229 protein-coding genes, 4 tRNA genes and 1 riboswitch (2 of these 234 cut by a window edge) are annotated in these 227585 nt (G+C 58.0%); of the genes, 123 read left to right on the top strand and 110 right to left on the bottom strand.

The window, feature by feature from the left end; genetic code table 11:
• The 41 genes from ACB033_RS05460 to ACB033_RS05260 all read left to right on the top strand — a co-directional run.
• Positions 1-103, top strand: the final stretch of a protein-coding gene (locus tag ACB033_RS05460; RefSeq protein ID WP_139725895.1) for an efflux RND transporter permease subunit. The gene continues 3047 nt to the left of window position 1, outside the view; 103 of the gene's 3150 nt are visible here — the last part of the coding sequence; its start codon lies beyond the left edge, outside the window; the stop codon is at positions 101-103.
• Positions 96-1505 (top strand): efflux transporter outer membrane subunit, encoded by a 1410-nt coding sequence (locus ACB033_RS05455; RefSeq protein WP_139725894.1) that lies wholly within the window; start codon positions 96-98, stop codon positions 1503-1505. Before ACB033_RS05460 ends, ACB033_RS05455 begins: the two co-directional genes overlap by 8 nt.
• 781 nt (positions 1506-2286) lie before the next feature.
• Positions 2287-3372 (top strand): dTDP-glucose 4,6-dehydratase, encoded by a 1086-nt coding sequence (gene rfbB, locus ACB033_RS05450; RefSeq protein WP_139725893.1) that lies wholly within the window; start codon positions 2287-2289, stop codon positions 3370-3372.
• Entirely contained in the window at positions 3372-4259 is an 888-nt protein-coding gene (gene rfbD, locus ACB033_RS05445; protein WP_139725892.1) for a dTDP-4-dehydrorhamnose reductase, read from the top strand. The genes rfbB and rfbD overlap by 1 nt, the downstream gene beginning before the upstream one ends.
• Positions 4260-4370: 111 nt before the next feature.
• Positions 4371-5249, top strand: coding sequence for a glucose-1-phosphate thymidylyltransferase RfbA (gene rfbA, locus ACB033_RS05440; protein WP_005302867.1), 879 nt, complete (start codon positions 4371-4373; stop codon positions 5247-5249).
• A 59-nt stretch (positions 5250-5308) separates the two neighbouring features.
• A complete protein-coding gene (rfbC, locus tag ACB033_RS05435; RefSeq protein WP_139432874.1) occupies positions 5309-5857 on the top strand; it encodes a dTDP-4-dehydrorhamnose 3,5-epimerase in 549 nt (182 codons plus the stop codon).
• Positions 5858-5862: 5 nt separating this feature from the next.
• A complete protein-coding gene (locus ACB033_RS05430) occupies positions 5863-6642 on the top strand; it encodes an ABC transporter permease (RefSeq protein WP_240041783.1) in 780 nt (259 codons plus the stop codon).
• Positions 6643-6671: 29 nt separating this feature from the next.
• Entirely contained in the window at positions 6672-8327 is a 1656-nt protein-coding gene (locus tag ACB033_RS05425) for a GspE/PulE family protein (RefSeq protein ID WP_139432878.1), read from the top strand.
• A complete protein-coding gene (locus ACB033_RS05420; RefSeq protein WP_139432880.1) occupies positions 8324-9511 on the top strand; it encodes a type II secretion system F family protein in 1188 nt (395 codons plus the stop codon). The genes ACB033_RS05425 and ACB033_RS05420 overlap by 4 nt, the downstream gene beginning before the upstream one ends.
• Position 9512: 1 nt before the next feature.
• Positions 9513-9923: a type II secretion system major pseudopilin GspG gene (gene gspG, locus ACB033_RS05415; RefSeq protein ID WP_139432882.1), complete on the top strand. Its 411-nt coding sequence runs from the start codon at positions 9513-9515 to the stop codon at positions 9921-9923.
• A complete protein-coding gene (locus ACB033_RS05410; RefSeq protein ID WP_139725891.1) occupies positions 9923-10318 on the top strand; it encodes a Tfp pilus assembly protein FimT/FimU in 396 nt (131 codons plus the stop codon). The genes gspG and ACB033_RS05410 overlap by 1 nt, the downstream gene beginning before the upstream one ends.
• Positions 10302-10700 carry a type II secretion system protein J gene (locus ACB033_RS05405; protein WP_139432886.1) on the top strand — a complete coding sequence of 133 codons (399 nt, stop codon included), beginning with the start codon at positions 10302-10304 and terminating at the stop codon, positions 10698-10700. Before ACB033_RS05410 ends, ACB033_RS05405 begins: the two co-directional genes overlap by 17 nt.
• The gene (locus ACB033_RS05400; RefSeq protein ID WP_139432888.1) at positions 10690-11394 is read left to right on the top strand and encodes a type II secretion system protein J; all 705 of its coding nucleotides are present in this window, start codon (positions 10690-10692) and stop codon (positions 11392-11394) included. Before ACB033_RS05405 ends, ACB033_RS05400 begins: the two co-directional genes overlap by 11 nt.
• An 8-nt stretch (positions 11395-11402) precedes the next feature.
• Positions 11403-12251 carry a hypothetical protein gene (locus ACB033_RS05395; protein ID WP_139725890.1) on the top strand — a complete coding sequence of 283 codons (849 nt, stop codon included), beginning with the start codon at positions 11403-11405 and terminating at the stop codon, positions 12249-12251.
• Entirely contained in the window at positions 12244-13380 is a 1137-nt protein-coding gene (locus tag ACB033_RS05390; protein WP_240041782.1) for a PilN domain-containing protein, read from the top strand. The genes ACB033_RS05395 and ACB033_RS05390 overlap by 8 nt, the downstream gene beginning before the upstream one ends.
• Positions 13381-13531: 151 nt before the next feature.
• Positions 13532-13996: a hypothetical protein gene (locus ACB033_RS05385; protein WP_240041781.1), complete on the top strand. Its 465-nt coding sequence runs from the start codon at positions 13532-13534 to the stop codon at positions 13994-13996.
• A complete protein-coding gene (locus tag ACB033_RS05380) occupies positions 13993-14448 on the top strand; it encodes a hypothetical protein (RefSeq protein ID WP_139432894.1) in 456 nt (151 codons plus the stop codon). The genes ACB033_RS05385 and ACB033_RS05380 overlap by 4 nt, the downstream gene beginning before the upstream one ends.
• A 33-nt stretch (positions 14449-14481) precedes the next feature.
• Positions 14482-16638 (top strand): secretin N-terminal domain-containing protein, encoded by a 2157-nt coding sequence (locus tag ACB033_RS05375; RefSeq protein WP_162519923.1) that lies wholly within the window; start codon positions 14482-14484, stop codon positions 16636-16638.
• A gap of 336 nt (positions 16639-16974) precedes the next feature.
• On the top strand, positions 16975-18474 hold the full coding sequence (locus ACB033_RS05370) for an S-layer protein (protein ID WP_139725889.1): 1500 nt from the start codon (positions 16975-16977) through the stop codon (positions 18472-18474).
• Positions 18475-18629: 155 nt separating this feature from the next.
• Positions 18630-19958, top strand: a complete 1329-nt coding sequence (locus ACB033_RS05365; protein WP_139725888.1) for an ABC transporter ATP-binding protein — start codon at positions 18630-18632, stop codon at positions 19956-19958.
• A complete protein-coding gene (locus ACB033_RS05360; RefSeq protein WP_139432900.1) occupies positions 19955-20698 on the top strand; it encodes a sulfotransferase in 744 nt (247 codons plus the stop codon). Before ACB033_RS05365 ends, ACB033_RS05360 begins: the two co-directional genes overlap by 4 nt.
• Positions 20699-20861: 163 nt before the next feature.
• Positions 20862-22106, top strand: coding sequence for a sulfotransferase family protein (locus ACB033_RS05355; RefSeq protein WP_139432902.1), 1245 nt, complete (start codon positions 20862-20864; stop codon positions 22104-22106).
• 8 nt (positions 22107-22114) lie between these two features.
• Positions 22115-24319 (top strand): glycosyltransferase, encoded by a 2205-nt coding sequence (locus ACB033_RS05350; RefSeq protein WP_139725887.1) that lies wholly within the window; start codon positions 22115-22117, stop codon positions 24317-24319.
• Positions 24319-25359, top strand: a complete 1041-nt coding sequence (locus ACB033_RS05345) for an acyltransferase (RefSeq protein WP_139432906.1) — start codon at positions 24319-24321, stop codon at positions 25357-25359. The genes ACB033_RS05350 and ACB033_RS05345 overlap by 1 nt, the downstream gene beginning before the upstream one ends.
• A 171-nt stretch (positions 25360-25530) precedes the next feature.
• A complete protein-coding gene (locus ACB033_RS05340; protein ID WP_162519922.1) occupies positions 25531-26958 on the top strand; it encodes a glycosyltransferase family 39 protein in 1428 nt (475 codons plus the stop codon).
• Between the two features lie 15 nt (positions 26959-26973).
• Positions 26974-27867, top strand: coding sequence for a sulfate adenylyltransferase subunit CysD (gene cysD / locus ACB033_RS05335; protein ID WP_139432910.1), 894 nt, complete (start codon positions 26974-26976; stop codon positions 27865-27867).
• Position 27868: 1 nt separating this feature from the next.
• Positions 27869-29275 (top strand): sulfate adenylyltransferase subunit CysN, encoded by a 1407-nt coding sequence (cysN, locus tag ACB033_RS05330; RefSeq protein ID WP_139432912.1) that lies wholly within the window; start codon positions 27869-27871, stop codon positions 29273-29275.
• On the top strand, positions 29272-30999 hold the full coding sequence (locus ACB033_RS05325) for an SLC13 family permease (RefSeq protein ID WP_139432914.1): 1728 nt from the start codon (positions 29272-29274) through the stop codon (positions 30997-30999). Before cysN ends, ACB033_RS05325 begins: the two co-directional genes overlap by 4 nt.
• Before the next feature lie 12 nt (positions 31000-31011).
• Positions 31012-31623: an adenylyl-sulfate kinase gene (gene cysC / locus ACB033_RS05320; RefSeq protein ID WP_139432916.1), complete on the top strand. Its 612-nt coding sequence runs from the start codon at positions 31012-31014 to the stop codon at positions 31621-31623.
• A 5-nt stretch (positions 31624-31628) separates the two neighbouring features.
• Positions 31629-32423: a glycosyltransferase family 2 protein gene (locus ACB033_RS05315; RefSeq protein WP_139432918.1), complete on the top strand. Its 795-nt coding sequence runs from the start codon at positions 31629-31631 to the stop codon at positions 32421-32423.
• Positions 32423-33379, top strand: a complete 957-nt coding sequence (locus ACB033_RS05310) for an NAD-dependent epimerase/dehydratase family protein (RefSeq protein ID WP_139432920.1) — start codon at positions 32423-32425, stop codon at positions 33377-33379. Before ACB033_RS05315 ends, ACB033_RS05310 begins: the two co-directional genes overlap by 1 nt.
• A gap of 146 nt (positions 33380-33525) precedes the next feature.
• Positions 33526-34404, top strand: a complete 879-nt coding sequence (locus ACB033_RS05305; RefSeq protein ID WP_240041780.1) for a glycosyltransferase family 4 protein — start codon at positions 33526-33528, stop codon at positions 34402-34404.
• Complete coding sequence (locus ACB033_RS05300; protein ID WP_139432924.1) at positions 34401-36383, top strand: nucleoside-diphosphate sugar epimerase/dehydratase; 1983 nt, start codon at positions 34401-34403, stop codon at positions 36381-36383. Before ACB033_RS05305 ends, ACB033_RS05300 begins: the two co-directional genes overlap by 4 nt.
• Before the next feature lie 30 nt (positions 36384-36413).
• The gene (locus ACB033_RS05295) at positions 36414-37670 is read left to right on the top strand and encodes an oligosaccharide flippase family protein (RefSeq protein WP_139432926.1); all 1257 of its coding nucleotides are present in this window, start codon (positions 36414-36416) and stop codon (positions 37668-37670) included.
• A gap of 8 nt (positions 37671-37678) precedes the next feature.
• Complete coding sequence (locus ACB033_RS05290; protein ID WP_236660480.1) at positions 37679-38446, top strand: glycosyltransferase family A protein; 768 nt, start codon at positions 37679-37681, stop codon at positions 38444-38446.
• A gap of 1 nt (position 38447) precedes the next feature.
• Positions 38448-39542 (top strand): glycosyltransferase, encoded by a 1095-nt coding sequence (locus ACB033_RS05285; RefSeq protein ID WP_162852111.1) that lies wholly within the window; start codon positions 38448-38450, stop codon positions 39540-39542.
• Positions 39539-40678 carry a glycosyltransferase family 4 protein gene (locus ACB033_RS05280; RefSeq protein ID WP_139432928.1) on the top strand — a complete coding sequence of 380 codons (1140 nt, stop codon included), beginning with the start codon at positions 39539-39541 and terminating at the stop codon, positions 40676-40678. Before ACB033_RS05285 ends, ACB033_RS05280 begins: the two co-directional genes overlap by 4 nt.
• 12 nt (positions 40679-40690) lie before the next feature.
• Positions 40691-41971, top strand: a complete 1281-nt coding sequence (locus tag ACB033_RS05275) for a sugar transferase (RefSeq protein WP_162852110.1) — start codon at positions 40691-40693, stop codon at positions 41969-41971.
• Between the two features lie 17 nt (positions 41972-41988).
• Entirely contained in the window at positions 41989-43698 is a 1710-nt protein-coding gene (locus ACB033_RS05270; RefSeq protein ID WP_139725884.1) for a PglL family O-oligosaccharyltransferase, read from the top strand.
• A gap of 132 nt (positions 43699-43830) precedes the next feature.
• The gene (locus ACB033_RS05265; RefSeq protein ID WP_139725883.1) at positions 43831-44484 is read left to right on the top strand and encodes a YceH family protein; all 654 of its coding nucleotides are present in this window, start codon (positions 43831-43833) and stop codon (positions 44482-44484) included.
• A 223-nt stretch (positions 44485-44707) separates the two neighbouring features.
• Positions 44708-48547 carry a DEAD/DEAH box helicase gene (locus ACB033_RS05260; protein WP_139725882.1) on the top strand — a complete coding sequence of 1280 codons (3840 nt, stop codon included), beginning with the start codon at positions 44708-44710 and terminating at the stop codon, positions 48545-48547.
• A 113-nt stretch (positions 48548-48660) separates the two neighbouring features.
• Here the strand turns inward: ACB033_RS05260 and ACB033_RS05255 are convergent, their stop codons facing one another.
• Positions 48661-49554, bottom strand: a complete 894-nt coding sequence (locus tag ACB033_RS05255) for a DNA replication terminus site-binding protein (RefSeq protein ID WP_017765641.1) — start codon at positions 49552-49554, stop codon at positions 48661-48663.
• A gap of 504 nt (positions 49555-50058) precedes the next feature.
• Here ACB033_RS05255 and ACB033_RS05250 point away from each other — a divergent pair.
• From ACB033_RS05250 to ACB033_RS05220, 7 genes are all read left to right on the top strand, one after another.
• Positions 50059-50268 carry a DUF1127 domain-containing protein gene (locus ACB033_RS05250; RefSeq protein WP_005302810.1) on the top strand — a complete coding sequence of 70 codons (210 nt, stop codon included), beginning with the start codon at positions 50059-50061 and terminating at the stop codon, positions 50266-50268.
• A gap of 283 nt (positions 50269-50551) precedes the next feature.
• Entirely contained in the window at positions 50552-51577 is a 1026-nt protein-coding gene (gene astE, locus ACB033_RS05245; RefSeq protein ID WP_139432935.1) for a succinylglutamate desuccinylase, read from the top strand.
• Between the two features lie 280 nt (positions 51578-51857).
• Positions 51858-52949: a pyruvate dehydrogenase (acetyl-transferring) E1 component subunit alpha gene (pdhA, locus tag ACB033_RS05240; RefSeq protein ID WP_017782312.1), complete on the top strand. Its 1092-nt coding sequence runs from the start codon at positions 51858-51860 to the stop codon at positions 52947-52949.
• On the top strand, positions 52946-53932 hold the full coding sequence (locus ACB033_RS05235) for an alpha-ketoacid dehydrogenase subunit beta (protein WP_005302805.1): 987 nt from the start codon (positions 52946-52948) through the stop codon (positions 53930-53932). Before pdhA ends, ACB033_RS05235 begins: the two co-directional genes overlap by 4 nt.
• Positions 53929-55029 carry a dihydrolipoamide acetyltransferase family protein gene (locus tag ACB033_RS05230; protein ID WP_017778578.1) on the top strand — a complete coding sequence of 367 codons (1101 nt, stop codon included), beginning with the start codon at positions 53929-53931 and terminating at the stop codon, positions 55027-55029. Before ACB033_RS05235 ends, ACB033_RS05230 begins: the two co-directional genes overlap by 4 nt.
• A gap of 204 nt (positions 55030-55233) precedes the next feature.
• Positions 55234-55443 (top strand): cold-shock protein, encoded by a 210-nt coding sequence (locus ACB033_RS05225; protein ID WP_005302803.1) that lies wholly within the window; start codon positions 55234-55236, stop codon positions 55441-55443.
• A 120-nt stretch (positions 55444-55563) separates the two neighbouring features.
• Positions 55564-55869 (top strand): hypothetical protein, encoded by a 306-nt coding sequence (locus ACB033_RS05220; RefSeq protein WP_139725881.1) that lies wholly within the window; start codon positions 55564-55566, stop codon positions 55867-55869.
• Here the strand turns inward: ACB033_RS05220 and ACB033_RS05215 are convergent.
• A complete protein-coding gene (locus ACB033_RS05215; protein ID WP_005302794.1) occupies positions 55856-56104 on the bottom strand; it encodes a TIGR02647 family protein in 249 nt (82 codons plus the stop codon). The genes ACB033_RS05220 and ACB033_RS05215 overlap by 14 nt on opposite strands.
• Positions 56105-56352: 248 nt before the next feature.
• On the opposite strand from ACB033_RS05215, the gene ACB033_RS05210 reads away from it, so the two are divergent.
• Both ACB033_RS05210 and ACB033_RS05205 read left to right on the top strand, forming a co-directional pair.
• Complete coding sequence (locus ACB033_RS05210; protein ID WP_017783948.1) at positions 56353-56910, top strand: hypothetical protein; 558 nt, start codon at positions 56353-56355, stop codon at positions 56908-56910.
• Positions 56911-57003: 93 nt separating this feature from the next.
• Positions 57004-57396 (top strand): DUF2750 domain-containing protein, encoded by a 393-nt coding sequence (locus tag ACB033_RS05205; protein WP_005302792.1) that lies wholly within the window; start codon positions 57004-57006, stop codon positions 57394-57396.
• A gap of 108 nt (positions 57397-57504) precedes the next feature.
• Here the strand turns inward: ACB033_RS05205 and ACB033_RS05200 are convergent, their stop codons facing one another.
• The 5 genes from ACB033_RS05200 to ACB033_RS05180 all read right to left on the bottom strand — a co-directional run bounded on the left by ACB033_RS05200 (position 57505) and on the right by ACB033_RS05180 (position 64719).
• Complete coding sequence (locus ACB033_RS05200; protein WP_139725880.1) at positions 57505-59355, bottom strand: extracellular solute-binding protein; 1851 nt, start codon at positions 59353-59355, stop codon at positions 57505-57507.
• A 121-nt stretch (positions 59356-59476) separates the two neighbouring features.
• Positions 59477-60370, bottom strand: a complete 894-nt coding sequence (locus ACB033_RS05195) for an EamA family transporter (protein ID WP_005302790.1) — start codon at positions 60368-60370, stop codon at positions 59477-59479.
• A 128-nt stretch (positions 60371-60498) separates the two neighbouring features.
• Complete coding sequence (locus ACB033_RS05190) at positions 60499-61245, bottom strand: DNA-binding transcriptional regulator YciT (RefSeq protein ID WP_139725879.1); 747 nt, start codon at positions 61243-61245, stop codon at positions 60499-60501.
• 92 nt (positions 61246-61337) lie between these two features.
• Positions 61338-63770: a formate C-acetyltransferase/glycerol dehydratase family glycyl radical enzyme gene (locus tag ACB033_RS05185; RefSeq protein WP_139725878.1), complete on the bottom strand. Its 2433-nt coding sequence runs from the start codon at positions 63768-63770 to the stop codon at positions 61338-61340.
• A 52-nt stretch (positions 63771-63822) separates the two neighbouring features.
• Positions 63823-64719 (bottom strand): glycyl-radical enzyme activating protein, encoded by an 897-nt coding sequence (locus ACB033_RS05180; RefSeq protein WP_139725877.1) that lies wholly within the window; start codon positions 64717-64719, stop codon positions 63823-63825.
• A gap of 128 nt (positions 64720-64847) precedes the next feature.
• Here ACB033_RS05180 and fsa point away from each other — a divergent pair, with 128 nt between their 5' ends.
• Entirely contained in the window at positions 64848-65498 is a 651-nt protein-coding gene (fsa, locus tag ACB033_RS05175) for a fructose-6-phosphate aldolase (RefSeq protein ID WP_005302782.1), read from the top strand.
• Positions 65499-65600: 102 nt separating this feature from the next.
• Positions 65601-65789 carry a hypothetical protein gene (locus ACB033_RS05170; protein WP_010633458.1) on the top strand — a complete coding sequence of 63 codons (189 nt, stop codon included), beginning with the start codon at positions 65601-65603 and terminating at the stop codon, positions 65787-65789.
• Here ACB033_RS05170 and ACB033_RS05165 read toward each other — a convergent pair.
• The gene (locus ACB033_RS05165; protein WP_017765631.1) at positions 65786-66982 is read right to left on the bottom strand and encodes an HD-GYP domain-containing protein; all 1197 of its coding nucleotides are present in this window, start codon (positions 66980-66982) and stop codon (positions 65786-65788) included. The genes ACB033_RS05170 and ACB033_RS05165 overlap by 4 nt on opposite strands.
• 173 nt (positions 66983-67155) lie before the next feature.
• On the opposite strand from ACB033_RS05165, the gene rsuA reads away from it, so the two are divergent.
• Positions 67156-67848: a 16S rRNA pseudouridine(516) synthase RsuA gene (rsuA, locus tag ACB033_RS05160; protein ID WP_010633459.1), complete on the top strand. Its 693-nt coding sequence runs from the start codon at positions 67156-67158 to the stop codon at positions 67846-67848.
• Positions 67849-67858: 10 nt separating this feature from the next.
• Here rsuA and ACB033_RS05155 read toward each other — a convergent pair whose 3' ends face one another.
• Positions 67859-68758: a DMT family transporter gene (locus ACB033_RS05155; protein ID WP_010633460.1), complete on the bottom strand. Its 900-nt coding sequence runs from the start codon at positions 68756-68758 to the stop codon at positions 67859-67861.
• A 166-nt stretch (positions 68759-68924) separates the two neighbouring features.
• Here ACB033_RS05155 and ACB033_RS05150 point away from each other — a divergent pair, with 166 nt between their 5' ends.
• Together ACB033_RS05150 and yfcE are read left to right on the top strand one after the other, a co-directional pair.
• Positions 68925-70562, top strand: a complete 1638-nt coding sequence (locus ACB033_RS05150) for a peptide ABC transporter substrate-binding protein (RefSeq protein WP_124250084.1) — start codon at positions 68925-68927, stop codon at positions 70560-70562.
• A gap of 10 nt (positions 70563-70572) precedes the next feature.
• Complete coding sequence (gene yfcE, locus ACB033_RS05145; RefSeq protein ID WP_139725875.1) at positions 70573-71115, top strand: phosphodiesterase; 543 nt, start codon at positions 70573-70575, stop codon at positions 71113-71115.
• A gap of 56 nt (positions 71116-71171) precedes the next feature.
• On the opposite strand, the gene ACB033_RS05140 is transcribed toward yfcE, so the two are convergent.
• From ACB033_RS05140 to flgA, 3 genes are all read right to left on the bottom strand, one after another.
• The gene (locus tag ACB033_RS05140; protein WP_162519921.1) at positions 71172-71588 is read right to left on the bottom strand and encodes a flagella synthesis protein FlgN; all 417 of its coding nucleotides are present in this window, start codon (positions 71586-71588) and stop codon (positions 71172-71174) included.
• Complete coding sequence (gene flgM / locus ACB033_RS05135; protein ID WP_005302771.1) at positions 71585-71905, bottom strand: flagellar biosynthesis anti-sigma factor FlgM; 321 nt, start codon at positions 71903-71905, stop codon at positions 71585-71587. Before flgM ends, ACB033_RS05140 begins: the two co-directional genes overlap by 4 nt.
• A gap of 89 nt (positions 71906-71994) precedes the next feature.
• The gene (gene flgA, locus ACB033_RS05130; protein WP_010633464.1) at positions 71995-72600 is read right to left on the bottom strand and encodes a flagellar basal body P-ring formation chaperone FlgA; all 606 of its coding nucleotides are present in this window, start codon (positions 72598-72600) and stop codon (positions 71995-71997) included.
• Positions 72601-72822: 222 nt separating this feature from the next.
• Here flgA and ACB033_RS05125 point away from each other — a divergent pair, with 222 nt between their 5' ends.
• From ACB033_RS05125 to mgtE, 14 genes are all read left to right on the top strand, one after another.
• Positions 72823-73734 (top strand): chemotaxis protein CheV, encoded by a 912-nt coding sequence (locus ACB033_RS05125; protein WP_005302769.1) that lies wholly within the window; start codon positions 72823-72825, stop codon positions 73732-73734.
• A gap of 18 nt (positions 73735-73752) precedes the next feature.
• Entirely contained in the window at positions 73753-74577 is an 825-nt protein-coding gene (locus ACB033_RS05120; protein ID WP_095592404.1) for a protein-glutamate O-methyltransferase CheR, read from the top strand.
• 63 nt (positions 74578-74640) lie between these two features.
• Positions 74641-75039: a flagellar basal body rod protein FlgB gene (gene flgB / locus ACB033_RS05115; protein ID WP_005302767.1), complete on the top strand. Its 399-nt coding sequence runs from the start codon at positions 74641-74643 to the stop codon at positions 75037-75039.
• Positions 75039-75458, top strand: a complete 420-nt coding sequence (gene flgC, locus ACB033_RS05110) for a flagellar basal body rod protein FlgC (protein ID WP_005302766.1) — start codon at positions 75039-75041, stop codon at positions 75456-75458. The genes flgB and flgC overlap by 1 nt, the downstream gene beginning before the upstream one ends.
• 15 nt (positions 75459-75473) lie before the next feature.
• Positions 75474-76202 carry a flagellar hook assembly protein FlgD gene (locus tag ACB033_RS05105; protein WP_005302765.1) on the top strand — a complete coding sequence of 243 codons (729 nt, stop codon included), beginning with the start codon at positions 75474-75476 and terminating at the stop codon, positions 76200-76202.
• A gap of 10 nt (positions 76203-76212) precedes the next feature.
• The gene (gene flgE, locus ACB033_RS05100; RefSeq protein ID WP_017778565.1) at positions 76213-77547 is read left to right on the top strand and encodes a flagellar hook protein FlgE; all 1335 of its coding nucleotides are present in this window, start codon (positions 76213-76215) and stop codon (positions 77545-77547) included.
• Positions 77548-77698: 151 nt separating this feature from the next.
• The gene (gene flgF / locus ACB033_RS05095; protein WP_005302763.1) at positions 77699-78445 is read left to right on the top strand and encodes a flagellar basal-body rod protein FlgF; all 747 of its coding nucleotides are present in this window, start codon (positions 77699-77701) and stop codon (positions 78443-78445) included.
• A gap of 14 nt (positions 78446-78459) precedes the next feature.
• Positions 78460-79248, top strand: coding sequence for a flagellar basal-body rod protein FlgG (gene flgG, locus ACB033_RS05090; protein ID WP_005302762.1), 789 nt, complete (start codon positions 78460-78462; stop codon positions 79246-79248).
• A gap of 14 nt (positions 79249-79262) precedes the next feature.
• Complete coding sequence (gene flgH, locus ACB033_RS05085; RefSeq protein ID WP_005302761.1) at positions 79263-79934, top strand: flagellar basal body L-ring protein FlgH; 672 nt, start codon at positions 79263-79265, stop codon at positions 79932-79934.
• Between the two features lie 8 nt (positions 79935-79942).
• Positions 79943-81040, top strand: coding sequence for a flagellar basal body P-ring protein FlgI (locus tag ACB033_RS05080; protein WP_010633466.1), 1098 nt, complete (start codon positions 79943-79945; stop codon positions 81038-81040).
• Positions 81041-81087: 47 nt separating this feature from the next.
• Positions 81088-82179 carry a flagellar assembly peptidoglycan hydrolase FlgJ gene (flgJ, locus tag ACB033_RS05075; protein ID WP_017778564.1) on the top strand — a complete coding sequence of 364 codons (1092 nt, stop codon included), beginning with the start codon at positions 81088-81090 and terminating at the stop codon, positions 82177-82179.
• 3 nt (positions 82180-82182) lie between these two features.
• Positions 82183-84186, top strand: coding sequence for a flagellar basal body rod C-terminal domain-containing protein (locus tag ACB033_RS05070; protein ID WP_371140393.1), 2004 nt, complete (start codon positions 82183-82185; stop codon positions 84184-84186).
• Between the two features lie 4 nt (positions 84187-84190).
• The gene (gene flgL / locus ACB033_RS05065; protein ID WP_024942445.1) at positions 84191-85399 is read left to right on the top strand and encodes a flagellar hook-associated protein FlgL; all 1209 of its coding nucleotides are present in this window, start codon (positions 84191-84193) and stop codon (positions 85397-85399) included.
• A gap of 212 nt (positions 85400-85611) precedes the next feature.
• Positions 85612-85781: riboswitch (M-box (ykoK) riboswitch) on the top strand.
• 120 nt (positions 85782-85901) lie between these two features.
• Entirely contained in the window at positions 85902-87245 is a 1344-nt protein-coding gene (mgtE, locus tag ACB033_RS05060) for a magnesium transporter (protein ID WP_005302756.1), read from the top strand.
• A gap of 65 nt (positions 87246-87310) precedes the next feature.
• Here mgtE and ppx read toward each other — a convergent pair whose 3' ends face one another.
• From ppx to ACB033_RS05045, 3 genes are all read right to left on the bottom strand, one after another.
• Positions 87311-88801: an exopolyphosphatase gene (ppx, locus tag ACB033_RS05055; RefSeq protein ID WP_139397919.1), complete on the bottom strand. Its 1491-nt coding sequence runs from the start codon at positions 88799-88801 to the stop codon at positions 87311-87313.
• A complete protein-coding gene (gene ppk1 / locus ACB033_RS05050) occupies positions 88791-90860 on the bottom strand; it encodes a polyphosphate kinase 1 (protein WP_005302754.1) in 2070 nt (689 codons plus the stop codon). The genes ppx and ppk1 overlap by 11 nt, the downstream gene beginning before the upstream one ends.
• A gap of 75 nt (positions 90861-90935) precedes the next feature.
• Positions 90936-91448, bottom strand: coding sequence for a glycine cleavage system protein R (locus tag ACB033_RS05045; RefSeq protein ID WP_005302753.1), 513 nt, complete (start codon positions 91446-91448; stop codon positions 90936-90938).
• 210 nt (positions 91449-91658) lie between these two features.
• On the opposite strand from ACB033_RS05045, the gene ACB033_RS05040 reads away from it, so the two are divergent.
• The 5 genes from ACB033_RS05040 to ACB033_RS05020 all read left to right on the top strand — a co-directional run bounded on the left by ACB033_RS05040 (position 91659) and on the right by ACB033_RS05020 (position 97699).
• A complete protein-coding gene (locus ACB033_RS05040) occupies positions 91659-92528 on the top strand; it encodes a DUF2726 domain-containing protein (protein ID WP_162519920.1) in 870 nt (289 codons plus the stop codon).
• A gap of 279 nt (positions 92529-92807) precedes the next feature.
• Positions 92808-94229, top strand: coding sequence for a sigma-54 dependent transcriptional regulator (locus ACB033_RS05035; protein ID WP_005302751.1), 1422 nt, complete (start codon positions 92808-92810; stop codon positions 94227-94229).
• Between the two features lie 106 nt (positions 94230-94335).
• Positions 94336-95370 carry a sensor histidine kinase gene (locus tag ACB033_RS05030; RefSeq protein ID WP_005302750.1) on the top strand — a complete coding sequence of 345 codons (1035 nt, stop codon included), beginning with the start codon at positions 94336-94338 and terminating at the stop codon, positions 95368-95370.
• Positions 95371-95446: 76 nt separating this feature from the next.
• The gene (locus ACB033_RS05025) at positions 95447-96790 is read left to right on the top strand and encodes a sigma-54 dependent transcriptional regulator (RefSeq protein ID WP_139725872.1); all 1344 of its coding nucleotides are present in this window, start codon (positions 95447-95449) and stop codon (positions 96788-96790) included.
• A gap of 147 nt (positions 96791-96937) precedes the next feature.
• Positions 96938-97699: a Nif3-like dinuclear metal center hexameric protein gene (locus ACB033_RS05020; protein ID WP_139725871.1), complete on the top strand. Its 762-nt coding sequence runs from the start codon at positions 96938-96940 to the stop codon at positions 97697-97699.
• A gap of 118 nt (positions 97700-97817) precedes the next feature.
• Here ACB033_RS05020 and purN read toward each other — a convergent pair whose 3' ends face one another.
• Positions 97818-98456 carry a phosphoribosylglycinamide formyltransferase gene (gene purN, locus ACB033_RS05015; protein ID WP_094696670.1) on the bottom strand — a complete coding sequence of 213 codons (639 nt, stop codon included), beginning with the start codon at positions 98454-98456 and terminating at the stop codon, positions 97818-97820.
• The gene (gene purM / locus ACB033_RS05010; protein ID WP_139725870.1) at positions 98453-99490 is read right to left on the bottom strand and encodes a phosphoribosylformylglycinamidine cyclo-ligase; all 1038 of its coding nucleotides are present in this window, start codon (positions 99488-99490) and stop codon (positions 98453-98455) included. The genes purN and purM overlap by 4 nt, the downstream gene beginning before the upstream one ends.
• 175 nt (positions 99491-99665) lie before the next feature.
• On the opposite strand from purM, the gene upp reads away from it, so the two are divergent.
• The 3 genes from upp (at position 99666) to hda (ending at position 102372) form a co-directional block, all read left to right on the top strand.
• The gene (gene upp, locus ACB033_RS05005) at positions 99666-100292 is read left to right on the top strand and encodes a uracil phosphoribosyltransferase (RefSeq protein ID WP_005302745.1); all 627 of its coding nucleotides are present in this window, start codon (positions 99666-99668) and stop codon (positions 100290-100292) included.
• Positions 100293-100435: 143 nt separating this feature from the next.
• The gene (locus ACB033_RS05000) at positions 100436-101455 is read left to right on the top strand and encodes a DUF2066 domain-containing protein (protein ID WP_139725869.1); all 1020 of its coding nucleotides are present in this window, start codon (positions 100436-100438) and stop codon (positions 101453-101455) included.
• 215 nt (positions 101456-101670) lie between these two features.
• Positions 101671-102372 (top strand): DnaA inactivator Hda, encoded by a 702-nt coding sequence (hda, locus tag ACB033_RS04995; protein ID WP_010633474.1) that lies wholly within the window; start codon positions 101671-101673, stop codon positions 102370-102372.
• A 112-nt stretch (positions 102373-102484) separates the two neighbouring features.
• Here the strand turns inward: hda and aceA are convergent, their stop codons facing one another.
• From aceA to ACB033_RS04975, 4 genes are all read right to left on the bottom strand, one after another.
• Positions 102485-103798 carry an isocitrate lyase gene (aceA, locus tag ACB033_RS04990; RefSeq protein ID WP_005302742.1) on the bottom strand — a complete coding sequence of 438 codons (1314 nt, stop codon included), beginning with the start codon at positions 103796-103798 and terminating at the stop codon, positions 102485-102487.
• A gap of 73 nt (positions 103799-103871) precedes the next feature.
• Positions 103872-105479, bottom strand: coding sequence for a malate synthase A (gene aceB / locus ACB033_RS04985; RefSeq protein WP_139725868.1), 1608 nt, complete (start codon positions 105477-105479; stop codon positions 103872-103874).
• Positions 105480-106195: 716 nt separating this feature from the next.
• Positions 106196-106342: a hypothetical protein gene (locus tag ACB033_RS04980; protein ID WP_017778551.1), complete on the bottom strand. Its 147-nt coding sequence runs from the start codon at positions 106340-106342 to the stop codon at positions 106196-106198.
• Between the two features lie 274 nt (positions 106343-106616).
• Positions 106617-106693, bottom strand: a tRNA-Pro gene (locus ACB033_RS04975).
• 269 nt (positions 106694-106962) lie between these two features.
• On the opposite strand from ACB033_RS04975, the gene tadA reads away from it, so the two are divergent.
• From tadA to ACB033_RS04930, 9 genes are all read left to right on the top strand, one after another.
• Positions 106963-107502, top strand: coding sequence for a tRNA adenosine(34) deaminase TadA (tadA, locus tag ACB033_RS04970; RefSeq protein WP_017783968.1), 540 nt, complete (start codon positions 106963-106965; stop codon positions 107500-107502).
• Between the two features lie 206 nt (positions 107503-107708).
• The gene (locus ACB033_RS04965; protein ID WP_123246944.1) at positions 107709-109946 is read left to right on the top strand and encodes an ABC transporter permease subunit; all 2238 of its coding nucleotides are present in this window, start codon (positions 107709-107711) and stop codon (positions 109944-109946) included.
• 32 nt (positions 109947-109978) lie between these two features.
• Positions 109979-111628 (top strand): phosphate ABC transporter permease PstA, encoded by a 1650-nt coding sequence (pstA, locus tag ACB033_RS04960; protein WP_005302737.1) that lies wholly within the window; start codon positions 109979-109981, stop codon positions 111626-111628.
• A 109-nt stretch (positions 111629-111737) separates the two neighbouring features.
• A complete protein-coding gene (pstB, locus tag ACB033_RS04955) occupies positions 111738-112556 on the top strand; it encodes a phosphate ABC transporter ATP-binding protein PstB (protein ID WP_005302736.1) in 819 nt (272 codons plus the stop codon).
• 179 nt (positions 112557-112735) lie between these two features.
• On the top strand, positions 112736-113446 hold the full coding sequence (phoU, locus tag ACB033_RS04950) for a phosphate signaling complex protein PhoU (protein ID WP_005302735.1): 711 nt from the start codon (positions 112736-112738) through the stop codon (positions 113444-113446).
• A 192-nt stretch (positions 113447-113638) separates the two neighbouring features.
• On the top strand, positions 113639-114958 hold the full coding sequence (locus ACB033_RS04945; RefSeq protein ID WP_010633484.1) for a hemolysin family protein: 1320 nt from the start codon (positions 113639-113641) through the stop codon (positions 114956-114958).
• Positions 114959-114977: 19 nt separating this feature from the next.
• Complete coding sequence (locus ACB033_RS04940) at positions 114978-115520, top strand: hypothetical protein (protein ID WP_162519947.1); 543 nt, start codon at positions 114978-114980, stop codon at positions 115518-115520.
• 270 nt (positions 115521-115790) lie between these two features.
• The gene (locus ACB033_RS04935) at positions 115791-116693 is read left to right on the top strand and encodes a homocysteine S-methyltransferase family protein (protein ID WP_139726102.1); all 903 of its coding nucleotides are present in this window, start codon (positions 115791-115793) and stop codon (positions 116691-116693) included.
• A gap of 9 nt (positions 116694-116702) precedes the next feature.
• Positions 116703-118103 (top strand): basic amino acid/polyamine antiporter, encoded by a 1401-nt coding sequence (locus tag ACB033_RS04930; protein ID WP_139726101.1) that lies wholly within the window; start codon positions 116703-116705, stop codon positions 118101-118103.
• Positions 118104-118169: 66 nt separating this feature from the next.
• On the opposite strand, the gene ACB033_RS04925 is transcribed toward ACB033_RS04930, so the two are convergent.
• Positions 118170-119009, bottom strand: coding sequence for a sterol desaturase family protein (locus ACB033_RS04925; RefSeq protein ID WP_162519946.1), 840 nt, complete (start codon positions 119007-119009; stop codon positions 118170-118172).
• Positions 119010-119238: 229 nt separating this feature from the next.
• Between ACB033_RS04925 and ACB033_RS04920 the strand changes: the two genes are divergently transcribed.
• Both ACB033_RS04920 and ACB033_RS04915 read left to right on the top strand, forming a co-directional pair.
• The gene (locus tag ACB033_RS04920; RefSeq protein ID WP_017765601.1) at positions 119239-120006 is read left to right on the top strand and encodes an ABC transporter substrate-binding protein; all 768 of its coding nucleotides are present in this window, start codon (positions 119239-119241) and stop codon (positions 120004-120006) included.
• Positions 120007-120211: 205 nt separating this feature from the next.
• Complete coding sequence (locus ACB033_RS04915; RefSeq protein ID WP_139726099.1) at positions 120212-120673, top strand: DUF2059 domain-containing protein; 462 nt, start codon at positions 120212-120214, stop codon at positions 120671-120673.
• A gap of 69 nt (positions 120674-120742) precedes the next feature.
• Here ACB033_RS04915 and ACB033_RS04910 read toward each other — a convergent pair whose 3' ends face one another.
• The 11 genes from ACB033_RS04910 to ACB033_RS04860 form a co-directional block, all read right to left on the bottom strand.
• Positions 120743-121486 (bottom strand): amino acid ABC transporter ATP-binding protein, encoded by a 744-nt coding sequence (locus ACB033_RS04910; protein ID WP_025201436.1) that lies wholly within the window; start codon positions 121484-121486, stop codon positions 120743-120745.
• Positions 121470-122429: an amino acid ABC transporter permease gene (locus tag ACB033_RS04905; RefSeq protein ID WP_029305783.1), complete on the bottom strand. Its 960-nt coding sequence runs from the start codon at positions 122427-122429 to the stop codon at positions 121470-121472. The genes ACB033_RS04910 and ACB033_RS04905 overlap by 17 nt, the downstream gene beginning before the upstream one ends.
• Positions 122430-122519: 90 nt before the next feature.
• Complete coding sequence (locus ACB033_RS04900; RefSeq protein WP_019838861.1) at positions 122520-123308, bottom strand: transporter substrate-binding domain-containing protein; 789 nt, start codon at positions 123306-123308, stop codon at positions 122520-122522.
• Positions 123309-123785: 477 nt separating this feature from the next.
• Complete coding sequence (locus tag ACB033_RS04895; protein ID WP_201891970.1) at positions 123786-125114, bottom strand: MFS transporter; 1329 nt, start codon at positions 125112-125114, stop codon at positions 123786-123788.
• Positions 125115-125141: 27 nt separating this feature from the next.
• The gene (uhpB, locus tag ACB033_RS04890) at positions 125142-126662 is read right to left on the bottom strand and encodes a signal transduction histidine-protein kinase/phosphatase UhpB (RefSeq protein ID WP_371140392.1); all 1521 of its coding nucleotides are present in this window, start codon (positions 126660-126662) and stop codon (positions 125142-125144) included.
• The gene (gene uhpA / locus ACB033_RS04885; RefSeq protein WP_005302722.1) at positions 126659-127249 is read right to left on the bottom strand and encodes a transcriptional regulator UhpA; all 591 of its coding nucleotides are present in this window, start codon (positions 127247-127249) and stop codon (positions 126659-126661) included. The genes uhpB and uhpA overlap by 4 nt, the downstream gene beginning before the upstream one ends.
• Before the next feature lie 188 nt (positions 127250-127437).
• On the bottom strand, positions 127438-127833 hold the full coding sequence (gene rnk, locus ACB033_RS04880; RefSeq protein ID WP_005302721.1) for a nucleoside diphosphate kinase regulator: 396 nt from the start codon (positions 127831-127833) through the stop codon (positions 127438-127440).
• A gap of 231 nt (positions 127834-128064) precedes the next feature.
• Positions 128065-128799, bottom strand: coding sequence for an ABC transporter substrate-binding protein (locus ACB033_RS04875; RefSeq protein ID WP_139726097.1), 735 nt, complete (start codon positions 128797-128799; stop codon positions 128065-128067).
• An 80-nt stretch (positions 128800-128879) separates the two neighbouring features.
• Positions 128880-129563, bottom strand: coding sequence for a hypothetical protein (locus tag ACB033_RS04870; protein ID WP_139726096.1), 684 nt, complete (start codon positions 129561-129563; stop codon positions 128880-128882).
• Between the two features lie 50 nt (positions 129564-129613).
• Entirely contained in the window at positions 129614-131008 is a 1395-nt protein-coding gene (locus ACB033_RS04865; protein ID WP_065017019.1) for an alkaline phosphatase, read from the bottom strand.
• Between the two features lie 11 nt (positions 131009-131019).
• The gene (locus tag ACB033_RS04860) at positions 131020-132411 is read right to left on the bottom strand and encodes an alkaline phosphatase (protein WP_139726095.1); all 1392 of its coding nucleotides are present in this window, start codon (positions 132409-132411) and stop codon (positions 131020-131022) included.
• Positions 132412-132743: 332 nt separating this feature from the next.
• Between ACB033_RS04860 and ylqF the strand changes: the two genes are divergently transcribed.
• Positions 132744-133694: a ribosome biogenesis GTPase YlqF gene (gene ylqF, locus ACB033_RS04855; protein ID WP_139726112.1), complete on the top strand. Its 951-nt coding sequence runs from the start codon at positions 132744-132746 to the stop codon at positions 133692-133694.
• 291 nt (positions 133695-133985) lie between these two features.
• A complete protein-coding gene (locus ACB033_RS04850; RefSeq protein WP_017778538.1) occupies positions 133986-135134 on the top strand; it encodes an MFS transporter in 1149 nt (382 codons plus the stop codon).
• A 123-nt stretch (positions 135135-135257) separates the two neighbouring features.
• Here ACB033_RS04850 and ACB033_RS04845 read toward each other — a convergent pair whose 3' ends face one another.
• The 3 genes from ACB033_RS04845 to dinG all read right to left on the bottom strand — a co-directional run bounded on the left by ACB033_RS04845 (position 135258) and on the right by dinG (position 139151).
• Positions 135258-136154 (bottom strand): histone deacetylase, encoded by an 897-nt coding sequence (locus tag ACB033_RS04845; protein WP_162519945.1) that lies wholly within the window; start codon positions 136152-136154, stop codon positions 135258-135260.
• A 90-nt stretch (positions 136155-136244) separates the two neighbouring features.
• Positions 136245-136904: a DUF2057 domain-containing protein gene (locus ACB033_RS04840; RefSeq protein WP_017786232.1), complete on the bottom strand. Its 660-nt coding sequence runs from the start codon at positions 136902-136904 to the stop codon at positions 136245-136247.
• A 174-nt stretch (positions 136905-137078) separates the two neighbouring features.
• On the bottom strand, positions 137079-139151 hold the full coding sequence (gene dinG, locus ACB033_RS04835) for an ATP-dependent DNA helicase DinG (RefSeq protein ID WP_162519944.1): 2073 nt from the start codon (positions 139149-139151) through the stop codon (positions 137079-137081).
• 381 nt (positions 139152-139532) lie between these two features.
• Here dinG and ACB033_RS04830 point away from each other — a divergent pair, with 381 nt between their 5' ends.
• The 3 genes from ACB033_RS04830 (at position 139533) to ACB033_RS04820 (ending at position 143121) form a co-directional block, all read left to right on the top strand.
• Positions 139533-140585 (top strand): porin, encoded by a 1053-nt coding sequence (locus tag ACB033_RS04830; RefSeq protein WP_065017024.1) that lies wholly within the window; start codon positions 139533-139535, stop codon positions 140583-140585.
• Positions 140586-140814: 229 nt separating this feature from the next.
• Positions 140815-141756 carry a hypothetical protein gene (locus tag ACB033_RS04825; protein WP_024942421.1) on the top strand — a complete coding sequence of 314 codons (942 nt, stop codon included), beginning with the start codon at positions 140815-140817 and terminating at the stop codon, positions 141754-141756.
• 174 nt (positions 141757-141930) lie between these two features.
• A complete protein-coding gene (locus ACB033_RS04820; protein WP_017765585.1) occupies positions 141931-143121 on the top strand; it encodes an amino acid aminotransferase in 1191 nt (396 codons plus the stop codon).
• A gap of 76 nt (positions 143122-143197) precedes the next feature.
• Here ACB033_RS04820 and ACB033_RS04815 read toward each other — a convergent pair whose 3' ends face one another.
• The 3 genes from ACB033_RS04815 to ACB033_RS04805 all read right to left on the bottom strand — a co-directional run bounded on the left by ACB033_RS04815 (position 143198) and on the right by ACB033_RS04805 (position 145836).
• Positions 143198-144706 carry a helicase HerA-like domain-containing protein gene (locus ACB033_RS04815; protein ID WP_371140391.1) on the bottom strand — a complete coding sequence of 503 codons (1509 nt, stop codon included), beginning with the start codon at positions 144704-144706 and terminating at the stop codon, positions 143198-143200.
• 123 nt (positions 144707-144829) lie between these two features.
• Positions 144830-145324 carry a DUF2062 domain-containing protein gene (locus ACB033_RS04810; protein WP_005302707.1) on the bottom strand — a complete coding sequence of 165 codons (495 nt, stop codon included), beginning with the start codon at positions 145322-145324 and terminating at the stop codon, positions 144830-144832.
• Entirely contained in the window at positions 145318-145836 is a 519-nt protein-coding gene (locus ACB033_RS04805) for a DUF2062 domain-containing protein (RefSeq protein WP_011706585.1), read from the bottom strand. Before ACB033_RS04805 ends, ACB033_RS04810 begins: the two co-directional genes overlap by 7 nt.
• Here ACB033_RS04805 and ACB033_RS04800 point away from each other — a divergent pair.
• The 11 genes from ACB033_RS04800 to ACB033_RS04750 all read left to right on the top strand — a co-directional run bounded on the left by ACB033_RS04800 (position 145774) and on the right by ACB033_RS04750 (position 156273).
• Positions 145774-148065 carry a DNA internalization-related competence protein ComEC/Rec2 gene (locus ACB033_RS04800; RefSeq protein ID WP_371140390.1) on the top strand — a complete coding sequence of 764 codons (2292 nt, stop codon included), beginning with the start codon at positions 145774-145776 and terminating at the stop codon, positions 148063-148065. The two genes, ACB033_RS04805 and ACB033_RS04800, sit on opposite strands and share 63 nt — an antisense overlap.
• A 132-nt stretch (positions 148066-148197) precedes the next feature.
• The gene (gene msbA, locus ACB033_RS04795) at positions 148198-149967 is read left to right on the top strand and encodes a lipid A ABC transporter ATP-binding protein/permease MsbA (RefSeq protein WP_005302704.1); all 1770 of its coding nucleotides are present in this window, start codon (positions 148198-148200) and stop codon (positions 149965-149967) included.
• Positions 149967-150968, top strand: coding sequence for a tetraacyldisaccharide 4'-kinase (lpxK, locus tag ACB033_RS04790; protein ID WP_274181318.1), 1002 nt, complete (start codon positions 149967-149969; stop codon positions 150966-150968). Before msbA ends, lpxK begins: the two co-directional genes overlap by 1 nt.
• Positions 150969-151090: 122 nt before the next feature.
• Positions 151091-151279, top strand: coding sequence for a Trm112 family protein (locus tag ACB033_RS04785; RefSeq protein WP_005302702.1), 189 nt, complete (start codon positions 151091-151093; stop codon positions 151277-151279).
• Positions 151276-152028, top strand: coding sequence for a 3-deoxy-manno-octulosonate cytidylyltransferase (kdsB, locus tag ACB033_RS04780; protein ID WP_010633514.1), 753 nt, complete (start codon positions 151276-151278; stop codon positions 152026-152028). Before ACB033_RS04785 ends, kdsB begins: the two co-directional genes overlap by 4 nt.
• A gap of 212 nt (positions 152029-152240) precedes the next feature.
• Positions 152241-152885: a UvrY/SirA/GacA family response regulator transcription factor gene (gene uvrY, locus ACB033_RS04775; RefSeq protein ID WP_005302696.1), complete on the top strand. Its 645-nt coding sequence runs from the start codon at positions 152241-152243 to the stop codon at positions 152883-152885.
• A gap of 188 nt (positions 152886-153073) precedes the next feature.
• The gene (gene uvrC, locus ACB033_RS04770; RefSeq protein ID WP_139726088.1) at positions 153074-154924 is read left to right on the top strand and encodes an excinuclease ABC subunit UvrC; all 1851 of its coding nucleotides are present in this window, start codon (positions 153074-153076) and stop codon (positions 154922-154924) included.
• Between the two features lie 303 nt (positions 154925-155227).
• On the top strand, positions 155228-155782 hold the full coding sequence (gene pgsA / locus ACB033_RS04765) for a CDP-diacylglycerol--glycerol-3-phosphate 3-phosphatidyltransferase (RefSeq protein WP_011706577.1): 555 nt from the start codon (positions 155228-155230) through the stop codon (positions 155780-155782).
• Between the two features lie 179 nt (positions 155783-155961).
• Positions 155962-156037: transfer RNA gene (locus ACB033_RS04760), tRNA-Gly, on the top strand.
• A 34-nt stretch (positions 156038-156071) separates the two neighbouring features.
• A tRNA-Cys gene (locus ACB033_RS04755) sits at positions 156072-156145 on the top strand.
• 41 nt (positions 156146-156186) lie between these two features.
• Positions 156187-156273: transfer RNA gene (locus ACB033_RS04750), tRNA-Leu, on the top strand.
• Between the two features lie 82 nt (positions 156274-156355).
• On the opposite strand, the gene ACB033_RS04745 is transcribed toward ACB033_RS04750, so the two are convergent.
• From ACB033_RS04745 to ACB033_RS04610, 28 genes are all read right to left on the bottom strand, one after another.
• Entirely contained in the window at positions 156356-157516 is a 1161-nt protein-coding gene (locus tag ACB033_RS04745; protein ID WP_371140389.1) for a phage late control D family protein, read from the bottom strand.
• Complete coding sequence (locus tag ACB033_RS04740) at positions 157516-158007, bottom strand: phage tail protein (RefSeq protein WP_017411157.1); 492 nt, start codon at positions 158005-158007, stop codon at positions 157516-157518. The genes ACB033_RS04745 and ACB033_RS04740 overlap by 1 nt, the downstream gene beginning before the upstream one ends.
• Positions 158008-158019: 12 nt before the next feature.
• The gene (locus tag ACB033_RS04735; protein ID WP_371140388.1) at positions 158020-160455 is read right to left on the bottom strand and encodes a phage tail tape measure protein; all 2436 of its coding nucleotides are present in this window, start codon (positions 160453-160455) and stop codon (positions 158020-158022) included.
• Positions 160452-160583 carry a GpE family phage tail protein gene (locus tag ACB033_RS04730; RefSeq protein WP_029306174.1) on the bottom strand — a complete coding sequence of 44 codons (132 nt, stop codon included), beginning with the start codon at positions 160581-160583 and terminating at the stop codon, positions 160452-160454. Before ACB033_RS04730 ends, ACB033_RS04735 begins: the two co-directional genes overlap by 4 nt.
• A gap of 8 nt (positions 160584-160591) precedes the next feature.
• Positions 160592-160876 (bottom strand): phage tail assembly protein, encoded by a 285-nt coding sequence (locus ACB033_RS04725; RefSeq protein WP_123246928.1) that lies wholly within the window; start codon positions 160874-160876, stop codon positions 160592-160594.
• Positions 160877-160939: 63 nt separating this feature from the next.
• Positions 160940-161455 (bottom strand): phage major tail tube protein, encoded by a 516-nt coding sequence (locus tag ACB033_RS04720; RefSeq protein ID WP_371140387.1) that lies wholly within the window; start codon positions 161453-161455, stop codon positions 160940-160942.
• Between the two features lie 9 nt (positions 161456-161464).
• Positions 161465-162637, bottom strand: a complete 1173-nt coding sequence (locus tag ACB033_RS04715) for a phage tail sheath protein (RefSeq protein WP_371140424.1) — start codon at positions 162635-162637, stop codon at positions 161465-161467.
• Between the two features lie 214 nt (positions 162638-162851).
• The gene (locus ACB033_RS04710) at positions 162852-163070 is read right to left on the bottom strand and encodes a hypothetical protein (RefSeq protein WP_371140386.1); all 219 of its coding nucleotides are present in this window, start codon (positions 163068-163070) and stop codon (positions 162852-162854) included.
• Positions 163070-163813: a glycine-rich domain-containing protein gene (locus ACB033_RS04705; protein WP_139726081.1), complete on the bottom strand. Its 744-nt coding sequence runs from the start codon at positions 163811-163813 to the stop codon at positions 163070-163072. Before ACB033_RS04705 ends, ACB033_RS04710 begins: the two co-directional genes overlap by 1 nt.
• Positions 163810-164565: a phage tail protein gene (locus ACB033_RS04700; RefSeq protein WP_371140385.1), complete on the bottom strand. Its 756-nt coding sequence runs from the start codon at positions 164563-164565 to the stop codon at positions 163810-163812. Before ACB033_RS04700 ends, ACB033_RS04705 begins: the two co-directional genes overlap by 4 nt.
• Positions 164562-165164, bottom strand: coding sequence for a phage tail protein I (locus ACB033_RS04695; protein WP_371140384.1), 603 nt, complete (start codon positions 165162-165164; stop codon positions 164562-164564). The genes ACB033_RS04700 and ACB033_RS04695 overlap by 4 nt, the downstream gene beginning before the upstream one ends.
• Positions 165161-166063: a baseplate J/gp47 family protein gene (locus ACB033_RS04690; RefSeq protein ID WP_139726078.1), complete on the bottom strand. Its 903-nt coding sequence runs from the start codon at positions 166061-166063 to the stop codon at positions 165161-165163. Before ACB033_RS04690 ends, ACB033_RS04695 begins: the two co-directional genes overlap by 4 nt.
• A complete protein-coding gene (locus ACB033_RS04685) occupies positions 166060-166431 on the bottom strand; it encodes a GPW/gp25 family protein (protein ID WP_371140383.1) in 372 nt (123 codons plus the stop codon). Before ACB033_RS04685 ends, ACB033_RS04690 begins: the two co-directional genes overlap by 4 nt.
• A complete protein-coding gene (locus ACB033_RS04680) occupies positions 166428-167000 on the bottom strand; it encodes a phage baseplate assembly protein V (protein ID WP_371140382.1) in 573 nt (190 codons plus the stop codon). The genes ACB033_RS04685 and ACB033_RS04680 overlap by 4 nt, the downstream gene beginning before the upstream one ends.
• 138 nt (positions 167001-167138) lie before the next feature.
• Complete coding sequence (locus tag ACB033_RS04675; protein ID WP_371140381.1) at positions 167139-167780, bottom strand: phage virion morphogenesis protein; 642 nt, start codon at positions 167778-167780, stop codon at positions 167139-167141.
• Positions 167762-168232: a phage tail protein gene (locus tag ACB033_RS04670; RefSeq protein WP_371140380.1), complete on the bottom strand. Its 471-nt coding sequence runs from the start codon at positions 168230-168232 to the stop codon at positions 167762-167764. Before ACB033_RS04670 ends, ACB033_RS04675 begins: the two co-directional genes overlap by 19 nt.
• On the bottom strand, positions 168207-168449 hold the full coding sequence (gene lysC / locus ACB033_RS04665; RefSeq protein ID WP_371140379.1) for an Rz1-like lysis system protein LysC: 243 nt from the start codon (positions 168447-168449) through the stop codon (positions 168207-168209). Before lysC ends, ACB033_RS04670 begins: the two co-directional genes overlap by 26 nt.
• Positions 168343-168816, bottom strand: coding sequence for an Rz-like lysis system protein LysB (lysB, locus tag ACB033_RS04660; RefSeq protein ID WP_371140378.1), 474 nt, complete (start codon positions 168814-168816; stop codon positions 168343-168345). Before lysB ends, lysC begins: the two co-directional genes overlap by 107 nt.
• Entirely contained in the window at positions 168806-169315 is a 510-nt protein-coding gene (locus ACB033_RS04655; protein ID WP_371140377.1) for a hypothetical protein, read from the bottom strand. Before ACB033_RS04655 ends, lysB begins: the two co-directional genes overlap by 11 nt.
• On the bottom strand, positions 169305-170126 hold the full coding sequence (locus tag ACB033_RS04650; RefSeq protein WP_371140376.1) for an N-acetylmuramidase domain-containing protein: 822 nt from the start codon (positions 170124-170126) through the stop codon (positions 169305-169307). The genes ACB033_RS04655 and ACB033_RS04650 overlap by 11 nt, the downstream gene beginning before the upstream one ends.
• Positions 170123-170431: a phage holin family protein gene (locus ACB033_RS04645; RefSeq protein WP_017765312.1), complete on the bottom strand. Its 309-nt coding sequence runs from the start codon at positions 170429-170431 to the stop codon at positions 170123-170125. Before ACB033_RS04645 ends, ACB033_RS04650 begins: the two co-directional genes overlap by 4 nt.
• A 1-nt stretch (position 170432) precedes the next feature.
• Positions 170433-170795, bottom strand: coding sequence for a putative holin (locus ACB033_RS04640; protein WP_371140375.1), 363 nt, complete (start codon positions 170793-170795; stop codon positions 170433-170435).
• 15 nt (positions 170796-170810) lie between these two features.
• Positions 170811-171041 (bottom strand): TraR/DksA C4-type zinc finger protein, encoded by a 231-nt coding sequence (locus ACB033_RS04635; RefSeq protein WP_371140423.1) that lies wholly within the window; start codon positions 171039-171041, stop codon positions 170811-170813.
• 2 nt (positions 171042-171043) lie between these two features.
• Positions 171044-171247, bottom strand: a complete 204-nt coding sequence (locus ACB033_RS04630; protein ID WP_017765313.1) for a tail protein X — start codon at positions 171245-171247, stop codon at positions 171044-171046.
• Positions 171247-171717 carry a head completion/stabilization protein gene (locus ACB033_RS04625; RefSeq protein WP_371140374.1) on the bottom strand — a complete coding sequence of 157 codons (471 nt, stop codon included), beginning with the start codon at positions 171715-171717 and terminating at the stop codon, positions 171247-171249. The genes ACB033_RS04630 and ACB033_RS04625 overlap by 1 nt, the downstream gene beginning before the upstream one ends.
• A 109-nt stretch (positions 171718-171826) precedes the next feature.
• The gene (gene gpM, locus ACB033_RS04620) at positions 171827-172510 is read right to left on the bottom strand and encodes a phage terminase small subunit (RefSeq protein ID WP_371140373.1); all 684 of its coding nucleotides are present in this window, start codon (positions 172508-172510) and stop codon (positions 171827-171829) included.
• Between the two features lie 9 nt (positions 172511-172519).
• On the bottom strand, positions 172520-173572 hold the full coding sequence (locus ACB033_RS04615) for a phage major capsid protein, P2 family (RefSeq protein ID WP_139752933.1): 1053 nt from the start codon (positions 173570-173572) through the stop codon (positions 172520-172522).
• A gap of 12 nt (positions 173573-173584) precedes the next feature.
• Positions 173585-174406: a GPO family capsid scaffolding protein gene (locus ACB033_RS04610; protein WP_371140372.1), complete on the bottom strand. Its 822-nt coding sequence runs from the start codon at positions 174404-174406 to the stop codon at positions 173585-173587.
• A 149-nt stretch (positions 174407-174555) separates the two neighbouring features.
• Here ACB033_RS04610 and ACB033_RS04605 point away from each other — a divergent pair, with 149 nt between their 5' ends.
• The gene (locus ACB033_RS04605; RefSeq protein ID WP_371140371.1) at positions 174556-176325 is read left to right on the top strand and encodes a terminase ATPase subunit family protein; all 1770 of its coding nucleotides are present in this window, start codon (positions 174556-174558) and stop codon (positions 176323-176325) included.
• Positions 176322-177365, top strand: coding sequence for a phage portal protein (locus ACB033_RS04600; RefSeq protein WP_371140370.1), 1044 nt, complete (start codon positions 176322-176324; stop codon positions 177363-177365). Before ACB033_RS04605 ends, ACB033_RS04600 begins: the two co-directional genes overlap by 4 nt.
• Before the next feature lie 384 nt (positions 177366-177749).
• Here the strand turns inward: ACB033_RS04600 and ACB033_RS04595 are convergent, their stop codons facing one another.
• The 3 genes from ACB033_RS04595 to ACB033_RS04585 all read right to left on the bottom strand — a co-directional run bounded on the left by ACB033_RS04595 (position 177750) and on the right by ACB033_RS04585 (position 180337).
• Positions 177750-178928: a hypothetical protein gene (locus ACB033_RS04595; protein ID WP_371140369.1), complete on the bottom strand. Its 1179-nt coding sequence runs from the start codon at positions 178926-178928 to the stop codon at positions 177750-177752.
• Positions 178929-178977: 49 nt separating this feature from the next.
• Positions 178978-179607, bottom strand: coding sequence for a P22AR C-terminal domain-containing protein (locus tag ACB033_RS04590; RefSeq protein ID WP_371140368.1), 630 nt, complete (start codon positions 179605-179607; stop codon positions 178978-178980).
• Positions 179608-180097: 490 nt separating this feature from the next.
• A complete protein-coding gene (locus tag ACB033_RS04585; RefSeq protein ID WP_152985352.1) occupies positions 180098-180337 on the bottom strand; it encodes a hypothetical protein in 240 nt (79 codons plus the stop codon).
• Positions 180338-180523: 186 nt separating this feature from the next.
• Between ACB033_RS04585 and umuD the strand changes: the two genes are divergently transcribed.
• Together umuD and umuC are read left to right on the top strand one after the other, a co-directional pair.
• Complete coding sequence (gene umuD, locus ACB033_RS04580) at positions 180524-180946, top strand: translesion error-prone DNA polymerase V autoproteolytic subunit (protein ID WP_371140367.1); 423 nt, start codon at positions 180524-180526, stop codon at positions 180944-180946.
• Positions 180943-182223, top strand: coding sequence for a translesion error-prone DNA polymerase V subunit UmuC (gene umuC / locus ACB033_RS04575; RefSeq protein WP_371140366.1), 1281 nt, complete (start codon positions 180943-180945; stop codon positions 182221-182223). The genes umuD and umuC overlap by 4 nt, the downstream gene beginning before the upstream one ends.
• 10 nt (positions 182224-182233) lie before the next feature.
• Here umuC and ACB033_RS04570 read toward each other — a convergent pair whose 3' ends face one another.
• The 18 genes from ACB033_RS04570 to ACB033_RS04485 all read right to left on the bottom strand — a co-directional run bounded on the left by ACB033_RS04570 (position 182234) and on the right by ACB033_RS04485 (position 191297).
• On the bottom strand, positions 182234-182407 hold the full coding sequence (locus ACB033_RS04570) for a hypothetical protein (protein ID WP_371140365.1): 174 nt from the start codon (positions 182405-182407) through the stop codon (positions 182234-182236).
• 584 nt (positions 182408-182991) lie between these two features.
• Positions 182992-183183 (bottom strand): DUF3283 family protein, encoded by a 192-nt coding sequence (locus tag ACB033_RS04565; protein ID WP_371140364.1) that lies wholly within the window; start codon positions 183181-183183, stop codon positions 182992-182994.
• Positions 183184-183650: 467 nt separating this feature from the next.
• Positions 183651-184001, bottom strand: a complete 351-nt coding sequence (locus ACB033_RS04560; protein ID WP_371140363.1) for a hypothetical protein — start codon at positions 183999-184001, stop codon at positions 183651-183653.
• Between the two features lie 10 nt (positions 184002-184011).
• A complete protein-coding gene (locus tag ACB033_RS04555) occupies positions 184012-186399 on the bottom strand; it encodes a replication endonuclease (protein ID WP_371140362.1) in 2388 nt (795 codons plus the stop codon).
• The gene (locus tag ACB033_RS04550) at positions 186396-186728 is read right to left on the bottom strand and encodes a hypothetical protein (protein ID WP_240035975.1); all 333 of its coding nucleotides are present in this window, start codon (positions 186726-186728) and stop codon (positions 186396-186398) included. The genes ACB033_RS04555 and ACB033_RS04550 overlap by 4 nt, the downstream gene beginning before the upstream one ends.
• Before the next feature lie 113 nt (positions 186729-186841).
• Positions 186842-187117, bottom strand: a complete 276-nt coding sequence (locus ACB033_RS04545; protein ID WP_005308775.1) for a hypothetical protein — start codon at positions 187115-187117, stop codon at positions 186842-186844.
• Positions 187114-187335 carry a hypothetical protein gene (locus ACB033_RS04540; protein ID WP_043161929.1) on the bottom strand — a complete coding sequence of 74 codons (222 nt, stop codon included), beginning with the start codon at positions 187333-187335 and terminating at the stop codon, positions 187114-187116. Before ACB033_RS04540 ends, ACB033_RS04545 begins: the two co-directional genes overlap by 4 nt.
• Positions 187332-187868, bottom strand: coding sequence for a DNA methyltransferase (locus tag ACB033_RS04535; protein WP_371140361.1), 537 nt, complete (start codon positions 187866-187868; stop codon positions 187332-187334). Before ACB033_RS04535 ends, ACB033_RS04540 begins: the two co-directional genes overlap by 4 nt.
• Positions 187865-188155, bottom strand: coding sequence for a hypothetical protein (locus ACB033_RS04530; protein ID WP_017763984.1), 291 nt, complete (start codon positions 188153-188155; stop codon positions 187865-187867). The genes ACB033_RS04535 and ACB033_RS04530 overlap by 4 nt, the downstream gene beginning before the upstream one ends.
• Entirely contained in the window at positions 188152-188328 is a 177-nt protein-coding gene (locus ACB033_RS04525) for a hypothetical protein (protein WP_017763985.1), read from the bottom strand. Before ACB033_RS04525 ends, ACB033_RS04530 begins: the two co-directional genes overlap by 4 nt.
• The gene (locus ACB033_RS04520; protein WP_139726061.1) at positions 188325-188624 is read right to left on the bottom strand and encodes a hypothetical protein; all 300 of its coding nucleotides are present in this window, start codon (positions 188622-188624) and stop codon (positions 188325-188327) included. The genes ACB033_RS04525 and ACB033_RS04520 overlap by 4 nt, the downstream gene beginning before the upstream one ends.
• 141 nt (positions 188625-188765) lie before the next feature.
• Positions 188766-188927, bottom strand: coding sequence for a DUF3927 family protein (locus tag ACB033_RS04515; RefSeq protein WP_139726060.1), 162 nt, complete (start codon positions 188925-188927; stop codon positions 188766-188768).
• On the bottom strand, positions 188920-189354 hold the full coding sequence (locus tag ACB033_RS04510; RefSeq protein WP_139726059.1) for a tellurite resistance TerB family protein: 435 nt from the start codon (positions 189352-189354) through the stop codon (positions 188920-188922). The genes ACB033_RS04515 and ACB033_RS04510 overlap by 8 nt, the downstream gene beginning before the upstream one ends.
• A 36-nt stretch (positions 189355-189390) precedes the next feature.
• The gene (locus ACB033_RS04505; RefSeq protein WP_017763987.1) at positions 189391-189834 is read right to left on the bottom strand and encodes a hypothetical protein; all 444 of its coding nucleotides are present in this window, start codon (positions 189832-189834) and stop codon (positions 189391-189393) included.
• Positions 189835-189849: 15 nt separating this feature from the next.
• Entirely contained in the window at positions 189850-190068 is a 219-nt protein-coding gene (locus ACB033_RS04500) for a hypothetical protein (RefSeq protein ID WP_005308789.1), read from the bottom strand.
• Entirely contained in the window at positions 190065-190322 is a 258-nt protein-coding gene (locus ACB033_RS04495; RefSeq protein ID WP_005308791.1) for an ogr/Delta-like zinc finger family protein, read from the bottom strand. Before ACB033_RS04495 ends, ACB033_RS04500 begins: the two co-directional genes overlap by 4 nt.
• A gap of 12 nt (positions 190323-190334) precedes the next feature.
• On the bottom strand, positions 190335-190850 hold the full coding sequence (locus tag ACB033_RS04490; protein WP_139726058.1) for a phage regulatory CII family protein: 516 nt from the start codon (positions 190848-190850) through the stop codon (positions 190335-190337).
• Positions 190851-190883: 33 nt separating this feature from the next.
• A complete protein-coding gene (locus ACB033_RS04485) occupies positions 190884-191297 on the bottom strand; it encodes a hypothetical protein (protein ID WP_139726057.1) in 414 nt (137 codons plus the stop codon).
• Positions 191298-191450: 153 nt separating this feature from the next.
• On the opposite strand from ACB033_RS04485, the gene ACB033_RS04480 reads away from it, so the two are divergent.
• Genes ACB033_RS04480 through ACB033_RS04465 form a run of 4 tightly spaced genes read left to right on the top strand, consistent with a single transcriptional unit; the run spans position 191451 to position 195202 of the window.
• On the top strand, positions 191451-192194 hold the full coding sequence (locus ACB033_RS04480) for a helix-turn-helix transcriptional regulator (protein WP_371140360.1): 744 nt from the start codon (positions 191451-191453) through the stop codon (positions 192192-192194).
• Positions 192195-192209: 15 nt separating this feature from the next.
• Positions 192210-192671, top strand: coding sequence for a hypothetical protein (locus tag ACB033_RS04475; protein ID WP_139726056.1), 462 nt, complete (start codon positions 192210-192212; stop codon positions 192669-192671).
• A gap of 24 nt (positions 192672-192695) precedes the next feature.
• Positions 192696-194135: a PH domain-containing protein gene (locus ACB033_RS04470; protein ID WP_139726055.1), complete on the top strand. Its 1440-nt coding sequence runs from the start codon at positions 192696-192698 to the stop codon at positions 194133-194135.
• An 8-nt stretch (positions 194136-194143) separates the two neighbouring features.
• The gene (locus ACB033_RS04465) at positions 194144-195202 is read left to right on the top strand and encodes a tyrosine-type recombinase/integrase (protein WP_139726054.1); all 1059 of its coding nucleotides are present in this window, start codon (positions 194144-194146) and stop codon (positions 195200-195202) included.
• Between the two features lie 369 nt (positions 195203-195571).
• Here ACB033_RS04465 and ACB033_RS04460 read toward each other — a convergent pair whose 3' ends face one another.
• A complete protein-coding gene (locus ACB033_RS04460) occupies positions 195572-196372 on the bottom strand; it encodes a hypothetical protein (protein WP_139726053.1) in 801 nt (266 codons plus the stop codon).
• Positions 196373-196712: 340 nt separating this feature from the next.
• On the opposite strand from ACB033_RS04460, the gene ACB033_RS04455 reads away from it, so the two are divergent.
• On the top strand, positions 196713-197246 hold the full coding sequence (locus ACB033_RS04455; RefSeq protein WP_139726052.1) for a hypothetical protein: 534 nt from the start codon (positions 196713-196715) through the stop codon (positions 197244-197246).
• A 79-nt stretch (positions 197247-197325) separates the two neighbouring features.
• Positions 197326-197685 (top strand): hypothetical protein, encoded by a 360-nt coding sequence (locus tag ACB033_RS04450; protein ID WP_139726051.1) that lies wholly within the window; start codon positions 197326-197328, stop codon positions 197683-197685.
• Positions 197686-197860: 175 nt separating this feature from the next.
• On the opposite strand, the gene ACB033_RS04445 is transcribed toward ACB033_RS04450, so the two are convergent.
• From ACB033_RS04445 to ACB033_RS04435, 3 genes are read right to left on the bottom strand one after another with little or no spacing between them, the layout of a single operon-like run.
• Positions 197861-199852 (bottom strand): MtrB/PioB family decaheme-associated outer membrane protein, encoded by a 1992-nt coding sequence (locus ACB033_RS04445; RefSeq protein WP_371140359.1) that lies wholly within the window; start codon positions 199850-199852, stop codon positions 197861-197863.
• Between the two features lie 11 nt (positions 199853-199863).
• Complete coding sequence (locus tag ACB033_RS04440; protein WP_139726049.1) at positions 199864-200835, bottom strand: DmsE family decaheme c-type cytochrome; 972 nt, start codon at positions 200833-200835, stop codon at positions 199864-199866.
• A 56-nt stretch (positions 200836-200891) separates the two neighbouring features.
• Positions 200892-203006: an OmcA/MtrC family decaheme c-type cytochrome gene (locus ACB033_RS04435; protein WP_139726048.1), complete on the bottom strand. Its 2115-nt coding sequence runs from the start codon at positions 203004-203006 to the stop codon at positions 200892-200894.
• Positions 203007-203253: 247 nt separating this feature from the next.
• On the opposite strand from ACB033_RS04435, the gene ACB033_RS04430 reads away from it, so the two are divergent.
• From ACB033_RS04430 to nrfD, 4 genes are all read left to right on the top strand, one after another.
• Positions 203254-203865, top strand: coding sequence for a c-type cytochrome (locus ACB033_RS04430; RefSeq protein WP_065017034.1), 612 nt, complete (start codon positions 203254-203256; stop codon positions 203863-203865).
• Between the two features lie 147 nt (positions 203866-204012).
• Entirely contained in the window at positions 204013-204642 is a 630-nt protein-coding gene (nrfB, locus tag ACB033_RS04425) for a cytochrome c nitrite reductase pentaheme subunit (RefSeq protein ID WP_139726047.1), read from the top strand.
• Positions 204639-205307, top strand: a complete 669-nt coding sequence (locus ACB033_RS04420; protein WP_139726046.1) for a 4Fe-4S dicluster domain-containing protein — start codon at positions 204639-204641, stop codon at positions 205305-205307. The genes nrfB and ACB033_RS04420 overlap by 4 nt, the downstream gene beginning before the upstream one ends.
• A 48-nt stretch (positions 205308-205355) precedes the next feature.
• Positions 205356-206309: a cytochrome c nitrite reductase subunit NrfD gene (gene nrfD, locus ACB033_RS04415; protein ID WP_024942405.1), complete on the top strand. Its 954-nt coding sequence runs from the start codon at positions 205356-205358 to the stop codon at positions 206307-206309.
• Positions 206310-206399: 90 nt separating this feature from the next.
• Here the strand turns inward: nrfD and lpxH are convergent, their stop codons facing one another.
• From lpxH to ACB033_RS04400, 3 genes are read right to left on the bottom strand one after another with little or no spacing between them, the layout of a single operon-like run.
• Entirely contained in the window at positions 206400-207125 is a 726-nt protein-coding gene (gene lpxH / locus ACB033_RS04410; protein WP_139726045.1) for a UDP-2,3-diacylglucosamine diphosphatase, read from the bottom strand.
• Complete coding sequence (locus ACB033_RS04405) at positions 207122-207817, bottom strand: DUF4269 domain-containing protein (protein WP_139726044.1); 696 nt, start codon at positions 207815-207817, stop codon at positions 207122-207124. The genes lpxH and ACB033_RS04405 overlap by 4 nt, the downstream gene beginning before the upstream one ends.
• A complete protein-coding gene (locus ACB033_RS04400) occupies positions 207807-208304 on the bottom strand; it encodes a peptidylprolyl isomerase (protein ID WP_005302674.1) in 498 nt (165 codons plus the stop codon). Before ACB033_RS04400 ends, ACB033_RS04405 begins: the two co-directional genes overlap by 11 nt.
• A gap of 190 nt (positions 208305-208494) precedes the next feature.
• Here ACB033_RS04400 and cysS point away from each other — a divergent pair, with 190 nt between their 5' ends.
• Positions 208495-209871, top strand: a complete 1377-nt coding sequence (cysS, locus tag ACB033_RS04395; RefSeq protein ID WP_010633527.1) for a cysteine--tRNA ligase — start codon at positions 208495-208497, stop codon at positions 209869-209871.
• Between the two features lie 1032 nt (positions 209872-210903).
• On the opposite strand, the gene ACB033_RS04390 is transcribed toward cysS, so the two are convergent.
• Genes ACB033_RS04390 through ACB033_RS04365 form a run of 6 tightly spaced genes read right to left on the bottom strand, consistent with a single transcriptional unit; the run spans position 210904 to position 215454 of the window.
• Positions 210904-211596, bottom strand: a complete 693-nt coding sequence (locus ACB033_RS04390; RefSeq protein WP_164091188.1) for a hypothetical protein — start codon at positions 211594-211596, stop codon at positions 210904-210906.
• Between the two features lie 44 nt (positions 211597-211640).
• Positions 211641-212306: a hypothetical protein gene (locus ACB033_RS04385; RefSeq protein ID WP_324039576.1), complete on the bottom strand. Its 666-nt coding sequence runs from the start codon at positions 212304-212306 to the stop codon at positions 211641-211643.
• Entirely contained in the window at positions 212300-212791 is a 492-nt protein-coding gene (locus tag ACB033_RS04380; protein WP_362848966.1) for a TIR domain-containing protein, read from the bottom strand. The genes ACB033_RS04385 and ACB033_RS04380 overlap by 7 nt, the downstream gene beginning before the upstream one ends.
• Positions 212792-212811: 20 nt before the next feature.
• Positions 212812-213840 (bottom strand): nucleotide kinase domain-containing protein, encoded by a 1029-nt coding sequence (locus ACB033_RS04375; RefSeq protein WP_050559006.1) that lies wholly within the window; start codon positions 213838-213840, stop codon positions 212812-212814.
• The gene (locus tag ACB033_RS04370) at positions 213824-214375 is read right to left on the bottom strand and encodes an adenylate kinase (protein WP_050559005.1); all 552 of its coding nucleotides are present in this window, start codon (positions 214373-214375) and stop codon (positions 213824-213826) included. Before ACB033_RS04370 ends, ACB033_RS04375 begins: the two co-directional genes overlap by 17 nt.
• Complete coding sequence (locus ACB033_RS04365) at positions 214372-215454, bottom strand: thymidylate synthase (protein ID WP_371140358.1); 1083 nt, start codon at positions 215452-215454, stop codon at positions 214372-214374. Before ACB033_RS04365 ends, ACB033_RS04370 begins: the two co-directional genes overlap by 4 nt.
• Positions 215455-217089: 1635 nt before the next feature.
• On the opposite strand from ACB033_RS04365, the gene ACB033_RS04360 reads away from it, so the two are divergent.
• Positions 217090-218103, top strand: a complete 1014-nt coding sequence (locus ACB033_RS04360) for a diguanylate cyclase (RefSeq protein ID WP_371140357.1) — start codon at positions 217090-217092, stop codon at positions 218101-218103.
• Positions 218104-218163: 60 nt separating this feature from the next.
• Here the strand turns inward: ACB033_RS04360 and ACB033_RS04355 are convergent, their stop codons facing one another.
• The 7 genes from ACB033_RS04355 to ACB033_RS04325 form a co-directional block, all read right to left on the bottom strand.
• Entirely contained in the window at positions 218164-218910 is a 747-nt protein-coding gene (locus ACB033_RS04355) for an ABC transporter substrate-binding protein (RefSeq protein ID WP_017780740.1), read from the bottom strand.
• A 76-nt stretch (positions 218911-218986) separates the two neighbouring features.
• Entirely contained in the window at positions 218987-219727 is a 741-nt protein-coding gene (locus ACB033_RS04350; RefSeq protein ID WP_010633530.1) for an ABC transporter substrate-binding protein, read from the bottom strand.
• 72 nt (positions 219728-219799) lie between these two features.
• Positions 219800-220297 (bottom strand): GDYXXLXY domain-containing protein, encoded by a 498-nt coding sequence (locus ACB033_RS04345; protein ID WP_139726041.1) that lies wholly within the window; start codon positions 220295-220297, stop codon positions 219800-219802.
• Positions 220294-221301: a DUF4401 domain-containing protein gene (locus ACB033_RS04340; protein ID WP_139726040.1), complete on the bottom strand. Its 1008-nt coding sequence runs from the start codon at positions 221299-221301 to the stop codon at positions 220294-220296. The genes ACB033_RS04345 and ACB033_RS04340 overlap by 4 nt, the downstream gene beginning before the upstream one ends.
• Entirely contained in the window at positions 221294-222232 is a 939-nt protein-coding gene (locus ACB033_RS04335) for a DUF2157 domain-containing protein (RefSeq protein ID WP_139726039.1), read from the bottom strand. The genes ACB033_RS04340 and ACB033_RS04335 overlap by 8 nt, the downstream gene beginning before the upstream one ends.
• 203 nt (positions 222233-222435) lie before the next feature.
• Complete coding sequence (locus ACB033_RS04330; RefSeq protein ID WP_010633534.1) at positions 222436-222993, bottom strand: TMEM165/GDT1 family protein; 558 nt, start codon at positions 222991-222993, stop codon at positions 222436-222438.
• Between the two features lie 256 nt (positions 222994-223249).
• Positions 223250-223579: a translation initiation factor gene (locus ACB033_RS04325; protein ID WP_019840264.1), complete on the bottom strand. Its 330-nt coding sequence runs from the start codon at positions 223577-223579 to the stop codon at positions 223250-223252.
• Positions 223580-223699: 120 nt separating this feature from the next.
• Between ACB033_RS04325 and ACB033_RS04320 the strand changes: the two genes are divergently transcribed.
• Genes ACB033_RS04320 through ACB033_RS04310 form a run of 3 tightly spaced genes read left to right on the top strand, consistent with a single transcriptional unit; the run spans position 223700 to position 226436 of the window.
• Positions 223700-223927 carry a FeoA family protein gene (locus ACB033_RS04320; RefSeq protein WP_005302641.1) on the top strand — a complete coding sequence of 76 codons (228 nt, stop codon included), beginning with the start codon at positions 223700-223702 and terminating at the stop codon, positions 223925-223927.
• The gene (feoB, locus tag ACB033_RS04315) at positions 223924-226197 is read left to right on the top strand and encodes a Fe(2+) transporter permease subunit FeoB (protein WP_139726038.1); all 2274 of its coding nucleotides are present in this window, start codon (positions 223924-223926) and stop codon (positions 226195-226197) included. Before ACB033_RS04320 ends, feoB begins: the two co-directional genes overlap by 4 nt.
• Entirely contained in the window at positions 226194-226436 is a 243-nt protein-coding gene (locus tag ACB033_RS04310) for a FeoC-like transcriptional regulator (protein WP_005302637.1), read from the top strand. Before feoB ends, ACB033_RS04310 begins: the two co-directional genes overlap by 4 nt.
• A gap of 111 nt (positions 226437-226547) precedes the next feature.
• On the opposite strand, the gene ACB033_RS04305 is transcribed toward ACB033_RS04310, so the two are convergent.
• Together ACB033_RS04305 and glgC are read right to left on the bottom strand one after the other, a co-directional pair.
• Complete coding sequence (locus tag ACB033_RS04305; protein ID WP_162519940.1) at positions 226548-227027, bottom strand: WbuC family cupin fold metalloprotein; 480 nt, start codon at positions 227025-227027, stop codon at positions 226548-226550.
• 135 nt (positions 227028-227162) lie between these two features.
• Positions 227163-227585, bottom strand: the 3' end of a protein-coding gene (gene glgC, locus ACB033_RS04300; protein WP_139726036.1) for a glucose-1-phosphate adenylyltransferase. 849 nt of this gene lie beyond the right edge of the window; only the last 423 of its 1272 coding nucleotides appear in the window; the start codon falls outside the window, past its right edge — the gene reads right to left on this strand; the stop codon is at positions 227163-227165.

The following is a 227585-nucleotide window of genomic DNA, read 5'->3' as shown; positions in this document are numbered from 1 at the left end:
CTTCTTTGTGCCGCTGTTCTTCGTGCTGGTGATGCGCTATTTCACCAAGCACAGCACCAAGCAAGCGCGTCTGGCCCATGCCGAGGAGATCAAACATGACTAAGACCCTGATCGCCTTGAGCGTTACTCTTCTGTTGGGGGGCTGTTCCATGGCCCCCGATTACCAGCGCCCCGAGCTGCCACAAGGCGCCACCTGGCAGAGCAACCCGGCAGGGGAGGCGGCCGTCTCCTCCTGGCGCCAGCAGTTCCTCGATCCCGCCCTGCAGCAGTTGATCGCCACGGCTCTCGAGAACAACCGGGATCTGCGCATCGCGGCCCTCAACGTGGAGGCCTACGAGGCCAGATACCGGATCCAGCGGGCGGCACAGCTGCCGACCCTGGCTGCCAATGGCTCGGGTACCCGCCAGCAGGGATCGGACGATCTCAGCAGCACGGGGCAGGGCACCATCAGCAGCCAGTACGGCGCCAACATCGGCATCACCGCCTACGAGCTGGACCTGTTCGGCCGGATCCAGAGTCTGAAAGATCAGGCGCTGGAGACCTATCTGGCGCAAATCGAGACCCAGCGCAGCACCCAGATCGCGCTGGTGGCCTCGGTGGCCAACGCCTATCTCACCCTGCTGGCGGATCAGGAACTGCTGGCGCTGAGCGAGGCGACCCTGGCCACCGAGCAGGAGAGCTATGGTCTGACCGAGCACAAGTACCGGCTGGGGGCCGCCTCCGAGATGGAGCTGGCTCAGGGCCGTACCGCGCTGGAGAACGCCAAGGTGAGCCTGGCCCAGTATCAACGGCAGGTGAAACAGGACAGAAATGGCCTGGCGCTGCTGCTCGGGACTGGTGTCCCCGCGCTGATGACCGAGCCGGCGACCCTGGCCGAGGTGCAGCTGGCGGCCATCCCGGTGGGTGCCCCTTCCAGCCTGCTGCAACAGCGCCCGGACATCCTGGCGGCCGAGCACAGCCTGAAGGCGGCCAATGCCAATATCGGCGCCGCCCGTGCGGCCTTCTTCCCGACCATCTCGCTGACCGCGACGGCGGGCACCGCCAGCAATCAGTTGAGCGGGTTGTTTGACGGTGGCACCGGTACCTGGACCTTCATGCCGCAGATCAATCTGCCGATCTTTGACGGCGGCAAGCGCATCGCGGATCTGGATGTGGCCGAGGTGAGCACCAAACAGGCGGTGGCGAGCTACGAGAAGAGCATCCAGACCGCCTTCAAGGAAGTGGCAGATACACTCGGCGCCCAGGCTGACTATCAGCAGCAACTGCAGGCCCAGCAGGAGTTGGTGAAGGCGAGTCAGACCTACTTCAAGCTGGCGGAGGTACGCTACGAGAAGGGGGTGGACAGTTATCTCACCCGGCTCGATGCCCAACGCTCGCTGTTCAGCGCCAAACAAGGGCTGATCACTACCCGTCTGGCGCAGCTCAGCAACCAGGTCGCGCTCTACAAGGCCGTCGGCGGTGGCTGGCAAGCTGCCGATGGCGAGGGTGGCAAAGGAAAAAGCTGACAGTAGCCACACTTTCCTCCTTGCGTTATCTTACCGTCACAGGGCGAACCATCAGGTTCGCCCTGTTTGTTTGCTGCAAAAACATATACATATGAAGCTCAAGTGACATAATACGTCGTGCAGACAGAGTTGTGATCGGTATCAGACTCTGGTGGAAGAGCTGAATTTTTACGTGTGCGGCGGGGGGCAATTGTAAGAAAGTGTTACGTGTCTCCATCCGGATTGGCAAAAAGTGGCGGTCTTGTGAGCGCGCTCCGTACTAATGCGTCGCTTGTCACTATTTTTACTTTTGAATCCGGCTGGTAACGACCTTTTTGGCCTCAAAGGAGGCTTTGTTGGTGGTTGGCAGATCATCTCCTTCTGCTGGAAGAGCAGAGAACCGCTACGGGAGAGGGCGTAAATCGCTTACTTCAGGAAGGGTTGTTATGGCTGTTCAAGCGGCCAGGAAAGGCGCTAAAATCCGGACTTTGCCCTTGGGGCATGGCAACGATTGACGGCGGTTTTTTTGTAAACTGGCATGTTCAATGTGCAAGAGAAATCGCACTTTTGTCATCAGGGAGCGGTGACAGAATTTTCCCAAGCTGGAGGGCGCTATGGCCAACAGCACACACAATCCGGTCAAAAGCAGCAATCTGGGGGCTGTAACCCAGGGGCGGTAGCTATTGTCTTTTTCGTGGTTGGTGTCAGAAATCCGCCATTTGAGCGAGCATTTTCACCACTATGAACAATGGTAACTGGTTCAAAAAGAACCGAATTTCTATTACTTTTCAAGAGCATAACTATGAAGATTCTTGTCACTGGTGGCGCAGGCTTTATCGGCTCGGCGGTTGTTCGTCATATCATTCGGGATACCAACGATTCAGTTATCAACCTCGATAAACTCACCTATGCGGGCAACCTGGAATCCTTGGCCAGTGTCGCAAACAGTGAACGTTATGCCTTTGAGCAGGTGGATATCTGCAACCGCGCCGAACTGGATCGGGTGTTTGCCCAGCATCAACCGGACGCCGTGATGCACCTGGCGGCCGAGAGCCACGTCGATCGCTCCATCACAGGCCCTGCCGACTTCATCGAGACCAATATTGTCGGCACCTACATGCTGCTGGAGGCGGCTCGCGCCTACTGGAACGGTCTGGACGAGGTACGCAAGGCGGCCTTCCGCTTCCACCACATCTCCACCGACGAGGTATATGGCGACCTGCCCCATCCGGATGAAGTCGCCCCCGGTGTGGTACTGCCGCTCTTTACCGAAATCACCCCCTATGCCCCCAGCAGCCCCTATTCTGCCTCCAAGGCCTCCAGTGACCATCTGGTGCGCGCCTGGCGCCGTACTTACGGCCTACCGACCATCGTCACCAACTGTTCCAACAACTACGGCCCGTTCCACTTCCCCGAGAAGCTGATCCCGCTGGTCATCCTCAATGCGCTGGATGGCAAGCCGCTGCCTGTCTATGGCAAGGGCGACCAGATCCGTGACTGGCTCTATGTGGAAGATCATGCCCGCGCGCTCTACAAGGTGGTGACCACGGGCTTGATCGGGGAGACCTACAACATTGGCGGTCATAACGAGAAACAGAATCTGGAGGTGGTGCATACAGTGTGTGATCTGCTTGACGAGATGGTGCCCAAGGCTGGCTCTTATCGCGATCAGATCACCTACGTCGCCGACCGCCCCGGTCACGACCGCCGCTATGCCATTGATGCCAGCAAGATGAGCACCGAGCTCGCCTGGCAACCGCAAGAGACCTTTGAATCAGGTATCCGCAAGACAGTGCAGTGGTATCTGGATAACCAGCAGTGGGTCAACAACGTCAAGAGCGGGTCCTATCAATCCTGGATCGAGCAAAACTACGGGGAGCGTGCCTGATGCATATTCTGCTGTTTGGCAAGAATGGTCAGGTTGGCTGGGAACTGCAACGCTCGCTCGCCCCATTGGGCCGGGTCACTGCCGTCGATTTTGACTCGACCGACTATTGTGGCGACTTCAGCAATCCGGCCGGTGTGGCTGAAACGGTGCGCTTGGTCAAACCCGATGTCGTTGTGAACGCGGCTGCCCACACGGCAGTCGACAAGGCGGAGAGCGAGCGGGAGTTTGCCGAGCTGCTCAACGCCACCAGCGTGGCCGCTATCGCCAAAGAAGCGGAGGCATTGGGGGCCTGGTTGGTACACTACTCCACGGACTATGTGTTCGATGGCACTGGTGAGCGCCCCTGGCTGGAAACCGATGCGACCGCACCGCTCAACGTCTACGGCGAGACCAAGCTGGCGGGTGAGCAGGCTGCGGCCCTGTGCTCGCGCCACCTGATCTTCCGTACCAGCTGGGTCTACGCTGCCCGCGGCGCCAATTTTGCCAAGACCATGTTGCGTTTTGGCAAGGAGCGCAGCGAAATGTCGGTCATCAATGACCAGTTTGGCGCCCCGACCGGTGCCGAGTTGCTGGCCGATTGCACCGCCCATGCACTCCGCGTGGCGCAGCGCAAACCCGAGGTCGCCGGGCTGTATCATCTGATTGCCTCCGGCACCACCACCTGGTTTGACTACGCCCAGCTGGTGTTTGCCAACGCCAGAGAGGCCGGTGTTGAACTGGCGGTCACGCAACTCAATGCCGTGCCGACCAGCGTCTTCCCGACCCCGGCCAAACGCCCTCATAACTCCCGCCTGGATACCAGCAAATTCCAGCGCACCTTCGATCTGGTGCTGCCGGACTGGACCGTCGGCGTGGAGCGGATGTTGACCGAGATCCTGGGCAAATAAATCACTGGCCAGGGATGTGTTGAACGCGTCCATGGCTGGTAGGGATAAAACAGAAAGGAGTGGTGTCAAGCCACCCTCTCTTTTGAAATTTAAAAATAAGAACCAAGCATTATGACCAAACGTAAAGGCATTATTCTGGCCGGTGGCTCCGGCACCCGTCTCTATCCAGTCACCATGGCAGTGAGCAAGCAACTACTGCCCATTTATGACAAACCGATGATCTACTATCCGTTAAGCACCCTGATGCTGGCCGGTATTCGCGATATTTTGATCATCAGCACGCCGCAAGACACCCCCCGTTTCGAACAATTGCTGGGTGATGGCAGCCAGTGGGGCCTGAACCTGCAATACAAGGTACAGCCGAGCCCGGACGGTTTGGCACAAGCCTTTATTCTGGGGGAAGAGTTTATCGGTTCAGACCCCTGTGCGCTGGTGCTGGGGGACAACATCTTCTACGGCCACGACCTGCAGAAACAGTTGGAGGCGGCAGCGGCCAAAGAGAGCGGTGCGACCGTCTTTGCCTACCATGTGCACGACCCGGAGCGTTATGGGGTGGTGGAATTTGATAAGCAAGGTACCGCTATTTCACTGGAAGAGAAGCCGTTGGAGCCCAAGAGCAACTATGCAGTGACCGGCCTCTATTTTTACGACAACAGCGTGGTGGAAATCGCCAAGAGCCTGAAGCCGTCGCCGCGTGGTGAGCTGGAAATTACCGATGTGAACCGTATCTACCTGGAACAAGGTAATCTGTCGGTGGCCATGATGGGCCGTGGTTATGCCTGGCTGGATACCGGCACCCATGAAAGTCTGATTGAAGCGAGTAACTTTATTCAGACCATCGAGACCCGTCAGGGGCTGAAAGTGGCCTGCCCGGAAGAGATTGCCTATCGAAAGAAGTTCATTGACGTAGAACAAGTGAAAAGTCTGGCGGCGCCACTTGCGAAGAATGCCTATGGCCAGTATCTGCTGAAGCTCATCGCCAGAGCTTAATGTATTCATAAGTAGGCTCAGTTTTTTCCTCTCTAGCATCACAAGGTGTGGGTAATCCAATGAATGTAATTAAAACCTCTATTCCTGACGTGCTCATCTTTGAGCCACGCGTGTTTGGTGATGACAGAGGTTTCTTCTTCGAAAGTTTTAATCAAAGAATCTTTGAAGAAGCGGTGGGGCGAGCGATTGAGTTTGTCCAGGATAACCATTCACGCTCGAGTCAGGGTGTACTACGTGGGCTCCATTATCAGCTGGCTCCGCATGCACAAGGGAAATTGGTGCGTTGTGTCGTTGGTGAAGTGTTTGATGTCGCGGTGGATATCCGAAAAGGCTCGCCGACCTTTGGGCAATGGGTAGGCGTCAACCTCAGTGCACAAAACAAACGACAGTTGTGGATCCCGGAAGGGTTTGCACATGGTTTTTATACTCTAACAGAAAACGCAGAGTTCTTATACAAGACAACTGAGTACTATTTTCCAGAGAATGAAAGGTCATTAATGTGGAATGATTCAGACATTGAAATAGTATGGCCTATAGAAGGTAAACCATTACTGTCAAAGAAAGATCTTTCAGCACAATGTCTGAAAGATATAATTAGGGCATGGTAAATATTGTGAATAAACAAAGTATATATATTACATGGTCTTTAGTTAAAAGAGATATAAGTGCTAAGTATAGAGGAACTATATTTGGTGCAGTTTGGAATGTAATTAATCCATTGTTTATGCTGTTGGTATATTCGACTGTTTTCTTACATGTGTTTAAAGCCAGATGGGCGGTTGGTGATAGTGAATATGCAGACTACGCGTTAATGCTCTTCATTGGTATTGTTACGCATGTTTATATATCTGAAGTGATGGCTAATGCTGCTACGATAATAAGAAGCAATGCCCAGATTGTTAAGAAAGTCGTTTTCCCCATAGAAGTGTTACCTCTGTCAGTAGTGCTCTCTTCAACGGTCAATTTTGTCATTGGTATTCTATTGTCAATAGTTTACTCTTTATATATGGGATACATATCATCATTTTCTAGTTTCATATATATACCATTAATTATAATGGTATATATGACAACACTTCTAGCAATTTCATATGTTGTTTCATCTGTCTCTGTCTTTGTAAGGGACATACAACAGATAATTCCGGCTGCAAGTTTAGTATTGCTTTTTACTAGTACTGTATTCTTCTCAATTAAAACTGCCCCAGCATCACTTGCCAAATTCCTATATTTGAACCCGATTAGTATTATAGCTGATGCATTGAGAGAGATAATATATGGTGGGGAGTTGTCACTTAAACGGGTATTTTACCTTTTTATCGTGTCACTAATTGGATTGTTTATCTCATCAAAGATCTTTAGTAAATTAAAACTAAGTTTTAGTGATGCTCTATAATCATATATAGTATTTATCAGGTGGTAAAAATGAAAATTGGAGAGCTCCTAGTATCTAAAGGATATATAACAAGTGATAATGTTGATGAAATTCTAAAAATACAGTTAGAGCACTCATCTGAAAACGTAAGGTTTGGTGAGATATGCATATCTCATGGATTTTGCTCGGAAGCAGAGGTGATCAGTGCGCTTGCTGAGCAACTTGGCCTATATACACTGGATGTTTTTATTGATGAAACTATTGGCCAGATAGATAATATACAAACAGAGTTAGTTGATTCATTTTTTCACTCAGAATGGTGGCGACAGCGCCAAGCGTATCCATTGTTGGTTGACAATGCAGTTCTTTACGTTGCATTACTTGATGTATGGGATTCTTTTGTAGCTTCTTCTCTGAAGAAAATATATGGAGTTCAGGTCGTTCCTGTTCTTGTCTCTAACTACGAATTACGTAAGCTACATTCTGGGATACAAGAAAGTACCTCGACTAATTTAAAAGGTGAACAGGAGCGGCATGATATATCTTCTGCGCCTGTCGTTAGATTCGTTAATGAATGTATTCAAAGTGCGATTAAAAATAAAGCATCAGATATACACTTTGAAATTAACAAAGATACTTTTATTGTTCGTTTTAGGATAGATGGCGTTTTAAAAACAACTGACAAACCTGGTATATCTCAGCATGCCGCGATCATATCAAGAATTAAACTAATGTCTGGTTTGGATATATCTGAGCGTAGGCTTCCGCAAGATGGACGAATGCGAGTTAGGCTATCAGGAGTTTACATAGATATCCGGGTGGCCACCACGCCAACTGTGCATGGTGAGAATGCGGTACTACGCTTATTAAGTGGGAGTAAGTCCTCTGAGAAACGTGAACTTAACATGTTTCCAGATCAACTTTCTATAATCAGTGAAATAATAAATCAAAGAAACGGTATTTTCTTGATCACCGGCCCAACAGGAAGTGGTAAAACAACCTCGTTGTATACCTTGTTGGAGCAAATCAATGATGATGATAAGAAAATAATCACTGTTGAAGATCCTGTTGAATATCAAATGTCTGGGCTGACACAGATTCAAGTGAATAGTGAAATAGGACTAGATTTCGCGACTGTGCTTAGGTCTGCTTTAAGGCAAGATCCCGATGTTATGCTCATTGGTGAAATGCGCGATAAAGAAACAGCACAAATAGCAATACAGTCTGCCCTGACAGGACATTTTGTTTATTCAACATTGCACACAAATGATGCCCCTAGCAGTTTTATTCGTCTCAAAGATATTGGCATTCCTGATTATCTAATTAAATCAACCATTGTGGGGGTTATGGCTCAGCGATTACTTCGTAAGCTATGTCCTGAATGCTCGGTTCCATACCCATTACCTGCAGAAAAGGTAGGGGTTGATTGGAGTGCATTTTCGGATAAATGGGCACATTTGTTGCCTAAACACGTAGAATTTAAGTCTCCTTTCGGTTGTGAAAAATGCAACTATACAGGTTATAAAGGGCGTATAGCAATTTTTGAGCTAATGCGGTGGAATAATAGCTATGACTGTGACATTAATTCATCATCATTAAATATGGTTGCTAATGACCAAGGAATGAGAACACTGAAAGAAGACGCCATTTTACGTGCTGCCTATGGTGAAACATCTCTTGAAGAAGTTATGAGAGTAGTGGGATGAACTACTTTAAATATATAGTAAGAACCTCTAATGGTCAGCTATTAAATGGATGGATTCAAGCTGAAAATGAAGAAAATGCTAACAAGATACTGACGTTACGTGGATATAGTGTTATTTTACTCGAGAAATATCGGGGAGTTGTTAAGGCAAAGATATCACGAGAAACTCTAATGACGACCCTTCGGGAGCTGGCTACTCTCAGGCAGAGCGGTATGCAACTGGATGAATGTCTTACGTCATTAATAGAAACCACGTCAGATAGCCATCTTACAGCAGCTCTGAAAAGAATGAAGTCGGATATATCATCTGGTTCATCTCTGTCTGACTCTGTCGCGAGCTTGCCCGATATTTTTCCTTACTATGTGTCGCCCATGCTGAGGTTGGGTGAGGAAAATGGCAGTATCCATGAGTCCCTCATTAGCATTGCTGAACGAGTCGAGCGAGAAGAAAAAATAGTTTCTGAGGTGAAAACAGCCTTAACATATCCAGTATTTTTGTTGGTAGTATGCTTTTCTGTTGTATTTTTCCTATTTTTGTATGTTATTCCAAATTTCAAGTCCATGGTTACAGATGAAGCGGCTGCTGCAGGTAGTAGCTTAGTGCAGCTAATCTCGGTATCAGACTTCATTAACAATAATATAATTTTGATATTTTTGTCAATTGGCTTGGTGATATCCGCTCTTATATATGGAGTTAAATATGGGACATTGTACGAAAAGCTGCTTTCATTACTGTTAAAATTACCTTTTTTCTCTACCCTTTTCAGGGCTTGGGTTATAGTGCAATTCAGTGGTAGCATGCAGAAACTGTTAGAGTCAGGCGTTGAGCTGGTTGATGCGGTTGAATTATCTGCAAATGCAATGTCCGGAGAAAAGGGGCGGAGAGATATCCAAAGAGTTATCCAGAGAGTTAAAGAAGGTGAGCGATTAGCTGATGCATTAGCAACTTATAATGTTTTCCCGCTCGTTGTCATTCGACTGATTAAAACTGGTGAAATTGGTGCTTCATTGCCAATCTGCTTTAAAGAAATTAATGCTTTATATGAGAGACGACTTTCGAAAGGGATAAGGCAAATACTCTCAATTCTGGAACCATTGGTAATAGTAATTATGGGTACAATCGTTGGTTCAATTATGGTCATACTTATTTCTGGTATTATCTCTGTGAATGATATAGGGTGGTAAAATGAAGTTGAATAAGATGCGTGGTTTTACTCTCATTGAGTTATTAGTTGTATTGGTTTTAATTTCACTATTGGCTGGTTTGGTGGGACCAAGATTATTCCAAAAAGTTGGTTCATCAAAAACCAAAGTTGCTGAAGCTCAGATCGAACTGCTTGTGTCTGCACTGAACACTTATAGACTAGACAACGGTGACTATCCAACGACAGAGCAAGGTCTAGGTGCGTTGTTCCGGGCTCCGGAAGGTAGCGTTAGCTGGGATGGTCCTTACTTGGCAAAAGAACTTCCGAATGATCCGTGGGGTCGTCCATATCATTATGAGTTAAAAAACACTGGTGAATATGCACTATATACTCTTGGTAAGGATAACCGTAAAGGTGGTGAGGGTGAAGATAAAGACATAGGCAGATTCTAATGTACGTAAAAGGATTTACCATGATTGAGTTGTTAATCGTGGTCTCACTCTCTGCACTATTAACTGCTGTTGTGGCCCCAAATCTATGGGGCCAATTTATCAGATACACTGAAAGAAATCACATTGAAAGATATTTGGCTGATATAAAAAAAAACATGTTGGAAAATAGGAAGGATGGACGTTACTTTATCTTTTCTCCCGAGCAGAAAGAGACGAAGGAAATATCAGGAAAGCATAAGATAGAAATCGTTAGTGGTACTCCTGTGATCTTTCGACCTGACAGAGTTTGTTCAGGGGGGGAGGTTCTTGTAAAAACTGAGTCAAATAATATTTGGCGATTATCGTTTACCAATCTGGACTGTCAATTAACTTTGTCTTATGAGAAAAGAAAATAATGGTTTTACTTTGATTGAAGTGCTGATCGCATTAACTATTATGGCGACAGTAAGTGCTTTAGTCTTTCGATTTGTGGGTGAAAGCTCTTTCAGAATATCGCGAGTCGACAAAGTCCAAGAAAGAATATCTTTTGAAGAAAATGTATTTAATTCATTGCAAGATATAAATCCGCTAAAAGTGCAATCAGGTGTGGGAGAGATTGGTGATCATCATTATGAGTGGAATGCTGAACCAATAAGTGGTGTTTTTCCGATTCGTTCAGAAGACGTAGCCCAACCTGGCTATGATTTACAGATGTATAAGATAACGGTTAACTACAGTCTATATAAAGATAGTCATCGCGCATTTTCATTTGAATTAATTGGTTGGCATGAAAAATAAAAAAATAAATGGTTTCACGTTGGTTGAGTTGCTTGTGACCATAGTGATTTTTTCCTTCTCAATATCTATCGTTCTATCCGGCCTTGATCAAGGGCGTCTTGCTTGGTCTCGTTTAGAAAAAAAAGTTGAAATGAGTGGCATGTTGCAGTCTAGATTTAACTGGCTATCAATGATGTTTAATGATAGCAACGCAACACTGTTTCCACTTAGTTATGGTGAAGCAAGTCCTTTCTTTAGAGGTAATGATCAAAGTCTTTATTTATTAACAGGCTCTCCGATCCTATCGGGTCCTGGTAATTATGCAACCGTCACTCTTTGGTTCTCCAGTTATAGAAATGGCTTTACTCTCAACTATGCAGAAAAAAAAAATGCGGATCCATTTTATGGAAATCAATATTTTGATAGGGATAAGGAAACAATAGCATTATTAAGTAATATTAAAACCTATTATATCAGATATCTTGCTCCCATCCGCGAACCTAGCGAGGGAGAGTCAATACCTATGAGTGAAGAAAAGTATTATAGAAGTGAGCCGGTATGGCTCGATTTCTTTGATAGTAATAAAGAGATGGCCATGCCACTACTTGTCAATATTAGTATGGTCTTAGCGAATGAAAAGAGGATTGATTGGTTTTTTCCGGTTACCCGATACACATCAAGCAGTCATATTGATGATGAGATTTTCAAAAAATGAAGCGTAGCATGGGCATGGTGCTGCCAATGACGCTGATTGTAATGACAATATTAATCAGTATTAGTCTGATGATTGTCATCCGCACCGATACGTTGTTAACAGAGCAGGCATATGAAAAAAGCCGTTGGGCTGCACGATTGAAAATTAATGATGCAGAACACAGATTATTTTTATCTATGCTTGTCGGAGAGCAAGAACCCGGAGGTTTCTCACTAGGCAATGTATATATTCCTGTCGATGGTGAGCCTCTTAAGCTAAGTAATGACGTCACCGTCAGAGTACAAGATCAGGCTGGTGTTCTAAGTCTGCGTTTTTATGATCATGACAAGATGAGTAAGCTGTTGAGTAGCTATCAAGTTAGCGATCCTCGAGCTGTCTCAGAACTCATATTCAAATGGCAAGATCGTCACAGTAACTATGGAAGAGGCGCATTATTTCGTTCACTTGATGAACTAATGCTGATCGAGGGGATCTCGCCTACAGTATACAATGGTGAGTATAGTGATGGCTTGAGAGACTATACTGCCCTCCTAGGGTCATCATGGGTTAATTATGCATCTATTCCTGATGGTCTTTTATCTCGTGATATATTTGGTTTTAGTCCTGCTCAAATAGATAAAGTTAAGTATTATAAGCGTAAGCGGCAATGGCGGTTATTGTCCGAGATTATATCTAAAAATGGTTTAAGTAATGAAGGTCTTGAGTTAACACAAAGTTCAAGATATTATATATATTTTGAGTATAATGGATATCGGTCTCGTGGAGAATATCAAATTAGAACCACTAGTAGGTTCCCACCCAGGCGTAGTCTCTGGCTCTTCCCTGATAATGAGCGATTTGTCATAAAAAATGATTAATTACTTTAAAAATAAGCTGTCGTCGTTTTTCTCCGTAACTGTTGTTGACGCTGTGGCTACTAACAGTTCTGATATTTTATTGAGTTCTACCTATATCCAAAGTAGGCAGTTTCACAAGGTGGTTGGTCTTATACCACAAAGTCATTGTCTATTTAAATATTTGGAATATGAAGTAAGTCTAGTCAGTCGCTCAGCACTTGAACAATGTATTCAGAATGAGCTGGCTTCATTAGTAGAATGGACGCATAGTGGTCACTATTACTTAGTTTATCATCGCAATGATAAATGGCGAATTGCGCTATGGTTTTGGAATAAAGAAGAGGTTCACTTTCCTTGTCCTGTGACTCATGTTATACCCTCCCTTGCATATCATTGTGGTATTTTTTCTATAAGAAAAAAGCAAGGCCTTCTCTGCTATCAAGAAAATAATAATCTTTTCGGTTGTTTGGTTTCTCGCCATGGGGAAATTCAAGAGTTTTATCCGCTTGACAACCCGCTCTATGAGCGCTGGTTTCATTCTCTATCAACGCAAGATATAGATATCTTTGCCACGCATGATTATATAGAGTTTTCGGGTAAATTACTGGATAGATATAAAATAAAAGCTCCAGCCCCTGGCGTGTTATCAGCAGGAAAATGCGCTGGTTATTTTGATGTTGGTGCCCCCTGGGATTATAAAAAACAGTTTGCAGTTTTTTTTTGTGCCAGCCTGATTTTTATGGCATCTGATCTTGCTGTTCTGCATATGAAGTCTAATATGCTTGAAAATGAGTTAGTTAATCTAAACAGCTCAACTAATGACCTAGTAAAAGTCAGAGCTGATATCGTTTATAAAAGCAGTATTCTTCGCCATCTCGCTGAAACAAAGAGGATGCAGCAAACTGTAGTACAGCTTTTAGAAATGTTAATAAAAAAGTTACCCAGTGATGTACTCTTAACGGACTTTAGCTATGAGGGGGGGCGAGCGATCATTCAGGGTAGTGTTAAGGATAGTGTCCAATTACTCGATGTTTTGGGCGCACAGCCGATGGTCTCTCAAGTCCGGTTGCTCGGTGATGTTACTGTTCGGAGAGATGGGGCTCAGGTTTTCAAAGCTGAAATTATTTTGGTAAAAATGAATGAACTTTAAATTTTATTTTAGAGAAGTGAACAGAGAGTCATTCCTAAATGATTTTAATAGCCCATTAGTGCAGTGGGTGTCTCTAATTATTGTTAGTATAATCTTATTCTCATTATTCTATGAGCCATATTTAGACTATCGTGCTCGGATAAGAGAAAACATGTTTGCTGATATGAAGAAAATTGAGCGTCTTGAGCGAATAAAAAACAGTCGAGATACTTTAGAGTACCAAAATAAAGCTATCAATGAGCAGTATAATCAACTTCTCGGTGGTCTCCTTGATAGTAAAAACTACAACCGTGGTGTTGCGGAGCAAGTTGGCCTTATTGAAATTGCATATAAAGAGAATTCACTTGTATTTGGCAGTCGCCGTTTTCAAGAGCCAACAGTACGTCCATGGGTGGGTGAAAAAATTAGTAGTCAGTGGTCGTTCAGTGGTGGCTCACAGAACGTTGTTGATTTTATATATAATTTGTCTTCATTAAATAAAATAATTCTCCCTGAGAAAATAACAATTACTATAAAAAATGATCAGAAAGCCGAGATGACAACATCACTGGTCTCATATCGGCAGCTTCCTCCTAATGAACTTCGCTTTCAGAGTCGTGAAGGAAATCGATCGTGACATCATGGATAAGTGTAAAGTCTATAATTATTTTATCAATATTGACTATTGTTAATGGGGGCTACAACTGGATAGTATTCACTCCATCTGATACTGATAGTTCCATGCAGGACAAAGCAATAGAAAACGTTGTGCCTATAGCTGCACCAGTGAAGTATATCGGCAATCCTTTTACTGTAACTCGTGAAAGAGTAGAGGCTCCTGTATCAGATGATACTGGACCTGATGATAGTAAGAATCAAGCGCTTGAACTACGGCTAGTTGCGATTAGTATGCGCGGTCAAGAACGTGTGGCAGTCTTTCAGGGAAAGACGCTGATAGCGGTGAAAACTGGGGAGCAGTTAGCCGGTGTAGGTAAAGTCATTAATATATTTAAGCGACAGGTTGAAATAGAGAAAGATAGCAAGATTAAAGTATTTGAGATTTTCCCCATTCCTGTACAGCCTCAATAAGGCTAACAATATTTTCAAAGAGGTCATATTATAATGAGCACAATTGCTCGTCGTTTTTCTCTTACGCTGGTCTGTAGTGCAGTGTTAGCTGGCTGCGCAGCTACTCCGACAGTAGGAGTACAACCTGTTATTGAAAGTCAAAACGGTAGTGTGGTGCCAACCACTATTTTGGCAGAGAAAAAAATCAACAAACAATTGAGTCCGGCACAGAATATCACGCAGAGTGTCCGCTCTGCTCCTCTGCTTCGCTCACAAGATCGTGATTCGGTCGGTGCGGCCAAGTTGGTTTTGCCAACAGAGCTCTTAAGCTTAAGTGCGGATAAAATGCCAATTAATAATTTTATTAATTTGGCTCTTGGTGAAGTGCTAGAGTTAAACTATATTGTCGACCAATCATTGCAAAGTAAAACTGAGCCAGTGACTCTGAGGGTTGCCAAGCCTGTTGATGCGCGTCGTCTGTTAGGTTTAGTTGAAGAAGTATTGCAAGTTAATGGCGTAGCATTAGCGCTGGAAGATGGTGTGGTGAAAGTGATTCCAGCTGAAAAAACAGCTAACGCTATTCCGACCATTGTGTCCGGCACTGTTCAGCCAGCATTGCGTTATGGTAAAGTGGTGGAAATTATACCTATCTTCTATCTTCCATTAGGGCAGGCAACCACCTTGGCCGAACGAATGGTGAAAGAGAGCAGTGGAACCGTATTAATGCAGAACAATCTTAATGCATTAATGGTCATTGCCAAACGAGATGAAATAAATCAACTGCATAAGATCCTTACTGAAGTAGATATTCCTAACCGTGTCGCATCACATTTGTCTGTAGTGCAACCTTCATTTCTCACACTGGAGGAACTTACAACAGATCTAGTTAAAGCACTCGATGCGGCGAGTGTTCCTGTCAGCTTAAATAAGGGCGTTAATGGTGTAGTCTTGGTGCCAATGTCTAATAACACTTTATTAGTTACGGCAAGCACACAAGCATGGCTAGATTATACGCGTGACTGGGTGCGGAGACTTGATAAGCCACGTCCAACCGGTGGCAGTGATGGGGTTTACGCTTACTTTTTAAAAAATACGAAGGTTGCTGATACCTGGGCCGTTGTATCATCTATTTTTGGCAACGGCGATGCCTCTGTTTCACAGAAGCAACAGGGTGAAGATCTACTGGCTGCTGCAGAGCAAGTCCGTGAGCGGCAGAATGATACGGGTACAGCAAGAGCTTCTGATCGTAGCTTGAATAGTGAGCCGGGAAACCGTGGTTCGCTTGCCCCGAAAAAGACGAATTCGCAGACGATGAGTGTGATGACTGATCAGTATCGGGTTGTTGTGGATGCGAAGCGTAACGCTCTTATCTTTAGCGGTCGTTATAGTGATTACCAGAGATTGGTCGAGTTGTTACAGTTTGTGGATCAGCGCCCTCGTCAAGTCTTGCTCCAGGCGGTGATTGCCGAGGTGAAAGTCACTAACGATAGCTCTCTCGGTTTTGAGTGGAATATTACTAAAGGTGATATTACCGGTGGCACTACAGGGCTGATTGGTAAGACGGGAAATCTTAATCTCAACGGTGTATTTGGTGATGTCACGGCCAAATTTTCGGCGGCATTGAGCGAAGGGAATGCAAAAGTTCTTTCTAGCCCGCGTCTTGTTGTTCTTGATCAGGAAACTGCAAGCATCAAGATTGGTGATCAAATTGTCGTAAAAACTGGCGAGATTTCAAACGGCAGTGGAGGCAGTGGTGATCCGCAGGTGACGACTAGCTACAAGTATATAGATACTGGCTTGTCACTTGAGATCACGCCCTCGATCAACGACGACGGCCTGATCGAGATGACAATTGCACAAGAGATCAGTTCTGTATCGGCTGGTGGAGGGGATACGCCACCGATCAACCGTCGAGCAGTACAGAGCAAGTTGTTAGCTGATAGTGGTAAGACCGTCTACCTAGGTGGCTTGCTTAGTCAGAATAAAACCGACAATGAGGAGAAGGTTCCCTTGCTAGGCGACATACCTGTTCTGGGCAACTTGTTTAAATATCAGACAAAGAAGCATGAAAAAACGGAACTGGTGCTTCTTATTACGCCATTTGTTATTACCTCCAAGGAAGAGGCTGATTTTTATACAGATCAATTCCGTACACTCAGCGGGTGGGATCCTATGCCCAAACGGTACCGATCAGCTGACGGGCAAGATTAATAAATATGTCAAATATAGCTATTTGATATTGAGGTGTGATTGTTTTTTGTTCGGTTCTGGTGCCTTTTTGTACATGAGTGTCATGCAAGCTACAAAAGGCGATCTTTGTCACAGATTAGTAATTGACACACATGAGCCTATGGCTAAGAATATGCAGGCGCACTTCGGAGCGCAGTGAAACTGTTGTATCTCACAGGACACGGACTGCAACAGTTAACTTTGTTTTGCGGGAAACTGTCGGTCTGTGCTCGGTGCTCACAGTGCATCGAAGGTTGATCAACGGATAGGCTCAGCCCTATTGAATAAATATCCAATAAGGATCCTTAAGGAAAACTTATGTTTAAGAAGACTCTGATTGCAGCGGCCATTATGGTTGGCGTTACCGCTCCGGCGTTCGCTGATGTCGTAATCACCCCGAACGACAACACTTTCGTCACCACTTCTCTGGCTTCTGTTACCAAGCAGCCGGTTCTGGATTTCTCTACAGCCCAGCAAAACCTGACTCTGAACTTCAGTGAGCTCGGTGATCTGAAAAACAATGGCTTCATTGTTATGGAAATCCAAGGTGACGGTCAGTTCAACGATGCTGAAATCCGTCAGTGGCTGTCCAATGGCGCCTTGGCCGCTCCGTTCCCTGGCTTGGAAGTAAGCCCGGATGGCATTGCTGCCAACAGCAGCGCCGTTGCCGATATTCAGAAATTCTTTAAGACCACTTCTGATGGCACCCAGCTGACTGTTGATCACACCATCGACAACAACGGCAAGCGTCTGCGTCTGGCTCTGGCCCCTGACGTTGAAGCTACTGCCGTTGCGGGTGCCGAAGTCCTGATGAAGCTGAGCCTGGCTAACCAAGCGTTCAAGCTGGTGTCTGGCTCACAAGGTACCGTAGCTCTGACTGCCGGTGCTCTGCTGAACGCTTCCTACACCGCTGATCCGGTAGCAACCAAGCCGTTGTTCAAACTGGGTAAGCTGTTCGAGCTGTCTCTGACTGATGCTGGTAAGGCCACTGCTCTGGTTTCTGAGGGCTTCCTGAAGCTGAACATCGGTGATGCCGATATTACTGCTACCGACTTCGCTCTGACCAACGTCACCACTAACCAAACCATTCAGCGTGATAAGGTTAACCTGACCCTCACCGGTGATGTAACCGCATTCAAGAAAGATGCAAACGGTAACATGCTGACCAAGGCTGGCGTCAACACTGGTTGGAAGGCTGCTGCTGATGGCCAGTCTGCTACTGCAGTTCTGGGTGCTGGTAACCTTGCTGGTGGTGTAGCTGATGCCCTGAATGCTCTGGGTACCCTCTACGTTGCCGCAGACAACACTGTTCCGGTTCCGGCTGTTAACTTCAGTGTTAAGGCTGAAATCCAGGGTGATAGCCAAGCTACTTATAACTACTTCAAGGATGAGCTGGCTGACCTGTTCATCATTACCCGTGACGGCATGAAGTTCGACACCATCACCACTGGTACCACTTCTTCCAACACCATTCACATCCGTGATGTATCCAAGATCCTGCCGGCTGAAGGCGGTAAGATCTTCGTAACTATCACTGAATATGCAGCTCACGATGCCAACGGCCGCGGTGAGGGTACTGTACTGGTTACTCGCAAGCCGCTATCTGTAACTCTGCCGAGCGGCGGTGCTGTTACTCTGAAGCCTGCTGATGTCGCTGCTGATGTCGGCGCTGCTATCACTGCAGGCCGTCAGGCTCGCTTCCTGTTCGAAGTTGAGACCAACCAAGGTGAAGTTGCAGTGAAGAAATCCAACGCAGAAGGCGTGGATATCCAGAACGGCACCCGTGGTACTGGTACTCTGGTCGATTTCACTCTGTAATCGATGCCATGGTATTAAGGGCGCTTCGGCGCCCTTTTTTATATACGATAATTCGTTCACTGACATACTCTGCCGTTAGTGATATGGCTAAGTCTTAAATCTAGAGCCATTTACTGGTATCATTAGCCATCTTGTTCTCTACCTTTTGACAATCCATGTCTAAGCCCGTTCTTGCCGTTACAGGTGTTAATAAGTCTTTTCCTATCTATCAAAGTCCATGGCAGGCCCTTTGGCATGCACTCAATCCTAAAGCTAATGTTAGGCTCTTTCATGCCTTACGTGATATCAGTCTAACCGTGTACCCTGGTGAAACATTGGGGATTGTCGGCCACAATGGCGCAGGCAAGTCGACTTTGTTGCAACTCATCACCGGGGTGATGCAGCCAGATAGTGGCCAAATTAGTTGTAAGGGACGCGTAGCTGGTTTGCTTGAGCTAGGTTCTGGTTTTAATCCCGAGTTTACTGGGCGTGAAAACGTGTTCTTTAATGGCGCGATCCTTGGGCTGTCGCGTCAGGAGATGAATGAGCGTTTGTCGCAGATTTTAGCGTTTGCGGCCATCGGTGATTTTATTGATCAGCCAGTAAAAACCTATTCTTCAGGTATGATGGTTCGTTTGGCTTTCTCGGTTATTATCAATACCGATCCTGATGTTCTGATCATCGATGAGGCCTTGGCGGTGGGAGATGATGCATTTCAACGCAAGTGTTATGCTCGTTTGAAGCAGCTCCAGGCTCAGGGGGTAACCATCTTATTGGTATCTCATTCGGCAGGGAGTGTCATTGAGCTATGCGATCGTGCACTGCTACTCGATCGAGGGGAAGTGCTATTGGAAGGTGAGCCAAAAAATGTCATTCATAATTATCACAAGCTATTGCATATGGAAGGGGATGAGCGAGATCGTTTTCGTGATCACTTATGCCAGACCGGGTTTGGTAATGGCTATGTGAGTGCATCGGTAGATATAGAAGCACCAAGCGTCACTACTTCTGGCGGCTTTTTGGCAGATATGACCCCACAATCGACGGTATGGTACGAATCTAACGGAGCACTGATTACTCAAGTTAGACTCGAGAATGCTGTGGGTGAAATAGTTAATGTCCTTGAGTCTGGACTGCGTTACCGATACTGCTTCAATGTCAATTTTGATCAAGAAGCATTTGAGGTTGGTTTCGGCATGCTAATAAAAACTCTCTCAGGCGTTGAGCTGGGGGGGGGGACTTCCACGCGTAATCATGAGCATCGAATTGCATATGTGGCTGCAGGAACTAAACTCGCGGTTGAATTTGATTTTGAGTGCGCTTTACGAAATGGTACTTATTTCTTGAACTGTGGATGCTCTGCCTTAATTCAAGGAGAGAGGACTTTTCTACATCGTGGGGTTGATGTCGCTATGTTCCAAGTCATTTGTGAGAGTGCTGATTCAACAGGGATGGTTGATTTTTCTCCTCTCATAAAATTAGACAACATGGTTCATGAAAAATGAAAAAAATAAATCTTTTTATCGTTGGTACGCAAAAAGGTGGAACAACAGCACTAGCTGATTTTCTCGCCAAGCATCCGAATGTCTATGTCGTTGATGGAAAAGAAGCTCATGTGTTTGACAACCCTGAATTGCAAAACACATCATTTGAATGCATAGATATGGCGTATCAGCAGCTATTAAGCCAATATAATGGGGAGGAGATTTGTTGTGATGCAACACCTATTTATATGTATTTTAAAGAAATTCCAACTAGGCTCTTCAATTATAACCCTAATGCCAGGATTATAATTATTCTTAGAGAGCCTGCTGAACGTGCTTTTTCTCATTATCAAATGGAGAAGAGACGTGGTGATGAAGAGCTTGGTTATTATTCCGCTCTTCTTTCAGAAAAAAAGCGACTTGCAGCAGATGCTGATCCTTACCAACTTGGCTCTGCTCATAGAGTATTTTCATATCGCAGCCGTGGGCATTACTTTTCACAGCTTGTAAACATATATTCATCTTTCCCGAAGGAAAATGTACTGATACTAACAAATGATCAGCTCCGTCTTCATCATCAAAGAACACTTGAAAAAGTAACTCATTTTTTAAATATTCCTAATGTGGAAATCCCTTCAGCGAAAATATTTAGTGGGGACTACCAAATTAAATTTAAAGAGCGTGTTGTCACTGGAATTTTAAAATTTTATTTTCTCTTTGAGAGAATAAAATTGAGAATTTATTACGGGGTTTCAATGTAGAGGTTTGTAACTGCGGAAGGATAAATATATATTGTATTTAATGTAAAATATTTAAAGTGGGATGTAATCGCTCACGTCTTATGTGCGAGATTCTATTATTTAGACTAATGCCTGTCTGTTTTATGAGCTTGCTCATTATATTTTTTACTAACTGGCGGTTATGATGAAAAATAAAGTTAGACGTTGGGTTGTTATTCTTGGTATGCACCGAAGCGGAACAAGTGCGATTGCCGGAGCGCTAGCCCACAGTGGAATTTCCTTTGGTGATTCATTTATTGAATTACAAGGAGATGTAAATGAAAAAGGGTTCTGGGAGCATGCTGAATTAGTAGCTATCAACGAGGCTATACTAAAAGAACTTAATGCAGCATGGTTTGACCCTTTCTCATTGTCAACTCAATTTGAGCAAGGGTGGCGTCCTAGTCCGTCCTTATTTAAGAGGATGTGTGGTTTCTTACGTCATGTGGAGTTCGCCGATGCAACATTGTGTGGATTGAAAGATCCTAGGTTGTCAGTCTTATTGCCTTGCTGGCGGTTGGCGATTAATGAAATGGGTGATGATGCATGTTATTTGCTAATGAACCGCGACATAGATCAAGTCGCCCGGTCGTTGCAAAAACGAGATCAGATGAGCCTTTTACTTGCTGGACTTCTTTGGGGGGAATATACTTTCTCCGCTGAATTCTATACTCAAGGTGAGTTACGCTTCTGGGTTGATTATGAGGCCATGCTTGCTGACCCTGTTAGTGTGATAGGCCAACTTCAACAGCAATTGTGTTTGCCAAGAACTGGCATTTCAGAATTTATTGATCCAACTATGCAGAGGCAGCAGCGACGTGGTGTTAATGAGCCTCGATTACCTAGCCTAGATGCTTTAGTTAATAAAATCGCATCCAGTGGTACTAATATTCTGCAGCATGATTGGTCCAATTTACGTTCCAATTATCGTGTGGAGCTTGCTACTGCGGATTTTTGGCTGAAAGCACTTGTTACAGATTTTCGCACAATTAATGCTGTTGTTGTTGCTTCTATCGACTTGGGAGATAGTCACTCTCAGGCATTGGTTACAATTGAGCGGCGCGATGAACAGCTTAGACAGGTTCATCAGCACTTACACGCCCTGGGGTCAGAGCACTCTGATGCACTTGATACATTAAAAAAACGTGACATTGAGCTTAAAAAGCTCAATGCATTACTCAAAGCTGAAGGCGAATCACATGGATATGCGATTAAAGTCGTGGAGCAGAGAGACCAGCAATTGAAAACGATGAAACTTCATATGGATGAACTTCAGCTACATATAGAAAATCTTCAGTTGCACAGAGGAAAGCTTCAGGCAAGTCTTGATGCTATTGCTACGCGACCGGTGCTACGCTGGTTTATTAATCGATTTGTTACTGAGTTGTGAGTATATACATGTCTGAAATAAAACCCCTCGATATTATTATTCCTGTTTATCGAGGTCTTGATGAGACCAAAGAGTGCATACTGTCGTTGTTACAGGAAATGCCTAATTGGGCCAAGCTGATTGTAGTCAATGATTGTTCCCCCGAGCCGGCGTTGACCCAGTGGTTGCGCGAGAATGCCAACCCCTTGGGATTTGAGCTTTATGAGAATGAGCAAAACAAAGGATTTGTTGGAACGGTAAATTTTGGGATGGCGCTCCATCTTGACCGTGATGTACTGCTTCTTAACAGCGACGTCGAGGTCGCCGATTCCAACTGGCTTGAACGGATGCGTTGCGCAGCCTACCGTCACGAGCGTGTCGCTAGCCTCACCCCATTTTCCAATAATGCCACTATCTGCAGCTTTCCTCATTTTTGTCAGGATAATGAGCTATTTGCAGGGCTTGACGTCAACGCCTTGGATCGCCTGTTCGCCACCTTGCCGCTCGAAGACGAGCTTGTCGAAGTACCGACGGGAGTAGGCTTTTGCATGTATATCCGTCGCGATTGTCTCAATGCGGTCGGGTATTTCGATGAGCAGACCTTTGGCAAGGGCTATGGTGAGGAAAATGACTGGTGCCAGCGTGCCCATAAACTCGGGTGGAAAAACTATCACCAGCTCAATGTCTTTGCATACCATAAAGGGGGCGTAAGCTTCCAAGAAGAAGGTGACCCTCGCAAGGCACGGGCACTGGAGCTGCTTAATGCCCTGCATCCTAACTATACCCGCGATGTGATGGCCTTTATTGGGCAAGATCCCGCCAAACGGACGCGGATGATGGCTAAAATTAAATTTATTGCGCAATGTGGCCTTCCCGTTGTGCTCTCGGTTGCCCATCACCTTGGGGGGGGGGTAGCCCAACATGTTGCCGAGTTGGCCACTCATCATCTGGGGAAGGCCTACTTCCTTCGTTTGACCCCAGGTCTCCATGAAGGGCACGTCAATCTCTACCTTAGTGCCTTCGAAGACGATAGGAGTGATGCCTTTGTCTTCAACATTCACACCGAATATGAACTACTTGTAACCTTCTTGCGTGAGCTTGGGGTAGGGCGCGTGCATTTTCATCATGTTATGGGGCTATCGCCGCGATCCTGGTTACTACCCAGCTCGCTCGGTGTGCCATATGATGTGACGATTCATGATTATTACATGCTCAATGGCAATCCCACCCTGACCGACAGCTATGGACAGTTTGTCAGTGATGAACACAATGAGTGGGATGAAATATGCCGCCAAGCGGCGCAGATTCCTGTCTCCGGCGAGGAGTGGCGAAACGGCGTGCTGCCTTTGCTCTCGAGGGCTGAGCGGATCATCTATCCCTGCCGTGACCTCTATCAGCGCTTTAGCCGACTCTATGGCAATGAGAGTGAGTTCTCTGGCAAAGCAGTTGTGGCATATCACCCAGACGCTCAAGATTACACTGAGCCCCAGCAAACACATGTAGCGGGTGAACCCTTACGGGTGCTGATCCTGGGAGCCCTGAGTCGTGAGAAAGGAGCGGACTTGCTCGAGCAGGTTGCCTTGTTGTGTGACCCGGCCAAGGTGGAATTCCATTTGCTGGGTTACGGTTACCGTCCCCTGCGCGGTATCGTGAACCATGGTGCCTATAGCTTGTCTCAACTCGATGAGAAGTTGGATGACATCAAACCGCACGTGGTCTGGTTCCCTGCGCTTTGGCCTGAGACCTACAGCTATACGCTCTCCATCGCTCTCGAGCGTTGCTACCCTGTTGTTTGTCCGGATCTTGGCGCCTTTATCGAACGCACACAGGGGCGAGCTCACTCTTCGCTATTGCCCTGGGATATTAAACCCCTCGATTGTGCTGCCTTCTGGCGAGCGTATGCTCAAGGCGCGGATCTGACCTCATTTGTCGCGACCGTTCAGGATGATGACTGCATCGAACTGCGTGAGCATTTCTATGCCGGTGAATATTTGCGTGTTACTCAGGTTGCGCAGTCAACCGATGCTGAAACGTTGGCAAAGATATGGTGTGAAAAGTTGTCATTTGCACCCACAGTCGTGCTGTTGTCGCGTAAAGAGCGCCTTTTACAGCTTCTGTGGAAGATAAGGAATCAACCTTTAATCGGTCGATTATCACGACTGATCCCGTTCAGAGTTCAGCGGGCGATTAAGCGATTGTTAAGTCGTCGGCCAATACATGAGATTATTAAGTAATGATTAATCGCCTCGAGTCAATGGATGTATTAAGGGGATGTGCTGCAATATTCGTACTTCTCTATCATATGGAAGAGCTTGGTGTGGCCAGTTGGCCACACTTCTTTCATTGGGGATGGATTGGTGTTGACCTGTTCTTTGTGCTAAGTGGTTTTTTTATCACTATTTGCGTACTAAAGCCGAAAGAGTGGAAACCATTTGATTTTATAAAGAGAAGGTTCATACGAATAGCCCCCCCGTATTACATATCCATGGTTTTTGTTGTTGCTATGTCTGGGTTTTATTTTGCCAGCACAGGTAATGGGCTTCTTCATGTTTTAGTTCACTTGCTTTTCTTACATACGTATATAGATGGGGCTCACGGCTCTATTAATGGAGTTTACTGGTCTCTTGGTGTTGAGTTTTCATTTTATATTTTTATGTTGTTGACGGCAAAGTGTATTCGTCGTGGTGTTAGTTCACACGTATTGATTTCTTCAATGATTGTGATATCTTGGGTTTGGCGAGCCGGGTGTTATTATTTTCTTCCCGAAGATGCCATGCAAAAATTTATATGGTCTACTCAACTCTTCGGTATGCTTGATGAGTTCGCAATTGGTTCGACCGTTGCGATAATATATTACAGGTATATTGTGAATGGCTATGTGGTGCGATGGCCTGTTGTTTATTTGAGCCTGATTATTGGCATTGGTCTTGTTGCATTGTTTGTAAACAACATTGGTGCGGATTATTGGTCAAATATAGATACTATGGTTTTTTCGAGAACTTATCTGTCTATAGGCTTTTCACTTGTAATTTTTTCATTTATTTTTCTAGAGAATAAGATCTGGTTTAGAGCATTATGTCGCTATTCTGGGCTTTCATTTTTAGGTGCCATAAGCTATAGCATTTACTTGTTCCATCTTCCTATAATAAATGCAGGGTTAAGTTCAGGAGTGAGTCGCAATCACACATTCACATTTTCAATTTTGTTTTGTGTCTTGTTAGTAAGTGTTATCTCATATCGTTTCTTCGAAAAGCCATTTATGAGGAGCAGGTAATGAGCCGAATCTTTGACTCAAATTTATATTTTTGGGCAGATGAGTAGATTAGTGTTTTGCTTTCCTCAGTATGTTGAAGACCGGTGGTAATGTTCCGTTTTGAGTTGCCGGTTAGACACCAGCATGCAGAACGGACCATAAAATAAGAGTATTCGTTGAATGACAATAATAATGCGGCGTCTTTGGGATGATAACAGCACTAGCCTGGTCATATTTTATGTACTGGTCATGATGTGCGCCATATGGAAAATGATACCAACTCTCAACGAGCGAGGTTTTTGGTCCGACGAGTTATTCACCGCTTCCGTAATTCGTTACCATCCTGTTTTTGATACTCAATATGAGCGAAAGACAGTGGTTCAGATTGAGATGGATGACAGCTTTCTGACCGTGAAGGCCGGTGAGCAACATCCGCCCATGTATGATCTTTCCCTCAAAGCGTGGGCGTCGCTCTTCGGTGATTCTGAATATTCATTACGCGGTTTTAATGTTGCTATTATTATGTTAGCGCTTTTATTTATTTTGACCGCATGTAGATCGAAGGTAAGAAACAAAGCAGAACTGTCTATTCTCGCTACCGCGCTGCTTTTGTTATGGCTGCCCGTGACTCAAAGCTATGTGACGCAAGCCAGAAGCTATATGTTTTTCATGATGCTTTCCACTCTCTGTCTCTTGGCATTTATCAAAGTGAAAACTGCGCATGGCAACGAGCGTGTTTGGCGGTATACATTTTATGCTTTAGCGACAGTATCATTTTTAACCCATTATTATATGGCGGTGTTTGTTGGTATTATTTACCTCTCCATTGCATGGGATGATATAAAAAGAAGGCGTTATTGGCTTCCGGCAATTCCAGTGCCTTTTGTTGTGCTCTGGATATATCTTTCATATCACAGTCTTCTTTTCACCGCGAATGGTGGCGTTGCGTGGTCTCAACTATCATACACTCAATCCCTGAGCTCAATGTTGACTATAGTTTATGGTTATTTTGGCTGGGGGGTTGTTGCTATTTTACTATCTACCGCCTATGTTTTTCTTAAGAAAAATCACACCGAGCAATACATTGTCATTGCTATCTTACTGTCAATCGGTGTGTTGGCTTTTGTCTGTAAAAAATCAGGGATTCTCCACCCCCGTCACTTTATCTTCATCATTCCCTGGTGCATCTATCTTTTGTTTCATGCACTGTCTAACCTGACAGAAAGAAAGACAGCTCTCATACTTGTGGCTATTCTTATCTCCTGGCTTTCACCCCCTGCAGACAGTCAGGCTAATGTATATGAGACAGATGAGTACAAAGAAGCTGCGAAGTATATATCAGATGGTCATGGTGTTTCAAAATATAAGTTGTTTGCGTCTTGGTCACCCAATGAGGCCTATTACAAATATTATCTTGATAACTACATGCATAAGAATGTTGATATTAACATGCTTTCTGTTCGTGGAGATGTAGAGAATGCTTGCCGAGAGATTCGTGATGGCCATGCGGTATTATATGCTCACGGCGCTCATCGTGAAGTTATTAATGAATTCAAAGCATGCGCCTTGAAATACCAGGAAGTGAAGTTCAATGGTATCATGGTCATCGTTAAGTCTTGATGTGGAGCTTCTGTAATGGAAAATAGTCTTGATCTGTTGGAGAACGAAGCAATCTCCATCTTCCGTGAGGTCGTTGCTTTGTTCGAGCATCCAGTGATGCTCTACTCTATTGGCAAAGATTCTTCCGTGTTACTTCATCTGGCACGTAAAGCCTTCTATCCAGGAAAAATTCCTTTCCCATTGTTACATGTGGACACCGGATGGAAATTTCGCGAGATGATTGAGTTTCGTGACCGGATGGCAGCCCAGTATGGATTCACCTTATTGGTTCACTCCAACAAGGAGGCAAAGGACAATGGAATTAATCCATTTGACCATGGCTCTTCTTACACTGACATAATGAAAACTGAAGCACTCAAGCAGGCACTTAATAAATACAAGTTCGATGCTGCATTTGGTGGTGCTCGTCGTGACGAGGAAAAAAGTCGCGCTAAAGAGCGAGTATTCTCATTTCGTGATGATCAGCATCGTTGGGATCCAAAGAATCAACGCCCGGAACTTTGGGATATCTATAATACACGTGTTCATCCGGGTGAAAGCATCCGCGTCTTTCCCTTATCGAACTGGACAGAGCAAGATATTTGGCAGTATATCTATCGCGAGAAGATTGAGATAGTTCCCCTCTATTTTGCGGCTCCCCGCCCGGTTGTGGAGCGAGGAGGAACCCTTATCATGGTGGATGACGACAGAATGCGCTTTCTTCCTGGGGAAGTGTCGCAGATAAAAACAGTGCGTTTTCGCACTCTGGGTTGCTACCCACTGACAGGTGCATTTGAGTCAAATGCAGACACGTTACCCGCTATCATTACTGAGATGCTTCAGGCGAGAACATCGGAGCGGCAAGGGCGACTCATCGATTCTGATCAGTCTGCCTCGATGGAAAAGAAGAAGATGGAGGGGTATTTCTAGAATGGCTAAAGAACTCATGATCAGTGACTTTGATGTGTATTTGGCAGCGAATGAGCAGAAATCGCAGTTACGCTTTCTGACCTGCGGTAGCGTAGACGATGGTAAAAGCAGTCTAATTGGCCGATTGTTGCACGACTCAAAGTTGATCTACGATGATCAGCTTGCGGCCCTACAACGAGATTCTCGTAAGTTCAATACCACAGATCAAGAAGTGGATCTGGCTCTGTTAGTCGATGGGCTTCAGGCCGAACGCGAGCAGGGAATTACGATTGATGTGGCCTATCGCTATTTTTCTACCGACAAGCGAAAATTTATCATCGCCGACACTCCGGGCCATGAACAATATACACGGAATATGGCTACTGGCGCCTCGCACTGTGACTTGGCCATCATACTCATTGATGCCAGGTCAGGTGTAAAGCCCCAGACACGACGTCATAGCTTTATTTGTTCGCTGCTTGGCATAAAGCATATCGTTGTTGCTATTAATAAAATGGATTTGGTGAACTATGAGCAACAATGCTTTGATAAAATTTGTCATGACTTTATGGCCTTCACCAAAGATCTCCACTTTGTCGAGCCCCAGTTTATCCCTCTCTCTGCATTACGTGGTGACAATGTGGTAGAAAGAAGCGTGGTTATGCCCTGGTATCAGGATGAAACCTTGCTGACTTTTTTGGAGAGCGTTGAGGTTAATCCGCCAGTTAATGGCGCCTTACGTTTCCCGGTGCAATATGTGAATCGCCCTGATGGAGAATTCAGAGGTTATTGTGGCACCGTCGCTCGTGGCGTTGTTCGAGTAGGGGATTTGGTGCGCGTTTGGCCATCAGGAAAAGAAAGCAAGGTCGAACGTATTGTGACTTTTGATGGAGACCTTCCTTCTGCTGAAACGGGGCAGGCCATTACCTTGACACTCAATGACGACATAGATATCAGTCGTGGTGATGTCATCGTGTCCAATGATGAAAAATGGGAGAATGTGTCTCATGTGAGTGGCATGCTCGTATGGTTACATGAGCAGCCATTACAACCCCATCAACAGTATGAGATTAGAATCGGGACTCGGGTTTTAACAGGTTCCGTGGAGTCAATTGACTACCGCGTTGATGTTAATGACTTTTCACATCATGCAGCGGCTCACCTTCGGCTTAATGAAATTGCGCACTGTAAGATAAAATTTACTCAATCTATACCTGTCGATCTTTACCAGGAGAGCCATAAAACGGGTTCATTTATCATCGTCGACAGGATATCGAACGCCACATTAGGCGCAGGTATGATCAGTGAAATCCCGTCTGCGGAATTTTGGCAAGACTCTAAATTCAGCGAGTTTGAGTTGGAGTTAAATGCGCTGATCAGGAAACACTTCCCACACTGGGATGCGAAAAATATCCGTGAGCTACTATGACATCTGAAGCATTATGGGTTTTGCTTATCTTCATCATCACCCTAGTGGCATTGGCTTATTGGCACCATAGAGCGGAAAAGATATTTGGCTGTACTTTACTCGTGCTTTATATTTCCGGTGCGATTAGTAGTGATGACTTGATCGCCAGTGCAGCAAATCAAGGTCTTGTGACGCTGGTGTTATTGCTTTGTACCGCATTCGTACTTGAGCGGACTTTTTGGCTACAGCGTATCACTAGCTGGATGTTGGCCAGAGGTTTTACCGGAAGTTGGTGGCGCGTTATGCTATCTGCTCTGATGAGTTCTGCCTTTCTTAATAATACGGCAATAGTGTCTATTTTGTTGGGACCCTTGCGAGCGTCCCAACAGCACTCGGGTCGTCGTCTTATCTTACCGATGACTTACGCGGTTTCAATGGGAGGCATGCTGACATTAGTTGGTACTTCAACCAACTTAATTGTTAATACTATGATGCTGGATGCTGGGTTAGAGGGGTTACATCTGCTGGATTTTTTCCCGGTTGGAGTGATCGCCGCTGCGTTAGGCCTGGCCTGGCTATGGATTGCACGTAATCTATTGCCGAATGATAAACTCGATAATGATGCCTTAATGCCCTATCTGTTAGAGGCAAGAGTTTCGGATAACTCCTCAATGATAGGCAAAACTGTGGAACAAGCGGGGTTACGGCATCTTCAACGGCTGTTTCTCGTTGAGATTATCAGAAGGGGCAGTTCTTTGTGCCCCGTTGCTCCTGGAGATAGATTAGAGGCCGGTGATACCTTGTTATTTTCAGGTGATCCAACAGCCGTTGGCCTTCTCTCACGTTTTTCGGGGCTTGATAACTACGCTGAGCGTCACGGTATACAGGGTGATGAGTTAACAGAAGTCCTTGTCTTACCTGACTCACAGCTATCTGGGTGTAAGCTTAAAGACACTGAATTTAGGGCGAAATTTGATGCCGCCGTTGTTGCTATGCGACGCAATGGAGAAACCCTGTCTGGCTCATTGGGTGAAAAGACGCTACAAGGTGGTGATTTTCTTGTATTAGCGACGGGTCTTGACTTCTCCAATCGGAATAATTTGGCCAAAAACTTTCTCATTATTCGTGGCGCTAAACCAACCATCGCATTCAAGCCATTAACTGAATGGCTAATGATAGGTGGTTTTGTATTGGCTATCACACTCTCTGCGTTAGGTTGGGTGTCTCTTCTCAAGGCGATGATCTGTTATTTTGGATTATTGTTATCGACGGGAGTATTAACACTTAATGAGCTGCGCCGGCGATTCCCATTTGGCCTCTGGCTGATCGTTATGGCGGCATTAGCTCTGGCGAAGGCAATGGAGGGAAGTGGTTTGATGGGCTACGTATCGAGTCATGTTAAGGTTGCACTGCAAGATGTGTCACCCTATGTTGCCCTTATAGGAGTATTGCTTGTTACTTGGTGCGTAACCGAGTTGGTCACCAACAACGCCACAGCCGCAATGATGACACCGGTTGCCCTCGCTGTTGCACAAGGGCTGGATGTTTCTCCATTGCCTTTTGTAATGGTGGTCGCTTATGCATCCAGCTGTAGTTTTATTAATCCATATGCATACCAGACAAATCTGATGGCATTTCGCGCCGGTGAATACCGACTAGGTGATTATATTAGAGTGGGTTTGCCGCTATCGATATTGTATTTGGTCGCGATAGTATGTCTTATTCCTCCCATCTTCCCATTTTAGGCAGGGTTTTCTATGAGCAATGATCTTACATGGCATCATCATAAGATAACGGCAGCTCAGCGTGCGGCACAAAAGCATCAGCGGCCTGCCGTACTGTGGTACACAGGGTTGAGCGGTTCAGGAAAATCGACGATCGCCAACTTGGTAGATGAAAAGTTGTATAAGATGGGATGTCACAGTTTTTTACTTGATGGTGATAATGTTCGCCATGGTCTCAATGGAGATCTTGGTTTCAGTGATTCTGACCGTGTAGAAAATATTCGGCGTGTTATTGAGGTTGCATTGTTGATGTCGGATGCAGGTTTACTTGTGCAAACCGCGTTTATATCTCCTTTCTCAGAGGATCGTACTTTAGCAAAAGCCCGCTTGGGCGAGCGAATGATCGAGATTTACGTCGATGCATCGCTGTCAACGTGTGAGGCTCGTGATCCAAAGGGGTTATATCGTAAGGCAAGGGATGGGGCTATTAAAAGTTTCACTGGTATAGATTCCAACTATGATATTCCTAATAACCCCGACATCATTGTCAATACTGTCAATCTGAGAGCAGATGCCTGTGCTCAAGAGATCGTCACGTTTCTGGTGAACAAGGGATGGATCGGAACAGGTCCTGCTGGTGCATAAGTAAAATGTTGACAATTTCTTTAGTTACTTATCATCCAGACTTGGAGCTGTTATCCCGAACGCTTGTCTCTTTACATAAGGCAGTCGAATGGGCCGGGATTAGCGCGAGTCTGAAACTGATAGACAATACGCAGCGGGTATCTGAGCAATTTAGCCAAGCCTGGGTCAATCAATTTTGGCATGGCTCATTCGAGTTGGTAAGGTCTGGGCATAATGCTGGCTTTGGCGCTGCCCATAATCTTTCGTTAGGTCACGATGATGACTATCATCTGATTTTGAATCCGGATATAGAACTTGCCGAGGATGCGCTGGAAAATGCTATCGTCTTCATGGAAAAACACCCTAAGTGTGGCTTGCTTACCCCCTATGCAACATGGGATGGGGGCGTTGTCCAGCGCCTGTGCAAGCGTTATCCGACTGTGTTGGATCTTATTCTGCGTGGTTTTGCACCTCGACGGATAAAAAGAATATTCCATGGTCGGTTATCCAGGTATGAAATGTCCGAACAGCTCAATGGCCAAGATGTACTGTGGGACCCTTTTATTGTCAGTGGCTGCTTTATGCTGTTTCGTTCGGATGTCTTGCATAAATTAAAGGGCTTTGACTCCCGGTTTTTTCTCTATTTTGAAGATTTTGATATCAGTCTTCGGGCAGGGAAATTAAGTAAAATTGCATATGTTCCACAGGTCAAGGTAGTGCACCATGGTGGTCATGCATCACGCAAAGGTTGGCGCCATATCTGGATGTTCGGGCGCTCCATGGTGACATTCTTCAGAATCCATGGTTGGTGTTGGTGGTAATGGCAGATATCAAAAGTACTGTCTTGGTTACAGGCGCCAACGGATTTGTTGGCAAGGCAGTCTGCGAGCACTTGCTTGGTTTGGGGGCGAAAGTGAAAGGTGCGGTGCGAAGTCGCCCGCTAGCTTCGTACCAAGTTCAGGCCCCTTCTTTGACTGCCGATGCCAGCTGGACTGCCCTATTGCAACAGGTTAATGTGGTTGTTCACTGTGCGGCAAGGGTACATGTGATGTCGGATACCGCGACAGATCCCCTAGCGGCTTTTCGAGCGGTGAATACCGAGGGTACGCTCGCTCTTGCCCAGCAAGCGGCTGGTGCAGGGGTAAAACGCTTCATCTTTATCAGCTCGATCAAAGTGAATGGTGAGCATACCGAGCCAGGCAAGCCATTTGATGAGCATGTGCAGAGTCCGCCAGAAGATCCCTATGGACGCTCGAAGTATGAGGCGGAACAGGGGCTGATGGTGCTCGCGAAAGAGTGTGATATGGCTGTTACCATTATTCGTCCTCCTCTTATTTATGGAGAAGGAGTGAAGGCTAACTTTGCCAGCATGATGACATGGGTGCGCAAAGGGCTCCCGCTCCCTTTTGCCCGTTTGAACAATGCACGCAGTTTGTTGGCGTTGCCTAATCTGTGTGACTTCATTGCCCATGCGATGGCGCATCCTGCCGCAGTAAACCAGGTCTTTCTGGTTGCTGATCCGGTTGCGGTGTCGACGTCCCAGTTGTTGGCGGCGATCGCTGCTGCTGAAGGGGTTTCATGTCGGTTGTTTTATCTCCCTCCTGGAGTGATAAGAGGGCTGGGCTGCTGTTTGGGGATTGATGCCAAGCTACAACGGATTTATGGCTCTCTGGAAATGGATACCGGTAAGGCGCAGAGCCGATTACAATGGTCGGCACCCTATTCGCTCTCTCAGACCCTATCTCTGATGGTATCTTCCCATAGTGAGTCGTCTTGATGCTGGCATTTGTTTTGTTGTTGATGTTTTGTCTTTTCCTTTCAATCACCATGACTGGGCTGCTCAGGCGCTACGCCCAGACCCGCTTGCTTGACCAACCCAATCATCGAAGTTCGCATCAAAAGCCTACCCCGAGAGGGGGAGGGATGGCTATCGTCATTACCTTCCTGTTTGGGGCTCCCCTTTTGATTGCAATCTTCCCTGATGCACTGAATTTATCTAGGTTACATTTTGTCGTGCTCTGGTTGGTGGTGCTGATGATTGCATTGGTAGGGTTTATCGATGATCACATTTCACTAAAAGCGTCCACACGTTTGTTGGTACAGTCGCTGGCAGCGGTCGGGGTTGTCTGGGCTGTAGGTGGTTTACCGGTGCTGAGCATATTTGGGATATCCGTAGAGCTTGCTTGGTTTGGCTTTCTGCTGGCTTGGGTTGGAGTGATCTGGGTTATCAACCTCTACAACTTTATGGATGGCATCGACGGCTTGGCGGCAGGTGAAGCTGTGTCTGTCTGCTTGGTGATGGCATTAATCCATTATTTTGATGGTGGTCAATGGAGTAAGACTGAGTTGATCTTGTTGCTGGGGACCGCTGCTGCCGGTTTTCTTTGCTGGAATTTCCCGCCGGCCCGGATCTTCATGGGAGATGGAGGAAGTGGCTTTCTGGGTGTGATGCTGGCCAGCTTGATGTTGCTTGATGCCCACCTCAACCAAGCTTATCTCTGGGCATGGTTGGTTATGCTGGGTGTGTTTGTCGTTGATGCAACCTGGACACTGTTCAATCGCTATAGACTCCGATGTCGATTGAGTTATGCGCACCGTACCCATGGGTATCAATATGCTACGCGGTGTTACGGTAGTCATAAAACGGTAACACTAACTGTTATTCTTATAAATTGTCTTTGGCTTGCTCCGATCTCGATCATGATTGTAGGCGGTTATGTTGATGGACTGTTTGGCTTGTGTATTGCTTACCTGCCTTTGGCTTTTCTCGCATATTACTTCAATGCAGGGGTGCCCGAATGAAGAATGGTCTCTTTCCTGGAAGTAACTGGTTGCTGACATGTCTAGGCTCTCTGTCCCGCGCTAGTAAACGAACTGTCTCCGTGATCGTTGATGTGTTGCTCATATCTGTGGCTTTCTGGGGGGCTTACTGGATTCGTCTTGAGCGAGACTTGCCAATTGATAGTGCAAAACACTGGGGGTTACTTGCCGCATTAATGCTGGTAAGCATAGCTATGTTTATCCGGCTGGGCCTGTACCGTGCAGTGCTTCGTTATGTCAGTTTCCGGGTATTATGGACAATTTTGCTGGGAGCATTCCTTTCGACCTGCTTCTTCGTTATTTCTGCGTTTTACTTCGATGTCTTCCTGCCGAGAACGGTCTCGGTTATATATCTCTCCTTTCTGGTGCTCTTGGTCGGTGGTGTACGGCTGTTTTTCCGGGCGCTGCTTAATACCACCCGTTTGGCACGTACTCAGGTGTTGATCTACGGTGCGGGCTCCTCGGGTCGACAGCTGCAGATGGCCTTGTTGCAAGGTAATGAGTTTTATCCCGTTGCCTTTGTCGATGATAATCCCGCCAAACATGGGTGCGTGATCCAGGGCTGTACAGTTTACAACAGTGCCCAATTACCAACCTTGATTGACCACCATGGTGTACAGAAGATCTTGCTGGCCATGCCGAGCAGCACCAGGGCTCGTCGTCAGGAAGTGATCAATGCACTTGAGCCCCTCTCTTGCGAAGTGCTTTCTATCCCGGGAATGGCCGATCTGGTCAATGGGTCTGCCCGCATTGATCAGCTCAATGAGGTCTCCATCGACGATCTGTTGGGAAGAGATCCGGTTGCGCCGGTGACCACATTGATGGAAGCCAATATCACAGGCAAAGCGGTTATGGTGACCGGTGCCGGTGGCTCCATTGGTTCTGAGCTCTGCCGCCAGATCTTGCGGTGCCAGCCATCCACTCTGGTACTGTTCGAACTATCTGAATACGCCCTCTATATCTTGCACAAGAATCTGAGGGAACAGTGTCAGCGTGAAGGAATCGAAACAGATCTGGTGCCGTTACTGGGGTCAGTGCAGCGCCAGCATCGTCTCAAGACGGTGATGCAGAGCTTCAAGATCCAGACTGTTTACCATACCGCGGCTTATAAACATGTTCCGCTGGTTGAATTCAACATCATTGAAGGGGTGCGCAACAACGTATTCGGCACGCTTTATGCTGCCCAAGCTGCCATTGAGGCAGGGGTGGAAACATTCGTGCTCATCTCCACCGACAAGGCGGTGCGGCCAACCAACACCATGGGGGCCAGCAAGCGCATGGCCGAGTTGATCTTGCAAGCCTTGACCCGTGAAAAGCATCAAACTCGTTTTTGTATGGTGCGTTTTGGCAATGTACTCGGCTCTTCCGGTTCAGTAGTGCCGTTATTCAGACAACAGATAGATAAAGGGGGGCCTATCACCCTGACTCACCCCGATATCATTCGTTACTTCATGACGATCCCAGAAGCTGCCCAGTTGGTGATCCAGGCGGGCGCAATGGGGGAGGGGGGTGACGTCTTTGTGCTCGATATGGGGCAACCGGTACGGATCATGGAGCTAGCCAAGCGCATGATACGCCTGAGTGGTCTAACACTGCGGGATGAACAGCTGCCCGATGGTGATATTGCCATTGAGGTGACGGGTTTGCGGCCGGGTGAAAAGCTCTACGAAGAATTACTGATTGGTGATGATGCCAGAGGAACCGAACATCCTAGGATCATGGTGGCACAAGAGAGCTGGCTGCCTTGGTCTCGATTGCGCCCTTTGTTGGCCTCGCTGGATGATGCCTGTCACCGTTTTGATCAACAGCAAGTTCGCGAGATCCTGATGCATGCTCCTGCTGCATTCGAACCGACGGATGGTATTTGTGATCTGGTGTGGCTAGCGAAGCAGCATACAATAGCGGAGAACATCGTGAAGCTACCAGTACACAATGTTCATTTTTTACTGGCGAGAAATTGAGTCACCTGTTTCTATAATGAGGCAACTTGGATGCAATTAGGCCAGGTTATGGCATTCTATCGAGAATATGCCGCAATTATTACTAATGTTACTATTCTGTTATTTGAAAAAACGGTGACCATTGGGCTGGTTTTTTTTTGCGAGGGGATAATTAGTCATTTACTCGGTGTTTCATTATATGGAAAATGGTTATATTCGCTCAATACCATCATTTTATTTTCATCAGTTACATTGATTGCTGGCTCGGAAGTTGTTGTTCCGGCATTGGTTCGGCATCCTCATTTGCGTTGGAAGATATTATCTTCAGTATTTATTTTTCGTCTACTTTTCGCTTTGGTTGCTTTGCTTGTCACATTAGTTTACGCAAATTTTATTGTCGTAGATCAAGATGTAAGATTAATGCTGATGCTATTGGCACTGGTGCTCATTTTTAATGAACCATTTTCAGTAATCGCCAACTACTATCAAGCCACCACAAATATAGGCATTGTTGTTGCGATTCGTCTTGCAATTTTATTATTAAGGGTGGTTTTGGTAAGCCTCGCTTTTTTATTTTCATCTTTTTTCATTATCTATTCAAGCAGGGCAATAGAAGCACTGTTTTTAGCTATTTCTCTGAGTTGCGTCATTTATTTTAGCGGTGGCATCTGGGACTGGAATAAAAAAGTGGCAGTAGTAATGCTAAGTCGAGGTGGGGCGCTCTGGGTACCATTAATGCTGATGCTGATTTATATGAGGATTGATCGTTTCTTCATCGAGCATTACTTAGGGTATGAACAACTAGCCATGTATGGTGTAGCTAGTCAAATGCTCGAGCAGGGCGTACTTGTACTTGGTATAGTTGTGCAGTCGATAGCGCCAATGATGTTATATGGGCGCAGAGTAAAAAAAATACATACGGTTTGTTTAGGGTTGTTACTAGTTGCATGTGCCTTGCAATTAATGGGTTGGTTATGGCTACATGAAATTGTCAATTTTATATTTGGCAAACATTATGAACCAGCTGCAGAATTAGCCATTATGATGTTACCTGCGCTTTATTTTTTCGCTGTGGATAGCGTTTTAATGCAACGCTTATACCGTGACAAAAAATATTTTTTGATAATGTGCAAGTGGTTATTTCTATTAATTATAAGCATATTCAACTATTGGCTATTACTAAAAGTATTTCGTTCCGGTGACATATACATCGTTTATATAGTTAATGCTTTTCTGATGATGGCAGCGACGATGTTTATATACTTCACTAATCAATATAAAGGTTACGTGTGTAAGGTCGTGCAATGATAACAATAATGACGCCAACTTATAACAGAGCATATGTTTTACCAAGGTTATATGACAGTTTGTGTCAGCAAACAAGGCGGGACTTTGAATGGCTCGTAATCGATGACGGTAGCACTGATGGTACCGCCAAGCTTATTTTTGATTATAGAGTTAAATCTGACTTTTCAATCAATTATTTTTATAAAGAAAATGGAGGGAAACATCGCGCTATAAATGAAGGTGTGGTTCATGCGACCGGTGATTGGATTATTATTGTAGATAGTGATGACTTATTAACTGGTGATGCTGTTGCCAAGCTATATGATGTTATGAATCATATTGGCTCGGAATTTGTTGGGATGTGTTTTAGAAGAGCAACATTATCTGGCAACATAATTGGTATCTCCGGCACAGCATGGAGCAAGTCAATGGTAATGCAGCCCATCATGGCAGGGCATATATTAAAAGGTGACTTAGCTTATGTTTTTCGCACTAATGTTATGCGTGAATGTCCTTTTCCAGAGTTCCCAAACGAAAAATTTGTGCCAGAGTTATATATATGGAATAGAATTTCAGATATAGGTAAAATAGTTTTTTATGTAGACCAAATAATATACTTGTGTGAATATCTTCCTGATGGCTACACCTCAAATTTTAAAAAAAATCTAAGAAGTAATCCATGTGGTTTTGGTTTGTTTTATCGAGACCAAGTGATCCGAGATACTCGATTGTTCGGCAAGGTCAAAGCATGTATCAGAAGTCTCCAGTGTATTCTTTACTGTTGGTTGAAGAAATAGCATGAAAATTGCGATGATAATCACAGGTCTTGGTATGGGGGGCGCTGAACGACAAGTGTGCGATTTGGCAGATCAATTTATTAGGTTGGGCCACCATATATTAATTATCTCAATGACTGGTGAAATTAGAAATCGCCCACATTCGACTGCAGCAGACATTGTTTCACTACAGATGAGGAAAACTCCATTTAGTGTTTTCAAAGCATACTGGCAGGCGATCAGGTTCCTTAATCAATATAAACCGGATGTGGTGCACAGTCATATGGTGCATGCAAATATTTTTGCTCGATTATTACGATTATTTGTGTCATTTCCGAAACTTATCTGCTCAGCGCATAGTGTTAATGAGGGGAGAGGGTGGCGGATATTGGCATACCGGCTTACCGAAATGTTGTGTGATCTTAGCACAAATGTAAGCCAAGAGGCAGTTGAGGCTTTTATTAAACAAGGTGCGGTATCTGCTGGGCGAATGAAGGTCATGTATAACGGTATTAACACGGAGCGTTTTTATTTTAACGCTATAGTCAGAAATAAATTACGCTCTCAGCTTGGGATTGATGACAATAACATATTGTTAATTTCGGTAGGCAGACTGACCGCTGCCAAGGACTATAAAAATTTGCTTGTTGCATTTGCGATGTTATCTTCGAGATTCAATAATATTAAGTTGGTCATTATAGGTGAGGGTGAGGAAAAAGAATACTTAACCACAATTGCTAGCGCACAAGGGATTGGCGAGCGAGTTCATTTCTTGGGGCTGCGCTATGATGTTGAAGATTGGATGAGTGCAGCAGATATATTTGTGTTGTCATCAGCTTGGGAGGGGTTTGGTTTAGTTGTGGCTGAGGCTATGGCTACTGAGCGGGTAGTGGTTGCCACCGATTGTGGTGGAGTGAGGGAAGTGGTTGGCTCTGCTGGATTTCTTGTCCCCTCTAAAAATAGTCAGCAGCTATTTACCGCGATTGAGCAGGCTATGACGCTCTCACCGCTTGAGAGAGAGGTGATGACCAAAGAGGCTCGGACTCGGGTTATTAACCATTATTCAATCGAGACTATCTGTCAGCGTTGGTTAAATTTGTACCAGGACTACACATGAGCAAACATCTTTGTATGGTGAGTAATACAGCGTGGTCAATGTGGAATTTTCGCCGCGGGTTATTATCTGCACTTATACAACATGGATATCGAATAACGATTGTTGCTCCACCTGATAATACAGTTTTTTCGCTCTGTGATTTGGGGTGTTCATTTATTCCATTGGCACTATCTCCTAAAGGAGTTAACCCAATTACTGAGCTAAAATTAATATTTGATTTCGTGAGGATATATAGGAGAGTTAATGCGGATTTAATTATCCATTATACGGTAAAACCAAATGTATATGGTTCTTTTGCAGCACGTCTTTGTCGCACACCTACCTTGGCTATAACCACTGGGTTAGGATATGCCTTTATGAATGATGGTTGGGTGCCTAAAGTAGTAAGGTTGCTTTATAAATTCGCGTTTAAATATCCTAAGCTAGTCATTTTCTTAAATGAAGATGATCGTCTTGAATTTGTATCAAGACAGTTGGTAGATGAAAAAAAGACTCTATTGTTGCCTAGCGAGGGCGTTGATTTGAGTTTTTTTCATCCTTCAAAAAAACTTGCTGAAGATGACTCGGTTAGTTTTTTGCTCATTGCGCGGTTGTTATGGGATAAGGGGGTTGGAGAATATGTAGCAGCCGCAAAGCAGATTCACATTAGTTATCCAAACATAAAGTTTAAATTGTTAGGCGATGTTCTGGCTGATAATCCACGAGCTATTGGATATGCACAGTTGCATGAATGGATCAATGAAGGTGTGCTGGAATATCTCGGTACTACACATGATGTTAGGCCTATAATAATGGAAAGTGATTGTATTGTGTTACCTTCTTATCGCGAAGGACTGCCAAGAACTATGATCGAAGCTGCTGCAATGGCAAAGCCTATTATTGTTACCGATGTTCCTGGATGTAGAGATGTACTGCTACATGAGAAAACCGGGTTACTCTGTCAAGTTAGAAATGTTTCATCATTGACTGATGCAATGATGACATTCATACGGATGACTAAAGCTCAAAGAACCTTGATGGGTAATGCTGGGAGGCAATTAGTCAGTGCCAGATTCGATGAAAAAAAAATTATTGGCATATATTTTGATATATTGGCTCAGCATATCGATGGTGCTCCCCCTGTGGTTGAGAACTAAAATGAGTTTTTCATGATGAATAATAGCTATTATCCATATGGTGGTCGTTGGTATGACCTTGTACGGTTTAATTATACAATAATGTTCTTTTTTACATCCTTGGTATCAACATTACTACCTGCATTTTTGTTTTGGGGAGGGGGCTTTTGGGGTTTCCTTGATGATGTAAAAATAAACTCACTTTTAGGCATCTTTATAACATGCATTACTGCTGGTTTTTGCCTGAGTCGAGTGCTTTGCTATCCTGGAGTTAATGCCTTATCTTATATGATTCCAACAGTAACCGCAGTGTATGGGATATTATTTGGTGTGTTGCTGCTGTTCCGTCTTGAGTATAGTAGGCCAGTAATTATAACCTCGTATATATTGGCTCTAGTATTTTGCGGGCTTATTTATTACTTAGGGGCACGATCTGGTAAGGTTAAGTATTCGATCATCCCTGTTGGCAACTATCAGAAACTGTGTGCCTTGACTGCTGTTGAATGGAATATTCTTCACAAGCCTAATTTTTCTCTGTTTTGTGGTAATGCAGTAGTTGCTGACTTTCACTCATCTGACTTGACGAGTGAATGGCAAAAGTTATTAACAGATTTCGTTTTGTTAGGAATACCAATCTATCATAGCAAAACTATATATACATCATTAACAGGCCGAGTGAGCGTTGAACAATTATATGAAAATGACTTGGGTTCCGCTATCCCATCGTTGTTTTATTTCTTTCTAAAAAGACTTGCTGATCTTTTGATTGTTATAATTTCACTCCCCTTTTTAATGCCGGTGCTACTTATAGTAGCAATATTAATAAAGTTGGAAAGTCCTGGCCCTGTTTTCTTTAAGCAAAAGAGAGTTGGGCTTGGTAATAAAGATTTTGTAATGTATAAATTTCGTAGTATGCATGACAGTTCATTATTAGATAATGCGTGTTTTGCTCAGGAGGTTGACAAGCGGATTACTCGTTTCGGCCATGTCATTCGTAAATATAGAATTGATGAGCTCCCGCAATTTTTTAATGTTCTTAAAGGAGATATGAGCTTGATTGGTCCACGACCTGAACAGCGTTTTTTTGTGGAGAGGTTTGAGTCTGAATTACCATTCTATATGTATCGTCATATGGTCCGTCCTGGTATAAGTGGATGGGCTCAGGTGATGCATGGCTACTCAGCTGATACAGATAGTACTCGTATAAAATTAGAATATGATTTTTATTATATTAGGAATTTTTCTCTTTGGCTTGATCTATTAATTTTAATTAAAACTATTAAAACAATGTTGTCAGGGTTCGGGGCTCGTTGAGTATATGGACATAACATATGGGTAGTTTATATTGGATTTTATTTTCATCGTACTGGTTGCTGGGCATGCATTTTTTCATGCACAACCCCGGTGGGGCCGGGCTCTATCTGCCGTTCAATGCCTGGGGCTGGATCTTCGCCAGCCTGGTCATCGGGTTGGGGCTGTGGCGGGTAACGCTGCAGCAGCGGCTGGTGTTCTCCTCTTTGCAAGGCTGGCTCTGGCTCGGGGGATTGTTGCTGCTGCTGCCCATGGCCTATCCCGGCTTTGAACTGAAAGACTATGCCATTCCCCGTTTGCTGGGGCTGTTCGCCGGTCTGCTGTTTCTGTTTTGTCTCTATCAGTGGCAACTGGCGCGGGTATCCCGTGACCGGTTGCTCTATTTGTTGCTGGGGGCGGTGGCCATCGAGGCGCTGCTGGGCCTGGTGCAGTACTACCTGCTGGTACCGGGCAACTGGATCGGCTATGACACCCACGTCAATCGCCCCTACGGTATCTTTCAACAACCCAATGTGATGGCCAGTTTCATGGCGACCGGGCTTGCGCTGGCCAGCTGGCTGGAGCTGCGCGGCAATCCTCATGTCTGGTTGCGTGGGTTGCGCTACGGGGTGATCCTGGCGACCAGCCTGTTGTTGGTGGTGCTGCAATCCCGGGTGGGGCAGTTGGGTGGCTTGCTGGCGCTGCTCCTGCTGGTGACCGAGCTGCGTCGGCATCGTCTGCTGGCCAGGGTGCTGGTGCTGGTCGCGCTCGGCATCTTGCTGGGGGTTGCCTCCCAATACTGGATTGACGGCCTCAGGCGTGGGTTGGAGGCCTATCAATCCGGCGGCATGCGATCCATCTACTGGCCCTATGCCGCCAAGCTGATTGCCCAGTCTCCCTGGGTGGGCTGGGGCTATGGCAGCTTTGAAACCACCTTCCTCCATCACTACATGGCCGACAAGGCGTTGAACCCGGCCATGGTGCAGATCGAATACAACCTCGATCACCCCCACAACGAGTTCCTTTACTGGGCGGTAGAGGGGGGGATAGCCCCCATGCTGAGCATGGTGTTGATGGGCGTTGTCCTGCTGTGGCGGGCGAGCCGGGCCGGCTGGCGCAAGGGCACAGCCCTGCTTGCGCTGGTGACTCCGATCCTGCTGCATACCCAGACCGAATACCCGCTTTACCACGCCATCGCGCTCTGGTGGGTCTTGCTGATGCTGGTGTATGTGCTGGACGCGGAAGTGGAGGAGGGGCTACTGGAGGCGGGGCACGCCAGCTGGCGCGAGCATGTCTACCGCCCCTGGCTGTTGTTGCGTTTCGCGGCCATCGCCATCCCCCTGTTGGTGGTGCCCTTCATGTTGACGGCGCTGCACACCGCCTGGGTGGTGACCAAGTACGAGCGCGGCGGCTACAAGGAGCCGACCCTGCTGCTCGATGTCATCAATCCCATGGCCTGGTTGACCCGGGTGGAGTTTGACGTCAACTCGGTGCGGCTGACGGTAGGCCTGCAGAGCAACAACAAGGCGGAGCTGGAGGCCTATCTCGACTGGGGGCAAGCCTTCGTGCTGCATACGCCGAGGGCCAATATCTACGCCAACATGGTGATCGCGCTGGATGCGCTGGGACGCAAAGAGGAGGCGCGGGCCCTGCGCAGCGAAGCGCTGGCACTCTATCCGGCAGATCCCTTGCTGATTGGCACGGCCGCCAAATCCGTGGCCACGGCGCTGGAGCGAAAGCCCTCCTCCTGACGATGGTGGGGCGGTTGTGCGATGTTTCATCAACAGCCCCATCGCCTCGCAAAAATGGCGGCCACTGCTGGACGGCAGAGGCGCCATGGCTAAGATAGTGGCCTCAACGTCTTGTTTAGTAGGGAGTATGAAATGGAGTTAGTGCTTGGCCCGTTGGAGGCCCGCGTGATCGGCTGTCTGATCGAAAAAGAGATCTGCACCCCGGATCAATACCCCCTCTCTCTCAATGCGCTGGTCAACGCCTGCAACCAGAAGAGCAACCGCGAGCCGGTGCTGGAGCTGTCAGAGCTCGACATCCGGGCCGTGGTGGATGAGCTGATCCGCAAGCGGCTGGTGGTCAATACCGCCGATTTCAACGCCCGGGTGCCTCGTTATCAACATCGCTTCTGCAACACCGAATTTGGCGAGCTGAAGTTCACCGCCCAGGAGCTCGGCATTATCTGCGAGCTGCTGCTGCGCGGCCCGCAGACACCGGGTGAACTGCGCTCACGCACCAACCGGCTGTGCAGCTTCGATGACGTGACCGAGGTGGATGCGGTGCTGGCGACCCTCATCGAGCGTGGCCCCTATGTGGTCAAGCTGCCGCGCGAGCCGGGCAAGCGGGAATCCCGCTATGCACACCTGTTCAGCGGCGAGGTGGATCTGCAGGCGCTGGCCGAGGCGGCCCCCGTCGGCAACTATGCATCGCCGGCGGCGGACAGGCTGAGTGCGCTGGAAGAGGAGGTCGAGAGCCTCAAGGCGCAGCTGCAGGCGCTGGCCGAGCGTCTGGCCCGGCTGGAAGGCTGACGCCAGAACAGGATCTTTTCCAAGAGGCGCTACGGCGCCTTTTTTTATGGCCGCGTATCCCCGTCAGGGCTGCGGGGGCGGCAATGACGGGTTGTCTGCGTCCCGTCGTCATGGTCGGCCCGACCAGCAGGCGCCAGCTTTTTTGCGTTATTTCGCGCTTAAGGGTCGAGCCGCAGTCGCTTTCCCGTTAAAATTCCGCTTTTGCACCGGCCCGTGAGTCTCGATGTCTGCGTCCACTCTCTCTTCAGATTGTTATGCCCTGCTTGGCGAGCTGCAGTTGCAGCGCACCGCCAGTACCCGCTATTTGCAAGAACAACTGCCATCTGGACAGGCCCTGCCGGATCGGCTCGGTCAGCTGCAGCAGCAGGGGCTGGTTCGCCAGCGCGGGGAGCAGCAGTGGAGCCTGACGGCGGAGGGGACGCTGGCACTCATCCTGGCGGTGCGCCGCGGCGACTGCCCCATGCCGAACTGGGCACGGGTGCCGTCGGTCACCGGTCAGGAGATGGCCCAGGCGCTGGTGCGCGAGCTCTGTCTTGGGGAGGCCGGGCAAGTACCCGCTTACTATCTGGCGGCCGACCTGCTGAGTCTGCTCGACCTGCCCGACGCCCAGCTGCTGCTGGCAGGCTCGAGCCCGCAGTGGCAGCGGTTGCTGATGCAGCACTTTGCCCTGCAGACCCTGCTCGATGCCGAGCCCCATCCGCAGTGGCCGCTCACCCCGCTTGCCCAGCACTGTGCGCCCGAGCTGTCCGGTCTGACCGAGGGCTTTGCCGCCGAGTGGCAATGGCTCTGCGGCGAGCCGAGCGGGGAAGCGGCCACTCACTGGCCCGCCCTGCAGCAACTGGCGGAGCAGGAAGACGAGCAGCCGCTGGCCGAGCGCTTGCTGGCTGCGCTGGGTGCCTGGCAGGCGTCAGCGGGCGCGACGGGCGCGGGCCAGTGGCCTGCCACCTTCAGTGCCCTGCTCTGGCTGGGCTGGTTGCAGCAGGCGGATCCCGTGCTGGCCAGCGAGCAGCGCAAGAAGTGGCTGCGCACTTTGGCCAATCAGTTCCCCCTGCTGGCCGATCTGCTGGGACAGTGGGCAGGGGAGCGCCACGGCCAGGCCGTCGGGCTGTTCGACACCCTGCAATTGCCGCTGGAGGAGCTCCATTGGGGTTACCTCTGGCTCGATCTTTGTGCGCTGGCCCGGCACGGCGAGCAGAGTCCCCAGGTGGCCATCCTGCACAAGTGGGATCTCTCCCACATGCTGGAGGCCGCGCCCCGTCACCGCTTGATGGCCTTCTGCCAGGATCTGCTGCGCCTGCTGCTGGGGCAGGGGGCAGAGCGCGCCCCGCTGCAGCAGTTGCGGGCCGCCGGGCCGGATGAGCAGGGGAGTGCGTCTGAGGATGAGGAGAAGGCTCCCGCCTCGGCCAGCTGGCTCAACTGGCTGCAGGGACTGGGCCGCTCCAGCGGCGTGCGCAAACCGCAGGAGCGGCTGGTCTGGCTGCTTCACGCCGAAGGGCCCGAGCTCGAGTGCAAGATCCAGAAACAGAGCACCAAGGGGGAGTGGACTGCCGGTCGCCGGGTCGATCCCGCCCTGCTCTCTACCCAGTACGCCGCCCTGCTCGACGAAGAGGACTGGGCGCTGGTGCGTACCCTGCCGCGCAACATGGGGCGGCTGCCGCGCGAGGTGTGGGCGCCGCTGGCCAACCACTCCCGTTTGTTCAATGCCAGAGGGCAGAAGCTGCAGCTCGCCATCACGGCGCCACTGCTGCAGATCGTGGCCACCGAGCAGGGCATGGGGGCCGTGTTGAGCCCGGCTGCAGCCGCACGAGGGGCGCATATACTGCCGCTGGCGCAGGATCTGTGGCAGCTCATCCTCACCCCCCAGGCCCTGCAGGATCGCCTGCCGGCGCTGGAGGCCATTCCCGACCTGCCGGCCGAGGGGCTGGCTGAGTTGCAACGCACCCTGGATGCCATCCCGGATCTGCCCTGGCACAGCCAGGTGGCGGGGCTGCACGGCAATGCCGAGCTGACGCCCTGGCCCGGGGTGGCCTCGGTGCAGCTCGACTGGCAGGATGGTCAGCTGGCAGTCAGGCTGGTAACCCGCTTCGAGGAGCTGTCGCCGCAGCCCCTTGGCAAGGGGGAGGCCATCGTGCGCCAGGGGATCAAGGATTATCACTACTGGCAGCGGGATCTGGCGGCCGAGCGGGGCGAGGCCCAGCTGCTGCGCAACCAGCTGCCCATCGAGCTGCCGGGCAGCGAATGGCGGCTCGAAGGGGAGCAGGCACTGGCGCTGGTCAACGCCTTGCCGGAGCTGGTGGATGCCGGCGTGGTCATTCACTGGCATCAGGACAGCGCACGTTTGAAGAGCCTCGATGAGGCGGCGCTGAGCCTGCGCATCGAGCGGCGTCAGGACTGGTTCCAGGTGGAGGGGGCCCTCTCCCTCGATGAGCACCAGATCCTCGATTTGCGCCTGATCCTGCGCCAGCTGACGCCGGGCCAGCGCACCGTCCAGCTCGACGAGAAGACCAGCCTGATGCTGAGCGACAAGCTGGTGGAGCGGCTCACCATGCTGGGGGCCATGCTGGATGACGAGCAGCGCATCAACAACAAGCTGGCCTATCCGCTCACCCGGCTGCTCTCCGTCATCACCACCGAGGGGGATGCCGCCTGGCAGAACCTTCAGCAGGAGTGGCAACAGGAGGTGGCGTGCCCGGACGAGTTGATGGGGCCGCTGCGGGACTATCAGAAGGAGGGGGTGCGCTGGCTGGCGACCCTGGCCCATCACGGTTTCGGTGCCTGTCTGGCCGATGACATGGGGCTGGGCAAGACATTGCAGGCCCTCATTGTGCTGCGGATGCGCCAGCATCTGGGGCCGGCCCTGGTGGTGGTACCCAAGTCAGTGGTCACCAACTGGCAGGAGGAGGTGGCCCGCTTCGCCCCCGAGCTGGAGGTGGTGGTGTTCGACAACCCCGCCGAGCGGGAGGGGATGGTGCGCGAGGCGAGGGCGGGGCAGATTATCCTGCTCAACTACGGCATGCTCGGCAGCCTTGCTGAGGCGCTCAAGTCGCGCCGCTGGTCCAGCATGGTGCTGGATGAGGCGCAGCAGATCAAAAACGCCGGTACCCAGCGGGCCAAGCTGCTGTTCCAGCTCGACGGTGATTTTCGGCTCGCCCTCTCCGGCACCCCCATCGAGAACCATCTGGGGGAGCTGTGGAGCCTGTTCACCTTCACCAACCCGGGGCTGCTGGGTAGCCTCGGCGAGTTCAAGCGCCGCTTTGGCAAAGCGGTCAAGGATCCTCAGCACATGGCGCTGCTGCGGGCGGTGATCAGCCCCTTCATCCTGCGCCGGCTCAAGCACCAGGTGCTGACCGAGCTGCCGGACAAGACCGAGATCATCCACCACATCAGCCTCTCCCCGGCGGAGCGCCAGCTCTACGAGGCGACCCGGCGTGAAGTGGTGCAGCAGGTGCAAAGTGCCGATGGCCGCGCTCTGATGCACGTGCTGAGCGGCCTGACCCGGCTGCGCCGGCTCTGCTGCTCGCCCCAGCTGGTGATGCCGGAGTGGGCCGAGGCCAGCAGCAAGCTGGACGAGGCGATGGCGCTGCTGGATGAGGCCATCGACGGCGGTCATCGGGTGCTGGTGTTCAGCCAGTTCGTCGATCTGCTGAGCCTGCTGCGCACCCGCATCGAGCAGCGGCAGTGGGATTATTGCTATCTGGATGGTGGCTGCTCGGCCAAGGCGCGGCAGGATTCCATCCTGCGCTTTCGCCACGAAGCGGTGCCGCTGTTTCTCATCAGCCTCAAGGCGGGGGGCACAGGGCTCAACCTGACCCAGGCCGATACCGTGCTGCACCTCGACCCCTGGTGGAACCCGGCGGTGGAGGATCAGGCGAGCGACCGGGCCCACCGCATGGGGCAGACCCAGCCGGTGACCGTCTATCGCCTGGTGTGCGAGCAGACGGTGGAGGAGAAGATTGTCGCCCTGCACGACGAGAAGCGGGCGCTGGCCGATGGCCTGCTGAGCGGCCAGTCGGAAGTGCGCGGGCTGGATGTGGAGAGCCTGCGGGCCCTGCTGATGAGCTGACGAGGGGCTGACTCGTGCAAGAAACAAGGGGGAGCATCTGGTGATGCTCCCCCTTGTTGTTGGGTGATACGGGCGGTGAGCTGAGTGGGTTGTGCCTGGTGGGCAAGGGCCCCTTACCCCTGATAGAGGTAGAGGTGGAGCCGCTCTATGACGGGTTCGCCGCCAATCTTGCGATCCCGCCTGGCCTGGCGCAGCTTGGGCGGGTAGTGGCCAAGATGGGTGACGGCCGGCTGGCTGTCCGCGCAGAGCAGCAGAGGCAGGCTTGCCTTGATCTGCTGCTTGCGGGGCTCCCGATCCAGCCAGAGCAGGTTGATCATGGGGTGGGTCTTGACCGGGCGGCGGATCCGAAGCTCTGCATCCGCCGGCAGGCGGCGGATATCGTAAACTTCCTGATCCACCATCTTGCTCCACTCCTCGTTGTCCGACAGCGCCGGGACATAGCGGCGGCTGCGCTCCAGCATCTCCAGCACCTGCTCGCGGCTGAGGCGGTTGATGCTCTGCTTGTCGGCCCAGGTAAAGCCCAGCGAATGCAGGTCACCCTCCAGCAGGGTCAGTTTGCGATAGACCTGCAGGGTGATGACCCCGGGCAGCGCCCTGTGCACCAGTTCAAACTTCTCGTCCCGGCTGCCCGCCTGCTGTACCAGGGCCTTGAAGGTGAGCTTGCACTCATTGATCTCGTCGATCAGCGGTCGCAGCAGCGGGGCGCTGGCGGCGGGCAGGCGCAGCCAGCCCGGCAGGCGATGGGTGGCCTTGGTGGAGCAGCCGGCGCGGGCACTGTGATCCCGATAGGCGGCCAGGGTGGCGGCCAGCGCCTCTTCACCATCGAGGTAGCCCACCGTGATGGTGTCGATGGGCTCGTGCTCCTCTCCCTGCGCGACGGCGGGCAGGGGATAGACGTGGGCTTCCAGCAGCTCCAGCTGCGTCAATTGATCCGCCAGCCTGGCCAGCGCCTCTTCGAGCCGCTCCATCTGTTGGCGCAAGGCGGCGGTGGGGGTGAATGTCTCCATCGGCATATCCTGTGTCGCCCTTGCCGGCCCATGGGGCGGGAAACGGCAAGGCGGTAAAGGTACTGTATAAATAACCATATCAGCCCTGTGTATGCGTGCCAAGTGGGAGCGAGAGGCGGGCAAGGCGATGGGTCACTGGAAGGTAACTGTGGTGTATCAACGTGTTAATTGAAGATCAATGAAAGATCTCTTCATTAACAATTGAATGTAAACAGCCGGTTGACCCTGCTTTTTGCCAAGGACGGGAGTGCATAGCCAGCAGAGGAAACTGCATAGTTAGAAGGGAGCCATGCAGGAGAATATGCTGCAACCTTTCATCAGGCCCAGAAAAGGTTTGTTAGTCTTTTATAATCAGTATCTTATGATTATCTCACCACGGACATCAACCATTAGTTTTACTAATGTCTGCTATCAAAATTCGTCAATTGAGTCGGCCATACCCCCTGACTAAGCTTTGCGCAACAAATTTGCACCCGCGCAGACACCCTACAGAGGAGCCATATCATGGCCAACATGACTTATACCGCCGCCGGTTACCAGCATTCCAGCCAACTGAATCTGGTTGCTCGCGTCAAAATGACCGTACTGACCTGGCTGGAACGCAGCCGCAGCCGTCGCCAGCTCTCCGAGCTGCCCGAATACCTGCTCAAGGACATCGGTCTGAACGAAGCCGATCGTTATCAAGAGACCACCAAGCCGTTCTGGCGTGGTTGATCTGCCGGGCAAGGATGCCTCGTTTTTTTGCTGATCCACGGCCGCAGACCGCCGCCGTCACGGGTTGATGGATTGCCCTGTTCATCAGCTGCTTCATGCTGATCGCCTTACCCCATTTCTTCCCTCACGGCTCTGTGCCAATTTCTCTCTGTTCCCCACGCCCCGATCCTGCTCCCGCTCAAACTTGTAACATTACTGTTTGAATTTGTTTAAAAATTGATTTTAAGCCGAAGCGCCTTGCGTATAATCCGCCCATAGCGTTCCTGACAAAAGGGTGAGATGGATGATTCCCCAGCATGACTTTTTGGCCCTGACCCGCCGCCACGAGTGGCAGCTTGAGCCCTTTTCCTATGCGTTGGCCAATGGCGACAGGGTGAGTGTCTGGGATACCGGCGTGCTCTGCCTCGAGCCAGCCTCCGGGGCCGGTGATCAACCGGGTGGGCGCAAGGATATCGTGCTCTCCTGCGGCGTCCACGGCAACGAAACCGCGCCCATCGAGATCTGCAACCAGCTGCTGACCCGCCTGCTCTGCGGTGAGCTCAAGGCCCGCCATCGGGTACTGTTCCTGTTCGGCAACCCGGCAGCCATGAACCTGGGTGTGCGGGAAGTGGAGGAGAACATGAACCGGCTCTTCTCCGGCGCCCACAGCAAGGGGGAGGGGCTGTGCAATCAGGAACGGATCCGCGCCATGCGCCTCGAGCAGTATGTGAGCCGCTTCTTTGCCGACGCGGCCAGGCCTCGCTACCACTACGATCTGCACACCGCCATTCGCGGCTCGCGCCACGAGAAGTTTGCCGTCTACCCCTTCCCCCACGAGCGGCCTCACTGCAAGGAGCAGGTACAGTTTCTCGGTGCCTGCGGCGTGCGCACCATTCTGCTCTCCAGCGGCCCCACCACCACCTTCAGCTATTACAGCTCCCATTGCCATGGCGCTCACGCCTTCACGGTGGAGCTGGGCAAGGTGCGTCCGTTTGGCGAGAATGACATGACCCGTTTCATCGAAACCCGGCAGGCGCTGCAGGATCTGGTGACCCGGGATGAGGTGGAGCTGGAGCCCTGGCGAGCGGATGACTTCACCATCTTTGCCATCGATCGGGTGATCAACAAACGCTCGGAGCAGTTTCGTTTCCTGTTTGCCAGCGATGTGGACAATTTCACCGAATTTCCCCAGGGTTTCGTGCTGGCCGAGGATGGCGAACTGCGCTACATGGTAGAGAAACCGCGGGAGGCGGTGGTGTTCCCCAACGCCAACGTGGCCATCGGCCAGCGCACCGTGTTGCTGGTGGTGCCGACCCGGCTGTGGGAGTAACCCGGCGCGACCCCTGATGACAATCTCAGGCTGCCGCCGGCCTTGCCGGCCGTGCAGCTCGGAGCGGGAGCCCCTGATGCTCCCGTCCCGCCCTGACAGGGAGCCCGATGCGGCTCCCTGTTTCGTTTTCTTTCAGCCGAAAAATCCAGCTTCTTTCTGAAATTAAAGAAGTTTCTACTGGTCTTACCTGGCTAAATCTCATTGCCCTTTGGTTAACAATCTATTTACATTCAAAGAGTCACCTCATGGTGGTGACGTTGACAACGGCAAGGAGCCAGTTATGACCCATGTCGACATCCCTTTCCTTCGTTACCTCGATGAGGAAGGGCGCCCGGTCGCCACACTACCGACCTGGCTGGACAAGGCGATGCTGCACACCTTCTACCGAAACATGGTGATGGTGCGCAGTTATGACAAGAAAGCGATCGCGCTGCAGCGAACCGGCAAACTCGGCACGTTTCCCTCCCATCTGGGGGCCGAAGCGGTCGGGATAGGCGTCGGGCTCGCCATGCAGCCACAGGATGTCTACGTGCCCTACTACCGGGACATGCCCACCCTCTATGTGCGGGGCGTGCCCATGGAGAAAAACCTGCAGTACTGGGGCGGGGACGAGCGCGGCAGCGTCTTTTACAAGGCCGACGGCGAACTCTCCGAGGACCTGCCCATCTGCGTGCCCATCGCCACCCAGATCACCCATGCCGCCGGCATCGCCGCGGCCTTCAAACTGCGCAATCAACCCAGGGTCGCGGTGGTGACCATCGGTGATGGTGGCACCTCCAAGGGTGACTTCCTGGAGGGGCTCAACTGTGCCGGCGTCTGGCACCTGCCCATGGTGATGATCATCAACAACAACCAGTGGGCCATCTCGGTGCCGCGCAAGCTGCAGTCGAGCGCCCCCACCCTGGCCCAGAAGGGGATAGGGGCCGGTGTGCGCAGCATCCAGGTGGATGGCAACGACGTGGTCGCCGTCTATGAGGCCACCCGCAGCGCCGTCGAACGCGCCCGCAGCGGCAAGGGACCGACCCTGATCGAAGCGGTGAGCTATCGGCTGGGGGATCACACCACGGCCGACGATGCGACCCGCTATCGGGAAGCGGCCGAGGTGGAAGCCGCCTGGGCCAAGGAGCCGGTCAAACGGCTGCGTCAGTTCATGTTTGAACAAGGCTGGTGGGACGAGCAGCAGGAGCAGGCACTGCTGGCCGAGGCGGCCCGCGAGGTCGAGCGCGCCGTGGCCGTTTATGAAGGAACGGCGGCGCAGGCCCCGGAAACCCTGCTCGACTATCAGTTTGCCGAGTTGCCGAAGGATTACCGCACGCAGCGCCAGCGCATCATCGCCAAAGGCATGCAGCAGCACAGCGGGGAGGAAGCATGAGTGATATGACGTTGCTCGAGGCCGTCAATCTGGCGTTGCATCACGAGATGGAACGGGACCCGGATGTGGTGGTGCTCGGCGAGGATGTGGGGGTCAACGGCGGGGTGTTTCGCGCCACCGTGGGCCTGCGCGACAAGTTCGGCTTCAAGCGGGTGATCGACACGCCGCTGGCCGAGGGGCTGATCGCCGGGGTGGCGGTCGGCATGGCCACTCAGGGGCTCAAACCCGTGGCCGAATTCCAGTTTCAGGGGTTCATCTTCCCGGGCATGGAGCAGATCATCTGCCAGGCGGCGCGGATGCGCAATCGCACCCGGGGCCGCATCACCTGCCCCATCGTCTACCGCTCCCCCTACGGCGCCGGCATTCACTCCCCCGAGCACCACAGCGAGAGCGTGGAAGCCCTGTTTGCCCACATTCCCGGGCTGCGGGTGGTGATCCCCTCCAGCCCGAAGCGAGCCTATGGCCTGCTGTTGTCGGCCATTCGCGACCCGGATCCCGTGATGTTCTTCGAGCCCGATCGCATCTATCGCTCCATGAAGTCCGACGTTGTGGATGACGGCATCGGCCTGCCGCTGGATGTCTGCTTCACCCTGCGTCCCGGTCGCGACCTCACGGTCGTCGCATGGGGGGCCTGCATCCAGGAGGTGATGCGGGCAGCGAACCTGCTGGCGGAGCAGGATATCCAGTGCGAGGTGCTGGATCTCGCCACCATCAAGCCGCTGGACATGGAGAGCATACTGGCATCGGTGCGCAAGACCGGCCGCCTCTTGGTGGTGCACGAGGCGTGCGGCAGCTTCGGAGTCGGCGCCGAAATCGTGGCACGGGTCACCGAGGAGGCGCTCACCTCCCTCAAGGCACCGCCCAGACGGCTTACCGGGGTGGACGCCGCCGTCCCCTACTACCGCAACGAAGAGTATTACCTCATCACCGAGCAGGACATTGCCGATGCGGCTCATCAGCTGATGGAGAACCAGTGGCTATGAAATTTTTCAAATTACCGGATCTGGGTGAAGGCTTGGCCGAAGCCGAGATCGTCGAATGGAAGGTCAGCGCCGGCGATACAGTGAGTGTCGACCAGGTGTTGTTGTCAGTAGAGACGGCCAAGGCGCTGGTGGATGTTCCTTCGCCGGTAGCGGGGGTCATTGCCAGGCTGTGTGGTGCCGAGGGGGACATTCTGCACATAGGTGCACCGCTGGTGGAGTTCGAAGGCGGCGAGGATGACGGCACCGTGGTCGGCAAGGTCAACGCCCATCAGCAGCATATCGAGGATCACTTCGTGGTGGGCGCCATCGCCCCCGGCGGCGCCCTGGTGCAGGCCATGCCGGCGGTGCGCCTGCTGGCCCAGAAACTGGGGCTCGACATCGAGCGGATCAAGGGCAGCGGCAGTGCCGGCATGGTCACCGAGCAGGACGTGCAGCAGGCGTTCGAGGCACAGCAGAGCAGCGGCAACGAGTTCCTCAAGGGCTCGCGCCGGGCCATGGCCAAGGCGATGGAGCTCTCGCACCAGACGGTGGTGCCGGTCAGCATCACCGACGAGGTGGACTTGCGTCACTGGCGCCCCGATGAAGACGTTACTGTAAGGCTCATCAAGGCTATCGGTGTGGCTTGTCGGGCAGAGCCCTCCATGAATGCCTGGTTCGACGGCGACACCCTGTCAAGACGGCTGTTCAGGGAGGTCAACGTGGCCATTGCGGTGGATTCCAAACATGGGCTCTACGTGCCGGTAATGGAGAACGTGGCCGAGCGGGAAGGGGCCGATCTGCGCCAGGGGCTGGATCGCATGATCGCCGACGTGAAGGCGCGCGCTGTACCGCGCGAGATGCTGCAGGGGGCGACCATCACCCTCACCAACTTCGGTGCCATCGCGGGCCGCTATGCCAGCCCGATCGTGACGCCGCCCCAGGTGGCCATCATTGGCGCTGGCAAATTGTTTGAGAAGGTGGTGTTCATCCATGGGGAGGCGCGCCCGGTCAGAGCACTGCCACTGTCGATGACATTCGACCACAGAGCCTGTACCGGCGGCGAGGCGGCACGCTTCCTCAAAGCCCTGGTTCAGGCGCTGGAAGCACCTACGCTGTAACGTTTGTGCCCTGCCGTGGCAGGGCACAAATTGTTTGCGTAATCCCCAAAGCCACGTATAATCTCAACCAGCTTGAAAGGGCGATAGTTATGTCAATGAATATGATGTTTTACATCTTTTCCTGTTGTTCATAAGTTAATCCCGTTTTTTGAGCTTTATCCGCTGAAAAGCATAAGTAATTATTTTGAATACAGGTTTAAAGATATGTCTAACATGATCACCGGTACCGTTAAGTTTTTCAACGAAACCAAAGGTTTTGGCTTCATCCAGCAAGAAAACGGCCCGGACGTTTTCGTTCACTTCAGCGCCATCCAAGGTAACGGCTTCCGTACCCTGGCTGAAGGTCAGCGCGTACAGTTCTCCGTGACCCAAGGTCAAAAAGGCCCGCAGGCTGAGAACGTAACTGCTCTGTAATTCTTACAGAATTTAAGAAAGCCGTGGTGCCTTTGGGTTCCACGGCTTTTTGTTTATGGGCGTTTCTCACCGTCCGTCGGTGGGAGGCGTGACCTTCTACTTCTGCATGTTGTGCCGACTATGCTGCCATCCCTTCTGCTCGCTACCACTCTGATAGCTTCCACCGATAAACAGGGGCCTGACTTCGTTGAGAAAGAGGCCATGGTCGTGTGCCAGCAGTTTGTGCAGGTGCGGGTGGGCGCTGGCAGGCTCCCGGACGAGATCAGGGCGCAGCCGTTGCCGCAACGGGCGGGGGAGTGGATGGTCGATGGCAAGATAAAAGGACCCGAAGGTCCTTTGCTGTTTGCCTGTCTGTTGCGTCAAGGGAAACGCTGGGAGCTGCTCAACTTTTCGCTGTGGGCTCCCAAGGCGGTCAAAGCGGTTTGAGTGCCACCAGCAGGTGCTGCAGGTGTTCCACCATGGTCATGCCAAAGGGCGTCAGATAGCCGCCATCTTCCGCGCTGATGAGTCCTTGCTGGTGCAGGCGAACTGCGGCCTGGCAGAGTTCGTCGGACATGTCGCTGCGCAACTTGATCCCCAGGCTCATGTTGGCCGGATCAAAGCATGCCAGTATTTTCAAATCGTTTACAAACTCGCTGGAAACCTGGTCGATCCCGATCATGAATGCACTCCTTACGCTAAAGATGTATGCAAACTAGCACTCCCGGATCCACTTTAGTGGGCGCTGGCTCAAACTATTGGGCTTTATCTCTCCCAGGCGTGCTCGAACGCTGCTTTTTTGGCCGTCATCTGGTGAATCAACTGAGAATTGTTTGAGTCCGGCTTTGCGGCGCCAAACATGATAGGATAGGGCTTCCTTTGTCTATCTGGCCGATATTGTCTGTCGGCCCCCGGTTCAAGGCGCATTCCATGGTCAAAATCACACTGGTATCCCTGCTGCACACCCTGGGTTCCCGTTTTCCCGTCTACCCGACCTCTCTGTTGCTGCCGCTGCTCGAGCAACATCAGGGGGATCTCTGGCTACCCGCCTGCAAGGGGGCTGATGTCGCCGCCCTGCGCCAGCATGGCAAGGGCGCAACCGCGCAGAGCCTGGCGCCGCTGACGGCAGCCTGGTGCGACTTCGCGACCGGTGAAGAGGGGGCAACGCCTGAGCTGGACGCGCTAGCCAACTACGACAGCGAGATGATGGACAACCTGCAGATGTACTGGCACAGCCCGGCCAAGATCAACAGCCCGATCACCGACAACCTGTTCGAGCTGCGCCGCGAGGTGGTGGAAGAGGCTCATGGCGGAAAGCTGGCCGATGCCTGGGACAGCGCGCAGCAGGCTCGTCTTGCACAGATCTTGGCGGGGGCGAAGGCCGGTCGGGATCAGCTCTGCTTCGTCGAAGTGGAGGCGGCCTACTGGCTGCGCCAGCGCCTTGGCGAGATGGCGGAGATCGACCTGGTGACTCCTGAGCTCGGGTGAACCGTTCAAAAATCGGTGACCGATCTCTCATACTGGACAAGGCGCCGGCAAGATGTGAACATGGCGCCCTTTATTGCACAAGAGACTTGACCGATGAGCTATGAACTGAGCGACACCGAGCGCAATGCAGCGCTGCAACTGAACGCGGACTACCGCTTTGATCACTTCATCAGCAAGCTGGTCGAGCACGAAGAGCTGTTCGTTCTGACCGACGAGCACGGCGTCATGATGCTGACCACCGACGATGAAGACTGCATCCCGGTATGGCCGCACCCGGAGTACGCCAAGGCGTGGGCCGAAGGGGAGTGGGCCGACTGCAAGCCGCAGTCCATCACCCTCAAGGTGTGGCTGGAGCGCTGGATTGACGGCATGGAGCAGGATGAGCTGTGCGTGGCCGTCTTCCCGACGCCGGATCAGGAAGGTATCGTGCTGGAGCCGGCCGACGTGGCCGACGCCATCGCCCAGAAGCAGGCCAAGCGCGGCTAAGTGCCTCCTGCCTCAGCGAGCAACTCAGGTTGCAAAGAAAGACCCCGCCACTGTGCGGGGTCTTTTTGTTGATGGCCTTGGCACACCCTGGCAGAGAAGCGGGTTGCCCTATTTTTGCTGATAGGTGGTGTCAACCAGGGTGACGGGCGGGAAGGGCTGGCCTGCCTTGATGGCGGCCCGGGTCTGCGCCTTGGTCTCTTCATCAATCCAGAACAAACCGCCGTAACTGTAGCCACTGTTGCTGCCGTCCAGCGGCCAGTAGAGCAGTTCGCTCTTGGGCGTCGCCGGCAACTTGGGCAGTTTTATCCAGCGCCAGGCCCCTTCCCGGGTGTAGGGCACCTGATAGGCGGGCACGAAGCTGGCCAGTTCATAGAGTCGCTGCTGGATCTGGCGCGACAGCGCCGCCTTTTTGGCGAAGTCGAACTCCTTGTCGTACTGCTCCACCAGGGCTGTGATGGCGTCGTCATTTATGTTCATGATGTTGTTGGTCTGCGGCTTGTTGGCGTTGACCTTGTGGAAATATTCCCAGTAGGCGGGATAGCGGCTGGTGCTCCAGCCCATCCAGGCGCTCTGGTGTTTCTTCTCCAGCATCGACTTGAAGCCGGCCGAGGCATCCATCAGGTTGAGCTCGAGGTTGAGCCCCGCCTTCTTGGCCTCTTCGCGCAGCAGGGTGAGGCGCTGGGCGTGCTCCGCCGTGGTGTAGGTGATGCTCAGGGTCAGCGGCTGGCCCTTGTCGTTTTGCAGGGTACCGTCGGGGCCGGGCTTGGTGAAACCGGCCTTGGCGAAGTACTGGCGCGCCAGCTCGGGGTCAAACGGGCGGGCCTTGAGCTCCGCGTTGGTGAACTCCCCCTGGCCTGAGCCGTAGCTGTTGAGGCGTTGATAGTCCCCCCGCAGCAGGGTGGTGAGCATCTTGTCGAGGTTGAGGGCATGCTGGATGCCGAGCCGCACATTGAGGTCGCGCAGCAGCGGATCGGCGGTGTTGAGATAGAGCCCCATGGGGGACTGGGGGGTCTGGTTGTAGAACCAGAGTCGCTCGATATAGCCCTGCTCGAACTCAGGCGTCCTGGTCTTGTCGTGCCACCAGTTGGGCATGACCAGCGGGAAGGTATCCAGCTCGCCGCGCAGGAAGTGCTGCCAGGCGATGTTCTGATCCCTGAGCACCTTGAGCTCGATCCGGTCCGGGTTGAAACGGTGCTGGAAGTAGCGCTCGTCATTGCCCCACCAATCCTTGACCCGCTCGAAGGTGACCGACTTGCCCTTCTTCACCTCGCCAAGCTGGTAGGGGCCGGTCACCGGCAGCACCTTCCAGTTGTACTCCTTAACCCAGTCGGTGGTGATCTTGATGGCGTGGCTGGGGGCCGGGGTGAAGGGGAGGGATTCCAGCAGATCCTGGCGACTCTTGGCACTGCCGCTGGAGATGGCCAGGGTGTGGTCGTCAAACTTGGTGACGTCGCTTATCTGGGTGCTGTAGTAGTTGTTGTACCAGGGGTCGTTGATCTCCTTGCTGCGCAGCAGCTTGAGGGTGAACAGCCAGTCATCGACGGTGACCGGTTGGCCATCCGACCAGCGCGCCTTGGGGTTGATGCGCAGATAGAGGGTCTTGTGGTCGGCTCCGAAGGCCCATTCGTTGGCCAGCATAGGCATGGGATTGCCGGTGACGGGGTGGGTGCTCAAGAGCGGCAGGTTGGTCTCCCGCACATAGCCGGCGAAGCCGCCGTTGGAGTCCGGACCGTACACCCGCAGGGTCAGCGGAAAACTGGTCATGAAGCCGCGAAAGGTGCCGCCCCGCTTGGCGGCCGGATCCGCGAACACCGGATCCGTGTTGTTGCTCTCCCACTTGAGGTCAGCCGGCAGGGTGGCGCTCCAGCCGTAGTGGCTCAGGCAGAGGGTCAGGGTGATGGCACTGGTGCGCAGAAGGCGCGGGATGATCCGGGGGCCGGCGGTGACTGTCGATGGCATGTCCTTGCTCTCCTGATGGCTGCGTCCTGCAGGCCATGTGTTGATGACGCGAGCCCCGTTGGGGGCTGGCTCATCATGAAAAGTTTCTCCGCCCCGGTCAATGGCGACGGATAAATAAGCGTCAGGCGGCTGTCTGCGATTTGAACCAGCGCAGCCGCCCGCCCAGCAGATGCACCACGAACCCCAGCAGCACCAGGGCCGAGCCCAGCCACTGCAAGGGAGTGGGGTGCTCGTCCAGCAACAGGGCCGCCGCCACCATGCCGACGCAGGGCACCAGCAGGGAGAGGGGGGCCACCTGCGCCACCGGGTAGCGCATCAGCAGCCGCCCCCACAGGCCGTAACCGAGCCAGGTGGCGACAAAGGAGAGATAGAGCACGCACAGGATCCCCTGCCAGCTGATGTTGAGCAGGCTGCTGGCCATCAGCTCGGGTCCCTCGAACAGCCAGGAGAGGGCGAAGAAGGGGAGGATGGGCACCAGCCCGCCCCAGGCGACCAGGCTTGGCAGAGAGGTCTTGTAACGCAGGCCGATCTGGCGATTGATGACATTGCCAAGGCCCCAGCAGGCGGCGGCGCAGAGGGTTAGCACGAAGCCGAGCAGGGTGAGATTGCCCTCGCCATGGGTGGCGATGAGGTAGAGGCCGGCCCCCGCCAGCGGCAGGGCCACCCAGTGGTGGGGCTGCCAGCGTTCACCCAGCCAGATCATGGCGAACAGCAGGGTGAACACCACCTGGGATTGCAGCACCAGCGAGGCCATGCCCGCCGGCATGCCGAACTTCATGGCGCAGAACAGAAAGGAGAACTGCCCCAGGCTGATGGCACCGCCGTAGGCCAGCAGCCAGCGCCAGGGCATGGCGGGTCTGGGGACTAGCAGGATGGCGGGAAAGACCACCCCGACGAAGCGCAGTGCCCCCAGCAGCAGCGGCGGGATCCCCTCCAGCCCCCACTTGATGGCGACGAAGTTGAGCCCCCAGCAGAGGATGACCAGAGCGGCCAGAAACTTGTCCTTGGTGTGCATGTGACGTCCTTGAAAGAGTGGCCCTTGCCAGGTGGTGGCCAAAAGAGGACGAGCATACCCTCGTCTGGGTGGGCGCCGTCAAGCAGCCAGGCGGGGGAGCTGCCCGGCAACGGGGAGCAAGGTGCGATTCAGGCGGCGACGCAGTGCACTGTGATGCCGCGTGCAGTCAGGGTGGATCGCATGGGGGCGGGCAGGGCGTCATCGGTGACCAGCACGCCGATCTGGCCCGGCGTGCCGAGCAGGCTTGGGTGGATAGCGCCGAACTTGCTGCTGTCGGTGATGACCACATTGGTCACCCCCTTGGCCAGTACGCTGTTGACCACGTCCGCCCGCATCATGTCGCGGCCGGTGAAGCCCACCTCGGGATGAAAGCCGTCCACCCCGATGAAGGCCTTGGAGAAGTGCACCTGCTCGATGCACAGCCGGGTCAGCGCCCCCACCACGCTCTCGCTCTGATGCTGGAACAGGCCGCCGAGCAGCACCACCTGGGCCTGGGTGTCGCGCAGCAGGTGGGCGATGTAGCTGCTGATGGTGATGATGGTGACCCGTTTGTGCAGGGCCAGATGACGGGCCAGCAGGGCGTTGGCGCTGCCCCCCTCGATAAAGACCGTCTCGCCATCCTCCACCAGCTGGGCGGCCCGCTCGGCGAGGCGCTCTTTGAGCAGGTAGTTGATGTTCATCCGGGCGTCGGGGTCGTCGCTCTCCAGCGCCATGGCCGAGCCGTGCACCCGTTTGAGCAGCCCCTGTTTTTCGAGGGAAGTCAGGTCGTTGCGCACCGTCACCTCCGAGACCCCGGTACGTTGGGAGAGCTCGCTCACGCTCATCTTGCGGGCCTGATGGACCAGGGTGAGGATCAGTTGGTGGCGTGGGTTCATGGGACCTCGCTGGCTGGCAGTGGATAGCGGCAAGCCACCGCGCGGGTGGCTTGCCGGTCATAATGGGGCACAGCTGCCCCTGGTGGGGCCCGTCAGAGACTGTGCTCGGTGCGGGCGATGATATCATCTTGCGCATCGGGGGATAAGGCGGTGAAGAAGGCCGAATAGCCCGCCACCCGCACCACCAGATCCCGATACTGGTCGGGATGGGCCTTGGCCGCCAGCAGCGTCTCGCGCGAGACGATGTTGTACTGCACGTGCCACCCCTTGTGCACCTCGAAGAAGGTGCGCAGCAGGCTCATCAGCTTGGCCTTGTCCCGCTCGCTCTCGAGGCTGGCCGGGCTCAGCTTCTGGTTGAGCAGCACGCCGCCGAGGATGGCCGCTGTGGGCAGCTTGCTAAGCGAGTTGAACACCGCCGTGGGGCCGAGGCGATCCGAGCCCGACGCTGGGCTGGCCCCTTCCGCCAGCGGGGTGCGGGCGTGGCGACCATCCGGGGTAGCCATGGTGGCCGCACCGAACGGCACGTTGGCCGAGATGGAGGAGGTGCCCGCATAGTAGGTGCCGCCGATGGGGCCGCGGCCGAAGCGGGTGTTGTGCAGCCCCTTGAGCTCGTCGATGTAGCTCTGGTAGGCCTGTACCAGCAGCAGGTCGACCTCGTCCAGATCGTTGCCATATTTGGGGGCGGCATTGGTGAGGCGCTGGCGCAGCTGTTCGCCCTGCAATCCGGCAAAATCCTGATCTAACGCCTCGGCTAGCTCGCGCTGATCCACCACCCCCTGCTCGAACACCAGTTTCTTCAGCGCTGCCAGGCTGTTGCCCAGGTTGGCGATCCCCACCTGCAGGCCGGAGACCCAGTCATAGACGGCCCCCCCCTCCTTGATGGTCTTGCCGCGTTCGATACAGTCATCCACCAGGGCGCTGCAGAGGATGTCGTGGGCCTGGGCCTCCAGCACGCTGTCGACCACGCAATCGATCTCGATGGACTTGCGGGTGAAGTAGCGCACCTGCTCGTCCCAGCGGGCCATCACCTCGTCGAAATGGCCGAAGGTGCCGTCCTGCAGCGACTGGGGCTGGGGCAGGAAGACCTTGCCGGTGGTGGCATCGCGGCCGCCATCGAGCGCCGCCAGTAGGATGCGGGCGAAGTTGATAAAGCTCATGCCGGTGCAGCGATAGCCCCACTTGCCGGGCACCGCGGTCTCGATGCAGCCGATGGCGGCGTAGTGGTGGGCATCCTCCTCGCTCACCCCGAGCTTGATGAACTCGGGGATCACTACCTCGTCGTTGTTGAAGGCGGGCATGCCGAAGCCGCAGCGGATCACCTGGATGCAGGCGTCGAGGAAATCCTCGCTCATGCCGGCGTGGTAGCGCACCGAGAGGTTGGGTTGGGTGGAGCGCAGCTGGCCGCAGGACTCCAGAATCGCGTAGGAGAGGCCGTTGACTGCGTCGTGGGCCTTGCCATTGCGCCAATTTTGGCCGCCGATGGTGACGTTCTGGTAGAGCGGGCTGCCGGCGGAGGCTTTGGAGTGGGTGCCGGAGCGGATCTTGTTCACCTCCAGCAGCTTGAGCCAGCACCCTTGCAGCAGCTCGATGGCGCGCGTGCGCGGTAGGAGTTCCGACAGCTCAACCTCGCGGCGATACCAGGGGTAGAGGTACTGGTCCATCCGGCCAAACGACACCGAGTGGCCGTTGGACTCGATCTGCAGGATGAGCTGGATGAAGTAGCACAGCTGCAGCGCCTGCCAGAAGGTCTCGGGGGGCCGGTGGGCGATGTGGGCGCAGTTGAGGGCGATGGTCTCTAGCTCGCAGCGGCGCTCGGGACGCGGCTCCTGCTGCGCCAGTTCGCGGGCCAGCGCGGCGTAACGCTCGATGTGCTGGCTGACGGCATCGAAGGTGATGGTGACGGCCTGCAGGAACTGCTCGCGCTGCAGATCGGCCCAGTCCGCCAGATCGAGCCGGCCGCGCCGCTCGGCCACCCTGGTCTTGAGGCCGTCGAGACCGAGGGCAAGCAGCTGCTCGTAGTTGACCGCGAGGTGGGCATCCCCCGAGGTCATGTTGCCCTCGGCCTTGATGATGCCGCTCTCCAGCAGCCCCTTCTGCTCGTCGGTAAAGAGGCCGTAGCAGCGATCCTGCACCGTCTGGCCGCGCCAGAAGGGGGTGAGGGCGTGGATGGCCAGCTTGTCCGCCTCGCTCACCGCAAAGCCGGCGCCGGGGCGGTCGGCCAGCTCGTCTATCTCCTTCTCGATCCAGCCCACCGTGTATTCGGGAAAGAGCGGCGCCGCCCGCACCTGGCTCGCCTGGTTGCCGACGATGAGCTCGTCGTGCTTGATCCAGATGGTGCGCTCCTTGAGGTGATGGGCCAGCGCCAGGGCACGGCGCACCGGCAGCGGTCTTGCCAGGTGGGCCTGATAGGCCTCTGTATAGTGGCGGGCCCGCTCGGTGCAGACCGGTGGCTGGACGATGTGGATCAGGCTCTCCTTGTGGGCACGGATCCGCGGGGGCAGGGTGGTGAGGTCGAGCTGGGTCATGGTCTTATCCTCTGGTCATAGGGCAGTGAGTGGCTGATGCCATGGGGTGTTGCTAGCCCCGGGTGAGCGGGGTCAGCCCCTGCGCACGGGCACACTCATGGGCAAAGGCGAGCAGTGCCGGGTCATCGAGTGGCTGGAGGGGGGCCTGATAGGGTTGGTCGAGCAGGGCGTACTTGCCCACGCCCAGGGTGTGGTAGGGGAGAAAGTGGATCTCCTGCACCGTACCGAGGCTGGCGGCGGCCCGGGTGATGGCCTCGATGGAGGCGTGGTCGGCATTGAAGCCGGGGATGAGCGGCACCCGGATCTGCATGGCCACGCCGCGCTCGGCCAGCCGCTTGAGATTGGCCAGCGGCAGGGCGACCTTGCCGCGGGTCCAGTCGAAGAAGCGCTCCTCATCCACATGTTTGAGATCCGCCAGCAGCAGGTCGAGGTAGGGGAGGCTGGGTTCAATCTGGTGCCAGGGCACGTGCAGGCAACTTTCCACCGCGGTATGCAGCCCCTCGGCCTGGCAGCGGGCCAGCAGGTTGGCGGCAAATGCGGGCTGCATGAAGGGCTCGCCGCCGGAGAGGGTGACCCCGCCGCCACTGCGCTCGAAGAAGGGGCGATCCCGCAAGATGGTGGCCATCAGGCTGTCCAGGCTCTCCTCCCGGCCGCACACCTGCAGCGCTTCGCAGGGGCAGAGGCCGCGCAGCCGTTCCACATCCTGATTGCCGAGGGATGTGCGGGTGAGCTGGACACCCTGGCTGTCACGCAAGATTGCCGGGCAGGCGTCGCTGCAGAGCCGGCATCCCTCGATGCATTGGCGCCGGTCGAGTAGTATGTCCGGCTTGGGAGAGCGGCTTTCCGGGTTTTGACACCAGCGACAGGCCAGCGAGCACCCCTTGAGAAACACCAGGGTGCGAATGCCGGGGCCATCGTGAGTTGAATAGCGTTGCAGGTCGAAAATCATACCGCCTCCTTTTGTTTTTGCATTCTATTTTCTTTCGTTCGAAAGTTGATTTGATTTTGATCAACTAAATTGCGGATGTTATGTCGCTAGAATGGCGACAGATTGCACATCCCATTAAGGAGTCAGAGATGGAGCTTTATCTCGATACTGCCGATGTGGCTGCGGTGCGCCGCTGGTCACGGATCCTGCCGCTGGCCGGCGTCACCACCAACCCGTCCATTACCGCTGCCGGTGGCATGCCGCTGGCCGAGCTGTTGCCTGCCCTGCGGGAGGCGCTGGGCCCCAAGGCGCGGCTGTTTGCCCAGGTGATGGCCAAAACCGAGACCGAGATGGTGCGCGAGGCATTTGCCCTGCGTGAGCTGGACCGGGACCTGGTGATCAAGATCCCGGTATGTGAAGAGGGGCTGGCGGCCATCAAGACCCTGACGGCCAACGGGGTGCCGACCCTGGGCACGGCGGTCTATACCCCGCTGCAGGGCTGGCTGGCGGCGGTGGCGGGGGCCGAATACGTAGCGCCCTACGTCAACCGGCTGGATGCCCAGGGGGGCGATGGCATCGCCACCGTGCAGGAGCTGCAACAGCTGCTGGCGCTGCACGCGCCGCACAGCAAGGTGCTGGCAGCCTCCTTCCGCACCCCGCGCCAGGCCCTCGACTGCCTGCTGGCGGGTTGCCAGTCCATCACATTGCCGCTCGACGTGGCCGAACAGCTGCTGCGGGTGCCGGCGGTGGACGCGGCGCTGGCGAAGTTTGATCAGGATTGGCAGCGGGCGTTTGCCTGAGCCTGTTTGAAGGCCGGATGATGAAGGGGCGGCAGGCGGGCTAAGCTAGAAGAGAGGGCCCGCTGTGACGGGCCAGTATCGATGGCTGATCGGAGGTGCCCCATGAGCGACCATACCCTGCTGCCCCACGGTGAAGATCTGCGCCGCGCCGTGCGCTGGCTCAGCGAGCACCATCAACACGACATCCGTGCCATCGAAGAGGCCTGCATCCGCTTCGATCTGTCGCCGCTGGATGAGGAGTTCCTCATCCAGCACTGCGTCGAGCGGTCGCGGGAAGGGGGCGCCAACTAGACGAAGTTGGCGAGGTTGATGCCGAACTCCTTGGGATCGACCGTACTCTCGATGGTCTCCTGCACCCCGTTCTTGGCAAGATCCAGCCACTGCACCTCGAGGTAGTGGCGCTGGGTTCCGTGATAGATCACCTTCACCACCGGTTTGAGCGGTTCATGAGGATTGCGCTGCATGACGATGGCCAGCCGCTGGTTGGAGAGCTGGACCAGGGTACCTACCGGATAGACCCCCATGCACTTGATGAACTTGGTGACTAGTTCGGCATCGAAGTGGTGGTTGATCCCCTTGAGCAGAATGCGAAAGGCCTGGGTCGGCTGCATCCCCTGCTTGTAAACCCGATCCGCAGTGACCGCGTCATAGACATCGACGATGCCGCTCATGCGGGTATAGAGCGAGAGCTGCTCGCCCTTGAGCCGCTGCGGGTAACCGGTGCCGTCGAGCCGTTCGTGATGGTTGGCGGCCACCTCCAGCATGGTGGCGGTGATGCCGGGGGTGTTGCTCAGGATCTCGTAGCTGTGCACCACGTGCTGGCGCATGACAGCGAACTCCTCGTCGGTGAGCTTGCCCGGTTTGTTCAGCACCTCATCCGGGGTCATGATCTTGCCCACGTCGTGCAGCAGGCCGCCCAGGGTCAGCTCCTTGAGCACGCTGCGATCCAGGTCCAGATAACGGCCGAAGTTCGCCAGCAGGATGGCGACGTTCATGGAGTGCTCCATCAGGTAGGCATCCTTGGCGCGAATGCGGGCCAGACAGAGCATGGCGTCGCCGTGGGTGAACATGGTGTCCACCATCTCCTCGGCCACTGCCGCCAGCGGCGTGATGTCGATGGGCTCCCCCGCCTTGAGGTGGCGGATGAACTTGCCCTGCAACTCGCGAGCCTCCTGATAAAGCCGGCGGATCTTGAGCTCGCGCCCCTCGCCGTTGCCACTGCCGGAGGGACGTTGTGAGCTGGTCGCAGAGACGGCGGGTTGGGGGGAGATGACTTGTTCGATGCCGGGCAGCTTGCTGCGGGCGAGATCGACCCGCACCGTGAGTACGCCGCGCCTGACCAGATCGTTGATCTGCTGACGGGTGGTCACCAGCCCCATCTGGGCAATCTCCATGCCGCCGGTCTGGCTGGTAATGGCGATCACGTACATGCCGGGTTGCAGCTGGTTGACGGGGATAACGGGATGAGGAGTGTGCGACTTCATACGGCTTCCTGACATTATTATTATGCGTGACGTTAGGCCCTCTGTTGGCAGTCTAACACCGGCGCCCGGGTTCGTCATGGCGACATGCTGGCCGGCCTTGGCGCTTAGTGCTGGAGTTGTCGGCCCCGGCCGATATAATGACGCCCCTTTCTTGATGGACTCTGAGGTTGTGCATGCGGCTCGATAAATTTCTTTGCGATTGTTCCGACTTGACCCGCTCGCTGGCGGGCAAACTGATCCGGCAGGGAGAGGTGATGGTGGACGGCATCGTGGTCAAGCAGCCCGCCTTCCACATCAACGAGCAGAGCCAGATTGAATTCGACGGCGTCACCCTGACCCTGGATCAGCGCAACCGCTACTTCATGCTGCACAAGCCGGAAGGGTATGTCTGTTCCAACGAGGATCCGGATCACCCCACCGTCTTCTTCCTGATGGACGAGCCGGCCATGGGCAAGCTGCACGTGGTGGGGCGGCTCGATCTCGACACCACAGGTCTGGTACTGGTGACCGATGACGGCCAGTGGTCCCATCGCATCACCTCTCCCCGTCACGAGTGCGCCAAGACCTACCACGTCTGGTTGGCCGATCCGGTGAGCCCGGATGCCATTGCGCTGTTTGCCGAAGGGGTGCTGCTGCGCAGCGAGACCGAGAAGACCCGGCCGGCCCAGCTGGAGATCCTGGGGGAGTGCGAGGCGCGCCTCACCATCCACGAGGGCAAGTACCATCAGGTGAAGCGGATGTTTGCCGCCATCGGCAACAAGGTGGTGGGGCTGCACCGGGAGCGGGTGGGCGATCTGGTGCTGGACGATGATCTGGCGCCGGGCGAATATCGCGAGCTGACCGTCGACGAAATCGCCCGCTTCTGATCGCCAGGAGTCAGTGGCCGCTGGCGCCCAGCACCAGCACTGTCCCCAGGGTGGCCAGCAGGGTGCCGGCCCAGGCGGCGGCGGACGGCCGCTCGCCCGAGTGCCACCACAGCAGTGGCAGCAAGATGACGGGGGTGGTGGAGGAGAGAATGGCCACCATGCCCACATCCCCCTGTTTCAGGGCCACCAGGATCAGCGTCATGCCGAGCGCCATGGCGAGGAATCCGTTGAGGGCTATCATGCCGAAGATGCGACGGTTGATGGGATGCAGCGGCTTGCTCAGTGGCAGCCCGGTCATGCGCAGGGCGCAGTGAGCCAGCAGGGCGCTGCCCATCCTGACGCCGGAGGCGCTCACCGCATCGACGTTGCCGCCCATCATAACCGGTTTGGCGATGATGGCCCCCAGGCTCTGGCAGAGGGCGGCAGTCAGCCCCAGCGCGACCCCGGCTGCCAGGCTGCCCCGTATTTTTTCCCATTCGCTGCCGCTGCTGCGCCGACCAAACAGAATGGCCAGCATGACGCCGACAAACACCAGCATGGCGCCAGCCAGCCGGGAACCGGTCAACTGCTCGTTGAACAGCCAGAGCCCGAGCAGCGCGGAGAACAGCGCATGGCAAGAAAACAGCAGACCGCTGCGACGGGGACCCAGCCGGTTCATGCAGGCGTAGAGGGCGGTATCGCCGATGAAGATGCCGATGAGGCCCGAGATGGCCAGCAGGGGGAGGGTGCTGCCCGAGAGGGTATGCCAGCCGCCGGTCAAGAGACTCATGCTGCCGAGCATCAGACTGACCAGGCACATCCGCCAGCGGCTGTAGGCAAATGGCCCCAGATGACGAGCCGGTTTGACGGAAATCAGGGCCGCCACTGCCCATAAACTGGCCGCTGCCAGCGCCAGCCACTCATACCCCATAAAAACTCCTGAAAAAAATAGCCCGAGAGACTCCATCTCTTGGGCAAGCCCGATACAATACGGGGCGTCTTCGGGGATAACAAGCGCGGCATCATGCATTCGTATCCAGGCGCGCCGCCGGCCTTCCCCCTTTCCTGAAATAAGTGCATTGAACGAGGTTTATGTCATGGTTTACCGCTTAGTACGCCGGCCGGCATCACGCTGGCTCTCCCCCTTGCTGCTGGGGCTGCTGCTGACCCCGCCGCTGCAGGCGACCACGGTATCCCAGGATCCCGCGTTGTCGGATCGCCAGACCCTGGTCAAGGGCAATGGCGCCGAGCCCGAATCCCTCGACCCGGCCCAGATCCGCTCCGGCTTCCCCGGTGAAGTGGTGCTGGTGGACCTGTTTGAAGGGCTGGTGAGCGAAGATGGTCAGGGACGGATCGTGCCGGCCCAGGCCCAGCGCTGGGAGACCAGTGCAGACGGACTGGTCTGGCGTTTCTTCCTGCGCCCGCAGCTCAAGTGGTCCAACGGCGAGCCGCTCACCGCCGCCGACTTCGTCTATGCCTGGCGCCGTCTGCTGGACCCCGCCCAGGCTTCCCCCTCTGCCGGCCTGCTGCTGGCAACCGGCATCAACAATGCCCAGTCCATCTACGCCGGCGCGCTCGATCTCAACACCCTGGGGGTGGAGGCCGAGAGCGAGCAGATCCTGAAAGTGACGCTGGAGCGGCCGGTTCCCTACTTCCTGCAACTGATAAGCCAGCGCCCCTTCGTGCCGGTCAACGAGAAAGCCATCAGCCAGTTCGGCAAGCAGTGGACCCAGCCCGGCAAGCTGGTCAGCAACGGCGCCTACAAGCTGGTGAACTGGGTACCGAACGAGCGCATCGAGGCGGAGCGCAACGTGCAGTACTGGGATGATGCCCACACCCGGATCCAGCGGGTGACCTATCTGCCGCTCGCCTCCCAGCATGCCGAACGGCTGCGCTACGAGGCGGGGGAGATCCAGCTCACCAACAAGGTGGCGCTGGAGTATTACCAGAAAACCAGAGAGGCAACCCCCGAGCGGATCTGGGGTCTGCCGCTGCTGGGCACCTACCTCTACACCTTCAACCTGCGCCGCCCTGAACTGCAGGACGTGCGGGTGCGCCAGGCACTGGCCATGACCATCGATCGTCATCTGTTGACCGAGAAGGTCAGCGGGCAGGGCGAGCAACCCGCCTGGTCGCTGCTGCCCGGCATGCCGGGCTACGAGGCGTTGAGCTCTCCACTGGCCCTGCAGGATCAGCCGACCCGGCTGGCCAGGGCGGCCGCGCTGCTGGCCCAGGCCGGCTATGACAGCCAGCATCCTCTCAAGCTGACGCTCACCTACAACACTTCTGAGAATCACAAGAAGCTGGCGCTGGCCGTCGCATCCATGTGGAAGCCGCTGGGGGTCGAAGTGACGCTCAACAACATGGAGTGGAACGCCTATCAGGTGGCCAAAGACAGCGGCGATTTCATGCTGGCCCGCTCCTTCCTGTTCGGGGATTACGTGGAGCCCTCAGCCATGCTCAACAGCTTCCGCTGCCAGGATCCCCAGAACGAGAGCGGTTACTGCAACCCGGCCTTCGACGGCCTGCTGCAACAGGCGGCCGATACCCTGGATGGCAATGCCAGAAGCGGGATCTACCACCAGGCGGAGCAGTTGCTGATGGACGAGATGCCGGCCATCCCCGTCTATCACTACAACCAGATGCGACTGGTGGATCCTACCCTGCGCGGCCTGCCGGTGCAGAACCTGAAAGGGGCGATCGCCACCAAGGATCTCTACTTCAGTCAGCAGTAAGGAGCTCGCCATGAAGATTGCCATTCTTTCCGACCTGCACGGCAGCCTGAGTGCGCTGGAGCAGGTACTCGACCAGCTCGCCCCCTGGCAGCCGGATCACTATCTGCTGCTCGGCGATCTGCTCAATCACGGCCCGCGTAACCCGGTGCCGCCTGGCTATGCCCCTGCGGCCGTGGCCGAGCGGCTCAACGGGCTGGCCTCCCACATCATGGCGGTGCGTGGCAACTGTGATTCGGAAGTGGATCAGATGCTGCTGGATTTTCCCATCACCGCCCCTTACAACCAGCTGCTGGTGGATGGCCGGCGCTGGTTCGTCAGTCATGGCCATCTCTATCAACCTGCCGAGGTGCCGCTGCCTGCCGGCAGCCTGTTCATCAGCGGTCACACCCATCTGCCCGTGCTGCAGCAGGAAGGGGAGCTGGTGCTGATGAACCCGGGATCCATCTGTTTTCCACGCGGCAATCTGGCGGCAAGTTATGGCCGCTACGAGGATGGGGTGCTCGGCATTCACGCCTGTGCGGACAGCGAAGTACTGTTGCAGCTGGCGCTGTAAAAAAGAGAAGAGGGATGGTTGTGCTGCGGGGCAGCCTGTCGTCGTAACGGGGGAGGTCAGGCCTTGATGCCGATGGAGCGGGTACCGGAGCGGGTATTGCCCTTGGCGTCATAGGTCAGGGAGTTGCGATCCCGCAGCTTGCTCAGGTAGCTTGCCAGCCGGCGGTTGGAGACGATGCTGAGCTCGAGCAGGCGCCCGTTCAGATCGTTCTGTTCCTGGCAGGCATCGAGTTTCTCACGCAGGGTGCGCATCTGCTCGGGGTAGGCGTTCAGTTGCTGTTTCAGGTCGGGCAGCAGTGCCATGGCCTTGTCCAACTCTTCAATATCGGCAAGCAGCTTCTGCTTGTGCTCTGCCAGCTCGGGCAGCGCCAGTGCCTGGTGCTGCTTGAGCAGGTTGAACTCCTCCTCCAGCAAGCCCTGCATCTGGGAGAGGTAGTCGTCTTGGGTGTGCAGCAGCGAAGGTAAATCCATCATCCCAGCAACTTGTCGAGGTTGGATTCAAAACTGAACATCTTCTTGGCCACAGCTTCGCTGTCGACCCGATATTCACCATTGGCCACGGCTTTCTTCAGGCTCTCGACCCGGCTTTCATTGCCGGTGGAGGCTGAGTTGAGGTTCTTCTGCATCTGTTGCAATTGCTGCGCCTCGCTGGTCAGAGAGACGGAGTCGGTCTTGACGGCCGCCGCACGGTTGTCGGAGGACGAGGTCGCTGGTTTGGTGCTGGCACCCTGGCTGCTACCGGTATTTTGCAACCGATTGTTCGCCAAGTTGTTGATATTGTTAATAGCCATAGTGTTTACCTTCGCCTGCTTTGCTGTTCGCTTACCTGTTTATCGGTGGCTGCCGTCATAACTTTAGAAAAAAAGTGATCCGAAAATACTCAGAAGGTGACCACCACGGAGCCAACTGCGTTGACTTTTCCCTGCACCGTTTTGCCTGACCGGATATTGACGAGCCTGATCATGTCTCCGAAGCTGCCATCTTGCAAGGCTCGGGCCATGGTTTTGATTTGCATGCTGCTATTTTCTGCGCTGAGGGTCACCTGGTCACCCTTGCAGACGACGCAGACCTGGCTGAGCCGGATAGGCTGGCCCGGCTTGAGTTCCCGTTTGCTGCGAACGCCGATGAGGGCCGTGGTATCGCTGAGATAGTCGCCGCGGATCAGGGTCTGATCCTGGTAGGCCTGTGTCAGCACGCTCTCGCTGAGGATGTCGCCCTTGGCTACCGGCGTGGAGACGGTCACATACGGCTTCTGTATGCTGATCCGCACCGGCAGGTAGAGATCCCAGGGTTTCTCCTCCTCACATTTGAGGTAGACGGTGGTATTGCGGCGGATCTCCATCTTGGCGGGCAGGGTGATGGACAGATGCTCTTCGCAGCGACTCAGGGGCAGACGTTCATCGATGGAAGCGGCCTGCACCTGTGCCTGGGCGTCGAGGGGGACATCGAGCTGGCCGAGCACAAATTCCTGCGCCTTTTCTTGCAAGTAACTGGTCACCTCGGATGCCGTGGCGTGAGAAATGCCGCAAAACAGCAGTAAGGTGAGGAAAAGTCTACTAATCATTTTCGCTCGCAGGCCGATAAGTTGTTCACGTATATCACCATATTTAACTATGCTTGCTTCAGAATTCGTTCGTAGTGACATCGACAGTCTGACGCAAGCCAACACGCATGCATGATTAATGCCAAGCGTTTTTAGGGAGTGTTTATGGCCAGTATCCTGGACTCGGTCAACCAACGTACCCAGCTGGTGGGGCAAAACCGGCTGGAATTGTTGTTGTTTCGTCTCAACGGACGTCAAAGATTTGGCATCAACGTATTCAAGGTTCGTGAAGTGTTGCAGTGTCCTCCCTTGACCGTCATGCCCAAGTTAAACTCCTGCATTCGCGGGGTGGCCCACATTCGTGGCCAGACGATCTCCGTCATCGATCTGAGCATGGCGATGGGCAAGCGTCCTATCGAGGATCTGACCAAGTGTTTCATCATCATTTCTGAATACAACCGCTCCATTCAGGGTTTTCTGGTGCACTCGGTGGAGCGCATCATCAACATGAACTGGGAGTCCATTCTGCCCCCGCCGAAAGGGGCGGGGCGCATCAACTACATGACGGCCGTCACCGAGGTGGATGGGGAGCTGGTCGAGATCCTGGACGTGGAGCGCATCCTCAACGAGATTTCGCCGGTGTCGACCGAAGTGAGTCAGGAGCTGGTGGAGGCCAGCGTAGAACACCCGACCCTGGGACGTCCGGTGCTGGTGGCCGATGACTCTTCCGTGGCCCGCAAGCAGGTGCAGCGCGCCCTCGAAGCCATCGGGGTACAGTGCGTGCTGGCCAAGGATGGACGCGAAGCGCTCAACATGTTGCTGGAGATGTCCAAAAACGGTCCCATCAAGGATCAGATCGCCCTGGTGATTTCGGACATCGAGATGCCGGAGATGGATGGATATACTTTCACGGCAGAGATCCGCAACAATCCCAATCTCAAGGACTTACATGTTATTCTGCACACATCCCTCAGTGGGGTGTTCAATCAGGCCATGGTGCAGAAAGTTGGTGCGAACAATTTCATTGCCAAATTCCAGCCGGATGAATTGGCCAAGGCCGTACAAGGCGCACTCTAATCAAGAAGAACAAACTGCATGAAGACACTTTCGGACGACTTATACAAACAATTCAGCAATTTTCTGGCGGTACAGAGCGGAATCGTGCTGGGTGACAACAAACAGTATCTGGTCAAGAGTCGGCTTTCACCCTTGATGACTCAGTTTGGTATTGAGAGTCTGTCTGATCTGGTTACTCGAGCGATGAGTGTGCGTGAGCGTGACCTGAAAATGGCAGTGGTTGATGCCATGACCACCAACGAAACCCTGTGGTTTCGCGATACCTATCCCTTCCAGCTGCTGACCGACAAGATCTTTCCCGAGCTGGGCAAGAGCGGTCGGCCCATCAAAATCTGGTCTGCGGCCTCTTCCTCCGGACAGGAGCCCTATTCCATCGCCATGACGGCGCTGGAACAGCAGATGAAGAAGCCCGGCACCTTGCCAGGTGGCGTCCAGATCGTGGGGACAGACATCTCGACCACCATGCTCAATCAGTGCAAGGAGGGGGTATACGACAGCCTGGCACTGGCCCGTGGTCTGTCGCCCGAGCGCAAGAAGCTGTTCTTCGAACCCTATGGTGACAACAAGATGCGGGTGGTGGAGCGTGTCAGAAAATTGACCACCTTCCGGCCCTTGAACCTGCTGGAGAGCTACAGCCTGCTTGGCAAGTTTGACATCATCTTCTGTCGCAACGTACTCATCTACTTTGCCCCGGAAGTGAAGTCCAAGATCCTCAACCAGTTTGCAGCCAGCCTCAATCCTGGCGGCTACCTGATGTTGGGGGCTTCCGAGTCGCTGGCCGGTTTGACCGACAGGTTCGAGATGATCCGCTGCAACCCCGGCATCGTCTACAAGGTTAAATGATCCCCGCTTAAATCCCTCTTTGGCACACCTCTTGCTAATAATTTCTCAAGCAGGAGGTGTGCTATGGCAATTTCATTCGACAAGGCATTTGGTATCCATCAATACACGCTGAGCGTTCGCTCCAAGCGTGCCGAGGTGTTGTCCAGCAACATTGCCAACGCGGATACCCCTGGCTTCAAGGCCAGAGACATCAACTTCTCGCAAGCATTGGAAGAGGCCCAGCAACATCAGGGCTTCGGCCTTGCCACGACCAGCGAGAAGCACTTTGCCCTGCAGATGGATGCGCCTGGCGTGACGCAGTACCGCAATCCCCTGCAGCCGGATACCGGTGATGGCAACACGGTGGACGTGCAGCAGGAGCGCAGCGAGTTCTTGCGCAACAGCCTTGAATACCAGACCTCCCTTGAATTTATGAACAGCAAGATCAGTGGCCTGCTGAAGGCCTTGAAAGGAGAACAGTGATGAGTTTGTTCAAGGTCTTTGACATTGCAGGCTCGGCCATGAGTGCACAGTCTGTTCGACTCAACACGGTAGCCAGCAACATGGCCAACGCCGACAGCGTGAGCTCCAGCGTGGAAAAAACTTACCATGCCAGGCGGCCAATCTTTGCCGCCCAGCTGGATCAGGCCATGTCGGACAAGCAGGCGTCGGCCGGGGTTGAAGTGAAGGGCATTGTCGAGAGCGATGCCCCTCTGCTCAAGGAGTACAACCCCAACCACCCCATGGCAGACAAGGATGGCTTCATCTTCAAGCCAAACGTCAACATGGTGGAAGAGATGGCGGACATGATCAACGCCTCGCGCAGCTATCAAACCAACGTGCAGGTGGCCGATTCTGCCAAGAAGATGCTGCAGCAGACGCTCAACCTCGGCAAGTCCTGACAGGGGGACGCATAAATGGCAGATACAACCAGTGGTGTGAACGGTATTGGCTATACCTCCACCCAGACCACGGGCACGACCACCACTCCGAAGAAGGAGCTGGATCAGGAGTCGTTCCTGAAGCTGCTGACCATGCAGCTCTCCTATCAGGATCCGTTCAAACCGGTGGACAACGCCCAGATGCTTTCCCAGATGACGTCCATGTCGACGTCCCAGGGGATCAGCAGCCTGTCGAACCAGATTGGCAGCCTCAATACCTTGATGACCTCCAGCCAGGCGCTGCAGGCGTCGGCACTGGTGGGGCAAAACGTCTTGCTGCAGAGCAACGTCGGCTACCTGGAAAAAGATGGCTCTTTGCCGGGTGTGGTCGCAGTGGGCACAGAAAACAAGTATTCGAACGTCAAGATCACCATCGAAGACGAGAGCGGACAGGTCATCAAGGAGTTTCCTCTGGAAGGTGATCAGAAGGGCAACGTCGAAATTGTATGGGATGGCAAGGACAAGAACGGAAACCCGGCCAAAGAGGGCAAATACACCCTCAAGGCAAACGGTACCGTGGACGGGAAGTCGGAGAGTGTGCCGATCTTTGCCTACGGCAAGGTCGACAGCGTGATCCTGGGTTCGGCCAGCAATCCGACCCAGCTCAATTTGAAAGGCCTCGGTACAACAAGCTTGAACAGTATCTTGCAGATTGCAGGTACGGTGAAAACACCATCAACCACCACGCCAACAGCATCGATCTAAGGAGCTGGATATGTCATTTAACAATGCCTTGAGCGGTGTCAACGCGGCACAAAAAGATCTGAACGTTACCGCCAACAACATTGCCAACGTCAATACCACGGGCTTTAAAGAGTCTCGTGCCGAGTTTGCGGACGTCTACGCCAACTCCATCTTCGTCAATGCCAAGACCCAGGTCGGCAACGGTGTGGCAACGGGGGCGGTGGCGCAGCAGTTCCATCAGGGAGCGCTGCAATTCACCAACAACGCCCTTGATTTGTCCATCCAGGGCAACGGCTTCTTCGTGACGTCGGACGGTCTGACCAACCTGGATCGTACCTTTACCCGGGCTGGTGCCTTCAAGCTGAATGAAAACAGCTATATGGTCAACAATCAGGGCAACTATCTGCAAGGTTATGAAATCAACACGGATGGGACACCGAAGGCGGTCAGCATCAACGCCACGAAGCCGATTCAAATTCCGGATCGGGCGGGCGAGCCCAAAATGACCGAGCTGGTGGAAGCCAGTTTCAACCTGAGTATCGAGTCGAAAACCAAACCGACGTCACCGGCTGCGTTTGATCACACCAACTCCGCCACCTTTGCCCACTCAACTTCCGTGACGATTTATGATTCGCTGGGTGCCCCCCACGTGATCACCAAGTATTTTGTCCGCCACGAGGATCCGGCTGCCCCGGGAACGCCGCTGACTCCGGGTACCTGGAGCATGTACATGTATGAGGGGGACAAGCCCATCGACATCGCTGGTGGTTCACCCAGCCCGGCCGCAGGTGTCCCCACCGGCGTCCAGATGACCTTTACCTCCGGCGGCAAACTGGATACAACGCTGACCGTTCCGGCAGATCCGATCAAAACCGTTGCGCTTGGTACTGCGGCCGGGATTATCACCAATGGTGCCGACCCCACCCAGACACTGGAGATCCGTCTCGGCGACGTGACGCAATACAGCTCGCCTTTCAACGTCACCAAGCTGACCCAGGATGGCGCCACCGTTGGTAATCTGACCAAGGTGGAGATTACGCCGGATGGTATTGTGTCGGCGACCTACAGCAATGCGACCACGTTGAAGGTTGCCATGGTGGCACTTGCCAAGTTCGCCAACTCGCAAGGATTGACCCAGGTCGGCGATACCTCCTGGCGCCAGTCTCTGCTCTCTGGCGATGCGCTGCCAGGCACCCCCAATTCGGGCACCCTGGGCAGCATCAAGTCCTCTGCGCTGGAGCAATCCAACGTGGATTTGACCTCCCAGCTGGTCAACCTCATCACGGCGCAGCGCAACTTCCAGGCCAACTCCCGTTCGCTGGAAGTGAACAGCTCCCTGCAGCAGACCATACTGCAGATCCGTTAAGTCTGGTTGCATGCACGACAAGGGGCGCTTCGGCGCCCCTTTTTATTGCCTGTTGTTGCGGGTGATTGCGGCGGTAACTGACAAGCTTGATGGGGATTGGCATTCAAATTGCAGTTCCTCTGCCAGAGTCATCAGTTTGACGGAGGATCCCATGGATCACCTGCTATACATCGCCATGTCCGGGGCCAAGGAGAGCATGAACAGCCTGGCTGTTCGAAGCAACAACCTGGCCAACGCCAACACCACCGGCTTCAAGTCTGACTTCGAGCAGGCGCGCAGCATGCAGGCGTTTGGCGAAGGGCTGCCCACCCGGGTGTTCGCCATGGCGGAGCGGCCGGGACAGAACCTGCAGCACGGCATGCTGATGACCACGGGTCGGGATCTTGACGTTGCCGTCGACGGTCCGGGCTGGATTGCGGTGCAGGATCCCAAGGGCGGTGAAGCCTATACCCGCATGGGCAACCTGCAGCTCAGTGCCACCGGCAATCTGCAGACCTCCACCGGCCTGAACGTGGTGGACGACGGCGGTCAGCCCATCGTGCTGCCGCTGCCGATGGAGAAGATCGAAATCAACCGGGACGGCACCATCAGCGGCCGGCCGGAGGGGGCCGCCCCCAACCTGCCGGAGGAGTACCAGCGCATCAAGCTGGTCAACCCGGCGGCCGATGCGGTGGAGAAGGGGCAGGATGGCCTGTTCCGTCGCAAGGATGGCCAGAATGAAGCGGCGTCGGCCAATGTGGGCCTCATCGCCGGCTCCCTCGAGGGGAGCAACGTCAACGTGGTCGATGAAATGACCAACCTTATTCGCTTGCAACGTCAGTTCGAAACCCAGGTCAAAATCATGAAGACCGCGGAAGAGAATGACGAGGCCCAAACCCAGCTGCTGCGTATCAGCTAACCAAGGAGTTTTATATGAACCCTGCACTCTGGATCAGCAAGACCGGGTTGGATGCACAGCAGACCAATATCTCGGTTACCTCGAACAACCTGGCGAACGCCAGCACCGTGGGTTACAAAAAATCCCGGGCCATCTTCGAGGATCTGCTCTATCAAAACATCAATCAGCCGGGCGGTCGCTCGTCGGCCGACACCGAGCTCCCCTCCGGCCTGATGCTGGGGGCGGGTGCCAAGGTGGTGGCCACTCAGAAGAACCACAGCCAGGGCAACGTGCAGACCACCGACAACTCGCTGGATCTGATGATAAGCGGCCGCGGCTACTTCGAGATCCAGCTGCCGGACGGCAGCGCCGCCTATACCCGCAACGGCCAGTTCACCCTCAATGATGAAGGGACCATAGTCACGCCGGGCAACGGCTATCCGTTGCAGCCGGAAATCCAGATCCCCGAGAACGCCCAGAGCGTCACCATTGGGGAAGATGGACAGGTCTCGGTGCAGCTCAAGGGGGATGGCGCTTCCCAGGTCATCGGCCAGATCAATACCAGCGACTTCGTCAATGCCTCCGGCTTGCAGCCAATGGGGGAGAACATGTTCGTCGAGACCCAGTCCAGCGGTGCCCCCATTCAGGGGGTGGCCGGCACGGACGGGCTTGGGGTGATCAAGCAGGGCATGCTGGAGACCTCCAACGTCAACGTGACCGAAGAGCTGGTGAATCTGATCCAGGCCCAGCGGGTGTACGAGATGAACTCCAAGGTTCTCTCGGCGGTGGACGGCATGATGTCCTTCCTGATCCAGCGCACATAAGTAGGAGGCGCACCATGAAAGCCATATGGATGCTGGGACTGATGGTATTGGGGGGCTGCAGCAGCACCCCCAATACCCCTAAGCCCGATGATCCCGAATTTGCCCCCGTTTACGGGGAGTCGGAGCCGGTCTCGGTCAGACCGACCGGGGCGATTTTCCAGCCCGATCAGGTCAACGGCATCTACTCGGACATCAAGGCTCACAAGGTGGGTGACATCATCACCATCGAGCTGGCCGAGTCCACCTCTGCCTCCAAGAAGGCCAATACCCAGAGCGGCAAGGACAACAAGCTGACGATGAACACGGCGATGCTGGGTGGCGTACCGGTAACGGCCGGCCCCTATGATCTGTCGGCCTCCCTTGGCCAGAATGGTGCTTTCAAGGGGCAGGCCAAGGCGGATCAGAGCAACAGCCTGCAGGGCAACATCTCCGTCAGCGTGGCCAAGGTGCTGCCCAACGGCAACCTGCTGGTGCGCGGCGAGAAGTGGATCATGCTCAACAACGGCAATGAATATATCCGGATCACCGGCATGATCCGCCCCGAGGATGTGACCACGGACAACAGCGTCTCCTCCCAGAAGGTGGCCAATGCCCGCATCCATTACGGTGGTACCGGCGATCTGGCCAACAGCCAGGAACAGGGGTGGCTCACCAGCTTTTTCAATGGTCCCTGGTGGCCGCTCTAGGAGGTGTTATGAAGTCGCTCCGTCTTGTTGCCCTGTTTTGCTGCCTGTTGCCCCTGGGGATGGCCCATGCCTCCCGGATCAAGGACATCAGCTCGGTGGAAGGGGTGCGCAGCAACCAGCTGATCGGCTACGGCCTGGTGGTGGGTCTGCCCGGTACGGGTGAGAAGAGCAACGCCTTCACCGAGCAGACGTTTCGCACCATGCTGAACAACTTCGGCATCAAGGTGCCGGACAACATCAAGCCCAAGATCAAGGACGTGGCGCCGGTGGCCATCCATGCCGATCTGCCCCCTTTTTCCAAGCCGGGGCAGACCATAGATGTGACCGTATCGGCCATCGGTGAGGCCAAGAGCCTGCGCGGCGGCACCCTGCTGCAAAGCTTCCTCAAGGGGCTGGATGGCCGGGTCTATGCGGTGGCGCAGGGCAGCCTGGTGGTTGGCGGGCTGGGGGCCGAGGGGGCTGACGGCTCCAAGGTGGTGGTCAATACGCCCACCGTGGGCCGCATCGCCAACGGGGCCACCGTGGAGCGGGAGGTACCGAACTCCTTCAGTCAGGGGGATACCATCACCTTCAACCTGAATCGTCCCGACTTTACCACGGCGCGCCGGCTGGCCGACGTGGTCAACGATCTGGTCGGCCCCAACACCGCGCAGGCGCTCGATGCCACCTCGGTCAAGGTCTATGCGCCGCGGGATCCGGGCCAGCGGGTCTCCTATCTTGCCACCATCGAGAACCTGGAGGTGGATCCGGCCACCGAGGCGGCCAAGATCATCGTCAACTCCCGTACCGGCACCATCGTCATCGGCAGCCAGGTGCGGCTCAAGCCGGCGGCCATCAGCCACGGCGGCTTGACGGTCACCATCGCGGAGAATCAGCAGGTGTCCCAGCCCAATCCGCTCTCGGGTGGCCAGACGGCGGTGACCAATAACTCCACCATCAATGTGCAGCAGGAGCAGGGGCGCATGTTCAAGCTGGATACCGGGGCGACCCTGGATGATCTGGTGCGGGCGGTGAACCAGGTCGGGGTGGCACCCGGCGACCTGATGGCGATCCTGGAGGCGCTGCAGCAGGCTGGTGCCATCGAAGGCCAGCTGGTCATACTGTAATCAACAAGCGGCAAGGGGTTGCCACGGGCGGCAATGAGGTAAGCAAAATGGCAGAGTTAGATAACAACGGCGGCGTGAATCTGGGCATGGTACAGGACATCCAGAACCTGGATCGCCTGCGCCAGTTGAGCCAGAGCAAGGAGGGGAAAGCGGATGCGCTGATGGCCGCCTCCCGCCAGTTCGAGTCCATTTTTACCCAGACCCTGTTCCAGAGCATGCGCCAGGCCAACCAGGTGCTGACCCAGGACAGCCCTTTCAACAGCAGCTACACCCAGTTCTACGAGGGGATGCTGGACGAGCAGCGGGTCGCCGACATGTCGAGCAAGGGGGGGATCGGTCTGGCCGCCATGGTGGCCAAGCAGCTCTCGCCGGAGACCTTCACCCATCACGACGGGCGGGTGCTCAAGATGCCCCAGCGTACCGAGCGGGTCTACAAACCCTATCAGCCGCCCACCTCCGCCGCCAACGATCTCATCTCCGCCTCAAAAGTTGGCAAAGATTTTGCTGAGAAAGAGATGCAAGGGGATACTCAGCCTCAGACAGCACTGCATCGTACCCGTCGAACCGTACCGCCCATGGGGCCGGCGGCAGAGGTACACGGCATGCGCAGTCGCAAGGCGCTGGATGATACCGCGCAGGTGTTCGACTCCCCTGAAGAGTTTGTCGACCGGTTGATGCCGCTGGCCAAGAAGGCGGCCGCCAAGCTGGGGTTGAGCCCGGCGGTGCTGGTGGCGCAGGCCGCGCTGGAAAGTGGCTGGGGCAAACGGGTGATCAAGAACGGGGCGGGGCAGGTGACCCACAACCTGTTCGGCATCAAGGCCGACCCGCGCTGGGAAGGGCCCAAGACGGTGGTCAGCACCTTGGAATATGAAAAAGGAGTGGCATCGCGCCAGAAGGCCGCGTTTCGCTCTTACGAGTCGTTCGAAGAGAGCTTCAACGACTATGTCGATTTCCTGACATCGGGCTCCCGCTACAAGGGGGCGCTGGCCAAGGTGGACAGTCCGGATCGCTATTTCGAAGCCTTGCAACAGGCCGGATACGCTACCGACCCGCACTATGCCAGGAAACTGAAACAGGTATTGCGCAGTGACGCCATTGCCGGCTACTCCGCGACCAACACGACAGAAATGGAGCTGTAAGTCATGGCAAGCGATCTGCTTGGAATTGGTACCTCGGGTGTGATGGCCCAGCAGCGACTGCTGCAGACCACCAGTAACAACATCGTCAACGTCAATAGCCAGGGCTATGTGCGTGAACGTACCCTGATCTATACCAATGCCAACGGACTCGGCACCGGGGACATGCTGACCGAGCGGGTCATCAACGCCTATGCCCAGGGGGAGGTCAGACGCGACACCTCGGCCTTCTATGCCTCTTCCACCCGTTATCAGCAGCTCGCCAACACCGACACCCTGCTGGGGGACACCAGCAACAGCGTCGGTGCCGCCATCAGCTCCTATTTCGAAGGGTTCCATACCGCCAACGAAGCACCCGCCGACATCTCGGGCCGCAAGACCACCCTGAGCGGGCTGAGTGGCATGGTGAACCGCTTTCATACCCTGTCGGCCCAGCTGGACAAGCAGACCGACACCATCAACACCACCATCGGGGATGAAGCCAAGCGGGTGAACAGCCTGATCAACAGCATCAACGATCTGAACCAGGCCATCATTCGCACCCAGGGCACGCCGGAAGAGAACCTGATGCTGTTCGACCAGCGTGACGAGGCCATTCGCCAGCTCTCCGAGAAGATGGAGATCCGCACCGTGCCGCAGGACAACGGCAGCATGCTGGTCAACATGAGCACCGGTCACTCCCTGGTGCTCAATGGCAGCGTTGCCCAGCTCAGCGTGGTGCCGGGCAATCCCGATGCCCGTGAGTCCGAGTTGCAGCTGGTCATGGACCCCAACAAGGTCGCCCTCAATGACAAGGACATAGGCGGCGGGATAGGGGGGCTCTTCTCCGCCCGCAACGATCTGGAGCCGGCCAAGCGCGAGCTGGGTCAGCTGGCGGCCGCCATGGCGGATGCCATGAACCAGCAAAACCGGTTAGGGATGGATCTGGACAACGAGCTGGGGGGGGATCTCTTCTCTCTCGGCACGAGCGATGGCCTGCCCTACAGCCAGAATACCGGCAACGCTACCGCCAAGGTGAGCTTCGTTCCCGGCAAGGGGACGGAAGTGACCACCTTCGACTACGAGGTGCAGTTCAGCAGTGCCACCGGCTACGAGGTGTTTTCGGTGGACAAGGATGGCAACCGCACCTCGCTGGCCACCGGCACCACGCCGCCCGCCACCGTGCAGGTGGCGGGGCACGGCATCCAGTTCGATCTCTCCGGCACGCCGGCGGCAGGGGACAGGATCCTGCTGCAACCCACCAAGCGGGCGGCAGCCGGCCTGGACCAGCTGGTGACCCGGGCCGAAGATCTGGCGCTGGCATCGCCGCTCAAGGCGGATAAAGGCAAAAAAAACTTCGGTTCGGGCGAGATCAAGCTCACAGGCATCACCAATACCGGTGCCGGCTCCGGCTTTGGCACCAACAGCCTGGATCCTGCCTCACCCCAGGTGGTGAAGATAGATGGCAGCGGCAACTATCAGGTCTATGCCGCGGACGGTACCACCCTGATCGGGGTTGCCCCCGCCTCCAGCAAGGGGCAGAACCTGATGGGCTCTATTATCAATCCCTTCCCGGTGGGGACGCCTGTTTACAGCGATCCTAAGCAGACGCCGGGTTATGAGTTCAGCATCACCGGCAAGGTGGAAGCCAATGACAGCTTCACCCTGAGCTACAACACCGACGGTTTTGCCGACAACGCCAACGGCCTGGCGCTGGCCGAACTGCAGAACAAGGATCTGGTGCGCAAGAGCAGCAACGCCGGCACCAGCAACGACAAGATGACCTTCAACGAGGCCTACTCCAGCCTGGTGACCGGGGTGGGCAACACCACCAGCCAGGCCAAGAGCCAGCTCAAGGCCGATGAAACGAAATTGACCCAGAGCAGGGAGATTTTCGAGAGTGTCTCCGGCGTCAGTCTGGAGGAGGAGGCGGCCAACCTGATCCGCTATCAGCAGTCCTATGCCGCCTCCGCCCAGATCGTCAGCACCGCCAAGACCATCTTCGACACCCTGCTGTCATCAGTGAGGTAACCCGATGCGTATCACCACCAACATGGTCTATGACCGCAACATCACCTCGCTGAACGGCGCCAACGAGCGGCTGAGCACGGCTTATGAACAGCTGATGACCGGCAACAAGTTCAAGACGGCGGGGGAGGACCCTTCCGGCATGAGCCAGAAGTTGGCGCTGACCAAGGAGATCGATCTCTTCAAGCAGTACGGGGTCAACGGCAGCCTGCTGGAAAACAGTCTGGGCCACGAGGAGACGGTGCTGACCGCCCTCAACACCGCCATGACCAGTGCCCAGACCCTGATCCAGAAGGCGAACGACTCGGCGGTGGGGTACGAGGATCGCCAGGCCATTGCCAGCGAGCTGGAGGGGCTGCAAAAGCAGATGTTCGACCTGATGAACAGCAAGAACTCCCAGGGCGAATATATCTTCGGCGGCAATCAGAGCAAGACCCAGCCCTTCATTCAGGATGCCAGCGGCAACTACATCTTTCAGGGGGATACCGGCCAGCGCAAGATCCAGGTGTCACCGACGGTGCAGATTGCTGCCAACGATTCGGGCTTCAACCTGTTCGAAATCGTGCCGACCCGTCGTACCAGCAGCGCGGGGAGCGCCAATATTCAGGTCGGGGTGGCCGATCAGGGCCACTTCGACAGTTTTTACCGCAACAACTATGACCCTTCGCTCGCCAGCAACCAGTACACGGTGAACACCATCGCTGGCACGCCGGATACCTACGAGATCAGGGATGGTGGCGGTACCCTGCTGCAAAGCGGCGACTATGTGGCGGGCAACAAGATCCCCTTCAACGGGCTGGAGCTGACTCTGTCGCTGCCGGCGGGGGGGGCCGCGCAAAACTTCGTGCTGGATCCGCCCCAGAACAACAACATCCTGGATGGCATGTCCGATTTCATCACGGCGCTGCGGGATCCCAACATCACGCCGGATACCTTCCAGCTGAAGGTGGCGGATGCCACCGCCCACATGAAGAATGCCCGTCTGAACGTGGATCAGGGGCTGGGGGAGATCGGCGGGCGCATGAACGGGCTGGAGCAGGTGATGGGTTCGAACGAAGGCTTGAGTACCCTCAACCAGCAGGCGAGGGCCAAGGTCTCCGAAGCGGATCTCTACGAGGTGATCGCCACCCTGTCGAAAGAGGATGCGGCCCTGAGCGCCACCCAGCTCTCTTTCAGCAAGATCAGCAAGTTGACCCTGTTCGACTACATCCGCTGAGCTTTTTTCATCGCTTGCGGCCCTGGCTGGCCGCAAGCGATGGTTGCCGTTCCAGTCCCTTTTTTTCGCTTTTTTATCCTCATTCAACTCCCCTTGCCAACCAATTGTAACAAGCTGTTGCCATGGGCCATTTAGCCCCTTGCCCCGGGTTGACTCCTATTGAGCGTTCGATAATCATGCTGCCCGCACAACAGAGGGTTGTGCGACTATTTGCAGCATCTCGTTAGGCGAGGCTCCTGTATAAACACAGGCCACTGATCTCACGACGTCCAGAGACGCCCAAGATCAGGACAGTTTTCATCGGATTAAGGTGTAAACCCAAGTGGCTTCCGGCATGCCGGATACGTTATGCAGTGCTAAAGCTGGTACGTGGGGATGATGACACGCCGAACGGCGTCATTTCCTGCCTATTACTCGTCAATCAAATTGCTGTTTTCTTTCAGACGGCGACGGATCACCGTTCGCGCTCAGGCTTGCCTGAAATCACATGAGGTCATTTGTGATGAAGAAAACACAGACACTACTCAATCGTCACCAACTGCTCGATCTGGCCGCCCTGCAGGGCTGGCTGGAGCACAACCTGGATCCGGTTCAGCGCGCCGATCAACTGCTGACCCTGCGTCCGGAAGAGCTCAACTGCATCTTCGATACCCTGCCCATCAACGAGGGGGCTGCACTGCTCGGCTCGCTGTCGGCGGAGTGTGCCGGCCGGCTGCTGATGCGACTGCATGTCAGCATCGTCAGCCTGTTGCAGGGGGCCATGCCCCGGCGCGACATGCTGGCCATTCTGCGCCGGTTGGGAAGCAGTGATCGCACCATGCTGCTTGCCCGCTTCCCGGAGCAGGTACAGTCCACCTTCTACTCCCTGCTCGACTGGCCGACCGAATCGGTGGGCGCCAACATGCGCCACGAGTTTCTGGCCATCGGCGATCAGGAGACGGTGGGCAGTGCCAAGCAGCTGATCCACGATGCCTGGGACAACGCCCAGCTGTTCCAGAACCTCTATGTGGTCAACAACGACAAACGCCTGCTCGGCAGCATCTCGCTCAAATCTCTGCTGATTGCCGACCCGCAACTGCCGGTGAGCGAGCTGATGGACCGGGAGGTGGTGCGCATCAACGCTCGGGCGGATCAGGAGCTGGCCGCTCGCCTGCTGATCGATCGCGACCTCTCGACCTTGCCGGTCGAGGATCAGGGCAAGCTGGTGGGTATCTTCCACGTGGACGATGCCGCCGACATCCTGGAGCTCGAATCCACCGAGGATGCGGAGATGCAGGGGGGCTCCTCGCCGCTCGATACCCCCTATCTGCAGGCAACTCCCTGGCAGCTGTGGCGCAAGCGGGTAGGCTGGCTGCTGATCCTGTTCGTGGCCGAAGCCTATACAGGTACCGTGCTGCGGGCCTTTGAAGAGCAGTTGGAAGCCGCCATCGCGCTGGCCTTCTTCATTCCGCTCCTGATCGGCACCGGCGGCAACAGCGGCACCCAGATCACCACCACGATCGTCCGTGCCATGGCGGTCGGGGAGGTGAGCCTGCGCAACCTCGGCACCGTGCTCAAAAAAGAGATCTCTACCGGTCTGCTCATCTCGGCGGCCATTGCCCTGGCGGCCTGGGTGCGGGCCTGGAGCCTGGGGGTTGGTCCCCAGATCGGCATGGTAGTGACTCTGACCATCATCGCCATCGTGCTGTGGAGCGCCACCGTCGCCTCTGTGATCCCCATGGTGCTGCGTCGCTTTCGCATCGACCCGGCGGTGGTGTCCGCCCCCTTCATCGCCACCCTGGTGGACGGCACCGGTCTCATCATCTACTTCGAGATCGCCAAGCTGCTGCTGCCCGAGCTGCAGTAAGTCGCCATCTGAGAAAACGCAAAAGGCAGCCCATGGGCTGCCTTTTTTGCATCCGTCGCCCGCGCTCAGCCGAGCTGGAACAGCAGTGGCCAGCCCTGCTCCTGGCAATAGCGATGCTCTTTTTCCAGATTCTGCATCAGCAATTTGTTCTCCTCGCACCAGTCGAGCGGCAGGGTCACCACCAGCTGATCGCCTTGCGCCGCGACCTTCCACTCGGGCAGCAGGTTGTCCTGACGCCTGTGGTGGGCGGCCACCGCGAGGCGCAGGATGCGGATGCAGCGCAGCACCGTCTGCTCGTCGTGGTTGGGCAGGGCGGGTAGCTCGGAGAGTTTGAGCCCCTTGCGCTGGAAGCGCACCAGGGCCGCCAGCAGGGCCTGATCGTCCTGGTTGAAGCCGGGCAGATCGGTGTGCTGCAGGATATAGGCGGAGTGGCGGTGGATGCCGCTGTAGTTGATGGCAAGGCCAATCTCGTGCAGCCGCGCCGCCCAGCCGAGGATGGCGCGATAGGGCTCTACCGGCAGCTGCCATGGCACCTGCAGGGCATCAAACAGGGTCAGCACGCTCTGTTCCACCCGGGCGGCCTGCTTTCGGTCCAGCCGGTAGTGGGTGCCGAGGGCCTGGGCGGTGCGCTCGCGAATGTCGTGGTGTTGCAGCCGCTCCTCGAACTCATACAGCAAGCCTTCGCGCAGGGCGCCGTCGGAGTACTCCATCCGCTCGATGGGCAGGGAGGTGAAGAGCCCGATCAGGATGGCGACCGCGGCGGCAAACACCTCCTGGCGCTCTTCGGTGAGGCCGGCCAGCTTGAGATCGCCGACCCGCTTGTGGGCCAGCATCTCCCGTTTGAGCTGCTCCAGCCCGGCGAGCGTGATGCTGCCGTCGGTCCAGCCCTCACCCTGCAGCACATCGCGCACGGTGCGGATCGATCCCGAACTGCCGAGGCAGCTCTGCCAGCCCAGCTTGCGGTACTGGTTGATGATGGGGGCGAGCTGGTGTTGAGCCTCCAGCACGGCGCCGTTGAAGGCTTTTTCGCCGAGCTTGCCGTTGGCAAAGAAGCTCTGGGTAAAGCTGACGCAGCCCATCTTGCGGCTGGTGAGCGCCTTGTGTTCGAACCCTTCGCCGATGATGAGCTCGGTGCTGCCGCCGCCGATGTCCACCACCAGCACTTGTCCCTCGATGTGCTGGGTATGGGCGACCCCCTGATAGATGAGACGCGCCTCCTCCTGGCCGCTGATGATCTCGATGGGGTGGTTGAGCACCTTGGCCGCCTCGCTCACAAACTCGCGGGCATTGCTGGCGCGGCGCAACGTGTAGGTACCGGCGATGCGGATCTGATCCGGATTGATGTTGGTGAGCCGCTCGGCAAAGATCGACAGACAGGCGAGGCCGCGAGCCATCGCCTCCGGGCTCATCCGCTTGTGGGCATCCATCCCTTCGGCCAGCCGCACCCGCTCCTTGATGCGATCGACGATGCGAAAGCGCCCCTCGCTGAGATGGGCGATCACCATGTGAAAGCTGTTCGAGCCGAGATCGACGGCGGCGTACAGGCTATTGTCCATTGTTTGACTCTATGCGTTTGAGGTAGTCGTAAATCGCGACCTGGGAGCGAATTTTGCGGCGGTTGCCCCGCTTCACGTATTCGTTCTTCTGGTCGGCATCGATGACCCGCGCCTTGCAGGTGTCACTCAGTTGTAGCTCGAGAATATCCAGGATGCGCTGCTTGAGACGCTCGTCGTAGATGGGGGTACCCACCTCGATGCGACCGTCAATGTTGCGGCTCATCCAGTCGGCGCTGGAGATATAGAGCTGGGGGTTGCCCCGGTTGTGGAACACCATCACCCGCGGATGTTCGAGGAAGCGGTCGATGATGCTGATGACCCGGATGTTGTCGCTAAGACCCGGCACCCCGGGGCGCAGGGCGCACATGCCGCGGATGATCATCTGGATGGGCACCCCGGCCTGGCCGGCGGCATAGAGCCGGTTGATGAGATCCCTGTCCACCAGGTTGTTGATCTTGAGGGTGATGCCGCTTGGCTGCCCCGCCTTGGCGTTGGTGAGCTCGTTGTCGATGAGCCGATAGAGCTGGCGCCGGCTGTTGATGGGGGAGACCAGCAGGTGGTTGAACTTGTAGCGCCGGTAGGGATATTCGATGTATTCAAACACGCTCTCCACCTCGGCGGTGATGTCCGGGTGGCGGGTCAGCAGGGAGAAGTCGGTGTAGATCTTGGCGGTCTTCTCGTTGAAGTTGCCGGTGCCGATGTGGGCGTAACGCACCGCCTCGCCATGTTCGTGGCGGGTGATGAGGCAGAGCTTGGAGTGGATCTTGAGGCTCGGCACCCCGAACACCACCTTGACCCCCGCATTGGTCAGGATATTGGCCCAGTCGATGTTGGCCGCCTCGTCGAAGCGGGCGCGCAGCTCCACCACCACGGTCACCTTCTTGCCGTTGTTGGCGGCGTCGATGAGGGAGTGGATGATGCGCGACTTCTTGGCCACCCGGTAGATATTGATGCGAATGGCGCTCACCGCCGGATCGAAGGCCGCCTGGCGCACCAGCTCGGTGAAGTGGTGGAACTTGTGGTACGGGTAGTAGAGCAGTATGTCCTGCTTGGTGATGGCGTCGAAGGCGTTGACGAAACCGTCGAAGTCGCGGCAATCGAGCGCCGGCAGCTTGGGGTTCTCCAGATAGTCCCGACCCACGTTGGGGAAGCCGATGAAATCCTTGAAGTTGTGGTAGCGCCCGCCCGGCATGATGGCGTCGTAGGAGCTGATCTGCAGCTTGAGCTTCAAGAAGCTTATCATGGCCGCCGGCATCTCCCGCTCGTAGACGAAGCGCACCGGCATGGCGGTGAGGCGCTGTTTCAAGCCATCACTCATCTTGTCCACCAGGCTGAGGTCGAGCTGGTCGGAGAGGTCATACTCGGCATCCCGGGTCAGCTTGACCGCGTAGGCGGCAATCTCGTCGTAATCGAAGAAGCCCTTGAAGATCTCGTCCAGACAGAAGCGGATGACGTTGTCCAGGATGATGATCTGCTTCTTGCGGCGGGTGCCCTCCGGCGGCAGCTGGAAGAAGCGGGGCAGATCGTCGGTCGGCACCTCCACCAGGGCGTACTGGATCACCTGGCCGTTCTTCTTCATCTCAATGGCCAGGTAGGTGTACTCGTCTTTCAGGAACTTGACCGGGTTGACCTCCTTGTTGAGCAGGATCGGGATGATGTGGCGCAGCACCTTCTCCTTGAAGAAGACCCGCAGCCACTGCTGGATGGATTCGGAGAGCTGGTTCTCGTTGACCAGGAAGATGTTGTGGCGGGCCAGCGCGATCAGCAGCTCCTTGTAGGTGTTGTCGAACGCCTCGCCGAGCGCCATCACCTTCTGCTGGATGGCCCGCAGCAACACCTTGGCCTCGTCGTCGCCGCCGTGCACCTCGTTGATCAGGATGCGGCGCTTGACGTCCGACACCCGTACCTTGAAGAACTCGTCCTGGTTGGAGGAGAAGATCCCCAGAAAACGGACCCGCTCGATGAGCGGGACCGTCTTGTCCATCGCCTCTTGCAACACCCGTTCATTGAATGAGAGCCAACTCAGCTCCTTCTCTTCATACTGCTTGTCGGTGCTCATGTGATGCCTCTGTGGTCAGGTCGCGTCTGCGCGGCAGTTATGGCGTGGAAATATGACAGATTGATGACCATCCGCTCAGTCGATGAAGGCCTGGTCGATGTCGACCACCAGATCGTCGGAGAGGGACTCCAGCGCACTGATGAGATCCCCCAGTTCGAGCCGGGGCGGCAGCGCCACCAGGGCGTGGGCGTAGAAGAGCGGGGCGCCGGAATGGGGGGCGGGCTCGCAGCCGGTGGTGAGGTCGGCCACGTTGACGTTGAGCTGGCGCAAGATGCTGGCCACCTCGTGGACGATGCCGGCCCGGTCGTTGCCGGTGACGCTGACCATCACCTGCCGCTCCGGCTCCTGGCTGAGCTGGCCTTCGGCGAAGCTGACGGTGAGGCCGGGCAGCATAGCCAGTGCCTCGCACAGGCTGCGGTAGTGCTCGTCAGGCACGCTCACGTGCAGGATGCCGGCAAACTGTCCCGCCAGCTCGCTCATGGAGCTGGCCAGCCAGTTGCCCTGCTGGTGGCTGATGACGTCCGCCAGACTCTCGACGATACCGGGCTTGTCCGCTCCGATCACGGTCACGACCAATTGCTTTTGCATCCTGCTCTCCTTGGAATTGGGTTTCTCCAGCATTGTGCCTGCTGTCACAGGCCATATGAAGCCCCGCCGGCAGCAAAAATGGCGAAAAAGCGCGGCGAAGAGGGGGCTGACGCCATTTCTGCACTGCCTGTGCCTGCAGCCGCGTGGTAGAGTGATGCCCCTGTTTTGTATTGTGAAACTAGCTGGCTCTGGTGAGCGGGATGTGCGCGTATGAATAGCCTTGTCGTATCGGGATTGGTGTTGTTGGTGCTGCTTCTGCTGGCGATTTTCTGGAGCAGGGGCAAGAAGGGCAAAGCGCTGCCCTATGAGCTGCAGGAAACCCTGTTCAGCCCGGCGGAGCGCTCCTTCCTCGGTGTGCTGGATCTGGCGGTGGGCGACCAGGCCCGGGTCTTTGCCAAGGTGCGGGTGGCCGATGTGCTGACGCCGGAGGCGGGGATGGGCAAGAGCAAGTGGCAGCAGGCCTTCAACAAGATCAGCGCCAAGCACGTGGACTATCTGCTCTGCCACCCCTCGGATCTCTCCTTCATCTGCGCCATCGAACTCGATGACAGCTCCCACCGTCATCAGAAGCGCAAGGCGCGGGACAGCTTCCTCAAGGCCGCCTTTGACAGCGCCGGTCTGCCGCTGCTGCAGATCCCGGCGAGCAGCCACTATCAGGTCGAGGAGCTGCGCGAACAGATCCTGCCGCTGCTGAACCGCAGTACGGATCTGCCGCAAGAGGATCTGCTGCCGGGCGAGCGCCGCGAACCTACCTTCAGCCCTCTGCAGCTGGACAGGGTCGAGGTGGAAGAGCCCCACCATGGTGGCCGAGCCCCGGCCGTGGCCCCCATCAAGGCCATCGTATCGCCACGCAGCGCGCCGCTGCCGGCGGCCGACGTCGAGCTGGTGGACAATCTGTTTGCCGAGGTGGAAGAGGACGAAGACGAGGCTCCCCATCAGGTGCCGCACTGCCCCCGTTGCGATGCGCCGCTGGTGGAGCGGGAAGCCAAGAAGGGACCCCATGCCGGCCGGCTGTTCCTGGCCTGCAGCCGCTTCCCCGAGTGCCGTTACGCCGCGCCCCACACTCACGCCCGTCATTGACCATCCCGCCTGCTTGCGGCCCGCTGCGGGCCGCAAGCAGACGCTCTCGCTCCTGTTCCTCTCCTCCTCTTGTTTGCCTGCGGCCTGCCCGCGTTACCCAAAAAAAGTGTCGACAAAATTTATCTTGTGGCGCCGTTGGGTCGATAAACTTAGGTGAAATGCGACAAATTTTGACAATGCGTCGGAATTTTGGCACTTTGTGCATCCTGCATAAAGTGCGTGGCTTGACCACATAAGCACAATAAAACAATAAGTTACGTCGAGAATAGAGGGATGGATATGATGGCAATGGGAGTGTTGATTGTTGACGCCGATGCGCAGCGGCGCCAACAGTTGGGGACAGTTCTCTCGTTCATGGGGATCCCCTGGCAGGAGGTTGCCGAGGGTGATCTGGAGGTAGCCATCGAGTCATCCGGCCCGCTGCAGGGGGTACTGACCGGTGCCCTCAATGGCCGGCCGCTGGGCGAGCTGCTGACCGGTTTTCCCCGGGTACCCTTTCTGTCGCTGGTGGAAGCCGACTTCCCCAACAGCAACTTCATCGGGGTGGCAGAGTCCCCCTTCACCTACGAATCCCTGACCCGCCATCTGCACTTTTGCCAGGCCTTCGTCTCCCTCCATCCCCGTCAGCAGACCCACGACAAGGGGCAGGCGCTGCTGCGGCTGCTGGTGGGTAAGGGCAAGGGGATCCAGGAGGTGCGCCGGCTCATCAGCCAGGTGGCCGAGACCGATGCCAACGTGCTGATCCTCGGCGAATCGGGTACCGGCAAGGAGGTGGTGGCGCGCGCCATCCATGAACTCTCGGCCCGAAGCGCGGGCCCCTTCGTGCCCATCAACTGCGGCGCCATCCCGGCTGAGCTGCTCGAGAGCGAGCTGTTCGGCCACGAGAAGGGGGCCTTCACCGGCGCCATCGCCGCCCGGCGCGGCCGCTTCGAGCTGGCCCAGGGGGGCACCCTGTTTCTCGACGAGATCGGCGACATGCCGCTGCCGATGCAGGTCAAGCTGCTGCGGGTGTTGCAGGAGCGGATGTTTGATCGGGTCGGCGGTGGCAAGCCGATTCAGGCGGACGTGCGCATCATTGCCGCCACCCACCGGGATCTGGAGGCGATGATCCGCACCCAGGTCTTCCGTGAAGATCTCTACTATCGCCTCAACGTCTTCCCCATCGAGACCCCGCCGCTGCGGGATCGGGCCGACGACATCCCGCTGCTGCTGCAGGAGCTGCTCAATCGCCACGCCGAGCTGCACCAGGGGATGATCCGCCTGACCCAGCGCGCCATGGAGTCCCTGATGCAGTATCCTTGGCCTGGCAACGTGCGCGAGCTCTCCAACCTGCTGGAGCGGCTGCTCATCCTCTACCCGCAGCAGATCGTCGATGTGGCCGACCTGCCGAGCCGCTATCGGCTGCTGCCGTGCGAGCCGCGGGACGAGCGGCTGACCGAGATGGACGAGCGCGATGCGCTGGCCGCCGTGTTCCAGGATCCGCCCGAGCTGGATCTGCCCGCCAGCCACGCCCGCGCCATGCAGCTGCCGGAGGAGGGGGTCAACCTCAAGGAGATGCTGGCTGACCTGGAAGTGGAGCTGATCCGCCAGGCGCTGGAGTCCCAGGACGGGGTGGTTGCCCGCGCTGCCGACCTGCTCGGCATGCGCCGTACCACCCTGGTGGAGAAGATGAAAAAATACGGAATGAGCAAGGAAGCATAAGGGTCAAAGCCTTGACGCCTAGCTTCAAGGCTTTGATTTTATATATAATTTTTAGTGGCATGGAAATTGAATAAGCTGACTCAGTCGCCAGTTTGAGGTCAGCTTTATGACAGCCCAGCCGCAAGAAACCCCGCTCCAGTCTCACGAGGTGAGCCAGCTTTACGCCATCTTCACGGCGCTGCCCACCGGTGTCTTGCTGCTCGACGGTGAGGGCCGGATCACCCGCGCCAATCCGGCTGCCAAGGCGCTGCTGGGGGAGCCGCTGGAAGGGCAGGCCTGGCGCCAGATCATCGACCGCTGCTTTCAGCCCCGCGAGGATGACGGCCACGAGATCTCCCTGCGCGATGGGCGCCGGGTCCAGCTCTCGACCCAGCCGCTGCCGGATCAGCCGGGCCAGCTGGTGTTCATCAACGATCTGACCGAAACCCGCCAGCTGCAAGACCGCATCAACCACATGAAGCGGTTGTCAGCCCTTGGCAACATGGCCGCCTCGCTGGCCCACCAGATCCGCACGCCGCTCTCCGCCGCCATGCTCTATGCCGCCAACCTGGCCAACCGCACCCTCAAGCCGGAATCCCGCAGCCAGTTCCAGCAAAAGCTGATGGCACGCCTGCAGGATCTCGAGAAGCAGATCAACGACATCCTGCTGTTTGCCCGCAACGGCGACAACCAGGTGGTGACCCCCACCTCGGTACAGGGACTGCTGGCCGAGGTGCAGGCGGGGGCCGAAGCCTTCTGCGCCCAGCAGGGCTGCGAGCTGCACATGGAGGCGCCGGAGCCTGATCTCTGCCTGCTGGCCAACAACAGTGCGCTGGCGGGGGCCGTCAACAACCTCATCGCCAACGCCCAGCAGGCCGGCGCCACGTCGCTTCTGGTGAGCGCAGTGCGCAGCGGCGCCCGGGTGGAGCTGCGCATCCTCGACAACGGCAAGGGGATGCCCGCCCACCTGCTGAGCCAGATCTTCGAACCCTTCTTTACCACCCGCTCCCAGGGCACAGGCCTTGGGCTGGCGGTGGTGCAATCCGTCGTCCGTGCCCATCAGGGGGAGGTCAGCGTGGCCTCGGTCCCTGGCGAGGGCACCTGTTTTACCCTGTCGTTCCCCCTGCATCAGCAGGCGGTGCAGCTAGGAGGTGTCGCATGAGACATGTTGAGCGTCAGCGTCATCCGGCAGGGATCAATATCAATGCGGCCAGGCTGGCTGTGGTGGGAGGTGTAGCATGACTCAGGCCCGGATCCTGGTAGTGGAAGATGACAATGGCCTGCGCGAAGCGCTGATGGATACCCTGTTGCTCGGCGGCTATGAGTGCCGCGAGGTGGACAGCGGCGAGCGGGCCCTGCTGGCCCTGTCGCGCCAGAGCTTCGACATGGTGATCTCGGATATCCAGATGGGGGGGATGGACGGCCTGACCCTGCTGGCCAATATCCGCCAGCAATATCCCCAGGTGCCGGTGCTGTTGATGACCGCCTACGCCAACATCGACGGTGCGGTGCGCGCCATGCGCGAAGGGGCCATCGACTATCTGGCCAAGCCCTTCTCCCCCGAGGTATTGCTCAATCAGGTCAGTCGTTATGTGCCGGCCCAGAAGGTGGAGAAACGGGCCGTGGTCTACGGCGATCCCAAGACTGCCGAGCTGTTCCAGCTGGCGACCCGGGTGGCCAGAAGCGAGGCCACCGTGATGGTGACCGGTCCGAGCGGGACCGGCAAGGAGGTGCTGGCCCGCTACATCCACGACAACTCCAGCCGCGCCGAACAGACATTCGTCGCCATCAACTGCGCCGCCATTCCGGAAAACATGCTGGAGGCGACCCTGTTCGGCTACGAGAAGGGGGCCTTTACCGGCGCGGTGCAGGGCTGCCCCGGCAAGTTCGAACAGGCCCAGGGGGGGACCCTGCTGCTCGACGAGATCACCGAGATGGAGCTGGGGCTGCAGGCCAAGCTGCTGCGGGTGCTGCAGGAGAAAGAGGTGGAGCGGCTCGGCAGCCGCAAGCTGATCCCGCTCGACGTGCGGGTCATCGCCACCAGCAACCGGGATCTGAAAAAAGCGGTGCAGGACGGCCTGTTTCGCGAGGATCTCTACTACCGCCTCAATGTCTTCCCGCTGCGCTGGACGGCGCTGTGGGAGCGTCCCGGTGACATACTGCCGCTGGCGGAGCACCTGCTGGCACTGCATGCCGGTCAACAGGGATTGCCGACGCCGCAGCTCACAGAACCCGCTCGCGAGCGGCTGCTGGCTCACCCCTGGCCCGGCAACGTGCGTGAGCTCGACAACGTGGTGCAGCGCGCCCTTATTCTGAGCCCCGACGGCCTCATCGGCTGCGAGCACCTCATTCTGGAAGAGGTGGAGGAAGAGGAGATCCGCCTGGTCGGCAACGAGCGCAGCAGCGGCAGCGAACACCTGGGCAGCGAGCTCAAGCAGCAGGAGCACCAGATCATTCTCGACACCCTGCAGGATTGCAACGGCAGCCGCAAGGCGGTGGCCGACCGGCTCGGCATCAGCCCGCGCACCCTGCGCTACAAGCTGGCCCAGATGCGCGAGGCGGGGATCGACCTGCCGGCCTGATGCCATTCCGGGCCCGACCATGGGCCGCAGTGCGGGAGGCATCATGGTCTTGCCGGCCCGCCTCGATTATCATGGGGCCTCGGCGTTATGAGCCCGATTCCTGTCTGTATCGCAGCACAGGGGTCGGCGCCTTTATAAGGGACCCCTATGATCTCTCATCGAAAACTGGAAAGCGTACTCAACCATCTGCTCGAACCCCACGCCATCAAGGATTACTGCCCCAATGGCCTGCAGGTGGAGGGGCGTGAGCGCATTCGCAAGGTGGTGACCGGCGTGACCGCCAGCCAGGCTCTGATCGACGCGGCCGTGGCTGCCGATGCTGACGCCATCCTGGTCCATCACGGCTACTTCTGGAGTGGCGAGCCAGCCCAGATCACCGGCATGAAACAGCGCCGCATCAAGACCCTGCTGACCCACGACATCAACCTGTTTGCCTATCACCTGCCGCTGGACGTGCACCCCGAGGTGGGTAACAACGCCCAGCTGGCCCAGTTGCTGGGCATCAAGGTGCGCCGTGGCCTCGAGCCCTGGAACAGCAAGAGTGTCGCCATGGTGGGCAAGCTGGAAGAGCCCATGAGCGGCGCCGATTTTGCCAAGCTGATTGCCGAGCGCCTCGGCCGTGAAGCGCTCCATTGCGGCGACAGCGGCCCCGAGCTCATTCGCTCGGTGGCCTGGTGCACCGGTGGCGGCCAGAGCTACATCAATCTGGCGGCGGAGCAGGGCATCGATGCCTTCATCTCTGGCGAAGCCTCCGAGCAGACCATCCACACCGCCCGCGAGATGGGCATGCACTTCTACGCTGCCGGTCATCACGCCACCGAGCGTTACGGCGTCAAGGCGCTGGGGGAGTGGCTGGCGACGGTGCATGGGCTGGATGTGACCTTTATCGATATCGACAATCCGGTCTAGGTTCGATTAGCCGCGTAGCGGGGTAATCGGACCTGACTGCAGCAAGTGCGCTGGTAGATGGAAATGACAAGGGAGGCCTGGGCCTCCCTTGTTCTATTTTGCATGTTGCGGTTAACCGTTACTCGCTGGCATAACCCGCGGGGCCGAGCAGGGTGCCGTCAAGCAGGGCGGCCCCCTCCAGCATCTGCAGCCTGCCTTCACAGAACCACTGCACCACCAGCGGGTAGATGCTGTGCTCCTGCACCTGCACCCGGGCTGCCACCTCTTCGGCCGTGTCCCCTTCGAAGATGGGGACGCGCGCCTGCAGGATCACCGGGCCGCCGTCGAGCTCTTCGGTGACGAAGTGGACGCTGGCGCCGTGTTCGTCATCACCGGCGTCGATGGCGCGCTGGTGGGTGTGCAGCCCCTGATACTTGGGCAGCAGGGAGGGGTGGATGTTGACCATCCGCCCGGCAAAGTGCCGCACCAGGTCGGCACTCAGGATTCGCATAAAGCCGGCCAGCACCACCAGGTCGGGCTGATAGTCGTTCATTAGCGCCAGCAGGGCGGCGTCATACTCCTCCCGACTGGCAAACTGCTGCTGGGCGAGGATGGCGGTGGCCACCCCCGCCTCTTTGGCGCGCACCAGCCCGTAGGCATCGGCCTTGTTGCTGATGACGCCGACCACCTGCCCGGCAATCTTGCCATCGGCGCAACTGTCGAGAATGGTCTGCAGGTTGCTGCCGTTGCCGGAGATAAGGACCAGGATCCGCATCATTGGATGACGACCTGCTCCTCGCCATCGGCCGCCTTGGCGATATGGCCGATATGCCAGGCGTTCTCGCCTTCGGCCTTGAGCAGGGTCAGCGCTTTTTCCAGCTGATCCGCCGGCAGGGCGATGATCATGCCGACGCCGCAGTTGAAGGTCCGGTACATCTCGTGGCGGGTGACGTTGCCGGCCTCTTGCAGCCAGCTGAACACCGCCGGCCACTGCCAGCTCTGCTCGTCGATCACCGCCTGGGTGTTGGCAGGCAGCACGCGCGGGATGTTCTCCCAGAAACCGCCGCCGGTGATGTGGGAGAGGGCGTGGATCTCGCACTCCTTGATGAGCTTGAGCACGGGTTTCACATAGATGCGGGTCGGCTCCAGCAGGGCGTTGGCCAGGGTGGTGTCACCCAGCGGCTGCTGCACGTCGGCTTTGGAGACTTCCAGGATCTTGCGAATAAGGGAGAAGCCGTTGGAGTGGGGGCCGCTGGCGGCCAGGGCGATCAGGGCATCCCCTTCGCCGACCTTGCTGCCGTCGATGATCTCGCTCTTCTCCACCACGCCGACGCAGAAACCGGCGATGTCGTAGTCTTCCCCTTCATACATGCCCGGCATTTCGGCGGTTTCGCCGCCTACCAGGGCACAGCCGGACTGCTCGCAGCCGGCACCGATGCCGGTGACCACGGCCGCGGCGGTGTCGACGTCCAGTTTGCCAGTGGCATAGTAGTCGAGGAAGAAGAGGGGCTCGGCGCCCTGCACGATGAGGTCATTGACGCACATGGCCACCAGATCGATGCCGACGGTGTCGTGCTTCTTCAGGTCGATGGCGAGGCGCAGCTTGGTGCCCACCCCGTCGGTGCCGGAGACCAGCACCGGCTCCTTGTAGCCCGCAGGGATTTGACACAAGGCCCCAAAGCCGCCAAGACCACCAAGGACTTCAGGACGACGAGTGCGCTTTGACACGCCCTTGATACGTTCAACCAGTGCATTGCCGGCATCGATATCCACGCCAGCATCCTTGTAGCTCAGTGAGGTTTTGTCAGTCACGCGTATTCCCCGTCATATAAAGAAGTGGAGGGTAAAATTCGGGGCGTATTCTAACAGTGGCGGTGAAAAACCAGAAAGGAAATCGTTTGCGCGTTTTTGCGCGGAAATGCTCTACAAGCGGCGGCTTTTGTTGTATGATTCCGCGATTTTTTTGCGGCAGTTAGAGGAGATAATAATGAAAGTCGTTGAAGTCAAACACCCCCTGGTCAAGCACAAGATCGGTCTGATGCGTGAAGGCGATATCAGCACCAAGCGTTTCCGTGAACTGGCCAAGGAAGTGGGCAGTTTGTTGACCTACGAAGCGACCTCTGACTTCGAAACCGAGAAGGTTACCATCGATGGCTGGAACGGGCCAGTGGAAGTTGACCAGATCAAGGGCAAGAAGGTCACCGTCGTGCCCATCCTGCGTGCCGGTCTTGGCATGATGGATGGCGTGCTGGAGCACATGCCGAGCGCCCGCGTCAGCGTGGTCGGTATCTACCGCGACGAAGAGACCCTGCAGCCGGTTCCCTACTTCGAGAAGATTGTCAGCAACATCGAAGAACGTCTGGCGCTGGTCATCGACCCCATGCTGGCCACCGGCGGCTCCATGATCGCCACCATCGACCTGCTCAAGAAGAAGGGCTGCCAGTCCATCAAGGTGCTGGTGCTGGTTGCCGCGCCGGAAGGCATCAAGGCGCTGGAAGCCGCTCACCCGGACGTGGAGCTGTTCTGCGCCTCCATCGACCAGGGCCTGAACGAGAAGGGCTACATTGTCCCGGGTCTGGGCGACGCCGGTGACAAGATCTTCGGCACCAAGTAAGCCGCGATCGCCTCAAGGCGTGCCTGCAGGCGCGCAAACGGAGCCGGCACCTCGCCGGCTCCGCTGTTTCTCCCGCCCCGGCTTGCTGCCATGCGCGCCTTGCCGCTACCATAAGCACCATCTCCCATTTCGAGACTTTTCTCATGCTCAAACGTGTTGTGACCGCCCTCTGCTGCGGCTTGTCATTCATGGTGTCAGCCGCCCAGGTGACCGATCTCTATCAGGGCAAGGCCCCCACCAGCGGCGACATGGCGGCAGCTCAGTCCCAGGCCCTGGGCGAGGTGCTCGTCAAGGTGACCGGCAAGCGCGACATCCTGACCCAGCCGGCGGTGGTCAAGGCGCTGGCGGCACCCGGCTCGTTCGTGCAGCACTACGGTTATCAGGACGTGGGGCGGGTGAAGTTTCTCAAGGCCGATTTCGACGTGACCAAGGTCAATGCCCTGGTGGCCGAGAGCAAGTTCGCCCTGCTGGGTCCGGCCCGGCCGCAAGTGGCCATCTGGCTGGTGATCAATGAAGGGGAGCGGCGCATTCTGCCGGATCAGTCCAGCGATGGCTGGGCCGCCGCCCTGCGTACCCAGGCCCAGGCCATGGGGCTGCCGGTCAGCATTCCGCTGATGGACTTGGATGACAACATGGCGGTCAATGCCACCGACGTCTGGGGCCGTTTCGCCGATCCCATCCTCAAGGCGAGCCAGCGTTACGGTGCCGAGATGGTGGTGCTGGGCAAGCTCACCCCGGAGGGGGAAAAGTGGAGCATCGACTGGGGTCTCTACGGGCCCAAGGCCGGCGGTGAGCTGAGTGAACTGACCAGGGGTGAGGGCGCCGGCAGCCAGGCCGAGGTAGCGCAGACGTTCGCCGATGCCCTGGCAGGCTGGCTGGTGCAGAACTACGGGGCGCGTATCTCCGGTGTCGCCTCCAGCCAGACACTGGTGGTAGAGGGGCTGTCCGGTATCGACGGCATGATCACGGTGCAGAAGATGCTGCAGGGGATGGCCAGCGTCACCAAGGTGGAGATTGGCAAACTGGAGGGGGACAAGGTGACCTTCAACCTGAGCCTGCAGGGGGACAAGGCCGAGCTCATCCGTGGGCTGCAGCTGGAGAGCCGGTTGCGCCAGCTGGCGGATACCCCAGAGGGGCTGAGCTACCAGTGGTCGCAGCCCTGATCCTGGCCGAGGATCCTGACCATTCGGCCGTGAGGCATGGGCGCTCTTCTGCCAGGGCTTGAGCGCGCCGGCCAAGGAGTAGCCGTTCCCGTTAGCAATGGTCGCAGCCTGGATCCTTTATGAGGATCCACACCGCCCGGCATCGTCCGGGCGGTTCTCTATCCGCCTTCGCGATGATACACTTGCCCGCAAATGTCACAGTCAAAGCCCAACGAGTGAAGCAACCGGCCCAACTGTCTTTAGCCGTACAACTACCGGATGATGAAACCTTCGTCAGTTTTTATCCCGGCAACAATGCTCATCTGATCACCGCCCTCAAGAATGCGGCCATTGGTCAGGGATCACCTTTCCTCTATTTCTGGGGGGCCAAGGGATCGGGCCGCTCCCATCTGCTGCACGCCACCTGTGCCGAGGTCAATGCTCGCGACGCTGCAGCCGCTTATCTCTCCCTCGATCAGTTCGAACAGCTCGACCCCAGTATGCTCGATGCCCTAGAAAGCCTGCCGCTGGTCTGCCTCGACAGCCTGGAGGCGATCGCCGGCAATGCCCTGTGGGAGCGGGCCCTGTTCGACTTCTACAACCGTTGGAAGGAGAAGGGCGAGGGGACCCTGGTGGTGACCGGTTGCAGTGCGCCGCGCAAGCTGGGGCTGCAGCTGCCGGATCTCGCCTCCCGCCTCGATTGGGGAGTGAGCTTCCACCTCGACGAGCTGGACGATGAGGGCAAGCTCAGTGCCCTGCAACTGCGTGCCGAGTTGCGGGGCTTCAAACTGCCCATCGACGTGGGCCGCTTCCTGCTCAACCGCCTCTCGCGCGACATGCGCACCCTGCTCACCACCCTCAATCAGCTCGACAATGCCTCATTTCGCGCCAAGCGCAAGCTGACTATCCCCTTTGTTAAAGAGATCCTAGAGCTCTGAGTCCTTCGGGTGTGTTTGAGCGTGAGCGACGCCTAAGCAATGAATCAAAAGAAACCCCGGCCAGTGGCCGGGGTTTTGTTATCTCAAGGACTCTCTCAAAGAGTTCTGCCTATCAGTGGAACTGATCTTCTTCGGTGGAACCCGTTAAAGCGGTCACCGAGGATTGGCCGCCCTGGATGACGGTGGTCACCTTGTCGAAGTAACCGGTGCCCACCTCTTGTTGGTGTGCCACGAAGGTGTAGCCCCGCTCTGCAGCGGCGAACTCGGGCTGCTGCACCATCTCGACGTAGTGCTTCATCCCTTCGCCACGGGCGTACTGGTAGGCCAGTTCGTACATGTGGAACCACATGTTGTGGATGCCCGCCAAGGTGATGAACTGGTACTTGTAGCCCATGTCGGACAGCTCCTGCTGGAAGCGGGCGATGGTGGCATCGTCCAGATTCTTCTTCCAGTTGAAGCTCGGCGAGCAGTTGTAGGCCAGGATGCGATCCGGGAATTGGGCCTTGATCGCTTCGGCAAACTTGCGCGCCTCGTCCAGATCCGGCTTGGCGGTTTCGCACCACACCATGTCGGCGTAGGGGGCGTAGGCCAGACCGCGGGCGATGGCCTGATCGATGCCGGCACGCACCTTGTAGAAACCTTCGGCGGTACGCTCACCGGTCAGGAAGTCGGCATCGTAAGGATCCGCATCCGTGGTCAGCAGGTCTGCTGCGTTGGCGTCGGTACGGGCGATCACCAAGGTGCTGGTGCCGCACACGTCGGCCGCCAGACGAGCCGCGACCAGCTTCTGCACCGCTTCCTGGGTCGGAACCAGCACCTTGCCACCCATATGGCCGCACTTCTTGACGGAAGCGAGCTGATCTTCGAAGTGGACGCCGGCTGCGCCCGCTTCAATCATCCCCTTCATCAGCTCGAAGGCGTTCAGCACGCCGCCGAAGCCAGCTTCCGCATCCGCGACGATGGGCAGGAAGTAGTCGATGAAGCCCTCATCCTGTGGCCCTACCTTGTTGGCCCACTGGATCTGGTCGGCACGGGCGAAGGAGTTGTTGATGCGCTCCACCACCGACGGCACCGAGTTGGCCGGATAGAGGGACTGATCCGGATACATGGTGGAGGAGAGGTTGTTATCTGCCGCTACCTGCCAGCCGGAGAGGTAAATCGCCTCGATCCCCGCCTTGGCCTGTTGCACCGCCTGGCCGCCGGTCAGGGCGCCGAGGCAGTTGACGTAGCCCTTCTTGGCGCCGCCGTGGATCAGCTCCCACAGCTTGTCGGCGCCGCGTTGGGCCAGGGTGTGCTGCGGCTGCAGGCTGCCGCGCAGGTTGACCACGTCCTCGGCGCTGTAGCCGCGCTTGATCCCTTTCCAGCGGGGGTTCTGTGCCCAGTCTTTCTCGATAGCCTGGATCTGTTGCTCACGGGTCAGTGCCATATCAGTTCCCTCTTTCATTGATTTCACGTTTCCATTGACTTGTTATTGGCGAGCCCCTTGCGGAGCCCGTGATTCAGAGCCGCTCGTAACCGGGCAGCGTCAGAAAATCGATCAGGGTATCGGCGCAGGTGATCTCTTCCATCAGGACGCTTGCCTCGGCGAAGCGACCCGACTGCCAGCGGGCTTCGCCCACCTCGCGTTTGACCACCTCCTGCTCCTCGGCCAGCATCTGGCGGAACAGATCCTTGGTCACCACCTGGCCGTTGGAGAGGCTCTTGCCGTGGCGGATCCACTGCCAGATGGAGGTGCGGGAGATCTCGGCGGTAGCCGCATCTTCCATCAGACCGTAGATGGGCACGCAGCCGTTGCCATTGATCCAGGCCTCTAGGTATTGCAGAGCGACCCGGATGTTGGTGCGCATGCCTGCCTCGGTGCGCTCGCCCTCGCAGGGTGCCAGCAGGTCGGCGGCTGTGATGGGGGCATCCTGCTCGCGCAGCACGCCGATCTGGTTCTTGGCGCCGGCCGGGATGGTGGCGTTGAACACGGCCATGGCGGTGTCGGCCAGGCCCGGGTGGGCCACCCAGGTGCCATCGTGACCGTTGTCGGCTTCACGCTGTTTGTCGGCATGTACCTTGGCGAAGACCTGCTCGTTGACGGCGGCATCCTTGGCCGGAATGAAGGCAGCCATGCCCCCCATCGCCAGCGCGCCGCGCTTGTGACAGGTCTTGATCAGCAGTCGCGAGTAGGCGGAGAGGAACGGTTTGTCCATGGTCACCACCTGGCGGTCCGGCAGGACGCGATCCGGGTGGTTCTTCAGGGTCTTGATATAGCTGAAGATGTAGTCCCAGCGGCCGCAGTTGAGGGCCACGATGTGATCCTTCATCTGATAGAGCAGCTCGTCCATCTCGAACACCGCTGGCAGGGTTTCGATCAGCACGGTGGCCTTGATGGTGCCGCGGGGCAGGCCGAACTTGTCTTCGGTCCAGGCGAACACCTCGCTCCACCAGCGCCCTTCCAGGTGGCTCTGCAACTTGGGCACGTAGAAGTAGGGGCCGGATCCCTTGGCCAGCAGCGCCTTGTGGTTGTGCAGGAAATAGAGGGCGAAGTCGAACAGGCCGCCGGGAATGGGGGCACCATCAAAGGTGACGTGTTTTTCCGGCAGGTGCAGACCGCGCACCCGGCAGATGAGCACCGCAGGATCGGCATTGAGGGTATAGGATTTCCCCTCCGGGCTCTGGTAGGCAATGGTGCCATTGACCGCATCGCGCAGGTTGATCTGACCCTCGATCACCTTGTTCCAGGCGGGGGCCAGCGAATCTTCGAAGTCCGCCATGAACACCTTGACGTTGGCGTTGAGGGCGTTGATCACCATCTTGCGCTCGACCGGGCCGGTGATCTCCACACGGCGATCCTGCAGGTCGGCAGGAATGCCGCGTACCGTCCAGTCGCCGGCGCGGATGTGGGCAGTCTCAGGCAGGAAGTCCGGCAGCTCGCCGCCATCGATACGGGCCTGGCGTGCCACACGTTGTTTCAACAATTCGTCCCGTTGGGGAGCAAAGCGTTCCACCAGTTCGGATACCAAGGCCACCGCGTCCGGCGTCAGAATTTGCGCGTAATCGGGGTGCATTTCGCCCTGGATGCGCAGACGGGCGCTACAGTGGGTCTGGGCCGGTGCCGACATAGTGTTCACTCCTTTGATAATTACATTTTGAACTAATTAACTACGACTAAAGTCGATCCCTGTTTTTTCAATCTTCCCGTAACAACGGGATAACACGATTCATAAGGTGCGAAATATTGCTCTATTCGTCAACAGCTTTTTTAAAACACCCGTTTTGGTAATGATGTTAACTATATGTTTTAAATGAGTTTGTTTGATTAGCGCAAAAACTCTATGCAGATGGTTATGCTCTTGTTTTCCACCCCTTCGCGGTGGCCCCATATCGGGGGGAGAACAGTTGACGGGATGTAACTTATTACGTAATAAAATTACAAATGCAAAAACAAATCCCGACCTCACTCCAAGCTTTCAAAAAACGTCCGTATGAAATGCGTTTGAGCAACCCAGCAAGCGCTTGGTGCCTTCTGGCATTGGCTGGAGAACGGTTGTTTAAAACTCAAGTCGCTCAATGGGACCAAATGGGGTCCGGTGGCAGCCGAGTGAGAAAGTGATGGGCAATAACGTAGGTTTGTATCACCTCAGGGGATGGCGTGTGCAGGTGAGGGGAGGAACGCTGGTAGCAGATATGACTGCCGCTGTTTCGTTACGCAGGATATTGTTGTTATTTGTATCAGCGGGCCATCCTGGCCCTCAAAGGAGGTATCAAGGGGAGATGATCCCGAGTGTCGCGACCCTGATCTCCTGTGACAGGAAGGGTTGACGCCAGGGTTGACGGTTCAGTAGTCATCGTCCGGCGCCGCCAGATCGACGATGTCGAGCCGTACGACGGGGCCATGTTCGGCCACATACTGGTTGGCACCGATTTCGGTGGCCGGCTGGGGCAGGGGAGAGTGTTCGGGTTGTGCTTCAACTGCTTGCGTCATGGGTGCTTGCCTCACTGGATTGCAAGCCGGTTGGTGACTCCATCACCCGGGTTTCCACCTCCCTGTACGAAATGCCGGCGGAAAAGTCGCGTATCCTAGCGATACTCTCGAAAGGTTTCAAGCGGTTCTGAATAAAATCCGTACCGCAACTGATTGGTGACTCTTTGAAGGAGAGGGCGTGACACGAGAGGCTAACGGCGAGCGGCGGGTGAAGATCGGGATGACGGATAAAAAAATAGCCCAGTCGCTGGACTGGGCTATTTTCGGGGAATGATGGTCGGCGTGAGAGGATTTGAACCTCCGACCCCTGACACCCCATGACAGTGCGCTACCTGGCTGCGCTACACGCCGACAAGGTCAGTCTGTGCTGACGGGGAGGAAGTCTAATGTTCCGCACCTTTGGACGCAACTCCTTTTTTATCATAGAGATGCTGATTGCTTCTTTATTGCTCAGCACAGATGGAACTTGGGGGCGCCAGCGGGATTTGGCATAATCGCCGCCCCGCCGCGGGCATGGATGGCGGGACCTATGCCACAGAGATCGGCGGCATGGGGCCGTGATACCGTCTTTCGCCGACAGCATGATCTGTCGTCATCAACCAGTCAGAGAGGAGCAGGGCGTGAAACCATCGGACGTTGCAGCACAGGCGAGCCAGCACGAGCAGGATGAACGCTGGATGCGCCATGCCATGGCGCTGGCCGCCAGGGCCGAGGGGATCGGCGAGATCCCGGTGGGCGCCGTGCTGGTGCTGGGGGAGGAAATCGTCGCAGAGGGTTGGAACCGCTCCATCAGCGAACACGACGCCTGCGCCCATGCCGAGGTGATGGCGCTCCGGGCCGCCGGCGAACGGCTGCAAAACTACCGTCTGCTCGACACCACCCTCTATGTGACCCTGGAGCCCTGTTGCATGTGTGCCGGTGCCCTGATCCACAGCCGGGTCAAGCGGGTGGTTTATGGCGCGCGGGACTTGAAGACCGGCGCGGCCGGCTCAGTGTTCGAGATCCTGCAGGACCCGCGTCACAATCACAGGGTCGAGCTGACCGGCGGCGTGCTGGCAGAGGCCTGTTCGGCCCAGCTGTCGGATTTCTTCAGGCGTCGCCGCGCCGAGAAAAAGGCCGCCAGATTGGCACTGCAACAAACCCCGGCCGCCGACGATTGAGGCGCATCGGCGCAAGCGGTGCGCTCCAGCGGCGCTTGCACTACATTTTTAACCTTATAAAACAGTTGTTTGTCATCTTCTTAATGGCATCTTTGATGCCGCTTTCTTGCCTGCAAATAAGCCCGGTTCACGGGACCTTCATGTAACAAAACTGTCATGCAACCGCCATATAATGCCGCCAAGCCTAGCTCACATTGAGGTTTTGCATGTCATCGGAATCGTTGCACCTGGTTATGGCGGGGAGCAGAAAGCGCCGTATCAAGGATAAGTTGGCCAAGTACGGGGTGACCACGGGCGGAGCCCTGGTACTGGTCGCCCTGTTGCTTATTTTCTTCTATCTGCTCTATGTGGTGAAACCCATCTTCAATGGCGCCTCCATGGAGCCGACCGCATCGTTTACCCTGCCCATTCAGGGCAAGACCGCCTGGCTCGGGGTTGAGGAGCAGAACGAGATCGGCTATCGCTTCAGCGACCAGGGCCAGGTCAACTTCTTTGCCGTCCAGAATGATGGCAAGGTCAAGGTGGGCCAGTCGCTCGGTCAGGCACAGGTAAAGGGTGACATCACCGCCGTCGCGCCGCCGTCGCCGGGCCAGAAGCTGATGGCCTACGGTTTTGCCGACGGCAAGGCCCAGGTGGTGCAGCCCGCTTTCAAGGTCTCCTATCCCAACGACGTGCGGGTCATCGAGCCCAGTCTGCAGTACCCCTTCGGCGAAGAGCCGGTCGTGGTGGACCCTGCGGGCAAGGCGCTGTCGCTGATGGTATTTGAAGCCACCAAGGACAAGATGGCCACAGCGGCCGTGACCGCCGATGGTCGCGGCGTCATGATGGTGATGAGCGGCGAGGAGAACTTCCTCTCCGGCGAAGTCGAGTGGAGCGCCCAGAACTACAGCATCCCCTCCCTGCCGCGCCACGTGGATCAGATGTTGCTGACCCCCAACCTGCGCATCCTGTTCGTGCGCGATGGCAACCGCCTCTCGGTCTATGACATCCACAACCTGAACGACATCTCCCTGCGCAACGTGCTGGAGATCAACGCCCCCGATGCCAACGTGACCCGGGTCGAGCTGCTCTCCGGTGCCTCCTCTCTGCTGGTGGGCAACGACAATGGCGTCATCTCCCAGTGGTTCGAAGTGGCCCGGGATGGCAAGCGCCAGTTCACTCAGATCCGCGACTTCAAGGGCGATGGCGCCGTGGCGCAGCTGACCCCGGAACATTTTCGCAAGGGTTTCATCAGTGCCGACAAGAGCGGCACCATCAGCTTCTTCCACGCCACCGGCGAAACCAAGCTGCTGAGCGAGAAGGTGGAGGGCGGCGCCCTGTCGGCGCTGGCCATCTCCCCCCGTCACAACGTGCTGCTGATGCAGCAGGGGGATGCCTTCAAGCTGTTTGCGGTGGAGAACGAGCACCCCGAGGTGACCTGGTCGGCGCTCTGGCAACAGGTGTGGTATGAAGGCTACCCCGAGCCCCAGTACGTCTGGCAGTCCACCTCCGCCAGCAACGACTTCGAAGCCAAGCTGAGCCTGGTCCCGCTGGTGTTCGGTACCCTCAAAGCCTCCTTCTATGCCATGGTGTTTGCGGTGCCGCTCGGCGTCGCCGGCGCCATCTACACCGCCTACTTCATGTCGGCGGGGCTGCGCAAATACGTCAAGCCGACGGTGGAGATCATGGCGGCCCTGCCGACCGTTATCCTCGGCTTCCTGGCCGGTCTGTGGCTCGCTCCCATCATCGAGGGGGCGCTGCCCGGCGTGGTGCTGCTGCTGATCCTGCTGCCGATGGGGATGCTGCTGACCGCCTTGATCTGGAATTACCTGCCGGAGCGCGGCAAGGCCTGGTTGCCGGAGGGGTGGCACGCCATCCTGCTGATCCCGGTACTGCTGCTGATTGGCTGGGGCGCCTTCGCGGTGAGCCCTCTCATCGAGAACGCCTTCATGCACGGTGACTCGCGCATCTGGCTGACCCACGACATGGGCATCAAGTTTGACCAGCGCAACTCCCTGGTGGTCGGCATCGCCATGGGCTTTGCGGTCATTCCCACCATCTTCTCCATCGCCGAAGACGCCGTCTTCTCGGTGCCCAAGCACCTCACCCAGGGCTCCCTGGCCCTCGGTGCCACCCCGTGGCAGACCTTGAGCCGGGTGGTGATCCTCACCGCCAGCCCGGGCATCTTCTCGGCGGTGATGATGGGCCTTGGCCGCGCCGTGGGCGAGACCATGATAGTGCTGATGGCCACCGGCAATACCCCCATCATGGACTTCTCCATGTTCCAGGGGCTGCGCACCCTGGCCGCCAACATCGCGGTGGAGATGCCGGAATCGGAAGTGGGCAGCTCTCACTATCGGGTACTGTTCCTCGCCGCCTTCGTGCTGTTCGTGTTCACCTTCTTGTTCAATACCCTGGCCGAGTTCATCCGTCAGCGGTTGCGTGAAAAATACAGCTCCCTGTGATGGGCTGCTCTGTAAGGATCGAGGAATCGACAATGGGTAAGTGGTTTAAATCGGGGGCCCCCTGGATCTGGATGACCGGCGGCGCCGTCAGCCTGAGTCTGGTAGCGGTACTGGGTCTGCTGCTGCTGATCGGCTGGCGTGGTCTGGTCTACTTCTGGCCCCACCCCATCTATGAGTGGCAACTGGAAGACGCCCAGGGCAACAAGAGTGTGCTGATCGGCGAGATCAACGACCGCGAGCTGGTGCCGGTCGAGCGGCTGCGGGCCGCCGGCCTGCCGCTGGCAGGGGAGGAGCGCGAGCTGCTGACCCGCTATCTGGTCAAGACCGGCAACCGCGAGTTCGTCGACCTGGACTTCCGCTGGGTGCTGGAGACCGACATCAAGTCCCAGAGCCTGCCGGCGGAGCTGGCCATGGTGGAGCGCGCCACCAACGGCAACTTCTACGGCTATATCGTCGCGGTGAAAGAGGATGGCCACGAGCTCACCTCGGATCTGCATCCTGCCCTGCAGCGGGTGTTGGCGCGGGCCAACGGCCTCTCAAGCCAAGCCGACGATCTGCAAAAAGGGGACATCGGCAGCATCAACTATCAACTGGAGCGGCTGCGCCTGAAAGAGCGCAAGGCCGAGCTGGATGACAAGCTGACCGATCAGCTTAAAGCCGAGCTGGCGAGCGAGCGTCAGGCTCTCAACGATCGCTATCAGGTGCTGGAGAAGGAGCTCTTCTCCCTGCGTGCCCAGGCAGACAGAGACAGCATCACGGTCAAGGACATGCGCGGCGAGCTGGTGACCATGCCCATGTCCAAGGTACTGGACGTGGTGTGGCCCAACGACATGAGCCTGCCGGCCAAGGTGGGTTACTGGTTCCACCAGATCGGTAAGTTCGTCTCCGACGATCCGCGCGAGGCCAACACTGAGGGCGGGGTATTCCCGGCCATCTTCGGCACCGTCTTCATGGTGTTCCTGATGGCGATCATCGTGACTCCGTTGGGGGTCATCGCAGCGGTCTACCTGCACGAGTACGCGGGCAAGAACAGCCTGACCAAGATCATCCGCATTGCGGTGATCAACCTGGCGGGCGTGCCCTCCATCGTGTACGGCGTGTTCGGTCTGGGCTTCTTCGTCTACACCCTCGGTGGTTCGCTGGACCAGCTGTTCTATCCGGAAGCGCTGCCGAGCCCGACCTTCGGCTCCCCTGGCGTCATCTGGTCGGCGCTGACCCTGGCCATCCTGACCCTGCCGGTGGTGATCGTCTCCACCGAAGAGGGGCTGGCCCGGATCCCGAGCACCATCCGCCAGGGGTCCCTCGCGCTGGGTGCCACCCAGGCCGAGACCCTGTGGCGCATCGTGCTGCCCATGGCGAGCCCGGCCATCATGACCGGCCTCATTCTGGCCATCGCCCGCGCGGCCGGTGAGGTGGCGCCGCTGATGCTGGTGGGGGTGGTGAAACTGGCGCCGACCCTGCCGATGGACGGCAACTTCCCGTACCTGCACGTGGAGCGCAAGTTCATGCACCTGGGCTTCCACATCTATGACGTCGGCTTCCAGAGCCCCAACGTCGAGGCGGCGCGTCCCCTGGTCTACGCCACCTCCTTCCTGCTGGTGACGGTGATCGTCGGCCTCAACCTGACGGCCATCGGGATCCGCAACCACTTGCGTGAAAAATTCCGGTCGCTGGAACATTGATAGACCAGCACCACAGAGACGGGCAGGGAACGGGGTTCCCTGCCAGCCAAGCGTTCCGGCCGCGGGCCCTGAGAGTGCCCGCCGCCATCGACAGATTTTGAGGTAACAGATGATCAACGTAACGACCGCAGCGACCCAGCACACCGCGACCGACCTGCTCAACCTGAGCCCGGAGCAGACCGCGCTGGAGGTGAAGGATCTCAACCTGTACTACGGCAACAAACAGGCGCTGTTCAACGTCAACATGAAGATCCCCAAGGGCCAGGTCACCGCCTTTATCGGCCCCTCCGGCTGCGGCAAGTCCACCCTGCTGCGCTGCATCAACCGGATGAACGACCTGGTGGAGATCTGCCGCATCGAGGGCGAAATTCAGCTGCACGGCCACAACATCTACGACAAGAGCGTCGATGTCTCCGCTCTGCGCCGTCAGGTGGGCATGGTGTTCCAGCGCCCCAACCCCTTCCCCAAGTCCATCTACGAGAATGTGGTCTATGGCCTGCGCCTGCAGGGCATCAACGACAGACGCACCCTGGACGAGGCGGCCGAGCGCTCCCTGCGCGGCGCGGCCCTGTGGGACGAGGTGAAGGATCGCCTGCACGACAACGCCTTCGGCCTCTCCGGTGGTCAGCAGCAGCGTCTGGTGATTGCCCGTGCCATCGCCATCGAGCCGGAAGTGCTGCTGCTCGATGAACCCACCTCGGCGCTCGACCCCATCTCCACCCTCACCATCGAGGAGCTGATCAACGAGCTCAAGAGCCAGTTCACCGTGGTGATCGTGACCCACAACATGCAGCAGGCGGCGCGGGTGTCGGATCAGACCGCCTTCATGTACATGGGCGAGCTCATCGAGTACTCGGACACCAACACCATCTTCACCACCCCGGCCAAGAAGAAGACCGAAGACTACATCACCGGTCGTTACGGCTAAGGGATGCTGGTGATGGAGATGAGCAAGATGAGCATCAACAAACAGATTACCCGTCAGTTCAACGGCTAAGGCGTGTTGGTGCAACAAGGGTTATGGGGATGAGCAAGATGAGCATCAACAAACAGATTACCCGTCAGTTCAACGACTAAGGCATACTCGGAGCATCAAGGATTATTGGTATGGACAATATGAACCTCAACAAACACATCTCCGGTCAGTTCAATGCCGAGCTCGAGAGCGTGCGCAACCAGGTGCTGGTGATGGGCGGGCTGGTGGAGCAGCAGCTGACCGACGCCATCGCGGCGATCCACGATCAGGATCTGGACGCGGCGCGCAAGATCGTGGCCAACGACCATAACGTCAACGCCATGGAAGTGGCGATCGACGAGGAGTGCACCCGCATCATCGCCAAGCGCCAGCCCACCGCTTCCGACCTGCGGCTGGTGATGGCCATCATCAAGACCATCACCGATCTGGAGCGCATTGGCGATGTGGCGGACAAGATAGCCCGGATGCTGACCGACAACGCCAACAAGCCGCAGCCGCCGCTGGTGTCGCTGGAGAACATGGGCCGCCGCACCATCAAGATGCTGCACGACGTGCTGGACGCCTTCGCCCGCATGGATCTGGACGCGGCCCTGGCGGTCTACAAGGAAGATGACAAGGTGGACCGCGAATACGAGTCCATCATCCGCGAGCTGATGACCTACATGATGGAAGATCCGCGCACCATACCGCAGGTACTCAACGTGCTGTGGGCGGCGCGGGCCATCGAGCGGGTGGGGGATCGCTGCCAGCACATCTGCGAGTACATCGTCTATTACGTCAAGGGCAAGGACGTGCGCCACACCAAGGCGGACGATCTGGGCACCCTGCTGGGGAAAGGGTGAGTCTGAAATGAATAAAAAGGCGCTTTGAGCGCCTTTTTTGTTGCCTTTTCAGTCAGTGCAAGATATCGCCACCCGACTGGCGCTTTTCTGCTAGAATATGCCCCCTGTGTGAGTCCCGGATCGACTCACGGTCCGGTCTCCCGGACCCAGTTTGCCGTCTTGTGCTAAGGCGGGTGTAGCAATAGGTTAATCATGAGTTTTGCCGATAGTTTATTTTTCCTGATGCTGCTGGTTGCCGGCAGCGTGTTCTTCTCTCTCTCCGAGATATCCCTCGCCGCCTCCCGCAAGATCAAGTTGCAGGTGATGGCCGATGAGGGCAACCGCCATGCCGAAAAGGTACTGGCATTGCAGGCCCAGCCGGGCAACTTCTTTACCGTGGTGCAGATCGGGCTCAATACCGTCGCCATCCTGGGCGGTATCCTGGGCGAATCCGCCCTGAACCCGGCCATCAAGGAGCTGGTCTCCGAGTTCTATCAGGGGCCCTGGCTGAGTGAAATCAGCTCGGCGACCTCTTTCGTGTTCGTCACCGGCATGTTCATTCTCATCGCCGATCTGATGCCCAAGCGCCTCGCCATGACCATGCCGGAGCGGATCGCCGTGGTGGTGGTGCGCCCCATGCTGCTGTGCGTCACCCTGCTGATGCCGCTGGTGTGGCTGTTCAATGGCATGGCCAACGGCCTGTTCCGGCTGCTGCGCATCTCCATGGTGCGCAACGACGAGATCACCTCCGACGACATCTATGCGGTGATGGATGCGGGGGCCGAAGCGGGCGTCATCCAGCGCGAGGAGCATCAGCTCATCGAGAACGTGTTCGAGCTGCAGTCCCTCGGCGTCACCTCCGCCATGACGGCACGCGAGAGCCTCATCTACTTCACCCTGCAAGAGGGGGAGGAGAGCATCAAGGCCAAGATCGCCGAGCACCCCCACAACAAGTTCCTGGTGTGCGACCACAACCTCGACAGCATCAAGGGCTTCGTCGACTCCAAGGAGCTGCTGATCCGGGTCATCAGCGGCCAGAGCATCGATCTCAACAGCGGCTCCCTGGTGCAGAATGTCATCATCATCCCCGACACCCTCAACCTCTATGAGGCGATGGAGTACTTCAAGAACCATCGCGGCGACTTTGCGGTGGTGATGAACGAGTACGCGCTGGTGGTGGGTATCGTCACCATGAACGACCTGATGAGTACCGTCATGGGCGAGTGGGCCACCCACGTGGTGGAAGAGCAAATCGTGCAGCGGGACGAGAACTCCTGGCTGGTGGACGGGGTCACCCCCATCTCCGACGTGATGCGTGCCTTCGACATCGAGGAGTTCCCGGAAAACCAGAATTATGAAACCATCGCCGGCTTCATCATGTACATGCTGCGCAAGATCCCCAAGCGAACCGACTCGGTCAAATACGCCGGTTACAAGTTTGAAGTGGTGGACATCGACAGCTACAAGATTGACCAGCTGCTGGTCACCCGGGTAGAGGCCACGCCGGCCGACAAGCCCGCTCAGGAATCGTAAAAGGAGCTCGTTAGCAATCATGAAGATGCAGTCTCATTCCCGTGCGCTGGCCTGTGTGGCGCTCGCCCTGGCACTCGGTGCCTGCAGCCAGAGCGCACCGCGCAAGGCCACTCCCGTCGCCAAGCCGGCCGCTCCCAAGGCTGCCGTGGTCATGCCGCAACCGGATCCCGATGCGGTGGTGCAAAGCGCCGTGGCGGAGCCGAGCCCGGTGTTCGACGAGGAGTATCATGGCCCGGATCAAGGTTCGCTCGAGTCGGTGACCGCCCTGTTTGCCCGCGGCTACATCGAGTCGGCCATGCGCGAGACTATGCTGGCGGCGGTGCACAGCGACTACCCGCTGCTCGGCATGCGAGACGTGCGCCTGACCGACCCGGTGGCCAAGTTCCTCACCTCGGCCCAGGCCCGTACCACGGCCCACGACTACCTCTATGCCGGGGTGCAGCGCCGGTTGGGCCGCCCGCTCAGCCCCGCCCAGTGGGAGCAGATCTGGCAGGGGTATCCCCAGCAGGGTCGGGTCTCCGACTGGGTCAAACAGACCAAGCGGGTTCTGGTCGGGCGTTGAGCCGCCAGTTCATCTGTTGCCACAAGAGGCCACCTTAGGGTGGCCTCTTGTTTTTCTACCTTCTGCATTTTGTGGTTTTGCGGTGATGCCGGTTGCCGTCGGGCGGGCTTTACTTTATCTTGTTTTGGCCATCTAAACATCCACATGTTTTTATGGCTAATTTATTCAGGATGACGATGGCGACGGGTTGCCGCGCCGCCGGGGCAGGCGCAACGGATAAAGCGCACAGACCCGCACAGCAAGACAACAACACAACAAGAGACGAGACAGATGGATACGCAGGCATTGTGGATACTGGATGGCGGCATGGGGCGTGAGCTGGCACGGCGGGGCGCGCCGTTTCGCCAGCCGGAGTGGTCGGCGCTGGCCCTGATGGAGGCCCCCGAGACGGTGCGCGAGGTGCATCGGGCCTATGTGGCGAGCGGGGCACGGGTCATCACCATCAACAGCTATGCCCTGGTGCCGTTTCATATCGGTGAGGCGCGCTTTGCGGCAGAGGGGGAGCGGCTGGCGGCCCTGGCCGGTCAGCTGGCCCGCGAGGTAGCCGATGAACAGGCAGGCAGCGTGCAGGTGGCCGGCTCCTTGCCGCCGCTCTTTGGATCCTACCGCGCCGACCTGTTCGACGCGGGCCGGGTGAGCGAGCTGGCGACCCCGCTGATCCGGGCGCTCTCCCCCCACGTGGATCTCTGGCTGGCGGAGACCATGAGCCTCATCGCCGAGCCGCTGGCCATCCAGGCCCTGCTGCCCGAGGATGGCAAGCCGTTCTGGGTCTCTTTCACCCTGGAGGACGAGGCACCGGGCAGCGAGCCGACCCTGCGTTCCGGCGAGCGGGTGGCGGACGCCGTCGCCGCCTTGGCCGATGCCGGGGTGGACGCCATTCTGTTCAACTGCTGCCAGCCCGAGGTGATCGACGCCGCGCTCAAGGTGGCCAGGGCCGGCCTGCAGGCCCTGGGTCGCACCGACATCCGGCTCGGCGCCTATGCCAACGCCTTCCCGCCCCAACCCAAGGAGGCGACCGCCAACGACGGGCTGGACGAGATCCGCACCGATCTGGGACCGCTGGATTACCTCGGCTGGGCCGAGCGCTGGCGCGCTGCCGGGGCAAGCCTCATCGGCGGTTGCTGCGGCATCGGCCCGGAACACATTGAGGCGCTGGCCAGCCGGCTGCGTTAAGGAGCGCCCATGAAAGAGAGCAAGATAGGCCTCTGGTCCCTCACCGCGCTGGTGTTCAGCTCCATGGTGGGGGCGGGTGTCTTCAGCCTGCCCCAGAACATGGCCGAGGTGGCTGGCGCGCGCGCCGTACTGATCGGCTGGGGCGTCACCGGGGTGGGCATCCTGGCGCTCGCCATGAGTTTTCTCTATCTGTCGCGCTTAAGGCCGGAGCTCGATGGCGGCATCTACAGCTATGCCCGGGCCGGCTTTGGCGAGCTGGTGGGGTTCTTCTCCGCCTGGGGTTATTGGCTGTGCGCCACCATCGGCGTGGTGGGCTATCTGGTGATCGCCTTCGCGGCGCTGGGCAGCTTCGTCGACACCCCGGAGCGGGTCTGGTTTGGCGAGGGCAACACCTTGGCGGCTTTTGTCGGCGAGTCCTGCATCCTCTGGGCGGTGCACCTGCTGGTGGCCCGCGGCGTGCAGCAGGCGGCGCTGTTCAATTTGGTGGCGACCCTGGCCAAGAGCCTGCCGCTGCTGCTGTTCATCCTGTTCGCCTGCTACTGGTTTGACCCGGTCACCTTCGCGGCAGATCAGCAGGGCAGCACTCTGGCGACGCCGGTCTCCGAGCAGGTGCGCAACACCATGCTGATCACCCTCTGGGTCTTCACCGGCATCGAGGGGGCGGCTGTGCTCTCGGCCCGGGCCAGAAACAGGCGGGACGTGGGCACGGCCACCGTGCTCGGGGTGGTGCTGGCGTTGCTGCTCTATGTGCTCATCTCGGTGCTGGCGCTCGGGATATTGAGCCGCCCCGAGCTCGCGGCCCTGCCCAACCCCTCCATGGCGGGGCTGATGGCTCAGATGACCGGCTCCTGGGGCAAGCTGCTTATCAGCGCCGGCCTTATCGTGTCGGTGCTCGCCTCCTACGTGAGCTGGACCCTCTTCTCGGCCGAGGTGCCGTTCAGCGCGGCGGGCCACGGCGCCTTCCCGGCCATCTTCCGGCGCCAGAACCGCAACGGCACCCCCATCGCATCGCTCTGGCTCACGAGTCTGACGGTGCAGGGCTGTCTGCTGCTGGTGTGGCTGCTCGGCAAGGGCTACACCAACCTGCTGCTTATCTCCACCTCCATGATCCTGGTGCCCTACCTGCTGATCGGCCTGTTCCTGCTCAAGCTCTCCTTGCGTAGGGAGGGTAATGGTCTGATGCGGGTAGTGGCGCTGGTGTCGAGCGGTTACGGTCTCTGGTTGCTCTACGCCGCCGGGGTGGAGTACCTGCTGCTGTCGCTTCTGCTCTACGGGCCGGGTCTGCTGCTGTTCCTCTACAGCCGGCGCCAGCTGGGGGCCGAGCAGCCCCTGAGCGGACGCGAGCGGCTGCTGGCCGGGGTGACGCTGCTGAGCCTCATTCCCGCCGTCTGGTCCTTTGCCCACGTCTGACCGGGTGGTGACCCAATGCAAGAGAGCGCCCAAGGGGGCGCTCTCTTTTTGTCTGCGACGTTGTGCCTAGCGGCTGGCGGGGCCGGCCGGCTTGCCGAACAGCACCGCGAGCTTCTGTCGCCAGGGCAGGCCCCGGGCCTCTTGCAGCATGTCACGCCACTCGTGGAAGGTGAGGGTGAGCGGGTTGAAGCTGTGGATGGGTTTGGTGATGCCAAAGCGACACGGCTCGCCTAAGTCTTCTTCCACGAAGGTACCGAACAGCCGGTCCCAGATGATGAGCACCCCGGCGAAGTTGCGATCGATATATTTGGCGTTGCTGGCGTGGTGCACCCTGTGGTGGGAGGGGGTGTTGAAGAGCCACTCCAGCCAGCCAAGCTTGCCCACCACCTGGGTGTGGACGAAGAACTGAAAACCCAGGCTCAAGAGCACGGTGGCCACCACGGCCTCGGGCGGGAAACCGATGAGGATCATGGGGGTCCAGAACAGCCACATGCCGGAGACCGGGTACATCAGGCTCTGGCGAAAGGCGGTGGAGAGGTTGAGCCGCTCCGAGCTGTGGTGCACCACGTGGGAGGCCCACAGCCAGCGCACATGGTGGCTCGCGAAGTGGAACAGCCAGTAGCAGAGATCCTGCAGCAGGAAGAGCAGCAACAGGCTCCAGACGTTCAGTTCTATGTCCAGCAACCGCCAGCCCCAGAGGGCATCGTAGAGGTAGGCGATGGCGATGGCCGCCAGCGCGTCGACCCCCTGATGCATCAGCGCCAGGGTGGCGTTGGCAAAGAGATCCCGCCACTGGTAGCCGGCGCTGGGAAAGGCGGCGCCATGCTTGCGCAGGTAGAGCATCTCCCAGCCGATAAAGGCCACAAAGATTGGCGAGAGGTAGAGCAGGAGCAGTTGCACATCCATGTCGGGCATCCAGTCAGAGCAATTGCTCTCCAGCATAAAGGATGAATGCAGACTTTCATTAACATTTTGCTGCGGTGGGTGTGTTCAGCTGGAGCTTGATGTGGCATGTGGCCAGCGGCGGCCCATCAATTGGTATGACGACTCCCTGAGCGGCGGGCGCAGTGACTATGCTTGATGAGGCTTTCTACCTCTGGAGTGGCAGATGATGCGGCTGTGGTGTTGTTTGTTGATGGGGGTCTGCCTGCTGGCGCAGGCCAAGACCCGGGTCGAGATCCTGGCCGATGCCAACTATCCCCCCTATTCCTGGCAGGAGGGAGAGGAGGTCAAGGGGATCTATGCCGACATAGTGCGCAGCGTGACGGCGTCCATGGATGGCTACGAGGTGGTGATCAAGGCCATGCCCTGGCGACGGGGTCTGAGCATGGTGGAGCAGGGCAGCGCCTTCGCCATCTTCCCGCCCTACTACCAGCCAGACGGTCGCCCCTGGATGTGGCCCTACTCCCAGCCCCTGCTCGACGAAGAGTTGGTGGTGATGTGTGGCGCCGGGGTGGCCGTCAACACCCCGCAGGCGCAGTTCCCGACCGACTACTACGGCCTGCGCTTTGGCATGAATGCCGGTTTCACCATCGGCGGCGCCCCCTTCTGGCAGGCCATCAAAGAGCAGAAGATCGGGTTGGAGGAGGTGAAGAGCAACCGGGAGAACCTGCTCAAGATCGTGCGTGGCCGGGTGGACTGCACCGTCAACGACCGGCTCTCGCTGCTCTATGAGCTGCTCAGCATGATCAAGGGCAACCAGCTGGCGGTGGCCGACATGTCCCAGCTCAAGCAGGGGCCTGTGCTCAGCCGGGAGCAGGGGTTTCTCGGCTACAGTCGCAAGGGGGAGTTCGACTTCAAGGAGGACTTTGTCGAGCAGTTCGACAAGCATCTCTACGAACTCAAGAAGCGGGACGGGATCCGGACCATAGTGGAGCATTATCTGGGAAAGTCCCCGCGCTGAACTGATGATGGAGCCGGTCAGATTCAGCCTTCTCGTCGTGTCGGCCAAGCAACAGAGGGACTATGAGTCCCTCTGTTGCTTTTATGATCAGCTTGATCTTGCCCATATGACAACCGCATTTCCTCATGCCTCACCACCATCTGGCGACTGGTCTGTTTGATAATTCAATGTAACCTGTTGTTTTCAAATGATTGATGAGGCAGTTATGCAGTGGGTGAAGAGAGGGGCTGTGATCGCCCTGTTGTGGAGTGGCGGTGTGTGGGCCGATCCCGCTCAGGAGCTGGTCAGTCTGCTCAACAGCGAGCAGCAGGCGGAGCAGCTGCAGGCCCAGATGCAGGCACAGATGATCCCGCTGATCATTCGGGGCGCCGGTGAACATGCACAGGAGCTGGCCCAGCACCGCGATGTACTGGAAGCCTGGTTTGCCCGTTATCTCTCCTGGCCGGCCATGAGTGCCGAGGTGGCCACCATCTACCGCAAACATTTCACCGAGGCCGAGCTCAATGAGCTGATCGCCTTCTATCAGAGTCCGGTCGGGAAAAAATCCCTGGATACCATGCCGGCCATCTTTCAGGAGAGCTCGCTGGTGGGTAAATCCCTGGCCGAGCGCAACATGCCGGCACTGCAAACCATGCTGGATGAAGCAAAGCGCAAAGCGACAAAATAGACGCAGTCGGCAGGGTACCAACGCAAAGAGGGAGCCATGGGCTCCCTCTTTCTTTTTGTGCGTTATCCCTTAGAGCACCTGGCTCAGGAACTGGCGCAGGCGCGGGGAGGGGGGATTGTCGAAGAAATCCGCCGGCTTCTCGTCCACCAGCAGCTCGCCGCTCTCCATGAACAGCACCCGATCCGCCACTTCCCGGGCAAAGCCCATCTCGTGGGTGACCACCACCATGGTCATCCCCTCGCGGGCCAGCCCCTTCATCACGTCCAGCACCTCGCCCACCATCTCGGGGTCGAGTGCGCTGGTGGGCTCGTCAAACAACATGATGCGCGGCTGCATGGCGAGCGCCCGGGCGATGGCCACCCGCTGTTGCTGGCCGCCGGAGAGCTGGGAGGGGTAGCTCTGGACCTTGTTGGAGAGCCCAACCTTGAGCAGCAGGGCCTTGGCTCTGTCCTCGGCGTCCTTGCGCGACAGCCCACGCACCTTTTGCGGTGCGAGGCAGATGTTGTCCAGCACGCTCAGATGGGGGAAGAGGTTGAAAGACTGGAACACCATGCCCACCTCTTCTCGCAGCTTGTTGACGTCGCCAGGTTCGGTCAGGCTGATGCCATCCACCACGATCTGGCCGTCGTTGATGGTCTCCAGCTGGTTGAGGGTGCGCAGGAAGGTGGATTTGCCAGAGCCGCTTGGGCCGACGATGACCACCACTTCCCCTTCGGCCACCTGAGTGCTGACGTTCTTGAGGGCGTGCACCTCGCTGCCGTAGAACTTCTCCACTGAGCTTGCCTTGATAATCGGATCAGTTGCTGCGCGCATATTTCACCTCCAGACGGCGTACAAGGAAGGAGAGAGTGCCAGTCAGCACCAGATAGAGCAGGGCCACGGTGAACCACACCTCGAACGGGCTGAAGGTGGAGCTCACCACCTCCCGTCCCGCCTTGGTCAGGTCGGTGATGGAGATGACAGACACCAGCGAGGAGTCCTTGATCAGGTTGATGAACTGGCCCGCCAGTGGTGGCAGTACCCGCTTGAAGGCTTGCGGCAGGATCACGTAGCGCATGGTCTGGGCCGAGGTCATGCCAAGGCTGCGACCCGCTTCCATCTGCCCCTTGTGGATGGAGCTGATGCCGGCCCGCACGATTTCCGCCACGTAGGCGCCGGTGAAGACCGCCAGTGCCGCCACCCCGGCGGTGAACCGGTCCAGGTTCAGCACGGTGCCGATAAAGAAGTAGACGATGAAGATCTGCACCAGCAGCGGGGTGCCGCGGATGAGCTCCACATAGGTGACCGCCAGGTTGCGCAGGGCCGGATTGGGGGAGAGCCGCGCCAGCCCCGCCAGGGTGCCGAGCAGGATGGCAAAGATGCCCGCCACCAGCGAGAGCTTGATGGTCATCCAGACGCCCCAGGCGATGGGGCCGGCGGTCCAGCTCAGCTGGGTGTCGAGGGTGTCGCCGCGAAAGACGGTATCCCCTTGCGCCACCTGACCACCGCTGACGGCGATGGGCTGGCGCTGGTTGGGATCGAGATCGTTTTGCAGGAACAGCTTGCCCTTGTCGGCCTCGGTGGTGCCGGCGACCACGGTGCCGTCGAACTCGGCGTAATTTTTCTGCTCCGCCTGATAGGCGATGTATTGGGGGATCCGCTCCCAGCGCCAGGTGTAATCCACCGATTGCACGGCCTTGTAGATGCCGAACAGGGCGGCCAGCACGATCAGCAGAAAGACGCCGTGCCAGAGCAGTTGATTGGGTTGTTTTTCCATCTGTCTTGTTGGGTTGTGCACTGTCGCAACCTCGTTGTAGTTATTGTTTGGGGATCTGCGTGAAGGGGCGGCGGGCCGCCCCTTGCGAGGTTACTTGAGCTGATCAAGCCAGGCGGTGGATTCGAACCACTTCTTGTAGAGGCGGTCGTAGCTGCCGTCGCCCTTGATCTGGCGCAGGTAGTTGTTGAACCAGTTGAGGGTGTCCTGATCTCCCTTGCGGATGGCCCAGGCCAGCGGCTCGAAGGTGAACGGCTTGTCCAGATGCACCACGGCGCCCTTGTTCTGGGTGGCGAAGATGGCGTTGTAGGGCAGGTCGTAGACGAAGGCGTCGACCTTGCCGTTGATCACTTCCAGCTTGGCGTCATCCTGGGTTTCAAACTGCAGCAGGGTGGCTTTGGGGATCAGGCGCTTGACCGCCTGCTCGCCGGTGGTGCCGAGCTTGACCGCGATCTTGTATTTGGGGTCGTTGAGGTCGGTGAAGGACTTGATCTCGCCAGCTTTGTCCTTGCGCAGGACGATGGTCTGCCCGACCACGATATAGGGGTCGGCGAAGTTGACGCGCAGGTTGCGCTGGGGAGTGACGGTCATGCCGCCCATGATGACGTCGAACTTGTCGGTCAAGAGCGCGGGGATGATGCCATCCCAGGCGGTGTTGACGAACTCCACCTTGACGCCCATCTCCTTGGCGACCATCTTGGCCAGATCCACGTCAAAGCCGATGTACTGGCCCTGCTTGTTGGTCATCTCGAAGGGTTGATAGCCGGCGTCGAAACCGACCCGCAGCACGCCGCGCTCCAGCACGGCATCCAGGGTGGAACTGGGGGCCGCGTTGGCCAGCCCGCACAGCAGCAGGGTAGAGAGAATGAGTTTTTTGATCATAAGTGACGTCTCTGTCAAAAGTGTGTTCAGCCTTGAACCTGATCCCGTGCGACTCCGTGGCACAAGAGACTGCTGCATCCGGCAACAGGGCAAGACAGGATTATTGTCTTGATTGAGGCGAAAGCCCCATATGGGATTCTATTTGCCACCAGCTGAGTGAAAAATGTACCAAATGCCGATTGTGCCAGATGACTCAATAGGTTAGTGGCGCATTTTTCCCGTGGCGACACTCATAAAATCACACGAAAACAACATATCTATCTAATGGGGCGGGTTCAAGCCCAAAATGTATTCAGCACATTTTGTTACAAGGGGACCCGCCGTCAGCAGTGCCAATTGCTGCTCAGCTGGTTGGCGTGCGCCAACAATCAGCTTCACACGAGTGGTAAAGGGGATTGGCAAAGAGGTGTGGGTGGCGGGCGCAGACCGACGGCACCCGCGATCAAATCAAGAGACGGGTCTGCTGGCCGGGGTGAGTCAGGCCGCCTCGCGAGGGCGGGGGGCCTGCGCCTTGAGGAAGGGGAGCAGCAACAGGGCGGAGACGCCGGCCGCCACCGAGATCACCACGAAGAAGCCCTGCCAGTGCCAGATCTCCAGCACCTTGGCCAGCGGATAGCCCGACAGCGCCGCCCCCATGTAGGCGAACAGGCCGACGAAGCCGGTGGCGGCCCCGGCCGAGTTCTTGTGGGAGCACTCCGCCGCCGCCATGCCGATCAGCATCTGGGGGCCGAACACGAAGAAGCCGATGGTGAAGAAACAGGCCGCCTGCATCACGTAACTGAAGAAGGGCATCAGCCACAGCGACCCCACCGAGAGCAATATCCCCACCGCGAAGATGAGGTTCATGGGCCCACGGTTGCCGTTGAACAGCTTGTCCGATCCCCAGCCCGCCACCAGGGCACCGATAAAGCCCCCTACCTCGAACATGGAGATGGCCGAGTTGGCACTCATCAGATTGAAGCCGCGCTGCTCGGTCATGTAGAGGTTGCCCCAGTCGTTGATGGCGGTGCGCACCACGTAGACCAGCACGTAGCAGCAGGCCAGCAGCCAGATATAGGGGTTGCCGAGCACGTACTTGCGCAGGATCTGGCGATGGGAGAGCCCCGCATCCTGAGTCTGCTGGGCCAGCTCCAGCGCATCGCTGCGCCACTCGCCCACCGTGGGCAACCCCATGGCGCTCGGGGTATCGCGCAGCCGCCAGCAGAGAAACAGCCCGGCAAGGATGGCGATGAGGCCGGGCACTATCATGCCGTAGCGCCAGCCGTGCTGCAGGGCGAGGGTGCTGACGATGAGGGGGATGAGTGCGCCGCCCACGTTGTGGGCCGTGTTCCAGGCCGACCACCAGAAGCCGCGTTCGCTGCGCGAATACCAGCTGGTGAGCAGTTTGGAGCAGGGGGGCCAGCCCCAGCCCTGGAAGAAGGCGTTGGCCACCCAGAGGGCGGCAAACAGCCACAGCGACGACGAGAGCCCGAACAGGATATTGATGACCCCGGTCGCCATCAGGCCGAGGCCCATGAAGTAGCGAGGGTTGGCGCGGTCGCTGATGATGCCGGAGAAGAACTTGGAGCAGCCGTAGGTGATATAGAACAGGGTCCACAGCATGCCGATGTCGGCCTTGGCCAGCATGCCGCTGGCCAGCATGTCCGGCATGGCGAAGTTGAAGCTCTTGCGGGTGAAGTAGAAGACCGCATAGCCCAGGTACATGGTCAGCAGTATGTGCAGCCGCCAGTGGCGATAACAGGCGTCGATCTCGGCCTGATCGCGGATGAGGGGCTGGGGCGGCGCACTGCGCATAAAGCTCAGCATGACAGGTCTCCCGGCTTGGGGGCTAACTTACTCATGGCTCTCCTCCCGCTTGCGATCGGGCAGGGTCACGGTCAGCTGGGTGCCGTGTACGCAGGAGAGTTGCAGCGAGCCCCCCAGCGCCTGCACCCGCTCGCGAATGCCGAGCAGGCCGTAGCCCTGGGGCGTGCGGTGCTCGGGCAGGCCGCAGCCATCGTCTTCCAGCAGCAGGGTCAGTCGCTCCCCCTGACGCTGGGCCCGGATGGTGACCGAGCTGGCGTTGGCGTGTTTGACCACGTTGTTGAGCCCCTCCTGACAGACCCGAAACAGGGTGACCCGCTGGGCATCGGAGAGGCCGGCGTCCGCCAGTTGCCACTCGAGCCGGGTGACGATGCCGCGGCGCTCCAGCTCAAGCTCGCGCAGCAGGCCACGCACCGCCTGCTCCAGGCTCATGTCGTCGAGTTGGCGGGGGCGCAGCCGGCCGAGCAGGCCGCGCACCGCGTCGTAGATGCCAAGCGACAGGGTCTCGATAAGGGCGCTGCTCTGGCCGACCCCGGTGTTGTCAGGCGCCAACCGGCGCGCTATGCCGGCCTGGGTGCGGATGGCGGTGATGGTCTGGCCGATGTCGTCGTGCAGCTCGCGCGCCACCTCCTTGCGGATGCTCTCTTCGGTCTCCAGCAGCCGTTCGGTGAGCTGGCGGTTGTGGGCGAGCTGGCGGGTCAGCGCCTGGTTGAGCTCGCGCTGGCGCTGGATGCCGGCGCCGAGCAGCAGGCCGGTGAGGCTCTGGGCCAGCAGGGAGAGCAGCAGATCGAGCGGGTGATCGTGCCAGGCCTGACCGGCCATCAGCGCCACCGTGTTCATCAGGGTGGCGAGCAGGGCCCCCTGCCAGCCGTAGCGCCAGGCCATGGCGATGATGGGAATGGCCAGACAAAACGGGGTGAAGCGCACCAGCGAGTCCGGCAGGCCGAGCTGCAGCCAGAGGCTCAGCACAAACAGCAGCAGATACCAGACCAGGTGGCGAAAGCGCCAGTCTACCGGTTGATCCACCAGCGCAGGGCCGAGCGGCACCCAGGTAGCGCGGGTGAGGTAGTGCCAGATCAGCATGCAGGTGGAGGTGAGGGTCAGCCCGCCGGTGAGGGTGAGCAGCAGGGCGGTGAGGCCATCCTCGCCGGCCAGGTGCCAGAGCAGGGATTGCAGCCCGGCCGCCACCGTGACGGTGGCCAGCAGCACCAGCAGCTGCTGCCAGTCGTTGCGCACCGGCTGGCGGCGGGCGATGAGCAGCGGCAGCAGGGTAAGCAGGCTGCCCGCCTGAATGAGCGGCCACAGCGGCAGCCCCACCTCCTGGTTGAGCCAGTAGAGCAGCAGGGATTCGCACAGCAGCAGCGGTGGCCAGTAGGCGAGCGGGCTTTGCAAGAGCAGCCCCAGCCGCAGGCCGAAGGGGAACAGCAGGGCCGCCAGCATGGGGGAGCCCGCCAGGTGTAGGCCAATGCTCCAGAGGCAAAACCAGCCGGCGGCAAAGATGAAGCAGGCCGCCAGCGAGATGGCGACATAGCTGGCCAGACGAGCGATCACCAGCTGTCCAGCATGCGGTGGGCCAGCTCCACGTTGTTGCTGACCTTGAGCTTGTCCATCAGGTTGGCGCGGTGCACGTGCACCGTCTTGGGGGAGAGGCCGAGCTGTTCGGCGATGGCCTTCACCTCCAGCCCCCGCGCCAGCAGCTGCGCCACCTCCCGCTCCCGATTGGTGAGGGGATCCTGGCTGTTGCAGGCGAGCTTTTGGGCGATGTCCGGGGTGAGGTAACAGCCGCCATGGGCGGCGGTGCGTACCGCGGCGATCAGCTCGTCCGGGCTGCAGCGCTTGGAGAGGAACCCCTTGGCGCCGGCCTGCAGGGCCTGCTCGATGAGGGCCGGGCTGTCGTGCACCGACAGCATCACCACGGCCAGCCCCGAGGGGAGGCGCTTGAGCAGATCCAGCCCGGATTGATCCGGCATGGAGATGTCGCACACGCACAGCTGTACCCCGCTGCCGGGCAGACCCGCCAGCGCCTCGGCGGCGGAGCCGAATTCGGCCACCACCCGCAGGTCGGGTTCGAGATTGAGCAGTTGGGCAAAACCAGAGCGGACGATCTGGTGATCGTCGATGAGGGCAATCTTAATCATGATGTCAGCCTGAAATCTGCGGCCAGGGTGCTGGCGCGGCCAACAAGATACCTGCCCCCTCGTCCCGGCTCAAGTGAAAGCGGGGCTGGAGGGCAGGATTGGCGCCACTTCTGCGGCAAAGCTTGATCGGGATCAGCTGCAGGGGCACGCCCGGCGCCGTCATGCAGGCCGGCGCGTGCCCGGGAGGGCTAGCGGTGCAGCTCGCCGGCACGCTCCGGCTGGTAGACCACCTCGAGGATCTCCACCTGGATGGTGCGACCGGCCGGGCCCGGCCAGGCGATGCTGTCACCCACCTTGAGCCCAAGCAGAGCACTGCCGACCGGGGCCAGCACGGAGATCTTCGACTCGTCTCCCTGTACGTCCCGCGGGTAGACCAGGGTCAGGCAGAATTCGTTGCCGCTGCTCTGCATCTTGAAGCGCACCGTGCTGTTCATGGTCACCACGTCCGGCGGCATGTCGGCCGGTTCGCGGATCTCGGCGCGATCCAGCTCCTCCTGCAGGGCCAGGTGCTGGGGATGGTTGCCGAGCAGCTGCTCGATGCGATCGAGATCCAGGCTGGAAATCACGAGATGTGGCTGTTTCATAAGATATTCCTTATCAATGGGTCTGATGGCCAGGATGACGGGCAAGCTGGCCGAAAAAAGAGTGTGCGATACGAAAAAACAGATCGGGAATGCGATGCCCCCAACGACTCGCTGTCAGGGGCGAGGGCGGGGGCTCAACGGGGTGTGAGCAGACTTGACAAAATCATGAGCGCTTTCATGGGGATACCATAACCATTCTGAACTGCTTTGGCAATTCTCCTGACAAGCTTGTCAGGGCGCCTGGTAATCGTACTGCTTGATGATGCGCGCCAGGCTGCCGTCGTCGCGCATGGCGGTGATGGTCTGATACCAGCGGGTCGCCTCGGCGGTTGGAAAATGGGGGCTGGCAGCCAGGTACAGGGGAGACTGTTGCAGGGTTTCGCCGCGCACCAGATCCGCCAGCGGCAGGCCGGCCTGCTGCTGGTTGTAGCGGGCGCTGTTCCAGGCCACCGCCCAGCCCTGGATGCGGCCGAGTGCCAGCTTGTCGGCGTTGTGGATCTCCTCGGCCACCAGCGCCTGTTTCACCTGCGGATAGGGTCGCAGCAGGCTCTGGCCAAAGGAGCCGCGCATCACGCCGACGGTGAGGCCGGGCAGGGCGTTGATGGTGAGAGGGGTCGGGTGGTATTGGTGATGGCTGACCAGCACGAAGGCCTCGTCCATCAGGGGGACAATCCAGAGAAACTGAGGGTCGCGCTGGGGGCTGCGCACCGGCGGCACCAGCAAGACATTCCGGCGATAGCGGGCCTGGCTGAGGGCGCGGGCCAGCGGCATCAGCTCGATGGTCAGCGGCTCCTTGAGCCGGCGGGCGGCCTCTTCCAGCACTTCGATGACCATGCCGCTCGGGGCCCCCTGATTGGAGCGGATCACATAAGGGGGGATCTCGGCGGCGATGACCACCACGGCCCGGGCCGGCAGGGCGGGAAAAAGCAGGGAGCAAAACAGCAGCAGGAGAGCAGAAATTCGCATGGCAGACCTGATCCGGGATGAGTACCCAGAGTGTACCACCCCGTCGGCACAAGTCAGCCCACCCTGTTCGGGGCGTCCCGTCAGTCGAAGAAATCTCGCAGATCCAGAGTCTGGTAGCCCTCCAGCTGCTGCCAGGGCAGGGCTTTGGGCAGGGATTTGAGGGTCACCTCCATCCGGTAGCTGCGATAGCCGTCGAGGCTGGCCGACTCCACCACCAGCGGCAGCTGCCAGCGGCTCGACCAGAGGATGCGGGTGCGCTGCTTGCCCTCGCGCTTCTCATACCAGCGGGCCTGCTCGGGGGCCGCCTTGTCGAGGGGGGTCATCTCCTGCAGCAGGGCCGGGTTGATGAGGTGGCGGATCCTGGGCCAGTCGGGCTTGAAGGCCACCTGGCCATACTCCTCCTCCGGTACCTCCACCAGCTGGTTGTGCCAGTTGTCGGCGTAGCGCAGCTGCAGCTCATCCTGCTGGTTGCGGGTCACCCAGCGCGCCGCCATCTGGTGGGTAAAGTGCTTGTGGCCCGGGGTGGCATCGTGGGCGGCGTGGTAGGCACGGGCCAGGGGGAGGGGAATGAGCCGCTGGCTCCATACCTGATCGCCGACCCGCAGCCACTTCTCCTGCCACTGGCTCTCCTTGCTGATGCCGTCGCTGCTGGTCACTCTGTCCTGATAGCGGATGCGGGCGGCCAGATCGGGGACTTCCTCGGCAAGGAGGGAAAAAGAGAGGCTGCTGGTGAGCAGCCACAAGGGTAATAAATATCGCATCATGCCGTCTCGCTCGAGCGAGCAGGACCCGGCACTTGGCCGGGCCCTGCCGTTTACAGACCGAGCGCCTCCTTGAGCTTGCCGAACACCTTGGTGTTATCCAGCGTCCCCTTGAAGCGGCTGCTGCCGGCGCCGTCGGCAAACAGCATCACATCGCCGCCGCCGTGGGTCTCGGAGCCCAGCTTGACCCCGGTCTCTTGCAGGTAGTCGTCCGCCATCACCTGATCGCTGGTGAGGGTGGGGCGCACGTCGGCGCGGTTGGGGCCGTTGCCGAACACCAGGGTAGTGAACGGCTTGCCATCCACGTCGTTCTGGGTCGAGCCGTCGCCGTTTTTCACCAGATCCAGCACCTTGTTGCCCTTGGCGGAGTAGCCGTTGATGGTCATGGTGTGGTCATGGTCGGCGGTGACCACGATCAGGGTATCTTTCAGATCCACCTTGCCGAGCGCCGTCTTGACCGCCTCGTCGAGCGCCACCGCGTCGGTGAGCGAGCGCTTGGCATTGGTGCCGTGCAGGGCGTGATCGATGCGACCCCCTTCCACCATCAGGAAGTAACCCTGACTGTTCTGGCTGAGCAGATCGATCGCCTTGGCGGTCATCTCAGAGAGGGAGGGCTGGGTGCTCGCCGCCCCCTTGGCGACCCGGTCCAGCTCGTAGTCGAGGTGGGACTTGGCGCTGAACAGCCCAAGCACCTTGCCCGAGTTGACGCCAGCCAGATCATCTTTGGTGGTGACGTAGTGGTAGCCCTGGGCAGTCAGCTCGGCGGTGAGATCCCGCCCGTCGGCGCGGCCACCCTTGTTGCTGGTGCTGTTGTAGGGCGTCCAGTGGTTGGCGCCGCCCCCCATCAGCACGTCAACTCCATCCCCCAGCGCGGTGTTGAAGCCGGCGCCGCCCGGTACCGCCTGCTCGGCGATGGCGTAGGCGGCATCCCGGTGGCAGATGTGGGAGTAAGTGGCGGCCGGGGTGGCATGGGTCAGCTCGGTGGTGGTGACGGCTCCCACCGACTTGCCGGCCGCCTTGGCCAGCTCGAGAATGGTGGGCACCGGCTTGCCGTTGTCGCTGGTGCAGTTGTTGATGCCCTTGTTGCCGTTGACGTCCTTGCCGGGCGCGACGGCCTTGGTGTCGCTGCTCATGGCGATCACCTCGTTGTTCATCTTGACCCCGGTGGTGTAGGCCGCCATGGAGGGGGCCGAATCGGTGGTCTGGGCGTCGTTGGAGAAGGTCTTGATGCGGGCGCTGCGGGCCAGCTTCATGATTTCCAGATTGCCCTCTTCCCCCACCTTGTAGAGGCGGGTGGCGGTGAGCACGGTGGGGCCCATGCCGTCACCGATAAACAGGATGACGTTCTTGGCGTCGCTGGCCTGTGCCTGGGCCGCGCCGCCGAGGGCGGCCAGCAGGGCCGTGCTGACGAGGGTTTTATGCAGTTTTTGTTTCATGACGCTTTTCATGGGAATGCTCCTTACAGCCCGGCCGCAGCCTTGACCTTGCCAAACACGGCGGTGTTGTCGAGTGAGCCGTGGAAGCTCTCCGCTCCCTGGCCGATGGCGCCGAGGAAGACGTCGGTGCCGCCGTGGGTCTCGTTGCCTATCTCGCCTACCTTGACCACCACCTCCTGGTGATAGTCGTTGGCAGAGACGGTGGCGTCGTCCAGCGGTGCCACGCTGCTGCGCGGACCATCCACCCGGTTGTAGCCGTTGCCAAAGCCGATGATGGTGTAGGGCATGCCGTCGGCATCCTTGCTCGGCTCACCGGTTTCATAGTTCTTCACCAGTCCGAGTACGCCTGGGTTGTCGGCGGTGGTCTTGCCGGTTCGCTTGGCGTAGCCGTTCAGCACCAGCGTGTGGTCATGGTCGGCGGTGACCACGATCAGGGTGTTTTTCAGCTCGGGATCGGTTTTCTTCACCTCGTCGATGGTCGCCTTGATGGCGTTGTCGAAGGCGAGGGTGTCCTGCAGGGCACGCTTGGCGTTGGTGTCGTGCAGGGCATGGTCGATGCGACCCCCTTCCACCATCAGGAAGTAGCCCTGTTTCTTGTCCTTGAGCTGCTTGATGGCGGCCAGGGTCATCTGGGTCAGGGAGGGCTCGCTGGCGGGTCGGTCCAGGTCATATTTCATGTGGCTTGAGCCAAACAGCCCCAGCAGCGGCTTGCTCGCATCGGCCTGGTTCAGCTCGTCCAGGGTTGCGGCAAACTGATAGCCCTTGGCCTTCATCTCGTCGATGAGGTTGCGGCCATCCTCACGCTTGCCCTTGTCGGCCTTGGGCAAGAAGAAACTGCTGCCGCCGCCGAGTACCACGTCCACCCCCTCTTTAAGGGCGCTGTTGTAACCGGCGCCGCCGGGTACCAGCTGGGCGGCGATGTCCGCCTCCAGATCCCGGTTGCAGAGGTGGGCATAGGTGGCGGCCGGGGTGGCGTGGGTCACCCGGGTGGTGGTGACCACGCCGGTGCCGCGGCCGGCGGCCTTGGCCAGCTCCAGCAAGGTGGTGACCGGCTTGCCGGCGCTCTTGCTGCAGTCGTTCTCCTGGGTGGCATCGCCGTCCATGCTGATGACACCGTTGTTGCTCTTGACCCCGGTCATGTAGGCGGACATGGAGGGGGCCGAGTCGGTCACCTGGGCGTCGTGGGAGAAGGTCTTGATGAAGGCCGTCTCTGGCAGGGTATCGATGGTGAGGCTGCCCTCTTCACCGACGCCGTAGATGCGGGCGGCGGTCAGGGTGTTGAAACCCATGCCGTCGCCGAGGAAGAAGATCACGTTCTTGGCACCGGGCTCGGGCGCACTGCTGTCGTTGTTGGAATTGCAGCCGGCGGCCAGGGCGGCGCCGATCATCAATGCAAGTCCTGCCATCTTTCTCATTGGGGTTCGCTCCTTGTAAAACCTGAGCGCAGCCTAGAGGTCGCAGATGACACTTTTAGTGAAACTGGATGACAATCCGATGAAGGTGTTGCGTGAATGTTATGTTGTATCAATCACTTATCTATCAATAGCAGAGACTGGCCACACCGGCTGACGAGGGGAGGGGGCGGGCGAAAATCTGGCCGGTTTGCCGGCTGGCGGCTAGAATGGCCTGTCAAATCGGGGCGGGTGCAGGTAAAATGCGCCCCCTTGCGACGCCCTGCGTCCGCCATCGCCCGCCGCTCGCGCCACCGCAAGCCCGCGCCCGCAGTCCCTAGATGAGAGTAACGGATATGTCCATCAACTGGTTCCCCGGCCACATGCACAAGGCCCGCAAAGAGATTGCCGAGGTCATGCCCCAGGTCGATGTCATCATAGAGATGCTCGACGCCCGCATCCCCTTCTCCAGCGAAAACCCGCTGGTGCCCGAGCTGCGCGGCGATACTCCGGTGATCAAGGTGCTCAACAAGGCGGATCTCGCTGACCCCGAGATCACCGCGCTGTGGGTGGCCCACATGGAACAGGAAAAGGGGATCAAGGCGCTGCCCCTGACCCAGCAGGAGCCGGAGAAGATCAAGCAGCTGCTGACCCTCTGCCACGAGATGCTGCCGGAGCGCAATCTGGAGCTGCGCGGCGTGCGCGCCATGATCATGGGCATTCCCAACGTGGGAAAATCCACCCTGATCAACACCCTGGCCGGGCGCATCATCGCCCGCACCGGCAACGAGGCGGGGGTGACCAAGTCCCAGCAGCGGATCAAGCTCGACAACAACGTCATCCTGACCGACACCCCGGGCTTCTTGTGGCCCAAACTCAACCCGCCCTCCTGCGGCTATCGGCTGGCCATCACGGCCGCCATCAAGGACACCGTCTATGACTATGCGGACATCGCCATGTTCGCCGCGGACTACTTCCTCAAGGCCTATCCGGGGCGGATCCAGGCGCGCTATCAGATTGACGCGCTGCCCGAGACCGAGATCGAGCTGCTGGATCTGATTGCCCGTCAGCGCGGTTTCATGCGCAAGGGGGGGCTGTCGGATCTGCACAAGGCGTCCGAGATCCTGGTCAACGAGTTCCGCTCTGGCCTGCTGGGCCGCATCTCGCTGGAGACCCCGCAGATGGTGAGCAGCGAGATCGTGGAGGCCGATGCCGAGGCCGAACAGAAGGCCAAGGAGAAGGCGGAGCGGGAAGAGGAGCGTCAGGCGCGGGCCCGCCGCAAGTACGCCAAGAAGCGTCAGCGCTGACCGGCCTTGTGCCAGGTATAAAGAAGAGGCGACCCGGGGTCGCCTCTTCTCGTTATGGCGTCCTGGATTGAGGGGGAGGCCAAGAGGCCGACAGGCAACCGGCATCTGCCCGTCATCATGGCCAAAGAGTCCGTGAATCAAGGGGATAAGCTAGGCGCCGAACGGTGCCGTGCTGCACCGCACCAGCAGCATTCGCTAAAACCTTGCGATCCTGCTTTCAGTGCCGATTGACAATGGCATTGGCGGTGGCATGATGCGCTCGCATTTTTGACTCTCCTCACGGTTTTACCCATGACCATATACACCCGGCCAGTGCTGTTATTGCTCTGTGGCCTGTTGCTGCTGACCCTCTCCATCGCGGTGCTCAATACCCTGGTACCGCTCTGGCTTGCCCATGAACAGCTGCCGACCTGGCAGGTGGGCATGGTCGGCTCCTCCTATTTCAGCGGCAACCTGCTGGGCACCCTGCTGGCGGGCACCTTGATCAGGCGTTGCGGCTTCAACCGCAGCTATTACCTGGCCTCCGCCCTCTTTGCCGCCGGTTGTGTCGGGCTCGGCATTACCCTTGATTTCTGGAGCTGGCTCGGCTGGCGATTTATCGCCGGTATAGGCTGCGCCATGATCTGGGTGGTGGTGGAGAGCGCGCTGATGTGCAGCGGCAACGCGCACAATCGGGGCCGTCTGCTGGCCGCCTACATGATGGTCTACTACCTGGGCACAGTGCTCGGCCAGCTCTTGGTCAGCAAGTTGCCGACCGGCCTGATGGAGGTACTGCCCTGGGCGAGTGGGCTGATCCTGGCGGCTATCCTGCCGCTGTTGTTCACCCGCATCGTCAGTGAGCGCAGCGAAGCGCAGGGCTCAACCCGGGTCTGGTCCATGTTGCGGCTGCGTCAGGCACGGCTCGGGGTCGATGGCTGCATCATCTCCGGCATCGTGCTGGGCTCCCTCTACGGCCTGATGCCGCTCTACCTGAATCATCAGGGGGTGAGCGATGCCGGCATTGGTTACTGGATGGCGGTGATGGTGAGTGCCGGCATCCTGGGGCAGTGGCCGGTGGGTCGGCTGGCGGACAGGTTCGGTCGCCTGCCGGTGCTGCGGGTGCAGGTGCTGGTGGTGATCCTGGGGTGCGGGGCCATGCTCGGCGGCGTGGCGATGGGGCCGGCGCTGTTCATCCTGGGCGCCGCCGGGTTTACCCTCTATCCGGTGGCCATGGCGTGGGCCTGCGAGAAGGTCGAGCACCATCAGCTGGTGGCCATGAACCAGGCGCTGCTGCTGAGCTACACCATTGGCAGCCTGCTCGGCCCGGCCTATACCGCGCTCCTGATGCAGCACCTTTCGGACAATCTGCTGTTCATCATGATCGCCGGCGTGGCCTTGCTCTATCTGCTGATGTTGCTGCGCCCCATGGGGAAACACTCGACACCGGTGGCCCACGCCTGAACGGGGTGGCAGGGCACCATCCTCGCTTTCCGATAGGGGGCTGGATGGCTCGCATATAAAGCAGAGGCGGCCCAGGGGCCGCCTTCTTGTTGTCTGCAACGGTGGCCAGGCAGAGCTCAATGGCTAGCCGTAGCGTTTGTTCGCCTCTTCAAACAAGGACATATGCAGCGGGATCAGCTGTTGCCAGTCACGCCGGTAGCCGCCGCCCGGTACGGCGGCAATGGGCAGCCCGTGCCGTTGTGCGCAGTCAAAGACCATGGCATCGCGCTGGCGTACCCCCTCATCACTCAAGGAGAGATAGCCGAGTTCGTCGGCATGATGCACGTCCACCCCGGCCTGATAGAGGATGAGATCGGGGGCGTAGAGCCGCAGCGCCAGATTGAGCGCCTCTGCCAGCGTGGTGAGGTAGGCATCGTCCTCCATGCCGCTTGGCAGGGGGAAATCCATGTGGGAGGCGGGTTTGTGGCGGGGAAAGTTGTGCTCCCCGTGCAGAGAGAGGGTGATGATGTCGCGCCGACCCTGGCACAGGGCGGCGCTGCCATCCCCCTGATGGACATCGAGATCGACGATCAATACCTGCTCGCAGCGCCCTTCGTCCAGACAGGTCTGGGCGGCGATCACCAGATCGTTGAACAGGCAAAAGCCGCTGCCAACGTCCCGGTGGGCGTGGTGATAGCCACCGGAGATCTGCAGGCCGCAGCCTTGCGCGAGGGCGTGGCGGCTGGCGGCAAGGGTGGCCCCTACCGAGCGCAGGGTGCGTTCAATCAGCACGGAGGACCAGGGAAACCCCAGCTGGCGAATGGCGCCCGCATCCAGGGTGCCGGTGAGGGCCGCGTCCACATAGTCCGCATCGTGCACTCTCTCTATCTGGGCGCGACTGGCGGGCGCGGCCTCTGTCAGCGGATAACCCAGGTTTCCCAGCTGTTCGAACAGCGCCTGGTATTTGGCCAGCGGAAAGCGATGGCGCGCTGGCAGGGCCAGGGCGGAGTAGAGGGGATGATGGAAGATGCGCAGTGACATGAAGGCTGGGCCTTGGCAAATAGGCAGATATGAAAAAGGGGAGCCAGGCTCCCCTTGTCATGCCCGATAATTCGGGACGAACAGATGCAATTACTGCTGCTGGATCACCCAGATCTGGAAGGCTTTGCGGGTCTCCGCATCGGCCTTGTTGTACCAGTTTTGCAGCTGGGTCAGGGCTTCCGGGTTGCTCTGGGCCTTGCTCGGGGCGACCTGAACCGGGGCGCTGTTGGCGGCCATGACGGCAGCGGTAGAGACGGCGACAGTCTTGGGCTGGTTGAACGCCTTGCCCATGTTGATCAGCTCCTGCTGATAGTCACGGGTCAGCTGGAAGCCTTCCACCTTCGGCAGCACGAATTGCTCGGTGGTGACGACCTGGCCGCTGCTCTTGTCTTTGAGCGTGACTTTCTGTTCCTTGACGAACTGGTTGGCTTCGGATTCGTTGCGCGGCTTCTTGTAGTCCAGCACCAGTTTCTGGTTGTCGGCGGCGGTGAAGTTGATCACCAGCGGTTCGGCGGTGACCAGCTTGGTGTCGCTGCGGCTGGAGTAGTTGCCTTCGAAGGCGACGACCAGTTGGTGCTTGCCGGCTTTGATAGGATAGGTACTCGTCTTGTCGAGCAGTTTGGGATTGATGGATTGGCCATCGATCAGCTGCACCACATAGGGGTTGTTCACTTCCAGTTGGGCATCGGCCAGGGCACTACCTGCCCACAACAGACCAGCCAGGGCTGGCACCAGAACAGTCAGTTTCATTTCATCTCCTTGAACAGTCAGGCGAGTGCCCACTGAAAAACAGGGGCTCATTTTTGCAGGTTTGCCAGAGGGCGGCAATAGGCGTTTATGGCGCCCCTGTCGCGTCTGGGCTCGCGCTTTCCCGATGCAAACTCATCGGGCCAGTGGTGTTGGCTACCTTGGTCAACCTCGGCCCTACTCAATCCGGCGTCGAAATGGCGGCAGGGCATCGAGCAGCCCCTTGCCGTAGCGTTTGGTCAGCAGACGGCGATCGAGAATGGTGACCCGGCCCCTGTCCGCCTCTTTGCGAATGAGGCGACCACAGGCCTGGATTAGCTTGCGCGACGCCTCCGGCACCGTCAGCTGCAAGAAGGGATTGCCGCCCCGTTTCTCGACCCACTCGGCGGTGGCCTCTTCCACCGGCGAGTTGGGGACCGCGAACGGCAACTTGGTGATCACCAGGTTGGTGAGGTAGTGACCGGGCAGATCCAGCCCTTCCGAGAAGCTGCCTGTGCCAAACAGTATGCTGGCCTGGCCGCCATCGCATTTTTGTTTGTGCAGGGTGAGCAGGGCGTTGCGGGAGGCTTCCCCTTGCACCAGCAGGGAGAGTCCCTTGGCCCGCAGACCCACCGCCACCTCGTTCATCTGCCGGTAGGAGGAGAACAGCACCAGGCTCGCCTCCTTGCCGGCCAGCAGACGGGGCAGGATGCTGACGAGCTCCTGGGTGAAGGCGGGTGCACTGGGCTCGTGCTCCATCTTGGGCAGATAGAGTTCGGCCTTCTGGTAATCGAAGGGGGAGCGCAGGCGCAGATAGCGGGTACCGTCGTGCTCTTTGAGCCCCACCTGGTGGCGGAAATAGCTGAAGGAGGAGAGGGCTGTCAGGGTCGCCGATACCAGCACGGCGCCAAGACACCTGGACCAGAGCCACTCCTCCAGCAGGTAGCCCACCTCGATGGGGGAGGCGTGCAGCCAGATGTCGCCGTCATCGCTCTTGACCATCCAGCGGGCCAGCGGCGTCTTGCCCTCTGCCACGTGCCGCCCCAGCATCTCCCACAGGGCGCAGAAACCCTCCAGCCGCTGCAGATAGAAACCGCTCTCCGCCAGCAGGGGCTCGGCATCCTTGCGACGGATCTCGCCATCCTTCAGCGCCTCGCCGATGGCGCCCTGCATTCTGTCCAGCGCCCGCAGTGCCTTCTTGCTCGCCTCCTTGAGGTTCTCCGCCAGCATGGGCAGGGGGTCGGGCAAGACACCATCGGCGAAGCGGCACTGTTTTTCTTCATTGAACAAGCGGTCGTTGGCGGCGAGCCACTGCTCCAGCGCCTTCAGATCCGGCTGCAGGGAGGCCAGCGCGTCCTGCAGCTTGAGCTGGGGATCGAGCAGGCTCTCCTTGTTGAGGGTTCTGGCCAGCTTGCCCGCCCCCTGTGCCAGTTTTTCCAGCCAGCGGCGTGAACCCTTGACGCTGGCCGAGGCGGCGCCGTGATCCCGGGCTATGGTGGGCAGATGATGGGCCTCGTCCAGCACATAGAGACACTCGTCCGGTGGCGGCAGTATGATGCCGCCACCCATGGTGAGGTCGGAGAGCAGCAGGGCGTGGTTGACCACCAGCACGTCGGCCGCATCCATGTCGTTGCGGGCGCGGTGGAAGGGGCAGTGCTGATGATGAGTCAGCGCCTTGTTGCAGGTGTGGCGGTCGGCGGCGATGCGATCCCAGCAGTTATCGTTGATGGGTTTGGGCCAGTTGTCCCGATCACCGTCCCACTTGCCTTCCGTGTAGGCCTGCCACAACGCCTGATAGCAATCCTTGTCGGCGTCTGACGGCTTGTGTTTGCTGAGGGCTCCGAAGTCAAACTCGAAGTTGGCCATCTCGCTGCCGCTGGCAGCCTGCTCCAACAGGTGTTCGCAGCAGTAGCGCTGGCGCCCCTTGACCAGCATGAAACGAAACGGCAGCTCGCTATGGCGATGATAGAAGGGGAGGTCTTTGTGGATCAGCTGCTCCTGCAGCGCCACGGTGGCGGTGGAGATCACCAGCTTCTTTTGAGTAAGGCGAGCCACCGGGATGGCCCCCTGAGCATAGGAGAGGGACTTGCCGATACCGGTGCCGGCTTCGGCCACCAGGATGCGACGCTGTTTGTCATACTCCCCGGTCAGCGTCTTGGCTATCTCGGCCACCAGAAAATTCTGCTCCTTGCGCGGCACAAAACCGGGTAAACCATCGGCTATTTGCCGATAGGTATTGCGAATGGTGGTTTTGAGACGGGTAGACAGCATGAAGAAAATGACCGTTGCACAGGGTGAAGGAAGACAGGATACCTGCAACCGGCAACCTGGGTCGAGGTGTGTGGCAACGCACAGATCCGACCTCTTCTTCTATTTATAAGGCGAGTCGTCGTTATTGTGTGATAAATCACCAATTCGGACGAATTTTGCCAGCGGTTATCGCTGTAAACGTTTTCCCATGGCGTGCAAACAATGTGGGATTCAGGTCACAATTTTTCCGCTGTGACTATGCTTTTCGTAAAAAGTTCCAAGTTTTTTCATTGCGGATTGGAAAACCCGGTGCTAGTCTCGGCGCCATAGTGATGCAAAGTACATCGCTAACACAGGGAATAACAACGACTTAGTGTTTAATTACAGTAGGCATTGGAAACTATGAAAAAGACAATTCTGGCTATTGCTATCCCGGCTCTGTTTGCATCCGCCGCTAACGCTGCAGTGGTTTACGACAAAGACGGTACCACTTTTGACGTATACGGCCGTGTACAGGCTAACTACTACGGTGACACCAACAAATGGGACGACACTGCTGCTGCATACAAAGATGTTGATGCAGAGCTGATTGGCGCTTCTCGTCTGGGTTGGTCCGGCAAGATTGCCCTGAACAACACCTGGTCCGGTATCGCCAAGACTGAGTGGCAAGTTTCTGCTGAAAACTCCGACAACAAGTTCGACTCTCGTCATATCTACGTTGGTTTCGACGGCACCCAGTACGGTAAGATCATCTTCGGTCAGACCGATACCGCGTTCTACGACGTGCTGGAACCGACCGATATCTTCAACGAGTGGGGCAGCGAAGGTAACTTCTATGACGGTCGTCAAGAAGGCCAGATCATCTACTCCAACGCTATCGGTGGTTTCAAGGGCAAAGTGTCCTACCAGACCAACGATGATACCGTTGAGAAAATTACTGACGTAGCTGGTGGTATCAAGAAAACCGTATTCACCGACGTGAAGCGTAACTATGGTTATGCTGTTGCTGCCGGTTATGACTTCGACTTTGGTCTGGGCTTCAACGGTGGTTATGCTTACTCCGACCTGGAAAGCAAAACCAGCAGTGCTGAAGGTGAGAAGTCCGAGTGGGCTCTGGGCGCACACTACGCCATCAACGGTTTCAACTTTGCCGGTGTCTACACCCAGGCTGAAGTTAAGAACGACACCACTGGTTACAAAGACAAAGGCCGTGGTTACGAGCTGGCTGCTACCTACAACGTTGATGCTTGGACCTTCCTGGCTGGCTACAACTTCAAAGAAGGTAAAAAGAATGCCAACCTGAGTGGTTCTTCTTACGAAGACCTGATGGATGCCACTCTGCTGGGCGTGCAGTACTCCTTCACCTCCAAGCTGAAAGCCTACACCGAATACAAGATCAACGGTGTTAGCGGTAAGGACGATGACTGGACCGTTGCCCTGCAATACAACTTCTAATCTAGCCTCTGCGCTGATTTAGTTGATGAACGGCCAAGCTTGCTTGGCCGTTTTGTTTTATCTGCTTCCCACCTGATTTTTCTGTTCTCCTCTGTTGATTATCTTCTCCTTGCCCTCTTTGACTTGCGTCAGTTCACGTTGTCTCTTTTCTGTACTTGGCTCCCGGCCAGCGAATCGCTAGATTATTCAGCTCGTTGCAGGATGTTCGGCAGACAGGGAAGGATGACGCTTGATTGACTTTAGTCACCCGCAGTGGCGGGAGCTGGCCCGCCAGCTGCTGGACAACCCCACCTCGGTGGTCCGCGCCCGTCAGTGGCAACCCCTGCTGGGCCTGCTCAAGGACAATCAGCTGCTGCTGGCACTGGGCAACCACCACTATGAGCTCACCCCCGCTGGTCGCCGCTACCTGACCCGTGAACTGACGCTGGCCGAGATCGCCACGGCGCCGCCCACCCCGGAGGAGTGGCTCCATGGGCAGGGCTGGCAGCTGGCGGAGCAGGTCAACGAGCGGGTGCTGGCCGCGCTCTATCGCAAGAGCGAGGTGAGCTTTACCCCCAACGAGCAGATCGACTTCGAAGACAAGGGGATCCGGCTCTGTTCGGATCAACAGGTGCGCCTGCGCGCCCCCGAGCCGTTCAGCCTCTTTTTCAGCGGCGGCACCCTGCTCGATGCGTCCCCCTGGTTGCAGGCGCTTGGCGAGGTGGCGTTGCCGGAGCGCACCCTGGCCAGTCTCGGCAAGATCCTGTGGGGGGAGGGGGAGCTGCTGCGGGTGATCACCACCGACAGCGTCGGTGCCTTTGCCGAGCTGGTGCTGCCGGCAGGGAGCTTGCTGATCTGGGCTCCCGCCTCGGCGCAGCAGGCGCTGCAGCAAGTGATCGCCGCGCTGCCGCCTCAGGTGCAGTGGAGTCATCTCACCTCCCTCGACCCGAGCGGGGTGGATCGGGTGCTGACTCTGGCCCAGCGTTTGGGTCGGCCGGCCAGCTGGTGGCTGCCCACCGTGCTGGCTCCCATCATGACGGCCTATGCCCTGCCGCTGACTGACTCCCGCCCCTGGGAGCCGAGCCGGATACCCAAGTCATTGTTAGCAGTTTGTAGCGGTTTGGTTGAGTCCAATGGTGGCTTGTCTGCCGAGGTGTGCGCGTTGGCACCACAGTGGCATGCCATCGGTTAAGATTGCCGCAGATCCGGCCGAAAAAGCGGTTTTCCCCCATCCTGCACGGTGATATAAAGAGTTGACGAAGCGCTCGCCAGTGGGCGCTTTTGTTTGCCACGTGTTTTGCGTGTCACGGACGGTGTGCCAACACGCTTTGCCAGCCAACGAACTCAACGGAATACAGGGAATACCATGTTTGAAAAGGTTGTTGCCGCCCCAGCGGATCCGATCCTGGGCCTGACCGAAGCCTTCCGCGCCGACTCTCGCAGCCACAAGATCAACCTGGGGGTCGGGATCTACAAGGATGAGACCGGCGCCACCCCCATTCTTCACTGCGTCAAGAAAGCCGAACAGAAGCTCTTGACCGACGAGAAGACCAAGAACTATCTCGGCATCGAAGGCAATATCGAGTACGGTCGCATCGTGCAGCAACTGCTGTTCGGACAGGATTCCGCGCTGGTCAACAGCGGCCGCGCCAAGACGGCGCAAGCTCCGGGTGGTACCGGTGCCCTGCGCATCGCCGCCGAGTTCGTGGTGCGCAACAACCTCGCCAAGACCATCTGGATCTCCGATCCCACCTGGGCCAACCACGTCAGCGTGTTCCAGGCCGCGGGTCTGACCGTCAAGTGGTACAAGTACTATGACGCGGCCACCAAGGGGCTCGACTTTGCCGCCATGCAGGCGTCTCTGGCCGAGGCGCAGGCTGGTGATCTGGTGCTGCTGCACGGTTGCTGTCACAACCCGACCGGTATCGACCCGACCGCTGATCAGTGGCGTGCCCTGGCCAGGCAGAGTGCCGCCGCCGGCTGGCTGCCGCTGTTTGACTTCGCCTATCAGGGCTTTGCCCGCGGTATCCAAGAGGATGCCGAAGGTCTGCGCATCTTCGCCGAGTGCCACGACGAGCTGCTGGTGGCGAGCTCCTTCTCCAAGAACTTCGGTCTTTACAACGAGCGGGTCGGTGCCTTCACCCTGGTCAGCGCGACCAAGGCGATCGCTGATGTGGCCTTCACCCAGGTCAAGACCGTCATTCGTGCCAACTACTCCAACCCGCCGTCACATGGCGCTGCCGTCGTCACCGCCGTGGTGAGCGATCCGGCCCTCTATGCCGAGTGGGTGGAAGAGGTGGCGGCCATGCGGGTGCGCATTCGCGAGATGCGCGAGCTGCTGGTGGAAAAACTGGCCGCGCGCGGCGTGAACCAGGACTTCAGCTTTATCCGCGAGCAGAACGGCATGTTTTCCTTCTCCGGTCTTTCCAAGGATCAGGTGGAGCGCCTCAAGAGCGAGTTCGCCATCTACATCGTCGGCTCCGGCCGGATCAGCGTGGCCGGTATCACCCGTGCCAACATAGATCCGCTGTGCGACGCCATCGCCAAGGTGTTGTAAGCGAGTCATCGCCATCCGCTCAGTAACAAGTCCGCCGGGTCTCCCCGGCGGGCTTTTTCATTTTTCGGCTTAGGCCTTAACGGCGGCGCTTGCCACCCCCCAACAGGGAGCCGAGCACGCCGCGTACCAGCTGGCGACCCACCTCGCTGCCGATGGTGCGGGCCACGCTCTTGGCGGCGGTTTGCACCACGCCGTCGTGCTGGCCGCCACGGGGGCCGGTGCGGCCAAACAGGATGCCATTGAGGGCATCGAGCAGGCCGCCTTCCCCGTTGGATGACGGCTCGCTGCCTTGCTCGCCAGTGGTTGTCAGCTTGCCGCCGTTGAGCCGCTCGAAAGCAGACTCGCGATCCTCCGGCGTCTCGTAGCGGCCGTGCAGCAGGGAGCCCTGAATGAGCGCCTGCCGCTCGGCGTCGCTCAAGGGGCCGATGCGGCTGGCCGGCGGGGCGATGAAGGCGCGCTCCACCATGCTGGGTCGTCCCTTCTCGTCGAGCAGAGAGACTAGCGCCTCGCCGACCCCGAGTTCGGTGATGACGCCGGCGGCATCGAAGGCGGGGTTGGCCCGCAGGGTGTTGGCGGCGATCCGCACCGCCTTCTGATCGCTCGGGGTAAAGGCGCGCAGGGCGTGTTGCACCCGGTTGCCAAGCTGCCCCAGCACGCTGTCGGGGATGTCGGCCGGGCTCTGGGTCACGAAGTAGACACCCACCCCTTTCGAGCGGATGAGGCGCACCACCAGTTCAATCTTCTCCAGCAGCGCCTTGGGAGCGTCGTTGAACAGCAGGTGCGCCTCGTCGAAGAAGAACACCAGCACAGGTTTGTCGGGATCCCCCACCTCCGGCAACTGCTCGAACAGCTCGGAGAGCAGCCAGAGCAGGAAGCAGGCATAGAGCCGGCTGGATTGGGTCAGCTTGCTGGCGGCCAGCACATTGATATGGCCGTGGCCGGCCTCATCGGTCTGCAGCAGATCCTGGATGTCCAGCATGGGCTCGCCAAAGAAGTGATCGCCGCCCGCGCTCTCCAGGGTGAGCAGGTTGCGCAGGATGGCGCCGATGGAGGCGGTGGAGACGTTGCCGTAACGGGTGGTGAGCGATTTGGCGTTGTCGCCGGCAAACTGCACCATGGCGCGCAGGTCTTTGAGGTCGAGCAGCAGCAGCCCCTCGTCGTCCGCCACCTTGAACACCAGCTCCAACACCCCGCTCTGGGTATCGTTGAGACCGAGCAGGCGGGTGAGCAGCAGGGGCCCCATGTCGGAGATGGTGGCCCGCACCGGGTGGCCCTGTTCGGCAAACAGATCCCAGAACAGGGTGGGGCTGGCGGCAAAGGCGGGGGCCGGGATGCCGAGCTGGGCCAGTCTGGCATCCAGCTTGGCAGAGCCTGCCCCGGCGGCGCCAAGGCCGCTCAGGTCCCCCTTTACATCCGCCAGAAAGACCGGCACGCCGAGGCGGGAGAATCCCTCCGCCAGCACCTGCAGGGTGACTGTCTTGCCGGTGCCGGTGGCGCCGGTGATGAGGCCGTGGCGATTGGCCATGGCTGGCAGCAGGGCGAGGGGATGACCACTGGCATAGGCCAGCGTGAGCGGTTCGGCCATGGTGGGCTCCTTGTGGCAAATGGGGGACTAAAAACAACGGGTTACAAGGAGTGTGGTGGCAGGTGCCGGGGATGGCAAGGCAGTGCCTCGTCAGCGCGCCAGAGGCTGACGAGGCGGGTGAGATCAGCGGGGGCGGACCAGCTTGCCGAGGCGCAGCAACAGCAGGGTGAGGAGGCCGCCGGTGGCGGCGGTCAGTACCGCCAGCAGCAGGCTGCCGAGCAGGAAGGGGGGCACCAGGGTGGCCGCTTCGTGCTCCAGCCAATGCAGGGTCCAGGTAAGGTGAAATGGCTCCGGCGTCTTGTGCAGCACCAGACAACCGGTGCGATAGGCGTAGAGGTACATGAAGGGCAGGGTCAGCGGGTTGTTGAACCAGACCGCCAGCAGCGCCAGCGGTAGGTTGAGGCTGAACGCCAGCGCCAGCCCGACCGCGATGAGTGAATGCATGGGGATGGGAAACCAGCAGGCGAAGATGCCCGCCGCCACCGCCCCGCTCAGGGCGCGCGGCCCCCCTTGCCAGAGGGCGGGGGCGAGCAGGCGCTCGCCAAACAGGGCGAACCACTTCTGCTGGCGCAGGGTATCGGGGTCAATCTTGAAGCGGGCAAACCAGCGATTCAGCATGCGCGGGCCACCTTGCGTTTCTGCCACTGACGAACGGTGCTGATGCGCCAGCAGGTACGAATGAGGGCGTAGCCGATGAGGGAGCTGAGCAGGGCGAGCACCAGCGAACCCAGCAGCAGCGGCGGGGCCACGGTCTCGAACACCGACACCAGCCAGGCCCAGGTGAACTCGATCTCGATGTGCTGGGAGGACTGCCCCAGCAGCTGACAGCCGGTCAGGTAGGCGCCGTAGAACAGCGGCGGCATGGTGAAGGGGTTGGAGAGCCAGACAAGGGCTACCGAGAGCGGCAGGTTGACCCGGCAGGCGATGGCGCCGCCGGCCGCCAGCAACATCTGGCAGGGGAGCGGCACCCAGGCCATGAACAGCCCCACCGCGAAGGCACCGGCCGCCGAGCGGCGATTGAGGTGCCACAGGTTGGCGTCCAGCAGCAACTTGCCAAACAGCCGCAAGTGCTTGTGTTCCTTGAGGGTCGCCGGATCAGGCAGCCAGCGTTGTATGAGTCGTTTGGGCATATTGAAACCTTGCTAAATACTTGCACCATGGATCTGCGCCTGCTGTCGTTTGCCCTCGGGGCAAGCTCCTCACTGCTTTGGCCATGGTTGCCTTCATGGGAATGGGGTGGCCTGATGCTGCTGCTCGCGTTCCCCCTCGCCGGTTGCCGCTGCTGGCGGCTGCTGTTCTTGCTGGGCGGCATCCTCTGGATGCAGGGGAATTTGCACTACCGGCTTGCCTGGCTGGATCAGCTTGGCAAAAAAACGAGCCACATCATAACCGCACAACTGCAAAGTGCAGAACCCGAGGGCGATAAATTTGTCCGGCTGGTGCTGCGGGTGAACAGGCTCGATGAGCAGGTGCTCACTCCGGCGCCCCTGGTGCGCATCAATGCCTACCAGGCGCTGCCCGCCATGACGGCAGGCAGTCGCCTGACCCTGGAGGTCTCCCTCAAGCCGGCCCACGGCCTGGCCAACGAGGCCGGGATGGACGGGCGGCGCCTGCTGCTCGGCAAGGGGATCACCGCCACCGGCAACTTGCGCCGGGTGATCCAGATTGAAGCTGTGCCGGCGGGGCTGCGCGAGCGCTGGCTGGCCCGGGCCGCCGCCAGCTGGCAGGATCTGAGCCAGGGCCCGCTGCTGGCAGCGCTGACCTTCGGCGAGCAAGCGGGCATCACGACTGAGCAGTGGAGCCTGTTTCGCGGCAGCGGGCTGACCCACATCATCGCCATCTCGGGGCAGCACATCGCGCTGGTGGCGGTGCTCGGCTGGTGGCTGGGGCGGCTGTTCGGACTGCGGGGGGCGATTCTGCTCGCCCTGCTGTTTGCCGCCCTCTACAGCTGGCTGGCCGGGTTTGCGGTGGCCACCGAGCGGGCCCTCATCATGGTGCTGGTGTGGAGTCTGCTGCGCTGGCGACGGCGGGAGTGGCCGGCCCATCGCGTCTGGTTGTGGGCCTTCGTGGTGCTCACGCTCTGGGATCCCTTCGCCCTCTATTCGGCGGGATTCTGGCTCTCCTTCCTGGCGGTGGCTCTGCTGCTGGTGGCGAGCCTGCTGGAGGCCAAGCCCGGGCTCGTCCGCCTGCAGGGCTTGTTGCTGCTGGGGCTGCTGCCGCTGCAACTGGCGCTGTTCGAAGGGATAGCGCCGCTGTCGCTGCTGCTCAATCTGCTGGCATTGCCGCTCTTTTGCATCGGCATCATACCGCTGGCGCTGGTCGGGGTGTTGCTGGTGCCGCTTTCGGGGGAGCTGGCCCACTTGCTGTTCTGGCTGGCCGATGTCGGCCTGCAGTGGGTGTTGTGGGCATTGGCCCGGCTGGCCAGCCAGTGGCAGCTCTGGTGGCCGGTGTCGGGCTGGGTGCTGCCGCTCACTGCCCTGCTGACCCTGCTCTGGTGTGCCTGGCATGTGCCGGGCGGTCGTCCCTTGCTGTTGCCGGGGGGCGTAGCCCTGCTGCTGGCGGCCTGGCCGGTGCCGACTCACTGGCAACTGAGGGTATTGGACGTGGGGCAGGGGCTGGCGGTGCTGATCACCCGGGGCGAGCGCGGCATCCTGTTTGACACCGGCGATCGCTACCCGGGCGGCTACAACATGGCGGATGCCGTGATCCTGCCGCTGCTCAACCGGCTCGATGTGCGGGTGCTGGATTATCTGGTCATCAGCCACAAGGACCGGGATCACGCCGGCAACCGGCGCGCCATCCTGCAGGCTCTGCCGGTGCGCCACGAGCTCTCCTCCTTCGATTTCGGCCGCTTCACGACCCTGTGTCGGCGTGGCCAGCAGTGGCGCTGGCAGGGGCTCGAGATGGCGGTGCTTTGGCCACAGCAGCCGGGAGGCGGTCACAACAACGACGGCTGTGTGCTGCAGATCCGCGACGGGGATCGACGTATCCTGCTCAGCGCCGACATCGAGCGGCAGGCGGAGCAGCGCTTGCTGGCGCTGGAAGGGGCCGGGCTTGCCAGCACCCTGCTGGTAAGCCCCCATCACGGCAGCCGCACCTCCTCCACGCCCCCCTTCGTGGCGGCGGTGGCTCCCCGCTATGTGGTGCACAGCGCCGGCTTCATGAACCAGTGGGACTTTCCCCGCCCCGAGGTGGTGGCTCGCTACCGGGAGGCGCAGCAATGGGTCACCGGGCTGGACGGGGAGATCCTGGTCGAGCCTGCGGCGGACGGGCTGCGGATCAGTGCCGAGCGGAAGCAGGGCCCCTGGTTTCGTCGCAATGGCGACTGGTGGCGCCCTGCATTCTGGCCTGCTCGCTGAGCGTGAACCCGGTTTTGGCGGGTCTAACGGCCGTCATTTCCCGTCTTGGCGATGGGCATGCGCTGGCGATGCTTGGTGTAATCCTGCGCTTTGGCTAGAATAGCCCGTCATTTCCCTTATTAACGGCTATTCATGCAACAAGAAACCTCACAAGACAGCTGGCCTGTCTTCAAGCGTCTGCTCGGCTATGTCCGTGACCGCAAGCTTGGCCTGATTGGCGGCATCATCGGCATGCTGGGCTACGCCGCCGTGGATACCACCTTCGTCTATTCCATTAAGCCGCTGATCGACAAGGGGATCAACGGCAATGATCCGACCGTGCTCAAGTGGATGCCCTTCTTCGTGCTGGGTATCGTGGCCCTGCGCGGCGTCGCCAACTTCCTCTCCAACTACTGCATGGCCTGGGTCGGCAACCATGTGGTGATGCGCCTGCAGCAGCAGGTATTCAACCACATGGTGGCGATGCCGATGAGCTTCTTCGACCGCCAGAATACCGGCCACCTGCTCTCCAAGGTGACCTATGACGCGAGTCAAGTCTCCTCGGCCGCCAGTACCACCTTGGTCACCCTGGTGCGGGAAGGGGCGACGGTCATCGGTCTGCTCGGCCTGATGTTCTGGCACTCCTGGCAGCTGTCGGTGATCTTCCTGGTGGTGGGGCCCGTGGTGGGCATCATCATCGGCCTCATCAGCCGCCGTTTCCGTCAGATCAGCCGCCACATCCAGCAGGCGGTGGGGGACATCACCACCTCCACCGAGCAGATGCTCAAGGGGCACAAAGAGGTGCTGATGTTCGGTGGCCAGAAGGTGGAGGAGAAGCGCTTCTTCAAGGTCAGCAACAACATGCGCCAGCAGACCATGAAGATGGTCGCCGCCGATGCCATCGGCAGCCCGGTGGTGCAGATGGTTGCCTCCATCGCGCTGGCGGCCTTCCTCTATGTGGCCACCATCGACAGCGTGCGCAGCGAGCTGACTGCCGGTACCTTCACCGTCATGATCACCTCCATGATGATGCTGCTCAAGCCGCTGAAAAGCCTGACCGACGTCAACAACCAGTTCCAGCGCGCCATCACCGCCTGCCACAGCCTGTTCGGTCTGCTCGATACCGAGCCGGAGCAGGATACCGGTACCCGTACCCTGGAGCGCGCCCGCGGCGAGATCGAGTTTCGCAACGTCACCTTCACCTACCCGACCAAGGACACCCCGGCGCTGCACAACGTCAGCTTCAAGGTGGAGGCGGGCAAATCGGTGGCCCTGGTGGGGCGCTCAGGCTCTGGCAAGAGCACCATCGCCAGCCTGCTGACCCGCTTCTACGACATCGAGCAGGGGGAGATCCTGCTGGATGGCGTCAATATCCGTGATTACCGCCTGAGCGAGCTGCGCAAGCAGTACGCCCTGGTCTCCCAGCACGTGCACCTGTTCAACGACACGGTGGCGAGCAACATCGCCTACGCCGCGGAAGAGCAATACAGCCTCGACGAGATCAAGCAGGCGGCCCGCATCGCCCACGCCGACGAGTTCGTCAGCAAGATGAGCAACGGTTATGACACCGTGGTCGGCGAGAACGGCGCGTCGCTCTCCGGCGGTCAGCGTCAGCGTATCGCCATCGCCCGCGCCCTGCTGCGCGATGCCCCCGTGCTGCTGCTGGATGAGGCTACCTCGGCGCTGGATACCGAGTCCGAGCGCCACATCCAGGCGGCCATCGACGAGCTGTGCAAGGCGCGCACCTCGCTGGTGATCGCTCACCGCCTCTCCACCATCGAGAAGGCGGACGAGATCCTGGTGATCGATGAAGGCCATATCGTCGAGCGCGGCAACCACGCGGCGTTGATGGCCCAGCAGGGCACCTATGCCCAGCTGCGCGCCATCCAGTTCGGTCATGCCACCGCAGGTGGCAACGCCTGATGCTGGAGCGGCTCTGGTATGCAAAGAGTGGCTGGCGCTGGTTGCTGGCCCCCTTTGCCCTGCTGTTTGCCGTTGTCAGCGGTACCCGCCGCTACGCCTATCGGCACGGCTGGCGCAAGGGCTATCGTGCCTCCTTGCCGGTCATCGTAGTGGGCAATATCTCGGTGGGTGGCAACGGCAAGACCCCGGTAGTGGTCTGGCTGGTGGAGCAGTTGCAGGCCCGCGGCTATCGCCCCGGGGTGGTGAGCCGCGGTTATGGCGGCAAGGCGCCCCATTATCCGTACCGGCTCGATGCCGCCAGCACCACGGCGCAGGCGGGGGATGAACCGGTACTGATTGCCCGGCGCTGTGGCTGCCCTGTGGTGGTGGCGCCCAGGCGGGCCGAGGCGGTGCGTCTGCTGGAGCAGAGCGGCGAGGTGGACATCATCATCACCGACGACGGCCTGCAGCACTATGCGCTGGCCCGTGACATCGAGCTGGTGGTGGTGGACGGGGCGCGCCGTTTCGGCAACGCCTGCCTGCTGCCCATGGGGCCGCTGCGCGAGCCGGTCACCCGGCTCAAGCGGGTGGATGCCATCATCTGCAACGGCGGCGAGCCGGGGCGGGGAGAGTATCCCATGAGGTTGGTGGCCGATTCCCCCCGTCGGGTACGCGACGAGGCCCCGTTGGCCACACCGCTGGCCGGTCCGGTAGACGCGCTGGCGGGCATTGGTCATCCGCCCCGTTTCTTCGCCACTCTCGAGGGGCTCGGTTACCAGCTGGATCAGCGGGTGGCCTACGGGGATCACCACCCCTTCGATCGGGACGAGCTGGTGGGTCGCTTTGCCGGCAAGCCGCTGCTGATGACCGAGAAGGATGCGGTCAAGTGCCGCGCCTTTGCCCTCGACAACTGGTGGTATCTGCCGGTCAGCGCCGAGTTGCCCGCCTCCCTGCTCGATACCCTGCTGCACAAGCTGGGCGCGAGCGGGAAGGGGCAAGGCGCAACCAAGGCACAAGGTTGATCTCGCTCGCCAGCGCGGGAGAGAAGGGGTTTGTCATGCCCCGCATGAAACATCTGGTTGGTTCGACACCCATCGCCGGCGTGATTAAGCCGCTGGCGCGACATCGTTGAAGGAGTATCGTTTTGGCTTTGGACATCAAGTTGCTCGACATCATTGCCTGCCCGGTCTGCAAGGGCAAGCTGCACTATAACAAGTCCGTGCATGAGCTGGTCTGCCGTTTCGACAAGCTGGCTTATCCGCTGGAGGAGGGGATCCCGGTGCTGCTGGAGAACCGCGCCCGTCCGCTCAATAGCGACGAGCTGTCGTCATGAGCTTCGTCGTCGTCATCCCGGCCCGCTACGCCTCCACCCGGCTGCCGGGCAAGCCGCTGGCCGACATCCACGGCAAGCCCATGGTGCAGCACGTGGTGGAGAAGGCCCTGCAGTCGGGCGCCGATCGGGTGATCGTCGCCACCGACGATGAGCGGGTGCAGCAGGCGCTGGCCGGCCAGACCGGATTCGAGGTGTGCATGACCTCGAAGGATCACCAGTCAGGTACCGAGCGCCTGGCCGAGGTGTGCCGTCACTACGGTTTTGCCGCCGACACCATAGTGGTCAACGTGCAGGGGGATGAGCCGCTCATTCCGCCGGTCATCATCCGTCAGGTAGCGGACAACCTGGCCGCCGCCAGCGCGCCCATGGCGACTCTGTCTGTGCCAATTCAGGACGCCGAAGAGGCGTTCAACCCGAACGCCGTCAAGGTGGTGACCGACCAGGATGGCTACGCCCTCTACTTCAGCCGTGCCTCCATTCCGTGGGATCGTGATCGTTTTGCCGCAAGCCGCGAGCAGATTGGCGATCACTACCAGCGTCACATCGGCATCTACGCCTATCGCGCCGGTTTCATCCAGCGTTATGTGGACTGGGCGCCGAGCGCGCTCGAGCAAGTAGAGGCGCTGGAGCAGCTGCGGGTGCTCTGGTACGGGGAGAAGATCCACGTGGCCCAGGCCCTCGAGGCGCCGCCGGTCGGGGTGGACACCCAGGCCGATCTGGACAAGGTGCGCGCACTGCTGGCGAACTGATGCCGACAACAGCAAAAATGACTCTGAACGGTGCCTGCGGGCGCCGTTTTTTGTGTTTAATCTTTACATAATTATTTGATTACAAACGTCATTTATGAGCACTTTCAAACTTTTCCCGGCCATGGTTTGCCAAATCGACGAGTTTGGTTATGATGCAAGACGCCGTGTTAACCCTAACTGGCATATAACGAGATAAAAAACGGGGTGTTTGGGTGATTAATGTATTCCTGGTCGATGATCATGAGTTGGTGCGTACAGGGATAAGACGCATTCTGGAAGATGTCCGCGGGATCAAGGTGGTGGGCGAGGCGCAGAGCGGGGAAACCGCAGTCACTTTCTGTCGTCAGAACCATCCCGACGTGATCCTGATGGACATGAACATGCCGGGCATCGGCGGCCTGGAGGCAACCCGCAAGATCCTGCGGATCCGGCCCGATGTGCGCATCATAGTGCTGACCATTCATTCAGAAAATCCGTTCCCGACCAAGGTGATGCAGGCGGGTGCTGCCGGCTATCTCACCAAGGGGGCCGCACCGGACGAGATGATCCACGCTATTCGCCTGGTCCACTCCGGTCAGCGTTACATCTCCCCGGAGATCGCCCAGCAGATGGCCCTGAGCCAGTTTGCCTCGGCCGACGAGAATCCCTTCAAGTCCCTTTCCGAGCGCGAGCTGCAGATCATGATGATGATCACCAAGGGGCAGAAGGTGACTGATATTTCCGAGCAGCTCAACCTGAGCCCGAAGACGGTCAACAGCTATCGCTACCGGCTGTTCAGCAAGCTCAACATCAATGGCGATGTGGAGCTGACCCATCTGGCCATTCGCTATGGCATGCTGGATGCCGACACCCTGTAACGGGCGGCGTGTAGCCATCAAAGGCGGCCTGTGCCGCCTTTTTGCTTTTTGCCGGTCTGGCGCAGTATGCTCTGTGCCGTCTTCTGCTTTCATCCGTTGAGCCGAGTTGCCGATGAGCCTCTCTTTCGATCTTCCGCTTGCCGCGATATCCCAGACCCAACACCTCGATCCCCGTTGCCGGAGCCAGCATGACCTCCTCTGAACCTCTCTTCGACAGCAAGGCGTTTCTCAGTGCCGTCACCCATCAGAGCGGTGTCTATCGCATGTACGACAGCGGCGGCACCGTCATCTACGTGGGCAAGGCCAAGGATCTGAAGAAACGGCTAGCTTCCTACTTTCGGGCCAACGTCGACAGCATCAAGACCCGCACCCTGGTGCGCCAGATCGCCGATGTGCAGGTGACAGTCACCCACACCGAGACCGAGGCGCTGATCCTCGAGCACAACCTCATCAAGCAGTACCAGCCCCGCTACAACGTGCTGCTGCGGGATGACAAGTCCTACCCCTGGATCATCATCACCGCCCATCAGCACCCGCGTATCGGCGTCCATCGCGGTGCCCGCAAGGTGAAGGGGGAGTACTTCGGCCCGTACCCCTCCGGCGGCGCGGTGCGCGAGAGCCTGCACCTGATGCAGAAGATCTTCCCGGTGCGCCAGTGCGAAGATGCAGTCTATGCCAACCGCACCCGCCCCTGTCTGCTCTACCAGCTCAAACGCTGCGCCGGCCCCTGCGTGGCCGGGCTGGTGAGCGAGGCCGAGTATGCCCAGCAGGTGGAGCTGGCCAAGCTGTTCCTCGCGGGCAAGAACCAGCAGGTGATAGGCGAGCTGGTGGGCAAGATGGAGTCCGCCAGTGGCGATCTGCGCTTCGAGGAGGCCGCCCGTTACCGGGATCAGATCCAGGCGCTGCGCCGGGTCACCGAGCAGCAGTCGGTGAGCGGCAACGTGCTGGACGAGCTCGACGTGGTGGGGGTGGCCTTCGAGCAGGGGACCGCCTGCATCCATGTGCTTTTCATCCGCCAGGGCAAGGTGCTGGGCTCGCGCAGCTACTTCCCGAAAGTGCCGGCCGATACCCAGCTCGACGAGGTGGTGCAATCCTTCCTGCTGCAGTTCTATCTGTCGGGGCAGGGGGGGCGGCAGATCCCGAGCGAGGTGCTGCTAGACGTGGCGCTCGAAGACGAGAGCGTCATCGCCGAGACCCTGAGCCAGACCGCGGGCTACAAGGTGCGGGTGGTGAGCCGTACCCGCGCCGAGCGGGCCCGCTTCATCAAGCTCGCCTCCATCAACGCCCAGACCGCACTGCGCTCGCGCCTTGCCCACAAGAGCACCATCACCGCCCGCTACGATCAGCTGGAGGAGTTGCTGGAGCTCGAGCGCCCTATCGCCCGCATGGAGTGCTTCGATATCTCCCACACCATGGGGGAGCGCACCGTGGCCTCCTGCGTGGTGTTCAACCGGGAGGGGCCGCTCTCATCGGAATATCGCCGCTTCAACATCGACGGCATCACCGGCGGCGATGACTACGCGGCCATGGAGCAGGCGCTGGAGCGGCGTTTTGGCAAGCAGCAGGAGCCGGACAAGGTGCCGGACGTGCTGTTTATCGACGGCGGCCTCGGCCAGCTGCGCCGCGCCGAGGAGATCCTGGCCCGTCAGCTGGAGTTTCTGGGGGGAAAATATCCGCTGCTGGTAGGCATCGCCAAGGGGGTGACCCGCAAGGCGGGGCTGGAGACCCTGATCCTGGGAGAGAGTCACGAAGAGCTGCATTTGCCGGCGGACATGCCCGCCCTGCACCTCATCCAGCACATCCGCGACGAATCCCACCGTTTTGCCATCACGGGCCACCGCGCCAGACGGGAGAAGGCCCGCACCACCAGTACCCTGGAGGATATTCCGGGGGTGGGGCCGAAACGGCGGCAGGCGCTGCTCAAGTACCTGGGCGGTCTGCAGGAGGTGAAAAAAGCCGGGGTGGAGGAGCTTGCCAAGGTGCCCGGTATCAGCCAGGAGCTGGCCCAAGCCATCCACGATGCCCTGCATTCCCTCTAGCCATTGGTAGCCGAGAAGGGGGAATACCCCTCCGTGTTGCCCCTGTTTGCCCAGACGGCGAGCAGGGGCTGTCGCCCCGGGTATCGACAAGGGGCGAGGTGAGTCACACCATTCACTCTGGGTTCATCCCCTTCAGGGATCCCGGCACACAAGAGCCGTGACGCCGGGGGGCCGCAAATGCCATAATGGCCCGCATCCTGAGGTTGTTGATGGATTAATAGACCAAGGCGGGCGCCTGTCCGGTTGCATCCGTGATCGGCTTGGGGCTACCATGTAGCGGCATACAAGAAGTGGCTGAAAATAATGACAAATATTCCTAATCTGCTGACGTTTTTTCGGATCTTGCTCATCCCCGTCTTCGTCATCCTGTTCTACCTTCCCTACCAGTGGTCCTATCTGGCGGCGGCCATCGTCTTCATCCTGGCGGCGGCGACCGACTGGTTTGACGGCTACCTGGCCCGCAAGCTGAATCAATCCACCGCCTTCGGTGCCTTCCTCGATCCGGTCGCCGACAAGATCATGGTGGCGGCGGCGCTGGTGGTGATCGTCGAGCACTACAACACCATCTGGGTCACCATTCCTGCCATGACCATGATTGGCCGCGAGATCATCATCTCCGCCCTGCGCGAATGGATGGCCGAGCTTGGCAAGCGCTCCTCGGTGGCGGTCAGCTGGATCGGCAAGTGGAAGACCATGATCCAGATGGTCTCGCTCACCGGCCTCATCTGGCAGTACGACATCTGGATGGTGTGGCTCGCCTATGTGCTGCTCTACGTGGCCACCGTGCTTACCTTCTGGTCCATGTTCCAGTACATGAAGGCCGCCTGGGGCGATCTGACCTACCACTCCCGGTTCTGACCTGCCGACACAAAGGACCGTTTCCCCGTTCTTGGGGCTGGGAAACGGTCGTGAGTGCTGAAAAAGCAGGAAAAGGGCAAAAAACACTCGAACGATCAGGGTATTAAACATTTTTGGTTGACTGGGCGAGGAACATCGCTAGAATGCGTCCTCGTAGTCAGGCAGTCAGCCAGACCGATGCGGGAATAGCTCAGTTGGTAGAGCACGACCTTGCCAAGGTCGGGGTCGCGAGTTCGAGTCTCGTTTCCCGCTCCAAATTCAGACAATAGAGAGTTTCTCTCTTTTGCATGGCGCGTTAGCAAAGCGGTTATGCAGCGGATTGCAAATCCGTTTAGTCCGGTTCGACTCCGGAACGTGCCTCCATATTGACAAGCCCGCCACGCGAGCTTGATACCGATTGCGGTGCCCGAGTGGTGAAATCGGTAGACACAAGGGATTTAAAATCCCTCGACGTTCGCGTCGTGCCGGTTCGATTCCGGCCTCGGGCACCATTAAAATCAAAGACTTACAAAGGCCGCTAGCAATAGCGGCCTTTTTGTTTCCCCCCAGTGTCCACATTTGATCCACACAGATTTATTCCGGTAGCTCGTCGAGTTTCACCTCGAGCTGCAGGCGGTTGGTGTAGCCCTGATTGGTGAGGTCGTGCACCACCTGGGTGAGCAGCCAGTCGGCCTCGTCTATCTGTGGCTTGAACCCCCTGACGGTAGTTGGTTGTTCCGGGTAGAGCTCTGGCCTGCCCCTGGCCAGGGTGATGTCGAACTCGGCCACCCCGCGCTGGATCCGCTCCCACTCTGCCCTGGCCGCCCGCATGGCGTTGGCCTGGTTGGCATAGACGTGGCGCAGCTCCTTGACGTTCTCGCTGCTGCCGACCAGCAGCTCGTTCTCTTTCTTATTGACCACAACGCCCGGCGGCAATGGCCGCTCTGGCTTCGGCTTGGTCTTTCTTTTGCGCTTCACCTCGACTTTCTTTTTCTCTGCGGCCTTGTTGTCTTGCCAGTAGGCCGTCACGCCGGTGTAGGCGTCTCGGTCTGCCACTGAGAAGCGGTGCTGATCGCCATCTTGGCGGGTAATGGTGATAGCTGGCAGCGGCTGGCCCTTTGCGGTGGTGCCCTGACCAGCTTTGATGAACATCAGGCGGCCAGATTTGACGGTAGAGATGGCATCGCACTGGCCGGCCAGGCGGGTGAGGAAGGCCAGATCGCTTTCGTTGGCCTGGTCGATGTGGTCGATCAGCTGCCCCTTGAGCGAGTCACCCACGCAGGGTGTGAGCTGGTAGGTGGCGGCCACCTGTTCGACGATGCCACCGACGGTGGATTGGTGCCAGCTGCGCTCGCGCAGCTTGTTCATGCTGCCGCGCAGGTCAGCCGATTTGCCCCGAATGGTGAGCACATCTGGGGCCCCGCCGTGCTCCACTTCGTCAATCTTGTAGGTGCCCTTGTCGACCAGGGAACTGCCTTGCCAGCCGATGAGGCAGCGCAGGGTGGCCCCCCGGCGCGGCATGTCGAGCTGACCGTCGCTGTCATCGAGGGTGATCTCGATGGTGTCGGCAGTGAAACCCCGGTTGTCGGTTATGGTCATCGACATCAGGCGCGGGCGGATGGCGGCCGAAATGTCTTTGCCATCGACCAGCACCTGGTAGGCCGGCACCGGATGGCCTTGGCGCAGGGCATCGAGCGAGTTGGTGATGCCAAGATTATCGGCCAGGCGGCTGCCGAACTGGTCTAGCGCCCTCATCAGAGGATTCCCCCCAGCTTGCCGCCGATGCTACCCATGAGTTTGCCCACCCCCAAGCGGCCTAGCAGGTTGCCCGCGGTGCGCCCCAGCAGGGTGTTGCCCAGCGTGCTGTCGTTGTCGTCGACCCGCTTGAGCTTGATGCTGAACTCTATCTTGCGGGCTGCGCCATCGCTGAAAAACTCGGTGCGGGTGGTGCTGATGCCCTCTATCACGAACGAGCCACGCATCACGCCATCGCCCTGGATCAGGGGGAAGGCTTCGCCGCTGTCGCCCATCTGGCGCAGCATGTCGAGTGACACCGGCCCGCCGGTCAACTCTGGGTAGAGCACCCCGCTCAGGGTGCTGGTTTCATCGTCAGGGCCGAGGAATTGGTAAGCCGGGCGGGCACCGACCCGGTTGTTGCCCGGGTGGCGCCATGCCCATTCGTCTTGCTGTGATTGTGGGGCAACGGTCGAGCGCATAAACACGAACCAGCCCAGAGTCATCATCATGGTGGTTGCTCCTTAGTTGCGATCGCCCAGCGTGGCGCGGCCATTGGCAGCAGCTTGCCGTGCGCGTTTGTCCAACTCGCGGCGTACCTCTTGTGCTACATCCGCTGCTGATTGCCCCGGTTGCTGCACGATATGGATAGGTGCGGTGATTTGCGTTGTGGTGTTGCCTCTGGCGACCGGGCGTGGCGGCGTCACGATGCGCGGGCCATAACCTGAACCTCCAGCCATGGCTGGCGTATTGTAGTTGCCGGTGAGGTAGCCTGACGGATTGACGTTGGCGGTGACTGTGCCGCCCCCCTTCATCCAGTCCGGCAGCAGGTCGGTGAGGGCTTTTATCTTGTTCTTCAAGCTCTCCCACTTTGCATTGATGCCGCCAATCAGGCCGTCGATGATGGCTTTACCCTTGTTGGCGGCCCCTGCTGGCAGGGTATCGAAGAATGCCCAGATCTCGTTCCAGTGCATGATCAGCATGCCGATAGGGGTCCATGAGAAGAGCTCTTTCAGGAGTTCCCAGAAGGCGAGAGCAGGGGTCTTGCACTGGGCCCATAGGTCGCTGAACCACTTGGTTACCCCATCCCAATTTTTGTAGAGCAGGAAGGCTCCGGCAGCGATTGCCGCAATGCCCATGATGAACCAGCCGATCGGGGTGGTGAGCATAGCTATCCCGAGCCTGACCATGCCCATGGTCAGTGCCTTGATGAAGGTCAGCAGCGGGCTCCCATATACCAGCAGCATCGACATCCCCATTTTGATTGTTGCCAGCGGCCCGAGCAGACCAGCCACGACCAGCAGCAACGATCCCCCAGCGGCAGCTGCTACGGCGGTGACCGCCGCGATACGGGTCAGGGTAGAGGTCAGTTCTGGGTTGGCCCGCATCCAGTCTCCAGTGACCTGGATCATCTCGGTGACGCGCTGGATGATGCCTCTCAGTGGGCCGTTTTCGGTTTCCATCATCTGGATCCCTACGTCATCCCAAGCCGAGGTGAGGTTGTCCAGATCGCCGATGGCATTATCTGCCATCACCTTGGCGACTTTGCCCGCTTCCCCCTGAGTTTGCTTCAACGTGGCGATCAGCTCCTGCAGCTTGCCGGAACCGGCCTGCTCGGTCAGCACGGCCAGGGCGGCGAAGGCTTCTTCACCGGCGATGGCTTTGAAGTAACCCGAGCGGGTGGTGTCCCCCATCTTGCTGGTTTTCTTGTAGAGCTCGTCCAGGATATCTGGCAAGGCGCGCAGGTTCCCCGCTGCATCAGCTGTCTTGACGTTCAGGGCTGCCAGCGCATCGTGCGCCGCCTTGGGCGGGGAGGCCAAGCGGCCGAGAATGGCCCGCATGGCTGTGCCACCCATACTGCCCTGAATGCCTGCATCCCCCAGCTTGCCTGCCATGGCTGAGGCTGTTTCAAGGTCAACACCAAGCCCTGCCGCCACCGGCCCCACGTATTTCATGGTTTCACCCAGCATCTGCAGGTCGACGTTGGCACGGGTGAAGGTGCCGACCATCACATCCCCTAAGCGGTTCATCTGGTTGGCCGGCAGCTTGAAGCCGGTCAGGATGTTAGATCCGATATCGGCAGCAGCGGCAATCTCGACGCCGCCTGCCTTGGCGATATCGAGCACCCCTGGCATGGCATCCCGGATCGCCTTGGGGGTGAAACCGGCCATGGCCAGAAAGCCCTGCCCCTGTGCCGCTTCGCCCGCCGTGAATGCAGTATTAGCGCCTAGCTCTCGCGCCTGAGCCCGCAAGGCGGCCAGTTCGCTGCTGCCTTTGTCCAGCCTGGTGATCGCCTGCACCTTTGACATATCGACATCAAAGCCCATGGCCTTGCTGGCGATGTTGGTGCCCTTGTAGATGGCGGCGGCCCCGGTGGCCATGCCCGCAGCGCCATAGCCCGCCAAGGTACCGCGCATCGACATGGTTTTGTCGTAGTTGGCCTTGACCTGGTTGAGGCGTTTTTGCTGGTCAGCCAGTTGGCCCAGTTTTGCCCGCTGCTGGTCGAGCTGGGTATTGGCAGCAGCCAGATCGCTCTTGAGCTGGCGCTGGTGCTGGCCCAGTTGTTTGGTGTTGATGCCAGCCTCGCCCATGGCCCGTTTCAGGCTACCGTGACGGGCGACCATTTCTCGCTCTTGTTGGGAGAGATCGCGCACCTTCTGCTTGGCTTGTTCCATGGCGCGGGTCATGGCCTTGGTCGGTTGCTCTACCTTGGCAAGCTGTTGGGCCATTTGCTGGGCATCGCGTTGGGCTGCTGTGAGCTGGGCGCGGGTGGCACCAATCTGCTGGCCGAGGGTGCGATAGCCATCAATCTGGCCGCTTTGTATTTCGAGCTCCTTGATGCGCTTTTTTGTTTCGACCAGGTCTTTGGCTGTGATACGGCTTTGTCCGCTGGCAGCCTTGAGTGGGGCGGTGAGCTTGTCGACTGCCCCGAGCAGGATTTGAAGTTTGAGAGGGTTCATTGCTCTGTTGCCCCGTTGATGCGGTTGTGAGTCTCAACGAGGTTTTGGTGCCAGCCCATCAGCTCGCTGATTTCCATGGCCGCCATCTCGGACGGCGGCCAGTGGGCGATGATGGCCAGATCGGCCATCACCTCGTCTATGCAATGAGGTAGGCCATTTTCTTCGGTACCAAAAAAGCGCTTACCTCACTGCCCAGCTGCATCAGGTCAGCCGGGTCCATGTCGCCGATCTCGGCTTCGGTCAAGATGGGGGTGGTGATACGGGGCAGCAGTTTGGTGAGGGCGTTGACGTCCATCTGCACCACATCGGTCATATTGAGGCCGCGCATTTCGCCCGCCTTGGGCTTGCGTAGCTGGATCTCGGTGATGGTGGTGTCGCCGCGCTGGATGGCTTGGTCGAGGGTAACGGTTTTGTTTTCCATGGTGTCGGTTCCTGGTGATGTGGTGAGGGCGGCTGTGGGCCGCCCGTTTGGTTGTTGGGTAGGTTAGAGGCCGATGGCTTTGCGGTGTTCGGCCATCAGGTCGACGCCGTCGACAATCCAGATCATGTTGATCAGGTCGATTTCGACCAGGTCGACGCCGTTCATGGTCTCTTTGTAGTAGGTGTTGACCATGCTGACTTTGCTCTGGGAGTTGTCGCCACTCTTGAGGGTGCCCCGGTCGAGCTCTTTGAAGCGGCCGCGCTGGACGATTTCGACAGCAACCACCTCATTGGTGTCGTCGCGCTGAACTGAGCCTGCAAAGCGGATGGTGACGCCGTCAATCTTCGGTGTGCCCATGCGCTTGACCAGATCGGCTTCAAGGCCGCCAAAGGTGAAGGACGTGTCGATGGCGCCATCTTCCAGCCCCATGTGGATATTGGCGGCGCCCATCATGCCGCCGCCCCGGTAGGCTTCGAACTTCTGGCTCAGCTTGGCCGGGGTGAAGTCTTCGGCGACGCCGATCCAGTTGCCGCCATCGAGAAACATGTTGAGGTGCTTGAGTTTGCGTGGCAGTGCCATGGTGGCTCCTTATGCTGCGGCCGCGACGCGGGCGCCGAAGTCGATGAGGTAGTGGTCGGTGATGCGCTGGATGAAGCCGAGGTCTTCGAGGGGCGGCACCGGGGTGTAGTTGTAATCGATGCGCAGCTTGCCGGCCTTGAGGGTGTCTTTGTCGTTGAGCTCCTCGTTGTACCAGCAGTCAAACCCGAGCAGGTAACCGCCGGCCACCAGTTCGCGGCCCTTGGCCTTGATGCCCTCGATGATGTCTTTCACCAGGGTTGGGGTGAGCGGCTTGTCGTTGGCCCACATGTGCGCTTCGGCCATGGTGTCGGCCAGGATCTGGGCGGAGCGGGTGTAGTTCTCGAAGGCGAACAGCGGGTCATCGGAACAGGTGCGGTTGCCCCAGTAGCGGAAGCCATCGGCCCGGATGGGGGCGGTGATCTCGTTGGCGTTGAGCAGGCCGACCTCGGTGTCGGGGTCTTGCAGATCCCAGAACAGGGCCTTGGTCATGCCGTCGACCCCGGTCACGCCGACGTTGGACAGGGTCTTGTGCCAGCCGATCTCTTTGTCGATGAGGGCGCGCATGGCGGCGGCCTTGAGGCAGGCATCGAGCTTGACGCTGGCATTGGCTGCCACATCCCACGCAGTCCAGTCGCCATGGATCGGCATCAGTTCGCGGCTGGAGAAGTTTTCGCGGTAGGCCAGGGCAGCCTCGACGGTCTCGGCGATGGTCGGCACGTAGGCGAAGGCGCGCAGCTTTTTGGTCGCGCTACCCAGCGCGGTGGCCACCGGCAAGGTGCAGTTGTCCGGCACGCAGAGGATGCGCGGCTTGACGCCTGTCATCGGGGCGGCCCGTTCCAGCGCCTTGAGGCCGGTGTAGCTGCCATCCGGCTTGATGGTGCCGATGATGTTGCTGGTCAGGGCGGCGGCGTCGGCGCCATCTGCTACGCGCACGGCGATGACGATGGTGTTGACGGTGTCATAGATGGTTTGCAGCGAGCGCTTGAGGTTGCCCTGGGTGCCAGCCTTGGCGATGGCCGCCGGCAGGTTGGCGATCAGCACCGGTTTATCGAGCGGGAAGTAGGCGGCATCCGCATCGGCGCTGGTGCAGACCATGCCGATCACCGCCGTGGCGACGGTGCGGATGGTGCGAGTGCCCTCGTTGACTTCCACGACGCGCACGCCGTGGTGAAATTGGTCCAGTGCCATAGGTTCTCCTGTTGTCCGGACGGAGCTTTTGCAAGGAAATGCGAGCATGGTCAGGATGCAGGTGCAGGGGATGGCGGGCGAGCTGTTGCCATTGTGTGACGGCGCTACACAATGGTCAGGCGGTGACAAGGTGGCGTTTGGCGGCAGTTACGAAACACCCCGCGCTGGGCGGGGTGTTGGTGTTGATGGTCGCGTGATTGTTAACTAGTCAATCGGAAGTGGGTGGATCGGCTGGTTCAATTACAACGGGAGGGGGATTTATCCACTCACCGCCGTTCAGGGTGGCACCAGGTAACACATGGGGAGGGCAGGACACAAACTGCGCTGCTAGGGCTGGCACATGCACGTCCACCGGTTTGAGGTTCAGGCCGCCATCGTTCCACGCTTCGACGGCGATGCCGTCCACCACTCTCGCATAATGGTTCATTATCCAATCCTCTCCACAATTACCGCACCGACGCCACCACGGCCCTGACCGCCAGCACCGCCGCCGACATAGGCATCTACGCTAGGGCTTTGGCCAGCCCCACAGCCACCGCCGCCCATGCTGGCTGGAACGACGTGCTCACCACTGGCTCGCTGGGAACCAAACCCGTAGTCACCGGGGAGCAGACCGATATCCCAGCCATCGACATAGCTGCGCCCGGCAATACCTGCCTGGGCCGCAGTGCTGAAACCGCCACCCGAAGCAGAGCCGCCAGCATAGCCCGGCAGGCCATCACCGAACCGGTGGGCGGCACTGCCACCGGCACGGTCGAGCCCAACGCCCCCTTTGTGGCGCACGCTGCCTGCCAGCCCCATGCCGCCTTGGGCGGTGCCGGTGGCGCCACCCGCCCCGCCAGTAGCCGATACGATAGCACCAAATGACGAGGTGCCGCCGGGCAGCCCGGCATCCGCTCCCACTTCTCCGGCCTGGCCAACCGTGTAGGAGTAAACCGTCTCTTCGGTGACGGTCAGGGTGACTTCGTCATACCCGCCGCCGCCCCCACCGTAGTAATAGGTATTGACGGCGCTGTTTCGGCCACCGCCGCCGCCGCCGACCACGGCGACACGGTACACCCCCGGCTCTAGCGTGAGCTGGCGGGTGCCAGGGTTGATGTCAAACAACACTATGCTTTGTTTTAGCCTTGGGTATTTGTGCTCCGTCATGGTTGCACCAAGATCGATCATGACACTCTCCATTGACCGTTAATTTTTGAGTAGACGAATTGTTTGCCCGTGATGCGGAGCCGCGTTTTTTGATCTGCGCCATGGGGGGTAATGATGGTTTCCCCTGGCTTGGCTTTGACGATGCAATCGGTGTTTTTGATGTTGACCGAGTGATCCACGATCACGATGACGTCGCCATTATCGGGCAATGTAAGTTCACCTTCGCCCATAAAGCGATATGACCTGTTCATGGCAGCGCCTTGGCCGGTGAAGGGTATCCATGCAAAACGCTGGTCGACGTAAGTCCGTGATGCCAGCACTTTTGACGGGTCGACCAATATCTGGATTTGTCCGCCATCCACCTGATGGATCGATACGTAGGTCCCGAGCGGCAGATCGACTTGCGCCCCTTGTGCCGGAATGGTTTTTTCTACCGGTGGATAGCGGGTGGCAAAGATCATGTCGCCGTCAGCATCGAACCAACCGGCCTCGCGCACGATGAACGGGCCCACATCAATGGGGACGTAACCCTCCATGTAGTATTGGGATGGCAGGTTGGCATCCTGTTCCAGTACCGCAATCGGGCCACGAAAGGTTTCGTCGATCAGCCTGGTGGCTTGTCGCAGTTGTTCAGCCGTGGGGGCGTAGCTGTCGCCACCGCCGGTTCCCACGGCGAACTTGGTCAGTTTCAGGGGGCGGCTGGTCGCGGCCAGATTGGCCAACTTGGCGGCCCCGATGGCAGTCAAGACGGTGAAGTAGGTTTGTGTTGTCATATGGCATTCACTCGGTAGGTTGCCGCGATGCGCGGCATGCCGCCCAGGGGGGCAGCAATGCTGGTTGTTGGCAGGCAGGCCTGATATGGGCGGCAGATGTAGCGCGGGGTGATGGACGGCACGGCCGCCACCCCCAGCCCTATGTCTGTGCTCATGACCAGACTGAGGGTGTAGTGACTGCGCAGGTTTTTGGCTTCGTCGACTCGGCGCGTGATGGCGGCGGTGTTGCCTGCCGCGACCCCTTCAGGCGGAACGTTGACGCGCACTTTGAAGGTGTACGGCTGACCGCCAAACTCGAACCATTGCTGGAGGGTGGCGCGATAGCCGATGGCAGCCAGTGCGCGACGCACCGCGCCTGGGGTGCCTTTGGTAGCGTGAATGCTGAAACTGGCTGCCATGGCGCCGCGCTTTTGCGAGTCTGACCAGTCATCATCCCAGTCATCGACGCTGAATGCCCAGGCCTGATACGGCAGGACGTTGGCCGGGCATCTGGCTGGCGACCATAAATCTCGGCATGGAATGGGGAGTGCCATCGCGGCGGCGGCCACGGTGCTCAGGTTGCGCTCTGCTTTGGTGGCATTGGGTGGCAGCAGGTTCATTGGATCACCTGCTCGATGGTGTATCCGCTGCACCATGCAGCCTGATGTTTTGCCGGGGTGATGTCTGCCCAGTCAACCAACTCGACCTTTGTGACCCCCTGCACATGCAGGGCCGAGTCAAGGAGGGACCGTGGCACCTCTACCCCGATGCGGCGACGCGGATTGATCACTTCAAGCAATCGCCGCTCAGCTTCGGCGGTGATGGTGGCCGCAGATGGCCCAGCCGCCGGAATAAACAGGCGAATGGCCAGGGTGTATGGCAACACTTGGGCGGCTTTGACATGCACGTTATCGGTTAGCGGCACCCGATCTTCATCGGTGAGATAGGTGGCTACTTTGGTCAGCAGTTCCGCAGACGGGGTGCCGTCGCCGGTGGCGGCCAGAATGTAGACATCCACCACACCTGGGCTCGGCGAGGTGGGTTCGGCATCCATCACAGCGCCATCAGCGGTGCGGGCGTGATAGCGATAGGCCTCGCGGGGGCCTGCGACGCTGAGGGCATCCCATGCCAGTAAGGCACGTTCGCGCAGGGCGGCATCACGTTCCATGATGGTGGGAATCGGCGGGGTGGCAGTGTCGTCCCCCCGCTGCACGACAAGCCGCTCGACATTCCAGTTGGCCACCAGATTATCGAGGTCGGCCTTCTCTGCCCAAGCCAGCATGTTGGCGACTGATGCGCTGTTGATGCGGGCCCGCAGGATCAGCTCTCGATAGGCGTTCTCTTGCAGCATCTTGGTGAGGGGCTCAGATTCAAGCGCCAGCGTGGCAGCAATGGCCGCTTGCTGGTCTGCCGGATAGTGGGCGATCAAGGATGCTTTGCGCTCGACAAGGATGGCCTCGAAGTCGAGCAATTCGACCACATCAGGCGGTGGCAGCTTTGATAGATCGATGGCGCTCAACGGGTGGCTCCTGTGGGGATGGTGATAGAGGCACTTTCTGTTTTTGAATCTGGCGCGCCGCCATCTTTGCGTTGCCAAGTGATCTCGATGGTGAGGGCACCATCCATGCCGCCGCCCAGCACATCGACGCGGGTGATGGTGATGCGCGGTTCCCAGTTGATGAGGGCCTGCACGGTGGCGGCCATCAGGCGCAGGCGGGTGACTTGGTGCAGGGGCTGGTCGATGAGGTAAAACAGCTCGCTGCCGTAGTCGCGGCGCATGACCCGCGAGCCCACCGGGGTGGTGAGGATGTCGCGCACCGACTGGATGATGTGGTCGGTGGCGCTGATGGTGCGGCCGGTGGCAGCATTCATGCCGAGCCAGTTCATGCCGGGCCCCCAGTTTGTCCGCCACCAGTGCTGACGCCGCTGTGCTTGTGGGTGGTGACTTCGACGTTGCCTATTTTTGCGGTGGGGGCGGTGATCTTGCCGCCCGCTTCAATGGTCGAACCGACCTTGAGCGCCTGGGTGCACTCCACCAGAGGGGTGATCAGCTTGACGGTCACGGATGCTGCGATGTTGGCTGACTTGATGCCGCTGGCATTGAGCTCGCCGGTTTTCGGGTTGTATTCGATGATGGCGCCGTCGCTGTATTCGGTGCGGTCGAGGTCTGGATTGTCATCGTCAGCCAGTGGCTCGTCTGCGGCGGTGGCGTTGAGTGAGCCCACGATGTACGCATTGCGCAGATCGCCACTGACTGACAACAACATGACCTGTTCGCCGATGGAGAGGCGATGACGGGTGCGGTTATTCCCGGCCCGTTCGGTGAGGTAGGGCCGCCAGTCAGTCTTGTTGTTGCCGCTCTTGACGCGACATTCCCCGGAGCGCACGGCTATTACGGTGCCGATGCGGATCAGGTTGTCGAGCTGGCGTTGGAGTTCGATCAGGGTCAGTTGCATGGGGCCATTGTTTTGGGCAATGGCGGGGAAGGCGAGGGACGGCCATTGTGTAGCGCGCTTACACAATGGCGGCGGTTATAACCCTTTAGTGAGTTGGGCCAGCAGTTGGTCTTCCACCACTCATGGCGGACCTGCTGACTAGTAGAATTCCTTGGTGATACGGTCGATAAAGAAATCCCAGATCTCTTTGGTGTCCGCATCGGTGACACCCAGCAGTTGCCGTTCTGGATAGCGGATCTCTTTCGCCTTCGGGTTGGGCCGATCTTTCTCACCGTAATGGTGAATAGCGGCCACTGTGCCCGCTACGCCAGCAAACTCAATGGTGGCACTACGCTCCCTGGCTTTGAGCTTGAACCACTTGGCTTTGATGATGTTCTTGAACATCTTCTGGGGGGCGTTGCGCACCACCACTTTGCTTTTGTCGATGCTGATGTACTTCACGATGCGTGACCGCCTGAATGAGCGCATGGCACCGCGCATCCGGTCAAATCCTTTGATGTAGTCCCCATTGTCGCGCCAGTTTTTCAGGTTGCGCACCAAGCACATTCCCGTCACCGGATTCTTGTAGATAAAGGCGATATGGGCGTTACCTTTCTGCGGATCTTTTCTGCGCCGCATCTTTGTTCCGTCAGGCTGGATGTTGGCCCTGATGCGGTCTGTGTTCTTCTTTTTGACGAGCGTGCCCGCGTACTGGATCAGCTCCTTCAATACTTTCTCGTTACCGGCTCTTGCGGCAGCGTCAGCGAATAATTCAAGGTCTCTCAGGTTGTCGGTGGCCATGGCTGATGCTCCCCGTTGATAAAGAGTTCCCAGGTGATGCCGTCATAGGGGTCTTCTGGCGGTTCTGGCAGATGTTCCCAGCCAATCCCCTGTTCGTTTTGCCACACCCTGACCCGCTCGGTCAGCTTTACTGTGATAACGAGGTCCATCAGGTCATCTGCGAGGTATTCGGCCTCGAACTTCACGCCATCTCTGCGCTTTTCGTCATTGGTCATCAGCTCTGACTGGTGTTGGCGCAGCCAGGCCAGTAACGGCACCATGACCTGATCCGGGTGGCCGGCAAAGTCTTCGACCCCGATAGTCAGCGGGTATTGCCACTCATAGGAGAGTGAGCGGGCACCGGTGCTTTCAACCCCACCGGTGGGGATGTAGAGATGCAGTTTGTCCGGGTTGGTAGCCAAATAGGGTACGCAACGAGTCAACACTTCACGGATCTGTTTTGGCTTTTCCATTTTCCCTCCCATTTTGGTGCCGTTGCCGGCAGGCGATGATGCTGTCGACCTGGGCGGCGCAGGTGGCCCAGGCGGCCTCGGTCTGGGTCAGCTGGTCGAGCAGATCGCCGTTATTGGCCGGGCTGGCCGGCGGCAGCTGGCAGGGGGTCAGCCCCTGACAGGTGAGCCTGATAATCTGCGGCGCCGGTGATGGTGGGGCGCTGGAGCAGCCTGACAACAGGATCAGGCAGAGGGCGATCAGCCCACTCCTTGAGTTCGGCATTTTCACGTTTGAGCCTCTTGATGGTGTCGGCCCGGGTGGCGGCCGTGATGGTCAGATCGTCAAGCTGGCGCTGCAGCGTGGCGGCGGCGGTTGCCTGGGCGGTCAGTTCGCTGGTGAGTGTGTCGATGGCCCCGTCTTTGAGCTTTTCCCGCTGTTCTGCCTCTTTGGCCTTGTCGTTGGCGGCCTTGAGGTCGGTTTGCAGGGTATCGACCTTGCCCCTGGCGGTCGCTGCCGAGGTGGCAGACCAGCCCCAGCCGGCCAAGGCGATGGCCAGCGCCAGCAGCAACCAGGTGAGGGGGGAGCGCAGCAGGTTAAGCCACATAATCGATCCCCCAAAAGTCCATCCCATCAGCGCGCAGGACGCTGTTGCACGGCATCACCACCACCGTATCAACAAAGGTTTCTGCCTTGGCGATCAGCTTGTTGATCACTCTGTCGCCCGGGGTGTTCATCAGGTCAAAACCCTGGCGTGGGGTGGTCGTGTAGTAGCCGTTCGGCATGATGGGTATATCAAGCTGGTTTTCATACCAGTCGAACTCGTCAAAGAACCAGCAGGCGTCGCGGTCTTTGATAAGCGCTTCCAGAGCTTCCCGTTCGGCTTGGCAAAGCTCTTTCCTACGGTTCATGTTGAGCATGTCGCAGCTGGCGACGTATGCCCCTTTGACCTTGCTGGCAATGTCCATAAATACCCAGAGGTGCTGTTTATCCAACGGTGTAGACAGCACGATGACAATCTTTTTTCCTTCCTGCCGCTTCTTGTTCGCGGCGGCTATCAGGCTGGTAGTTTTACCCGTCATCCTTCCAGTGATTTCAATGTGCATCCGCCACCCCTTTCACCGGATAGACCTTGGCAAAGTGGTCGTATGCCTTGGCCAGCTTGGTGTCGTAGTCGTTGTCCTTGTAGGCCGGCCCGTTGTAGCGGCGGGCGAAGTCGGCCCATTTACGGCCCTGCAGTGCCTTGTGCATGGCTTGGTCTTGCTTGATGAAGCGGCACAGGGCGGTGAGCTGGTCGACCTCGCTGCGCTGCATTGCGGTCTGCCAGTCGCTGGCAGAGGTAAAGCCCAGCGCCTGCCAGTGGTAGCCCATGATCTGGAACATGCCCCAGCTGGCCGACTCGATTGCGGCATCCCGGTGCAGGCTGATGGCGAGCTGCAGCCGTTCCCACTCTGCCGAGCCGCCGGCATAGCCGCCGCGCTTGGGGTTGACCAGGTTGGGGTAACTGGCGGCCATCTGGTCGGCGGTGGCTTTTCCCAGGTGCTTGTTGAGCTGCTTGTAGAACACATGTCGCTCGAACAGCACCACCGGGCGCTGGTCTTGAGTGAAGCCTTCGCCGATGCTCTCGACCTGGGCAACGGTGGCCATGGTGGCAAGCGGCAGGCCCAGCAAGTCTGCGCCAGCCTGCATGTCATCGATGCTCAACTGGTTGCCGCGCTCGCTGCCGAGCAGGGCTGCCATAGTGCGGGGGCCTGCTTGGCCGATGGCGGCGATCATGTAGTCACGCTGGAAGGCGAGCAGGGCGAGCTCGGTGGCACCACCAAACCAGCCATCCGGCTCGACCGGATAGCCGGCCTTAGTCAGGCGGCGCTGCAGATCGGCGACGGCGGTGCCGGTATCCCCTTTTTTCAGGCTCATGGTTGAAACCTCCCGTTCAGGTGGCTGGCGGTGGTCGGTTGTTGGCGACGGCGTGGCAGCAGGCGCATGACGGATCCGCGAGAGCCGATCAGGGCGGTGAGCAGGACGGCTGCCAGCAGCACCGCGGCCGGGTCTGGCGCTGGCATGACCCCGAGCAGGACGCGCAGCGGCACGGACCCGGCGGCGACGGTGATGACCCATGCCAGCAGTGCCGGCAGGGGGCGATAGTCGCCCCCGTTGCGGTTGAAGGTGGCGATGCGCATGGCGATCGCGGTGCAGATCATGGCGTAGAGGATGGTCAGCATGTCAGCCCCCTTTGCGGAGTTTGAACAGGTCTTCCGGCGTTTTGCGCAGGATCCACTGCAGCAGGTGGACGGCCAGCGCCGAGGCCAGCATTGCGCCGACGGCCCTGGGGACTTCGACACTGAGCGGCAGCACGCTGGCCAGCATGGCGGCAACCAGCGGGGCCGCCAGCGCTCCCGCCACGAAGGCGGCAACGAACAGGCCCGCCTTGCGCAGGTTGCCAAGCTCGGCGGTGGTGGCGATGAACACCAGCGCCCCGGCGAATGCACCGAGCAGGACGCCGGGGTCTACGCCCGGGAAGAGGGACAGCAGCGCCAGACCGGTGAGGGTGCTGGTTGCTGCACTGGATGAGATCGGTTCTGGCATCGTGCTCTCCTGTTTTTATCGTTTGCCGCCGTAGTGGCGAGCGGTTTGGAATTCGTGGATGGTCTGGCACTCGGCGCAGCGTTCGCAGCCCCGGATCGCTTCACGGCGCGCCTGCGGGATGGGGTCTTCGCAGTCGGTGCAGTAGTGCGGTCCGGTGCCACTGATGCGGGCGGCGTGGATGCGGGCAGCGAGTTGCTGCTCGCTGATGTCGGCCAGTCGTTCGAGTTCGTCGTCGAGGCGGCTCATGGTCAGTCCCATAGCTGGATCAGCGGCTGCTCGGCCTGGGTGGGGGCCGCTGGCATTGTGATGAGTGTTCCGGTCGGGAGGATGGGGCCGAGCTCGGCCAAACCGGGGTTGAGTTCGAGCACCTGCTCGGTGATGCCTGCGGTGTAGCCGTAATGCCGGAACAGGATGAGATCGAGGGTGTCACCCTGCTGGCTGCGCAGTTGCATCAGATGAGCTCCACTGTGATGTGGGTGGTGCCGATGATGTCGCGAATGGCAAAGCGGGCGTCGCGGTAAAGGTCATCGGAGCTCACCACTTTGGCGTCTGCCCCTTTGACGCCGTCACCGGTGGCGCTGTAGTCGGTGTAGCGTTCCAGCAGGTTGGCGCGGGTCATGGCGTAGACGGCGCGCCGGTAGCTGTGCAGGTGCGCTGATTCGTTGTTGATGAGTTCGCCCGGCACGGCGGCCAGGGTGGCGTGGCCTTCGGCCTGGCGAGCGGTGCGCCACTGGGCCAGATCTCGGTTGACGCTGGTGACGGCGTCGATCACGGCGTGGGTGAGGCGCTTGGTGGTGACGGTGCCATCGAGCCTGACGGTGTCGCGCAGGTCGGCCAGTGAGATGTCCGGCCAGAACGGATCGCTGGTGACTTTCCCTTCATCCGGTGCGGTCTGTGCGTTGGCGATGAATCCGGTGCTCATGGTGCTCCTGGTTCTGGTGGTAGCCCGTTTGTTGGGCGGTGGTCGGGCCGTCTGGTATGCGAAACGCATTCGTCAGGTCCGAGCCGCCCAGGGTGCGGGGTTCGCTCGGTTAGCTGCCGCCGCCGGTGGCGTCGGGCTGCTGTTCTTTTTTCAGTTCGCGCTCGAGCACTTCGAGCTCTTTTTTGATGCCGACCTTGTCATGCAGCTCGATGGCGCGCCGGTAGTGCTCGGCGGCCTGCAGTTTGAGCCCATCGGCGAGGCAGGCACGGCCCACCGCCTTGTGCAGCTTGGCGCGCACCTGGTCGAAGATGTCGCAGTCGGCCAACAGGGCCAGATAGCGATTGAGCAGGGGCAGGGAGGGTCCCGCGCCGGCTTCTTGCTGCTTGATGGCGGTGTCGGCGACTTCTTCGGCGATCATGGTGGCGGCGGTGCGCTCGTAGCGATCGGGGGTGCTCAGACCATGGCGGATCACGTAGGAGGCCATGGGTAGGGCTCCTTCCAGATCGCCGGTGTCGAGGTGCCAGAGCATGACGGTGACCAGGACGTCATCTTGTCCACCCCGGTCGGCGGCCAGCACGCCATCAATCCACGGCTGATAGACGGCCAGCATGGGGCGCTTTGCGTCGATCTTGCGTTCGATGCTCTGGATGCCTTTGAGGGTGCGGCGGTGTTCGGCCAGCTGCATCAGCTGCAGCTCGTAGGCGTTGGCGCGCATCTGGTCGAACTGGGGATTGGCCGCCCCTTGCAGGGCGGCCAATTTGAGTTCGCGGTTGCGACGGGCAGGTGAAGTCATGCTGCCCCCTTAACCGCCGGCGGCCGGTTTCGGCCCGATGACGATGTTTTCGACCAGGGCCGCGCAGTCGTAGTCTTCCACCACGTAGGCGTCGTTGGAGCTTTCGTAGTTGACGATGCGGTTGCGCTTGGGCTCGTCTTCGATGTAACGACGGCGGGCACCGGTCTGCGGGTAGATGGAGAGGTTGCTGATCTTGGTGATGAGCAGCTTGTCTTCTGGGAAGAAGGGGACGCGCACGGCTTTGAGACCGCCGATCTGCTTCTGGCTCACCAGCACCTGGCCGGCCAGCTTGTTCTGGTTGTCATCGGCGTTGTTGATGATGGGGAAGTATTTATCGGAGAGCAGCTTGCGGCCGCAGATGACCACCAGGTCGGTATCGTCCTGATACCAGGGGGCGATCATCTCGTTGACGGCGTCGTACACCAGGGCGTCGAGATTGTGGTAGTCGCCTTCCTTGGTGTCGGCTTCCCCTTTCGGCTGGTAGATGTAGATCTTGCCGCTGCCCTCGGTGGCCTCGCTCATGACCTGGGCCGGGGCGTCGGTGCGGATGTGTTGCAGCCAGCCCTTGTTCACATCTTGCAACAGCGGGTTGGCAGTGCGATCGGTGTCGGGGGCGGTGCTGGTGCCATGCCAGCCGATCATGATGCGGTCGAGCCCCTGACGGATGAGAATGGCGTCGCGGACACGGGTCTGGAAGTCGGGGAATTTGGCCCAGGCATCGATCTGGCCGTAGCCGATCTGGGTGTCGAAGTTGGTCTGGGCGCATTCGTAGCTCTGGGCGTAGAGACCGTGCGGGCTGTTGGGCTGACGGTCTTTGCTGGAGGTGTCGGTGCGACCGGCGATGGTGCTGGTGATGCCGATGCCGACCTTTTGGCCTTTCATCTCATCGACCGGGATGATGTTGATCATGCCGAGGAAGGCGACCGACTCCTGCATTTTGGTTTCCAGGGTCTGCTGGACGCTGGGCTGCACGTTGAACTGCACCGTGGCGCTGGAGACGGCGTTGAGTTTGGCCACTTGGCCGGTGAACTCGTTGAACTTCTGGCGGGTTTCGTTACGCATTGGGCATAGTCCTTAGCAGTCGGTTTGAATGGTGGCGCCATCGCTACCGGTGGCCGGCGGGCGCTTGTGGCTGAAATCTTCCTGGCCTTCCAGGTTGGCGGTGAGGTCGGCCAGCGCCTTGGCGGTGGCGTCCAGCTTGCCGGTCAGCTCGGCCATGGCCTGGGCCTGCTCGGTGAACTTCTTCTGCATGCCGGCATCGAGGCTGGTGACCTCTTTTGCCACCGTTTCGACGGCCTGGTGCACGTCGCTGAAATCGGCGGTGGATTGCTTCTTGTGGGTGGAGAACAGCGCGGTAACCCGCTCCAGCAGGCCGGGGCCTTTGTCGCTGTCGTCTTCAAACTCGATGACGGTTTCCAGCGCTTCGGTGAACAGGCACTCCTTATGCTGCTTGCGCTCGGCCAGCGGGTTGACCTTCGCTTTGCTGCAGAACTCCAGCATTTCAGTGCCCAGGCTGGCCGGGCTGTCGGTGACGGCCAGCCCCATCAGGTAGGCGCCCTTTTCGTTCAGGTTGGGGTGGATTTCGACGGAGGTGTAAACCTTCTGGCGCTTCTTGTTCAGCTCGACCAGCTCGGGGGTGGGGTCGATCTGCACGTACAGGGCCAGGCGCTTTTCACCTTCCATGTCGACCTCTTCGGTCTTGGCTGCGGTGATGTCGCCGTACATCTTGAACTGACCGTTCGGGTCATATCCCCGGATGTGTTCCATATTGACCCGCGCGCCGTAGGTGGACTGGTTGTAGCGCTTGGCCATCTGTTCAATCCATTCGCGGGTGATGGTGCGCCCGTCGGTCGTGCCCCCCTCGACGGCGACGCGGAAAAATTTGGACTTAGGCATGAGCTGGGATCCCTTTGGTGATTGGGTGGTGATGTCGCGATTATGGTCTGGGTGAGCGGCGGGATCGTGCAATCTGCCGCCATTGTGTAGGGGCGCTACACAATGGCGGTGGGGCGTTGGTGGTTGGTCTGGCTGGGTAGACTGGCGCCATGACTACAGCACCCTTACTTTTCCCCCATATCGAACCCAGACGGCAGGCCATGCACCTGTTCTTCCAGGGCTACCCGCTGCGCGCCATCGCTGAATTGCTGGCTGTGCCAGAGGGGACTGTCTCGACCTGGAAGAAGCGCGACGGCTGGGATGACATCAAACCCATTGATCGGGTCGATTTCGCCATTGAATCGCGGATGTGCCAGCTGATCGCCAAAGAGGTGAAGACCGGCGGCGATTTCAAGGAGATTGACTTGCTGGGCCGCCAGCTGGAGCGGATCGCCCGGGTCAACCGGTATAGCAACGGCGGCAACGAGGCCGACCTCAACCCGAAGGTGGCGAACCGCAACAAGGGGCCGAAGAAGGCGCCCGAGCGCAATGTGGTGGAGCCTGAGCAGCAAGCCCGGCTGATCGAGCGCTTCGAGTCGACCATGTTTGGTTATCAGCGGGTGTGGCATGAGGCCGGGAAGTGGCACCGGATCCGCGACCTGCTCAAATCGCGCCAGATCGGTGCAACGTATTATTTCGGTTTCGAGGCGTTCATCGACGCCCTGGTGACCGGTCGCAATCAGATTTTCTTGTCTGCCAGCAAGGCGCAGGCCCACGTGTTCAAGCAGTACATCATCCAGTTTGCCAAGGACGAAGGGGTAGAGCTGAAAGGTGACCCCATGGTGCTACCGAACGGGGCGCACCTCTACTTTCTCGGTACCAACGCCCGCACCGCCCAGAGCTACCACGGCAACATCTACATGGATGAGTACTTCTGGATCCATGGCTTCCTGGAGTTCCGCAAGGTGGCCTCCGGTATGGCGATGCACAAGAAGTGGCGCCAGACCTACATTTCCACCCCGTCCAGCCTTTCCCATCCCGCCTATGCGTTCTGGTCCGGCGCCAACTTCAACCGCGGCAAGGCGAAGGCTGACCGGGTCGAGATTGACCTGAGCCACGCCAATCTGGCCAGCGGCAAGCTGTGCGCCGATGGTCAGTGGCGGCAGATTGTCACGGTTGAAGACGCGGTGCGCGGTGGTTGTGACCTGTTCGACCTTGACCAACTGCGCGGCGAGTATTCCGAGGATGAATACCGCAACCTGCTGATGTGCGAGTTCATGGATGACACGGCCAGTGTGTTCCCGCTTGCCAGCCTGCAGCGCTGCATGGTCGACAGCTGGGAGCTGTGGGATGACTACAAGCCGTTTGCGCTTCGCCCGTTGGGCAGCCGGCCAGTTTGGATCGGCTATGACCCGGCCAAGGGCGGGCAGGGCGATAGTGCCGGCTGCGTCGTGCTGGCACCGCCGGCAGTACCTGGCGGCAAGTTTCGCGTGCTCGAGCGCCACCGTTGGAGCGGGATGGACTTCGACGCCCAGGCGCGGGCCATCAAGGCCATGTGCGAGCGCTACAACGTCGGTTACATCGGCATCGACACGACCGGGATCGGGGAGGGGGTTTATCAGCTGGTGAAGCAGTTCTACCCGGCAGTTACCCCCATCCAGTACAACCCTAGTGTGAAAATTCAGATGGTGATGAAGGCCCAGGATGTGATGAACAAGGGCCGGTTGGAGTTTGACAGCGGCATGACTGACCTCGCGCAGGCTTTCATGAGCATCCGCCGTTCTGTGACGGCTGGCGGCAAAATGCCGACCTTTGAGGCCAGCCGGTCAGAGGAAACCAGCCACGCCGATATTGCCTGGGCAACGATGCAGGCCCTGTTACATGAACCGCTGGCAGGTGCCACCGGTGCCAATACCAGCATGATGGAGATTTTCTCATGAGAAAGCGCCGCCCACAGCGCCATACCCCGCCGGTGACGGCAACCCAGAAACCCGGCGCGGCCATCGAGGCGTTCAGTTTTGGCGAGCCGGTGCCCGTCTTATCGCAACGGGAAGTGTTCGACTACCTGGAGGCCATGCACAACGGCCGCTGGTACGAGCCGCCCCTCTCCCTCAATGGGCTGTCCCGGGTCTATCGGGCCGGGGTGCATCACGCCTCGGCCATCCAGGTGAAGCGCAACATCCTGCGCTCCTGCTTCATCCCGCACCCGAAATTGAGCCTGGCCGCCTTCACCGGCCTGGTGCTGGACTACCTCATCTTCGGCAACGGCTATCTGCAGGCGGTGCAGAACCGGCTCGGCGGGGTGCTGCGATATGACCACCTGCGCGCCAAGTACACCCGGCGCGCGCTGGATCTGAACCAGTATTGGTGGATTGCCCAACCCGGCCAGGAGCAGGCCCTGCCCACTGGCCGGGTGGGCCATGTGATGGAGGCCGACATCAACCAGGAGATCTACGGCATCCCCGACTATGTCGGCGGGCTCAACTCCACCCTGCTCAACGAGTCGGCCACCCTGTTCCGCCGCCGCTACTACGAGAACGGCAGCCACGCGGGCTTCATCATGCACATCACAGACCCAACGCAGAATGAGCAGGACATCAAGGACCTCAAAGAAGCCCTGCGTCAGAGCAAGGGCCCCGGCAACTTCCGCAACCTCTTGCTCTACACCCCGGGCGGCAGCAAGGACGGGGTCAAGCTGATCCCGGTGGCCGAGGTGGCCGCCAAGGATGACTTCCTCAGCATCAAGAACGTGAGCCGGGATGACCAGCTCGCCAGCCACCGGGTACCGCCCCAGTTGATGGGAGTCATGCCCAACAGCACCGGCGGCTTTGGCGATGTGACCAAGGCCGCCCAGGTGTTCGACATCAACGAGATAGACAGCATCAAGGCCAGCCTGCTGGCGCTCAATGACTGGGCGGGGGAGGAGGTGATCCGGTTCAATCCCTACCGACTGTCAGATCTGACAGGGCAGGCGGCATAGGCGAGGCTACAGTTACAACGAACATCTGGAGTTTGTGTATGTTCAAGGTGTCACGAAAGCCCCCTCACCGAGGGGGCTTTGTTTTGCCTGACGTTCAGCGCCCTGACGCCCCGGGGCGGCTGCCCCTCAGCACCCGGCGCGCGCAGTCAAGACCCCGCCTCGCCTGCGCGCTTTATGTGTCGATTTCCATTCGGGTGAAAGACTGCTGGCGGCCGGTTGTTTCCCGCGCCAGCGCTGGCCGCGCGGGGGATAACGGATCCTTTTTGCGATCCTTCACTTTCCGTCAGATCATTGCTATATAGCAAACCGACTATATAACCCATCTAAACAAGATGTTTTATTCTCTACTTTGTGGACATCTCTTTGTTCAGGATGCAGTTATTATTAGTGATCCACCTCTTGAGGTGAATTTGGTTCATCAACTATTCTCTTAACTCTAAAGAAGTAGTCGTTATATTCTTTTTTACGCCGTAAAAAGCTAACAAACGCTTCTATTGTTAAAAGTCGGTCTCTGGATATTAATAGGCTGTCATTTTCTTGAATAATTAAACCTCTGTTTATTAGTTCGCTTGTTATCTCCTGCTCTATTTCAACGTCAGAACGGCCTAGCTTCTCATCTTTTAAACTATAGTCTATATAAACTTCTTTTTCCGGGTATTTCATCTTGTCGTATGCATACCTTAATGTTGCCTCATTTCCGTTTATATATAGATCGAAGAAGTACTCATCGCTTTCTGTTAGTTTTTCGCCATCAAACTCTTTAAATGTTTTAACTAGCGCCTTTCTCTTTGATTTTTTAATAATATCTTCAATGCTAGATTGTAATGCTAGCATGGCAATAATTATAAATATAAAGAGAGTGCCGTAAACCAATGTTCTAGATATGTTCGTTAGAATTCCCCCACCGAATGTTGAGTTGAAAAAAGATCTTTCATCAACAGGGTTCTCTCCTGACACTATGTTTATTGCGCGAACTCCCGCTATTTTCCCTATGCTTTGTATTTCAGGTGTAGTACCAACAGGATGTAGGACTAAAACTTTTATTTCAAAGTATTCATTGCTTTCAAGTATGACATTTGAGAATAAAATGGAGTTATCGGCCTGAGTTATCAATAGCTTTTCTTCAAGATATTTGTTGCTGGCTGATACTAATGACGGCTTTTCTGCAACATAACCATTTATGATGTTGAATCCAAGAGGATCGGTTGGGTCGTAAAGGCTAGGAATAACTGAGCTATCACCAGTGTTAATTACCTTGAATGTAATAATTCTAAGATCTTTCTTTTCTTTGCTGAGGCTTCCCCCTTGATATAAAACATCGAGGTTTCCAACTTCTTCTTTTATATCAAGAACACTTGAGTTTGTAGTTATTACATAGCTAATATTTGGAGTGTTATTTTTATAAAAGCCTAAGTATATGGATAACAATCCGAACACAACTGCCAGAATAAAACCAAAGAATGACCATGAAAATTTTTGATCCATGTTTTTTAATGTGCTCATTATCGTCATAAAAATAACCTTGAGTTCTAAATTAGTATTTATTTGGTTGTGGTAGATCATATCTTCCTGACGGAATCTGGTCACGCACCATGGTGCGTGACCGGTCACATTACCAACTTTTTATGATTGGTTGACGGTGCAGGTGGGGGAGCAACCTGTTCCAGTCGCGGGTGCCGTGGGTGGCGGGCTGCACATGGCGGGTCTTGTCGACCAGGATGCGCTGGGCGGCGGCCAGGGTCATCGGGTATTCGTGGATGATGGAGTAGTAGGTGCCGGCTTCGCGGTGCTCGGCGACATCGAGCAGGGGATAGATGCGGCGGGCGGCCCCCATCATGTAATCGGCGGCGCGCCAGAGCCACGCCAGCGAATGCAGTTCGTGGTCGGTCAGCACGGTGAGGGGCTGCGGATGGGCGGCGGTTTCGCGGTCCAACACATCAAGCACCCAGCGTCGAAACTCTTTGGCCAGTGCAGTGCGTGAGAACATGGCGATCAGATGAGCGCCGCGCAGGGAGAAGATGCGATTTTCCATCTCTACAGAGCCTGTTTGCCTAACGACCGTCAATTTGACGGTCGTTGTCATATGGGAGGTAAATTCGTCCGCATTGCGGGTGTAGATGCGGCTCACGGCATCTTCACGGGCATAGCCAAGGGCTTGGGCGATCTGGGCGGCGGTCAGCCAGGGTTGGCCGTGGTGGGGGATAACGGTGAACTGGGTGTCATGGAAGCAGATGCTGTTCATGATGGGATCCTCTGAGTCAGATGAATCGTCACCATTGACGCCAATCTCTGGTGACGAACTGGACAGGGTTGGCGTACCGGGACTCAAAGAAACCGGCGCCCCGAAGGGCCCCTGCCCAGCCCGCCATAACTGAGATTGCGGGTACAACTGGGCCGCACAAAAAAACACGCAGGCGCGTGTTGTGCGCTTCAAGTCATCGGGACGCCAATCCCGGCAACGGATTTTGCCGTTGCCCGCGCAGTATCGCGCAACAGCGCGACACCAATCAACCCCAATAGTCCCCGATGCTCCCTTTTTGTCCCTTTCCGGCCCTCTGCGGTCCGCATCAGCGCTTATCAGGAAAATCGGCACCATCACCCCGCCCAGCAGCACAACACCGCCGGCAGGGTACCGGTTCTACACAAGGAAGGGGACGTTAGTTTTGGTAGGAATCATACACAACAGCAGGCAAGCCTATAGGTGTTGAGTGACTTCTATAGGCTTGCTGTCTTCATTCACTCCAATGTTCTTCGACCACTACGTTTCCAGCGAGATCAGTTTGGCGAATGCTCTGCCTGTTGTTGAGGCCGTTCAGAGTGATTTCGTCAGTGTGAACAACCTTGCCGACAACCTGCCCATCAGCACTAACAATCGAGTAAGTGTCGACATCGGTTTGGCCCATAGAACCTCTTGTACGAGAACTTTCGTGTTTCAGTTTTTCACCTGGCTGCAGCTTTACTCGATTTTCCATATATCCTCCTGATTATGGGGTGTGACAAATAAGCTTTGAATCATAGCGTTTGCACCTGGCCTACAGATTGATCCCTTTCACAATGATGGCGGCTTAGGTGAAGCCGGAGTCAAACGCCGAACGGTGATCCGATTTTGGCGCCTTGCTATACTGGTTTTCTATACAGTATTTTTCGAGATTGCCAGCATGTTTGCTCAACCCACCCTAGATGCCCCCTTGTTGGAGCTGCCCCTGTTCCTCTCCCCGGTGGCCTGCGGCTTTCCGTCGCCGGCGCAGGACTACACCGAGCAGACCATCGATCTCAACCAGCTGTGTGTGGCGCACCCGGCGGCAACCTACTTTGTGCGGGCTGCTGGTGACAGCATGGTCGACCACGGGATCCGCGATGGCGACTTGCTGGTCGTCGACCGCAGCCGCAAGGCCAGGCATGGCAGCGTGGTGGTTGCCGCGGTTGATGGCGAGTTCACGGTGAAGGAGCTGCAGCTTGAGCCCACCGTCGCCTTGCTCCCTGGCAACCGAGCCTATCGCCCCATCCATTTCAACGATGGGCAGGAGCTGGAAATCTTCGGGGTAGTGGCCTTTGTCGTGCACCAGGTGGACAGCCCATGAACAAGCGTTGCGCCGTCGCCCTGGTCGACGTGAACAACTTCTACGCCAGTTGCGAGCGGCTGTTTCGCCCCGACTTGAAGGGGCGGCCCATCGTGGTGCTCTCCAACAACGATGGCTGCGTGGTGGCCCGCTCGGCAGAGGCCAAGGCCCTCGGCATCAAGATGGGGGTGCCGTACTTCCAGATCCGCCAGTTCTTCGAGGCCATGGGCGGGGTCTGGTTCTCCAGCAACTATGCCCTCTATGGCGACATGTCGAACCGGGTGATGACCATTCTGGAGGGGATGGCCCCGGCGGTGGAGGTCTACAGCATCGACGAGGCCTTCATCGAACTGAGCGAGTCCTGGGCGGGCGACCTGGTGGCCTATGGCCGCCAGATTCGCGAGCGGGTGCAGCAGTGGACTGGGCTGATCGTGGGGGTCGGCATCGGCCCCACCAAGACGCTCGCCAAGCTCGCCAACTACGCCGCCAAGAAGTGGCCCGCCACCGGTGGTGTGGTGGATCTGCGGGATGAAGCGCGGCGTGCTCGGCTGATGGCGATCACCCCGGTGGACGAGATATGGGGCATTGGCCGGCGGCTGTCGGCCAAGCTGGAAGCCCAGGGCATCAAGACGGTGGCCGAGCTGGTCTTCGCTGACCCCAAGGCGCTGCGGCGCCGCTATGGCGTGGTGGTCGAGCGCACGGTGCAGGAGCTGCGGGGTATACCCTGCGCCGAGCTGGAACAAGAGGCCCAGGCCAAACAGCAGATCATCTGCTCGCGCTCCTTCGGCGAGCGCATCACCCAGATCGGCCCCATGCACCAGGCGCTGGCGGGTTACATGGAGCGGGCCGCCGAGAAGCTGCGGGGGGAGGCGATGTGCTGTCGGCACGTGACCCTGTTCATCCGCACCAGCCCGTTCAGCGACCGGGAGCCCTATTACGGCAACCAGGTGAGCACCAAGCTGGCCATGCCCACCCATGACACCCGGGCGCTGCTGGCCCTGATCCCCGAGTTGCTCCCCCGCATCTGGCGCGACGGGCAGCGATACCAGAAAGGGGGTGTCATGCTGGCCGACTTCACCCCCGCCAGCATGCAGCAGGGCGACCTGTTCGCCGCACAGCAGCCATCCCCGCGCAGCGAGGCGCTGATGCAGGTCATCGACAAGATCAACCAGGGGCGGTTGGGGAAGGTCTACTTCGCGGCCCGCGGCCGCGACACCCGGGAGTGGATGATGAAGCGGGAGCAGTTAAGCCCCCGCTATACCACCGCGCTCGGCGAGCTGCCGGTGGTGAAGGCATAGCAAACCTCACTCAGTGGAGGGTGTAGGACTTGCGCTGGGCATCCAGAGCCTTCATGGCCAGCAGCACCAAGTGGCGTATGCTTGATTCGATTCGCCCAAGGGGTATTGGGCGATGATCGTCAGTGATTTTCCCGGCGATAAAATACAGGTCTTCCAAAATTACTTCGATGGATGGCTCTTGCATGCATGTACTCCCGACAGAGGTTTATTAAAAATCGCTGACCACTGGATAGTGACCATCGAAAGAATTTTCACGTAGATAAAACGATGCCACCCTCAGCGAAGGGAGCGTGGTTTCTTGTTTGCTTGAGTCGAATCTTATGCGCCAAAAATATTATTGGTCAATGGTCTAAGTGAAATAAAATATTAAATAATCTCTTGGTCTGCCTAAACATCATCGCCATAGGCAAACCATAGTCATGCCTCAGTGTCCGAGTTGGACAACATCCTAACAAGCCAGTGGAACTGTGTCTTGCGTGGACATTCACCCCAGATTAGAGGGGGGAGGGTCTTTGGTTTTCATAACCCATTTAATGGTATTGGTGGCAATTTTTAAATGGGGGTATGTAAGCAATCTCCCACCGCCAGAATGATATTGCATTAATATTAAAAGTATATCCGTTGTATATGCGCCATATATACATTGCATATGTTTTTACCAGTTATGTACCTATTGTGTTCCTCTTATGTACACAATAGGTACACAACATCGAATATATTAAAAAGCCCCCTGCATGAGGGGGCTTTTAAACTGGTTGGCAGATGGTGTTATGGTCTGGCACGGTACTTTTCCAAGGCCTTGGTGAAGACCTCAAGCTGATGACCGGTGAAGGCTGAACTGTCCAGCTCTGCTGTGGCCAGCTTGCCGTTGCGCTCCTTCCACACCGCATAGGCAGCCGCTTTGTCGACCTCGATCAGGGCCTTTTCCTCCAGGGGGAGGTCACATAGATTAAAACTCACTTGGCACCTCTCTTCGTTGGACAGTCATGGTAATCGTTGTAACGTGTCCGGTCACGATTTTGGTTTTAAGAGCTGCCCGCCAAGGGTTTTAAGACTGGCCACATTGGTGCCTTTCTTAAAACCCGTTGGCTACAATGCAAGGGTTTTATCTCCCGCAGTCTTCCAGCATGCGCTTTCCCCTTTAAACGCCCCATTGCACCCGACAGGTAAAGGGTGGTTGCAATGCTTACATACCTGCATTTTAAGATTGTCTGTCTGCGACATCCACCGTTCCCAATCCCGCCGGATCAGGGTGCTGATGTACTCGTCTGAGGAATAAGGCTCACCGCTGCCAGCCCGAGCGATGCGCAGGTGGTTGAGTTGTTGGCGCTCCCGTTCTGACATCCTAACCTCCACGCGAGTGATGCCTAACGCTGATTGTCTCGCACGCTGGGCCTGTTTTCGCTCCTTCGCCTCCTTTGGTTTGCTCATATAGCCCCCCTTCTGGCAAACGTCCCCTGTCGTGCCCGGGTGTCCTTCCAGACCTGCTTTGCCGTCTGGCTGGCAGGCAGCACCCGCTTTGCCTTCTTCGGTGGGGTGATGGTGTCTATCTCGCCCTGGTAGAACGGGAACCAGGTATCCCCGAACTGGATGACCCGCTCCATGCGGTCGAGCAGCAGATCGCAGATATGACGGTCTGCGGCCGGCATATTGTCGAGCGTTCTGGTGATGGCGGCACGACCCGCCGATCCCGGCGGGTGCTGCTTGATGGTTGGCCAAAGCTGCTGGCAGAGCGGCAGCAGGCGTTCGACGTTGGCGTGGGTTATCAGATTGGTCATGGTTATTTCCTCAGGCTAGGCCCCGGTTTCTACGGGCCGCTGCGATATCTGCCTCATAGCGCTGGTTGTCTGCTTTTAACCAGTCGACGCGGGCCTGCTCCTGTTCGGTGGGTTGGTAACTGGCCCGGTCCTCTTCGTCATCCAGCAGGCGGGTGAAGATGGCGATCGCCTCTTCGGCCTTGGCCAGCGGCAGGGCGGCCAGCCACTCGGTGATGCTGCCGCCGGAGTGCACCAGCTCGCGGGCCTGCTGTTTCAGCTGGTCACTGCTGGCGGCCCGCTTGCAGGCCTGCTCTGCCTCGACCTCGGCGGTCAGCTGGTCGGCCACCGCATCGCCGGCACCCGGCCAGGTGCGGGTCACAATCAGCCGATCGCCGACCAGTCGCACATATTGGCCGTCGGCGTGGATGATGCTGCCGTGCAGCAGCAGGTCTTCGTTACTCACATCAAGCCCCATTCGGGTCAGCTCTTTAGCCAGAGCGGATCCTTTAACCCCCGATTTGGATCCTTTCGTACAGTTATTGACAGAACTCCGAGGGGGGCGGCTGCCGCCGCCTGACTGCAACTCGCTGCGCTCGCCCACTGCAGGCTCGCGCTGCTCGCCCAAACCCGACCCGGTGACGCCCTTGCGCACTATCTGCCAGCCCTCGGTGCGGGTGACTGCTGTGGTCTGGCCGATGTCGGTGATCACTCCCATCAGCTTGAGGACGTCCTCGCCGTATTTGTTGGCGGCTTCATCGAGGCGCTTGGAGAGGCGGATCAGGTGCTCCTTGCGGGGCAGGTCGATACCACCCATGGCGTCGATGAAGTCGCCCCAGCGGTTGTTGTCGGCGGCGGTGCGGGCGGCTTCGAGGATGCAATCCCACTCGATCACCTCGTCCCCCAGGCGGCGCAGCTCGCGCCACACGCTCACGGCTGGGCCGCCGATCTGCTGAAACTGGCGGATGCGCCAGCAGCTGGCCCAGGCCGCCACGGCGATGGTGGTGTGGTCGACGTGGGCTTCTGCCTCGTAGTCCATCCCGACCTTGTGGCCGTCGATGTTCTTGGCGATGTATTTGGCGATATAGCCGGTGGCGCTGCCCTTGGTCGGGTCGATCACCTTCCAGTTCACCCGTGGGTTGATGGCTTTCACCACGGCAGTGTCTTCGACGTTCAGCAGCCACTTGATGCGTGGGAACTTGTTGCGGATCGGCAACTCAGCCAGGGCATCGAGCTGCGCACCGTTTGGCATCTTGAGCTCGGCCCGATTGGTGGCGGTGAAGTGGTAGGCGAGCAGGGTCAGGAAGTCGCGCTGATGCTCTGGGTTGATGAACAGCAGGCAGTGCCAGTGCGGGGTGCCGTCGTGGTGCGGCTCGACCACCCGAAAGCCGAAGGCCATGATCCCCTCACGGGCCAGCGCCGCCCGAAAGCGCGCCCACTGTTTGCACAGCAAGCGATTGGTGTCGGTCGGGGTGCTGCCGTTGAAATCGTCGTTCTGGTAGGTCTTCGACTTGTCTTTGCTGCCCTGGCGCCAGGCGTGATAGCTGGAGGGGGCGGTCAGGGTCAGGAACAGGCCCAGTTTGCCCTGCTCCTGCGCCATGTCTTCAAACCCCCGCATGCGCACCATCAGCTCATGACGTCGTATCTCCGGGTTGGCCACGGATGCCATGATGGCGTCAGCCAGGTCAATCTCTTGCCCCAGCTCTTCGTTGACGGCGCTCATGCCTGCCATCCACGCCTGCTGGGCGGCCTTGCGCTGGGTGAACTCACGCACCGCGTGGGCGCTGGCGTAGGGGCTGACCCCCTTGCGCACCTGGCCGGTAAGGATGGCGATCAGCTCGCAGTAGATGGCCCAGGCGCGGTTAATCTTGCGCAGCCACCAGGACTCATCAAGCAGGCGCACCAGCAGGCTGGCGGCGGCCCCTTCGAACTTGTCCACCTCGTCAGCCAGATCGTCCCGCTCTTGCTGGCTCAGTGGGCGGCGCAGCAGGCGCTCGACCTTGGTGCGCGGGTGGATCGGCAGGGGCGGGCAGAAGTGCCACGCCTTGGCCTGGGCTCCGATATCGGCCAGCAGCTCGGCGGCGGTGCACTCGTTACCGGCCCGCGCCAGCAGCTGCTGGCAGCGGCGCGCCCACTCGGCGGCGACCAGCTCGCGGCGCACGTCGTTGCGCAGGTCTATCACCGGCACTGGGAAGCGGCTTTGAGCGGCGGCGCAGGCATCCACCATCCGGCGCAGCCAGATGTTGGCGGTCTTGTGGTTGGCCGGGTAGCGGTGCAGGTAGTGCTTGGCCAGCGGCTTGGCAACGTGCCACTCGATGCGGGCCAGCTGTTCCGCTGCCCCGGCCATGTTGACGGCGTGGACGCCGACCAGGTAGCGCTGGGGGAGCTGGATGCCGTGCAGGTTGGTGATGGCGTCGATCATTTGCACACCCCGCATTTACGGTCTGCATATTCGTTGGGCTGCAGGTAGCGGCCGCAGTCGCTGCAGGTCGGTACCAGCTCCATCTCGGCCAGCCGATCAGACCAGCAGGTGGCCTCGCAGAAAGAGAGGCTGGTGAGGCGATGGCCGGCCAGGATGACCGGGCGCACATGGCCGAACTCGCCGCAGCAGCTGCAGCGCATCGAAATGCGGGCGGCTTCCTGTTTCACCACGGTTTCGCTGGCGGCACGGGCCAGTGGCCAGCAGGTTTCGACGCAGTAGGGATAGGCGCGGCGACCGTGGCGGCCGGTGACTGGCAGGCAAACAGCCATCTGGCGGCACTTGGTGCATGGCTCCATGGTGACCATTTGCGACGGTGCTTGGCTGTTTGCAGGGCGCACGACGCCCAAAGCCGGGGCAAGCCCGGCTGGTTTCTGGTGAGTCATTAGTGAGAGCCCCCTGATGTTTTCAGTTGGCGGAGTGATGCTGCGAGTTCGGTAAGGTGAGCAGTGCTGACATAACGACGGCCATCCACCTCGATAGCGCCACTCCCATCTTGCTCCAATGTCGCAACGATGCTTTCGAGCACAATGGCGCGGTGGGTATTGGCGTTGATTCCGTATTGCTCCTGCACTATCGAATCCGGCACCTCAATTTCAAGGTTCTCTGTATGCATCAGTCGGATGCGCATTTCAGGTGTGAGCTTGATGGACAACTTCATACCGCACCCCCAGCATGCAGTGTTCTGACTTTGGCTGATGCCTGACGGGCGGCCTGGCGCGCTTGGCGGCACAAGGTCAGATGGGTTCTGGCCGGCGTGCGCTGGCCATGGGGGCCATCTGCGCGCAGGTCTACCAGGTCAAGCTGCAGGCCGTGCAGGCGCGCTTCGGCGTTCAGCATTTTGTCGACCCACTGGTCGATCAGTTGTTGGTGGCTCATGCTGCATCCTCCGCAATCAGATGACTCAGGCCGTTCGGCAGGTTCACTCGGCCGCCGTTATCCCAGACAAACCAGCTGTATTCGCAGGAGTCAGACCCGCCATTCACAAAGCGCGGGCGCGGCACCAGGATCGGGGTTTTGTTCGGAAAGCCGACTTCTGCCCAGAACGGCACCCGCTTTTTGCTGCCCAAGAAGTTCACCCGCTGCAAATAAATCAGGGTGCCATCAGGCGCGAGCTCCGACAGGCTCTTTCTCAAAAACTCCTCGGTCAGCGAGAATGGTGGATTGGTGATGATGACGTCGAACTTGCGACCAAAATCCCACGCCAAGTAGTCACGGCCATGGCGGATCTCGGCCCACTCTTTCTGTTCTGCTGGGAGCTGCACAGGGTCAAAGATGTTCCCTTCTGCACGGCACGGCTCCATGAAGTGATCGCCAGCGCGAAAACTGATGCAGTTCAGCAGCGCAGCAACGGCGCTTGGCGGGGTAGGGTAGAGCTCGCGCTCGATGACATTGCCGGTGGTGCTGCTCATGATTGACCTCCTTCGCAGCGGCAGACGCCAAACAGCTCATAGGTCAGCGGACCCGGCGCGCCCTGCATGGTGATGCCGGTGCGCGCGACCTGGACCCTTTCACCACCCCGTACCCTGATTGTCACAGTGGCAACACCTTCCTCGACGATGACGCCATCAACCGCTTTGAGCTGAGTGGTTCTGGCGCGCTGGATCACCCGCTTGAAGGTCACCTTGTCACCGCAGCGAAAGGCGGCCGGATCCGGCAGGCGGTAGCGCCCGCACTGTTCACACTTCATGTTGCTCATGCTGCTACTCCTTCCAGAACACGGACACGGCCAGACGGCAGCGGCTCGATGCGGGCGGCTTGGCGCTGGCCACGCAGCCAGCAGTTTTTGACGTTGATGTAGCCGTGGCGCACCAGGTAGGCGACGGCAGCGGCCGGTGATGGGGCGGTGTGCTTGGCGGTGATGGCGATCACTTGGCACCCCCTTGCAGCTCATGGGCAAAGGGCGGCTGGAATATCGCGGTGCTGTCTGGGCCGCAGGCCATGTCCACGCCGATGATGTGTGGCCACTGGCCACCGCGCAGTATCTCGAGGCGCTTGGTCAGCTCGGCGTAGATGTCGAGCAGGCTCAACTCGTCGGCCAGTTCCGCCAGTGCTTCCAGGCTCGCCTCTATGGCGGTGCTATGGCATGCCCCCAGCTGGGGGCGGTGGGTATTTATCAAGGAGTTGGCGACTTTGCGGATCGCCTGTTCTGCTGTATCATTGTTCATGAGTTAACCCTCAGTTTTGTTTGTGAAACCCCGCGGTGTTCCACCACCTTTGCGGGGTTTTTTATTGCCGGCTTTCGGCATCCCTTAACCGCCACTCGTAGCGGCTAAGGGATGGGGCCGATTCCCTTCGGCCCGTTGTCATCAGTCCTTTGCTTTCTTCTGTTTCAGCAGCGGCCATGCGATGGCAATCGCTACCCCTACCAACAGCCCATCCGCAGCCATCGATAGAATGCGGGAGCTGAAATCGACCCCCACCGACAGCAGCAGGAAGGCGCCTACCAGCAGCCAGCGCAGGTTAGGCATAATCGGCCATCCGCAGGCCCAGACGGTCGGCGACGGTGGTCAGCTCTTTCTGCTCCGCCTCTTCAATCTCGCCATCTGCTTCGGCGATGGTCAGCATGGTGACCAGCACGTCTTCCGCTTCCTGGCGGTTGCCCTTCACTTCTTCGATTTCCCGCAAGATCTCGACACGGGCCACGCGGTAACCGGCTTTCAGTCGCTCGGTGAAGCGGTTGACGGTGTCGGTCAGCTCATGGCCGAACCCTTCCAGCGCCTTGTTGGTACGCAGCAGGGATTCGATGGCTTTAAGCTCGGAGTCTTCACACTCGCCATCCGCGAAGGCGACCAGCAGGCAACCACCGACAGTGGCTTCCATCAGGTCGCGGTTTTCGAACTTTTTGATCTCGGCCTTGGCGGCCGATGCTTTCTTGCCAAACAGTTTTCCAAGCATGATCATTCCTCAGTTTTGATAGCCCGTAGGCCTTGGTTATTGGCCGTTTCCGGCCACTCTTCTTGCAACCGCTCTGCGGCTTTCCAATATGCCGGCCTGCTCGTTGAGCTCGGCCCGGCGCTTCTCTTCATGGGCAGCTTGCTCCAGCTCGCTGCGGGTCGGTTCGTTGCAGCGGGTGGCTGTGCGGTGCCATTCGCGGCGGTGCAGCACACCGCCATCAAATTCGTGCAAGGTGGCCAGCAGCTCGCCCAAGGCGAGGCGGATGGCCTCTTGCTGTTCAAAGTCGAACTGGTCCAGCTCTCGCCCGGCTTGGGTGGTCGACACCCCGGCCGCGTAGCAGATGACGGCGCGGGCCTTGGTAGACAGGCGTGACCAGCGGCTGGCCGCCCCATTGCGGCCAAACAGGCCGCGCATCTCTGCCAGCGCCTTGTCTTTGGCGCTGGGCTGTTGAACGAGCTCGAAAACCTTGGCGGTGTTCATGGGGTGGCCCTCCGGTTATGCCTGCAGCAGCCTGACCAGCCAGTGGCGGCGCGGCTGGCAAGCTGGCTTGAAGCGCAGCGCGCCGCGGCGGCCGCGCTGGTCTTCCAGATAGCTGCCATCAGTGCGGGTGGTGTTGCGCATCACCGGCTCGTCGCTATCGGTGACGACGGTGGCGCGGGTGAACAACAAAAACGGCAGCGGGATCAGGTCCGGCTGCTCGGCGCGAAGTTTCATGCTGGCTCCTTGAGCGGGATGCTCTTCGACATGGTTTTGTGGTTTTTGCCCACGCCCTTGCAGGTCGGCAGCACGATGGCCGGATTGGGCATGGCGGATGGGCTGATGGTGCCGATGATTTCAAACGCGGCCTTGAAGGTGTGGCCGCAGTCGACATTGCTACAGGCATAGAAGGCATGGCCTGTCAGCGGGCTCATCTTTGTGGATGAACGAGTGGTGGAATGGCAACCGCAGTGGGGGCAAATCAATCTCATGGTCTTGGTCTCCTATGCGCCGAGGGCTGCGCGGGCCATGTCGGCAGCACACGCAAGACCAGGGACGGCGTGAAAGCGGTCTTCGACTTCGGTTGCCAGCAGCACAAGGTGCTCGATGCCAGCCCAGATGCCGGTGACGACGGTGTTTCGGTTGTTCTTGGTGACGCGGTCACCGGCGAGGATGGTGGTGGCTTGGGCTGTGACGCCGAGGATCTGGGCGCTGGCATTGAGTGCCTGCTGGGCGCGGGCCTCTGGCGCAACCTTGGCAGCCCCCGGCAGGCGAACGGCAGTCAGGTCGCAGTCAAACAGCAGGCCATCAAACAGGGTGTCGTCGCCGGTGGCGTGGTAGAGGGCGATCAAGTCTTGGGCGGTCAGGTTGTGCCGCTCACACGCCGGATTGAATTTGTTGTGAAGCACATGGCTTGACATGCCGATGGCTTCTGCCAGCTGGCTGATGTTGTGCGCCTGTTTAAACAGATCGCAGGCTGCCGCAAAGTGGCTGTGTGAGTGAGTGCGCTGGTTTGACACTTTATCCCCCTGTGCTCAATCGCTACCGTTAGGTCAAGCAGCAGCGCGTTGGCGCGACTTGCTGGTCGAATCCTTGGCCACACGACGACGGGAGTTTTCATGAACGAACTTAAAGTAGTGCTCAGGCTCCTTGGTCATTTCGCGCCAGCGGTGCAGGTTGACCCACACTTTGTCGCCCGCGCGCAGCTTGGGGATGATGGGCAAGCGACCATCGTTGATCATGTCTTGGGCGGTGCGCAGCGGCAGGTTGAACTTGAACTCGTCGCGCAACATGGTCAGGAAGGCATCCAGCGGAATGGCCGGCAGAACGGAGAGCGCAAGGCCCTGTTTGATGGCAGCCAGCTGGCGCAGTACTTCGTCCATCTGGTCAACTGGCTGTTTGTTGTCGTCACCGATAGGTGCGGCATGCGCCCCTAAAGGCTGTTTTTCGGTGTCACGTTGCGTCATACTGCGCCCCTATGCGTTTACTTTTTACCTGTGGACAGAAAAGCACTCATGATCCCGACGATTGGTATGCTTTGCTGATTTTAAGTAAGAGTATCCGCTGATGCGATATCGCGCAACCTAAAAGTCTGAATCTGTGATCAGAGGTGTATTTCTATGGAGATTGTTAACGGCACAGCCTTTGACCTGGAAGCCTTTTCCAAAAGAATGAAACAGCTAGTAGGAAGAGAAACCTACAGTTCATTCGGGCGTAGAGTCGGTGTTAGTGATGCTGTTGTCAGGAAGTATTGCCTTGGCGAAACGATGCCCTCTGTTGCATTGGTTTCTCAGATCGCAGGCCATGACCCTACGATGTTTGTATGGCTCTGTATGGGCATTGGAGAGCTTCCAGAGCAGCTATCAGCATCCCCAATAAGCAAACCCACGCCATCTGACAGCCTTAGTTCACTAAAAGATGCTCAAGCCACATACGCAGCCAACGCCGATGAAATCACATTGGTAGACAGCTACCACGTATTCGCATCTGCTGGGCACGGCTCTGTTATTGCCGATGAGCTGAAGCTCCCTCCTGAGCCGTTCAGAACCGATGAATTGAAAGGTGATGGGCTTAAGCCTGAGCGACTGGCAATCATCCGGGCTAAGGGTGACTCGATGGAGCCGACCATCAGCAACAACGAGAAGATCCTGATCAGTCTTTGCAACGGCGAATCATTGCGGGATGGCATTTATGTTTTGCGCATAGGTGAAAGCCTGCTTGTTAAGCGCCTGCAGTTCGATCCGTTTGGCGGCCTCAAAATTATTTCTGACAACCCTGTTTATGGTGAACAGGTCGTCACTAAAGAACAGCGCCAAGATGTTCATATCGTTGGTCGTGTTGTTCGGGTAGGGAAGAAGTTTTAACCATAAGGAGGTGGAATGAAGAAGGTGCTTGCCTTGTTGATGCTGGCTTCCATGCCAGCCTTATCAGCAAATAACATCAGTGAATTCTGCTCTGGTGAGTGGCCAGACGATGATGAAATGTATCAGCACTGCTATCAGGAACAGCATTCAGCCAAGTCAGACTTCTCTGAGTTAACCGGACCAATCAAGCAACGATGCGCTGACGAATGGTTGCCTGACTATGTGATGGGACTGTATTGCTACAAGGAACAGACTAAAGCACGCCGAAAAGTTGGGAATGAACCCGATGATGAAATCACGAGGTACTGCTCTAGTGAATGGCAAGAGGATCATGAAATGCAAGAGCATTGCATTAAAAGCCAACGGGCGGCCAAGCGTAGTATCGAAATAAATTATTCAGGCAGCGCAGTATCTGAATGTAAAAGAGAGTGGGGCCTTGACTACGAAATGGTAGAGCATTGCCTAAGCGAACAATAACAACATTTATACGGGATGTTTATTATGGGGTTCGATTTTAAAAACGCATCAGTAGCAGAACGTAAGGCTGAGTGCAAACGAATAGCCGCTGAGGTTGGCGATGATTTGTTTTTCACCAAGAAAGAGCTTGCTCATCTCCCCGAGATTCTTCTTGATGGTGAACGTGTTATTTCGTTCACATCAGGGATGATGGATGGTAATACTTGGCTGATAACACTTACCGATAAGCGGATTATTTTTTTAGACAAAGGCATGCTCTATGGGCTAAAGCAAGCCGTTATCGATCTTGATAAGGTCAATGCAGTCTCTGGCGAGACAGGCCTTATACTCGGTAGTATCAGCATTCAAGATGGTGCCGCTACTCGCACTATTAAGAATGTTCAGAAAAAGACAGTCGTCAACTTTACTAACAAAGTCAGAGATGCATTGGAGGCAAGAAAGCGGCCTCAATTTCCTCATCCTGCATCAACTAATCCAGCTGAAACCACTGACGTTATTTCTCAATTAGAGCGGCTCGCCTCTTTGAAAGAGAAGGGAATGCTGTCTCAAGATGAGTTCGAACAGCAAAAGAGCAAACTCATCCAATCCGAATCGCACAGCACAAAACCATCACCTGAACTTGTACCTTCCGACACGCCTGTAGAATCGGCAGTTCGTGTAAATCCGACCCTAAGACCAAAAGCATCAGGCGAAGTCATTCATTCTCGCGAAGTAAGTACGCGCTTGATTGTTGGCATTGTGTTATGTCCGTGGGTGTTCTCATGGTTTACCCTAAAAAAGGGATATAGCACTACAGCAAGAGCAGTATCCCTTGGGTGGTTGTTTATCATCGTTCTTATGAGCTTATCTGGTGGGTCAGGCAGTAAGCCAGCCAGCACCACTCATGAGCCAGCTGTTGCCGCAGTCAAAGGTACTGATGGCTCACCGAATGAAATGCAAGATAAGATTCCTTCTGAGCCCGCGCCTGATAAAGATGCGGCTAACCCAGTCAAGAAGGAAATCATCAACGTCACCTTCAACCTTACGCCAGCGCAGTTCCAAAAGAAGTTCAATACAAAGGCAAAGCAGTTAGAGGATAACCTCGCCATTGCAAACATTAAGGTTGGCGATGGTGATGTTAATAACTCCTTCAAGTACATGTTCAACAAAAACACAGGTTTGGTCGGAACTGTTGATAAAAAAACAGGAAAGATTATGAGTTTCATGTTTCTTTTTGGCGGTTCACAAGATCAGCAAGAGATACTCCATGCTGTATCTATCCCCCTGTTCATATCGCAAATCGTCAATCCAGAGCAGGACAAAGGCAAAACCAGCAAAATTATTGTTGATATGATAACTAAATCTCTTACTGAAATGGATGGCGGCGAAACTATTACGCACAACATAGGCTCCGTGCAATATTCATCTGTTGCGAGTCAATATACTGGCTTGATGTTGGCGATTGAACCAATCAATCCTCGATGATGCAATAAATGACAGTCCGTAAACTTGATGACGGCAAGCCGCTCCCATGGCTTGCCGATATTCGCCCTGGTGGTCGCAATGGCCCGCGTCGGCGCAAGCGGTTCGCTACCAAGGGCGAGGCGAATGCGTGGGAGCTGTGGCAGCTTGAGCAGTTCGCCGAGAAGCCGTGGCTGGGTGACGATGAGCTGGCCGCCGAGCCTGCGGTAGATACCCGGCGTTTGGCCGATCTGGTTGAGCGTTGGTATGGGCTGCACGGTCAGAGCTTGCGTGATGGTGAGCAGCGGCGTTCCAAGCTGCTGCTGATCTGCGAAAGCCTAGGTAATCCGCTGGCAAGCGAATTCACCGGTAATGACTTTGCCAAGTACCGTGAGGCGCGGCTCTCTGGTGCAGTGAGTGATCGGCGGGCGGCAACGCAAGAAGGGAAGGGGGTGAGCGCATCGACGGTTAACCGCGATCACGCTTACCTGCGGGCCGTGTTCAATGAGCTCAAGCGGTTGGGTGAATGGACGGCAGAGAACCCGCTGGCCGGGATGAGGCTTTACCGGGTCACCGAGTCAGAGCTGGCGTTTTTATACCCAGATGAGATCAAGGCTCTGCTCGATGCCTGTGACACCGCCAGCAATCCAGATCTCGGCATTGTGGTTCGGCTCTGCTTGGCGACTGGTGCGCGTTGGGGGGAAATCCAAGACCTGACCCAGTCGCAGGTGGCACAGAACCGGCTGACGTTTACCCATACCAAGGGCGGCAAGCGTCGAACCGTCCCCATCAATCAGGAGCTGATAGACCTGATCCCCAAGCGCAGGGGGCGACTGTTCAGTGAGTGTTATCACCACTTTGAGTCGGCTATCAATCGGGCAGGTATTCAACTACCTGATGGGCAGAGCACACACGTACTGCGGCACACGTTCGCATCACACTTTATGATGAACGGTGGCAACATTTTGGTGTTGCAAAAGATACTCGGGCACTCGACCATCACTATGACGATGCGCTATGCCCACTTCGCTCCAGACCATCTGGAAGACGCGCTGAGGCTCAACCCGCTGACCGTCAACAAACTGCGATAATGTCCACTTTTGATCCACACAGTTCACATAACACCGCATCAAGCCACATCATGCCGCGCTCGTAAGTGGCTGTTTTTATGTAACTTGTTGTTTTTAAAGGTTCGCTAGAGGTTTTTAAAATCCCTCGACGTTCGCGTCGTGCCGGTTCGATTCCGGCCTCGGGCACCAGTTATTGAATAAAGCAATCAAATACTTACGAAAGGCCGCTAGCAATAGCGGCCTTTTTGTTTTTGGCAAAATGTCGCCAAAGTGGCGACAGCGATTGTGTCGAGTCTATAGCGTCATAACAACAAAGCCTGCTGGAGACAGGCTTTTATGGGGCTCTGTATATACCCTAGAAATTTACCATGTGGGGCAGGGGATGGCCGATTACTTCCACCACTCCTTGCTCGGTAAGTTATTCCATTCTCCAACCGGGTATTCCTGGCCATTGAAGCGCAGCGTGGTGCTCAATGTTCTCTGACTGGAGGTTTGAGAGGTACCATCCTGCTCTATGGTCTCTGTTTTCGCTTTGGTTACTACTCTCAGATCGTGCAGCCCGTTAGACACCCTTGGCAGGACTTGGATGTAGGAAATTCCTCGTTCTAAGTCAATTTTTCCTGGTGAGCAAGGCACGCCTTTTCGGATGTAGGTGTGCAGCATAGGGGCGCCGTTCATGACGCGTAGAAGGGTTCCATTATGTAGTCTGAATAGATGTAAGAATCTGGAGCTAAAACCGTCAGCACAGGAGGGGCCATAGCCGATATCCAATCTTACGCCAAAGGCCCGTTCTCCTTTGGCCAGTAGGTAAGGAGCTGTGTCGAGCCATATACTGGCGCTTCCAATTCTTATACTGGCATCTTCTTCAATAGTCTCCTCAAACCGCTGTTGTACTTTCCCTTGGGAAATGAGTTCTACTCGCCAGATACTCGTGGGTAGAGACATTTCATCATGGTGATCTGCACTATCTGGGAAAATGTAGGAAGTCAATGTCACTTCTGGCTGGTTTGGTAACGTCTTGCATGCGCCGGCAGTCAGTTCGGTGCCTGAAGGCAAACTTGCCTTGATAGCTGCTAGTTGTTCTGAAGAGCAAACTTGTTCTCCGTCAGCCCATGTGCCAAAACTAATCCCTTGTAGCAACAGCGTGGATATTGATGCACTCACTTTCCACGCGAGTGATTTTGTTCTCACTATCACTTTCTCCCCGCTAAAGAAGCATATTGGTGGTTGAGGTTTTCATGCAGGCTGGCACTGTAACAATATTTTGGGGGGGGTCGAGTCGGTACCATTTGGGCGAACAGAGCCCACGATCGTAGGAGGGGGAGAGTGTTGAAACTCATTAGGATCTTTTTTGGTTTCAGTTATCAAATCTACCCTCATTACAGCTAATCGTCTGAGACAAAAAATTATGAGCTTTTCCGTTACTGCAACTCGTTTTGGTAACGATGGTTGCTGGTAAACTTATCGACTTTACCAATGAAAACGCCGAGCTTTCAGAAATGATGAAACAAGCTGTTAAGGCAAAGTTTGAATGACGGAGCAGCTCTCTTTGCAGATGCGAGCCAGTGGATTGGTTGTTGCATTACTCGGAATAGGTGGCCTTTGGATGGCCATAGTGTTTGGTTCTGAATTCATGGACCTGCAAGCTCTTACACCAGCAGATCCGTTGCGAGTGAATGACTGGCGAGGATGGTTTGCTATCTTCGTTGGTCTCCTAGCAGCCCCTTTCATGCTATATGCCGGTGGAAAGCTGATGTTTTCCCGGGAGATGCCTGAACCAAATCTTTCCTCAAAAGTGGTTAGGCAACGGGGGATCTTCGTTGTCTCGCTGATTGTTATTGCTGCAGGTTTGGGACTGCTGATACAAAAAGTCAGCATGTTGAATATTGAACGTTTGGGATGGGAGCAGTGCTACGTCAAACAGACGAGCTGGCGATTTGGCAAGGAGATCTATTCTCAAAATTGTGAAGCACATGGTCTTATGAAACTGGACCATGCGCTAGACAAACTCTCTTTGAAGGCACTGAAAGAAAAGTTAAACAAAGAGATGTTTGAGCAAAAATGAGAAATGACCTCCTCTGTTCCTGAACGGCTTCGGTTGGGTGGAGCCGAGTCTGTCTATCTGCAGAGGGAGGGGCGGCACGTTGGCAGATCAAGTGACAGATCAGGATTTGTGCGAGGCCTTGTCAGATATCTTCATTGACAACGAAGTGGACTATGCGCACATCGCCTCCATCGCGAGACATTTTCCGCTGGTACATGTGGAGTGGGTGTTGTTTGAATGGGTTGCCCCAATCTGTTGCACGAATGGGTGTTCACCCATCCCTCCCGTCTGGTCCGGTTTTCAGAGTGAACTCCTGTGGCACGATATTCAGGCACTCCTCGCCAAACAGAAAAATGCCGGCCTGGTCATGAGGTTTCTGTTTCATCTCAGAGGGCGTTATTTAAGAAGGGTATATGCAGATGAATGGCGCACACTGTCGGCACTGCTGGCCCTTGAGTGAGACGGGTAGCGGGTTCTCGTTACGTGCTTGAACCGCTCTGTGTACAGACAACGAGGTTGGCACTCATGTCGTGCAGGTTGGCCTGATATAAAAGAGGGGAGCCAGTGCTCCCCTTGCTGTTGATGTGACCGCTACCGCGTCGGGCTGGCGGCGTTCAGTTCGAGCGGTGACTCCTTTAGAACTTGTAGAGCCAGGAGACGGCGGTGAAGTAGCCGTTGTAGTCCTGGTTCAGGTTGCCGAGGTTGCGCTCTTCGCCGGTGTAGAGGTAATCCACGTCCTGAAAGTATTCGTAGCGCACATCCCAGCGCAGCGAATGCTGCTTGGTTAGCTGATAGAGGGCGTAGCCTTCCAGCCGGTGCTGCTTGCTGGTCAGATCCGGGTAGTCATAGCCCTTGCTGGCGTCGGTCTTGCCGCGGCCATAGGCGAAGCTGTAATCGAGCCCGAGCTCGAGATCCCGGTCAAACGCCTTCTTCTGGGTGAGCCCGAGACCGAGGGTGGTGATCTCGTCGCGCACCGCCGTACTGTAGGGATCCCAGTCCGGTGCGCCTGTGTAGGCGTGGTTCTGGCTGGAGGTGATCCACTGCAGGTTGCTGAACAGATGGCCGCTCAGGTTGTCGTCGAACTGCTGGTTGAGGGTCAGGTCGATGCCATAATCCTTGCTCTCGCTGCGCCCTATGTCCGGCTCCTTGTAGTCATCCCTGGCCCACCACCCTTCGAGGCGGGCATCCATCCCCTCGCTGAACTGATAGCCAAGGTCTCCCCTGAGCTCGACCCTGTCCCTGTCCGCCAGATAGAACTGGCGCAAGGTCGGGCTGCCGGTGCCAGCGGCGCTGTCGTGGCGCCAGTCCGAGCCGTCGCGGGTGCTCCAGGCGAGCTTGCCGCCCAGTTGCAGCGCCCCGGCCGGGCGGTAGCGCCCCTTGAGGAACAAGGTGTGCTCGTCGGTGTCCTGCCGGTCGGCCTGCTCGCGCTGATCGGCTTTGTACTGATAGCCGGTGGTGAGCTTGACCGAGCGGCTGAGCCGGTAGTCGGCCGCCAGATCCGCCTTGCTGCGGGTGCGATCGCTCTTGCCGCGCTGCTTGCCGACCACCGCGTATTCATCGGACTTGTCCTTGCGGTCCCGATACTCGCCGCCGGCGCGCAGGGTGAGATCCCGGCCAAAGCGACCCACCCACTTGGCGTCGGCCTGCAGGGTGCTTACCTCGCCGCGGAAGTCATCCTGGCTGATGGGGGCGTTGCGAAATGCGGTCAGGCTGCCGTTGGAGGTGGCCTGGCTGGTAAGCACGCGACCGGTCAGGCTCTGCCGGTCCCAGTTGTACTGGCCAGAGAGGCTCAGCTGGTGGAAGTTGTTGTCCGGCTCGTAGGCGCGCTCGTTAGCGTAAGGATCGGTGACGCTGCCATAGTAGAGCGCCGTGTCATCGGTACGGTAGAGGGAGCCGTTGTAGGCGAGATCGACCAGCCAGCCTTCTCCCAGGTAGCTGACGCCGCTCTTGACCAGGGTGGTCGAGCTGCCGTCGACGGGCTTGGGCAAAAGGCCTGGCCCGCTGCCGATGCCGGGCACGCTCGACTGGTAGTAGGCGAGGGTGGCCTCTTTTTTCTCATGAGAAAAATCGGCGTAGGGGCGCCACGGGCTCTTCGGGGTATAAGCGAGCCCGGCGGTCAGCTTCTTGCGCACCACCTCCTTGTCGAACTCGGCCAGCGACCCCTGGGTCAGCGGGCTCTCGCCCGGCTGATAGACGCTACGGCCGTGGCTGTTCCAGTAGAAGGGGGATTCCGAGTAGCCCAGCCGGGCGCGCATGCCGTCGTAGTGGCCCTGTTCGGTCGCCAGGCTGAAGCGCTCCATGCCGAGGTTCTTCACCGCCAGGCTGCCGTAGCGGGAGCCTTCCCCCCGGTATTGCAGGTCGGCGTTGAAGATGCCGAGCATGCCGCTGTCCTGCTGGCTGGGAACCCAGTTGCGAAAGCGGGTGGCGCCATCGTCGTTGGCATAGCCGGCACCCAGCCCCACCTCGCCAAACCAGCCCTCATCGCGCTCGCAGGACTTGCAGCTCCAGCGTTCGGTCTTGGCCGGTTTGCTCTGCTGCAGGGCGTAATCCCCGACTGCCAGCGGCTCCTCGGCCGCCTGGGCCGAGCAGACCGCCAGCAGGGAGAGCCAAAGTGTTGAGTATTTCATGACTTCTCTCCTCAGCGCCGCAGTGATTGACCGTTGGGATGGTTGGTCCCGTGGATCTGGTTATGACAGTTCAGGCAACTGCCGCCACGCACCTTGAGATCCCCCTCGGGGATGGAGACGTTGGCATGGGGCACGCTGTGGCACTCCTGGCACAGCTGGGGCACCCGCTTGTTGAGCAGCGCCTGGTTGATGGAGCCGTGCGGGCTGTGACAGAGGGAGCAATCCTCGGTCACCGGCTCGTGTTCCCACAGGAAGGGGCCCCGTTTCTCGGCGTGGCACTCGTAGCAGCTCTCGTTGAGGCTGGGCTGCTTGAGGCTGGCCTCGTTCTGCGACTGGTGCGGGTTGTGACAGCTGGAGCAGGGCAGCTCGCCATTGAGAATGGGGTGGCTGGTGCGCTTGTGCAGATCGGCTTTTTGCTGGGCGTGGCAGCTGGTACAGGTCTCCACCTGCAGCTTGCTGTCCATCACCGGATCCTTGGCCTGGTGCAGGCTGTGGCAGCTGGTGCAGGAGACATCCTCCACCGCGTGAGCACTGGTATGCCAGCCCATCCGCTGGGTATCGGTGTGGCAGGAGAGGCAGACGCTGTTTTGCTTCTCCACCGGTACCGGCGAGTCGGGGCCGAAGGTGATCATGGGTTCCCGCTGCTGCCCCTTGCGGGGATTGCGCGGGTGGTTGCCGGCGGGGCCGTGGCAGGCTTCACACTGTTTGTCGGCCATGGGCCCGTTCTGGTTGCCGAGGTTGCCGTGCACATTGTGGAAGATGCCGATGGCGGGCTTGCGCGAGTCGGCATCGTGGCACTTGAGGCAGGTATCAGCCCCCTTGGGGGAGTATTTGCCCTGGTCGAATTTCTGGTCGAGGGTGGCCTCGACCTGCAGGCGCGGATCGGCATCGGCCGCCGGCTGGACATCGCTCTTGGCCCAGACCGGCAGGCAACCGAGTGCCAGCAAACCCGCCAGGAGCCACTGCGGGGTGATTCTTTTCATATCGTGTCCTTCAACGGCAAAGGGCCGGGGGGAGGCATCCCCCTGGCCTGGTGGTCTCAACGGAAGTCATACACCTTGTGAACCTTGTCGACGCCCTGCTCCTGCCCGACGGCATGGCAGGACGCGCACTGTTCAACTCCGGTGGCGGCCTCTATCGTCTCTGCACCAAAGATGGCGCCGTTGTTCTTCATGTGGGTGGCCCACTCATCCCCGGCGACCGGGCTGTCCGGCTTGACCAGTCCCAGCGGCGACGTGAGGTGGCAGCTGGCGCAGACCACCAGGGTCGGACTGAAGAACCTGGGCTGTTTGTTGTCCGCCGTGGTTGCCACCAGCGAGGGTCGTTCGTTCTGCTGGTTGGGCAGGTTGTACTGACCCTTGGTGTGGCAGGACTCGCAGTTGTTCAGCTTGCCCGGGAAGGTGGCATCGCCGCTGCGATGGGAGCCGAAGGCGTGGAAGGAGTGCACGTGGTACTTCAGATCCCCCGGCACACCCGCATAGAAGGAGGTGCGGGTGGCGTTGTGACAGCTGGTGCACTGGGCAAAGTCCTTGGAGGCGTGGGCCGAGCCCGCATTGCCCTCGGTGTGGACGGCCAGGTCCTTGTGACAGCCGTTGCAGGAGGCCAGATCCGCCCCTGCCTTGAGCACATAGTTGCCGTCCACCCCGCCTTCGGCCCGGAAGTAGGCCTTGACCGGGTTGATGGCCACGTAGGAGAGGGCGCTGGCGGTGCTGCTGCAGGGGAGCAGATCCCCGGCGGCGAAGGCACCGTTGCGATCCGCCTTGCGGGCCACGCACACCTGCAGCTCGGCGACCGTGGCCGCCAGGGTGCCGGTCACCTCGTTACCCACCTCTTTGCGGCACAGGAAGCTGCCGCCGCCCTGGCTGTCGCACTGGGTGAAGTCAATCTTGTTGCCGGCGACGAAGGTTTGCGGGTTGGTGTAGCCCAGCTCGAAGCCGTTGCCCTGATCCCAGTTGACCAGGATGTAGGGGGCCTTGGCCAGATCGCCGTACTTGATGTACTTGAGCACCCCGTCCATGGTCTCGACCGGCGTGCCGTTGGCGGTCACGGTCAGCTCGACCTCGATGTTGGGGGCGGCGTAGCGCACGTCGTCAAACTTGAACACCAGCTTGTCGCGACCGGCGGCCTCGTTGGCGAGGTAGCCCATGTGCACGCTGCTGGGGGACTTGGTGTTGCCGGGGGTCTCGGCGTGGCACTGGGTACAAAGGGTGCCGCTGCTGATCTTGCCGTTGATGTGGCTGATGTAGCCGGTCGTGGTGGTGGAGTCCGCGTGGCAGGCGCCGCAGGGTTTCTCCTGGGCGTGCTGCCAGTTGTTGGCATCCGGGGTGGTGGGGGTGACGCCCTTGTGGCAGGTGTCGCAGTTGCGCGGATCCTGCGGGAAGTGGCTTACCAGCTTGGTGGCGGTGGCGTCCAGGTTGCCGTGCAGCTTGTGCACCAGGGTGGTCAGATCGCCCCGTCCGCTGCCGGGCACGCTCTCGTTGTGGCAGGTGACGCAGAGCTTGGGATCGGCCCGGTTGCTGTGGTGGATCGGCTGCTTCATGTGGCAGCTGTCGCAGCTCTGCTGCTCCAGGATGTCGCGGGTCAGCAGCGGGGGCGTGCCGGCCGGCACCCAGTCCAGCACATAGTCGGTGACCGGAATGTCGTTGCTGCCGCCAAAGTAGATGCCGAGGCGGTGAGTCGCTGCCTCATCCCAGCGGATCAAACCGTTGTTGTCCTGCGAATCGCTCGGATAAGGGTCGCGCACCGTGGTGGCATTGAAGGAGAAGGTGTAGCGGTACTGGCCATTGCCGAGGGCTTCGAGCTTGCCGCTGTTCTCGCCGGTGGGGCGGTTGTTGCGGGTGCTGTAGATGAAGCTCTTCCAGATCACGGGGTCTTCCCGCGTGGCGTCACGGCCGGGGATCACCTTGGCCAGGGTGAATGAGGGGAGGGTGGTACCCAGGTCATAGCCCTTGCCTTGCTTGTCGGTGACCTTGAACTGCACCGAGAGCTGACCGCTCTCGCCAAGTTGCGGGGTGGAGGCCGAGATCACCAGCGAATCCGGGGTGCCCGGCGGAGGGGGTGGTGGGTCCGTCTTGTCGTTGCCATCACCGCCGCCCCCGCAGGAGGAGAGGGTGAACACCATTGCTGCAGCCACCAATACTTTCCAGTATTTCATTCTTTTATCCTTTTTTATCGGACTTATTGTTCCATATATGAGCCAGCTCAAAAAACTCCCAAAAAGATACTACTTAAGGGTCAAAAGAGGACTGAATACGGTATAAATCATTTCCATCTTAATTGTAAGGTTTATATATTAGAGGGCGTTGATCTAAGTCTCAAAAACGGATCGAAAATCAACCTGGATTATAAAAATGTCTTTTTTAACTGGGGTTTATAGACCTTTTCTGGAAGAGGGATGAGAAATGAAACGCAGTATGAAGCTGGAAATAGTGGGACTGTCGCTGCTTTTGGGCTCTATTGGCACTGCACATGCCAGCCTGGACTCATTAGTGGATACATGTAACTCATGTCATGGAAATCAGGGGATCAGCACCCAGAGCGATATTCCAACCATCGCAGGATTGGCAGAATCAAATCTTGCCGAGCAGTTGCGCACCTACCTCGACGGCCGGCCAGCCAAGACCGTTAATCATGTCACCGGTGATACCAGCAAGAAGGGGAACATGACCGACATTGTTAAGGGCCTTAGCGACGAGCAGATCGACGAGTTGGCGGCGCACTATGCCGAGCTGCCCTACCAGCCGATGAAGCAGCCGTTCGATGCGGCGCTGGCCAAGGCGGGGCAGAAACTGCACGACGACTCCGGCTGCAAGAAGTGCCACTCCGAAGGGGGCTCGGTGGCCGAAGACGAGGCCTCCATCCTCGCCGGCCAGCCCAAGGGTTATCTGCTGACCTCCCTGCAGGAGTTCAAGGCCGGCAAGCGCAGCAACGACGAGAAGATGAACAAGGCCATCATCGCCATGAGTGATGCCGACCTCAAGGCGCTGGCCGAGTACTACGCAAGCCAGCAGTAACGTCGCTGCCCCTCCCGTTGACGCAGCCACCCCGCTTCTGGCGGGGTGTGGTCTCGTGTTCATGACCGTCAAAGGAGCTCTCATCGGCTCCTTTTTGTTGCGCGGCGGGCAGATAGCACCCCGGGTGCCACCGTTTCGGAGTTTCCTATGAAAAAGATCATCAAGTGGCTGCTGCTCGCCTCCCTCGCCCTGGGGGCGGGTCAGCTGGCGTTGGCCAGCGCGCAGGCAGCCGATGCCACGCCAGCTGCGCCGAGTACCACATCCAGTGCCGAGCAGACAGAGCAACCCACCTTGGCCGAAAAGCAGGCCAAGGCGGAAAAGAAGAAGGCGGCCGCCAAAAAGGCCGCGGCCCGTTTTGCCAAGTGCGAGAAGTGCCACGATGGGGCTGAGGGGATGCACGGCAAGCATGGCCAGGTCACCAACCCCAATACGGGGGAGCAGGTAACCTGCACCAACTGCCACGGCAATGCGTCGGCCAATCACCGTAAACAGCGCGGCGGCATCGTCGATGTGATGCGCTTTGGCGACGACGCCTTCCCGCTGAGCCAGCAGAACGGCGTCTGCATGAGCTGCCATGAGCCGGACGATTTGCGCAAGGCCCTCTGGGCCCACGACGTGCACGCCACCCGGATCAGCTGCACCAGCTGTCACCAGCTGCACCCGGCCAAGGAGCCCATGGTGGGGATCCCCGAGAAGTCGCGCATCAAGCTGTGCGTCGACTGCCACCGCAAGCAGCATGAGGCCAGCCTCGGCGCCGCCGTCAAGGAGGGCTCATGAGCACGACCCGCCGCGACTTCATGGTGGGCATGAGCGCCGGCGCCCTGATCCTGCTGACGGGGGCCCCGCGCGCCCTGGCCAACAGCATGACCATCAAGGGCGTGCGCTACGGCATGATCCACGACGAGACGGCCTGTATCGGCTGCACCGCCTGCATGGACGCCTGTCGCGAGGTGAACCAGGTGCCGGCAGGGGGGGCCCGCCTGCAGATCCTGCGCAGCGGCCCGGTGGGGGAGTATCCGGCGCAGGAGTACCGCTTCTTTCGCAAATCCTGCCAGCACTGCGACAACGCCCCCTGCGTACACGTCTGCCCGACCGGCGCCTCTCACATCCGGGCGGAGGATGGGATCGTCGACATCAACCCCGACCTCTGTGTCGGCTGTCGCTACTGCCTGGCCGCCTGTCCCTATCAGGTGCGCTTCATCAACCCGGTCACCCGGGTTGCCGACAAGTGCGACTTCTGCCGCAAGACCAATCTGGCGGCGGGCAAGCAACCGGCCTGTGTGGAAGTCTGCCCGACCAAGGCGCTGGTGTTCGGCAATCTGGACGATCCAAACAGCCCCATCGCCAGACGGCTGGTGCAGGAGACCACCTATCGCTACAAGCAGTTCCTGGGGACCTCGCCCAAGATGTACCGGGTGCCGAAAGGGGAGGTGAAGTCATGATCCCATCTCATCTGTATGACGCAGACCGGCTGACGGGAGGGAAGCACCATGTGGCATGATGCGTTTCACTTCGACTCCCTGGTGTGGGATGGCCCCATCGCCATCTACTTGTTCCTGCTCGGTATCTCGGCAGGCTCGGCCACCCTCTCGGTGCTGCTGCGCCGCCAGGGAGCTGGCAGCGAGAGCGGCATCATCAAGGCGACCGCCATTCTGGCGCCGGTCTCGGTGATCCTGGGGCTGCTTATCCTCATCTTCCACCTGGCCCGTCCCTGGACCTTCTGGAAGCTGATGTTCCACTACCAGTTTGACTCCGTGATGTCGATGGGGGTCATGCTGTTTCAGGTCTACATGGCGGTGCTGTTCGCCTGGCTGGCGGTGGTGTTTCGGGCCGAGATCGAGGCCCTGCGCCGACGTCTGCTGAGCGGCAGACTCGCCTTGGTGGATGGGGTGATCGGCTGGCTCGCTCGCCTTGAGCGGCTGCTGGCGCCGCTGCTGTTGCTGCTTGCCGTGCTGCTCGGGGCCTACACCGGCTTTCTGCTCTCCGCCCTCAAGACCTACCCCATGCTCAACAACCCGATCCTGCCGGCGCTGTTTCTGGTCTCCGGCATCAGCTCGGGGGTGGCCTCCACCATCTTGCTGGCGGTCACCCTGTTTCGGGAGGATGGCCACAGCCGCGGGGTGAGCTTCGTGCATCGCTTCGAGCGGCCCATCGTCGCCATCGAGCTGTTCCTGCTGCTCTGCTTCTTCACCGGCCTCTACTTTGGTGGCGGCCAGCGGGAAGCGGCCATGTGGGCGGCCATCGGCGGCGGTTTCTGGTCCCAGGTGTTCTGGTTCGGGGTCATCGGGCTGGGGATCCTGCTGCCCCAGCTGCTGGGGCTGGTGGGCAGTCCGGCCAAGGCCCATCAACCGGCCCGGCTGGCACTTATCTGCAGCCTGAGCCTGGTGGGGATATTGCTGCTGCGCTACTTCATCCTCTACGCGGGGCAGATGACGGTGATGTAGCTGGTGTGTAGCCACTGCGCAGGCAAATTGCAGGCAAACAAAAGGCGGGTTCTTCCCGCCTTTTTTAGTGTCGCCAGCCAACCGGCTGGATCAGAGCAGCGCGCGTTGCTCGAGGCGCTGCTCGCCGGGGCGGCAGACCAACACCGAACCCTGCTCGAACCAGTCCCCCAGCACGATGCGCCGGGCAGGCGCGCCGTCGAGTTGGAAGTCGTGGATGGCGGGTCTGTGGGTGTGGCCGTGGATCATCATCCGGCAGTCGTGCTGGCGCAGCATCTGGTCCACCGCCGCCGGGGTCACGTCCATGATGGTCTGGCTCTTGTGGGCATTTTCCATCTGGCTCTGGCCGCGCATCTTGTGGGCGATGGCCTGGCGGCGCGCGAGCGGCAGGCGCAGGAACAGCCAGCGCAGCCACTTGAGCTGGGTGATGCGGCGAAACTTCTGGTAGCCCTCATCCAGGGTGCAGAGCAGATCGCCGTGGCTCAGCACCACCCGCTCGCCGTAGAGCTCGATGACGCACGGGTCCCCCAGCAATGTCATGCCGGCGCGCTTGGCAAAGGCCTGGCCCAGCAAGAAGTCGCGGTTGCCGTGAATGAAGTAGAGGGGCACCCCCTGCTGGCTCAGGGCCGCAAAGGCGTCGGCCACCTCGCCGTGGAGGGGATTGGGATCGTCGTCGCCAATCCAGAATTCAAACAGATCGCCCAACACGTAGAGGGCATCGGCGCCGGGGGCGTCGTGCGCCAGAAAGCGCACCAGGGCGGCGGTCATGTCGGGCCGTTGGGCACACAGGTGAATGTCGCTGATAAAGAGGGTGCTCATGAGAAAGTGCGCTGGGCCCTGTCGAGGTGGCTGGAAGTGGAGGTAGAAAGGGAGCCCATCGCCTTCGGCTGCCACACCAGTGGGGCAAGCTCGCCGCCCTCCAGAGTGAGCAGCGCGGCATACGGGTCGCCGGCAAGGCCCAGCAAGTGGCACATGGCCGCCTCTCCTTTGAGCCCTTTATCAAAGCGCAGGCGCAGCACCTCGTGATAAAACGCCGCGCCGAACTGCTCAAGCAGGGCGGCCATCAGGCTGAGGTGGCGCCAGCCGTTGAGGTGCTCGAGGGGTTCTGGGGTGAGGTAGAGCTCAAGGGGCCAAGGGTAACCATCGGCGCAGGTGACGCTCTGCTCGGCGAGCCAGATGGCAGCGCCCTTTTGCGCAACCTGCCAGCCTTGGTTTGCCAGCGCTGCGGCAAACGCGGCCGGCTCCGGATGCTGGCAGACGATATCGAGATCGCTGCCGGGGCGGTCGAGCCCGATGGCGACCGTGCTCACCAGCGCCATATCGGCGCACTGCGCTGCCAGCTTATCCCATACCCCGGCCGTGAGCAGGGCATGGGCCGAGCGTTGACGCGAGTTGCCGTGGGCCAGGTAATCGAGACGGCGCCAGTCGATGGGGCCGGCCTTCGCAGATGGAAAAACTGCGGCCGGGGCCGCAGTCAGTTCATCTCGCAGAAGGCAGAGATCACTCGGCAAGGGTCACCTTGGTGATCACGACGTCTTCGGTCGGCACGTCCTGGTGGATGCGGCCGTAGTTGCCGGTCTTGACGCCCTTGATCTTGTTGACCACGTCCATGCCGGCGGTCACTTCACCGAACACGCAGTAGCCGAAGCCCTGGGTGGTGGCGGATTTGAAGTCGAGGAAGTCGTTGTTGTTCACGTTGATGAAGAACTGGGCGCTGGCAGAGTGCGGCTCCATGGTGCGGGCCATGGCGATGGTGCCGACCTTGTTGGACAGACCATTGGCCGCTTCGTTCTTGATGGGGGCGCGGGTGTCTTTCTCTTCGAAGCCAGGGGCATAGCCGCCGCCCTGGATCATGAAGCCGTCGATGACGCGGTGGAAGATGGTGTTGTCGTAGTGACCGTCACGGCAGTATTGCAGGAAGTTGGCCACGGTTTCCGGGGCTTTTTCAGCGTTCAGGGTGAGGGTGATGTCGCCGTGATTGGTGTGCAGAGTGACCATGATATGTCCTTTCATTTGATGCGAGCGACCAAGTGCCCGCAGGTGTATGGCATAAAGTGGTGGCAATTCTAGCCCATCAGGGCCCTGCGGCATAGATGGTGCGCCTGATCCGGCACGTTTTCTGCCTCGTTTTCTACGCGCGATGCGGGTAGAATGGCAGGCCATTTTACTCACAGGCAGTGGTCATAAGATGCTGAAGATATACAACACACTCACTCGTCAAAAAGAAGAATTCAAACCTATCCACCCGGGCAAGGTGGGCATGTATGTGTGTGGCGTCACTATCTACGATCACTGTCATATCGGCCACGGCCGCACCTTCGTCGCCTTCGACGTGGTGGCCCGTTACCTGCGCTACAGCGGCTATCAGCTCAACTACGTGCGCAACGTCACCGACGTGGACGACAAGATCATCAAGCGTGCCGCCGAAACCGGCGTCACCTGTGACGACCTGACCGAGCGCCTGATCGGCGACATGCATGCCGACTTCGATGCCCTCGGCATGGTGCGCCCGGACGTTGAGCCGCGCGCCACCCAGCACATCGGCGAGATCATCGAGCTGGTGCAATCCCTGCTGGATAAAGAGCACGCCTACGTGGCGGACAACGGCGATGTGATGTTCATCGTCGACTCCTACGCCGACTACGGCAAGCTCTCCGGCCAGGATCTGGAGCAGCTGCAGGCCGGCGCCCGCGTCGACGTGGTGGATGCCAAGCGCAATCCGCTCGACTTCGTGCTGTGGAAGATGTCCAAGCCGGGCGAGCCGACCTGGGACAGCCCCTGGGGCCCGGGCCGTCCTGGCTGGCACATCGAGTGCTCCGCCATGAACTCCAAGCACCTTGGCAACCACTTCGACATCCACGGCGGCGGCTCCGATCTGCAGTTCCCGCACCACGAGAACGAGATTGCCCAGTCCTGCTGCGCCCACGGTGGCGACTACGTCAACACCTGGATGCACAGCGGCATGGTGATGGTGGATAAAGAGAAGATGTCCAAGTCCCTTGGAAACTTCTTCACCATCCGCGACGTCTTGGCCCACTACGATGCCGAAACCGTCCGTTACTTCCTGATGTCTGGCCACTACCGCAGCCAGCTCAACTACTCGGAAGATAACTTGAAGCAAGCCCGCGCCGCGCTGGAGCGCATGTACACCGCCCTGCGGGATCTGCCGGCGGCCGCTGCTGCCGGTGGCGACGAGCAGGTGGATCGCTTCAAGGAGGCGATGGACGATGACTTCAACACTCCGGAAGCCTACTCCGCCCTGTTCGACCTGGTGCGCGAGATCAACCGCCAGAAGGGTGAAGACATGGCCGTGGCCGCCGGTCTCGGTGCCCGCCTGCGCGAACTGGGCGCCGTGCTCGGCATCCTGCAGCAAGACCCCGAAGCCTTCCTGAAAGGGGACGAAGCGGACGAAGAGGTCGCCGAGATTGAGCGTCTGATCGCCGAGCGCAATCAGGCCCGCGCCGACAAGAACTGGGCCGCTGCCGATGCCGCCCGCAACCGTCTCACCGAGATGGGTATCGTGCTGGAAGACAGCGCCGGTAAGACCAGCTGGCGCCGTGCCTAAGACCGGTTGTCCTGTTGCTGGCAACAGGTTGAGCCAATAAAAAAACCGCAGCCATTGGGCTGCGGTTTTTTTGTGGCCTGTCGTGAAGCCTCGGCATCCTTCGGTCTGATCCCCTCGCCCCTTGGGGGAGAGGGTTAGGGTGAGGGGACTAACGTCATTCCTGGGCTGAATGCCGTCCAACGCCTTAATGGCATGGCTTCGCCATGCAGGATCAGCCCCCCTCTCCCCTTGCGGGAGAGGGGGGCTAACGTCATTCCTCGGCTGAATGCCATCCAACGCTTGAATGGCATGGCTTCGCCATGCAGGACGCGAGGGCACGGCCCTCGAAGGGATTTCGCCACCGCTACGTGGCTTGGCGAGTGACTTTTGAAAGACCGCTCTCTTTGGCAAATAACACCAAAAGTCTTCCCCCCGGCAAACCGCCCGCTTCGCGGGTTCCCTCGTCTCGTCCAACGGGTCGGACGGAGCGCAGCAGACGGCACTTTGGCCTACGCCATCCCTGGCTTCGGCCAAAGCCCGCTTCGAACATCCTTGTTCTCGCGCCAAATCGGGGACGAGCTGTGCTCGCCATGATCCAATTTGGCCCCTGTGCCGGCTGCGCCATCATCCCTGATGGCGTTCCTGACCCGTTGAACTCGACTCGGCGGTTTGCAGGGGGAACCAATACCGTGCCCACCCGTGGCTTTATCTTTCTGGTCGACCGTTTATTACGCCGCAGGGGGGAGCTGTGCAAGGGGGGAAATATTGAGTGCAAAAGTGTTTGGGGAATAGAAATAAAAACCGCAGCTCAAGGCTGCGGTTTTTTGTGGTATGCAATGTAAAGGGGACTTTGTCCTAAGTGTCTAGAAGTAATTGCCTTGTTTAGGTATTTTATATAAAAGATGTTTTCGCAATTATAAATGACATGGAATATATTAGGATTAATATTTAACTGATGAAGAGTAAACCGAAGAGCAATTATATTATTTAATACTGTTTTAAAATGGTTTTGTCGATACATAGTGACATGAAACGTGTGTTTTTAAGTTGCTTTTAGTCACTTCTGACAAATTGTTTCAACTCATTAGCAAAAAGTTGAAGTTTCTTATTTACATTTTCTATATCACTTACTAGTTGTTCATAATAAGCGTAAGTCCTTTGAATATCTTGAGGTGAGATTGATTTATTACATTCTTTTTCCTTTTCTACTTTATACCATGAACGGTATTTGGCCTGCCATTCAGTTAGGTGTGGTCTTAAACCATCATTTAGAACCATCATTGATATGTCAATAAGGTTTTCAGTATCTTCTTTCTTTTTACCTGATAGTTTTTCTACCGGAAGCGCTGCTATTTGTTCTCTGATACATTGAAATAATGTATGCCAGCTATCGTATACTTCAACGATTACATCCTTATCTCGTTGAAAAGGTAAGGCTGCTTTTCTTGTTACTAGCTCAGTCCATATCTTATGTGCAATTTTTTTATCCTCTATACTAGGCTTGATTTTTATTTGAGTTCCTGTAAATGGTTCCTTGATTGTGATTTCATCAGTCTTGTAATTTTTTAATGCTGGTTGTATTTTCTTGAATAATAGAATTGATAATACTAGAGCGATTGTTATCAATAGTGGTACTGGAATATTTATTTTTAGCGCTGAGTTAAATCCATCTAAACTTATTGAGATAATATTTAATTCTATTGGTTGAGTTGCCGTATCTTGTGCTGCTGGAATTAAACTAGACATGATGTAACTATCCTTATTTACTACCCATCATTATTATAAATCGTTTACATTAATATTAAACCAGACTTTTGGTCTACCCGTTTATAAAAATCAGCAAATTGACAGGGGTCTGAAATAACCATATTTAATTTTGATTTGTTATTGCGGTGTATACTTTCTATTATATCCCTTGCCCCTTCTGATTGGGCTATATCTATTTTTTTGTAGTCTCTTATTTTATTGTATCTAATTGATTGTAAGTCAATATCAATTGCTGCATTGCCAAAATAATAGAAGTGATTTGAGATTAGGACAAACGTAGATTTAGTATCTCTCTCTAAGTTTGTCATATTATAGCTACCATCAGGGTTACTATGATGTGAATCTTCTTGTATCCATGTTTCGTCTATATCTTGATGATATATATTATCTCCTAACATTTGCACGTGACTGCCATTTCTAGACGGTTTTTTCAGAGAAAAGCGTGAGTCTGACCAATAATCATTAAAATTTATTTTTTCTGTTATTTTCATTAATAAAATGCACTTTTTATTTGCTGTGCGTAACTTTGCCCCTCCAATTCCTAAAATCCAATCATCTACATTTGCCGATTTTCTTATTCGTGGCTTGCATGTTGCTAAAGTACAAACTCCATGAAATGGATTAGGTGCGAACCCAAAGTCTCGAGTGATTGCATAAGCGTACAAAAATGAGTTTGGAGATATCAGCATATGATATTTCCCCCAATAATTTTCTCTCTCTCTCGACCATCAGCATGTTGGAATTGGCTATTGCCATCTAGCGCCTCGATGATCGACTCAGCTCTCCATCCAACAATAGATGTTGCATATGTTTTAAGATTGTCAGGCAGTTCAACATCGTCTTTTAAACCATTCTCATAAACGCCAATAATTGGTTTTCCAAGCTGATGGGCTACTTTTATTTCCCAATTAACCCACGGCCTTGTATGTGTTTCCTTACCTATAACAACAATAACTTGACTTGCCCATCTCATTTTCATTCTAAGAAGACGTTCAATAGTTCTGTCACTGATTTTCTTTTGGTCTATGCGCGCTTGGTTCTCTGGTTTTACTCTTATTGAGCTGTTCCTAAATTGATAACCTTTAGATGATGCTAAGCGAGTAATCCCATCAACACTTGCATCATCCTTGTGGTGATGACTAATAAATACGTTTCGTTGAATAGTATTAACCATTTTAATCCTCACTAATATAGTTAAAAAAGTTCGAAGTTACTTTTTAACTTATAATTATACGTTTGTTTTGGTCTCTTATTGTTAAATTTGGTCCGGCACCTTTTATCAATCTCACATGCACCACTATTTTCCATATCCATTAATGTGTAGCATCGTTGTGCTTGTGGTAGAAAATGAAATATTTCATCCATGTCCCAACTTTCATTATATATTTCTGCGATCATGTGCTGATTTTCTGTAAACCAAAACAAGCACTCTTCGCTGCTCATGCCATCTCTATTTTCAAAAATCCAGTTAACTCCTCTCTCGCATCCTGGTCCTGAAATAACAAAATTATGTTCTGTAAATGGAAAGTCATTAAGGTACGTCAGATCGATAAAAATTTGGTAGGCTAGAAATCTACCTATGCCATGGAATGATTTTAGATTGCTATATACGATATCTTGTGTTGCTGCATTAGTGACTCCTTTTACAATTGAATCCTGATTGTAGAAAACAAACTTGATCATTCTTATGATCATGTTTTTTTCTATTTTACCTTCTCGCTTCTCTAGAAAGGAGCCAAAGCTTACTTTTGGTCCACCAAGTATATATGCTGCGCTAAAAAATACATATTTTGGGTCGTTGGAAGCTATTGCTGATAATTTGTTTCTTACTTCTTCATCGATGTAATCTAAGCGCATATTAGAGAAGTGAAATGGTGCGCCAAGTGAGCGTAGCGTATCGCTTTTATTTATGACACGAAATAAAAATATGTTTAATATTTTGTTTTCATAGCTCAAAGATGCATTGTTAATCACATTAGAGATTAACCATTTCGTTTCTCTATCCCATGTTCTCTTGGTATTTACAAATTTATACTTTCTTAATATTTCATCAGTAGTCCAAAAGGGGGGGAGTTCTAGAATGCTTTTTTTATAATAAATAGATGTTCTTTCCCGTTGATGATAAAACCACTCCTTTATTACTCGGTCATTTAGTATTGGTTTGGCAGACTTTATTTTCTGCTTATTAACGTTACAATATAATGTGTCATTTTTGTAATCCACAGATGAAAGCCTCTTTAAAGAATTTACTAAACGCGTTTGTACCTAAAGTAGCATTGTTAAATACGTGGTCGGATTTTGATTTATTTTTCACTACATATTTATCAATTTCATAATTTTTGTAGTTATTATGTTCTCTCTCTATATAGATAATAGTGAACTTATTATTCTTGCACCATAATAGCTCATTGGTTGAACGTACATCTGTTATTATAATGCTCTTGGTATTGTCGATGGATTTTATTTCTTCAGTGAGCATCCTGATGAATATTTGCTCCTCTATGTTTCTTAAAGAGTTGAGATTGAGCCAGATATCTCTTGGTGAATATGTTATTTTCTCTCCAGTAGATAAAACTATGTTTAAAGGTAATGATTTTTCCTCTGGTTGATAGTCTTTTTCTAGCCAAGGATATATGTGGTGAGCAAGTTTTTTTAACTGATCACTGAATGAGAGGCGAATAAAGTCATAGTTGTTTATTAAATAATTGGCAAGATAATCTTTTCCACTGCCAGAGACTCCCATAAAAGCAATTCTCATGGTGCGACCTTTATATGTTGATTGAAATTGTTTTTAGTGATAGATAATATAAAGTCTTGACTTAATCTTGAGTGTAAAGTAATTGGTTGCATGAGTCTTTTTTGGTAAACATATGTCAGTGTCGCATCACAATATCCCCAAAGAAGATTAACATTATAGTCTACATCGTAATGTGTAAATATAGCTTGCATTTCAATTCTGGTCAGCTCTATTGGTGGCAAATCCGTAATATTCATTGTTATCATATTTTCAATGAATAAGACTATGTCATGTAATAAATGTTTAGTTTCCTGCAGAGAGCTAGCAAAATAAATACTGTCTTGGTTTTTAATGTCTAGATTTTGCTTATCTTTGTTGGAAAGTATGTCTTGGGCCTGCTTTATCTTATCTTCATAGATGTGCAAGTTTGTAATTGACTGATGCAAATAACCTAACCGTAATTCACTATCAACCTCTTTTTGTAACATAGAAAGGACTAATTCTTGCAAAAGACTGAATTCAAAAATATTTATATGGCTTACTCCAAAAATTAAATCCCCACTTCGTTGAGTTACCTTGATATTTAGTTTTTTGTCTGGCGTGACAAAAAAATGGATTAGGTTGTTGCAAGGGATGTCTAGGCTATTTTCTAAATTTACTCCAAGTAGGCTTTCACTTGTGTCCCTATTTGGCATGTAAAGACTTACTACAGCTCTTCTTGTGAATATACCTTCACTTTTAAATTGTTTAATTACATTATCTATTTGCCCATATGCATAGAGCCTTTCACCGTAAGCAGCACGCCAGGTAATACCATCATCTGAATATTCTTTTGCCCTAGGTACAAAGAACGATAAATAAGGCGCGATTTTGTTCATTCCTGCCAATACCCAAAGAGTTTCTGCAAACGTGGCAAAAATATTGTTTTTTCTACCTAATAAGCTTAGGTGTCTTGATTTGGGGTCATTTAATATGATGCTTACATCATATAGTGTTAATGTCTTCCCGTTTCTTGATGAGGTATTGACACCATCTGAAAATATCTTTTCTATGGCATTTATTATAACGCCATTAATATTACTTCCATAAACGACATGCATAATATTGTCTCGTTTGATAAATATGAGTTTGGCGTGAATTAAATATTTTATTATCTATTTAAAATAGTGTGTTCGGACGTTAGAGAAATACGGTGTCATAACGGTGAAAGACTCACTATCGGACCTTCAATATAAAACTGTTTCCTGATAGGGGTCTGTGCCGCTTTCTGTTGTACTCATAATGATTTTTTCACCCATGCAACCAAGTTGATGATTCTTGTTTCATCGGTGCGGCAATCTGGCCTCGCCATATGGCGGGTAAGGGGCCGGATCAGAGATAACCTCTCTCCCGATCACAGCTTCGAATACACCGGATGCTGTTAACCAGTCTCGGTGTATCAGGTTCGGGGTTGCCCCCTGTTGTTCGCCGAGGTGAGCCCGTTTGTCCAGGCCGCGAGGCAGGACGCCGAGCGAGCGCCGCTGGGCCATGGATGGCCCATCGGCGCGTGCCGTGGGACAAACGGGTGAACCGAGGGAACCCGACGCAGGAGGGCGAACAAGTGGGGGTGGCCTTTCTTTTGGTGACTTTTCTTTGGTCACGCAAAGAAAAGTCACTCGCCAAGCCGCGCAGCGGCGGCGAAACCCCGTCGAGGACGGAGTCCTCGTGTCCTGCATGGCGCAGCCATGCCAATCAGGCTAGTGACCCCTCACCCTAGCCCTCTCCCGCAAGGGGAGAGGGGACGGTTACCGCGGACGATTACGCTCCGCTAATCGACCCTACTCGACCCCATCCATTGATCCCAAGCCCTATCCCCCAAGGGGCGAGGGGATCATTTACCCCGGTGCAATGCGCTTCGCTTATTGCACCCTACCGTTCTCCCGCAGGGGGGAGGGGACGGTTACCGCGGACGATTACGCTTCGCTAATCGACCCTACACAACCCCACCCATTGATCCAAACGTCTCTCCCACAGGGGAGAGGGGATGGAGCCCCGGGGCTGACGAGAGCAGCCGTCGAGGGGGCACCCCTCGCACCTTGCCGCAGGCGCGGGAGACCGGCTGGGCTCCGCCAAAGACGCTGCCGCCCCTGACTGTCGCCGCCACCTTGCGCCCTTGACCATTCATGAATATGCGGGGCCAACAGGGGCCGATGGTCATCTTACGGAACCCGCCTCGGCGGGGCCATCCAAATCCATGAAATTAGTGATGCAACCATCAGAATTGCATGTTTTTTCTCCTTTGCTGCAGAGTGGCAACCGGCGGTTGACCCAGGTTCGGGGTGTGATGGAAGATGAGCCCCGAGCTGCGCTGACAGCCGAGTAGAGACAGGGGAGAGTGGCAGGCCGAGAGCTGAACCGAGTGGCGAGCCAAGTGAGGGGAATGGCAGGGGAGCGCCACGAATAAAGGTGGTCAGCGACAGGGGCCATCAGGATACCGAGCTCGCTTGAGCGCCACCGGCAAGCCGCCGCAGCCAATGGCTTCGCACGACAGGCACCGCTTGCTTCGGCAGTGGGTGCTGATTACCCCTCAGATGGGGTAATCTCGTGTTGGCTGCAAACGGAGCACGTTGCCGAACAATCGAGGGTCGTTCGGCGACAAAGGGCGGCAAAAGCGCAGAGATAGCGCCGCGATGGGGGCGGGCGGCGGGTGAAGAGGCTATGGTTTCAGGAATAGACATGCAAGCAGGGAGGTGTGCATGGACAGAATATTGCAGGCGTTGTCGCTGCAAGTGACCGGGGCGCGGGATCTGGAGAGCCTGACCCGCCCGCTGCTGGAGATGCTCGAAACGGTCACCGGGCTCGAATCCACCTATCTGACCGAAATCGACCTTGGTCACGATACCCAACATATCCGCTATGCCCGCAACAGCGCCGACCTGCAGATCCCTGAGGGGGCCTCGGTGGCCTGGGGCGATACCCTCTGCCGGCGGGCCCTCGACGAGGGGCGTTTTTACACCGACGATGTGGCGCTCTGCTGGGGGGATTCCCAGGCGGCGCAGGCCCTTGGCATTCGCACCTATCTGAGTTGCCCGGTGCGCACCCCCTCCGGCTCCCTCTATGGCACCCTGTGCGCCGCCAGCGCCGAACACAAACCACTGCTGGCGGGTTCGGATCATCTGATCGCCTTCTTCGCCCGGCTCATCGCCGAGCAGGTGGAGCGTGAACAGCTGCTGCAGCAGTTGCAGCAGGCCAACAACGAGCTGTCGCGCCAGGCGCTGAGCGACCCGCTGACCGGGCTGCCCAACCGGCGGGCACTGATGCACGAGCTCAACCGCCTCTTTTCGCTGGCAGAGCGGGTCGAGCATCCGCTGTTGATAGGCTTTATCGATCTCGATGGCTTCAAGGCCATCAACGACACCCACGGCCACGATGTGGGTGACCTGCTGTTGCAACGGGTGGCGGCGGCGCTCTCCTGTGTGCTGCGCGGCGGCGATCTGCTGGCGCGGGTGGGGGGCGACGAGTTCGTGGCGGTGGGGATGGGGCCGCCGTGCGGCGAAGAGACGCGGGAGGCGGCGGTGCAGGGCTTCCAGCGCCGGCTGTTCGAGGCGAGCCTGGTGTCGCTCGAGCTGCCCACCGGAGCGCTTCATTATGCCGGCGCCAGCGTGGGGGTGGTGGCCACCGATCCGGCCCTCAGCACGGTGGACGAGGCGCTGAGGCTGGCCGATGCCTGCATGTACGAAGTCAAGCGCCAGCGTCGCCGGCCGAGCTGACGCGCAGGTGAGACAGGCAAACAAAAGGGGCCCCGCTGGGCCCCTTCTTCATGCCACCCCTCAGCGGGCGGGGAAGTACTTGCTCTGGATCTGCTGGAACTCGCTGCTGGCCAGCACCTGGGTCAGGCCGCTCTGGAACTCCTTGACCAGCTCGTCGCTCACCGGGTGGCTGAAGGCGAAGCAGAACTGCTCGGAGCTCAACATCCAGAACACCTTGAACTGGGCGGGATCCAGCTGCTGGGAGGCGATCAGATCCAGCATGGTGGTCTTGTTGGTGGAGATAAGATCGACCCGGCCCGAGGTGAGCATCTTGAGCGCCTGGGGCAGGCGGTTGGCCGGCAGGATCTTCTGCTCGTCGAAGCCGTTGTTGAGCAGCAGTTGCTCCCCCACGTCGGCCCGCACCGCCCCTATGTTGTACTGCTGGGCATCTTCCAGCCTGGCTATCTTGATCGGGTTCTTGGCCAGTCCCATCAGCACGATCTCGGCGTAACCGATGGGGCAGGCCCACTTGAACAGAGGATCCCGCGCCTCGGTGCGGGCGGTGGAGAAGAGCACCACGTTGGGTTTCTGGGTCAGCAGGTAGTAGCCCCGCGCCCAGGGCATGATGGTGACGGTCTGCGGCGGGGTGTTGGTCTTCTTCCACACCTGTTGCAGCAGCTCGACGGCGAGCCCGGTGGGGGCGCCCGCCTCGTTGGAGAAGTTGTAGGGTTTGTACTCTTCGCTGAGGTAGTGCAGCTTGCCAAGCTCGGGACTGGCCTGGGCCAGGGTGGCAAACACGAGTGCGGCGAATCCGGTCCATTTTTTCATTTTGGCCATCCTGGTGGGGTGTTGCGTCACTCTCAAGTGTTATCAAAGCCGGCCAAATCGCCAGCCGTGGCACGGCTCACGGCATGTATTGGCGCCGCAGCGCCTGATAGTCCGGCGAGGCGAGCGCCTGGTTGAGGGCGCGCTGAAACTGCTTGATCACCCCGTCATCCACCTGGCGGCTGAAGGCGTAGCAGAGCTCTTCGGCATCCAGTACGAAGGCCACCGTGAACGCTTTGGTATCGAGCTGCAGCTCCTTGATGGCGTCGTAGCCCGCCAGCTTGCCGGTCGCCAGCAGATCGGCGCGGCCCGACACCAGCATCTTCAGCCCCTGGCTCAGCCGGTTGGCGGGGATGATGCGGTTCTCGTCCATGCCGCGGTTGAGCAGCAACTGCTCGGAGGCATCGGAGCGCACGGCGCTGATGCGGTAGTCGTTGATCTGCTCGACGGCGCTCAGGGTAATGGGGCGGCGCTTGTAGGCCAGCAGCACGTACTCGGCGTGGCCGATGGGGCAGGCCCACTTGAACAGGGGATCGCGGGTGTCGGTGCGGGCGGTGGAGAAGAGCACCACGTTGGGTTTCTGGGTGAGCAGGTAGTAACCCCGCGCCCAGGGCAGGATGCGGATGGGCTGGGGGGGCGTCTGGGTGTTTTGCCAGATGCGCTGCAGCAGCTCCACCGCGAGGCCACCGGGCTGGCCGGCGGCATCGGTGAAGTTGTAGGGGGGATACTCCTCGGTCAGGTACTCCAGCTTGCCGAGCTCGGCCTGCGCCGTGCCAAGGCATGACAACAGCAGCAGACAACCGAAAAAACCTCTCCTCATGGGCAATCCTTGGCGTAGCGCGGGCGATCATCTTGCCCAAGTGTGGGCAAAAAAGCCTGATATTGCCAGCAGTTACCAGCGCGCTCTGGGGTTGCCCAGCGGTTTTAGCTGCTCATCGCGCAGCCCCACCAGCAGGGCCTTGCCGCTCTCCTGCAGGCGAAATTCGCCGTAGCACGCCGCCTCGTACTGCTCGCCTGTGCCCTCCTCGAAGAAGTAGGCATCGGGGCCGATGCGCCACTGGCCATCGCTTTGGCGCACCTGCAGCAGCCGTTCATCCCGGGCCAGCTGCTCCGGCTTGCCCCCTTCCACCCAGCTGGCGATCTGCTGCTCGTCGAGGCGGATCACCAGGGTATCGGCGGGGGCCTCGTCGTGGCGCCGGTTGCCGAGCTGGCGGGCGAGTTCGTAGTTGAGGCGCATGTAATCCCCCTGCATCAGGGAGCGCGGGTCGACCGGGGCGAGGCGCAGCAGCACCACCTCGCCACTGCTCATGGCGTGCTCGTAGCGCCAGACGGTGATATTGATGACCGCCAGGATGGCGAGGCCGGTCAGCAGCAGGGCGAGTCGTCTCATGAGGGGCTCCGCAGGCTCAGCCGTTTGAGCAGCTGGCGGGCGCCGAGCAGCAGGGCGCCCGAGCCCAGCAGCAGCCAGGATTTGGTCATCAGGGTCAGCCCCAGATCGTAGTAATAGAGAGAGCCAAAGCCGACCAGCAGCAGGCCGGCCAGGGTCATCAGGCCAACGCTGCCGGCATAGAAGCCGAGCACCAGCACCAGGGCGCCGGCCCCCATGCCGGGGATGAGGGCGCTGAGCAGCACCAGTGGCAGCCCGTACAGCAGCGGCAGTTTCAGCCGGATCATCAGCCCCAGCAACAGAGCGGCGCAGAGCAGCGGGTTGAGCCAGAGCGGCAGGCGGGAGTGGCCGAGCTCGTCGAGCATGCTGGCGCCGCCCTCCCACAGCGGGTGGTGCAGGCGCCCCAGCACCAGCAGGGAGAGCGCCAGCCCCAGGGTGAGGGATTCAAAGAGCTGATGGCGCGCTGGATCGCGTTCTGCCTGCAGCCAGCAGAGGGTAAGGGCCGTCATCACCAGCGGCAGGGCCAGCAGTTGCAGACCGAGGCAGGCCAGTCCAAGGGTGAGCAGGATGGCGGTGGCGAAGCTGTGGAACAGCCGGATCAGCCAGTGTTCGAACAGGGCGGCGATGGCGAGTGAGAGCAGGGCAAGGCCGAGCCAGAGCGGGGCCGAGTGCAGATCCAGCCGATCGAGCAGGCCATAGAGCAGCCAGGCATCGCCGGCCAGCGCCAGCGCCAGCACGAACTGATCCCACAGATCGCTGCGGGTGGCGAAGCGGTTGAGGCAAAAGGCGATGGCCATCAGCACGGCGCCCATCAGCAGGGCGCTGTCGGCATCCCGGGTGAGCTGGGAGAACGACATGAACAGGAAGAACAGCAGGAACAGGGCGGCAATCCAGCCCACCATGCCGAGCAGAAAGCGGCTCGACCAGTGGGGCTGGTCGTCGCGGGGGGCATCCCCTTCCACCAACCGGGCCCGTTGCAGTCGCTGCCAGGGGGTCAGATCACTCATGGGGCCTCCGTTGTTGTTGCAGCCAGCGGCTGGCGGCCACCGACAGGCCGATGGCGATGAGGCAGAGCAGCAGGAAGCCGTCGACGTCCGGCTCCATCCATTTGCCGAGCGCGGTCAGCAGCACCACGATGAGGCTCAGGCAGCCCATGGCGAGCCCGGCGATGAACCTGTGGTGCCAGCGCAGGTAGGCGGCCGCCAGCCAGCCGATCCAGGCCGGCCAGACCCAGGGGGAGGCGGCATCGAACAGCGCCAGCAGGGTTAGCAAGGTGACGCCGAGCCCGGCGGCCAGCCCCGCCAGCCAGGAGGGCATCAGCCGGTAGCGGGCGGGCACCAGCAGCAATATGCCCCAGAGGGCGGCGTTGAACAGGGTCAGGCTCCAGCCGAGGGCCTCTTCGTCGAAGGCGAAGAAGAAGTTGAACAGGCCGAGCCGCCAGTAGAGCACCAGCGCCAGCTGACCGAGCAGCCAGCTCAGGGTCCACAGCAGCGGGCTCTGGCCGAGCGCCGCCAGCGGCAGCAGCATCAGCGCCCAGGTGGCGAACAGCTGCCAGGGATCGGCGCCGGTCTGGTAGGTCTGCCCCACCAGCGCCAGCAGAGCACCGATGTTGAGGGCGATGGCGAGCAGCAGCGCCTGGCGCTGGCTGTCGGCGAGGGGCTTGCGCCACAGCAACAGCAGCATGGCGAGCAGCGGCAGCTCCAGCAGCGCGAGGCGCGAGAGGCGGCCCAGCTCCTGCCAGTTGAAGGCGACGAAGAACACCAGACCGGCGCCGAGGCACAGACTGCCAAGCCAGAGCAGCAGCCGATCGAACAGCCACTGCCAGCGGGCAGGGCCGGGGGGCAGCTCGCACAGGGCGAGGGCGGCGGGCAACTGGGCCCGGTCGAGACGCCCGCGCCTGACCCAGTCGAGCAGCGTCTGTCTTGAGGTGAAGTGCATGGGATGCTCCATCAGGTTTGCCGCATTATGCCACGGCCATGGCGCCGGTTGGCAGCCCCCGTCTGCGGGCGCCGCAGGCCCGCCATGCGGGCAGCAAAAAGCCCCGCCAGAGGACGGGGCTTGCGTGCAAAGAGACGACATGGGCGCGGGAGCGTCGTCGGCAAGTGCTCACCCTTGCCTCGCCACCTTCTGATCCGGCCGGGTCAGGCGAACAGCAGGGTGCTCACCCCGAGGCCCACGAACAGGATGGCGCAGGCGATGCGGATCCCCTTGAGGGGCAGGCGATCGGCCCCCAGCTTGCCAAGCAGCACCACAGGCACGTTGGCCAGCATCATGCCGAGGGTGGTGCCGGTGATGACCTGGGTCAGCGAGTCGTACTTGGCCGCCAGCAGCACGGTGGCGATCTGGGTCTTGTCGCCGATCTCGGCGATGAAGAACAGCACGAAGGTGGCCATGAAGGGGCCGTATTTGTCGAGCGGGCTCTCCTCGTCGTCCATCTTGTCCGGCACCAGGATCCAGGCGGCCATGGCGATGAAGGCGCCGGCCACCAGGTAGGTCATCACCTTGGGGTCGAGCCAGCGGCTGATGAACTCGCCAAGCCAGGCGGCGCCGGCGTGGTTGAGCAGGGTGGCCGCCAGCATGCCGGCGATGATGGGCCAGGGCTTGCGAAAACGACAGATGAGCAACAGCGCCAGCAGCTGGGTCTTGTCGCCGATTTCGGCGATGGCCACGCTGAGGGTTGAGGTTAACAAGGCTTCCATAAAAATGACCGGGGGACGGAATTGTTATACCTGAGACAAGCCTGCGCCATCCGTCCCCGGTATTGGCACTGGCCCGTCAAAGGTCTTGTCAAATCCGCGGCTGGCGTGGATCACCCTGACCATGGTGAGTTGGCACCAAGTATGTTGATCAGGGTCGCGAACCGGTTTGGGGCCGGCTGGCGAGACTACTCCCCCTCGATGGGAGCGGGCATTCTAGGGAAAAAGCGAAAGTGACGCAAGCCGGGCGGCGTCGGGATCAGCCACCCACCAGCTTGACGCTGAAACCGGCCTTCTCGAGCTCGGCCTTGATCAGATCCCGTTTGTCCCCCTGGATCTCGATCACTCCCTCTTTCAGGCCGCCGCCGGTGCCGCACTTTTTCTTGAGCAGGGTGGCGATGCTCTTTTGCTGTTCGGCCGGGACGCCGTGGATGGTGATGACCCCGGCGCCCTTGCGCCCCTTGGTTTCGCGGCGAATGCGCACCACCCCGTCGGTGGGGAAGGGGGAGGCGGATTGCGGCTGGTTCTGTTCTTTGATGATGCCGCCGTCCGTGCTGTAGACCAGGCGGCTGTTGTTGTCGTGACTCATGGCAGTTATTTGTGGGTTAGCTAAGCGGAGTTTGATTTTACTCAAATAAGCTTTGAAAACACGGATTATAATGCCCTCAAGTAAAAGAGAATTATTATTGTTTAACTTCAGGAGTCAGTCATGGTACTCGCGCAGTTGTCACCGGGACAGAGTGCTCGCATCAAGAACATGAATCAATTGACCCGTCCCCTGCGGCGCAAGCTGATGGTGATGGGCTTGCTGCCCCAGACTGAAGTCATCTATTTGCGCGCGGCCCCGCTCGGGGATCCGCTGCAGATCCAGTGTCAGGGGATCTGCCTCTCCATGCAAAAAAGCCTTGCCCAGCAAATCGAGGTCGAGCCGGTATGAACTACTCCCTGGTAACCGTCGGCAACCCCAATAGCGGCAAGACCTCCCTGTTCAACGCCCTGACCGGGGCCCGCCAGCAGGTGGGCAACTGGAGCGGCGTCACCGTCGACAAGAAGATGGGCGAATTCAGTGCCCAGGGCCACGACTACAACCTGATGGACCTGCCCGGCATCTACAGCCTGGCCAACCAGGAAGGGAGCCTGGACGAGCAGATCGCCAGCCGCTTCGTGGAGGGCCAGCAGCCGGATCTGCTGCTCAACGTCATCGACGCCGCCAACCTGGAGCGCTCCCTCTACCTCACGCTGCAACTGCGCGAGCTGGGGCTGCCCATGGTGGTGGTGCTCAACAAGATGGACATCCTGCAAAAGCGGCGCATCACCATCGACGAGAGCAAGCTCGCCAAGGCCCTCGGCTGCCCGGTGGTGGCCCTCTCGGCCCACAACCGCCAGCAGGTCGCCGCCTTCAAGAACCAGATCCAGCAGTTCATCGGCCAGCCGCAGCCGGCACTGTTGCTGGACTACGGCTGCGAGCTGGAAAAAGATCTGGCGGAGCTTGAGACCCTGCTCGCCCCGCACCACCTCACCGCCCGTGGCCGCGCCCTGCGCCTGCTGGAAGAAGATGCGGTGATGCAGGAGACCCTGCTGCCCGGCCAGCAGGCCGCCGCCGCCAACGTGGTGGCCCGCGCTCACCACGGGCAGGATGTGGACCTGCAGCTGGCGGACATCCGCTACGGCCACATCCACCAGTGGGCCGCCCAGGCGTGCCAGCAGAAGGGCAAGCTCACCGCGGCCCAGAGCGAGCGGCTCGATCGGGTGCTGCTCAACCGCTGGTTCGGCATCCCCTTCTTCCTGCTGGTGATGTACCTGATGTTCATGTTCGCCATCAAGGTGGGCAGCGCCTTCATCGACTTCTTCGACATCATGGGCGGCGCCCTGTTTGTCGATGGCGTCCACCACCTGCTGGGGCTCGTCCATGCGCCGGACTGGCTGGGGGCCATCTTGGCGGATGGCTTCGGGGTGGGTTTGCAGACCGTCGCCACCTTCATCCCGGTGATCGGCTGCCTCTACCTGTTCCTGGCGGTGCTGGAGAGCTCCGGCTACCTGGCCCGCGCCGCATTTGTGGTGGATGCCCTGATGCGCCGCCTCGGCCTGCCGGGCAAGGCGTTCGTGCCCATGTTGATGGGCTTTGGCTGCACCGTGCCCTCGGTGATGGCGACCCGTACCCTCAACTCCGAGCGCGAGCGGCTGATGACCTCGGCCATGGCCCCCTTCATGTCGTGCGGTGCTCGCCTGCCGGTCTACGCCCTGTTCGCGGTGGCCTTCTTCCCCGAGTCGGGCCAGAACCTGGTGTTCGGTCTCTACCTCATCGGCATTCTGGTGGCGGTGCTCACCGGCCTGTTGCTGCGCAGCACCCTGTTGCCGGGCAAGAGCGACTCCATGCTGATGGAGATGCCGGACTACGAGTGGCCGCGCCCGGTCAACGTCGGCATCAAGACCTGGCAGAAGCTCAAGTCCTTCGTGTTCGGCGCCGGTAAAACCATCGTACTGGTGGTCGCCGTGCTGAGCGTACTCAACTCGCTCGGCACCGATGGCAGCTTCGGCCACCAGGATCAGGAGAGCTCGGTGCTGAGCAAAATCAGCCAGGCGGTGACCCCTGTGCTGCACCCCATCGGCGTGCGCGATGACAACTGGCAGGCCACGGTCGGCATCGTCACCGGCATCTTCGCCAAAGAGGCGGTGGTCGGTACCCTCAACAGCCTCTACGCCGGCAGCGGCGACGGGGAAGAGGAGGCGAGCGAGTTCTCCCTGGTAAGCAGCTTCCAGGAAGCGATCGCCGCAGTGGCCACCAATCTGGCCGACATCGACCCGACCGACCCCATGGGGCTGGCGGTGGGCAATCTGGATGATCAGCAGGCCGCCGCCGAGGCGCAGGAGGTGGACGTCTCCACCTACGGCAACATGCAGAGCCACTTCGACGGGGCGGCCGGTGCCTTTGCCTACCTGTTGTTCGTGCTGCTCTACATGCCCTGCGCCGCCGCCATGGGCGCCCTGGTGCGGGAGACCGGCCGCCAGTGGGCCCTGCTGACCGCCGCCTGGTGCAACTACATGGCCTTCATGTGCGCCACCGTCTTCTATCAGCTGGCCACCTTCGCCGCCCACCCCGAGCAAAGCCTGTTCTGGGTGGCGAGCTACGGCCTCTCCCTGCTGCTGCTCTGGTGGCTGGGCCGTCGCCACGGCGACATAGTGGCGCGCAAGGTGGTGGCCCTATGATCCTGCGCGAGCTGGGGGAGTACCTCGCCGCGCAGCAGAAGGCGAGCCGGCGCGAGCTGGCCCGCCACTTCCACACCTCGGAAGATGCGGTGGAGGCCATGCTCGGCGTCTGGATGCGCAAGGGGCGGGTCGCGAAGCGGGAGACCCAGGTGTGCGGTGGCTCCTGCTGCGGCAAGAGCCAGGAGGTGATGTTCGAGTGGTGCGAGCCGGGTCAGATTGGTCTGGTGCAAAAGGGCTGAGCTCACGCCCGATAGCCCGCATTCGAATATAAAAAAAGACCCGCCGCTGGCGGGTCTTTTTATTGGCGCGTGTTCGCCCTGTTCGCTGGGTTGGTGTAGAAGGGGGGCAGATCAGCGCCCCGGCCAGCGCTGGCCCAGCTCGGCGTGGCGATACCAGGCCATCAGCGCCTGCTGGCCCTGGATGTCGTCCACCGCCGGTGACCAGGGGGCGAAGTCCTCTTCCCGAAAGGGGGCGTAGGGGCCGTGCTTGACCTCGAAGATGACGGCGCCGGGATCCAGAGATAGCACCGCATGCCAGCTGGCGACGGGGGTCTCCAGCACCGAGGTCTCTTCCCCCAGCACGGCGCGGGCAGTGACGGTGCCCTCGTCATCGAAATTGAGTACCACGAAGCGCCCTTGCAGCGCGGTGAGCAGCTCCCAGGTCTGCAGGTGGCGATGGGGGCGGATATAGGTGCCCGGCTCCATGGCGATGGCCAGGCGCTGGATGGGGTCGGCCAGCTCCTGATGCAGGTTGTGGTTCATGCGCAGGCGCGGGGAGTGGGCGGCCTCGTCGGCGAGGCTGGCAAGGCGGGCAACATCCAGTTTTTTCATATGCGATTCCATGGTGAGACGAAGGCAAGGGCCGAGGGCAGAGTAGCACGCACCGGGGGCGGCCGGACAAGGCGCGAGCGGTAAGCAAATGTAAAAAGGGAGCCGACAGGGCTCCCGCTTGCCGGCGCGGCGGCATCACAGCCTGGCCAGCATCTCCTGGGTGACCAGCACTATCCCCTGTTCGGAGCGGTAGAAGCGACGGGCATCCTCGCTGGCGTTTTCCCCCACCACCAGTCCTTCCGGTAGCTTGCAGCCCTTGTCGATCACCACCCGGCGCAGCCGGCAGCCCGGGCCTATCTCGACTCCGGGGAAGATCACCGCCTGATCCAGGGTGCAGAAGGAGTCGACCCGCACGTTGGTAAACAGCACCGAGCTCACGATGAAGGAGCCGCTGACGATGGTGCCGCCGGAAAACATGGAGTTGATGGTCATGCCGTGCTGGCCGTTTCTGTCCTGCACGAACTTGGCGGGCGGGGTCATGTTCTGGCTGGTCCAGATGGGCCAGTCCTGATCATAGATGTCGAGCTCGGGGGTGACGGAGGCGAGATCCATGTTGGC

This window comes from Aeromonas sp. S15(2024) (genome assembly GCF_041402265.1).
Lineage (GTDB): Bacteria > Pseudomonadota > Gammaproteobacteria > Enterobacterales > Aeromonadaceae > Aeromonas > Aeromonas dhakensis.
The sequence above is the reverse complement of the archived record's forward strand: the minus strand, read 5'-3'. Positions and strand labels throughout refer to the sequence as shown.

Coding starts and splice junctions, on each gene's coding strand:
- ACB033_RS05455 (WP_139725894.1), top strand. CDS start 96: ATGACTAAGACCCTGATCGCCTTGAGCGTTACTCTTCTGTTGGGGGGC.
- rfbB (WP_139725893.1), top strand. CDS start 2,287: ATGAAGATTCTTGTCACTGGTGGCGCAGGCTTTATCGGCTCGGCGGTT.
- rfbD (WP_139725892.1), top strand. CDS start 3,372: ATGCATATTCTGCTGTTTGGCAAGAATGGTCAGGTTGGCTGGGAACTG.
- rfbA (WP_005302867.1), top strand. CDS start 4,371: ATGACCAAACGTAAAGGCATTATTCTGGCCGGTGGCTCCGGCACCCGT.
- rfbC (WP_139432874.1), top strand. CDS start 5,309: ATGAATGTAATTAAAACCTCTATTCCTGACGTGCTCATCTTTGAGCCA.
- ACB033_RS05425 (WP_139432878.1), top strand. CDS start 6,672: ATGAAAATTGGAGAGCTCCTAGTATCTAAAGGATATATAACAAGTGAT.
- ACB033_RS05420 (WP_139432880.1), top strand. CDS start 8,324: ATGAACTACTTTAAATATATAGTAAGAACCTCTAATGGTCAGCTATTA.
- gspG (WP_139432882.1), top strand. CDS start 9,513: ATGAAGTTGAATAAGATGCGTGGTTTTACTCTCATTGAGTTATTAGTT.
- ACB033_RS05410 (WP_139725891.1), top strand. CDS start 9,923: ATGTACGTAAAAGGATTTACCATGATTGAGTTGTTAATCGTGGTCTCA.
- ACB033_RS05405 (WP_139432886.1), top strand. CDS start 10,302: ATGAGAAAAGAAAATAATGGTTTTACTTTGATTGAAGTGCTGATCGCA.
- ACB033_RS05400 (WP_139432888.1), top strand. CDS start 10,690: ATGAAAAATAAAAAAATAAATGGTTTCACGTTGGTTGAGTTGCTTGTG.
- ACB033_RS05395 (WP_139725890.1), top strand. CDS start 11,403: ATGGGCATGGTGCTGCCAATGACGCTGATTGTAATGACAATATTAATC.
- ACB033_RS05390 (WP_240041782.1), top strand. CDS start 12,244: ATGATTAATTACTTTAAAAATAAGCTGTCGTCGTTTTTCTCCGTAACT.
- ACB033_RS05385 (WP_240041781.1), top strand. CDS start 13,532: ATGTTTGCTGATATGAAGAAAATTGAGCGTCTTGAGCGAATAAAAAAC.
- ACB033_RS05375 (WP_162519923.1), top strand. CDS start 14,482: ATGAGCACAATTGCTCGTCGTTTTTCTCTTACGCTGGTCTGTAGTGCA.
- ACB033_RS05370 (WP_139725889.1), top strand. CDS start 16,975: ATGTTTAAGAAGACTCTGATTGCAGCGGCCATTATGGTTGGCGTTACC.
- ACB033_RS05365 (WP_139725888.1), top strand. CDS start 18,630: ATGTCTAAGCCCGTTCTTGCCGTTACAGGTGTTAATAAGTCTTTTCCT.
- ACB033_RS05360 (WP_139432900.1), top strand. CDS start 19,955: ATGAAAAAAATAAATCTTTTTATCGTTGGTACGCAAAAAGGTGGAACA.
- ACB033_RS05355 (WP_139432902.1), top strand. CDS start 20,862: ATGAAAAATAAAGTTAGACGTTGGGTTGTTATTCTTGGTATGCACCGA.
- ACB033_RS05350 (WP_139725887.1), top strand. CDS start 22,115: ATGTCTGAAATAAAACCCCTCGATATTATTATTCCTGTTTATCGAGGT.
- ACB033_RS05345 (WP_139432906.1), top strand. CDS start 24,319: ATGATTAATCGCCTCGAGTCAATGGATGTATTAAGGGGATGTGCTGCA.
- ACB033_RS05340 (WP_162519922.1), top strand. CDS start 25,531: ATGCGGCGTCTTTGGGATGATAACAGCACTAGCCTGGTCATATTTTAT.
- cysD (WP_139432910.1), top strand. CDS start 26,974: ATGGAAAATAGTCTTGATCTGTTGGAGAACGAAGCAATCTCCATCTTC.
- cysN (WP_139432912.1), top strand. CDS start 27,869: ATGGCTAAAGAACTCATGATCAGTGACTTTGATGTGTATTTGGCAGCG.
- ACB033_RS05325 (WP_139432914.1), top strand. CDS start 29,272: ATGACATCTGAAGCATTATGGGTTTTGCTTATCTTCATCATCACCCTA.
- cysC (WP_139432916.1), top strand. CDS start 31,012: ATGAGCAATGATCTTACATGGCATCATCATAAGATAACGGCAGCTCAG.
- ACB033_RS05315 (WP_139432918.1), top strand. CDS start 31,629: ATGTTGACAATTTCTTTAGTTACTTATCATCCAGACTTGGAGCTGTTA.
- ACB033_RS05310 (WP_139432920.1), top strand. CDS start 32,423: ATGGCAGATATCAAAAGTACTGTCTTGGTTACAGGCGCCAACGGATTT.
- ACB033_RS05305 (WP_240041780.1), top strand. CDS start 33,526: ATGGCTATCGTCATTACCTTCCTGTTTGGGGCTCCCCTTTTGATTGCA.
- ACB033_RS05300 (WP_139432924.1), top strand. CDS start 34,401: ATGAAGAATGGTCTCTTTCCTGGAAGTAACTGGTTGCTGACATGTCTA.
- ACB033_RS05295 (WP_139432926.1), top strand. CDS start 36,414: ATGCAATTAGGCCAGGTTATGGCATTCTATCGAGAATATGCCGCAATT.
- ACB033_RS05290 (WP_236660480.1), top strand. CDS start 37,679: ATGACGCCAACTTATAACAGAGCATATGTTTTACCAAGGTTATATGAC.
- ACB033_RS05285 (WP_162852111.1), top strand. CDS start 38,448: ATGAAAATTGCGATGATAATCACAGGTCTTGGTATGGGGGGCGCTGAA.
- ACB033_RS05280 (WP_139432928.1), top strand. CDS start 39,539: ATGAGCAAACATCTTTGTATGGTGAGTAATACAGCGTGGTCAATGTGG.
- ACB033_RS05275 (WP_162852110.1), top strand. CDS start 40,691: ATGATGAATAATAGCTATTATCCATATGGTGGTCGTTGGTATGACCTT.
- ACB033_RS05270 (WP_139725884.1), top strand. CDS start 41,989: ATGGGTAGTTTATATTGGATTTTATTTTCATCGTACTGGTTGCTGGGC.
- ACB033_RS05265 (WP_139725883.1), top strand. CDS start 43,831: ATGGAGTTAGTGCTTGGCCCGTTGGAGGCCCGCGTGATCGGCTGTCTG.
- ACB033_RS05260 (WP_139725882.1), top strand. CDS start 44,708: ATGTCTGCGTCCACTCTCTCTTCAGATTGTTATGCCCTGCTTGGCGAG.
- ACB033_RS05255 (WP_017765641.1), bottom strand. CDS start 49,554: ATGGAGACATTCACCCCCACCGCCGCCTTGCGCCAACAGATGGAGCGG.
- ACB033_RS05250 (WP_005302810.1), top strand. CDS start 50,059: ATGGCCAACATGACTTATACCGCCGCCGGTTACCAGCATTCCAGCCAA.
- astE (WP_139432935.1), top strand. CDS start 50,552: ATGATTCCCCAGCATGACTTTTTGGCCCTGACCCGCCGCCACGAGTGG.
- pdhA (WP_017782312.1), top strand. CDS start 51,858: ATGACCCATGTCGACATCCCTTTCCTTCGTTACCTCGATGAGGAAGGG.
- ACB033_RS05235 (WP_005302805.1), top strand. CDS start 52,946: ATGAGTGATATGACGTTGCTCGAGGCCGTCAATCTGGCGTTGCATCAC.
- ACB033_RS05230 (WP_017778578.1), top strand. CDS start 53,929: ATGAAATTTTTCAAATTACCGGATCTGGGTGAAGGCTTGGCCGAAGCC.
- ACB033_RS05225 (WP_005302803.1), top strand. CDS start 55,234: ATGTCTAACATGATCACCGGTACCGTTAAGTTTTTCAACGAAACCAAA.
- ACB033_RS05220 (WP_139725881.1), top strand. CDS start 55,564: ATGCTGCCATCCCTTCTGCTCGCTACCACTCTGATAGCTTCCACCGAT.
- ACB033_RS05215 (WP_005302794.1), bottom strand. CDS start 56,104: ATGATCGGGATCGACCAGGTTTCCAGCGAGTTTGTAAACGATTTGAAA.
- ACB033_RS05210 (WP_017783948.1), top strand. CDS start 56,353: ATGGTCAAAATCACACTGGTATCCCTGCTGCACACCCTGGGTTCCCGT.
- ACB033_RS05205 (WP_005302792.1), top strand. CDS start 57,004: ATGAGCTATGAACTGAGCGACACCGAGCGCAATGCAGCGCTGCAACTG.
- ACB033_RS05200 (WP_139725880.1), bottom strand. CDS start 59,355: ATGCCATCGACAGTCACCGCCGGCCCCCGGATCATCCCGCGCCTTCTG.
- ACB033_RS05195 (WP_005302790.1), bottom strand. CDS start 60,370: ATGCACACCAAGGACAAGTTTCTGGCCGCTCTGGTCATCCTCTGCTGG.
- ACB033_RS05190 (WP_139725879.1), bottom strand. CDS start 61,245: ATGAACCCACGCCACCAACTGATCCTCACCCTGGTCCATCAGGCCCGC.
- ACB033_RS05185 (WP_139725878.1), bottom strand. CDS start 63,770: ATGACCCAGCTCGACCTCACCACCCTGCCCCCGCGGATCCGTGCCCAC.
- ACB033_RS05180 (WP_139725877.1), bottom strand. CDS start 64,719: ATGATTTTCGACCTGCAACGCTATTCAACTCACGATGGCCCCGGCATT.
- fsa (WP_005302782.1), top strand. CDS start 64,848: ATGGAGCTTTATCTCGATACTGCCGATGTGGCTGCGGTGCGCCGCTGG.
- ACB033_RS05170 (WP_010633458.1), top strand. CDS start 65,601: ATGAGCGACCATACCCTGCTGCCCCACGGTGAAGATCTGCGCCGCGCC.
- ACB033_RS05165 (WP_017765631.1), bottom strand. CDS start 66,982: ATGAAGTCGCACACTCCTCATCCCGTTATCCCCGTCAACCAGCTGCAA.
- rsuA (WP_010633459.1), top strand. CDS start 67,156: ATGCGGCTCGATAAATTTCTTTGCGATTGTTCCGACTTGACCCGCTCG.
- ACB033_RS05155 (WP_010633460.1), bottom strand. CDS start 68,758: ATGGGGTATGAGTGGCTGGCGCTGGCAGCGGCCAGTTTATGGGCAGTG.
- ACB033_RS05150 (WP_124250084.1), top strand. CDS start 68,925: ATGGTTTACCGCTTAGTACGCCGGCCGGCATCACGCTGGCTCTCCCCC.
- yfcE (WP_139725875.1), top strand. CDS start 70,573: ATGAAGATTGCCATTCTTTCCGACCTGCACGGCAGCCTGAGTGCGCTG.
- ACB033_RS05140 (WP_162519921.1), bottom strand. CDS start 71,588: ATGATGGATTTACCTTCGCTGCTGCACACCCAAGACGACTACCTCTCC.
- flgM (WP_005302771.1), bottom strand. CDS start 71,905: ATGGCTATTAACAATATCAACAACTTGGCGAACAATCGGTTGCAAAAT.
- ACB033_RS05125 (WP_005302769.1), top strand. CDS start 72,823: ATGGCCAGTATCCTGGACTCGGTCAACCAACGTACCCAGCTGGTGGGG.
- ACB033_RS05120 (WP_095592404.1), top strand. CDS start 73,753: ATGAAGACACTTTCGGACGACTTATACAAACAATTCAGCAATTTTCTG.
- flgB (WP_005302767.1), top strand. CDS start 74,641: ATGGCAATTTCATTCGACAAGGCATTTGGTATCCATCAATACACGCTG.
- flgC (WP_005302766.1), top strand. CDS start 75,039: ATGAGTTTGTTCAAGGTCTTTGACATTGCAGGCTCGGCCATGAGTGCA.
- ACB033_RS05105 (WP_005302765.1), top strand. CDS start 75,474: ATGGCAGATACAACCAGTGGTGTGAACGGTATTGGCTATACCTCCACC.
- flgE (WP_017778565.1), top strand. CDS start 76,213: ATGTCATTTAACAATGCCTTGAGCGGTGTCAACGCGGCACAAAAAGAT.
- flgF (WP_005302763.1), top strand. CDS start 77,699: ATGGATCACCTGCTATACATCGCCATGTCCGGGGCCAAGGAGAGCATG.
- flgG (WP_005302762.1), top strand. CDS start 78,460: ATGAACCCTGCACTCTGGATCAGCAAGACCGGGTTGGATGCACAGCAG.
- flgH (WP_005302761.1), top strand. CDS start 79,263: ATGAAAGCCATATGGATGCTGGGACTGATGGTATTGGGGGGCTGCAGC.
- ACB033_RS05080 (WP_010633466.1), top strand. CDS start 79,943: ATGAAGTCGCTCCGTCTTGTTGCCCTGTTTTGCTGCCTGTTGCCCCTG.
- flgJ (WP_017778564.1), top strand. CDS start 81,088: ATGGCAGAGTTAGATAACAACGGCGGCGTGAATCTGGGCATGGTACAG.
- ACB033_RS05070 (WP_371140393.1), top strand. CDS start 82,183: ATGGCAAGCGATCTGCTTGGAATTGGTACCTCGGGTGTGATGGCCCAG.
- flgL (WP_024942445.1), top strand. CDS start 84,191: ATGCGTATCACCACCAACATGGTCTATGACCGCAACATCACCTCGCTG.
- mgtE (WP_005302756.1), top strand. CDS start 85,902: ATGAAGAAAACACAGACACTACTCAATCGTCACCAACTGCTCGATCTG.
- ppx (WP_139397919.1), bottom strand. CDS start 88,801: ATGGACAATAGCCTGTACGCCGCCGTCGATCTCGGCTCGAACAGCTTT.
- ppk1 (WP_005302754.1), bottom strand. CDS start 90,860: ATGAGCACCGACAAGCAGTATGAAGAGAAGGAGCTGAGTTGGCTCTCA.
- ACB033_RS05045 (WP_005302753.1), bottom strand. CDS start 91,448: ATGCAAAAGCAATTGGTCGTGACCGTGATCGGAGCGGACAAGCCCGGT.
- ACB033_RS05040 (WP_162519920.1), top strand. CDS start 91,659: ATGAATAGCCTTGTCGTATCGGGATTGGTGTTGTTGGTGCTGCTTCTG.
- ACB033_RS05035 (WP_005302751.1), top strand. CDS start 92,808: ATGATGGCAATGGGAGTGTTGATTGTTGACGCCGATGCGCAGCGGCGC.
- ACB033_RS05030 (WP_005302750.1), top strand. CDS start 94,336: ATGACAGCCCAGCCGCAAGAAACCCCGCTCCAGTCTCACGAGGTGAGC.
- ACB033_RS05025 (WP_139725872.1), top strand. CDS start 95,447: ATGACTCAGGCCCGGATCCTGGTAGTGGAAGATGACAATGGCCTGCGC.
- ACB033_RS05020 (WP_139725871.1), top strand. CDS start 96,938: ATGATCTCTCATCGAAAACTGGAAAGCGTACTCAACCATCTGCTCGAA.
- purN (WP_094696670.1), bottom strand. CDS start 98,456: ATGATGCGGATCCTGGTCCTTATCTCCGGCAACGGCAGCAACCTGCAG.
- upp (WP_005302745.1), top strand. CDS start 99,666: ATGAAAGTCGTTGAAGTCAAACACCCCCTGGTCAAGCACAAGATCGGT.
- ACB033_RS05000 (WP_139725869.1), top strand. CDS start 100,436: ATGCTCAAACGTGTTGTGACCGCCCTCTGCTGCGGCTTGTCATTCATG.
- aceA (WP_005302742.1), bottom strand. CDS start 103,798: ATGGCACTGACCCGTGAGCAACAGATCCAGGCTATCGAGAAAGACTGG.
- aceB (WP_139725868.1), bottom strand. CDS start 105,479: ATGTCGGCACCGGCCCAGACCCACTGTAGCGCCCGTCTGCGCATCCAG.
- ACB033_RS04980 (WP_017778551.1), bottom strand. CDS start 106,342: ATGACGCAAGCAGTTGAAGCACAACCCGAACACTCTCCCCTGCCCCAG.
- ACB033_RS04965 (WP_123246944.1), top strand. CDS start 107,709: ATGTCATCGGAATCGTTGCACCTGGTTATGGCGGGGAGCAGAAAGCGC.
- pstA (WP_005302737.1), top strand. CDS start 109,979: ATGGGTAAGTGGTTTAAATCGGGGGCCCCCTGGATCTGGATGACCGGC.
- pstB (WP_005302736.1), top strand. CDS start 111,738: ATGATCAACGTAACGACCGCAGCGACCCAGCACACCGCGACCGACCTG.
- phoU (WP_005302735.1), top strand. CDS start 112,736: ATGGACAATATGAACCTCAACAAACACATCTCCGGTCAGTTCAATGCC.
- ACB033_RS04945 (WP_010633484.1), top strand. CDS start 113,639: ATGAGTTTTGCCGATAGTTTATTTTTCCTGATGCTGCTGGTTGCCGGC.
- ACB033_RS04940 (WP_162519947.1), top strand. CDS start 114,978: ATGAAGATGCAGTCTCATTCCCGTGCGCTGGCCTGTGTGGCGCTCGCC.
- ACB033_RS04935 (WP_139726102.1), top strand. CDS start 115,791: ATGGATACGCAGGCATTGTGGATACTGGATGGCGGCATGGGGCGTGAG.
- ACB033_RS04930 (WP_139726101.1), top strand. CDS start 116,703: ATGAAAGAGAGCAAGATAGGCCTCTGGTCCCTCACCGCGCTGGTGTTC.
- ACB033_RS04925 (WP_162519946.1), bottom strand. CDS start 119,009: ATGGATGTGCAACTGCTCCTGCTCTACCTCTCGCCAATCTTTGTGGCC.
- ACB033_RS04920 (WP_017765601.1), top strand. CDS start 119,239: ATGGGGGTCTGCCTGCTGGCGCAGGCCAAGACCCGGGTCGAGATCCTG.
- ACB033_RS04915 (WP_139726099.1), top strand. CDS start 120,212: ATGCAGTGGGTGAAGAGAGGGGCTGTGATCGCCCTGTTGTGGAGTGGC.
- ACB033_RS04910 (WP_025201436.1), bottom strand. CDS start 121,486: ATGCGCGCAGCAACTGATCCGATTATCAAGGCAAGCTCAGTGGAGAAG.
- ACB033_RS04905 (WP_029305783.1), bottom strand. CDS start 122,429: ATGGAAAAACAACCCAATCAACTGCTCTGGCACGGCGTCTTTCTGCTG.
- ACB033_RS04900 (WP_019838861.1), bottom strand. CDS start 123,308: ATGATCAAAAAACTCATTCTCTCTACCCTGCTGCTGTGCGGGCTGGCC.
- ACB033_RS04895 (WP_201891970.1), bottom strand. CDS start 125,114: ATGCTGAGCTTTATGCGCAGTGCGCCGCCCCAGCCCCTCATCCGCGAT.
- uhpA (WP_005302722.1), bottom strand. CDS start 127,249: ATGATTAAGATTGCCCTCATCGACGATCACCAGATCGTCCGCTCTGGT.
- rnk (WP_005302721.1), bottom strand. CDS start 127,833: ATGAAACAGCCACATCTCGTGATTTCCAGCCTGGATCTCGATCGCATC.
- ACB033_RS04875 (WP_139726097.1), bottom strand. CDS start 128,799: ATGCGAATTTCTGCTCTCCTGCTGCTGTTTTGCTCCCTGCTTTTTCCC.
- ACB033_RS04870 (WP_139726096.1), bottom strand. CDS start 129,563: ATGATGCGATATTTATTACCCTTGTGGCTGCTCACCAGCAGCCTCTCT.
- ACB033_RS04865 (WP_065017019.1), bottom strand. CDS start 131,008: ATGAAAAGCGTCATGAAACAAAAACTGCATAAAACCCTCGTCAGCACG.
- ACB033_RS04860 (WP_139726095.1), bottom strand. CDS start 132,411: ATGAGAAAGATGGCAGGACTTGCATTGATGATCGGCGCCGCCCTGGCC.
- ylqF (WP_139726112.1), top strand. CDS start 132,744: ATGTCCATCAACTGGTTCCCCGGCCACATGCACAAGGCCCGCAAAGAG.
- ACB033_RS04850 (WP_017778538.1), top strand. CDS start 133,986: ATGACCATATACACCCGGCCAGTGCTGTTATTGCTCTGTGGCCTGTTG.
- ACB033_RS04845 (WP_162519945.1), bottom strand. CDS start 136,154: ATGTCACTGCGCATCTTCCATCATCCCCTCTACTCCGCCCTGGCCCTG.
- ACB033_RS04840 (WP_017786232.1), bottom strand. CDS start 136,904: ATGAAACTGACTGTTCTGGTGCCAGCCCTGGCTGGTCTGTTGTGGGCA.
- dinG (WP_162519944.1), bottom strand. CDS start 139,151: ATGCTGTCTACCCGTCTCAAAACCACCATTCGCAATACCTATCGGCAA.
- ACB033_RS04830 (WP_065017024.1), top strand. CDS start 139,533: ATGAAAAAGACAATTCTGGCTATTGCTATCCCGGCTCTGTTTGCATCC.
- ACB033_RS04820 (WP_017765585.1), top strand. CDS start 141,931: ATGTTTGAAAAGGTTGTTGCCGCCCCAGCGGATCCGATCCTGGGCCTG.
- ACB033_RS04815 (WP_371140391.1), bottom strand. CDS start 144,706: ATGGCCGAACCGCTCACGCTGGCCTATGCCAGTGGTCATCCCCTCGCC.
- ACB033_RS04810 (WP_005302707.1), bottom strand. CDS start 145,324: ATGCTGAATCGCTGGTTTGCCCGCTTCAAGATTGACCCCGATACCCTG.
- ACB033_RS04805 (WP_011706585.1), bottom strand. CDS start 145,836: ATGCCCAAACGACTCATACAACGCTGGCTGCCTGATCCGGCGACCCTC.
- msbA (WP_005302704.1), top strand. CDS start 148,198: ATGCAACAAGAAACCTCACAAGACAGCTGGCCTGTCTTCAAGCGTCTG.
- lpxK (WP_274181318.1), top strand. CDS start 149,967: ATGCTGGAGCGGCTCTGGTATGCAAAGAGTGGCTGGCGCTGGTTGCTG.
- kdsB (WP_010633514.1), top strand. CDS start 151,276: ATGAGCTTCGTCGTCGTCATCCCGGCCCGCTACGCCTCCACCCGGCTG.
- uvrC (WP_139726088.1), top strand. CDS start 153,074: ATGACCTCCTCTGAACCTCTCTTCGACAGCAAGGCGTTTCTCAGTGCC.
- pgsA (WP_011706577.1), top strand. CDS start 155,228: ATGACAAATATTCCTAATCTGCTGACGTTTTTTCGGATCTTGCTCATC.
- ACB033_RS04745 (WP_371140389.1), bottom strand. CDS start 157,516: ATGAGGGCGCTAGACCAGTTCGGCAGCCGCCTGGCCGATAATCTTGGC.
- ACB033_RS04740 (WP_017411157.1), bottom strand. CDS start 158,007: ATGATGATGACTCTGGGCTGGTTCGTGTTTATGCGCTCGACCGTTGCC.
- ACB033_RS04735 (WP_371140388.1), bottom strand. CDS start 160,455: ATGAACCCTCTCAAACTTCAAATCCTGCTCGGGGCAGTCGACAAGCTC.
- ACB033_RS04730 (WP_029306174.1), bottom strand. CDS start 160,583: ATGGCCGATCTGGCCATCATCGCCCACTGGCCGCCGTCCGAGATGGCG.
- ACB033_RS04725 (WP_123246928.1), bottom strand. CDS start 160,876: ATGGAAAACAAAACCGTTACCCTCGACCAAGCCATCCAGCGCGGCGAC.
- ACB033_RS04720 (WP_371140387.1), bottom strand. CDS start 161,455: ATGGCACTGCCACGCAAACTCAAGCACCTCAACATGTTTCTCGATGGC.
- ACB033_RS04710 (WP_371140386.1), bottom strand. CDS start 163,070: ATGAACCATTATGCGAGAGTGGTGGACGGCATCGCCGTCGAAGCGTGG.
- ACB033_RS04705 (WP_139726081.1), bottom strand. CDS start 163,813: ATGATCGATCTTGGTGCAACCATGACGGAGCACAAATACCCAAGGCTA.
- ACB033_RS04700 (WP_371140385.1), bottom strand. CDS start 164,565: ATGACAACACAAACCTACTTCACCGTCTTGACTGCCATCGGGGCCGCC.
- ACB033_RS04695 (WP_371140384.1), bottom strand. CDS start 165,164: ATGAACCTGCTGCCACCCAATGCCACCAAAGCAGAGCGCAACCTGAGC.
- ACB033_RS04685 (WP_371140383.1), bottom strand. CDS start 166,431: ATGAACTGGCTCGGCATGAATGCTGCCACCGGCCGCACCATCAGCGCC.
- ACB033_RS04680 (WP_371140382.1), bottom strand. CDS start 167,000: ATGCAACTGACCCTGATCGAACTCCAACGCCAGCTCGACAACCTGATC.
- ACB033_RS04675 (WP_371140381.1), bottom strand. CDS start 167,780: ATGGCCACCGACAACCTGAGAGACCTTGAATTATTCGCTGACGCTGCC.
- ACB033_RS04670 (WP_371140380.1), bottom strand. CDS start 168,232: ATGGAAAAGCCAAAACAGATCCGTGAAGTGTTGACTCGTTGCGTACCC.
- lysB (WP_371140378.1), bottom strand. CDS start 168,816: ATGTGGCTTAACCTGCTGCGCTCCCCCCTCACCTGGTTGCTGCTGGCG.
- ACB033_RS04655 (WP_371140377.1), bottom strand. CDS start 169,315: ATGCACATTGAAATCACTGGAAGGATGACGGGTAAAACTACCAGCCTG.
- ACB033_RS04650 (WP_371140376.1), bottom strand. CDS start 170,126: ATGAGCCTGAAAAAAGGGGATACCGGCACCGCCGTCGCCGATCTGCAG.
- ACB033_RS04645 (WP_017765312.1), bottom strand. CDS start 170,431: ATGCTGACCATCCTCTACGCCATGATCTGCACCGCGATCGCCATGCGC.
- ACB033_RS04640 (WP_371140375.1), bottom strand. CDS start 170,795: ATGCCAGAACCGATCTCATCCAGTGCAGCAACCAGCACCCTCACCGGT.
- ACB033_RS04635 (WP_371140423.1), bottom strand. CDS start 171,041: ATGAGCCGCCTCGACGACGAACTCGAACGACTGGCCGACATCAGCGAG.
- ACB033_RS04630 (WP_017765313.1), bottom strand. CDS start 171,247: ATGCAACTGCGCAGCCAGCAGGGTGACACCCTCGATCTCATCCTGTTC.
- ACB033_RS04625 (WP_371140374.1), bottom strand. CDS start 171,717: ATGAGCACCGGATTCATCGCCAACGCACAGACCGCACCGGATGAAGGG.
- gpM (WP_371140373.1), bottom strand. CDS start 172,510: ATGACTTCACCTGCCCGTCGCAACCGCGAACTCAAATTGGCCGCCCTG.
- ACB033_RS04615 (WP_139752933.1), bottom strand. CDS start 173,572: ATGCGTAACGAAACCCGCCAGAAGTTCAACGAGTTCACCGGCCAAGTG.
- ACB033_RS04610 (WP_371140372.1), bottom strand. CDS start 174,406: ATGCCTAAGTCCAAATTTTTCCGCGTCGCCGTCGAGGGGGGCACGACC.
- ACB033_RS04605 (WP_371140371.1), top strand. CDS start 174,556: ATGACTACAGCACCCTTACTTTTCCCCCATATCGAACCCAGACGGCAG.
- ACB033_RS04600 (WP_371140370.1), top strand. CDS start 176,322: ATGAGAAAGCGCCGCCCACAGCGCCATACCCCGCCGGTGACGGCAACC.
- ACB033_RS04595 (WP_371140369.1), bottom strand. CDS start 178,928: ATGATCTACCACAACCAAATAAATACTAATTTAGAACTCAAGGTTATT.
- ACB033_RS04590 (WP_371140368.1), bottom strand. CDS start 179,607: ATGAACAGCATCTGCTTCCATGACACCCAGTTCACCGTTATCCCCCAC.
- ACB033_RS04585 (WP_152985352.1), bottom strand. CDS start 180,337: ATGGAAAATCGAGTAAAGCTGCAGCCAGGTGAAAAACTGAAACACGAA.
- umuD (WP_371140367.1), top strand. CDS start 180,524: ATGTTTGCTCAACCCACCCTAGATGCCCCCTTGTTGGAGCTGCCCCTG.
- umuC (WP_371140366.1), top strand. CDS start 180,943: ATGAACAAGCGTTGCGCCGTCGCCCTGGTCGACGTGAACAACTTCTAC.
- ACB033_RS04570 (WP_371140365.1), bottom strand. CDS start 182,407: ATGCAAGAGCCATCCATCGAAGTAATTTTGGAAGACCTGTATTTTATC.
- ACB033_RS04560 (WP_371140363.1), bottom strand. CDS start 184,001: ATGACCAATCTGATAACCCACGCCAACGTCGAACGCCTGCTGCCGCTC.
- ACB033_RS04555 (WP_371140362.1), bottom strand. CDS start 186,399: ATGATCGACGCCATCACCAACCTGCACGGCATCCAGCTCCCCCAGCGC.
- ACB033_RS04550 (WP_240035975.1), bottom strand. CDS start 186,728: ATGGCTGTTTGCCTGCCAGTCACCGGCCGCCACGGTCGCCGCGCCTAT.
- ACB033_RS04545 (WP_005308775.1), bottom strand. CDS start 187,117: ATGAAGTTGTCCATCAAGCTCACACCTGAAATGCGCATCCGACTGATG.
- ACB033_RS04540 (WP_043161929.1), bottom strand. CDS start 187,335: ATGAGCCACCAACAACTGATCGACCAGTGGGTCGACAAAATGCTGAAC.
- ACB033_RS04535 (WP_371140361.1), bottom strand. CDS start 187,868: ATGAGCAGCACCACCGGCAATGTCATCGAGCGCGAGCTCTACCCTACC.
- ACB033_RS04530 (WP_017763984.1), bottom strand. CDS start 188,155: ATGAGCAACATGAAGTGTGAACAGTGCGGGCGCTACCGCCTGCCGGAT.
- ACB033_RS04520 (WP_139726061.1), bottom strand. CDS start 188,624: ATGAACAATGATACAGCAGAACAGGCGATCCGCAAAGTCGCCAACTCC.
- ACB033_RS04515 (WP_139726060.1), bottom strand. CDS start 188,927: ATGCCTAACCTGCGCTGGCTGCTGGTAGGCGCCTTCCTGCTGCTGTCG.
- ACB033_RS04510 (WP_139726059.1), bottom strand. CDS start 189,354: ATGCTTGGAAAACTGTTTGGCAAGAAAGCATCGGCCGCCAAGGCCGAG.
- ACB033_RS04505 (WP_017763987.1), bottom strand. CDS start 189,834: ATGAACACCGCCAAGGTTTTCGAGCTCGTTCAACAGCCCAGCGCCAAA.
- ACB033_RS04500 (WP_005308789.1), bottom strand. CDS start 190,068: ATGAAACTTCGCGCCGAGCAGCCGGACCTGATCCCGCTGCCGTTTTTG.
- ACB033_RS04495 (WP_005308791.1), bottom strand. CDS start 190,322: ATGAGATTGATTTGCCCCCACTGCGGTTGCCATTCCACCACTCGTTCA.
- ACB033_RS04485 (WP_139726057.1), bottom strand. CDS start 191,297: ATGACGCAACGTGACACCGAAAAACAGCCTTTAGGGGCGCATGCCGCA.
- ACB033_RS04480 (WP_371140360.1), top strand. CDS start 191,451: ATGGAGATTGTTAACGGCACAGCCTTTGACCTGGAAGCCTTTTCCAAA.
- ACB033_RS04475 (WP_139726056.1), top strand. CDS start 192,210: ATGAAGAAGGTGCTTGCCTTGTTGATGCTGGCTTCCATGCCAGCCTTA.
- ACB033_RS04470 (WP_139726055.1), top strand. CDS start 192,696: ATGGGGTTCGATTTTAAAAACGCATCAGTAGCAGAACGTAAGGCTGAG.
- ACB033_RS04465 (WP_139726054.1), top strand. CDS start 194,144: ATGACAGTCCGTAAACTTGATGACGGCAAGCCGCTCCCATGGCTTGCC.
- ACB033_RS04455 (WP_139726052.1), top strand. CDS start 196,713: ATGACGGAGCAGCTCTCTTTGCAGATGCGAGCCAGTGGATTGGTTGTT.
- ACB033_RS04445 (WP_371140359.1), bottom strand. CDS start 199,852: ATGAAATACTCAACACTTTGGCTCTCCCTGCTGGCGGTCTGCTCGGCC.
- ACB033_RS04440 (WP_139726049.1), bottom strand. CDS start 200,835: ATGAAAAGAATCACCCCGCAGTGGCTCCTGGCGGGTTTGCTGGCACTC.
- ACB033_RS04435 (WP_139726048.1), bottom strand. CDS start 203,006: ATGAAATACTGGAAAGTATTGGTGGCTGCAGCAATGGTGTTCACCCTC.
- ACB033_RS04430 (WP_065017034.1), top strand. CDS start 203,254: ATGAAACGCAGTATGAAGCTGGAAATAGTGGGACTGTCGCTGCTTTTG.
- nrfB (WP_139726047.1), top strand. CDS start 204,013: ATGAAAAAGATCATCAAGTGGCTGCTGCTCGCCTCCCTCGCCCTGGGG.
- ACB033_RS04420 (WP_139726046.1), top strand. CDS start 204,639: ATGAGCACGACCCGCCGCGACTTCATGGTGGGCATGAGCGCCGGCGCC.
- nrfD (WP_024942405.1), top strand. CDS start 205,356: ATGTGGCATGATGCGTTTCACTTCGACTCCCTGGTGTGGGATGGCCCC.
- lpxH (WP_139726045.1), bottom strand. CDS start 207,125: ATGAGCACCCTCTTTATCAGCGACATTCACCTGTGTGCCCAACGGCCC.
- ACB033_RS04400 (WP_005302674.1), bottom strand. CDS start 208,304: ATGGTCACTCTGCACACCAATCACGGCGACATCACCCTCACCCTGAAC.
- cysS (WP_010633527.1), top strand. CDS start 208,495: ATGCTGAAGATATACAACACACTCACTCGTCAAAAAGAAGAATTCAAA.
- ACB033_RS04390 (WP_164091188.1), bottom strand. CDS start 211,596: ATGTCTAGTTTAATTCCAGCAGCACAAGATACGGCAACTCAACCAATA.
- ACB033_RS04385 (WP_324039576.1), bottom strand. CDS start 212,306: ATGCTGATATCTCCAAACTCATTTTTGTACGCTTATGCAATCACTCGA.
- ACB033_RS04380 (WP_362848966.1), bottom strand. CDS start 212,791: ATGGTTAATACTATTCAACGAAACGTATTTATTAGTCATCACCACAAG.
- ACB033_RS04370 (WP_050559005.1), bottom strand. CDS start 214,375: ATGAGAATTGCTTTTATGGGAGTCTCTGGCAGTGGAAAAGATTATCTT.
- ACB033_RS04365 (WP_371140358.1), bottom strand. CDS start 215,454: ATGCATGTCGTTTATGGAAGTAATATTAATGGCGTTATAATAAATGCC.
- ACB033_RS04360 (WP_371140357.1), top strand. CDS start 217,090: ATGGACAGAATATTGCAGGCGTTGTCGCTGCAAGTGACCGGGGCGCGG.
- ACB033_RS04355 (WP_017780740.1), bottom strand. CDS start 218,910: ATGAAAAAATGGACCGGATTCGCCGCACTCGTGTTTGCCACCCTGGCC.
- ACB033_RS04350 (WP_010633530.1), bottom strand. CDS start 219,727: ATGAGGAGAGGTTTTTTCGGTTGTCTGCTGCTGTTGTCATGCCTTGGC.
- ACB033_RS04345 (WP_139726041.1), bottom strand. CDS start 220,297: ATGAGACGACTCGCCCTGCTGCTGACCGGCCTCGCCATCCTGGCGGTC.
- ACB033_RS04340 (WP_139726040.1), bottom strand. CDS start 221,301: ATGAGTGATCTGACCCCCTGGCAGCGACTGCAACGGGCCCGGTTGGTG.
- ACB033_RS04335 (WP_139726039.1), bottom strand. CDS start 222,232: ATGCACTTCACCTCAAGACAGACGCTGCTCGACTGGGTCAGGCGCGGG.
- ACB033_RS04330 (WP_010633534.1), bottom strand. CDS start 222,993: ATGGAAGCCTTGTTAACCTCAACCCTCAGCGTGGCCATCGCCGAAATC.
- ACB033_RS04325 (WP_019840264.1), bottom strand. CDS start 223,579: ATGAGTCACGACAACAACAGCCGCCTGGTCTACAGCACGGACGGCGGC.
- ACB033_RS04320 (WP_005302641.1), top strand. CDS start 223,700: ATGGTACTCGCGCAGTTGTCACCGGGACAGAGTGCTCGCATCAAGAAC.
- feoB (WP_139726038.1), top strand. CDS start 223,924: ATGAACTACTCCCTGGTAACCGTCGGCAACCCCAATAGCGGCAAGACC.
- ACB033_RS04310 (WP_005302637.1), top strand. CDS start 226,194: ATGATCCTGCGCGAGCTGGGGGAGTACCTCGCCGCGCAGCAGAAGGCG.
- ACB033_RS04305 (WP_162519940.1), bottom strand. CDS start 227,027: ATGAAAAAACTGGATGTTGCCCGCCTTGCCAGCCTCGCCGACGAGGCC.